218 protein-coding genes, 2 tRNA genes, 7 pseudogenes and 1 riboswitch (1 of these 228 running past the window's edge) are annotated in these 225,282 nt (G+C 71.4%); of the genes and pseudogenes, 162 read left to right on the top strand and 65 right to left on the bottom strand.

Features of this window, described 5'->3' with window-relative positions; genetic code table 11:
- From ASG83_RS04210 to ASG83_RS04180, 7 genes are all read left to right on the top strand, one after another.
- Positions 1-1,755: the 3' portion of a bifunctional rhamnulose-1-phosphate aldolase/short-chain dehydrogenase gene (locus ASG83_RS04210; protein ID WP_055857508.1), read on the top strand. The gene continues 279 nt to the left of window position 1, outside the view; 1,755 of the gene's 2,034 nt are visible here — the last part of the coding sequence; its start codon lies beyond the left edge, outside the window; its stop codon occupies positions 1,753-1,755.
- A 5-nt stretch (positions 1,756-1,760) separates the two neighbouring features.
- Positions 1,761-3,188, top strand: coding sequence for a rhamnulokinase family protein (locus ASG83_RS04205; RefSeq protein ID WP_055857506.1), 1,428 nt, complete (start codon positions 1,761-1,763; stop codon positions 3,186-3,188).
- Between the two features lie 46 nt (positions 3,189-3,234).
- A complete protein-coding gene (locus ASG83_RS04200; protein ID WP_055857504.1) occupies positions 3,235-4,281 on the top strand; it encodes an NAD(P)-dependent alcohol dehydrogenase in 1,047 nt (348 codons plus the stop codon).
- Positions 4,282-4,398: 117 nt separating this feature from the next.
- Positions 4,399-4,914, top strand: a complete 516-nt coding sequence (locus ASG83_RS04195) for a DedA family protein (RefSeq protein ID WP_055857503.1) — start codon at positions 4,399-4,401, stop codon at positions 4,912-4,914.
- Between the two features lie 10 nt (positions 4,915-4,924).
- A complete protein-coding gene (locus tag ASG83_RS04190; RefSeq protein WP_055857501.1) occupies positions 4,925-5,917 on the top strand; it encodes a 1-phosphofructokinase family hexose kinase in 993 nt (330 codons plus the stop codon).
- A gap of 146 nt (positions 5,918-6,063) precedes the next feature.
- Positions 6,064-6,949: magnesium and cobalt transport protein CorA (locus ASG83_RS04185; RefSeq protein ID WP_235460014.1), on the top strand; the 886-nt coding region annotated here is incomplete at its 5' end.
- A gap of 54 nt (positions 6,950-7,003) precedes the next feature.
- Positions 7,004-7,966 (top strand): alpha-E domain-containing protein, encoded by a 963-nt coding sequence (locus ASG83_RS04180; protein WP_055857498.1) that lies wholly within the window; start codon positions 7,004-7,006, stop codon positions 7,964-7,966.
- A 6-nt stretch (positions 7,967-7,972) separates the two neighbouring features.
- Here the strand turns inward: ASG83_RS04180 and ASG83_RS04175 are convergent, their stop codons facing one another.
- The 3 genes from ASG83_RS04175 to ASG83_RS04165 all read right to left on the bottom strand — a co-directional run bounded on the left by ASG83_RS04175 (position 7,973) and on the right by ASG83_RS04165 (position 10,036).
- Positions 7,973-8,215, bottom strand: coding sequence for a hypothetical protein (locus tag ASG83_RS04175; protein WP_055857496.1), 243 nt, complete (start codon positions 8,213-8,215; stop codon positions 7,973-7,975).
- Between the two features lie 76 nt (positions 8,216-8,291).
- A complete protein-coding gene (locus ASG83_RS04170) occupies positions 8,292-9,608 on the bottom strand; it encodes an MFS transporter (protein ID WP_055857494.1) in 1,317 nt (438 codons plus the stop codon).
- A gap of 5 nt (positions 9,609-9,613) precedes the next feature.
- The gene (locus ASG83_RS04165; protein WP_055857492.1) at positions 9,614-10,036 is read right to left on the bottom strand and encodes a MarR family winged helix-turn-helix transcriptional regulator; all 423 of its coding nucleotides are present in this window, start codon (positions 10,034-10,036) and stop codon (positions 9,614-9,616) included.
- A 125-nt stretch (positions 10,037-10,161) separates the two neighbouring features.
- On the opposite strand from ASG83_RS04165, the gene ASG83_RS04160 reads away from it, so the two are divergent.
- Positions 10,162-11,034: an alpha/beta fold hydrolase gene (locus ASG83_RS04160; RefSeq protein WP_055857490.1), complete on the top strand. Its 873-nt coding sequence runs from the start codon at positions 10,162-10,164 to the stop codon at positions 11,032-11,034.
- Here the strand turns inward: ASG83_RS04160 and ASG83_RS04155 are convergent.
- Positions 11,031-11,393 carry a cupin domain-containing protein gene (locus tag ASG83_RS04155; RefSeq protein WP_055857488.1) on the bottom strand — a complete coding sequence of 121 codons (363 nt, stop codon included), beginning with the start codon at positions 11,391-11,393 and terminating at the stop codon, positions 11,031-11,033. The two genes, ASG83_RS04160 and ASG83_RS04155, sit on opposite strands and share 4 nt — an antisense overlap.
- A gap of 59 nt (positions 11,394-11,452) precedes the next feature.
- Between ASG83_RS04155 and ASG83_RS04150 the strand changes: the two genes are divergently transcribed.
- The 3 genes from ASG83_RS04150 to ASG83_RS04140 all read left to right on the top strand — a co-directional run bounded on the left by ASG83_RS04150 (position 11,453) and on the right by ASG83_RS04140 (position 13,829).
- Complete coding sequence (locus ASG83_RS04150) at positions 11,453-12,343, top strand: sulfurtransferase (protein ID WP_082599072.1); 891 nt, start codon at positions 11,453-11,455, stop codon at positions 12,341-12,343.
- Positions 12,344-12,352: 9 nt separating this feature from the next.
- Positions 12,353-13,402, top strand: a complete 1,050-nt coding sequence (locus tag ASG83_RS04145; RefSeq protein WP_055857486.1) for a lipoate--protein ligase family protein — start codon at positions 12,353-12,355, stop codon at positions 13,400-13,402.
- A gap of 118 nt (positions 13,403-13,520) precedes the next feature.
- Complete coding sequence (locus tag ASG83_RS04140) at positions 13,521-13,829, top strand: hypothetical protein (RefSeq protein WP_156376714.1); 309 nt, start codon at positions 13,521-13,523, stop codon at positions 13,827-13,829.
- A gap of 35 nt (positions 13,830-13,864) precedes the next feature.
- Here ASG83_RS04140 and ASG83_RS04135 read toward each other — a convergent pair whose 3' ends face one another.
- Positions 13,865-14,152, bottom strand: a complete 288-nt coding sequence (locus ASG83_RS04135; RefSeq protein ID WP_055857483.1) for a GNAT family N-acetyltransferase — start codon at positions 14,150-14,152, stop codon at positions 13,865-13,867.
- A gap of 275 nt (positions 14,153-14,427) precedes the next feature.
- On the opposite strand from ASG83_RS04135, the gene ASG83_RS04130 reads away from it, so the two are divergent.
- On the top strand, positions 14,428-14,970 hold the full coding sequence (locus ASG83_RS04130; protein ID WP_055857481.1) for a hypothetical protein: 543 nt from the start codon (positions 14,428-14,430) through the stop codon (positions 14,968-14,970).
- A 112-nt stretch (positions 14,971-15,082) separates the two neighbouring features.
- Here ASG83_RS04130 and ASG83_RS04125 read toward each other — a convergent pair whose 3' ends face one another.
- The 5 genes from ASG83_RS04125 to ASG83_RS04105 all read right to left on the bottom strand — a co-directional run bounded on the left by ASG83_RS04125 (position 15,083) and on the right by ASG83_RS04105 (position 20,954).
- Entirely contained in the window at positions 15,083-16,105 is a 1,023-nt protein-coding gene (locus tag ASG83_RS04125) for a LacI family DNA-binding transcriptional regulator (protein WP_055857479.1), read from the bottom strand.
- Between the two features lie 10 nt (positions 16,106-16,115).
- Positions 16,116-17,585 carry a GH1 family beta-glucosidase gene (locus ASG83_RS04120; protein WP_055857477.1) on the bottom strand — a complete coding sequence of 490 codons (1,470 nt, stop codon included), beginning with the start codon at positions 17,583-17,585 and terminating at the stop codon, positions 16,116-16,118.
- Positions 17,582-18,532 (bottom strand): carbohydrate ABC transporter permease, encoded by a 951-nt coding sequence (locus ASG83_RS04115; protein ID WP_055857475.1) that lies wholly within the window; start codon positions 18,530-18,532, stop codon positions 17,582-17,584. Before ASG83_RS04115 ends, ASG83_RS04120 begins: the two co-directional genes overlap by 4 nt.
- Positions 18,529-19,572: a carbohydrate ABC transporter permease gene (locus ASG83_RS04110; RefSeq protein ID WP_055857473.1), complete on the bottom strand. Its 1,044-nt coding sequence runs from the start codon at positions 19,570-19,572 to the stop codon at positions 18,529-18,531. The genes ASG83_RS04115 and ASG83_RS04110 overlap by 4 nt, the downstream gene beginning before the upstream one ends.
- Positions 19,573-19,661: 89 nt before the next feature.
- On the bottom strand, positions 19,662-20,954 hold the full coding sequence (locus ASG83_RS04105; RefSeq protein ID WP_235451374.1) for an ABC transporter substrate-binding protein: 1,293 nt from the start codon (positions 20,952-20,954) through the stop codon (positions 19,662-19,664).
- 211 nt (positions 20,955-21,165) lie between these two features.
- Between ASG83_RS04105 and ASG83_RS04100 the strand changes: the two genes are divergently transcribed.
- Together ASG83_RS04100 and ASG83_RS04095 are read left to right on the top strand one after the other, a co-directional pair.
- Complete coding sequence (locus tag ASG83_RS04100; RefSeq protein WP_055857471.1) at positions 21,166-21,969, top strand: D-alanyl-D-alanine carboxypeptidase family protein; 804 nt, start codon at positions 21,166-21,168, stop codon at positions 21,967-21,969.
- A gap of 63 nt (positions 21,970-22,032) precedes the next feature.
- Positions 22,033-22,500 (top strand): hypothetical protein, encoded by a 468-nt coding sequence (locus ASG83_RS04095; RefSeq protein ID WP_156710940.1) that lies wholly within the window; start codon positions 22,033-22,035, stop codon positions 22,498-22,500.
- A gap of 33 nt (positions 22,501-22,533) precedes the next feature.
- Here ASG83_RS04095 and ASG83_RS04090 read toward each other — a convergent pair whose 3' ends face one another.
- Both ASG83_RS04090 and pgm read right to left on the bottom strand, forming a co-directional pair.
- On the bottom strand, positions 22,534-23,784 hold the full coding sequence (locus tag ASG83_RS04090) for a MalY/PatB family protein (protein WP_082599070.1): 1,251 nt from the start codon (positions 23,782-23,784) through the stop codon (positions 22,534-22,536).
- Positions 23,768-25,378, bottom strand: a complete 1,611-nt coding sequence (pgm, locus tag ASG83_RS04085) for a phosphoglucomutase (alpha-D-glucose-1,6-bisphosphate-dependent) (protein ID WP_055857467.1) — start codon at positions 25,376-25,378, stop codon at positions 23,768-23,770. Before pgm ends, ASG83_RS04090 begins: the two co-directional genes overlap by 17 nt.
- Positions 25,379-25,600: 222 nt before the next feature.
- On the opposite strand from pgm, the gene pheA reads away from it, so the two are divergent.
- Positions 25,601-26,551, top strand: a complete 951-nt coding sequence (pheA, locus tag ASG83_RS04080; protein WP_055857465.1) for a prephenate dehydratase — start codon at positions 25,601-25,603, stop codon at positions 26,549-26,551.
- Here the strand turns inward: pheA and ASG83_RS04075 are convergent.
- Positions 26,548-27,684 (bottom strand): diacylglycerol kinase family protein, encoded by a 1,137-nt coding sequence (locus ASG83_RS04075; RefSeq protein ID WP_082599068.1) that lies wholly within the window; start codon positions 27,682-27,684, stop codon positions 26,548-26,550. The two genes, pheA and ASG83_RS04075, sit on opposite strands and share 4 nt — an antisense overlap.
- Positions 27,685-27,756: 72 nt before the next feature.
- On the opposite strand from ASG83_RS04075, the gene serS reads away from it, so the two are divergent.
- From serS to ASG83_RS04045, 6 genes are all read left to right on the top strand, one after another.
- Entirely contained in the window at positions 27,757-29,022 is a 1,266-nt protein-coding gene (gene serS / locus ASG83_RS04070; RefSeq protein ID WP_055857463.1) for a serine--tRNA ligase, read from the top strand.
- Positions 29,019-29,909: an HAD family hydrolase gene (locus ASG83_RS04065; RefSeq protein WP_235451375.1), complete on the top strand. Its 891-nt coding sequence runs from the start codon at positions 29,019-29,021 to the stop codon at positions 29,907-29,909. The genes serS and ASG83_RS04065 overlap by 4 nt, the downstream gene beginning before the upstream one ends.
- Before the next feature lie 35 nt (positions 29,910-29,944).
- Positions 29,945-30,029, top strand: a tRNA-Ser gene (locus tag ASG83_RS04060).
- A 37-nt stretch (positions 30,030-30,066) separates the two neighbouring features.
- Entirely contained in the window at positions 30,067-31,353 is a 1,287-nt protein-coding gene (locus tag ASG83_RS04055; RefSeq protein WP_055859236.1) for an LCP family protein, read from the top strand.
- Positions 31,354-31,367: 14 nt separating this feature from the next.
- Positions 31,368-32,645, top strand: a complete 1,278-nt coding sequence (locus ASG83_RS04050) for an LCP family protein (protein WP_055857461.1) — start codon at positions 31,368-31,370, stop codon at positions 32,643-32,645.
- Positions 32,646-32,693: 48 nt separating this feature from the next.
- Positions 32,694-32,783, top strand: a tRNA-Ser gene (locus ASG83_RS04045).
- A 106-nt stretch (positions 32,784-32,889) separates the two neighbouring features.
- On the opposite strand, the gene ASG83_RS04040 is transcribed toward ASG83_RS04045, so the two are convergent.
- Positions 32,890-34,563 (bottom strand): cell wall metabolism sensor histidine kinase WalK, encoded by a 1,674-nt coding sequence (locus ASG83_RS04040; RefSeq protein WP_055857458.1) that lies wholly within the window; start codon positions 34,561-34,563, stop codon positions 32,890-32,892.
- Positions 34,564-34,848: 285 nt separating this feature from the next.
- On the opposite strand from ASG83_RS04040, the gene ASG83_RS04035 reads away from it, so the two are divergent.
- From ASG83_RS04035 to ASG83_RS04005, 7 genes are read left to right on the top strand one after another with little or no spacing between them, the layout of a single operon-like run.
- Positions 34,849-35,643, top strand: a complete 795-nt coding sequence (locus ASG83_RS04035; RefSeq protein ID WP_055857456.1) for an electron transfer flavoprotein subunit beta/FixA family protein — start codon at positions 34,849-34,851, stop codon at positions 35,641-35,643.
- 9 nt (positions 35,644-35,652) lie between these two features.
- Positions 35,653-36,621, top strand: a complete 969-nt coding sequence (locus ASG83_RS04030; RefSeq protein WP_055857454.1) for an electron transfer flavoprotein subunit alpha/FixB family protein — start codon at positions 35,653-35,655, stop codon at positions 36,619-36,621.
- A 6-nt stretch (positions 36,622-36,627) separates the two neighbouring features.
- Entirely contained in the window at positions 36,628-37,581 is a 954-nt protein-coding gene (locus ASG83_RS04025) for a cytochrome b/b6 domain-containing protein (RefSeq protein ID WP_055857453.1), read from the top strand.
- The gene (locus ASG83_RS04020; RefSeq protein ID WP_082514821.1) at positions 37,578-38,756 is read left to right on the top strand and encodes an acyl-CoA dehydrogenase family protein; all 1,179 of its coding nucleotides are present in this window, start codon (positions 37,578-37,580) and stop codon (positions 38,754-38,756) included. Before ASG83_RS04025 ends, ASG83_RS04020 begins: the two co-directional genes overlap by 4 nt.
- On the top strand, positions 38,753-39,871 hold the full coding sequence (locus ASG83_RS04015; RefSeq protein ID WP_055857451.1) for an enoyl-CoA hydratase/isomerase family protein: 1,119 nt from the start codon (positions 38,753-38,755) through the stop codon (positions 39,869-39,871). Before ASG83_RS04020 ends, ASG83_RS04015 begins: the two co-directional genes overlap by 4 nt.
- Positions 39,868-40,893 (top strand): 3-hydroxyisobutyrate dehydrogenase, encoded by a 1,026-nt coding sequence (mmsB, locus tag ASG83_RS04010; RefSeq protein WP_082599143.1) that lies wholly within the window; start codon positions 39,868-39,870, stop codon positions 40,891-40,893. The genes ASG83_RS04015 and mmsB overlap by 4 nt, the downstream gene beginning before the upstream one ends.
- Positions 40,890-41,666 carry an enoyl-CoA hydratase gene (locus tag ASG83_RS04005; RefSeq protein WP_055857449.1) on the top strand — a complete coding sequence of 259 codons (777 nt, stop codon included), beginning with the start codon at positions 40,890-40,892 and terminating at the stop codon, positions 41,664-41,666. The genes mmsB and ASG83_RS04005 overlap by 4 nt, the downstream gene beginning before the upstream one ends.
- Before the next feature lie 51 nt (positions 41,667-41,717).
- Here ASG83_RS04005 and ASG83_RS04000 read toward each other — a convergent pair whose 3' ends face one another.
- From ASG83_RS04000 to ASG83_RS03990, 3 genes are all read right to left on the bottom strand, one after another.
- Positions 41,718-42,248: a MarR family winged helix-turn-helix transcriptional regulator gene (locus ASG83_RS04000; protein ID WP_055857447.1), complete on the bottom strand. Its 531-nt coding sequence runs from the start codon at positions 42,246-42,248 to the stop codon at positions 41,718-41,720.
- Positions 42,249-42,448: 200 nt separating this feature from the next.
- A complete protein-coding gene (locus ASG83_RS03995; protein ID WP_055857443.1) occupies positions 42,449-44,524 on the bottom strand; it encodes an acetate--CoA ligase in 2,076 nt (691 codons plus the stop codon).
- A 127-nt stretch (positions 44,525-44,651) separates the two neighbouring features.
- Positions 44,652-45,287: a hypothetical protein gene (locus tag ASG83_RS03990; RefSeq protein WP_055857439.1), complete on the bottom strand. Its 636-nt coding sequence runs from the start codon at positions 45,285-45,287 to the stop codon at positions 44,652-44,654.
- Between the two features lie 303 nt (positions 45,288-45,590).
- Here ASG83_RS03990 and ASG83_RS03985 point away from each other — a divergent pair, with 303 nt between their 5' ends.
- Both ASG83_RS03985 and ASG83_RS03980 read left to right on the top strand, forming a co-directional pair.
- The gene (locus tag ASG83_RS03985) at positions 45,591-46,508 is read left to right on the top strand and encodes a pseudouridine-5'-phosphate glycosidase (protein WP_055857436.1); all 918 of its coding nucleotides are present in this window, start codon (positions 45,591-45,593) and stop codon (positions 46,506-46,508) included.
- 17 nt (positions 46,509-46,525) lie between these two features.
- Positions 46,526-47,437: a carbohydrate kinase family protein gene (locus ASG83_RS03980; RefSeq protein WP_055857432.1), complete on the top strand. Its 912-nt coding sequence runs from the start codon at positions 46,526-46,528 to the stop codon at positions 47,435-47,437.
- Positions 47,438-47,576: 139 nt separating this feature from the next.
- On the opposite strand, the gene ASG83_RS03975 is transcribed toward ASG83_RS03980, so the two are convergent.
- From ASG83_RS03975 to ASG83_RS03965, 3 genes are all read right to left on the bottom strand, one after another.
- Positions 47,577-48,437: a DMT family transporter gene (locus ASG83_RS03975; RefSeq protein ID WP_055857429.1), complete on the bottom strand. Its 861-nt coding sequence runs from the start codon at positions 48,435-48,437 to the stop codon at positions 47,577-47,579.
- Between the two features lie 110 nt (positions 48,438-48,547).
- Positions 48,548-48,949: a hypothetical protein gene (locus ASG83_RS03970; RefSeq protein WP_156710939.1), complete on the bottom strand. Its 402-nt coding sequence runs from the start codon at positions 48,947-48,949 to the stop codon at positions 48,548-48,550.
- Between the two features lie 148 nt (positions 48,950-49,097).
- Positions 49,098-50,477, bottom strand: a complete 1,380-nt coding sequence (locus ASG83_RS03965; RefSeq protein ID WP_055857423.1) for a deoxyribodipyrimidine photo-lyase — start codon at positions 50,475-50,477, stop codon at positions 49,098-49,100.
- A gap of 189 nt (positions 50,478-50,666) precedes the next feature.
- On the opposite strand from ASG83_RS03965, the gene ASG83_RS03960 reads away from it, so the two are divergent.
- The 9 genes from ASG83_RS03960 (at position 50,667) to ASG83_RS03920 (ending at position 63,244) form a co-directional block, all read left to right on the top strand.
- On the top strand, positions 50,667-51,494 hold the full coding sequence (locus tag ASG83_RS03960) for a hypothetical protein (RefSeq protein WP_055857420.1): 828 nt from the start codon (positions 50,667-50,669) through the stop codon (positions 51,492-51,494).
- A gap of 170 nt (positions 51,495-51,664) precedes the next feature.
- Entirely contained in the window at positions 51,665-53,749 is a 2,085-nt protein-coding gene (locus tag ASG83_RS03955) for a hypothetical protein (RefSeq protein WP_156710936.1), read from the top strand.
- 190 nt (positions 53,750-53,939) lie between these two features.
- Positions 53,940-55,007: a LacI family DNA-binding transcriptional regulator gene (locus tag ASG83_RS03950; RefSeq protein WP_055857414.1), complete on the top strand. Its 1,068-nt coding sequence runs from the start codon at positions 53,940-53,942 to the stop codon at positions 55,005-55,007.
- Between the two features lie 72 nt (positions 55,008-55,079).
- Positions 55,080-56,414, top strand: coding sequence for an ABC transporter substrate-binding protein (locus tag ASG83_RS03945; protein WP_055857412.1), 1,335 nt, complete (start codon positions 55,080-55,082; stop codon positions 56,412-56,414).
- 14 nt (positions 56,415-56,428) lie between these two features.
- Positions 56,429-57,373, top strand: a complete 945-nt coding sequence (locus ASG83_RS03940) for a carbohydrate ABC transporter permease (protein ID WP_082599063.1) — start codon at positions 56,429-56,431, stop codon at positions 57,371-57,373.
- Between the two features lie 83 nt (positions 57,374-57,456).
- On the top strand, positions 57,457-58,287 hold the full coding sequence (locus ASG83_RS03935; RefSeq protein WP_055857406.1) for a carbohydrate ABC transporter permease: 831 nt from the start codon (positions 57,457-57,459) through the stop codon (positions 58,285-58,287).
- Between the two features lie 22 nt (positions 58,288-58,309).
- Positions 58,310-59,953 (top strand): FAD-dependent oxidoreductase, encoded by a 1,644-nt coding sequence (locus tag ASG83_RS03930; protein ID WP_055857403.1) that lies wholly within the window; start codon positions 58,310-58,312, stop codon positions 59,951-59,953.
- Between the two features lie 10 nt (positions 59,954-59,963).
- Positions 59,964-60,926 carry an acetylxylan esterase gene (locus ASG83_RS03925; RefSeq protein ID WP_055857401.1) on the top strand — a complete coding sequence of 321 codons (963 nt, stop codon included), beginning with the start codon at positions 59,964-59,966 and terminating at the stop codon, positions 60,924-60,926.
- Positions 60,927-60,952: 26 nt separating this feature from the next.
- Positions 60,953-63,244: a glycoside hydrolase family 2 protein gene (locus ASG83_RS03920; protein ID WP_055857398.1), complete on the top strand. Its 2,292-nt coding sequence runs from the start codon at positions 60,953-60,955 to the stop codon at positions 63,242-63,244.
- Here ASG83_RS03920 and ASG83_RS03915 read toward each other — a convergent pair.
- The 5 genes and pseudogenes from ASG83_RS03915 to ASG83_RS13110 all read right to left on the bottom strand — a co-directional run.
- Entirely contained in the window at positions 63,241-63,669 is a 429-nt protein-coding gene (locus ASG83_RS03915; RefSeq protein WP_055857395.1) for a MarR family winged helix-turn-helix transcriptional regulator, read from the bottom strand. The genes ASG83_RS03920 and ASG83_RS03915 overlap by 4 nt on opposite strands.
- Before the next feature lie 224 nt (positions 63,670-63,893).
- Positions 63,894-64,787, bottom strand: coding sequence for a hypothetical protein (locus ASG83_RS03910; RefSeq protein WP_200959258.1), 894 nt, complete (start codon positions 64,785-64,787; stop codon positions 63,894-63,896).
- Positions 64,788-64,880: 93 nt separating this feature from the next.
- On the bottom strand, positions 64,881-65,597 hold the full coding sequence (locus ASG83_RS03905; protein WP_082514825.1) for a winged helix-turn-helix domain-containing protein: 717 nt from the start codon (positions 65,595-65,597) through the stop codon (positions 64,881-64,883).
- Positions 65,598-65,854: 257 nt separating this feature from the next.
- A pseudogene (gene upp / locus ASG83_RS03900) lies at positions 65,855-66,246 on the bottom strand (uracil phosphoribosyltransferase); the annotation flags it as partial.
- Position 66,247: 1 nt separating this feature from the next.
- Positions 66,248-66,427, bottom strand: a 180-nt coding sequence (locus tag ASG83_RS13110) for a uracil phosphoribosyltransferase (protein ID WP_304437680.1), incomplete at its 3' end; no start/stop codon positions are given.
- A gap of 24 nt (positions 66,428-66,451) precedes the next feature.
- Here ASG83_RS13110 and tadA point away from each other — a divergent pair.
- Positions 66,452-66,919 (top strand): tRNA adenosine(34) deaminase TadA, encoded by a 468-nt coding sequence (gene tadA / locus ASG83_RS03895; RefSeq protein WP_055859220.1) that lies wholly within the window; start codon positions 66,452-66,454, stop codon positions 66,917-66,919.
- On the opposite strand, the gene ASG83_RS03890 is transcribed toward tadA, so the two are convergent.
- The 3 genes from ASG83_RS03890 to ASG83_RS03880 are packed head-to-tail and all read right to left on the bottom strand — an operon-like array spanning position 66,891 to position 68,583.
- Positions 66,891-67,817, bottom strand: coding sequence for a cation diffusion facilitator family transporter (locus ASG83_RS03890; protein ID WP_055857388.1), 927 nt, complete (start codon positions 67,815-67,817; stop codon positions 66,891-66,893). The two genes, tadA and ASG83_RS03890, sit on opposite strands and share 29 nt — an antisense overlap.
- Positions 67,818-67,827: 10 nt before the next feature.
- Complete coding sequence (locus ASG83_RS03885) at positions 67,828-68,187, bottom strand: hypothetical protein (RefSeq protein ID WP_055857387.1); 360 nt, start codon at positions 68,185-68,187, stop codon at positions 67,828-67,830.
- Positions 68,188-68,208: 21 nt separating this feature from the next.
- Entirely contained in the window at positions 68,209-68,583 is a 375-nt protein-coding gene (locus ASG83_RS03880; RefSeq protein ID WP_156710933.1) for a hypothetical protein, read from the bottom strand.
- A 62-nt stretch (positions 68,584-68,645) separates the two neighbouring features.
- Here ASG83_RS03880 and proC point away from each other — a divergent pair, with 62 nt between their 5' ends.
- Positions 68,646-69,473 carry a pyrroline-5-carboxylate reductase gene (proC, locus tag ASG83_RS03875; protein ID WP_055857380.1) on the top strand — a complete coding sequence of 276 codons (828 nt, stop codon included), beginning with the start codon at positions 68,646-68,648 and terminating at the stop codon, positions 69,471-69,473.
- 6 nt (positions 69,474-69,479) lie between these two features.
- Here the strand turns inward: proC and ASG83_RS03870 are convergent, their stop codons facing one another.
- Entirely contained in the window at positions 69,480-70,151 is a 672-nt protein-coding gene (locus ASG83_RS03870; RefSeq protein WP_055857377.1) for a TrkA family potassium uptake protein, read from the bottom strand.
- Positions 70,144-71,592: a TrkH family potassium uptake protein gene (locus ASG83_RS03865; RefSeq protein WP_055857374.1), complete on the bottom strand. Its 1,449-nt coding sequence runs from the start codon at positions 71,590-71,592 to the stop codon at positions 70,144-70,146. Before ASG83_RS03865 ends, ASG83_RS03870 begins: the two co-directional genes overlap by 8 nt.
- 68 nt (positions 71,593-71,660) lie before the next feature.
- Here ASG83_RS03865 and ASG83_RS03860 point away from each other — a divergent pair, with 68 nt between their 5' ends.
- From ASG83_RS03860 to ASG83_RS12390, 3 genes are all read left to right on the top strand, one after another.
- Positions 71,661-72,161: a helix-turn-helix transcriptional regulator gene (locus ASG83_RS03860; RefSeq protein WP_082514826.1), complete on the top strand. Its 501-nt coding sequence runs from the start codon at positions 71,661-71,663 to the stop codon at positions 72,159-72,161.
- A 106-nt stretch (positions 72,162-72,267) separates the two neighbouring features.
- On the top strand, positions 72,268-72,462 hold the full coding sequence (locus ASG83_RS03855; RefSeq protein ID WP_055857371.1) for a helix-turn-helix domain-containing protein: 195 nt from the start codon (positions 72,268-72,270) through the stop codon (positions 72,460-72,462).
- A 158-nt stretch (positions 72,463-72,620) separates the two neighbouring features.
- Positions 72,621-72,719, top strand: a complete 99-nt coding sequence (locus ASG83_RS12390; protein WP_003792170.1) for a 30S ribosomal protein bS22 — start codon at positions 72,621-72,623, stop codon at positions 72,717-72,719.
- A 73-nt stretch (positions 72,720-72,792) separates the two neighbouring features.
- On the opposite strand, the gene ASG83_RS03850 is transcribed toward ASG83_RS12390, so the two are convergent.
- Positions 72,793-73,632 (bottom strand): HAD family phosphatase, encoded by an 840-nt coding sequence (locus ASG83_RS03850; RefSeq protein ID WP_082599060.1) that lies wholly within the window; start codon positions 73,630-73,632, stop codon positions 72,793-72,795.
- Between the two features lie 35 nt (positions 73,633-73,667).
- Here ASG83_RS03850 and ASG83_RS03845 point away from each other — a divergent pair, with 35 nt between their 5' ends.
- The 3 genes from ASG83_RS03845 to ASG83_RS03835 are packed head-to-tail and all read left to right on the top strand — an operon-like array spanning position 73,668 to position 74,990.
- The gene (locus ASG83_RS03845) at positions 73,668-73,919 is read left to right on the top strand and encodes a glutaredoxin family protein (RefSeq protein WP_055857368.1); all 252 of its coding nucleotides are present in this window, start codon (positions 73,668-73,670) and stop codon (positions 73,917-73,919) included.
- Entirely contained in the window at positions 73,916-74,215 is a 300-nt protein-coding gene (locus ASG83_RS03840) for a Dabb family protein (RefSeq protein WP_055857365.1), read from the top strand. The genes ASG83_RS03845 and ASG83_RS03840 overlap by 4 nt, the downstream gene beginning before the upstream one ends.
- A 37-nt stretch (positions 74,216-74,252) precedes the next feature.
- Positions 74,253-74,990: an SOS response-associated peptidase gene (locus ASG83_RS03835; protein WP_055857362.1), complete on the top strand. Its 738-nt coding sequence runs from the start codon at positions 74,253-74,255 to the stop codon at positions 74,988-74,990.
- Positions 74,991-75,012: 22 nt separating this feature from the next.
- Here the strand turns inward: ASG83_RS03835 and ASG83_RS03830 are convergent, their stop codons facing one another.
- Positions 75,013-75,588 carry a thermonuclease family protein gene (locus ASG83_RS03830; RefSeq protein ID WP_055857359.1) on the bottom strand — a complete coding sequence of 192 codons (576 nt, stop codon included), beginning with the start codon at positions 75,586-75,588 and terminating at the stop codon, positions 75,013-75,015.
- Positions 75,589-75,661: 73 nt separating this feature from the next.
- On the opposite strand from ASG83_RS03830, the gene ASG83_RS03825 reads away from it, so the two are divergent.
- Positions 75,662-76,171, top strand: a complete 510-nt coding sequence (locus ASG83_RS03825; protein WP_055857357.1) for a hypothetical protein — start codon at positions 75,662-75,664, stop codon at positions 76,169-76,171.
- Positions 76,172-76,202: 31 nt separating this feature from the next.
- Here ASG83_RS03825 and ASG83_RS03820 read toward each other — a convergent pair whose 3' ends face one another.
- From ASG83_RS03820 to ASG83_RS03810, 3 genes are read right to left on the bottom strand one after another with little or no spacing between them, the layout of a single operon-like run.
- Positions 76,203-77,006: a DNA-formamidopyrimidine glycosylase family protein gene (locus tag ASG83_RS03820; RefSeq protein ID WP_055857354.1), complete on the bottom strand. Its 804-nt coding sequence runs from the start codon at positions 77,004-77,006 to the stop codon at positions 76,203-76,205.
- 22 nt (positions 77,007-77,028) lie between these two features.
- Complete coding sequence (locus tag ASG83_RS03815; protein ID WP_055857351.1) at positions 77,029-81,648, bottom strand: ATP-dependent helicase; 4,620 nt, start codon at positions 81,646-81,648, stop codon at positions 77,029-77,031.
- 45 nt (positions 81,649-81,693) lie between these two features.
- Positions 81,694-82,341: an alpha/beta hydrolase gene (locus ASG83_RS03810; protein WP_055857349.1), complete on the bottom strand. Its 648-nt coding sequence runs from the start codon at positions 82,339-82,341 to the stop codon at positions 81,694-81,696.
- 52 nt (positions 82,342-82,393) lie between these two features.
- Between ASG83_RS03810 and ASG83_RS03805 the strand changes: the two genes are divergently transcribed.
- A complete protein-coding gene (locus ASG83_RS03805) occupies positions 82,394-82,936 on the top strand; it encodes an NUDIX hydrolase family protein (protein WP_055857345.1) in 543 nt (180 codons plus the stop codon).
- 12 nt (positions 82,937-82,948) lie between these two features.
- On the opposite strand, the gene ASG83_RS03800 is transcribed toward ASG83_RS03805, so the two are convergent.
- From ASG83_RS03800 to ASG83_RS03780, 5 genes are all read right to left on the bottom strand, one after another.
- A complete protein-coding gene (locus ASG83_RS03800; protein ID WP_055857343.1) occupies positions 82,949-83,482 on the bottom strand; it encodes a GNAT family N-acetyltransferase in 534 nt (177 codons plus the stop codon).
- Between the two features lie 273 nt (positions 83,483-83,755).
- Positions 83,756-84,244, bottom strand: a complete 489-nt coding sequence (locus ASG83_RS03795) for a GNAT family N-acetyltransferase (protein WP_055857341.1) — start codon at positions 84,242-84,244, stop codon at positions 83,756-83,758.
- 105 nt (positions 84,245-84,349) lie between these two features.
- A complete protein-coding gene (locus tag ASG83_RS03790; protein WP_055857338.1) occupies positions 84,350-85,963 on the bottom strand; it encodes a DEAD/DEAH box helicase in 1,614 nt (537 codons plus the stop codon).
- A gap of 286 nt (positions 85,964-86,249) precedes the next feature.
- Positions 86,250-86,903 (bottom strand): DUF1684 domain-containing protein, encoded by a 654-nt coding sequence (locus ASG83_RS03785; protein ID WP_055857336.1) that lies wholly within the window; start codon positions 86,901-86,903, stop codon positions 86,250-86,252.
- A complete protein-coding gene (locus ASG83_RS03780) occupies positions 86,900-87,400 on the bottom strand; it encodes a hypothetical protein (protein WP_055896811.1) in 501 nt (166 codons plus the stop codon). Before ASG83_RS03780 ends, ASG83_RS03785 begins: the two co-directional genes overlap by 4 nt.
- Positions 87,401-87,435: 35 nt before the next feature.
- Here ASG83_RS03780 and ASG83_RS03775 point away from each other — a divergent pair, with 35 nt between their 5' ends.
- Positions 87,436-88,005 (top strand): hypothetical protein, encoded by a 570-nt coding sequence (locus tag ASG83_RS03775; protein ID WP_055857331.1) that lies wholly within the window; start codon positions 87,436-87,438, stop codon positions 88,003-88,005.
- A 52-nt stretch (positions 88,006-88,057) separates the two neighbouring features.
- Positions 88,058-88,360 (top strand): DUF427 domain-containing protein, encoded by a 303-nt coding sequence (locus ASG83_RS03770; protein WP_055857330.1) that lies wholly within the window; start codon positions 88,058-88,060, stop codon positions 88,358-88,360.
- Between the two features lie 12 nt (positions 88,361-88,372).
- Here ASG83_RS03770 and ASG83_RS03765 read toward each other — a convergent pair whose 3' ends face one another.
- Positions 88,373-88,828 carry a SprT-like domain-containing protein gene (locus ASG83_RS03765; protein WP_055857326.1) on the bottom strand — a complete coding sequence of 152 codons (456 nt, stop codon included), beginning with the start codon at positions 88,826-88,828 and terminating at the stop codon, positions 88,373-88,375.
- Positions 88,829-88,997: 169 nt separating this feature from the next.
- Here ASG83_RS03765 and ASG83_RS03760 point away from each other — a divergent pair, with 169 nt between their 5' ends.
- Positions 88,998-89,405, top strand: coding sequence for a group 1 truncated hemoglobin (locus ASG83_RS03760; protein ID WP_055857325.1), 408 nt, complete (start codon positions 88,998-89,000; stop codon positions 89,403-89,405).
- A 45-nt stretch (positions 89,406-89,450) separates the two neighbouring features.
- Here ASG83_RS03760 and ASG83_RS03755 read toward each other — a convergent pair whose 3' ends face one another.
- A complete protein-coding gene (locus ASG83_RS03755) occupies positions 89,451-90,311 on the bottom strand; it encodes a spermidine synthase (protein ID WP_055857323.1) in 861 nt (286 codons plus the stop codon).
- A gap of 291 nt (positions 90,312-90,602) precedes the next feature.
- On the opposite strand from ASG83_RS03755, the pseudogene rpoB reads away from it, so the two are divergent.
- The 30 genes and pseudogenes from rpoB to ASG83_RS03615 form a co-directional block, all read left to right on the top strand.
- Positions 90,603-93,027: pseudogene (rpoB, locus tag ASG83_RS03750) on the top strand (DNA-directed RNA polymerase subunit beta); the annotation flags it as partial.
- A 40-nt stretch (positions 93,028-93,067) separates the two neighbouring features.
- Positions 93,068-94,100: pseudogene (locus ASG83_RS13105) on the top strand (DNA-directed RNA polymerase subunit beta); the annotation flags it as partial.
- 51 nt (positions 94,101-94,151) lie between these two features.
- Positions 94,152-98,000 carry a DNA-directed RNA polymerase subunit beta' gene (gene rpoC, locus ASG83_RS03745; RefSeq protein ID WP_055857322.1) on the top strand — a complete coding sequence of 1,283 codons (3,849 nt, stop codon included), beginning with the start codon at positions 94,152-94,154 and terminating at the stop codon, positions 97,998-98,000.
- Between the two features lie 182 nt (positions 98,001-98,182).
- On the top strand, positions 98,183-99,280 hold the full coding sequence (locus ASG83_RS03740) for an RDD family protein (RefSeq protein WP_055857319.1): 1,098 nt from the start codon (positions 98,183-98,185) through the stop codon (positions 99,278-99,280).
- A pseudogene (locus ASG83_RS13100) lies at positions 99,277-100,156 on the top strand (FHA domain-containing protein); the annotation flags it as partial. The gene ASG83_RS03740 and the pseudogene ASG83_RS13100, both read left to right, overlap by 4 nt.
- 380 nt (positions 100,157-100,536) lie before the next feature.
- On the top strand, positions 100,537-103,704 hold the full coding sequence (locus ASG83_RS13095; RefSeq protein ID WP_369813383.1) for an FtsK/SpoIIIE domain-containing protein: 3,168 nt from the start codon (positions 100,537-100,539) through the stop codon (positions 103,702-103,704).
- A gap of 85 nt (positions 103,705-103,789) precedes the next feature.
- Complete coding sequence (locus ASG83_RS03730) at positions 103,790-104,101, top strand: hypothetical protein (protein ID WP_055857316.1); 312 nt, start codon at positions 103,790-103,792, stop codon at positions 104,099-104,101.
- A gap of 12 nt (positions 104,102-104,113) precedes the next feature.
- Positions 104,114-105,487: a hypothetical protein gene (locus ASG83_RS03725; protein ID WP_055857315.1), complete on the top strand. Its 1,374-nt coding sequence runs from the start codon at positions 104,114-104,116 to the stop codon at positions 105,485-105,487.
- 11 nt (positions 105,488-105,498) lie between these two features.
- Positions 105,499-106,128 (top strand): hypothetical protein, encoded by a 630-nt coding sequence (locus ASG83_RS03720; RefSeq protein ID WP_055857311.1) that lies wholly within the window; start codon positions 105,499-105,501, stop codon positions 106,126-106,128.
- Positions 106,125-106,721: a hypothetical protein gene (locus ASG83_RS03715; RefSeq protein WP_055857309.1), complete on the top strand. Its 597-nt coding sequence runs from the start codon at positions 106,125-106,127 to the stop codon at positions 106,719-106,721. Before ASG83_RS03720 ends, ASG83_RS03715 begins: the two co-directional genes overlap by 4 nt.
- Positions 106,718-107,593 carry a hypothetical protein gene (locus tag ASG83_RS03710; protein ID WP_055857305.1) on the top strand — a complete coding sequence of 292 codons (876 nt, stop codon included), beginning with the start codon at positions 106,718-106,720 and terminating at the stop codon, positions 107,591-107,593. The genes ASG83_RS03715 and ASG83_RS03710 overlap by 4 nt, the downstream gene beginning before the upstream one ends.
- A 96-nt stretch (positions 107,594-107,689) precedes the next feature.
- Positions 107,690-107,977, top strand: coding sequence for a WXG100 family type VII secretion target (locus ASG83_RS03705; protein ID WP_055857302.1), 288 nt, complete (start codon positions 107,690-107,692; stop codon positions 107,975-107,977).
- Positions 107,978-108,148: 171 nt separating this feature from the next.
- Positions 108,149-108,553: a type IV pilin protein gene (locus ASG83_RS13345; RefSeq protein WP_055857299.1), complete on the top strand. Its 405-nt coding sequence runs from the start codon at positions 108,149-108,151 to the stop codon at positions 108,551-108,553.
- A 179-nt stretch (positions 108,554-108,732) separates the two neighbouring features.
- Positions 108,733-110,466: a GspE/PulE family protein gene (locus ASG83_RS03695; RefSeq protein WP_055857297.1), complete on the top strand. Its 1,734-nt coding sequence runs from the start codon at positions 108,733-108,735 to the stop codon at positions 110,464-110,466.
- A 40-nt stretch (positions 110,467-110,506) separates the two neighbouring features.
- Complete coding sequence (locus ASG83_RS12385) at positions 110,507-112,291, top strand: type IV pilus twitching motility protein PilT (RefSeq protein ID WP_304437679.1); 1,785 nt, start codon at positions 110,507-110,509, stop codon at positions 112,289-112,291.
- Positions 112,291-113,517, top strand: coding sequence for a type II secretion system F family protein (locus tag ASG83_RS03685; protein ID WP_082599057.1), 1,227 nt, complete (start codon positions 112,291-112,293; stop codon positions 113,515-113,517). The genes ASG83_RS12385 and ASG83_RS03685 overlap by 1 nt, the downstream gene beginning before the upstream one ends.
- A 165-nt stretch (positions 113,518-113,682) precedes the next feature.
- Positions 113,683-114,090 carry a type II secretion system protein gene (locus ASG83_RS03680; RefSeq protein WP_055857293.1) on the top strand — a complete coding sequence of 136 codons (408 nt, stop codon included), beginning with the start codon at positions 113,683-113,685 and terminating at the stop codon, positions 114,088-114,090.
- Between the two features lie 101 nt (positions 114,091-114,191).
- The gene (locus ASG83_RS03675) at positions 114,192-114,629 is read left to right on the top strand and encodes a prepilin-type N-terminal cleavage/methylation domain-containing protein (protein WP_055857292.1); all 438 of its coding nucleotides are present in this window, start codon (positions 114,192-114,194) and stop codon (positions 114,627-114,629) included.
- Positions 114,629-115,204: a type II secretion system protein gene (locus ASG83_RS03670; RefSeq protein WP_055857289.1), complete on the top strand. Its 576-nt coding sequence runs from the start codon at positions 114,629-114,631 to the stop codon at positions 115,202-115,204. Before ASG83_RS03675 ends, ASG83_RS03670 begins: the two co-directional genes overlap by 1 nt.
- On the top strand, positions 115,195-116,853 hold the full coding sequence (locus tag ASG83_RS03665; RefSeq protein ID WP_055857285.1) for a hypothetical protein: 1,659 nt from the start codon (positions 115,195-115,197) through the stop codon (positions 116,851-116,853). Before ASG83_RS03670 ends, ASG83_RS03665 begins: the two co-directional genes overlap by 10 nt.
- A gap of 19 nt (positions 116,854-116,872) precedes the next feature.
- Positions 116,873-117,709 carry an A24 family peptidase gene (locus ASG83_RS03660; protein ID WP_055859211.1) on the top strand — a complete coding sequence of 279 codons (837 nt, stop codon included), beginning with the start codon at positions 116,873-116,875 and terminating at the stop codon, positions 117,707-117,709.
- 12 nt (positions 117,710-117,721) lie between these two features.
- On the top strand, positions 117,722-118,765 hold the full coding sequence (gene pilM / locus ASG83_RS03655) for a type IV pilus assembly protein PilM (RefSeq protein WP_082514832.1): 1,044 nt from the start codon (positions 117,722-117,724) through the stop codon (positions 118,763-118,765).
- The gene (locus tag ASG83_RS03650) at positions 118,762-119,466 is read left to right on the top strand and encodes a hypothetical protein (protein ID WP_055857280.1); all 705 of its coding nucleotides are present in this window, start codon (positions 118,762-118,764) and stop codon (positions 119,464-119,466) included. The genes pilM and ASG83_RS03650 overlap by 4 nt, the downstream gene beginning before the upstream one ends.
- Positions 119,467-119,468: 2 nt before the next feature.
- Positions 119,469-120,113, top strand: a complete 645-nt coding sequence (pilO, locus tag ASG83_RS03645) for a type 4a pilus biogenesis protein PilO (protein WP_055857278.1) — start codon at positions 119,469-119,471, stop codon at positions 120,111-120,113.
- Between the two features lie 35 nt (positions 120,114-120,148).
- On the top strand, positions 120,149-120,937 hold the full coding sequence (locus ASG83_RS03640; RefSeq protein WP_055857275.1) for a hypothetical protein: 789 nt from the start codon (positions 120,149-120,151) through the stop codon (positions 120,935-120,937).
- Between the two features lie 291 nt (positions 120,938-121,228).
- Entirely contained in the window at positions 121,229-121,603 is a 375-nt protein-coding gene (rpsL, locus tag ASG83_RS03635) for a 30S ribosomal protein S12 (RefSeq protein ID WP_055857271.1), read from the top strand.
- Entirely contained in the window at positions 121,603-122,073 is a 471-nt protein-coding gene (gene rpsG / locus ASG83_RS03630; RefSeq protein ID WP_055857268.1) for a 30S ribosomal protein S7, read from the top strand. The genes rpsL and rpsG overlap by 1 nt, the downstream gene beginning before the upstream one ends.
- Positions 122,074-122,159: 86 nt before the next feature.
- Complete coding sequence (gene fusA, locus ASG83_RS03625; protein WP_055857266.1) at positions 122,160-124,274, top strand: elongation factor G; 2,115 nt, start codon at positions 122,160-122,162, stop codon at positions 124,272-124,274.
- A gap of 110 nt (positions 124,275-124,384) precedes the next feature.
- The gene (tuf, locus tag ASG83_RS03620) at positions 124,385-125,578 is read left to right on the top strand and encodes an elongation factor Tu (RefSeq protein WP_055857263.1); all 1,194 of its coding nucleotides are present in this window, start codon (positions 124,385-124,387) and stop codon (positions 125,576-125,578) included.
- A 145-nt stretch (positions 125,579-125,723) separates the two neighbouring features.
- Positions 125,724-126,197 (top strand): hypothetical protein, encoded by a 474-nt coding sequence (locus ASG83_RS03615; protein WP_055857259.1) that lies wholly within the window; start codon positions 125,724-125,726, stop codon positions 126,195-126,197.
- A gap of 6 nt (positions 126,198-126,203) precedes the next feature.
- On the opposite strand, the gene ASG83_RS03610 is transcribed toward ASG83_RS03615, so the two are convergent.
- Positions 126,204-126,968 (bottom strand): IclR family transcriptional regulator, encoded by a 765-nt coding sequence (locus tag ASG83_RS03610; protein WP_055857256.1) that lies wholly within the window; start codon positions 126,966-126,968, stop codon positions 126,204-126,206.
- Positions 126,969-127,065: 97 nt separating this feature from the next.
- On the opposite strand from ASG83_RS03610, the gene hutH reads away from it, so the two are divergent.
- The 33 genes from hutH (at position 127,066) to ASG83_RS03445 (ending at position 148,968) form a co-directional block, all read left to right on the top strand.
- Positions 127,066-128,598, top strand: a complete 1,533-nt coding sequence (hutH, locus tag ASG83_RS03605; RefSeq protein WP_055857252.1) for a histidine ammonia-lyase — start codon at positions 127,066-127,068, stop codon at positions 128,596-128,598.
- Between the two features lie 25 nt (positions 128,599-128,623).
- Positions 128,624-130,339, top strand: a complete 1,716-nt coding sequence (gene hutU / locus ASG83_RS03600) for a urocanate hydratase (protein ID WP_055857249.1) — start codon at positions 128,624-128,626, stop codon at positions 130,337-130,339.
- 2 nt (positions 130,340-130,341) lie between these two features.
- Positions 130,342-131,262: an arginase family protein gene (locus ASG83_RS03595; protein ID WP_082599055.1), complete on the top strand. Its 921-nt coding sequence runs from the start codon at positions 130,342-130,344 to the stop codon at positions 131,260-131,262.
- A complete protein-coding gene (gene hutI, locus ASG83_RS03590) occupies positions 131,259-132,404 on the top strand; it encodes an imidazolonepropionase (RefSeq protein ID WP_055857246.1) in 1,146 nt (381 codons plus the stop codon). Before ASG83_RS03595 ends, hutI begins: the two co-directional genes overlap by 4 nt.
- A gap of 406 nt (positions 132,405-132,810) precedes the next feature.
- Positions 132,811-133,119, top strand: a complete 309-nt coding sequence (rpsJ, locus tag ASG83_RS03585) for a 30S ribosomal protein S10 (RefSeq protein ID WP_047561503.1) — start codon at positions 132,811-132,813, stop codon at positions 133,117-133,119.
- Positions 133,120-133,130: 11 nt separating this feature from the next.
- The gene (gene rplC / locus ASG83_RS03580; RefSeq protein WP_055857243.1) at positions 133,131-133,781 is read left to right on the top strand and encodes a 50S ribosomal protein L3; all 651 of its coding nucleotides are present in this window, start codon (positions 133,131-133,133) and stop codon (positions 133,779-133,781) included.
- A gap of 5 nt (positions 133,782-133,786) precedes the next feature.
- Entirely contained in the window at positions 133,787-134,434 is a 648-nt protein-coding gene (gene rplD, locus ASG83_RS03575; protein WP_055857242.1) for a 50S ribosomal protein L4, read from the top strand.
- Positions 134,431-134,742: a 50S ribosomal protein L23 gene (rplW, locus tag ASG83_RS03570; RefSeq protein ID WP_055857239.1), complete on the top strand. Its 312-nt coding sequence runs from the start codon at positions 134,431-134,433 to the stop codon at positions 134,740-134,742. The genes rplD and rplW overlap by 4 nt, the downstream gene beginning before the upstream one ends.
- Before the next feature lie 20 nt (positions 134,743-134,762).
- The gene (gene rplB / locus ASG83_RS03565; protein WP_055857235.1) at positions 134,763-135,599 is read left to right on the top strand and encodes a 50S ribosomal protein L2; all 837 of its coding nucleotides are present in this window, start codon (positions 134,763-134,765) and stop codon (positions 135,597-135,599) included.
- Positions 135,600-135,614: 15 nt separating this feature from the next.
- Entirely contained in the window at positions 135,615-135,896 is a 282-nt protein-coding gene (rpsS, locus tag ASG83_RS03560; RefSeq protein ID WP_055857232.1) for a 30S ribosomal protein S19, read from the top strand.
- A 27-nt stretch (positions 135,897-135,923) separates the two neighbouring features.
- Positions 135,924-136,322, top strand: a complete 399-nt coding sequence (gene rplV / locus ASG83_RS03555) for a 50S ribosomal protein L22 (RefSeq protein ID WP_055857231.1) — start codon at positions 135,924-135,926, stop codon at positions 136,320-136,322.
- A gap of 2 nt (positions 136,323-136,324) precedes the next feature.
- Positions 136,325-137,098 carry a 30S ribosomal protein S3 gene (gene rpsC / locus ASG83_RS03550; RefSeq protein WP_055857226.1) on the top strand — a complete coding sequence of 258 codons (774 nt, stop codon included), beginning with the start codon at positions 136,325-136,327 and terminating at the stop codon, positions 137,096-137,098.
- 5 nt (positions 137,099-137,103) lie between these two features.
- Positions 137,104-137,523: a 50S ribosomal protein L16 gene (rplP, locus tag ASG83_RS03545; RefSeq protein ID WP_055857223.1), complete on the top strand. Its 420-nt coding sequence runs from the start codon at positions 137,104-137,106 to the stop codon at positions 137,521-137,523.
- On the top strand, positions 137,523-137,843 hold the full coding sequence (gene rpmC, locus ASG83_RS13085; protein ID WP_055857220.1) for a 50S ribosomal protein L29: 321 nt from the start codon (positions 137,523-137,525) through the stop codon (positions 137,841-137,843). Before rplP ends, rpmC begins: the two co-directional genes overlap by 1 nt.
- Positions 137,843-138,160, top strand: a complete 318-nt coding sequence (gene rpsQ / locus ASG83_RS03535) for a 30S ribosomal protein S17 (RefSeq protein ID WP_055857216.1) — start codon at positions 137,843-137,845, stop codon at positions 138,158-138,160. The genes rpmC and rpsQ overlap by 1 nt, the downstream gene beginning before the upstream one ends.
- A gap of 33 nt (positions 138,161-138,193) precedes the next feature.
- Positions 138,194-138,562 (top strand): 50S ribosomal protein L14, encoded by a 369-nt coding sequence (gene rplN / locus ASG83_RS03530; RefSeq protein ID WP_055857214.1) that lies wholly within the window; start codon positions 138,194-138,196, stop codon positions 138,560-138,562.
- 2 nt (positions 138,563-138,564) lie between these two features.
- A complete protein-coding gene (gene rplX / locus ASG83_RS03525; protein ID WP_055857211.1) occupies positions 138,565-138,924 on the top strand; it encodes a 50S ribosomal protein L24 in 360 nt (119 codons plus the stop codon).
- Entirely contained in the window at positions 138,924-139,511 is a 588-nt protein-coding gene (gene rplE / locus ASG83_RS03520) for a 50S ribosomal protein L5 (protein ID WP_055857208.1), read from the top strand. Before rplX ends, rplE begins: the two co-directional genes overlap by 1 nt.
- 98 nt (positions 139,512-139,609) lie before the next feature.
- Positions 139,610-140,008, top strand: a complete 399-nt coding sequence (gene rpsH / locus ASG83_RS03515; protein WP_055857205.1) for a 30S ribosomal protein S8 — start codon at positions 139,610-139,612, stop codon at positions 140,006-140,008.
- A gap of 6 nt (positions 140,009-140,014) precedes the next feature.
- Complete coding sequence (gene rplF, locus ASG83_RS03510) at positions 140,015-140,551, top strand: 50S ribosomal protein L6 (protein WP_055857203.1); 537 nt, start codon at positions 140,015-140,017, stop codon at positions 140,549-140,551.
- Between the two features lie 2 nt (positions 140,552-140,553).
- On the top strand, positions 140,554-140,925 hold the full coding sequence (gene rplR / locus ASG83_RS03505) for a 50S ribosomal protein L18 (RefSeq protein WP_055857200.1): 372 nt from the start codon (positions 140,554-140,556) through the stop codon (positions 140,923-140,925).
- Between the two features lie 38 nt (positions 140,926-140,963).
- Complete coding sequence (gene rpsE / locus ASG83_RS03500; RefSeq protein ID WP_235451423.1) at positions 140,964-141,626, top strand: 30S ribosomal protein S5; 663 nt, start codon at positions 140,964-140,966, stop codon at positions 141,624-141,626.
- On the top strand, positions 141,626-141,811 hold the full coding sequence (rpmD, locus tag ASG83_RS03495; RefSeq protein WP_055859200.1) for a 50S ribosomal protein L30: 186 nt from the start codon (positions 141,626-141,628) through the stop codon (positions 141,809-141,811). The genes rpsE and rpmD overlap by 1 nt, the downstream gene beginning before the upstream one ends.
- A 170-nt stretch (positions 141,812-141,981) precedes the next feature.
- A partial coding sequence (gene rplO, locus ASG83_RS12380; protein WP_369813375.1) for a 50S ribosomal protein L15 occupies positions 141,982-142,474 on the top strand: 493 nt, incomplete at its 5' end.
- Between the two features lie 108 nt (positions 142,475-142,582).
- Positions 142,583-143,908, top strand: a complete 1,326-nt coding sequence (gene secY, locus ASG83_RS03485) for a preprotein translocase subunit SecY (RefSeq protein ID WP_055857196.1) — start codon at positions 142,583-142,585, stop codon at positions 143,906-143,908.
- A complete protein-coding gene (locus ASG83_RS03480; RefSeq protein ID WP_082599054.1) occupies positions 143,905-144,495 on the top strand; it encodes an adenylate kinase in 591 nt (196 codons plus the stop codon). The genes secY and ASG83_RS03480 overlap by 4 nt, the downstream gene beginning before the upstream one ends.
- Before the next feature lie 174 nt (positions 144,496-144,669).
- Positions 144,670-144,891 (top strand): translation initiation factor IF-1, encoded by a 222-nt coding sequence (infA, locus tag ASG83_RS03475; protein ID WP_055857193.1) that lies wholly within the window; start codon positions 144,670-144,672, stop codon positions 144,889-144,891.
- 75 nt (positions 144,892-144,966) lie between these two features.
- A complete protein-coding gene (gene rpmJ, locus ASG83_RS03470) occupies positions 144,967-145,080 on the top strand; it encodes a 50S ribosomal protein L36 (protein ID WP_047561540.1) in 114 nt (37 codons plus the stop codon).
- A 197-nt stretch (positions 145,081-145,277) separates the two neighbouring features.
- A complete protein-coding gene (rpsM, locus tag ASG83_RS03465) occupies positions 145,278-145,658 on the top strand; it encodes a 30S ribosomal protein S13 (RefSeq protein WP_055857191.1) in 381 nt (126 codons plus the stop codon).
- Positions 145,659-145,715: 57 nt separating this feature from the next.
- A complete protein-coding gene (gene rpsK / locus ASG83_RS03460) occupies positions 145,716-146,114 on the top strand; it encodes a 30S ribosomal protein S11 (RefSeq protein WP_055857188.1) in 399 nt (132 codons plus the stop codon).
- Positions 146,115-146,289: 175 nt separating this feature from the next.
- Positions 146,290-147,279 carry a DNA-directed RNA polymerase subunit alpha gene (locus ASG83_RS03455; protein WP_055857186.1) on the top strand — a complete coding sequence of 330 codons (990 nt, stop codon included), beginning with the start codon at positions 146,290-146,292 and terminating at the stop codon, positions 147,277-147,279.
- A gap of 54 nt (positions 147,280-147,333) precedes the next feature.
- Positions 147,334-147,870: a 50S ribosomal protein L17 gene (gene rplQ / locus ASG83_RS03450; RefSeq protein ID WP_055857183.1), complete on the top strand. Its 537-nt coding sequence runs from the start codon at positions 147,334-147,336 to the stop codon at positions 147,868-147,870.
- 63 nt (positions 147,871-147,933) lie between these two features.
- Complete coding sequence (locus tag ASG83_RS03445) at positions 147,934-148,968, top strand: N-acetyltransferase (RefSeq protein ID WP_055857179.1); 1,035 nt, start codon at positions 147,934-147,936, stop codon at positions 148,966-148,968.
- A 33-nt stretch (positions 148,969-149,001) separates the two neighbouring features.
- On the opposite strand, the gene ASG83_RS03440 is transcribed toward ASG83_RS03445, so the two are convergent.
- Positions 149,002-150,870 carry an acyltransferase family protein gene (locus ASG83_RS03440; protein WP_055857176.1) on the bottom strand — a complete coding sequence of 623 codons (1,869 nt, stop codon included), beginning with the start codon at positions 150,868-150,870 and terminating at the stop codon, positions 149,002-149,004.
- Positions 150,871-150,935: 65 nt separating this feature from the next.
- On the opposite strand from ASG83_RS03440, the gene ASG83_RS03435 reads away from it, so the two are divergent.
- The 4 genes from ASG83_RS03435 to glmM all read left to right on the top strand — a co-directional run bounded on the left by ASG83_RS03435 (position 150,936) and on the right by glmM (position 154,341).
- Positions 150,936-151,850 (top strand): tRNA pseudouridine(38-40) synthase TruA, encoded by a 915-nt coding sequence (locus tag ASG83_RS03435; protein WP_235460011.1) that lies wholly within the window; start codon positions 150,936-150,938, stop codon positions 151,848-151,850.
- A gap of 134 nt (positions 151,851-151,984) precedes the next feature.
- Positions 151,985-152,431: a 50S ribosomal protein L13 gene (gene rplM / locus ASG83_RS03430; RefSeq protein ID WP_055857173.1), complete on the top strand. Its 447-nt coding sequence runs from the start codon at positions 151,985-151,987 to the stop codon at positions 152,429-152,431.
- Between the two features lie 32 nt (positions 152,432-152,463).
- Positions 152,464-152,946 (top strand): 30S ribosomal protein S9, encoded by a 483-nt coding sequence (rpsI, locus tag ASG83_RS03425; RefSeq protein WP_055857171.1) that lies wholly within the window; start codon positions 152,464-152,466, stop codon positions 152,944-152,946.
- A gap of 33 nt (positions 152,947-152,979) precedes the next feature.
- The gene (gene glmM, locus ASG83_RS03420) at positions 152,980-154,341 is read left to right on the top strand and encodes a phosphoglucosamine mutase (protein WP_055857168.1); all 1,362 of its coding nucleotides are present in this window, start codon (positions 152,980-152,982) and stop codon (positions 154,339-154,341) included.
- 24 nt (positions 154,342-154,365) lie between these two features.
- Here the strand turns inward: glmM and coaA are convergent, their stop codons facing one another.
- A complete protein-coding gene (coaA, locus tag ASG83_RS03415; RefSeq protein WP_055857165.1) occupies positions 154,366-155,310 on the bottom strand; it encodes a type I pantothenate kinase in 945 nt (314 codons plus the stop codon).
- A gap of 57 nt (positions 155,311-155,367) precedes the next feature.
- On the opposite strand from coaA, the gene glmS reads away from it, so the two are divergent.
- The 9 genes from glmS to ASG83_RS03370 all read left to right on the top strand — a co-directional run bounded on the left by glmS (position 155,368) and on the right by ASG83_RS03370 (position 162,329).
- Complete coding sequence (glmS, locus tag ASG83_RS03410; protein WP_055857163.1) at positions 155,368-157,218, top strand: glutamine--fructose-6-phosphate transaminase (isomerizing); 1,851 nt, start codon at positions 155,368-155,370, stop codon at positions 157,216-157,218.
- Positions 157,219-157,239: 21 nt separating this feature from the next.
- A complete protein-coding gene (locus ASG83_RS03405) occupies positions 157,240-157,593 on the top strand; it encodes a holo-ACP synthase (protein WP_055857159.1) in 354 nt (117 codons plus the stop codon).
- The gene (alr, locus tag ASG83_RS03400) at positions 157,590-158,696 is read left to right on the top strand and encodes an alanine racemase (RefSeq protein WP_055857156.1); all 1,107 of its coding nucleotides are present in this window, start codon (positions 157,590-157,592) and stop codon (positions 158,694-158,696) included. The genes ASG83_RS03405 and alr overlap by 4 nt, the downstream gene beginning before the upstream one ends.
- Positions 158,693-159,229, top strand: coding sequence for a tRNA (adenosine(37)-N6)-threonylcarbamoyltransferase complex ATPase subunit type 1 TsaE (tsaE, locus tag ASG83_RS03395; protein ID WP_369813374.1), 537 nt, complete (start codon positions 158,693-158,695; stop codon positions 159,227-159,229). The genes alr and tsaE overlap by 4 nt, the downstream gene beginning before the upstream one ends.
- The gene (gene tsaB / locus ASG83_RS03390) at positions 159,213-159,827 is read left to right on the top strand and encodes a tRNA (adenosine(37)-N6)-threonylcarbamoyltransferase complex dimerization subunit type 1 TsaB (protein ID WP_055857152.1); all 615 of its coding nucleotides are present in this window, start codon (positions 159,213-159,215) and stop codon (positions 159,825-159,827) included. Before tsaE ends, tsaB begins: the two co-directional genes overlap by 17 nt.
- A complete protein-coding gene (gene rimI, locus ASG83_RS03385) occupies positions 159,827-160,324 on the top strand; it encodes a ribosomal protein S18-alanine N-acetyltransferase (protein WP_055857149.1) in 498 nt (165 codons plus the stop codon). Before tsaB ends, rimI begins: the two co-directional genes overlap by 1 nt.
- Positions 160,321-161,385: a tRNA (adenosine(37)-N6)-threonylcarbamoyltransferase complex transferase subunit TsaD gene (gene tsaD / locus ASG83_RS03380; RefSeq protein WP_082599053.1), complete on the top strand. Its 1,065-nt coding sequence runs from the start codon at positions 160,321-160,323 to the stop codon at positions 161,383-161,385. The genes rimI and tsaD overlap by 4 nt, the downstream gene beginning before the upstream one ends.
- A 114-nt stretch (positions 161,386-161,499) precedes the next feature.
- The gene (locus ASG83_RS03375) at positions 161,500-161,877 is read left to right on the top strand and encodes a DUF4190 domain-containing protein (RefSeq protein ID WP_055857143.1); all 378 of its coding nucleotides are present in this window, start codon (positions 161,500-161,502) and stop codon (positions 161,875-161,877) included.
- A gap of 86 nt (positions 161,878-161,963) precedes the next feature.
- Complete coding sequence (locus ASG83_RS03370) at positions 161,964-162,329, top strand: DUF4190 domain-containing protein (protein ID WP_055857140.1); 366 nt, start codon at positions 161,964-161,966, stop codon at positions 162,327-162,329.
- Positions 162,330-162,337: 8 nt separating this feature from the next.
- Here ASG83_RS03370 and ASG83_RS03365 read toward each other — a convergent pair whose 3' ends face one another.
- Positions 162,338-163,516: a class I SAM-dependent methyltransferase gene (locus ASG83_RS03365; RefSeq protein WP_055857137.1), complete on the bottom strand. Its 1,179-nt coding sequence runs from the start codon at positions 163,514-163,516 to the stop codon at positions 162,338-162,340.
- 142 nt (positions 163,517-163,658) lie between these two features.
- Between ASG83_RS03365 and groES the strand changes: the two genes are divergently transcribed.
- From groES to ASG83_RS03345, 4 genes are all read left to right on the top strand, one after another.
- Positions 163,659-163,955 carry a co-chaperone GroES gene (gene groES / locus ASG83_RS03360; RefSeq protein WP_055857134.1) on the top strand — a complete coding sequence of 99 codons (297 nt, stop codon included), beginning with the start codon at positions 163,659-163,661 and terminating at the stop codon, positions 163,953-163,955.
- A gap of 90 nt (positions 163,956-164,045) precedes the next feature.
- Positions 164,046-164,972 (top strand): EamA family transporter RarD, encoded by a 927-nt coding sequence (rarD, locus tag ASG83_RS03355; RefSeq protein ID WP_055857131.1) that lies wholly within the window; start codon positions 164,046-164,048, stop codon positions 164,970-164,972.
- 35 nt (positions 164,973-165,007) lie between these two features.
- Complete coding sequence (locus ASG83_RS03350) at positions 165,008-166,306, top strand: ABC transporter substrate-binding protein (protein WP_055857129.1); 1,299 nt, start codon at positions 165,008-165,010, stop codon at positions 166,304-166,306.
- A 264-nt stretch (positions 166,307-166,570) separates the two neighbouring features.
- A complete protein-coding gene (locus ASG83_RS03345) occupies positions 166,571-167,833 on the top strand; it encodes an ABC transporter substrate-binding protein (RefSeq protein WP_055857127.1) in 1,263 nt (420 codons plus the stop codon).
- A gap of 286 nt (positions 167,834-168,119) precedes the next feature.
- Here the strand turns inward: ASG83_RS03345 and ASG83_RS03340 are convergent, their stop codons facing one another.
- The 4 genes from ASG83_RS03340 to ASG83_RS03325 are packed head-to-tail and all read right to left on the bottom strand — an operon-like array spanning position 168,120 to position 172,015.
- Complete coding sequence (locus tag ASG83_RS03340; RefSeq protein WP_055859186.1) at positions 168,120-168,899, bottom strand: ABC transporter ATP-binding protein; 780 nt, start codon at positions 168,897-168,899, stop codon at positions 168,120-168,122.
- On the bottom strand, positions 168,877-169,806 hold the full coding sequence (locus ASG83_RS03335; RefSeq protein WP_055857124.1) for an ABC transporter ATP-binding protein: 930 nt from the start codon (positions 169,804-169,806) through the stop codon (positions 168,877-168,879). Before ASG83_RS03335 ends, ASG83_RS03340 begins: the two co-directional genes overlap by 23 nt.
- Entirely contained in the window at positions 169,796-170,776 is a 981-nt protein-coding gene (locus ASG83_RS03330; RefSeq protein WP_055859183.1) for a branched-chain amino acid ABC transporter permease, read from the bottom strand. Before ASG83_RS03330 ends, ASG83_RS03335 begins: the two co-directional genes overlap by 11 nt.
- A 12-nt stretch (positions 170,777-170,788) precedes the next feature.
- The gene (locus ASG83_RS03325) at positions 170,789-172,015 is read right to left on the bottom strand and encodes a branched-chain amino acid ABC transporter permease (RefSeq protein ID WP_055857121.1); all 1,227 of its coding nucleotides are present in this window, start codon (positions 172,013-172,015) and stop codon (positions 170,789-170,791) included.
- A 355-nt stretch (positions 172,016-172,370) separates the two neighbouring features.
- Between ASG83_RS03325 and guaB the strand changes: the two genes are divergently transcribed.
- The 7 genes and pseudogenes from guaB (at position 172,371) to ASG83_RS03295 (ending at position 178,712) form a co-directional block, all read left to right on the top strand.
- Complete coding sequence (guaB, locus tag ASG83_RS03320) at positions 172,371-173,873, top strand: IMP dehydrogenase (RefSeq protein WP_055857118.1); 1,503 nt, start codon at positions 172,371-172,373, stop codon at positions 173,871-173,873.
- 42 nt (positions 173,874-173,915) lie between these two features.
- Positions 173,916-175,037: a GuaB3 family IMP dehydrogenase-related protein gene (locus ASG83_RS03315; protein WP_055857115.1), complete on the top strand. Its 1,122-nt coding sequence runs from the start codon at positions 173,916-173,918 to the stop codon at positions 175,035-175,037.
- A gap of 6 nt (positions 175,038-175,043) precedes the next feature.
- Entirely contained in the window at positions 175,044-175,796 is a 753-nt protein-coding gene (locus tag ASG83_RS03310; RefSeq protein WP_055857111.1) for an SURF1 family protein, read from the top strand.
- Positions 175,797-175,805: 9 nt separating this feature from the next.
- A pseudogene (locus ASG83_RS13080) lies at positions 175,806-176,124 on the top strand (DUF3817 domain-containing protein); the annotation flags it as partial.
- A gap of 25 nt (positions 176,125-176,149) precedes the next feature.
- Positions 176,150-176,231, top strand: a pseudogene (locus ASG83_RS13320) (hypothetical protein); the annotation flags it as partial.
- A 1-nt stretch (position 176,232) separates the two neighbouring features.
- Positions 176,233-177,661, top strand: a 1,429-nt coding sequence (gene guaA, locus ASG83_RS03300; RefSeq protein WP_235460009.1) for a glutamine-hydrolyzing GMP synthase, incomplete at its 5' end; no start/stop codon positions are given.
- Between the two features lie 199 nt (positions 177,662-177,860).
- A complete protein-coding gene (locus ASG83_RS03295) occupies positions 177,861-178,712 on the top strand; it encodes an SGNH/GDSL hydrolase family protein (protein ID WP_082599050.1) in 852 nt (283 codons plus the stop codon).
- A gap of 73 nt (positions 178,713-178,785) precedes the next feature.
- On the opposite strand, the gene ASG83_RS03290 is transcribed toward ASG83_RS03295, so the two are convergent.
- The 3 genes from ASG83_RS03290 to ASG83_RS03280 form a co-directional block, all read right to left on the bottom strand.
- Positions 178,786-179,598, bottom strand: coding sequence for a Bax inhibitor-1/YccA family protein (locus tag ASG83_RS03290; protein WP_055857101.1), 813 nt, complete (start codon positions 179,596-179,598; stop codon positions 178,786-178,788).
- Positions 179,599-179,691: 93 nt separating this feature from the next.
- A complete protein-coding gene (locus ASG83_RS03285) occupies positions 179,692-180,291 on the bottom strand; it encodes a hypothetical protein (protein WP_200959257.1) in 600 nt (199 codons plus the stop codon).
- Positions 180,288-180,578 carry a DUF4190 domain-containing protein gene (locus ASG83_RS03280; RefSeq protein ID WP_156710931.1) on the bottom strand — a complete coding sequence of 97 codons (291 nt, stop codon included), beginning with the start codon at positions 180,576-180,578 and terminating at the stop codon, positions 180,288-180,290. The genes ASG83_RS03285 and ASG83_RS03280 overlap by 4 nt, the downstream gene beginning before the upstream one ends.
- On the opposite strand from ASG83_RS03280, the gene ASG83_RS03275 reads away from it, so the two are divergent.
- Entirely contained in the window at positions 180,577-181,620 is a 1,044-nt protein-coding gene (locus ASG83_RS03275) for a glycerophosphodiester phosphodiesterase family protein (RefSeq protein ID WP_055859180.1), read from the top strand. The two genes, ASG83_RS03280 and ASG83_RS03275, sit on opposite strands and share 2 nt — an antisense overlap.
- 202 nt (positions 181,621-181,822) lie before the next feature.
- Here ASG83_RS03275 and ASG83_RS03270 read toward each other — a convergent pair whose 3' ends face one another.
- Positions 181,823-182,533, bottom strand: a complete 711-nt coding sequence (locus ASG83_RS03270; protein WP_055857095.1) for an endonuclease domain-containing protein — start codon at positions 182,531-182,533, stop codon at positions 181,823-181,825.
- A 149-nt stretch (positions 182,534-182,682) separates the two neighbouring features.
- Between ASG83_RS03270 and ASG83_RS03265 the strand changes: the two genes are divergently transcribed.
- The 7 genes from ASG83_RS03265 (at position 182,683) to sucD (ending at position 191,774) form a co-directional block, all read left to right on the top strand.
- Positions 182,683-185,097, top strand: coding sequence for an ATP-dependent helicase (locus ASG83_RS03265; RefSeq protein WP_082599048.1), 2,415 nt, complete (start codon positions 182,683-182,685; stop codon positions 185,095-185,097).
- Between the two features lie 106 nt (positions 185,098-185,203).
- Positions 185,204-185,539, top strand: coding sequence for an STAS domain-containing protein (locus ASG83_RS03260; protein WP_055859174.1), 336 nt, complete (start codon positions 185,204-185,206; stop codon positions 185,537-185,539).
- Positions 185,532-187,142, top strand: a complete 1,611-nt coding sequence (locus ASG83_RS03255; protein ID WP_082599046.1) for a SpoIIE family protein phosphatase — start codon at positions 185,532-185,534, stop codon at positions 187,140-187,142. The genes ASG83_RS03260 and ASG83_RS03255 overlap by 8 nt, the downstream gene beginning before the upstream one ends.
- Positions 187,139-189,193, top strand: a complete 2,055-nt coding sequence (locus ASG83_RS03250) for a glycosyltransferase family 2 protein (protein ID WP_235460007.1) — start codon at positions 187,139-187,141, stop codon at positions 189,191-189,193. The genes ASG83_RS03255 and ASG83_RS03250 overlap by 4 nt, the downstream gene beginning before the upstream one ends.
- The gene (locus ASG83_RS03245) at positions 189,180-189,548 is read left to right on the top strand and encodes an STAS domain-containing protein (RefSeq protein WP_055857090.1); all 369 of its coding nucleotides are present in this window, start codon (positions 189,180-189,182) and stop codon (positions 189,546-189,548) included. Before ASG83_RS03250 ends, ASG83_RS03245 begins: the two co-directional genes overlap by 14 nt.
- A 148-nt stretch (positions 189,549-189,696) precedes the next feature.
- Complete coding sequence (gene sucC, locus ASG83_RS03240; RefSeq protein WP_055857087.1) at positions 189,697-190,860, top strand: ADP-forming succinate--CoA ligase subunit beta; 1,164 nt, start codon at positions 189,697-189,699, stop codon at positions 190,858-190,860.
- A gap of 11 nt (positions 190,861-190,871) precedes the next feature.
- On the top strand, positions 190,872-191,774 hold the full coding sequence (sucD, locus tag ASG83_RS03235; RefSeq protein WP_055857081.1) for a succinate--CoA ligase subunit alpha: 903 nt from the start codon (positions 190,872-190,874) through the stop codon (positions 191,772-191,774).
- Positions 191,775-191,906: 132 nt separating this feature from the next.
- Here the strand turns inward: sucD and ASG83_RS03230 are convergent, their stop codons facing one another.
- Complete coding sequence (locus ASG83_RS03230; RefSeq protein ID WP_055857079.1) at positions 191,907-192,677, bottom strand: IclR family transcriptional regulator; 771 nt, start codon at positions 192,675-192,677, stop codon at positions 191,907-191,909.
- Between the two features lie 197 nt (positions 192,678-192,874).
- Here ASG83_RS03230 and ASG83_RS03225 point away from each other — a divergent pair, with 197 nt between their 5' ends.
- The 9 genes from ASG83_RS03225 (at position 192,875) to ASG83_RS03185 (ending at position 205,300) form a co-directional block, all read left to right on the top strand.
- On the top strand, positions 192,875-193,642 hold the full coding sequence (locus ASG83_RS03225; RefSeq protein ID WP_055857075.1) for an MIP/aquaporin family protein: 768 nt from the start codon (positions 192,875-192,877) through the stop codon (positions 193,640-193,642).
- A complete protein-coding gene (gene dhaK / locus ASG83_RS03220; protein ID WP_055857072.1) occupies positions 193,639-194,637 on the top strand; it encodes a dihydroxyacetone kinase subunit DhaK in 999 nt (332 codons plus the stop codon). Before ASG83_RS03225 ends, dhaK begins: the two co-directional genes overlap by 4 nt.
- A gap of 76 nt (positions 194,638-194,713) precedes the next feature.
- Positions 194,714-195,358, top strand: coding sequence for a dihydroxyacetone kinase subunit DhaL (gene dhaL, locus ASG83_RS03215; RefSeq protein ID WP_055857069.1), 645 nt, complete (start codon positions 194,714-194,716; stop codon positions 195,356-195,358).
- Positions 195,355-197,880: a phosphoenolpyruvate--protein phosphotransferase gene (gene ptsP / locus ASG83_RS12375; protein WP_082514840.1), complete on the top strand. Its 2,526-nt coding sequence runs from the start codon at positions 195,355-195,357 to the stop codon at positions 197,878-197,880. The genes dhaL and ptsP overlap by 4 nt, the downstream gene beginning before the upstream one ends.
- 23 nt (positions 197,881-197,903) lie before the next feature.
- Complete coding sequence (locus tag ASG83_RS03205) at positions 197,904-199,142, top strand: DUF6350 family protein (RefSeq protein WP_156710929.1); 1,239 nt, start codon at positions 197,904-197,906, stop codon at positions 199,140-199,142.
- A gap of 9 nt (positions 199,143-199,151) precedes the next feature.
- Complete coding sequence (purN, locus tag ASG83_RS03200) at positions 199,152-199,736, top strand: phosphoribosylglycinamide formyltransferase (RefSeq protein WP_055857064.1); 585 nt, start codon at positions 199,152-199,154, stop codon at positions 199,734-199,736.
- A 47-nt stretch (positions 199,737-199,783) separates the two neighbouring features.
- On the top strand, positions 199,784-201,379 hold the full coding sequence (gene purH / locus ASG83_RS03195; RefSeq protein ID WP_055857062.1) for a bifunctional phosphoribosylaminoimidazolecarboxamide formyltransferase/IMP cyclohydrolase: 1,596 nt from the start codon (positions 199,784-199,786) through the stop codon (positions 201,377-201,379).
- 196 nt (positions 201,380-201,575) lie between these two features.
- The gene (locus tag ASG83_RS03190) at positions 201,576-203,495 is read left to right on the top strand and encodes an ABC transporter ATP-binding protein (protein ID WP_082599044.1); all 1,920 of its coding nucleotides are present in this window, start codon (positions 201,576-201,578) and stop codon (positions 203,493-203,495) included.
- Positions 203,492-205,300, top strand: coding sequence for an ABC transporter ATP-binding protein (locus tag ASG83_RS03185; protein ID WP_055857059.1), 1,809 nt, complete (start codon positions 203,492-203,494; stop codon positions 205,298-205,300). Before ASG83_RS03190 ends, ASG83_RS03185 begins: the two co-directional genes overlap by 4 nt.
- Positions 205,301-205,359: 59 nt before the next feature.
- On the opposite strand, the gene ASG83_RS03180 is transcribed toward ASG83_RS03185, so the two are convergent.
- From ASG83_RS03180 to ASG83_RS03170, 3 genes are all read right to left on the bottom strand, one after another.
- Complete coding sequence (locus ASG83_RS03180; protein WP_055857057.1) at positions 205,360-206,847, bottom strand: alpha-amylase family protein; 1,488 nt, start codon at positions 206,845-206,847, stop codon at positions 205,360-205,362.
- 77 nt (positions 206,848-206,924) lie between these two features.
- Complete coding sequence (locus ASG83_RS03175; protein ID WP_055857053.1) at positions 206,925-207,251, bottom strand: MGMT family protein; 327 nt, start codon at positions 207,249-207,251, stop codon at positions 206,925-206,927.
- 58 nt (positions 207,252-207,309) lie between these two features.
- Positions 207,310-207,762, bottom strand: a complete 453-nt coding sequence (locus tag ASG83_RS03170) for a GNAT family N-acetyltransferase (protein WP_055857051.1) — start codon at positions 207,760-207,762, stop codon at positions 207,310-207,312.
- Positions 207,763-207,936: 174 nt separating this feature from the next.
- Between ASG83_RS03170 and ASG83_RS03165 the strand changes: the two genes are divergently transcribed.
- Complete coding sequence (locus ASG83_RS03165) at positions 207,937-209,154, top strand: NADP-dependent isocitrate dehydrogenase (RefSeq protein WP_055857048.1); 1,218 nt, start codon at positions 207,937-207,939, stop codon at positions 209,152-209,154.
- A 368-nt stretch (positions 209,155-209,522) separates the two neighbouring features.
- Complete coding sequence (locus ASG83_RS03160; protein ID WP_055859162.1) at positions 209,523-211,418, top strand: heavy metal translocating P-type ATPase; 1,896 nt, start codon at positions 209,523-209,525, stop codon at positions 211,416-211,418.
- On the opposite strand, the gene ASG83_RS03155 is transcribed toward ASG83_RS03160, so the two are convergent.
- From ASG83_RS03155 to ASG83_RS03145, 3 genes are read right to left on the bottom strand one after another with little or no spacing between them, the layout of a single operon-like run.
- Positions 211,400-212,872, bottom strand: coding sequence for an FAD-dependent oxidoreductase (locus tag ASG83_RS03155; protein ID WP_055857046.1), 1,473 nt, complete (start codon positions 212,870-212,872; stop codon positions 211,400-211,402). The genes ASG83_RS03160 and ASG83_RS03155 overlap by 19 nt on opposite strands.
- A gap of 8 nt (positions 212,873-212,880) precedes the next feature.
- Complete coding sequence (locus ASG83_RS03150; RefSeq protein WP_055857045.1) at positions 212,881-213,780, bottom strand: FAD:protein FMN transferase; 900 nt, start codon at positions 213,778-213,780, stop codon at positions 212,881-212,883.
- Positions 213,764-214,219, bottom strand: coding sequence for a hypothetical protein (locus ASG83_RS03145; RefSeq protein WP_055857040.1), 456 nt, complete (start codon positions 214,217-214,219; stop codon positions 213,764-213,766). The genes ASG83_RS03150 and ASG83_RS03145 overlap by 17 nt, the downstream gene beginning before the upstream one ends.
- Positions 214,220-214,610: 391 nt before the next feature.
- On the opposite strand from ASG83_RS03145, the gene ASG83_RS03140 reads away from it, so the two are divergent.
- Positions 214,611-217,547 (top strand): S8 family serine peptidase, encoded by a 2,937-nt coding sequence (locus tag ASG83_RS03140; protein ID WP_156710926.1) that lies wholly within the window; start codon positions 214,611-214,613, stop codon positions 217,545-217,547.
- Between the two features lie 73 nt (positions 217,548-217,620).
- Here the strand turns inward: ASG83_RS03140 and ASG83_RS03135 are convergent, their stop codons facing one another.
- From ASG83_RS03135 to purU, 3 genes are read right to left on the bottom strand one after another with little or no spacing between them, the layout of a single operon-like run.
- Positions 217,621-218,196, bottom strand: a complete 576-nt coding sequence (locus tag ASG83_RS03135; protein ID WP_055859159.1) for a DUF1349 domain-containing protein — start codon at positions 218,194-218,196, stop codon at positions 217,621-217,623.
- On the bottom strand, positions 218,193-219,338 hold the full coding sequence (gene nagA / locus ASG83_RS03130; protein ID WP_055857034.1) for an N-acetylglucosamine-6-phosphate deacetylase: 1,146 nt from the start codon (positions 219,336-219,338) through the stop codon (positions 218,193-218,195). Before nagA ends, ASG83_RS03135 begins: the two co-directional genes overlap by 4 nt.
- A gap of 11 nt (positions 219,339-219,349) precedes the next feature.
- Entirely contained in the window at positions 219,350-220,270 is a 921-nt protein-coding gene (gene purU / locus ASG83_RS03125; protein WP_082599140.1) for a formyltetrahydrofolate deformylase, read from the bottom strand.
- 50 nt (positions 220,271-220,320) lie between these two features.
- Between purU and ASG83_RS03120 the strand changes: the two genes are divergently transcribed.
- Positions 220,321-221,613, top strand: a complete 1,293-nt coding sequence (locus ASG83_RS03120) for an MFS transporter (protein WP_156376726.1) — start codon at positions 220,321-220,323, stop codon at positions 221,611-221,613.
- Between the two features lie 48 nt (positions 221,614-221,661).
- On the opposite strand, the gene ASG83_RS03115 is transcribed toward ASG83_RS03120, so the two are convergent.
- Positions 221,662-222,870 carry a low temperature requirement protein A gene (locus tag ASG83_RS03115; protein WP_055857028.1) on the bottom strand — a complete coding sequence of 403 codons (1,209 nt, stop codon included), beginning with the start codon at positions 222,868-222,870 and terminating at the stop codon, positions 221,662-221,664.
- A gap of 31 nt (positions 222,871-222,901) precedes the next feature.
- Positions 222,902-222,985, top strand: a riboswitch (ZMP/ZTP riboswitch).
- A 52-nt stretch (positions 222,986-223,037) separates the two neighbouring features.
- Here ASG83_RS03115 and glyA point away from each other — a divergent pair.
- Positions 223,038-224,312, top strand: coding sequence for a serine hydroxymethyltransferase (gene glyA, locus ASG83_RS03110; protein WP_055857026.1), 1,275 nt, complete (start codon positions 223,038-223,040; stop codon positions 224,310-224,312).
- A 2-nt stretch (positions 224,313-224,314) separates the two neighbouring features.
- A pseudogene (locus ASG83_RS03105) lies at positions 224,315-225,169 on the top strand (bifunctional methylenetetrahydrofolate dehydrogenase/methenyltetrahydrofolate cyclohydrolase); the annotation flags it as partial.
- Between the last annotated feature and the right edge of the window lie 113 nt (positions 225,170-225,282).

Genomic DNA, 225,282 nt, shown 5'->3' with positions numbered 1-225,282 from the left:
TGCCTGCACGGCTCGGTCGGCGCCGCCCCCAGCATCGACACCGCCATGCACGGTCTGGTGGATGCGCCCCACGTCGACCACCTGCACCCCGACGCGGGGCTAGCGATCGCGACCGCGGCCGACGGCCCCGCGCTCACGGCCGAGATCTTCGGAGACAGGGTCGTCTGGGTGCCCTGGCGCCGACCCGGGTTCCAGCTCGGGCTCGACATCGCCGCCATCAAGGCCGCGAACCCGCAGGCGATCGGCTGCATCCTCGGCGGGCACGGCATCACCGCGTGGGACGACACCTCCGATGAGTGCGAGGCGAACTCGCGCTGGATCATCGACACCGCCCAGGCCCACATCGACGAGCACGGCGCGGCCGAGCCCTTCGGTGGCGTGCGCACCGGCTTCGAGGCGATCGCTGACGAGCGCGAGCGCCGCGCGAAGGCCGCCGCCCTCGCCCCGACGATCCGCGGCCTCGCGAGCCACGACCGACCCATGGTCGGCCACTTCAGCGACGACGAGCGCGTCCTCGCCTTCCTCGCGAGCGAGAAGGCCCCCGCGCTCGCGGAGCTCGGCACGAGCTGCCCCGACCACTTCCTGCGGACCAAGGTCAAGCCGATGCTGCTCGACCTGCCCGCCAACGCTGACATCGAGGCGAGCATCCAGCGCCTGACAGAACTGCACGAGCGGTACCGCGCCGAGTACACGGCGTACTACGACGCACACGCAACGGCCGGCAGCCCGGCCATCAGAGGCGCCGACCCGCTCATCGTGCTCGTGCCCGGCGTCGGCATGTTCAGCTTCGGCGCGAACAAGCAGACCGCGCGCGTCGCCGGCGAGTTCTACCTCAATGCCATCAACGTCATGCGCGGCGCCGAGGCGCTCAGCACCTACGAGCCGATCAGCGACGCCGAGAAGTTCCGCATCGAGTACTGGGCGCTCGAGGAGGCGAAGCTGCAGCGCATGCCCAAGCCGAAGAGCCACGCCACGCGCGTCGCCTTCGTGACGGGCGCGGCGAACGGCATCGGCAAGGCCATCGCGACGCGCCTCGCCGCGGAGGGTGCGTGTGTCGTCATCGCCGACCTCGACCTCGAGAAGGCGCAGGCCGCCGCCGCCGAGCTCGGCAGCACCGACGTCGCGATCGGCGTGCAGGCGAACGTCACCGATGCGGCGCAGATCGACGCGGCGCTCGACGAGGCCGTGCTCGCCTTCGGCGGTGTCGACATCGTCGTCAACAATGCGGGTCTCTCGCTCAGCAAGTCGCTGCTCCAGACGACCGAGGCCGACTGGGATCTCCAGCACGACGTCATGGCGAAGGGCTCGTTCCTCGTCGCGAAGGCGGCCGCCCGCATCCTCATCGACCAGGGCATGGGCGGCGATGTCATCTACATCTCGAGCAAGAACTCGGTGTTCGCCGGCCCCAACAACATCGCCTACTCGGCGACGAAGGCCGACCAGGCGCACCAGGTGCGCCTGCTCGCGGTCGAGCTCGGCGAGCACGGGGTGAAGGTGAATGGCATCAACCCCGACGGCGTCGTGCGCGGCTCGGGCATCTTCGCCTCTGGCTGGGGAGCCAACCGTGCAGCGACCTACGGCGTCGCCGAGGACGAGCTCGGGAAGTTCTACGCCCAGCGCACCATCCTCAAGCGCGAGGTGCTGCCCGAGCACGTGGCGAACGCGGTCGCCGTGCTCACCGGCCCCGATCTGTCGCACACGACCGGCCTGCACATCCCCGTCGACGCGGGCGTCGCCGCGGCGTTCCTGCGGTAGGCGTGGTGGGCATCCACGTCGCCGCCGTCGACCTCGGCGCCACGAGCGGTCGCGTCATGCGCGCCGTCGTCAGCGACGATCCGGTCGAGATGGTCGAAGTCGCGCGATTCCCGAACGGCCCCGTCCAGCGCGCCGACGGACTCCACTGGGACATCGAGGCGCTGCGCGGGCACATCATGGAGGGCCTGCGTCAGGCGTTCGCCGACGACCCGCTCATCACCTCGATCGGCATCGACTCGTGGGCCGTCGACTACGCACTCATGGCGGGCGGTCGGATGCTCGGGGAGCCGTTCCACTACCGCGACGGGCGCACCGCCCGAGGTGTCGCCGCGGTGCACGCCGTCGTGCCGCCCGACGAGCTCTACACCGCCTCCGGCCTCCAGCACCTGCCCTTCAACACGGTGTTCCAGCTCGCCGCCGAGACCCCGGAGACGCTTGGCGTCGCCGAGGTCATGCTGCTCATCCCCGACCTCGTCGCGTTCTGGCTCACCGGCCGCGCGGTCGCGGAGACGACCAACGCCTCGACGACGGGGCTGCTCGACCCGCACACGGGTGTATGGAACGAAGCTCTCATCGCGCGACTCGGGCTACCACGTGGGCTCTTCGCCGAGCTCGTGCGCCCCGGCGACGCGATCGGCGGGCTGACGCCGGCGATCGCCGCCGAGCTGGGTGCGCCCGAGGGCGTCGTGGTCACGGCCGTCGGATCCCACGACACCGCCTCGGCCGTGGTCGGCGTGCCCATGACGCGGCCCGATGCCGCCTACATCAGCTGCGGCACCTGGGGTCTCGTCGGGCTCGAGCTCGAGCATCCCGTCATCAGCGACGCGGCGCGCGCGGCGAACTTCACGAACGAGGGCGGAGTCGATGGTCGCGTGCGGTTCCTGCACAACGTCATGGGGCTGTGGCTGCTGAGCGAGACGATCCGCGAGTGGGAGGCCGAGTCGGGCCGCGTCGATCTCGGGCGCCTGCTCGCCGACGCGGCGGCCGTCGTCCGGCCTGTGCCCACCTTCAACGTCAACGACCCGCGACTCCTGGCGCCCGGCGACATGGCGTCGCGCATCGCGACGGTCATCGCCGTGCGGGGGGATGCGGTGCCCGCCTCGCGCGCGGAGCTCGCCCGCGCGATCCTCGAAAGCCTCGCCCTCGCCTTCGCGTCGGCGGTGCGCACCGCCTCGGCGCTCGCCGACCGACCGGTGTCGGTCATCCACCTCGTCGGCGGGGGAGCGCTCAACGCCCTCCTCTGCCAGCTGACCGCTGATCGGGCCGGGATGCCCGTGCTCGCCGGCCCCGTCGAGGCGACGGCCCTCGGCAACGTGCTCGTCCAAGCTCGCGCCCAGGGCCCGCGTGGAACCCTGGAGGACGTGCGGAGGCTCGTCGCCGAGCAGTGCACGATCACGTCGTTCTCGCCGCGCCCCGTTCGCGTGACTGCGTGACTCTGCGCCTCCGCGCCTCACCCACGACACGACACGAGGAGCAGCCATGCCCGTCATCCCCGCCATCGTCGCCCGATCCGCTGAGGCTCCCCTCGAGGTGGCCACGATCGAGCGCCGCGAGGTCGGCCCGCGCGACGTGCGCATCAGCATCGAGTGGGCCGGCATCTGCCACTCCGACATCCACACCGTCCGCGGCGACTGGGGCCCGCAGCACTATCCGCTCGCGGTGGGTCACGAGATCGTCGGAACGGTCGTCGAGGTCGGCGCCGAGGTCACCCGCTTCGCGGTCGGCGACCGCGCCGGCGTCGGCTGCCTCGTGAACTCATGCGGCGAGTGCGCGAACTGCCTCGCGGGGGAGGAGCAGCACTGCGAGAACGGCTCGATCGGCACCTACGGCCAGATCGATCGCGACGGCACGGTCACGCAGGGCGGCTACTCGACCGAGATCGTCGTCACGGAGGGCTTCGTGCTGCACATCCCCGACGCCATCCCCGTCGATCGCGTCGCGCCGCTGCTGTGCGCGGGCATCACGACGTACTCGCCGCTCAAGCACTGGAAGGTCGGCCCGGGCTCGAAGGTCGCGGTCGTCGGCCTCGGCGGGCTCGGCCACATGGCGGTCAAGCTCGCCGTCGCTCTCGGCGCCGAGGTCACGGTGCTCTCGCAGTCGCTCGGCAAGCGCGAGGACGGTCTCGCGATGGGCGCGACCGACTACTACGCGACGAGCGACCCGGAGACGTTCGTCGCGCTCAAGAACCGCTTCGACGTCATCCTCAACACCGTGAGCGCGTCGATCGACCTGGACGCCTACTTCGGCCTGCTGGCTCTCAACGGCACGTTCATCAGCGTGGGTGCTCCGGGGGAGCCGATGCCGGTGACGGTCTTCAGCCTGTTCACGAACCGCCGTTCGTTCGCCGGCTCGACGATCGGCGGCATCCGCGAGACGCAGGAGATGCTGGACTTCTGCGCCGAGCACGGCGTCGCCCCGGACGTGGAGGTCATCACCGCCGACCGGGTCAACGAGGCCTGGGATCGCGTGCTCCGCTCGGATGTCCGCTACCGCTTCGTGATCGACATCGCCTCGCTCGCGGGCTGATCGAGAGCCTCGGCCCGGGCAGCGGCTCGTGCGACCGGGCGGCGACCGCCCCCGATCGCGACCGAACCGGGACCTTCGCCCCGGGCATCCTCGAACACCGCTCATTAGGCTGAGGGCATGGAGCCGTTCGACACCGCGTTCGGCCTGCCGCTCCCTCTCGCCGTCGGCCTCTTCTACGTCGTCGTGCTGCTGCGCGGCGGGGCGACCTACGCGCTCGGGCGCGGGGCTCGCGGCGGCGCCGGCCGCACGCGGCTGAAGGCGCGGCTCGAGACGCCGCGCTTCCGCCGCGCCGAGCGCATCGTCGAGCGCTGGGGCGCACCCGTCGTCGCCGTCTCCTTCCTGACGGTCGGCTTCCAGACGCTCGCCAACCTCGCCGCGGGCGTGCTGCGGATGCCCCTCCTCGCCTACATCCCCGCCCTCGGGGTCGGCGGTCTCGCATGGGCGCTCATCTGGGGCGTCGTCGGCGTCGCCACCTACGAGGCCATCGCCGAGCTCGCGATGCGGAGTCCGCTCGAGGCCGCGCTCTTCACCGGGCTGCTCGTCGGCGTGCTCGTGCTCATCGAGGTGCTCAACCTCCGGCGGCAGAGGCGCCGTGACGAGCTCTCCCTCGTGCAGGCCGCCGGCGAGGCCTAGGCTCTGCCGCATGACCGAGCCCGCCGAACGCTCGCCCGCGGCGACCGCCGCCCACCCCGCGCAGGCCGCGCCCGTCGTCACCCTCACCGTGAACCCCGCCCTCGACGTCTCGACCTCCACCGAGCGCGTCGAGCCCGAGCACAAGCTTCGCTGCGGGCCGAGCCGCACCGACGCCGGCGGCGGCGGCGTCAACGTGAGTCGCGTCATCCACCGCCTCGGCGGGCAGTCGATCGCGATCTACGCCGTCGGCGGGCCGACCGGCCAGGCGTACCGGCAGCTGCTCGAGGCCGACGGCATCATCGGCCGCGCCATCCCGATCGACGGCCCGACGCGCGAGAACGTGACGATCGACGAGCTCTCCACCGGCCGCCAGTTCCGGTTCGTCCTGCAGGGCCCGCACCTGACGACCGACGAATGGGGGGAGTGCCTCGCGGCGACGCAGCGCGCGCTGACGCCCGGCGGCTACGTCGTCGCGAGCGGGTCGCTCTCGCCCGGCATGCCCGACGACTTCTACGCGCGCGTCGCCCGCTCGGCGAAGGCCCACGGGGCGCGCTGCATCGTGGATGCCTCGGGGCCGGCGCTCGCCGCCGCCCTCCGCGAGGGCGTGCACCTCGTGAAGCCGTCGGCGCGCGAGCTCGGCGAGCTCGTCGGCCGTGCCCTGCCCGACCTCGAGTCGCGGGTGGATGCCGCCCGCGAGCTCGTCGCCCGCGGCGCGGCCGAGATCGTCGCGCTCACGCTCGGCGGCGACGGGGCCGTGCTCGTCACGGCCCACGGCGTCATGCGCCTGGAAGTCCCGCCGGTCGAGGTGCGCTCCACGGTCGGCGCGGGCGACTCCTTCCTCGCCGCGCTCGTCCTGCGCCTCGCGCAGGGCCGCGACCTCGACGCCGCCTTCCGGGCGGGCGTCGCGGCGGGCACCGCGACGGCGATGACCGAGGCGACCGAGCTCTGCCACCGCGACGACGTCGAGCGCCTCGAGGCGCTGCTGCTCGCCGCGCGCGGCTGAGCCCGCCGCCGAGCGCGCGCCGGGCATCCGCCGCAGACGTCACGCCCGCCGCTAGAGTCGGCGGCGACGCGAAGGAGAGCCCATGCCCGTGATCGACATGGCCGTCTACGTCGACGGCGCCCGTACGGAGGACCCGCCCTCGCTCNCCGGCCCACCCCCGACGAGCTCGCGGGAGTCGCCGACGAGTTCGAGCTCAATGCGACCTCCGTCGAGGACGCCCACCACGGGCACCAGCGCTCGAAGCTCGACCGGCACGCCGCCGGCGACTTCATCGTGCTCAAGCCCGCCCGCTACGTCGACGAGGTCGAGCGCGTCGAGCTCGGCGAACTGCATGTCTTCGTCTCGACCGACGCGGTCATCACCGTGCGGCACGCCGAGTCGCCCGACCTCGCGGCCGTCCGCCGCCGTCTGGAGGGCGACCCCGAGCTGCTCGCGCTCGGCCCCCGCGCGGTGCTCTACGCGATCCTCGACGAGGTCGTCGACGAGTACGCGCCCGTCATCGCCGGTCTCGAGAACGACATCGACGAGATCGAGGACGAGCTCTTCGCCGGGGACGACGCCGTCAGCCGCCGCATCTACGAGCTCTCGCGCGAGGTCATCGAGCTGCAGCGCGCGGTGCAGCCGCTCCCGGGCATCATCCGCAGCCTCTCGGTCGACGCGCCCGAGGGTCGCCTGCGCGACTCCTTCGCCGACGTGCTCGACCACGCCCTGCGCGTCGGCGACCGCGTCGACACCTTCCGGGCCGTGCTGCAGAACGCGCTGCAGGTGAACTCCACACTCGTCACGCAACGGCAGAACGCCGAGATGCGGGCGCTCGGGGAGGCCTCGCTCGTGCAGAGCAACGAGGTGCGCAAGATCTCGTCGTGGGCGGCCATCCTCTTCGCCCCGACGCTCGTCGGCACGATCTACGGCATGAACTTCCGCGTCATGCCCGAGCTCGACGAGCCGTGGGGATACCCGGCGGCGCTCGTCGCGATGCTCGCCACGAGCGTCGGGCTCTTCGCGATCTTCCGCGCCCGCCGCTGGCTCTAGAGCCGTCACCCGGCCGAAACACTCGCGCAACACGGCCCGCCTAGGCTCCCCGGCATGGCGGGCATCGGCGAGCCCCTCGTCCGGGGCGCTGCGGGCGTCTCCGCGAGCGCGCCCGCGCACCTCCTCGCCCTCGGTCGCGGAGTCCAGCGGGCCGACGCGACCGCCCGCATCCTCGAAGCGCACCTCCTCCTCGCGCGCGATCACCCCCTCCCGGACGCCGCCGACGCGCGCCTCGTCCTCCGCGCGTGCGGTGCCGACGATGCGGCGGATGCCCGGCTCGGCCGGAGCGCCGCCATCGACCTGCTCACCGCCGACCGCTCCCACCCCGCGTCGATCGCGCACGCGCTCGTGGAGGCGCGCGATGCGGCCCGCCTCGCCCGGGAGTCGCTGCCCGCCGAGCTCTACGACATGCTCGTCGCCACCCGTGCGCGCCTGCCGCGGAAGGTCGTCGAGCCCCGCGTCGGCGACTTCCTCGCCTGGGTGCGCGAGCGCTCGGCGCTCGCCGTGGGGCTCATCGAGTCGGCGGTCGCGCGCGACGGCGCGTTCGAGCTCATCGCCCTCGGCCGCCGCCTCGAGCGCGCGGCCGCGACGGCCCGCCTCCTCGTCGCCCACGCCGACGACGCCGACGCCGACCCCGGGTGGATGTTCGTGCTCCGCAGCGCCGGAGCCCACGAGGCGCACGTGCGCGCCCACCGCGGAGCGCCCACCGCCGCGACCGCGATCGAGCTCCTCGCCCTCGACGAGCGCTTCCCGCGCTCGGTCGCGCACGGCCTCGTCCACGCCGAGCGCAGCCTCCGCGCGCTCGACGTCGGCGGAGGCGCGAGCGGCCTCGCCGCGAGCCGCCGGGCCGCGGCCGAGCTCAGCGCCCTCGTCGACGCGGCCGCGAGCGCGGCAGTCGAGCCGAGCCCCGCGCCCGCCGAAGCGGATCGCGCCCGGGCGCGCCGGGCATCCGCTCTCCGCTCCCTGCACGCGGCGGTCGAGCAGGCGACGCGCGAGATCCTCGTCGCCCTCGAGTAGCCCGGCTCAGACCGCGGCGGGCGGGCAGTGCAGGCGCGTCGCGGTGGTGCCGACGCCGCGCTCGATCACGTGGTCGGCCATGAGGGCTCCGCAGAGCGGGCAGGTCGGGTCGACGGGCGCGACGTAGGGCTCCTCCGGGCGGCCGATGCCGACCGCGGCGGGACCGGCGATGGGGTAGAAGAACCGGTTGACGGCGGCCCAGAAGCCGGGCTGACCCGCCCACGGGTTCGGAAGCTTCGAGACGACCATGGGTCGATCCTCCCACTCGCGACCCGCGCCGGGCACCGGCCGAAAGGCCTGCGTCCGCGAGCCGACCGCGCGCGGCTCACCCCTTGCGCGCCGACGCCTCCACGATCGCGATCTCGCGCGTCGCCGTCTCGAGGTCGTAGTCGTCGCCGTCGTACCGCACGCGCACGCGCCACCACGGCCCGCCGTCGCGCCCGAGCCGCAGGTTGCGGGTCGAGCGCATCCACAGCCCGGCGACGGCGGCGGCCGCGAGGCCCGACAGCGCGGCGACGACGAGCGCCCAGCGCGGCCCCGCCTCGTTCGCGATGAACCCGAGCAGGGGCGCTCCGAGCGGCGTCCCTCCCATGAAGATCGTGAGGTAGAGCGCCGTCACTCGCCCACGGATCGCCGGGCGCGTCGTCGTCTGCACGTAGGCGTTCGAGGAGGTGATCATCGTGAGCGAGGTGAAACCGACGAGCACGAGCGCGGCGGCGAAGGTCTCGAAGGTCGGCATGAGCGAGGCCGCGGCCGTGCTGAACGCGAACCCGAGCGCCGACAGCGCGATGACCCGCAGTCGCGGCCGCTCGCGCCTGGCCGACATGAGGGCGCCGGTCACCGATCCGATGGCGAGGATGCTCGACAGCAGGCCGAACGCCGTGGCGTCCTTCTCGAACTCGACGCGCGCCATCGTCGCGGTGAAGATGCCGAAGTTGAAGCCGAACGTGCCGACGAGGAACACCATCGTGAACACCACGACGAGGTCGCCGCGACGGCGCACGTACTGGATGCCCGCCTTCAGCTGTCCGCGCCCCTTCTTCTCCTTCTTGAGGTGGTGCAGCTGGTCGCCGCGCAGCATCGCGAGGGCGAGCAGCGTCGCGGCGTAGGTCATGCCGTTGATCGCGATGACCCAGCCGGCGCCGATCATCGCGACGAGGAGCCCCGCGACGGCGGGGCCGATGAGCCGCGCGACGTTGAACGACGCCGAGTTGAGCGCGACGGCGTTGGGCAGCTGCGTCGGGCCGACGAGCTCGCCCACGAACGTCTGGCGCACGGGCGCGTCGAGCGCAGTCGCGATGCCGAGGCCGAGGGCGAAGAGGTAGACCATCCACAGCTCGGCGACGTCGAGGATGACGATCAGCCCGAGGCCGAGCGCGAGCAACCCCTGCAGCGCCTGGGTCGCGGCGAGCAGCTTCCGACCCGCGAAGCGATCGGCGATGATGCCCGCGTAGGGTCCGATGACGAGCGCGGGCCCGAACTGCAGCGCCATGGCGACGCCGACCGCGGCCGCGTCCTCGTTCGTGAGCTCGGTGAGGATGAGCCAGTCCTGCGCGGTCCGGTTCATCCACGCACCGATGTTCGACACCATCGCCCCGACGAACCAGATGCGGTAGTTCAGGAGCCCGAGGCTGCGGAACATCGTCCTCACGAGTCGGCGAGCTTCCGCAGCACGGGGCGCACGGCCTCGAGCGCGGCGCGCTCGTCGGGCTCGAGCGCGTCCAGCTGGCGGTGGAACCAGGCGGTACGCAGTCGTCGGGTCTCGGCGATGAGCTCTTCGCCCGCCGGGGTGAGGCTCACCCAGACCTGGCGCGCATCCGTCTCGCTCGGCTCGCGGCGGACGAGGCCGCTCGCCTCGAGGGCGTTGATGGTGCGATTCATCGAGGGCGGGCTGACGCGCTCGCGCTCGGCGATGACGCCGGGCGTCGTCCGGCCGTGGGTCTCCAGCTGCCACAGCACCCCGAGCTGCGTGTCGGTGACGCCCTCGCCGCCCCGCTCGGCCCGGATGCGCCTGGCCACCTTCTGGATCAGGACCCGCAGGTCCTCGTCGGGGTCGCTCGTGATCGTCATGGCATCCTTAGCATAGGTCATTACCCTTGCTAACGAGTTGCGGCTGCGGGCTATTCCGTCCGCCTTCGCCGCACCTGCCGCCGCGCTCCCCGCGCCCCTACGATGAACGCAGGGAGGCCCGAATCATGGTGAAGTTCATCGCCGAGCGCGACCACCGCACCTTCGTCGACGCCCAGGGCGTCACGATCCACTACTACGTCTGGGCGCCGGGCCGGCCGAAGGCCGTCGTGCAGCTCGCGCACGGGGTCGGCGAGCACGCGCTGCGGTACGAGGCGCTCGCGCAGGAGCTCGTCAACGCCGGCTACGCCGTCTACGCCGACGACCACCGCGGCCACGGCATGACGGGCGTCGAGATGACCGACGGCGACTCCTCGAAGATGGGGCGCCTCGGCCCGGGCGGACTGCGCGCGACCATCCAGGACCTCCGCGACCTGAGCGCGATCATCCGCACCGACCACCCCGAGCTCCCGCTCGTCCTCCTCGGGCACTCGTGGGGCTCGCTCATGGCGCAGATCATCCTCAACGACCACGCCGCCGACTACGACGCCGCGGTGCTCACCGGCACGAGCTACCGGATGCCCGGCTACATGAACTCCGGAGACCTCAACGCCCAGCACGCCCACCTCGGCGACACCGGCGTGGAATGGCTGAGTCGCGACCCCGAGGTTCACCGGCTCTTCCGCGCCGACCCGCTCACCTTCGACGCGAAGATCCTGAAGCTCTTCGGCGTGCGCGACGGGCTGCGACTCTTCGGCCGCCCGAAGCGCCTCGGCCGCGACATCCCGCTGCTCGTCATGGTCGGTGACGACGACCCGCTCGGCGGCGAGCCCGGCGCGGTCCGGCTCGTCGAGGAGTACGTGCGCCGCGGGGGACTCACCGACGTCGAGCTCTCCGTCTACGCCGAGGCTCGCCACGAGATCTTCAACGAGCTCAATCAGGAGGACGTGCGCCGCGACCTCATCGAGTGGATGAACGACCGTCTGTTCCCGACCCCCTAGTGCCCCTGCGCTCCCGGCAGCGACACCGCGGTGAGCAGCATGACGCTCGGCTCGAGCGCCTCGACCCGGTGCTTCGCGTCGGGGATCCGCACGAGCATTCCGGGCCGCGCCTCGATGGCGTGCTCGCCCGTCTCGCTCGACCACGACAGCCGCACCTCGCCGCGCAGCACGCGCAGCGTCGCCTCGCCCGGGTTGCCGTGCTCGGGCAGCCCGCCGCCGGTGTCGAAGGCCATCGCGATGTGCCGCAGCGTCGACTGGCCGAGCTCGAGCGTCAGCGTCGCCCTCCCCTCGGGCGAGGCGAGCGCCTGCTCGAGCAGGTGGTCGGCGAGGCGGTCGAGGTCGTGCGCCAGGGAGTCCATGCCCCGCACCCTACGCCGCCGCCCGCCCGCTGGGCGAGCGTGCTGAGTAGCCTGGCCTGATGCCGACGACACTGCCTCCCTTCGTCTCCTCCGCCGACCTCGAGTCGCTCATCGCCGAGGCGGGCCGCGACGAGCGCCGCCTCGTCATCGCCGACGTGCGCTGGTACCTCGACGGTCGCTCCGGCCGCGACGCCTTCCACGCCGGCCACATCGCCGGAGCCGTCTTCGTCGACCTCGACGAGTGGCTCGCCGGCCCGCCGAGCGCCGCGGAGGGCCGGCACCCCTTGCCCGACCCGGAGCGCTTCGCCCGCGGCATGAGCGAGGCGGGCATCGGCGACGGGACGACGGTGGTCGCCTACGACGACGCGGGCGGCGTGATCGCGGCGCGGCTGGTGTGGATGCTGCGCTCCCTCGGCCACGACGCCGCCGTGCTCGACGGCGGCATCACGGCCTGGCCGGGCGAGCTCGGAGCCGGCGCGACCGTGGCCGGGCGTCGCGCGGCGCCGCGCGCCGACGCGACCTTCACCGCCCAGCCGTGGCCGGCATCCGCCCTCGCCTCGATCGACGAGACGCAGGCGCGCGCCGCCGACGGCAGCGCCCTCGTGCTCGACGCGCGCACCGCCGATCGCTTCGCCGGCGAGACCGAGCCGGTGGATGCCCGTGCGGGCCACATCCCGGGCGCGCGCAACCTGTCGGTGCGCGATCACGTCGCGGCAGACGGTCGGCTGAAGGCCCGCGACGAGCTGCGCGCCCGCTTCGCGGAGCTCGGCCTCATCCCCGGCGGCGCCGAACCGGGCTCCGACGTCATCGCCTACTGCGGCTCGGGCGTGACAGCGTGCCACGAGCTGCTCGTCCTCGAGCACGCGGGCCTCGGTCGCGGCCGGCTCTTCCCGGGCTCGTGGTCGCAGTACGCCGCCGACCCCCAGCGGCCCCTCGCGACGGGTGCCTAGGCTGGCCTCATGCATGGTGAGTACAAGGTTCCCGGAGGCAAGCTCGTCGTCGTCGATCTCGAGGTCGACGGCGGCCTGATCACCGCGTTCCAGCTCGCGGGCGACTTCTTCGTCGAGCCCGACGAGGCGATCCCCGCCATCGAGGCGGCCGTGATCGGGATGCCCGCCGACGCCGATCACGCCGCCCTCGCGCGCGCGATCTCCGCGGCCCTCCCTCCCGGCACGGTCATGCTCGGATTCAGCGCCGACGCGGTCGCGACGACCATCCGCCGCGCGCTCGCCGAGGCGACCGCGTTCACCGACTACGAGTGGAGCCTCGTCGTCGGCCCACCGCTCACCCCGCAGCAGCAGATGGCCGCCGACCAGGTGCTCGCCGAGGAGGTCGGCGACGGCCGCCGCGGTCCGACCCTCCGCATCTGGGAGTGGGAGCGCCCCGCCGTCGTCATCGGCTCCTTCCAGTCGGTGCGGAACGAGGTCGACATGGACAACGCGCACCGCTACGGCTTCGAGGTCGTGCGGCGCATCTCCGGCGGCGGCGCCATGTTCATGGAGGCCGGGAGCGTCATCACCTACTCGCTCTACGCGCCCATCGAGCTCGTGCAGGGCATGAGCTTCGCCGAGTCGTACGCCTTCCTCGACGAGTGGGTCATCGAGGGGCTCAAGGGCCTCGGCATCGAGGCGAGCTACCAGCCCCTCAACGACATCACCAGTCCCGCGGGCAAGATCGGCGGGGCCGCCCAGAAGCGCCTCGGATCGGGCGCCGTGCTGCACCACGTGACGATGAGCTACGACATGGACGGCGACCGCATGGTCGAGGTGCTGCGCATCGGCCGCGAGAAGCTCAGCGACAAGGGCGTCAAGAGCGCCAATAAGCGCGTCGACCCGCTGCGCAGTCAGACCGGGCTGCCGCGCGAGGAGATCATCGACCGCCTCGTCGCGACCTTCCGCGCCCGCAACGGGCTCACCGAGAGCGCCATCACGCCGGAGGAGATGGAGCGCATCGACGCCCTCGTGGCGGAGAAGTTCTCGACCGAGGAGTGGCTCTACCGCGTGCCGTGAGCGGGGCGCTCGATCGGGCCTCAGCCGGGCATCCTCCCCGCCTCCCGCCGGGCGCGCCGCCTCCGCATTCACCGAGCGTTCACGAGCCCTCGCCGACCCCCCGGGTATTCTGGGGCTCGTGCCGGTGTGGGGGTGGGTTCTTCTCGTGGGCGCGGCCGTCGCCGTGTCCATCCTCGCTCACGCCCGAGGATGGATCGATCTGAGCGACAAGTCGCGCCGCGGCGGCTCCGGCCCCGGGGTGCTCGGCATCGGCGACGAGGTCTTCCACCCGACCCGCCACGAGGCGCAGGTCGAGCTCGATCGCCAGACCATCCTGCCCGCGCCGGCTCCGACCCCCGGCGACGGGCCCCAGGGCATCGTGGATGCTCCCGCCGACGCCCCCGGATACTCGGGTCGCCTCCGCATCGACGTCTCCGCCGACCGCTAGCGCACCGAGTCGCGCGCCGCGATCACGGGCGACCGTCAGCGGGTCGCGAGGTCCGCGTACTCGGGGTGGCGGCGCATCCACATCACCACGAAGGGGCACGAGGGCACGATGCGGTCGGTGCTCTCGGCGCGCAGGTGGTCGAGGATCGCCTGCACCATGTCGCCGCCGACGCCCTTGTTGCGCAGGAACGGCGGCACCTCGGCGTGGATCAGCCGCAGCTGCCCTGGCGCAGCGTCGTAGACGATGAAGCCCTGCAGCTCTCCGGCGGCGTCGTGCACCACGTAGCGGTCGGCGTCGGGCTCGTGCGTGACGGTGAGGCTCATGACGGGCACCCTACCCGCGCCGCCGGGGTTCCGTTTGATGGCATGATTCGCCTGTGCCTGAAGAAAACTCCGCCGCTCGCAGGCGTCTGCCTAAGGACCACCCGGTCGGCATCCGGTTCCTGGATGAGACCGGGTCAATCTCTTCCGATCGCTTTTTCGGGGTGGGGCTTGTCGTGATGTCAAACCCATCTCCAGTTCTCCGCGGGATCCAAAAGCTACGCGATTGAGAACACTGGTACAAAGAGTTCCACTTTGGCGAGGTCACTCGGGGTACCTTGCCGATCTACAAGAAGGTGGTCGATCTCTGTCTCGGCTCCAGCGACCTGAGCTTCTATTGCTTCATCGCCGACCGGACTCAGGCAGATCCCGTCGTGCGCTTTCGTGATCGATGGACCGCCTACGAGAAGATGGCAGAGCAACTGGTCCTCGCGAGCATCCAGAGTCCGACTATCGTCTCGGTACTCGCCGACAACTACAGCACTCCAGATGAGATCCTCTTCGAGGAGGAACTGCGGGCCGGCGTGAACCGGCGCTTGAACAGGCTGGCTGTGCTCAACGTCGTCCGACTTGACTCAAAATCCACGGACGGGCTACAAATCGTGGACTTGCTCACGTCTGCAGCAGTCTTCGAGTTTCGCGCTAACGCGGGCCTGGCCTCAGCTACAAGCGACAAGGGCGCTCTTGCAAAATACGTGCGTGACGTTCTCGGCGTCGACAGCCTGCTCAGTGGTTGGCGGCAAGGACCTCATAGTGTCCAGCTGTACGGTCATGGTCGATGGGACGGGTCTTCTGAGTCGGGAGACCTAGTGGTACACTAAATACTCCGGGTGTGGGCCTTTGGCCTATAGCCCGACCTCTTTAGAAGTGGCCCAGTCTTCGACTGGGCCACTTCTTTTTCTTGAGTTTGTACCTTCAACTGCGCGGGTCGGGCTACGCGCTCGCGCGCACCACGACGTCGGTGGGGAGGATGGCCGTGCGGCTGGTCTCCTCGCCGCGCAGGCGCTGGAGGAGCATCCGCGCCATCTGCTCGCCCATCTCCTCGCTCGGCTGCCGCACGGTCGTGAGCGGCACGCCCGCGGCGAGCGCGGCGGGGCTGTCGTCGAAGCCGAGCACCGCGATGTCGTCGGGCACGCGCACGCCGCGCTCGGCGAGCACCGAGAGGGCGCCGAGCGCCATGAGGTCGCTCGCGACGAAGATCGCGTCGAAGCCGCCGACGTCGAGCAGCTCGCGCGCCGCGCGCGATCCGCCGACCATCGTGAAGTCGCCGACCGCGCTCGGGCCCGGCTCGAGCCCCGCGGCGTCGAGCGCGCGGCGCCAGCCCTCGACCCGGTCGATGCCGGCGGGCATGTCGGTGGGTCCGGTGATCGTCGCGATTCGGGTGCGGCCGTGCTCGATCAGGTAGCGCACGCCCGCCTCGGCGGCGGCGGCGTTGTCGACGTCGACGAAGTAGGCGCCCGCGTCGGCGTCCGATCCGAGGGGGTGGCCGCCGAAGACGACGGGGATGCTTCCGCCGAGCTTCTCGAGGAACCGATCGCTCGAGTGGTGAGAGACGACGATCGCGCCGTCGACGCTTCCGCCGAGCAGGTAGTCGACGGTCTTCTGCGAGGGGCCGGGGTTGGCGAGGTGCAGGTTGAGCACGTAGTCCGAGGCGTCGAGCACGCGGCTGATGCCGCGCACGACCGCCGCGAAGTAGGGGTCGCCGAAGAACCGCGCGGTGTCCTCCGGCACGACGAGCGCGATCGCCATCGCGCGCCGGTTCGCGAGCGACCTCGCGGCGCGATTGGGGGTGTAGCCGAGTCGGAGGATGGCGGCCTGCACGGCCTCGACGGCATCCGGGCTGACCTTCGGCGAGGCGTTCACGACGCGCGACACCGTCGCGCGCGAGACGCCGGCCTCCGCGGCCACCATCTCGAGGGTCGGCGCCGTGCGCGCCTGACCCGTCTCGATCGTCATGCTCCGCAGTCTATTGAGGGGCGGCGTCGTGCCCGCGCACCCCGCGTTCGGCGATGACGCGCTGGTAGAGGCGCCCGCTCGACTTCACCGTCCGCTCCTGCGTGGCGTAGTCGACGCGCACGAGCCCGAAGCGCTTGTCGTAGCCCCAGGCCCACTCGTAGTTGTCCATGAGCGACCAGTAGAAGTAGCCGCGCACGTCGACGCCCGCGTCGATCGCGTCGAGCATCGCCGCGAGGTGCTGCTCGAGGAAGTCGGCGCGCTCGAGGTCGTCGACCTCGCCGTCGGGGCCGACGACGTCGTCGTAGGCGGCGCCGTTCTCGGTGACGTAGAGAACGGTGCCGGCCGGCTTCGCGTACTCGGAGTCGACGCGCACGAGCAGGCGCGTGAGACCCTCGGGCTGCACCTCCCACTGCATCGCGGTGACGGGCAGTCCGCGCGGGTGCCCGTGCACGCCCTGATCGACCGGGAAGGGCGAGCGCTTCGGGCGCTCGGAGGGTGCGGCGGGGGCGAGCGGAGTGCCCGTGTAGGGATGCCCGCTCACCGCCTCGCCGCGGTAGTAGTTGACCCCCAGCGCGTCGATGGGCGTGGCGATCGCGGCGAGATCGCCGTCGTGCACGGGCACGGTGACGCCGATGCCGGCCAGGTCGTCGACGATGTCGGCCGGGTACGCGCCGCGGAAGATCGGGTCGAGGAACCACCGGTTGTGCTGCCCGTCGAGCAGGCGCACCGCGTCGAGGTCGGCCGGGTCGTTCGCGTCGACGGGGTCGGCGACCGTCAGGTTGAGCGTGATGCCGAGCTGCAGCTCGGAGTCGCGGCGGCGCAGCTCCTGCACGGCGAGCCCGTGGCCGAGCAGCAGGTGGTGCGCGGCGTCGATCGAGGCCTGCGGGTCCTGCCGGCCGGGGGCGTGCTCGCCGCCGAGGTAGCCGAGGAAGGCGCTGCACCACGGCTCGTTGAGCGTCGTCCAGGCCCGGATGCGGTCGCCGAGCGCGTCGTGCACGAGGCCGGCGTACTCGACGAAGCGGTGCGCGGTGTCTCGCGTGGGCCAGCCGCCGGCCTCCTCGAGCGCCTGCGGGAGATCCCAGTGGTAGAGCGTCAGCCAGGGCTGGATGCCCGCCTCGAGCAGGTCGTCGACGAGGCGCGAGTAGAAGTCGAGGCCCGCCTTGTTGACGCCGCGACCGTCGGGCTGGACGCGCGCCCACGAGGTCGAGAAGCGATAGGTCTGGATGCCCAGCTCGCGCATCATCGCGACGTCCGAGCTCGAGCGGCGGTAGTGGTCGCACGCCGGCTCGCCGTCGTCGCCGTTCACGACGGCTCCCGGCACGCGGGCGAACGCGTCCCAGATGGAGTCGGTGCGGCCGTCGACGTGGGTCGATCCCTCGATCTGGAACGCCGCGGTCGCGACGCCGAACCGGAAGTCGGCGGGGAAGGCGCGCACGCCGGCGAGAGGCGCCGTGGTGGGCGCCGGGGTCGAGAGGGTCATCCCTTGACAGCTCCTTGCATGATGCCGCTGACCAGCTGGCGGCCGGCGACGACGAACAGGATCAGCAGCGGGATGGTCGACAGGATCACGCCGGCCATCACCACCGAGTAGTCCACGAAGTAGTTGCTCTGCAGCAGCGAGAGCGCGACGGGCAGCGTGGGGCTCTGCCGGTCGAGGACGATGAAGGGCCAGAAGAAGTTGGTCCACGTCGAGATGAAGACGAACAGGCCGAGCATCGCGGCGGCGGGGCGGGCGGCGGGCAGCGCGACCGACCAGAAGGTGCGGATCATGCTCGCGCCGTCGACGCGCGCGGCCTCGATGAGCTCGTAGGGCAGCGCCTGGCTGAGGTACTGCGTCATCCAGAACACGCCGAACGCGCTCACGATCGCCGGCAGGATGACCGCGCTGAGCGTGCCGGCGAGCTGCAGCTGGCTCATCGCGATGAACAGCGGCACGACGCCGAGCTGCGTCGGCACGGCCATCGTCGCGATGACGAAGATCAGCAGGCCATTGCGGCCGCGGAACCGCAGCTTCGCGAACGCGAACCCCGCGAGCGTCGAGAACCACACGACCGAGGCGGCGACGACCGTCGAGACGATGATCGAGTTGGTGATCGCCTTCCAGAAGTTGACGCTGTCGTTCTCGATGACGGCGGCGGCGTTGGCGAGGAAGTTGCCGCCCGGCCACCACACGATGTCTTGCCGCGTGATGGTCGAGGCGTCGCCTGATCCGATGAGGAAGGACCAGTAGAGCGGGAAGACCGAGCCCAGCAGCACGGCGATGAGGAAGCCGTAGGCCATCCACCCGGGGCGCTGACCGTTGACGAGCCGACGACGGCGAGGCGTGCGGCCGGCACGGCGGGCGGCCGAGCGCTCGGCGGGGGAGGACCCGCGCGGAGCATCCGCATCATCGGGCACAGGGGCGAGGGGGATGCTGGGTGCGCTCATCGGGCGAGCTCCTTCCGGGCGGCGCGGCGCTGCGATCGCGCGAGAACCTTCTCGGGGCTGTCGTTGCTCGCGATCGAGCGGGTGATGGCGAGGTTGATGAGCCCGACGATGACGATGATGAGGAACAGCAGCCAGGCCACGGCGGCGGCGCGGCCGAAGTTCAGCTGGCCCCAGCCGAGGTTGTACAGGTAGATCGTGATGGTCATCCACTGACCGGATGCTCCGCCCTGGCCGAACTGGTCGTACATGCGCGGCTCATCGAAGATCTGCAGGCCGCCGATCGTCGAGGTCACGATGACGAAGATGAGGGTCGGGCGCAGCTGGGGGATCGTGATGGAGAAGAACTGCCGCACGATGCCGGCGCCGTCGATCATGGCGGCCTCGTAGTAGTCGCGCGGGATGGCCTGCATCGCCGCGAGCAGGATGAGGGCGGTGTAGCCCGTCCAGCGGAAGTTGACCATCGTCGCGATCGCGAGGTGGCTCGGCAGGATCTCGGAGTGCCAGCCGATCGGGTCGAGCCCGAGGCGGCCGAGCATGTTGTTGATGAGGCCGTACTGGTCGCCGAACATGTTGCTGAAGATCAGCGCGACGGCGACGGGGGCGACGACGTAGGGCAGCAGCACGCCCATGCGCCAGAAGGTCTTGCCGCGCAGGTTGCGGTCGAGCACGGCGGCGATGAGCAGGGCGGCGATGACCTGCGGCACGGCCGAGATGAGGAAGATCGAGAAGGTGTTGCGCAGCGCGATCCAGAACTGGGGCTGGGCGAGCACGAAGGCGAAGTTGTCGAGGCCGACGAAGTCGCCCTGCCCGCCGATGAGGTTCCACTCGTGGACGGAGACCCACGCGGTGTAGAGCAGCGGGAAGAGGCCGACGATCGCGAAGAGGATGAAGAACGGCGAGATGTAGAGGTACGGCGAGAGCTTGAAGTCCCACCGCGAGAGCGTGTGCGAGAAGGCGATGCGCCGGGGCGAGCGGGCCGGGCGGGCTGCCGGCGGCGGGCTCAGGACCGTGCGCGTCGGGCGCGGGGCTGTCGTCGTCATGGGGGATGCTCCCGAGGGGTGAGTCGAGGGGTGGGGCCGCGCGTCGCGACGGTGCGCCGCGCGGCCCCTGGGGGTGGATGCGGCTCGGCTTAGCCGAGCGCGCTCACGTCGGCCACGAACTGCTCCCACGACGATTCGATCGTGTGGGTCTTGTCGGAGTCGACGCGGGTGAGCGCCTTCTGCATCGCGTCGTTGATGGGGAAGTACTTCACGCTCTTGAACGGAGCGACGTCGATCGCCTGCGAGCGCTCGATGAGGATCTCGCCCACGGGGGCGTCGTTGAAGTACGGGTTGGTCGCCGCGAGCAGGGTGTCGCTCTCGTAGGCGTCGACCTGGCTCGGGAAGGTGCCGGCGGCCTCGAAGGCCGCGAGCTGCTGCTCGGGCGCGGTGAGCCAGGCGGCGAACTTCGCCGCGGCCTCGGTGTTCTCGCCCTGGGCGGGGACGGTCAGGTACGAGCCGCCCCAGTTTCCGCCGCCGCCGGGGAAGACGTTCGCGACGTCCCAGCCCGTGACGTCGGGGGCGTTGCCGGAGATGACGCCGAGCATCCAGCCCGGGCAGAGCATCGTCGCGAAGGCGCCGTTGGCGAGCCCGGCGAACCAGTCGTCGCTCCACTGGCCGAGGTGGGCCGACTGCGTGGCGCTGGCCTCGAGGACCTGCTCGTAGATGCCCTTGACCTCGTCGTTCTCGGTCGCGATGACCGTGCCGTCCTCCTGCTCGTAGGCGAACTCGACCTGATTGATCATGCCCTGGTAGGTCGCGCCGGCCGAGTCGAACCAGGCCGCGCCGGTCGCGTCGACGTACTGCTGGCCGACCTCGAAGTAGCGGTCCCAGTCGCCGTCGAGGAGCTCGGCGACCTCGGCGCGGTCGGTCGGGAGGCCGGCGGCCTCGAAGAGGTCGCTGCGGTAGCAGACGGCCTCCGGGCCGATGTCGGTGCCGTAGGCGACGAGGCGGCCGTCGGCGTCGGTGGCGGCGTCCGTCTTCCAGTCGACCCAGCGGTCGGCGACGTCGTCGCTCGAGAGGTCGGTGAGCAGGTCGGAGTACTGCATCATCTCGGCGAACCAGTCGATCTCGACCGCCTCGACGTCGGCGAGACCGGAGCCCGCGCCGAGCTTGGTGAAGAAGTTGTCGCGGGCGTCGTTCGACGTCGCGGCCTTGTTGTGCACGATCGTGACGCCGGGGTTCTCGTCCTCGTACTGCTTCAGCAGCTCGTCGGTGTACCCGAAGTCGTTGAACGTCGCGAGGGTGAGGGTGATCTCACCGTCGCTCCCGCTGCCGGCGGGGTCGGCGTCGCCGGTGCTCGCGCAGCCGGTGGCGATGAGGGTCAGGGCCGTCGCGCCGGCGAGGGCGGCGGCCGCGGTGCTGCGGCGTCGTGAGATCTTCACGGTCACTCCTTTGTGCGTGGGGGTGGGGCGGGGTGGTGAGAGCGCTCTCATCAGCAGGGCGTGAGAGCGCTCTCACAATTGCGGCCACCGTAGGCCCGCCGTTGCAGAGATGTCAACAACGATTCTGGGATGCGTGTGAAATCCCCGGTCAGAGGGCTTCCTCCCGCGACGCCGCGGTCGGCGTGTCGCGGCCGCGGCTACACTCGGGCGCATGCCGCGCCACCCCTCCGTCCGCGCCCGTCAGGGGGTCATCGTGCTCGCCGTCGCGGTCGCCCTGAGCGGGTGCGCGCAGGGCGCGGGCCCGGGGGCGGAGGGGCCGTCGGCGACGGCCACGGGCATCCCCGCACCGGTGCAGTCGCCGACGGCGACCGCTGCTCCGACGCCGACGCCGGAGCCGTCGGCCGCCTTCGATCGCGCCGCGCGCTCGATCGACGACCCCGCGTCGCTGTGGGTCGTCGCCAACAAGCGGCGCCCGCTGCAGCCGCTCGACTTCGCGCCCGGCGATCTGCGCACGGCGGAGATCCCGTACGTGTACGAGCCGGTGCTGCGCGACGAGGCCGCGACCGCGGCCGAGCAGCTCGTCGCCGCGGCGGCCGCCGACGGCATCGCCCTCGCCGCGCAGAGCAGCTACCGCAGCTACGCGAGCCAGCAGCGCGTCTACGCCGGTTGGGTCGCGCAGCTCGGGCAGGAGGCCGCCGACCGGACGAGCGCCCGGCCCGGCCACAGCGAGCACCAGACGGGGCTTTCGATCGACTTCAGCGCGGTGCCGGCCGACTGCACGCTCGACCAGTGCTTCGCCGACACCGCTCAAGGGCGGTGGCTCGCCGAGAACGCCTGGCGCTTCGGCTTCCACCTGCGCTACCCGGAGGGAGCGACGCCCGTCACGGGGTACGAGTTCGAGCCGTGGCACTACCGGTACGTGGGGCCCGAGCTCGCGGCCGAGCTGCACGAGACGGGCATCCGCACCCTCGAGGAGTTCTTCGGCCTGCCGGCCGCGCCCGACTACGCGGGGTGACCGGCCGATCACAGTCCCGCAACGACCTCGTTCGCGTCAGCCGAAGCTGACTACGCTCGCCCGATGGCTACGACAAGAACCCATCACCGAATGCTCATCGCGGGCACTATGACGGCATCGCTGCTCGGGCTCGCCGGCTGCGCTCCGGACGTCTCGGAGCGCCTCGAGGATCTTGAGGCGGTCAACCTCGGCACCAATGCCGAGGTCGGGCCCGTGTCGTTCGACAACATGCTCGTCGTCACGCGCGGCGAGGGCGAGCCTGCGCGACTGATGGGGGTGCTGACCAACTTCTCCAACGAGACCATCGACGTCACGATTGCGGATGCCGACGACTCCACCGACGTCATGCTCTTGCCGGGCCAGCAGTTCGCCTTCCAAGAGAACGTCGTCGTTCTCGACACCGCGGATGACCGACCCGGCGCTCGTATCGAGCTCACGTTCACCGTCGAGGGCGAGACCGACTCGGCGCCCGTGCCGGTCAGGAACGGCACGCTCGAGTGGCTCGAGCCGTACATTCCCGCGGTGGCGTGAGGTTCGCCACCTGCCGAGGCGCCCTGCCGACCTTCAGCGGACCTCGGCCGCGATCCGCTCGACGATGAGCTCGACGATCGGTGTGGGCGTCGCGAGGATCATGCGCACATGGCCGGCACCGACCTCGCCGCACGCGCGCCCGTCGGTGAGCGCGATGCCGGCGCGCTCGCGCAGCCGCGTCGCGGGCTCATCGCCGAGACCGAGAGCGCGCACGTCGAGCCACGCGATGTAGGTGCCCTCCGGAGCGCGGTAGCCGACCTCGGGCATCAGCTCGGCCAGGCGCTCTCCGAGCACGCGGCGATTGCGGTCGTAGTAGGCGACGGTGTGGTCGAGCCAGTCGCGCCCGTCGCGGTAGGCGACCGTGTTGGCGATCACTCCGAGGGTGCTCGCGCCGTGGCTCGCGAGGGGCCCGAGGGCCTCCCACGTCTTCTCGGCGGCGTCGCTCGACGTGATGAGCTGCGCGGTCTTCAGGCCCGGCAGGTTCCAGGCCTTCGACGCCGAGACCGCCGTGACGGCGTGCCCGGCGGCGACCTCCGAGATGCTCGCGTAGGGCACGTGATGCGCGCCGTCGAAGACGATCGGCGCGTGGATCTCGTCGGCGAACACCGTCGCTCCGTGCCGCTCGACGACCTCGCTGAGCGCCTCGAGCTCGGCGCGCTCGAACACGCGCCCTCCCGGGTTGAGCGGGTTGCACAGCACGACCACGCCTGCCCCGTCGGCGAGAGCCTCCTCGATCGCGACGAGGTCGAGCGTCTGCCGGCCTGCGTGCGCGGCGAGCGGAACCTCGATGACCTCCCGGCCCAGCGCGATCGGCACGGTGAGGAACGGCATGTACGCCGGGGTGGGCACCACGACCGCCGAGCCCGCCCGCGAGTAGTGCTCGATCGTCAGCTCGAGGCCGCTGATGACGTCGGCGATCGGGTGCACGCGGCTCGACGGCACGCTCCAGTCGAAGCGCTCGCGCATCAGCCTGGCCGTCTCGCGCGACATCTCGCGGCCGATCGCGGGCGGCAGGTAGCCGAGCTGGCCCGCGTCGATCGCGGCGTGCAGGGCGGATGCCACGGCCGGAGCCGTGCCGAGGTCCGACTCGGCGACCCACGCGCCGACCGTGCCGGGGTGCATCGACCACTTCATGCCGCCGCGCGCGGAGAGCTCGTCGGGGGTCAGCGCATCCCACCGCGCGAAGAGCGCCGCGCGCTCGGCGGCGAGCGCGGGGTCGAGGGCCGGGGCGGGGGGCTCGGCGCGGTCGAGGCCCGCACCGGCCGACTCAGCGGAGGGCGGCATCGACGATCGCCTTCGCCTCGCTCTGGACCTGCCGCAGGTGATCCTCGCCGCGGAAGGACTCAGCGTAGATCTTGTACACGTCCTCCGTGCCGCTCGGCCGCGCCGCGAACCACGCGTTCTCGGTGACGACCTTCACGCCGCCGATCGCGGCGCCGTTGCCCGGCGCCTCCGACAGGCGGGCCGTGATGGGCTCACCGGCCAGCTCGTCGGCCGCGATCGCATCGCCCGACAGCTTCGAGAGCTTCGCCTTCTGCTCCTTGGTGGCCGCGGCATCCACCCGCTGGTAGGCGGGCGCGCCGTACCTCTCGGTGAGCCCGACGTAGAGCTGCGACGGCGTCGACCCGGTGACGGCGGTGATCTCGCTCGCGAGCAGGGCGAGCAGGATGCCGTCCTTGTCGGTCGTCCAGACGCTGCCGTCGCGGCGCACGAAGCTCGCGCCCGCGCTCTCCTCGCCGCCGAACCCGACCGAGCCGTCGATGAGGCCCGGCACGAACCACTTGAAGCCGACCGGCACCTCGTGCAGTCGGCGGCCGAGACCGGCGGCCACGCGGTCGATCATCGAGCTCGAGACGAGCGTCTTGCCGATCGCCGCGTCGGCGCGCCACTCGGGCCGGTGCGTGTAGAGGTACTCGATCGCGACGGCGAGGTAGTGGTTGGGGTTCATGAGTCCGCCGTCGGGCGTGACGATGCCGTGCCGGTCGGCGTCGGCGTCGTTGCCGGTGAGCACCGCGTAGTCGTCCCGGTGGGCGAGCACGCTCGCCATGGCGCTCGGGCTCGACGGGTCCATCCGGATCTTCTCGTCCCAGTCGAGCGTCATGAACGCCCATGCCGGGTCGACGAACGGGTTCACGACCGTCAGGTCGAGGCCGTAGTGCTCGGCGATGAACTGCCAGTACTCGACGCTCGCGCCGCCGAGCGGATCGGCGCCGATGCGCAGGCCTGCCTCGCGGATGCGATCGATGTCGAGGATGTACGCGAGGTCGGAGACGTAGTGCAGCCGGTAGTCGTAGGCGTGCGTCTCGATCGCGGCACCGCGCTTCACGTCGCGCGAGCCGTCGGCGATGATCGCGTTGGCCCGGTCGGCGATCCAGTTCGTCGCGTCGGAGTCGGCCGGGCCGCCGTGCGGCGGGTTGTACTTGAAGCCGCCGTCGCGGGGCGGGTTGTGGCTCGGCGTGATGACGATGCCGTCGGCGTCGGCGAGGCCGCTGCGGTTGTGGGTGATGATCGCGTGACTGAGCGCGGGGGTCGGCACGTAGCCGTCGTTCGCGTCGACGAACGCCGCGACGCCGTTGGCGGCGAGCACCTCGAGCGCCGTCCGCTGCGCCGGGATCGACAGCGCGTGCGTGTCGGCGCCGACGAAGATCGGCCCGCTCGTGCCCTGGGTCGCGCGGTACTCCACGATCGCCTGCGTGATCGCGGCGATGTGGGTGTCGGTGAAGGCGCCGTCGAGGCTCGAGCCGCGGTGACCGCTCGTGCCGAAGACCACGCGCTGCGCCGGGTCGTCGAGGTCCGGGACCCGATCGTGGTACGCCGCGAGCAGCGCGTCGACGTCGACGAGGTCGGAGGACTGGGCGGGGGTTCCGGCGCGGGTCATGCGCTCATCCAACCACCGCGGGCGGCGCCGGGCACAGTGTCTCGCGGGCTCCTCGCAGTCGCGCCCCGTCGACCAAATGAAGGGCGCCCGGGCGTGAGCACCCTCGCCGCGGCCCACGGCATCCGCCGGGGCCCTCGGCATCCGCCTCGTCGACCGACCCCGTCCCCGATCGGCACCGCCGCCCGCGCGGCCGCCCGCGACCCCGCCCGTAGACTGCGGAGCATGAGCGCCGCCCCCGACAGCCCGCCCGCCTACAGCTACCTGGGCCCCGTCGGCACGTTCACGTGGGAGGCCCTCCGCCAGGTCCCCGAGGCCGAGGGCGCCGTGTGGCGCAGCGTCGCGAACGTCGGCGAGGCGTTCGACGACGTCATGACGGGGCGCAGCGTCGCGGCCATGATCGCGATCGAGAACTCCGTCGAGGGCGGGGTGAGCGCCACCCAGGACGCCCTCGCGACCATCCCGGGCCTGCGCATCATCGGCGAGTACCTGGTGCCCGTGAACTTCGTGCTGGTCGCCCGGCCGGGCACCCGCATCGAGGATGTCCGGGTCGTGTCCGCGCACCCGGTCGCCTACGCGCAGTGCCGTCGCTTCCTCGAATCGGCCATCCCCAGTCACGGGCACATCCCGGCCGCCTCGAACGTCGCCGCGGCCGCGGGACTGCTGGAGTCGGCGCTCGCCGAGGCCGCCGTCGCGCCGCCCGGCATCACCGAGCATCACGATCTGGAGGTGCTCGCCGAGTCGATCGGCGACAACCCTAACGCCGTGACGCGCTTCGTGCTCGTGAGCCGCACGCTCGGCCTGCCCGAGCGCACCGGGGCCGATAAGACGAGCGTCATCGTCGAGCTGCCCGACAACGCGCCGGGCCGCCTGCTGGAGATGCTCGAGCAGTTCGCGACGCGCGGCGTCAACATGAGCCTCATCGAGTCGCGGCCCATCGGCGACGCTCTCGGCCGCTATCGCTTCGTCATCGATCTCGACGGGCATGTGCGCGACGAGCGCGTCGCCGACGCCCTGCTCGGTCTCAAGCGGTTCAGCCCGAACGTGATGTTCCTCGGCTCCTACCCGCGCGCGGACCAGCAGCAGATCGAGGTCGTCTCGCAGTACGGCGACGACGTCTTCATGGATGCCCGCGGCTGGCTCCGCGGCATCCTCAGCGGCGAGGCCCCGGCCTAGACGTCCTCGCCGAGCGTCGCGGGAACGCCCGAGTCGGAGCGCTGCGGCTCGCCGATGTCGGCGGCGGCGGCGCGGCCCTGGTGCTCGACCTCGATCTGCTTCGCCTCCGCCTCCGCCTCGGCGTCGGGCTTGGCCGAGTGCACGTCGGCGTCGCGCGGAACGCGCACGATGAGCGAGGCGGGGTCGACGCTCACGGCGAGCTGGACGATGCTGCCCATCTCCTCGCCGTCGATCTCGAACTCCTCCGGCCCGCGGAAGCGGAGGTCGCCGCGGCGGCCCTGGAAGTAGCGCAGCGGGCGGACGCTCCTGTCGGCGGCGATGAGCCGGCGACCGAACCGCGTCTTGCGCAGGACGCCGTTCTCCCAGATGACGGTCGTGCCGATGCGGATCCAGCCGAGGACGTTCTTGGGGCGCATCGCGACGATGTCGATGAGGCCGTCGTCGATCTTGGCGTCGGGGAGGATCGGCACGTTGCCCGGCAGGATGCCGCAGTTGCCGATGAGGAGGGTGCTCACGGTCGTCGACCGGCTCGTCGCGCCGTCGAGCGAGTAGGTGACGCGCAGCGCGTTGACGTCCTTGAAGATGCGCGCGACCGCCTCGACGTATGCGAGCCAGCCCACCTTCTTCTTCAGCTCGGGGTTGGTCGCGGCGATCATCTTGGCGTCGAGGCCGACGCCGACCATGACGACGAACACGTGCGTCGAGGCTTCGCCGTCGCCGTCGACGATGTCGGCGACCCCGACGTCGATCGCGCGGTCGGCGCCCGCGAAGGCCGTCTGCACCGAGCCGGTGAGGTCGTTGAGCGTCAGGTCGAGGTTGCGGGCGAGAAGGTTTCCGGTGCCGGCGGGCAGCAGGGCGACCGGGGTGCCCGTGCCGCGCAGCCCCTCGGCCACGGCGCGGACGGTGCCGTCGCCTCCGGCGGCGAGCACGACGTCGACGCCCTCGTCGACGGCGGTGCGCGCCTGCCCCGCACCCGGGTCGTCGACGCTGGTCTCGATCCAGAGCGATGCGGCCCAGCCGTGCTCGGACTCGGCGGCGGCGACCGCCGTGCGCAGGGCATCCTCATCGATCTTGATCGGGTTGTAGACGATGGCCGCGCGGGCGCGCGCGGAATCGGCGCGAGGGGTGCTCATGGTCGTCAGGCTAGAGCATCGGGGCCCGGTGGGCGCAGGGGTCGCGCGCCGAGCGCGTGCCAGACTAGGGGAGTGATCGACCCCCAGCTGCTGCGTGAGAACCCCGACGTCGTCTCGGCCTCCCAGCGGGCGAGGCGATCGTCGGTCGAGCTCGTCGACGAGGCCGTCGCCGCCGACCGCGCCCGGCGTGAGGCGATCACCGCCTTCGAGGCGCTGCGGGCCGAGCAGAACGCGCACGGCAAGCGCGTCGCGCAGGCGCCCAAGGAGGAGAAGGCCGCGCTCGTCGCCGCCGCTCAGGAGCTCTCGGCGCGCGTCAAGGCCGCCCAGCTCGCCGCCACCGAGGCCGACGAGGCGTTCACGCGCATCGCCGGATCCATCCCGAACGTCGTGCTGCCCGGCGTGCCCGAGGGCGGGGAGGACGACTTCGTCACCCTCCGCGAGGTCGGGCAGAAACCAGTCTTCGACTTCGAGCCGCGCGACCACCTCGCCCTCGGCGAGCTGCTCGACGCGATCGACATGCCGCGCGGCGTCAAGGTCTCCGGCTCGCGCTTCTACTTCCTCAAGGGCGTCGGCGCGCGCCTCGAGCTCGCGCTCATGAACCTCGCCCTCGACCGGGCGCTCGAGGCCGGCTTCACGCCCCTCATCACCCCGACGCTCGTGAAGCCCGAGATCATGAGCGGCACCGGGTTCCTCGGCGCGCACGCCGACGAGATCTACCACCTGCCGGCCGACGACCTCTACCTCACGGGAACGAGCGAGGTCGCGCTCGCCGGCTACCACGCGGGCGAGATCATCGACGTGTCGGCCGGGCCGCTGCGCTACGCCGGCTGGTCGACCTGCTACCGCCGCGAGGCCGGCAGCTACGGGCGCGACACCCGCGGCATCATCCGCGTGCACCAGTTCCAGAAGCTCGAGATGTTCACCTACATCGACCCCGCGCACGCGGAGGCCGAGCACGAGCGCCTTCTGGCGCTCCAGGAGGGGATGCTCCAGGCGCTGGGCCTCGCCTACCGCGTCATCGACACGGCGGCCGGCGATCTCGGCACGAGCGCCGCGCGCAAGTTCGACGTCGAGGCGTGGGTGCCGACGCAGGGCGCGTACCGCGAGCTCACGAGCACGAGCAACTGCACGACCTTCCAGGCCCGACGCCTCGATACCCGCTTCCGTCAGGAGGACGGGAGGACCGCCCCCGTCGCGACGCTCAACGGCACGCTCGCCACGACGCGCTGGATCGTCGCCATCCTGGAGGCCCACCAGCGCGCCGACGGGTCGGTCGCCGTGCCCGAGGCGCTGCAGCCCTACCTCGGCGGCCTCGCCGTTCTGGAGCCGACCGCGTGAGCGCGGCGACGAGCGACCCCGCGGCGAGCATCCCCGCCGGTGACCGCTGGCTCGTCGCGCTCGACATCGACGGCACCGTCCTGCACGAGGACGGCACGCTGTCGGAGGCGGTCCGGCGCGAGGTGCACCGCGTGCGCGACGCCGGCCACGAGGTCATGCTCGCTACGGGCCGCTCGGTCGCGATGACCCTGCCCGTGCTCGAGCGCCTCGACATCGCGCCCGACTACGTCGTGTGCTCCAACGGAGCGATCACGCTCCGGCGGGACCCGGAGGCCCCCACGGGGTACCGGCGCCACCGCGTCGAGACGTTCGATGCGACGGACGTCCTCACGCGCATCCGCCCGCATCTGAGTCAGGCGAACTACGCCGTCGAGGACGAGACGGGCGTCTACCGCTACACGGGCTGGTTCCCGGACGGCGCGCTCGGTGCGATCAGCCATGAGGTGCCGTTCGAGGAGCTCTGCGCCGAGCCCGCGACGCGCGTCGTCGTGATCTCGCCCGGCCACGCGATGTCGGAGTTCCTCGCCGCCGTCGAGCTCATGGGCCTGCATCAGGTCAGCTACAACGTCGGCTGGACGGCCTGGCTCGACATCGCGCCCGACGGCGTCAACAAGTCCACGGCCCTCGAGCGCGTGCGGGATGCCCTCGGCATTCCCGGGGAGCGCGTCATGACCGTGGGCGACGGCCGCAATGACATCGAGATGCTCGCGTGGGCCGCGGGTCTCGGCGGCCGCGGCGTCGCCATGGGTCAGGCCCCGCCCGAGGTCGTCGAGGCGGCCTCCGAGGTCACCGAGCGCGACACCGCCGACGGGCTCGCTCGCGCCCTCGCGAGCCTGCGCTCCGCGGGTGCCCCTCGTTCGGGAGCAGACCGACCAGGCGATTCTTAGCCGGTCTCGGGCTAGAATCGCACTTTGGTGTCCAAGGAGGGCTGTCCGAGCGGCCGATGGAGCTGGTCTTGAAAACCAGTGGGCAGAGATGTCTCGTGGGTTCGAATCCCACGCCCTCCGCCGCGACGGCGTCAGCGCCGTGCCCGGGGGAGTGCGAATGACGGAGCGAGTGCGGGATCGGTCGATCCGCTCGTTGCCGACGGCGCACGTCCGTCACGGGCGCCTGCGCCGGTCGTCCGCGTGGCGGACCGCGCTCGCCGTCATCTCCTCCGCGCTCGCGATCGTGCTCGTCAGCGGCGTCTCCGTCGCCGCCATCACGCTCACCCAGCTCGACGCCAACATCGACGAGGTGGTCCTGACGGGCGCGAACGGCGAGGAGCGCGTGATCCCCACGGTCGGTGAGTGGGAGGGCGGATTCAACGTCCTCATCGTCGGCGTCGACAACGCCGAGGGCCAGCGCGACGAGGCCGAGCGCGACGGCGCCACGCTCAACGACGTCAACATCCTCGTCCACGTCGCGGAGGACCAGCAGTCCGCCGTCGCGGTGTCGATCCCGCGCGACCTCGTCGTGCCGATCCCCGAGTGCCCGCTGCCCGACGGGCGCACCTCCTACGCGATGAGCGCGCAGCCGTTCAACGCGGCGTACGGCGTCGGCGGCCTCAACTGCGTCGTGCTCGCGGCGGAAGCGCTGACGGGCCTCGAGATCCCCTACGCCGGCACGATCTCCTTCGACGGCGTCGCGATGATGTCGACCGCCGTCGGCGGCGTCGACGTGTGCATCGACGCGCCCATCGACGACCCGTACACCGGTCTCGACCTCCCGACCGCGGGAACCCACACGGTCGAGGGCTACACGGCGCTCGCGTTCCTCCGCACGCGGCACGGCGTCGGTGACGGCTCCGACCTCAGCCGCATCTCCAGCCAGCAGGTCTACATGTCCTCGCTCATGCGCACGCTGCAGAGCGGCGGCACGCTCACCGACCCGAGCAAGCTCTACGGCCTCGCCCAGGTCGCGACGAAGGCGATGTCGCTGTCGTCGAGCCTCGCGAGCCTCGACACGATGGTCTCGATGGCCCTCGTGCTCAAGGACATCCCGACCGAGCGCATCACCTTCGTGCAGTACCCGGCGACGACCGGCCTCGACGGGGTGTACGCCAACAAGGCGGCGCCCGTGGAGTACCTCGCCGAGCAGCTGTTCGAGAAGATCCGCGCCGACGAGCCGTTCCTGCTCGCGGAGGACGCCACCGGAAACGGCGCCGCGCTCGACCCCAACGCGCCCGCCGCGCCCGAGCCCGCCCCGAGCGAGACCGCGACCGCCGAGCCCGCGCCGAGCGCCTCCCCGACCGTCCCGCCGCTGCCCGGCGAGGAGCCCGCCGAGGCCGAGGTGCTCGAGGGCGTGCTCGGCCAGACCGCCGCGCAGCAGACCTGCTCGGTCGCGAACTGAGGCGGGTCGCGACGATGACCGAGTCGAGACGTCGCGACCGCTCCGGCCTCCGGGCCGAGGCGGCCGAGGTCCGCCACGGCCGCCTGAAGCGCTCATCGGGGTGGCGCACGGCCCTGTCGGCGGTGGCGGGGGTGCTCGCCGTCGTGCTCGTGAGCGGAGCATCCGTCGCCGCGATCGCGGCCTACCAGCTGGACAGCGGGATCGAATCGGTCGACCTCGGCGGCGAGGTGCCGACGGTGGGCGAGTGGGAGGGCGGCTTCAACGTCCTCATCGTCGGCGTCGACAACGCCGCGGGTCAGGCCGACGCCGCCGAGCGCGAGACGACCCTCAACGACGTCAACATGCTCGTGCACGTCGCGGAGGATCAGCAGTCGGCCGTCGCCGTGTCGATCCCGCGCGACCTCATGGTGCCCATCCCCGCGTGCGAGGCGGAGGACGGCACGACCAGCGGCCCCCTCGAGCTCGCGCAGATCAACTCCGCCTACGGGCTCGGCGGGCTCCCGTGCGTCGTCGACACCGTCGAGCAGCTGACGGGGCTCGAGGTCCCGTACGCCGGCACGATCTCCTTCGACGGGGTGGCGCGGATGTCCTCCGCCGTCGGCGGCGTCGACGTCTGCATCGACGCCCCCATCTCCGACCCGTACACCGGTCTCGACCTGCCCACGGCCGGCACCCACACCGTCGAGGGATACCAGGCCCTCGCGTTCCTCCGCACGCGCTACGGAGTCGGCGACGGCGGCGACCTCAGCCGCATCTCCAGCCAGCAGGTCTACCTGTCGTCGATGATCCGCAAGGTGCAGAGCGACGGCGTCCTCACCGACCTCGGTGCGCTCTACGGCCTCGCGAAGGTCACGACCGAGTCGATGCAGCTCTCGACGAGCCTGCGGCCGCTCGACACGATGGTCGCGATGGCGCGCGTGCTCGCCGACATGCCGACGGAGAAAATCGTCTTCGTGCAGTACCCCGGCGAGATCGTGCTCTCGGGCGAGCTCGAGGGCCGCGTGCTGCCGCTCGAGGACGAGGCGGCCGAGCTCATGCGCCTCATCGAGAGCGACGAGCGCTTCATCCCCGATGAGCCGCAGAGCGGGACGGTCGCCGACCCGAACGCGCCCGCTCCCGCCCCGAGCCCCTCGGGCGAGGCGACGGCCGAGCCGGCCCCGTCGGAGTCCGCATCGGCCGACCCGTCGCCGGCACCGTCAGGCTCGCCGAGCGCGGCGCCGACGCCCGAGGTGCTCGAGAACGTGCCGGGTCAGACGGCGGCCGATCGGCGCTGCTCGGCCGCGAACGACTGAGGACGAGCATCCGCCCCGCACGGGCTATAGTGGTGGAGGCTCACGCCAGGAGACGTCGCATAGTCCGGCCGAGTGCACCACCCTGCTAAGGTGGAGTCCCCGTTTAGGGGACCGAGGGTTCAAATCCCTCCGTCTCCGCGCCGTATCATCTTGTCTCGCCGCCGCTTCTGCGGCGAGACGCCTCATGACGGGGTCGGGCAGTCTTCCGTCCGCGTCTACTGCGCCGCCGGCCCGCTCCGCCCGGTTAGGCGGGGTGGGGGATTCGGACCGTCACGGTCGTGCCGCGGCCCGGCTCGCTCTCGAGGGCCACGTCGCCGCCGTGCGCGTCGACGATCGTCTTGACGATCGCGAGCCCCAGCCCGATGCCCCGAATGGCGGATGCCCGCGCCTCGGCCGCGCGGAAGAACTGCTCGAACAGCCGCTCCTGATCCTCCGGGGCGATGCCGAGACCGGTGTCGCTCACGACGAGGTGCAGGTGCTCGGCGTCCTCCGCGACGGAGACGTGAACGCTGCCGCCCTCCGGCGTGTAGCGGACGGCGTTCGTGAGGAGGTTCTCGACCACCTGCGCCATGCGGAGGGCGTCGATGCTCCCCGTCGCCTCGCCCGAGACCTCGATCGAGATGCTCTTCTGCTCGGCCTCGCTGCGAAGAGCGAGAGCGGCCTCGTGCGCGATGGCCGCGAGGTTGCTCGGCTGCCGGTCGATGACGATCGGTGCGGTGCGGGACGCTGCGGCGGCGAGGAGGTCGCGCACGAGCATGTGCTGGCGCCGCACCGTGCGATCGATGACCTGCAGCCACGAGCGGACGTCGTCGCCGAACTCGTGCTCGCGCTCGATCAGGAGCTCGACGAAGCCCGAGAGGGTCGTGAGCGGGGTGCGCAGCTCGTGCGACACCGTGCCGATGAAGGCGTCCTTCGCCTCGAGGGCATGCATGAAGTCGGTGACGTCGCTGACGACGAGCACGTTGGCCAGCTGCTCGCCGGTGTCGGCGTGCACGGGGCCCGCGGACACCGACAGGGCGTACTGCTGCTGCCCGGGGAGCCCCACCCAGATGAGTCGGTCGGTGACGGTCTCGCCGCGCGCAGCGTGCTGGAACGCCGACTCTGACTCCTCGATCCGCGTGACGCGGTCCACCATGAGGGCGCGGACGTCCTGGATCGACTCCCACGGGTCGGCGCCATCGGCCGTCAGCTCCGGGCTCTCGCGCAGGCGGCGGTTCATGAGCACGCGTCCGCCATCCGGGGTCATCACGACGACCCCCACCGGGATGGTGTCGAGCACCGCGTCGAGCAGGTTCCGCGCCCGCTCGGCGTCGGCGGCGGCCTCCGCGCGACGCCTCTGCTCGGCGGCGAGATCGACTTGGCGGTCGGCGAGGATCGACGACATGGCGTACGAGGCGCCCGCGGCGAACATCATCACGATGGGGAACATCGCCACGAGCATCACGGCGCGATCGGAAAGCTCCTCATCGAGTGATCCGCGGGCGAGGAGGACGAGGTCGGGGACGATCACGACCACGACTGCCGGCCCGAGGGCGGCGAGCGCGGCCTTCGACTTGACGAGCCCGACCCAGACCGCGGGGAGCGCCAGCATCATCACCATCGGGTTCGCCACGCCGCCCGTGCCCTCCAGCCGCACGAAGAGGAACCCGGCGAAGTCGAGGAGCGGCATGGCGAGCATCCACGGCCGGTAGTAGGAGGCGCGGAACGCGGGCAGGAAGGGGAGTGCGGTGGCGGCGGCGATGAGGCTCGCGCCGATCGCGTAGAGCGGCTGCAGCACGATCTGGGGCTCCAGGGCGAGCACCATGATCGAGGCGAGCGCGAACAGCAGCGCGAACGTGCCCTGCAGCAGCCGTGCCGTGTAGCGCGGGCTGACGAGCGGCCGGTCGTCGAGCGTGGGGCCATCGGTGGTCGCGGTCACCCGTTCTCCTTCGTCGGTGCGTCGCCCAGCGTAGGGGTCGGGCGGGTTCGAGGAGTGCTCGACGCTCGGGCGGACCCCACGATTCGCGACCCTTCCGCGTCGCTGATATGCTCGCTCAGTCGCGAAAGTGACAGTGCGCCCGTAGCTCAATGGATAGNGAGGGCCTTTCTCGTTCTTCCGCACTGCAGATACGAGGAACCCCTAGCATTTCCTCTGCCGCCCGAGTATCGTGGCGGTCGCCCACAAGGCGCCGCGCTCGCGAGAGCGCAGAACGAGGGAGTTCCCATGAGGATCATCGTCCTGATCAAGCACGTGCCCGACACCTGGGAGGAGCGCGTGCTCGACCCCGTCACCGGGCGGCTCGACCGCTCCGCGAGCGAACGGGTCGTGGACGAGATCACCGAGCGGGCCCTCGAGGCGGCCCTCGCGCTCAAGGACCGCGACAAGTCGATCGAGGTCGTCGCGCTGACGATGGGTCCGAGCGAATCGACGGGCGCGATCAAGAAGGCGCTGTCCATGGGCGCCGATTCGGGCATCCACCTCGTCGACGACGCGCTGGCCGGGGCCGACGCGATGACGACCGCCGCGACCCTCGCCGCCGCCCTGCGCGATGCGGGCGCCGACCTCATCATCGCCGGCAACGAGTCGACCGACGGCCGCGGAGGCGTGATCCCCGCGATGCTCGCCGAGCACCTGGGCCTCCCCGCTCTCACCTTCGTCAGCGAGCTCAGCATCGACGGCGGCCGCGTGCGCGGCGAGCGCGCCACCGAGACCGCGACGAGCGTCGTGAGCGCACCGCTTCCGGCGATCGTGTCGATCACCGAGGGGATGCCCGAGCCGAGGTTCCCGTCGTTCAAGGGCATCATGGGCGCCAAGAAGAAGCCCGTCGCCTCCCACCCGCTCGCCGACCTCGAGCCCGCGCTCGCCGGGTCGCGCTCGAGCGCCTCCTCCGTCGTGCTGACCTGCGAGCAGCGCCCCGGCCGCACCGGAGCCGACCCCATCGTCGACGAGGGGGACGCGGGCACGAAGCTCGCGGGCTGGTTGATCGAACGCCGTCTCGCTGAGCAGCGACTCGTCTAGGAGGCCGCCATGACCACCGCACTCGTCCACATCGAGCTCACCGCCGACGGCGCCCCCGCCGACTCGGCCGCCGGACTTCTCGGCGCCGCCTCCGCCCTCGGCGAGGCCGTCGCGCTCGTCGTCGTCGGCCCGGGCGCCGACACCGCCCCGCTCGCCGGAGCCCTCGGCTCTCTCGGCGCCACGCGCGTGCTGATCGCCGAGGCCGCCGAGGTCGACTCCGTCATCGCGACCCCGCAGGTCTCGGCGCTCGCCGCCGCGGTCGAGCGCGAGCAGCCCGGCGTCGTCCTCCTCGCCCACTCGATCGAGAGCCGCGACGTCGCCGGCCGGCTCGCCGTCCGCGTCAGCGGCGCTCTCGCGTGGGACGCCGTGGCCGTCGCGCTCGACGGCGACCGCGTCGTCGCGACCCACTCTGTCTTCGGCGGCGCCTACTCCACGACCTCCGCGGTCGAGGGCGGCCTGCCGATCGTCACCGTGCGCCAGGGTGCGATCGATGCGCGCGCCGCCGCCGTCGACGCCCCCGCGGTCGAGACGCTCGCCGTCGAGGTCACGGGTGCGGTCGCAACGATCGAGTCATCGACGCCCGTGCGCCCCTCCGGCCGCCCCGAGCTGCGCACCGCGAAGGTCGTCGTCGCCGGCGGTCGCGGCCTCGGCTCGCCCGAGAGGTTCGCCCTCGTCGAGCAGCTCGCCGACGCCCTCGGCGGCGCCGTCGGAGCCTCCCGCGCCGCCGTCGACGCCGGCTACATCGACCACACGGCGCAGGTCGGCCAGACCGGCACGACCGTCGCCCCCGACCTCTACATCGCCCTCGGCATCTCCGGCGCCATCCAGCACAAGGCCGGCATGCAGACGGCGAAGACGATCGTCGCGATCAACACGGATGCCTCGGCGCCGATCTTCGAGGTCGCCGACTTCGGCATCGTGGGCGACGTCTTCCAGGTCGTGCCGCAGCTGCTGTCGGCCCTCGAGTCGCGGAGGTAGACGAGCATGAGCACCACCACCGGACGCCCGAGCACGGCGCGCGGCACGCAGGGCCGCGGGCCGCGCCGTCCGAAGAAGCTCGTCGTGAGCATCCTCATCGCGATCGTCGGCCTCGCCCTGCTCGTCGTCGCCGCCCGCGCGCTGCGCGAGCTCCCCGCCGTGCAGGAGTTCATCGCCCGCTACCCCGGCGAGACCGAGCTGCCCGAGGGCGCACCCGTCGGGCTGCCGGTGTGGCTCAACGCGACGCACTTCCTGTCGAGCCTGTTCCTGCTGCTCATCATCCGCACCGGGTGGCAGGTGCGCACCGCGAAGCGCCCCGCCGGGCACTGGACGCGCAACAACTCCGGCCCCCTGCGCACCAAGAATCCGCCGAAGAAGATCACGCTCGAGCTCTGGCTGCACCTCACCCTCGACGCGCTGCTCGTCGTCAACGGCATCGTCTTCCTCGTGCTCGCCTTCGCGACCGGGCACTGGGTGCGCATCGTGCCGACGACGTGGGAGGTCGTGCCGAACGCCGCCTCCGCGCTGCTGCAGTACCTCTCGCTCACCTGGCCGGTCGAGAACGGCTGGGTCAACTACAACAGCCTCCAGCAGCTGAGCTACTTCGCGATCGTCTTCGTCGTCACGCCGCTCGCCATCATCACGGGGCTCCGGATGTCCGGGGCGTGGCCCGCGAACGCGCCTCGCCGCAATCGCGCCTTCCCCCTCGAGTGGGCGCGCGCGGTGCACTTCCCGGTCATGCTCGTCTTCCTGGCGTTCATCGTCGTCCACGTCGCCCTCGTCCTCTCGACGGGGGCGCTGCGCAACCTCAACCACATGTACGCCGCGCGCGACGACGACTCGTGGATCGGGTTCGGCGTCTTCGCCGCCTCGATCGTCGTCATGGTCGCCGCGTGGTTCCTCGCCCGGCCCGTCCTCCTGCGACCCGTCGCCTCCCTCACCGGAAAGGTCACCCGATGACCCTGCTCAACGACGCCCCGATGGCGGCGCCCGCCCACGGCCTGAGCGACGAGCAGCAGGCGCTCGTCGAGATGGTGCGCGACTTCGCCCAGCAGGAGCTCGAGCCCCACGCGATCGAGTGGGATCGCGAGAAGCACTTCCCGCTCGACGTGCTGCACGCCGCGGGCGAGCTCGGCTTCGGCGGCATCTACGTCCGTGAAGACGTCGGCGGCACCGAGCTCACGCGCGCCGACACCGCCCTCATCTTCGAGGAGCTCGCGAAGGGCGACGTCACGATCGCGGCCTACATCTCCATCCACAACATGGTCGCCTGGATGATCGACACCTTCGGCGACGACGACCAGCGCGAGCGCTGGGTGCCGAGGCTCGCGAGCATGGAGCACCTCGGCAGCTACTGCCTCACCGAGCCCGACTCCGGCTCCGACGCGGGCGCGCTCGCGACCCGCGCGGTGCGCGACGGCGACGACTACATCCTGACGGGCGTGAAGCAGTTCATCTCCGGGGCCGGCAGCACCGACGTCTACATCGTCATGGCCCGCACGGGCGAGGCGGGGCCCGGCGGCATCACCGCGTTCATCGTGCCCGCCGACGCACCGGGGCTGTCGTTCGGGCCCAACGAGGTCAAGATGGGCTGGAACGCCCAGCCCACCCGCCCCGTCATCCTCGACGGCGTGCGCGTGCCCGCCGCCGACCGGCTCGGCGCCGAGGGCGAGGGCTTCACGATGGCGATGAAGGCGCTCAACGGCGGCCGCCTCAACATCGCCGCGTGCTCGCTCGGCGGCGCCCAGTGGGCGCTCGACCGCGCGGTGCGCCACATCTCGACCCGGCGCGCGTTCGGAGCTCCGCTGTCGACGCAGCAGTCGCTCGTGTTCACGATCGCCGACATGGAGACGGAGCTGCAGGCCGCCCGCCTGCTCCTCCGCAGCGCCGCGCAGTCGATCGACAGCGGGCATCCCGACGTCGCCGCGCACTGCGCGATGGCGAAGCGCTTCGCGACGGACGTCGCCTTCACGGCCGCGAACGCCGCCCTGCAGCTGCACGGCGGCTACGGCTACCTCGCCGAGTACGGTATCGAGAAGGTCGTGCGCGACCTCCGCGTGCACCAGATCCTGGAGGGCACGAACGAGATCATGAAGCTCATCATCGGCCGCAGCGTGCTCGAGAAGGTCTCGTGAGCGGCGTCGCCGACTCGCACGGCGGCGAGCCCGAGCTCATCGTCGAGGTGCGCGGCTCGCTCGGCCTGCTGACCCTCAACCGGCCCCGCGCCCTCAATGCGCTCACGCACGGCATGGTCGTCATGATGCGCGCCGCGCTCGACGAGTGGGCTGCGCGCGACGACGTGCTCGCGGTCGCCGTCGTCGGCGCGGGCGAGCGCGGACTGTGCGCGGGTGGCGACATCGTGACGCTGCACGCCGACGCGCGCGCCGGCGGAGGAGCCGCGGCCGCCGCGTTCTGGAGCGACGAGTACCGCCTCAACGCCGCGATCGCCCGCTACCCGAAGCCCTACGTCGCCCTCATGGACGGCATCGTGCTCGGCGGCGGCGTCGGCATCTCGGCGCACGGCTCGCACCGCGTCGTCACCGAGCGCTCGCGCATCGGCATGCCCGAGACCGGCATCGGCTTCGTCCCGGACGTCGGCGGCACGTGGCTGCTCTCGCACGCGCCCGGCGAGCTCGGCACCCACCTCGCGCTCACCGGCACGATGATCGGCGCCGACGACGCGATCGCGGTCGGGCTCGCCGACGTGCGCGTGCCCAGCCGCGCGCTGGGGGAGCTCATCGCCGCGCTCGAGCTCCTCGACCCGGCCGTCGAGGGCGACCCCTCGGCGGCGGTCGACGCGACGATCGCCGAGTTCGCCGAGCCGGCGGGCGCGGCCCCGCTGCTGCAGGAGCGCGCGTGGATCGATGAGGCGTACGCCGGCGACGACGCGGGCGTCATCATGGGGCGGATGCGCGCATCCGGCAACGAGGCGGCGAACGCCGCCGCCGATGCACTCGCCGCCCGCTCGCCCAGCGCCATCGCGGTGACCCTCGCCGCGCTCCGCCGCTCCGCGCGCGCGGGGTCGCTCGAGGAGGCGCTCGCGCTCGAGTTCCGCGCCGCGCTGCGCGCGCTCGCGGCGCCCGACTTCGCCGAGGGCGTGCGCGCGCAGGTCATCGACAAGGACCGCTCGCCGCGGTGGAGCCCGCCGACGCTCTCCGAGGTCGATCCGGCCGCGGTCGAGGCGGCATTCGCTCCGCTCGACGAGGCCGAGCGGGTCAGATTCGGCACGGGGGAGTGGGAGGCATCATGACGAGCGAGGGAGCATCCGGCGGGGTCGACGGCGCGGTCGGCAGCGCGCGTGACGGAGCAGTCGGCGGGGCGGCGGCCACCGGGCCGGTCGCGTTCATCGGGCTCGGGCACATGGGGGCGCCGATGGCGGCGAACCTCGCGCGCGCGGGCGTCGACGTGCGCGGGTTCGACCTCTCTGCCGAGGCCGTCGGGCACGCGCACGAGGCCGGCGTGCCGATCGCGGCGTCGGCCGCCGAGGCGGTCGCGGGGGCGCGCGTCGTCATCACGATGCTGCCCGTGGGCCGGCACGTTCTCAGCGCCTACAGCGGCAGCGGCGACGGGGGCGGAGACGCCGGCCTGCTCGCGGTGGCCGCCCCAGGCACGCTCTTCATCGAGTGCTCGACGATCGCGGTCGACGACGCCCGCCGCGCGCACGACCTCGCCGTCGCCGCGGGCCACCGGAGCATCGACGCCCCCGTCTCGGGCGGCGTCATGGGCGCGGAGGCCGCGACCCTCGCGTTCATGGTCGGCGGCGACGACGCCGACGTCGCCGAGGCGCGACCCCTGCTCGAGGCGATGGGGCGCCGCGTCGTGCACTGCGGCGGGCCGGGCCTCGGCCAGGCCGCGAAGGTGTGCAACAACATGATCCTCGGGGTGTCGATGATCGCCGTGAGCGAGGCGTTCGTGCTCGGCGAGCGGCTCGGGCTCACGCACGACTCGCTCTTCGAGGTCGCCGCGAACGCGAGCGGGCAGTGCTGGGCGCTCACGACGAACTGCCCCGTGCCCGGCCCCGTGCCGGCGAGCCCCGCGAACCGCGACTACCAGCCCGGCTTCGCGAGCGCCCTCATGGCGAAGGATCTCGACCTCGCCGCCCAGGCCATCGCGTCGACCGGCGTCCACGCCGAGGCCGGCTCGCTCGCCGCAGAGATCTACAAGCGCTTCGCCGCCGGCGACGGAGCGATGCGAGACTTCTCGGCGATCATCACCGACATCCGAGAGCGCAGCGGGGGCGTCAGCGCCTCCCCGGAAGGACCGACCGCATGACCGGCACGAGCACCATCCTCACCGAGCAGCGCGGACGCGTGGGCCTCCTCACGCTCAACCGGCCCGAGGCGCTCAACGCGCTCAACTCGCAGCTCATGACCGAGGTCGTCGACCAGGCGCAGGCGTGGGATGCCGACCCCGGCATCGGCGCGATCGTCATCACGGGCGCGGGGCGGGCCTTCGCCGCCGGCGCCGACATCAAGGAGATGGCGAGCGCCACCTACGAGCAGGTCTCGCGCGAGCGGCTCTTCGCCGGGTGGGACGCCCTCGCGGCGGTCCGCACCCCCGTGATCGCGGCCGTCAACGGGTTCGCCCTCGGCGGCGGATGCGAACTCGCAATGCTGTGCGACCTCATCATCGCCTCGGAGGCCGCGACGTTCGGCCAGCCGGAGATCAACCTGGGCGTGATCCCCGGCATCGGCGGCACGCAGCGCCTCACCCGGGCGATCGGCAAGGCCAAGGCGATGGAGCTCATCCTCACCGGCCGCATGATGGATGCCCACGAGGCCGAGCGCACCGGTCTCGTCGCGCGCGTGGTCGCCCCCGAGTCCCTGCTCGACGAGGCGATGGCTCTCGCCGAGATCGTTGCGTCGAAGTCGAAGCCCGTCGCACAGGCGGCGAAGGCCGCGGTGAACGCCGCGTTCGAGTCGTCCCTCGCCGAGGGCGTGCGCGTCGAGCGGCAGCTGTTCTACGCGGGCTTCGCCCTCGCCGACCAGAAGGAGGGAATGACCGCCTTCGTCGAGAAGCGCGAGGCGCGGTTCGAGCACCGGTAGTCGGCCGCGCTGCCGGGGCTGCACGCGCGGGCAGGCCGGCGGCCGAGGTCGCTAGAGCGGATCGGGCGCCGGCGGTGGGGTGACGAAGTCGCCCGCGCTCTCCCGGAAGCGGGCGAGCGCGCGCACGATCGACGCGACGTCGTCGCGCGGCATCCCCGGCTCGGTGAAGACCTCTGAGTTGAGCGCCGCCGTCGCCTGCGCCGCCACGGCCCGGCCCGCATCCGTCAGCAGCAGCATGGATGCCCGCCCGTCGCGCGGATGCGGCTCGCGCGCGATGAGGCCGTCGCGCTCGAGGCGCTGAACGGTGTTCGTGATGCTCGTGGGGTGCACCTGCAGTCGGGCGGTCGCGCTCGCCATCGGGATGATGCCGTCCTTCGTGAAGCTCAGCAGCTGCAGGAGCTCGAAGCGCGCGAAGGAGAGGTCGAAGCGCTTGAGCGTGCCCTCGACGCGGGCGAGCAGCAGCTGGTGCGCGCGCATGATCGAGGTGACGAGGGTCATGCCGTCGGCGGCGTCGCTCCAGCCGTGGGCGATCCACTGCCGACGCGCCTCGGCGAGCGGGTCGATCGGCAGGGGCTCGGGCACGACTCGAGCGTAGTCGCGGGGGTGCGCGGTGGGCGGCTGCCGGGCGGCGGCTCTTGGCCCGCCGTACCCGATGCGCAACTCAGGAATATCGACGGGTTCGTGGCCGGCAGGCTCGGAGAAGTGCGGATCGGCTTCCGCGGTTCCTGAGTTGCGCATCGCGACCGGGCGACACTCGCGCCCGCCGACCCCGATCCGCGCGCCTACCCGCGCGCGATGGCCGCGATCACCGGGACGACCGACTCGTCCTGCAGCGAGGTCGTGTCGCCGAGCTCGCGCCCGTCGAGCACGTCGCCGAGCAGCCGGCGCATGATCTTGCCCGACCGGGTCTTGGGCAGGTCGGGCACGAGCAGCACGTGCTTGGGCTTCGCGACCGGGCCGATGACCCGCGCGATGTGCGCGGTGAGCTCGGCCCGGGCATCCGCCGCGGCCGCGCGCCACGCGGCGACGTCGAGAGCGGGGCCCTCCGCGCCGCCAGCACCCGCGCTGCCGGCGCCCGCGTCCGCGGCGTCCGACCCCGGCCGCCTCACCGGCACGACGAACGCCGCGACCGCCTGCCCCGTCACCGCGTCGGCGACGCCCACGACGCCGGCCTCCGCGACGAGCGGGTGCGCGACGAGCGCCGACTCGATCTCGATCGTCGAGAGCCGGTGCCCCGAGACGTTGATGACGTCGTCGACGCGGCCCTGGAGGCGCACGTACCCGCGCTCGTCGATCGTCGCGCCGTCGCCCGCGAAGAAGAGGCCGTGCGCGGAGAAGCGGCTCCAGTACGCCGCGCGATACCGGTCGTGGTCGCCCCACACCGTGCGCGCCATCGCGGGCCAGCGACCCTCGATCGTGATGTACCCGCTCGAACCGGGCGCGACATCCGCCCCCTGCTCGTCGACCACGCGCACGGCGAGGCCCGGCAGCGCGACGCCCGCCGCCCCCGGAACCCCCTCGTGCGCGCCGGGCAGGGTCGACACGATCGCGGCGCCCGACTCGGACTGCCACCACGTGTCGACGATCGGCGCCCGCCCGCCGCCGAGAGCCACGTGGAACCACACCCACGCCTCGGGGTTGATCGCCTCGCCGACCGTGCCGAGCAGCCGCACGGTCGAGAGGTCGAAGGTCGACGGGAAGCCGTCCGGGAAGCGCGCCATGAACGTCCGGATGAGCGTCGGCGCCGTGTAGTAGACCGTCACGCCGAGCCGCTCGATGATCTCGGCGTGCCGCGTCGGCGCCGGGTGGTCGGGCGAGCCCTCGGCGATGACGATCGACGCGCCGTTCGACAGCGGACCGTAGAGCACGTACGTGTGCGCCGTCACCCACGCGAGGTCGGCGGTGCACCAGTACACGTCGTCCGGCTTCGCATCGAACGCCGCCCAGTGCGACCAGCTCGCCTGCACGAGATAGCCGCCGGTCGAGTGCACGACGCCCTTCGGCCGCCCGGTCGTGCCGCTCGTGTACGTGATGAAGAGGGGATGCTCGGCGTCGAGCTCGGGAGCCACGTGCTCCTCGGGCTGATCATCCACCGCCTCGTGCCACCAGACGTCTCGCCCGTCGACCCAGGGCGTGCCCGGGGTCTCGTCGCCGGTGCGCCGGACGACGAGCACGTGCTCGACGTGGTCGAGCCCCGCGACGGCCTCGTCGACGATGGCCTTGACGCCGACCGCGGAGCCGCGGCGGAACTGCCCGTCGCTCGCGATGACGACCTTCGCGCCGGTGTCGGCGACGCGGAACCGCAGCGCCTCCGCCGAGAACCCGCCGAAGACGAGCGAGTGCACGGCGCCGAGGCGCGCGACCGCGAGGGCCGCGACGACCGTCTCGACGAGCACCGGCAGGTAGATGACGACGCGGTCGCCGGCCTCCACGCCGAGCGCCTCGAGCGCGTGCGCCGCCTGGGCGACGCGGCGCTGCAGCTCGCCGTAGGTGACGCTCTCGCGGTCGCCGCGCTCTCCCTCGAAGTGCAGCGCGACGGTTTCGCCGCGGCCGGCGTCGACGTGGCTGTCGACGCACACGACGCTCGCGTTGAGCGCGCCCCCCGCGAACCAGGTGGCCCGCGGGCTCGCCGGGTCGTCGTCGCTCGGCGGCACCCAGTGGTGCACCGAGTCCCACGGCCGGGCCCAGGGCAGGCGGTGCGCCTGCTGCTCCCAGAAAGCGAGCGGATCGACGGGCAGCGCCGCGAGGTCGGCCGGCGTGACGTTCGCCTGGGCGACGAACTCGGCGGAGGGAGGGAAGCGCCGGGAGTCGTGCACCGTGGTGGAGGGCACGGGGGCGGGTGCTTCGCGCGAGCTCATCGTGGATTCCACGCTAGGCGGCCCGCGCGACCGCCGCAGGTCGGGGCGTCATGCGGCGTCACGCAGCGAACGCGGGGCCCGCGCCATGCGCTGGCGGGCCCCGCGTCCGGGTCGTGCTGCAGGGGGATCAGTCGAAGAACGAGTCGAGGTCGATCTCGCCCATGACGTCGTCGACGATGCCGTCGACGTCAACCTCGTCGAGCGTCGAGTCGACGATGTCGTTCACGTCCACCAGGTCGTTCACGTCGACGACGTCACCGAGGTCGACGTTCGTCTCGTTGCCCGAGCCGATGGGGGCGCTCACGTCGTTGCCGGAACCGATCGCGTTGCCCGAGGCGACGTCGCCGACCTCGGGGGCCACGACCACGGGGCTCTCGTTGCTGATGTCGCCGTTGCCGATCGCCGTGTCGCCGCCGATGGAGCCGACTGCCGCGTCGCCGCCGGTCACGTCGCCGCCGGTGATGTCGCCGAGCAGGCCGTCGATGCCGATGCCGCCGGTGCTCGCGCTACCGCCGGAGATGTCGCCGATGAGGCCGTCGACCGAGCCGTCGAGCAGGTCGGCGATCGTGGTCTCACCCGTGATGTCGCCGAGCAGGTCGTTGGTCAGCTGGCCCTCGGTGACCGTCGAGGTCGACTCGGTGGTCGACGTGGTCGAGCCAGCGTGGTCGGCGAACGCCGGAGCGGCGAAGCCCGCGGTCACGAGTCCGGTGACAGCGAGGGCGGAGGCGCCGACGATGGTCTTCCTGGAGGTGAATGCGTTCATGGGATGAACCCCTTTCGTGTCCGTATCCGTGCCGGGCCGCTCCCGATCGGGGGCGGTCCGCCCGGCACACTGGGGCATCCGGAGCGTGGACCGCTTCGGTTTGCGGCCGTCCCCCCGCACCCCCCGTTCGAGGGGGATGCCGGCACGATTCGCTGTGAGTTCCTGAGAGCCTTCTGCCGCGAGATCTCGGGCGAGCGCGCAGTGATCGAGAAGGATGCTGGGAGTCGGCTTCGAGCATCCGCCCCTGTGTTCTGATAGCGGCCTCGATCACGCCCGATGCGCGCCGCCCGATAGCCTGACCCGGTGACCCAGCCCCTGCAGCTCTCCGACGAGGTGGCCGCGGCGCTCGCCGCCGGGCGCCCCGTCGTCGCCCTCGAGTCGACGATCATCAGCCACGGCCTGCCGCGCCCCCGGAACCACGAGGCGGCGCTCGAGTTCGAGGCCATCCTGCGCGACCAGGGCGTCACGCCCGCGACGGTCGCGGTGCTCGACGGCGTCGCGCGCGTCGGGCTCGACGCCGAGGGGGTGCGCCGCATCTCCGACGACGAGATGGCGAAGGCGAGCGTGCGCGACCTGCCCATCCTCGCGGCCCGCGCCGCGAGCGGGGCGACCACCGTCGCGGCGACCGCGCACCTCGCGGCGATGGCGGGCATCCGCGTCTTCGCCACGGGCGGGCTCGGCGGCGTGCACCGCGGGGCGAGCGAGACGTTCGACGAATCGGCCGACCTGTCGACCCTGGCCGTCACCCCGATCACGGTCGTCTCGGCGGGAGTGAAGAGCGTGCTCGACATCGCCGCGACGCTCGAGCGGCTCGAGACCTACTCGGTGCCGGTCATCGGGCTCGGCACGACGGTCTTCCCGAGCTTCTGGCTGCGCGAGAGCGCCTTCACGCTCGACTGGTCGGTCGACGACGAGACCCAGGTCGCCGCCGTCATGGCCGCGCACGACGCGCTCGGGCACCGTCAGGGCATCGTGGTCGCGAACCCCGTGCCCGCCGACCAGGCCTGGGAGCCCGCCGAGCACGACCGCGTGCTCGCCGAGGCGTTCGCGCTCGCCGACGCCGCGGGCGTCACGGGCAAGGCGGTCACGCCCTTCCTCCTCGGCACGATCGTCGAGCTCTCGGGCGGGCGCAGCCTCGAGGTCAACCTCGACCTCGCGCGCAACAACGTGCGGGTCGCCGGCCGCATCGCGACGGCCTGGGCCGCGCGGCAGTCGGCCTGAGCGGCCGGGCCTCCGCCGTGACCGGGTCGCGCGCGCTCCTCGTGGGCGACGTCATCGACGACATCATCGTCGTGCCCTCCGGCCCCATCCGGCCCGACACTGACACGACCTCGCGCATCACCCGCCAGCCGGGAGGCAGCGCGGCGAACACTGCCGCGTGGCTCGGCTGGCTCGGAGCGGGCGTCGACTTCGTGGGCCGCGTCGGCGCCGGCGACGCCGACCGCCACGCGCGCGAGCTCGCCGCCGCGGGGGTCGCCGCGCACCTGCACGAGGATCCCGACCGGCCGACCGGCACGATCGTCATCCTCGTCGAGGGGCAGCAGCGCTCGATGCTCACCGATCGGGGCGCGAATGCGACGCTCGACCCCTCCCAGGTGACGGATGCCCTGCTCGCGACCGCGGGCATCCTGCATCTGACCGGGTACTCGCTCGTCGACGCCCTCTCGGCCCGCGCACTGCGCGAGCTCGTCGACCGCGCTCACGCGCACGGTGCGAGCGTCTCGCTCGACCCCAGCTCGACCGGGTTCATCGCCGACTACGGCGTCGCGGCGTTCCGGTCGGCGATCTCGGGCGTCGACGTGCTTCGCCCGAACCTCGACGAGGGGCGGCTGCTCGCGGGGCTCGACGCGGGCGCACCGCCCGCGCTCGTGGCCGAGGCGCTGCTCGACCTCGCGCCGGCCGTCGTGCTCACGTGCGGGGCCGCGGGCGTGACGATCGCCGAGCGCCGCGCCGGCGAGGGTGCGCGGGTCGCGTCGCTCGACGCCGAGCGCGTGCCGACGGTCGACCCGACGGGGGCCGGCGACTCGTTCACGGCAGGCTTCCTCGCCGCGCGCCTCGCCGGAGCCGACCTCGCCCACGCCGCGCGCGAGGGTCAGCGCGTCGCCGCGATCGCCGTGAGCCGCATCGGCGGCCGGCCGCCCCGCGCGTAGTCGCACGTCGCACGCTTGAGCCGTTTCGTCGCATGTGAGCCCGAACCTTCCGGCTCACATGCGACGTATCGGCTCAATCGCAGGCAGCGCCGCGCAGGCAGCGCAGCGCAGGCAGCGCAGCGCAGGCAGCGCCGCGCGGTCAGCGCCGCTGCGCCGACGCGACCGCGCCCGCGCTCGCGGCGATGACGAGCGCGATCGCGGCGAGCTGCAGGAACGACAGCACCTGCCCGAGCACGATGAGCCCCGCGAGCGCGGCGACGACGGGCCCGAGGCTCGAGAGCACGCCGAAGACGCGCGTCGGCATGGTCTTGAGCGCGATGAACTCGAGCGCGTACGGCAGCGCCGACGTCATGAGCGCGATCCCCGCGAACACCGCGAGCAGCATCGGGTCGGCCACGACGGCCGACGTCGCCGACCCGGCGCCGAACGGCACGACGATCACCGCCGCGACGACCATCGCGACCGCGAGCCCATCGACTCCGCGCACGCTCGTCGCTCCGAGCCTGGCCGAGGCGAGGATGTAGAGGGCCCAGAAGGCGGCGGCCCCCGCGGCGAGGACGATGCCCGCGATCGCGAGGGCCCCCTGCGAGTCGAGGGCGAGCATCCCCACCCCGACGGCCGCGAGGGCGACCCACAGGAGGTCGCGCGGTCGGCGCGTGCCGGCGACCGCGACGGCGAGCGGGCCGATGAGCTCGACCGCGACGGCGACGCCGATCGGCACGCGCTCGATCGCGAGGTAGATGAGGCTGTTCATGCCCGCGAGGCCGATGCCGAGGGCGATGACGCCGATCCACACGCGGCGGGTCCAGCCGCGCACCGAGGGCCGCAGGACGACCAGGAGGATCACCGCCGCGAAGAGCAGGCGAAGGGATGCGGCGCCGAGAGCGCCGACCTCGGCGAAGGTCGTTCCGGCGAGCGCGTTGCCGAACTGCACCGAGACGATCGCCGCGAGGGCGAGCGGGAGCGGGCCGAGGCGCGGGCGCCGCGCGGGAGTCGTCACTCCCCGAGTATGCCGAAGGCCGCCCCGCTCCGGTGACGGAGCGGGACGGCCCGGGGGGGCGCGTCTCTCCCACCCGAATGGGAGAGACGCTGGTCGGCGTCGGTCGCGCGTCAGTCGGCCGAGCCGGCGCTGGCCGCCGAGACGGCGCTCGGGACGGAGGCGGGCGTCGCGGGCGACGCGGGCGACGGCACGCTCCCGGGCGAGGCCGGGGTCACGGGCGAGGGGACGCTCACCGGCGACGCGACCGAGGCGGGCGTCACGGGCGAGATCGGCGAGACGGGGCTCGCGGTCGTCGCGGGCGACGGGGTGACGATGCTGTCGCTCGTGACGTCGAAGGTCACGTCGGCGCTGCCGCTGCCGGTCGAGACGTCGTCGGTGGTCGACAGGCCGGGGAGGCGGGTGTCGTCGCTCGTGAGGGCCATCTCGTTGGCCGAGGCGACCGCGCCTCCGGCGATGACGCCGAGTCCGAGGGCTGAGGCGGCGCCGACGGCGATCCAGGTCTTCTGCTGCATGGTGCTCTCCTTCATCCGGTATTCGGTCTGAGGGGGAGGGGGCCGCCCTCCCGATGACTCAAGACTCGAGGCGGCGGATGAGACGGGAAGGAGGCGGAGGTGAGAGGGTTCTCATCGACCGGGCGCGGTCGCCGATCGGTGCGCGCCGTCAGCGTGCCGCATCCCGGGCCTGCTTGGCGGCCTTGACCGCCTCGTACGCGTCGAGCGCCGCCTGCCGCGATTCGCGCAGGTCGACCATGGGCTCGGGGTAGTCGTCGGTGCCGGCTTCGGGCACCCAGCGGTGCACGTACTCGCCGCGCGGGTCGAACTTCTTCGCCTGCAGCTCGGGGTTGAAGACCCTGAAGTAGGGCGCAGCGTCGGCCCCCGACCCCGCGACCCACTGCCACGACGCGGCGTTGCTCGCCTCGTCGGCGTCGACGAGCGTGTCCCAGAACCACTCCTCGCCCGTGCGCCAGTCGACCTGCAGGTTCTTCGTGAGGAAGCTCGCGGTGATCATCCGCACGCGGTTGTGCATCCAGCCCGTGCGCCACAGCTGCCGCATCCCCGCATCGACGATCGGGATGCCCGTGCGCCCGTGCCGCCACCGGTCCAGCTCGTCGTCCCCGGGCGTCGTCCACGGGAACGCGTCGAAGTCCGCCCGGTAGTTGCGCGTCGCCAGGTCGGGGTGGTGGAAGAGGATGTGATAGCTGAACTCCCGCCAGCCGATCTCGCTCAGGAACTTCTCCCGGTTCTTCGCCGCCGCCGCGCCGAGGCCGTGCCGCATGCGGTGCCACACCTCGAAGGGGCTGATCTCGCCGAAGCGCAGGTGCGGGCTCAGCATGCTCGTCGCCCGCAGGCCGGGCTCGTCGCGGCGGTGGTAGTCGGCGAGCACGTCCTCGGCGAAGTCCTCGAGCCGGTCGTGCGCCCCCGCGGAGCCGGGAGTCCACGTCTCGCGCAGCCCCTCGGCCCAGTCGGGGCGGGTGGGCAGCAGAGTCCACGTCTCGAGTGCGTCGCCGCCGGGCGCGAGGCCATCGATGCGCGTCGGAGCCGGCAGGGGCTCGCGCGGCTCGGGGCGGCTCAGGCATGCCTTCCAGTAGGGGGTGAAGACGCCGTAGGGGCCGCCGGCACCGGTCGTGATGGTCCACGGCTCGAACAGCAGCGCGGCCTGGAAGCTCGTCGCCTCGACGCCCTCGTCGGTCAGGCGCGACTTGAGAGCGGCATCCGTCTGCTTCGCCGCTCCGTAGCGGCGGTTCCAGTAGACGGCGTCGGCGCCGGTCTCCTCGATCAGAGCGCGGATGCTCGGCTCGGCTGCCCCGCGCCGCAGGGTCAGCGCGCCGCCGAGGCCGGCGAGCTCCTCGTCCAGCCGCTCGAGCGAGCGGTGCAGCCACCACCGGCTCGCCCCGCCGAGCGGACGCACGCCGGGCGACTCCTCGTCGAGGAGGTAGAGCACGACGACGGGCCGGCCGCGCTCGACGGCCGCCGTGAGCGCCGGGTTGTCGGCGATGCGGAGGTCGTCGCGCAACCACACGATGCTCGGAGCGCCTGACATGGTGATCAGGCTAGGGGGAGGCAGGATAGCCTCACTGAGAGGTCACCGATGGTTCGAGAAACGCCGCCCTCCCCGGGCGCTTCCGCTGACGAGCGGCCGCTGAGCGAGCCGGGTCGAGGGGAGCGCGGACCGGGCGTCTACCGGTATCCCGAGCCCGAGACCGCGGAACTCGCCGCGCGGCATGCGTGCATGACCGAGGTGATCGACCTCATCGATGAGCTGGGCACCCGCGCACTGCTCGCCGGCAACATCGTCTTCCCGCCGAACGGGCTCGGCGCCCCCGAGCTGCGGGCCGCGTTCAACCTCCTCGTCGACCCGTCGAGGTGCCTCGAGCTCGCGGAGGCGCTCCTCGCTCGCGGGTGGGCGGCGGCTCGTGTGCGCTGGTTCGGGATCCTGCCGCCCGCGGTCATCTCCCTGCAGGATCCGCGGTCCGGCACGCTTCTGAACCTCTTCCCGCTCGTCCCCGGCTTCTTCACCGATCCGCAGACCGTGTTCGAGCACGCCTGGGGCTATCGCGGCGAGATGATCGTCTTCGACCGCCGTGTGCCGATCTCCGACCGGTTGCTCACGATGGTGCTGTCGGTGCATGACAACCTCGGGCCCCGAGCGGCGGCGCCGCGCCCGGAGTCGGAGACGGGTCCGCTCATCGACCGCTTCGCGGCGCTCATCACGAACGACGAGCTCGAGCGGCTGCCTCGCCTCGTTCGTGGCGTGGGGGCCGAGGGTGTCATGCGCCGTCTGTTCGACGGCCTGGGGCTGCCGCCCGCAGCCACCCGACTGCCGTCGCAGAACTACGCCCGCGCTCGCTTCGGGATCCCTGGCGCGGGTGTTCTCTCACGACTGCTGCTGCGCGCGATCGAGTCGAGCCCCGGCTATCCGGGCCACGTGACGCGCGACGTGTCGCTCGCCCGCCGGTGGGTCCTCGGCCGACTGCCGAGCGAGATCATCGGCGCGGCGGCGTACATCCTGCGCGCGCGGCGGGCGCGACGCCGATTGCTGCGTGCGGGCGGGGCCTAGCCCCGGAGGCGACGGCAGAGGCGGGCTAGCGGGGCGAGCTCGCCGAGTGCAATGCCGAGTACCGGCTGGCCTACCAGTGGAGTTGGTCCGTGGTCTTGCTGATACGAAGTAGTAGTGATACGAATTACCCCAAAACCGCAACATCTGCTCAATGACGAGGGAAGTGCGCAATGAGGTTCCGAAAAACGGCCGCGATCACTCTGGTGGCCAGTCTGCTGGCGACGATCATCGTCTCCAGCCCCGCTGCCCCGGCGGCGGCAGTCGGCTCCACCTACTACGTCGATTCAGTCGCCGGAAGTGACACCAATGTCGGCACAGTCTCGTCAGCACCCTGGAAGACGCTGACGAAAGTCAACACCGTGACATTGACCGCAGGGTCGCGCATTCTGCTGAAGGCGGGCTCAGTCTTCGCGAATCAGTACCTCGACCTCACGGGTTCGGGCGCCTTCGGCGCGCCGATCGTCGTTGATCGGTACGGTGCGGGAGCGCGCCCGCTCATCGATTTCGGGAACACCTCGGTAGGGAACGAGGGCTTCGGCGTCCGAATCAGGAACGGATCGCACTGGGAGGTGAACAACCTCGAGATCACGAGCGGACAGCACGCGACGGCCATGCGGCGCAACGGAATTCTTGTTGTCGGGGAGGGCCCTGGTGGGGGCGATTTCTCGCAGATCAAGATCGTCAACAACGTCGTCCGCGACATCTTCGGCAGCGATCGCCGGAGTGGGGGCATCAACCTTCATGCCCGCAACGTCAGCGGCGGCGGAGAGAGCACGTGGCGCGGGGTGCTCATCCAGGGAAACACGGTCGACAACGTCTCCGACACCGGGATCCAGACCATGACCGACGCTCTCACCGGGGCCCCGGGCTGGGTGCATCAGCGCGATGCCTTCAGGAACCTGCTGATCCGAGGCAACACGGTGACGCGCATCCACCGCGACGGCATTCTCGTCCGCGCCAGCAACCGGCCCCTCGTCGAATACAACACGACGGATCAGATCGGTCGGGAGACGGACGTCAACGCATCGGTCGTGAACTACCTGCCAGTCATCGGCTTCGTCGCGGCGCAGTGGATGTACTTCGTCGATCGCGGTGTCTTCCAGTTCAACACCGCGTCCAACACGCGCAAGCTCGATGGCGACGGGCAGGCGTGGGATTTCGACTACGGGGTTTACGACAGCGTGTACCAGTACAACTACAGCTTCAACAACGAGGGCGGCGCACTGCTCGTTCTGCCCGATACATCCGGCAACGTCTTCCGCTACAACATCTCGCAGAACGACTTCGATCGGCATCGGGGAGCCATCAGCATCGACCCGGCAGCCACGGGAGACCTCGCGGTCTACAACAACGTCTTCTACCGGTCCCAGGGCCAGTACAACCCGCTGACGGTCGCGAACACGAAGACGCAGGTGGACTACCGGAACAACATTTTCTACAACCTCGCCGGTGGCGGTTACGAGAACGGACCAAAGGCCACGTACGCCAACAACACGTTCTTCGGCAACTCCTCCGCGACCGTGACCGGAGATCCGTCGAAATCCGTCGCCGACCCGCAGTTCGCGCTGCCCGGTGGTGCGACAGATCTCCTCAGCGCCATCGCGGCCTATGCGCTTGGCGCAGGTTCAGCGTCTCGCGACAGCGCTGCGGTCCTGCCCGATAACGGCGGCATCGACATCGCTGGCCGACCATTGCCGACCACGTCAATCGACCGGGGCGCGGTCGAGGGCACGCCGGCCGGACCGTCGATGGAGAGCTCGGAGTTCGCAAGCGGACTCGGGGCATTCACGCCCGTGAGCGGCACCTGGTCGAGCGGCGCGGCCGTGGGCGCGGCTCTGCAGACCGACATCCAGGCCGAAGGGATCGCCGTGGCGGGATCGAACTCGTGGACCGACTACTCGGTGAGTAGCTCGGTGGCCGCGAGCAACGCGAACGGCAACGCCGGCGTGATCGTGCGGTACACGAGCCCGTCGAACTTCCTGACCGCGCGCTTCAACCATCAGACTCAGAAGGTGGAGCTCTACAAGAAGCAAAGCGGGGTGATGACGCTGCTGGGATCGTCGGCCTACTATGCGGGCATCGGTGAGTACGTGCCGTTGCGCGTGGACGTCCGTGGGCCGTCCGTCGACGTCTGGGTGGGTCCTGACAAGCTCGTCAGCTGGACGGACACGATCAACGCTTACCCGGCAGGAGCAGTGGGACTTCGCATGGGCTACTCGCGCGGAGCGGCGAACGAAGTGCTCATCCGGCACTGATCGGTGAAGGCGGTGCATCGGTGGCGCTCACCGCCGGCGGCGATCGCTTTCCTCTACCGGGGCGTCCGGCCGCTGGTGGTCGGCCCCTCCGACTCGCCGCTGCACCGCGACGAATGTGTCAGAGAAGCTTGACTGTTACGAAAAAGTGGTGATACGAATTACTACACGAGCTCCAACGAAGGAGAACACCATGGCCAAAGAGGGCCGAACGGCACGGCAGAGCGACATCGCGCGCCTCGCCGGTGTCAGCCAGACCACGGTGTCGATCATCCTCACCGGCCGCGCTCGCGAGAACTCTATCCCGCAGAGCACCCAGGATCGCGTCATGGCCGCGATCCGCGAGCTCGGCTACGTACCGAACGCCGCGGCCCGATCGCTCCGCGGCGGGCGCAACGGACTCATCGGCGTCCATACCTACGAAGCGGTCTTCCCGGTCACCAGCGAGGACTACTACAACGAGTTCCTCGTCGGCATCGAGGAGAAGGCTGTCGAGATGGGTGTCGACCTGGTTCTCTTCGCCTCGACGCAGGGCGCCGACGGCACGCGCAGTATCTACGGCAGCGGGGCCAACCGCCTTCGTCTCGCCGATGGCGCTGTGCTTCTCGGCGTCGAGCGCAACGACGACGAGCTCGAGCGGCTCGCCAGCGAGGGGTATCCCTTCGTCTTCATCGGCCGCCGCGACACGGTCAGCTCGCTCATGCCCTACGTCGTCCCCGACTATGACAGCGCGCTGCGCGACGTCGTCACGCAGCTCAAGGATGTCGGTCACGGCAAGCTTGCCTACGTCGGGAACCGGATGCGCAACAATCCGCAGGAAGACCGGCTCACGGCGTTCACTCGCCATGCCGAACTCCTCGAGATTCCGACGACGACACCGCAGTTCCTTTCGCCGGCCGATCTCGACACCGACCGAGTCGCCCAATTCATCAAGGACGACGTCACTGCGGTGCTCGTCGAGAGCTGGGAGCTCGCCGTCGCGCTGAGCGATGCCGCCGCATCCGCGGGCATCGCCATCCCGGGTTCGCTGTCGATGGTGTGTCTCGACATCGGCCCGCGAAGCCTCGCCGTCGACAACTGGAGCCACATCCAGGTGCCGCGGCGCGAACTTGGTCGACGAGCCGTCGCACTGCTGATGGACCTGCTCGACGGCCGAATCACCAACGACCACCACGAGCTGCTGCCGGTCACGCCGCCATCCTTCGCGACGATCGCCCGGCCCCGCCCGGCCCCGACCTCCGCAACCCGGATCGACGGGTAGCAGCCTGCGCATCCCGCACCACACACAGCATCACGACTTCCTCATTTACTACTACGAAAAAGGAGAGCACCAATGAAGGTATTTACCCGATCAGCCTCCGCACGAGCGGCGGTCGGTCTCGCGGCCGCGAGCGCCATCGTGCTCAGCGGCTGCGCCGCCGCGGCCGAGCCAGAAGCGGCCCAGGAAGGGTTCGAGGGTCAGACGCTCACGGTCTGGTTCCCCGGGACCAACCAGGTCGAGATCGACCTCGTCACCGGTCCGCTCAAGGACAAGTTCGAGGCTGAGACCGGCGCGACGCTCGATGTGACCTTCGTCGACTGGGGCGACCTGTCGACGAAGCTCAACGCCGGGTTCGCCGCCGGGACCGCACCGGATGTCTTCGGCCACGGCCCTGCGGCGGTCGCCGACTTCGCGATCAACGGGCGTCTCGAGCCGCTCGACGACTACATTGCGGGCCTCGAGCAGGACGACATTGACGACCTCTCGGCCGCGCTGCCCGGAGGTACCGTCGGCGGCGTCCAGTACCTCATGCCGCTCTCGATGCAGGGCAACCTCATCGTCTACGACGCAGCCGACTTCGAGGAGGCGGGCCTCGACCCCGATGCGCCGCCGACCACCTGGGAGGAAGTCCGTGAGGCCGCTGAGGCGCTCACCGTCCGCGATGCCTCCGGCACGATCACCCGGTCGGGCCTGCTCCTGCCGAGCCAGCCCATCGGACGCCAGCAGTCGTTCGCGGCGCTCCTCGCGTCCGCCGGCGGGAGCCAGCTGACCAGCGACGACCTCGAGTCGGCGTTCGCCTCGCCGGAAGGCGAGAAGGCGCTCGAGTTCTACACGAGCCTGTTCAGCGGTGACGATGCCGTCTCGTACCCGCTCGGTGCCGACTACATCAACGCTCCTGCCGCGCAGCAGCCGCTCGTGCTGGATACCGCCTCGATGACGATGCAGACGCCCAACGGCGCGAACCAGATCATCGCGGCCGCTCCCGAGCTCGACCTGCGCATCATGGATGCGGTTCCGTTCGAGGGCGTCGACGAGGGCTACACGCTCGGAGGCTCGGGCCCCGGCCTCATCCTCAACGCCGACAGCGAGGTCAAGGACCTCGGCTGGGCCTTCATCGAGTACATGATCTCGCCCGAGATCAGCGCCGAGTACGTCCAGGGCATCGGCGGTGTCCCCACCCGGGCCTCGGCCGCCGACACCGACTACGTGCAGAACAGCCCGGTGCTGCAGGCGTTCGTCGCCAACAGCTCGAACTTCCTGCCGAACCCGAACGTGCCCGGCTGGGTGCAGGTGCGTGACGCACTCGACAAGTACCTCGAGCAGGCGCTCAACGGCGTGACGTCGGCAGCGGACGCGCTCGCCGCGGCCAGCCCGGAGATCGACTCGATCCTCGAGTCGGCTCGCTAGGAGCTTCACCCACCATGTCAGTGAACTCAGTGCCTCCCGCCGCGACCTCCACGGTCGCGGCGGGGGGCGCCCGCCCGCCCCTGCCGCGTCGGCGCTGGAAGCGACAGCACGTCGTCGGGATGCTCTTCGTTCTTCCTGCCGCGCTCTACGTGCTCACCTTCCAGTTCGTCCCGGTCATCTACGGGCTCGTGCTGAGCTTCACCGACTACACGCCGCTCCGGCGCGGGGGCCCGGACTTCGTGGGCCTCGAGAACTACGCAGGGCTGCTCACCGACCCGGATTACGGCAATGCCCTGCTCGTCACCGGTCGATACGTCCTCACGGTGCTGCCGATCACCGTCGCGATCGCACTCATCCTCGCGCTCCTCGTGAACCGCCCATTCCGCGGCGTCGGCATCTTCCGGTCGGCCCTCTACCTTCCCCACATCGTCTCGCTCACCTCGGTGAGTCTCGTCTGGCTCTGGATGTACTCGCAGAACGGGCTCGTGAACGAGGTGCTGAACCTCTTCGGCGCCACCGACCAGCTGTGGCTGCTCGACCCTGAATCCGCGCTCAACGCGGCTTCGGCGATGCGCATCTGGAAGGCACTCGGCAGCAACATGGTGCTCCTGCTCGCCGGGCTCCAGTCCATCCCGAACGAGCTCTACGAGGCGGGGCGCGTCGACGGAGCAGGACGCTGGGCTCTCTTCCGGTACATCACGCTTCCCGGCCTTCGACCGATGCTCGTCTACGTCGTCGTGATGGACATCATCTACCTGTCGCAGGGCTTCGCCGAGATCTTCATCCTCACCAGGGGAGGGCCGCTCGGGTCGACGACGACGGTGAACTACCTCATCTACACCGAAGCCTTCCAGTACAACGACTTCGGCTCAGCATCCGCGATGGCGTTCGTGCTGTTCGCGCTCATCATCGGGTTCTCCGTGCTCTCGGTGCGCTCGCTCGTCGGGAGGCAGAAGTGACCGCCACCGCGGCAGGCAGGAGCAGTTCGGTGCGATCAGTGCGACGCCGTCGCCGGATACGGGGCACGTCCCGCGTGCCGTCCATGATCTTCCTCTACCTGCTGTCGTTCCTCGTGCTCGTCCCGTTCATGTGGATGATCAGCATCGCCTTCACGCCCGAGGAGCAGGCCTTCGGGCAGGTGGCGCTCATCCCGACCGACCCGACCCTGGGCAACTTCGAGACGGCGTGGATCGACGCGAACATCTTCCGGGCCATGACCAACTCGGCGATCGTCGCGCTGACCGTCGTCCTGAGCAACAGCGTCATCGCCGTCATGGCGGGCTATGCCTTCGCGATGCTGCCCTTCCGCGGCAGCTTCGCGGTCTTCGTCACGATCATCTCGACGACGGCCATCCCCGTCTCGGTCACGCTCATCCCACTGTTCCTGATGGCGCGAGGGATCCCTCTGGCCGGCGGCAACGACATCTTCGGCCAGGGCGGCAGCGGACTGCTCGACACCCTCGCCGGCGTCATGCTGCCCTACCTCGTGCTGCCGATGAACATCTTCCTGGCGCGCCAGTACTTCTCCATGGCGCCCGCCGAGCTCGCGGAGGCCGCTCGGATCGACGGAGCAGGGGAGTGGGCGATCTTCGCGCGCATCTACCTCCCGCTCGCCCGGCCGCTCATCGCGGTCGTCGCCATCTTCTCCTTCGTCGGCGTGTGGGACGACTTCCTCTGGCCCCTCGTCGTGACCAACTCCGCTGAGGCGCAGACCGTCCAGCTCGCTCTGGCGCGCTTCCTCGCGACGGGCAACATTCAGTACGGGCCGCTCATGGCCGGTGCCGTCCTCGCGACGATCCCCGTCGTCATCCTCTTCCTGTTCAACCAGAGAGCCTTCGTGTCCGGTCTGGCCGACGGCAGCGTCAAGGGCTGATCGCCCCGTGAGAGAGGTACCCATGTTCACTGCACCCCGGTCTGCCGATCTGCTCGTCCTCGGCGGCGGCCTCGGCGGCACGGCCGCCGCGCTCACCGCCGCGCGACTGGGCCGCACGGTGATTCTCGTCGAGCGCGGCGATTGGCTCGGCGGGCAGCTCACGACCCAGGCGGTCCCGCCGGACGAGCACCCATGGGTCGAGAGCGAGCTCGGCTCTGAGAGCTACCGCGAGCTGCGCGACCGGATCCGCGAGCACTACCGACGCTTCTTCCCGCTCACCGAGGAGGCGCGCACTCGCGAGACCCTCAATCCCGGCATGGGCAATGTCTCGCGTCTCTGCCACGAGCCGCGCATCGCAGCGCTCGTGCTGCACGAGATGCTCTCGCCCCACATCTCCTCAGGGCTCATCACGCTGCTCCACGGATGGGAGGCGAGCAGCGTGACCACGCGCGGGCGACGGATCGAGTCGGTCATCGTCCGTCGGGGGAACGACGAGGTCGAGCTGACTGGCGCGATGGTCATCGACGCGACGGAGGAGGGGGAGTTCCTCGAGCTCGCCGGCCTGCCGTTCGTGGTCGGCGCCGAGGCGCGAGCTGAGACCGGCGAGCTGCACGCACCTGAGCGGGCCGATCCGATGGATCAGCAGGCCGTCACGTGGTGCGCAGCGGTCGAGTACCGCGCCGGCGAGAATCACACCATCCCGGAGCCGGCCGGCTACCAGCACTGGTTGACCACGGTCGACCCCCGCTGGCCCGGCCCGCAGCTCTCGTGGTCGGATGTCGTCCCGCACACCCTGGAGGAGCGCGTCAGGCCGATGTTCGCTGACTCGCCCGAGCGAGCCATCCATGAGCGCGCCGACGACCTCTGGCACTATCGGCGCGTCGTCTCCAAGGCGGTTCTCCGCGATGAGTTCCCCGGCGGCGAGGTCACCATCATCAACTGGCCGCAGGTCGACTACTGGGAGCTGCCCTTCATCGGCGTCGACGCCGAGACCCGCGCGCGCGCCATCGACGGCGCCCGCGACCTCACGCTGAGCCTCGTGCACTGGATGCAGACGGCGGCTCCGCGGCACGATGGGGGCATCGGATACCCGGAGCTGCGCCTCCGGGGCGACCTCACCGGCACGTCTGACGGGCTCGCGAAGGAGGCCTACATCCGCGAGTCGCGACGTATCCGTGCCCTGTTCACGATCACCGAGGGCCACATCGGTCGCGAGATGCGGGGTGAGGATGCGGGTAGCGAGCTCTTCGACGACAGCGTCGGCGTCGGCTACTACCGCATCGACCTGCACCCGTCGACGTCGGGCCGCAACTACGTCGACATCGCCTGCTTCCCCTTCCAGATCCCGCTCGGAGCACTCATCCCGGAGGATTGCGACAACCTGCTCGCCGCCGCGAAGAACATCGGCACGACCCACATCACGAACGGTGCGTACCGCCTGCACCCGGTCGAGTGGTCGATCGGCGAAGCGGCAGGAGCGGCGGCCGTCCGAGCGCTCGATTCCGGCCTCACCCCTCGGCAGGTCCGTGAGTCCAGCCGCGAGCTGCGCGCCCTTCAGCGCTTGCTCTCCGACACGCTCGGTGCGACGCTCGCCTGGCCGGAGGAGATCCGCACCGGTGCGGAGAGCTTCGACCACGTTCCCCAGCCCGCCGCCAACCCCGCCTGAGAGGACCACCGTGCTCACCGACCTCGATGAAGCGGGGCTGCTCGCATATCGCAGCGCCGTGACCGACCCAGCCGATTTCGACGCGTTCTGGGCCGAGACCCTGGACGACGCGCAGCGTCATCCGCTCGACCTCGTCGTCGAGCAGGTCGAGGTCGGGCTCGCAACCGTCGATGTGTTCGACGTGACCTTCAGCGGGTTCGGCGGCCACCGCATCCGCGCGTGGCTGCACCTGCCGCGCATCGACGGCCCGCTCCCCGCCGTCGTGCAGTACCAGGGCTACGGCGGGGGCCGAGGGCACGCCTACCAGTCGCTGCTCTGGTCGGCCGCCGGCTATGCGCACCTGAGCATGGACTCACGAGGCCAGGGCGCGGGCTACAGCGCCGGAGCAACCGGCGACCCGGTCGGCACGAGCGGCCCGACCACCCCGGGAGTCATGACGCGCGGGCTCGAGGCCCCGCACGACCACTACTATCGGCGCCTCATCACCGACGCCGTTCGCGCCGTCGATGCCGCACGCGCGCTCGAGCGCGTCGATGCCGCGCGAGTCGCGGTCGTCGGCGGCAGCCAGGGGGGCGGGCTCGCGCTCGCCGTCGGAGGACTGCGAAACGACGTGGCCGCGGTCGTCGCGCACGTCCCCTTCCTCTGCGACATCCGGCGAGCCAGCCGCATCACCGATGCGATGCCGTACAAGGAGCTCGGGAAGTATCTCGCGGTGCATCGAGGGTCGGCCGATCGGGTGTTCGCGACGCTCGCCTACTTCGATGGAGTCTCGTTCGCGCGCCGGGTCGACGCTCCCGCGTTCCTGTCGGCGGCGCTCATGGATCCGACCTGCCCGCCCTCGACGGTCTACGGAGCCTTCCACGAGCTCCGCGGCGCGAAGGACATCGCGCTCTGGGAGTACAACGGACACGACGGCGGCGGCCACGACGACGACGAGCGGGCCGTCCGGGGCCTCGCGCGGGTGCTCGCGTGATCCGCCGGGAGCTCCATGAGGGGTGGATGCTGCGCTCCGCGGGCGGGCCCGTCCCGTCCTCGATCGCCGGGCGGGCGATCCCGGCGAGCGTGCCGGGCGTCGTCCACACCGACCTCCTGGCCTCCGGGCTCATCCCCGACCCCTACCTCGGGATGAACGAGCACGAGCTCACGTGGATCGGGCGCAGTCGGTGGTTGTACAGCCTCGACTTCGACTGGCGTGATGACGGGATGCGTCGGCACGACCTCGCGTGCGACGGGCTCGACACGAGCGCCGTGCTGCGCCTCAACGGCGTCGAGCTGGGCCGCGTTGCGAATCAGCATCGCCGGTACCGCTTCGACGTGGCCGAGGTGCTTGTGAGCGGCCTGAATCGGCTCGAGATCGAGTTCGACTCGGCGCTCGAGATCGTCGAGGAGGAGGCGCGCCGGGTCGGCGACCCGCCTCGTCCGCCGGTGTTCCCCCACCCCTTCTCGCTCCTGCGGAAGTCGGCGTGCAACTTCGGCTGGGACTGGGGCCTCGACGTCGTGACGGCCGGCATTTGGCGACCGATCGCGATCGAGAGCTGGAACGGCACTCGGATCACCGCCGTACGGGCCTCCGCACGCGCCGACCGCACGGCGACCGTGACGGTCGACCTCGAGGGCGACGGCGAGTTCACGGCGACGATCGCCGGCGTGAGCGCGACGGGGCGGGGCGCGATCGAGCTCACGGTGCCGTCCGCCGAGCTCTGGTGGCCGCGATCGCACGGCGCCCAGCCGCTCTACGACCTCGTGGTCGAGACGGACGACGATCGGGTCGTGCAGCGGGTCGGGTTCCGCACCGTCGAGATCGACTCCGCGGGCGGCGCGTTCGGCGTCGTGGTCAACGGCGAGCCCGTGTTCGTGCGCGGCGCCAACTGGATCCCGGACGACGCCTTCCCGAGCCGCGTCGGTCGGGCCCGCATCGCGGCGCGCGTCACCGACGCGATCGAAGCGAACATGAACTTGCTGAGGGTCTGGGGCGGCGGCACGTTCGAGCACGACGACTTCTACGACGAGTGCGACGAGCGCGGTGTCCTCGTCTGGCAGGACTTCTTGTTCGCCTGCTCGGCATACCCGGAGGAGGAGCCGCTCTACTCGGAGGTCGCGGCCGAGGCCCGCGACGCCGTCGACCGCCTGGCCTCGCACCCCTCGATCGCGTTGTGGAACGGAGCGAATGAGAACATCTGGCAGCACGTCGACCTCGACTGGGACACGCAACTCGACGGTCGGACATGGGGCGAGCGCTATTACCTCGAGCTGCTGCCGAGCATCGTCGCGGCGCTCGATACCGACCGCCCGTACGTCCCCAACAGCCCCTTCTCGTGGAACTCGGAGAACCACCCCAACGATCCCTCCGACGGCCTTTGCCACCTCTGGGACGTCTGGAACGACCTCGACTACACCGCATACGCCGACCACAGCCCGCGATTCGTGTCCGAGTTCGGGTTTCAGGGACCTCCGGCCTGGTCGACGCTCACGCGCGCAGTCCACGACGAGCCGCTACGACTCGACGGGCCACAGCTGCTCTCGCACCAGAAGGCCGACGACGGCCAGGCCAAGCTCGCGCGCGGCCTCGCCCCGCATCTTCCCCCGGGCCGCGACTTCGTCGATTGGCACTGGGCTACGCAGCTCAATCAGGCTAGGGCTGTGCGGTTCGGCATCCGCCACTTCCGCAGCCTGGCCCCGTACAATCAGGGCTCGATCGTCTGGCAGCTCAACGACTGCTGGCCCGTCGTGTCGTGGGCGGCGGTTGACGGTGACGGCGTGCGCAAACCGCTGTGGTTCGCGCTTCAGGAGGTCTACGCCGACCGCATCGCGATCATCAGCGGCGACGAGATCGTCGCGATCAACGACAGCGCAGAGCCGCTCGACACGACGATCGAGGTCGTCCGTGCGACCGGACGCGAGTCCGTGACGGTCTCGCTCGGGGCGCGGTCGGTGCGTCGGATGCCGCTCCCGAGCGGCTCGGGGTGGGTCGCCCTCCGCAGCGACGAGCTCGAGGGAGATCTCCGGCTCGCGGGAGAACCCGTCGATATCGATCTGTCCGCACCACGCATGACCACTCACGTTGATCGGACGGCGAACGGCTACCGAGTGACGGTGACGGCGGCTGAGCTCATCGTTGACCTCTGCCTGTTCCCCGACCGCATTCAGTCGACGGCGACCGTCGATCGATCGATGGTGTCTCTCATTCCCGGCGAGAGCGCGACGTTCGAAGTCGCCGTGCAGGGCGACATCGATCCGACGCTGCTCACGGCCGCGCCGGTGCTCCGGAGCGCCAACGACCTGTTCGGCTAGCCGCGCAGTCGGCGGCAGAGATCGGCGAGCTGGGCGAGCTCCGCGGGGGCGAGCGAGCCGCCCACCCGGCGCGCGATCGAGTCGGCGTGGACGACCGCGACCCGCTTGAAGAGCTCCCAGCCCTCGTCGGTGAGGGCGGCGATCGTGCCGCGGGCGTCGGACTCGTCGGGGAGTTTCTCGACGAGCCCGCGCGCGGCCAGCCGGTCGATGAGCCGCGAGACGCTCGGCTGGCTGAGCAGGAGGTGCGGGATGAGGTCGCGGATGCGCATCCGACGCTCGGGCGCCCGGCTGAGGTTGAGCAGCACGTCGTACTCGGTGAACGAGATCTCGGTCGTCGGGAACTCTGCCGTGAGCTGCCGCAGCACGGAGACCTGGGCGCGGAACAGCGCCTCCCAGGCGTCGATGGCCAGCGACTTGTCGGTCATGGCATTACTCTATGCACACGCATGCTCGTGCGGGTCGATGACATGACAAAGGCCCGGCCGCCGAGGCGAGCGACCGGGCCTTTCCCTTGCACCAAGAGTGTCCTGCAATCACATTCCGCGTTCGCTGCCACAGCAAACAACTAACGCTCGATCAATGTATAACGGTGAGGTAACGGTGTCTAGTTATCTGTTCGTTATTTTTCTGCGAGATCACCCAGAGCGGCTCAGGGGCGCTGCGGGGGGCGGTTCGGGTCGCTCGAACCCGACACCGGGGGGAGCTTCTGCGTCGGGTCTGCGCTGCCCGCGGTCGACGTGCTCGTGGCGGGACGCGTCGCGGTCGTGCTGCTCGACGAGTCGGAGCGCAGCTCGTCGGCCTTAGCGCGCAGCTGCTCCTTCGCGCTCGGGCTCGAGCTCGCCTCCTCCTTGATCCGGGGCGCCTCAGCCTCGGCCTTCGACAGCCATCCCTCCCAGCGCGCCTGCATCGGCTTGATGAGGCCGCCACCGGCTCCGACGACGATGACGCCGCCGATGATCGCGAGCACCGTGATGAGCACGGGCGTCGTGACGGTCGTGGCGATCTCGACCTGGTTGAGCGCCGCGGTGATCCCGAGGAAGAGGATGAAGATGCTCGCGATGTTCGCGATGACCCTCCCGTACGAGAGGCCGCCGAGCATCCCCTGGATCAGGGTCTTCGCCCCGGCCGCGATCGCCGCGGCGACGATGACGATGATGATCGCGACGATGACGCGCGGCAGGAAGGCGATGATGCCCTCGAGCAGGTCGCTCACCGGGTTCGGCCCGAAGACGCCGAAGGCGAACTGCAGGACGAAGAGGACGAGCGTGTAGTAGACGATCTTCGAGATGATGTCGCTCGCGTCGAACTTGGATCGGTCGAGGGCCTTCTTCACGCCCCCGCGCTCGACGAGGCGGTCGAAGCCGACGCGCTCGAGCAGCTTGTCGAGGCCCTTCGCGATGAGCTTCGCGATGATGAGCCCGACGACGAGGATGATGATGAAGAGAAGGAGCTTGGGCAGGAAGTCGATGACATTCGCGAGCCCGTCTCTGACGATGACGTTGACGTCGTTCATGGGAAGCCTTTCGATGAGTGCTGTGCTCATCGAGAGTGCCCCCCGAACGGGGGGAGCGGGCAGGGGCTTGCGCGCGACCGGATCGTGCCCCACTATCGCGCGCCCGCGCCGGGCGAGCCCTCGCTAGAAGAAGTCGGGCGAGGGCGTCGAGGAGTACGTGATCGACACGTCGGCGTGACGGTCGAACCGGTACCCGGCGCCGCGGACTGTGCGCACGATGTCCTCGTAGCCGCCGAGCTTGGAGCGCAGGCGGCGCACGTGCACGTCGATCGTGCGCTCGTTCGGCACGTCCCCGTCCTCATCGGAGCCCTCAGACCACAGCGACGAGATGAGCTCGCTGCGGTCGATCGTGCGGCCCTCGCGGAGAACCAGGTACTGCAGGAGCTCGAACTCCTTGTAGGTGAGCGACGCCGTCTCGCCATCGAGCACCACGCGCTTGCGCGAGATGTCGATGACGACGCCGGGCACGATGCGCTCGGTGGGCGACTCGGTGCGGCGATAGCGGGCGAGCGCCGCGGGATCCTGCAGGGCCAGGCGCACCACCTCGACGTCGCGGCCGCCCGCGCCGGTCGGGGCGAGAGCGACGGCGGCGTGCGTCTCGGCGCTCGGGGCGAGCTCGGCGGTCACGCGCTTGAGCTCGCTCACCAGGCGACCCAGGTCGATGCCGGCCGCGGCGGCCTTGCGCTCGTCGAGGCCCACGTAGAGCACGAAGCCGCGGGCCTCCGTTCCCGACGGCACCGCGCGCTGACGCGAGGCGTCACCGGTCGCGGGCCGGGCGGTCTCGGCGGAGTCGAAGGGCTCGGCGCTCGCGGAGAGGCGGGGGTCGTGTCGGTCGGTCATCGGTGTCCGATGCGGGAGGCGATCAGCGGCGGGCGGGCGGCGGTCACGCGCGCGGTCGACGACGATCGTCCGTGCGCCGCGGCATCATGCCGGCGTTCCCAGGGGCCTCGAAGGAGGTCGGGGGCAGCGCGTGGACGGTCATGCCCGACAGTATCCTCGCCGCGCTCGCGCGCGGTCAAGGCGCCCCGCCGCCACCGCGACACACGACGACACACGCGGACCCGGACCCGGATCGAGGTCGGACGGGCGGGAGGGGCTCAGCCGACCGTTCCGTACAGGCGGTCGCCGGCATCCCCCAGACCCGGCACGATGTAGCCGTGCTCGTTGAGGCGCTCGTCGAGGGCGCCGAGCACGATCGTCACGTCGCGGCCCTCCACCGCCTTCTCGATCGCCGCAAGACCCTCGGGGGCGGCGAGCAGGCAGATCGCGGTGACGTCCTGCGCTCCGCGGTCGAAGAGGTACTCGATCGCCGACAGCAGCGAGCCGCCCGTCGCGAGCATGGGGTCGAGCACGAAGCACTGGCGGTTCGAGAGGTCCTCAGGCAGGCGCTCGGCGTAGACGCTCGGCTCGAGGGTCTCCTCGTTGCGCACCATGCCCAGGAACCCGACCTCGGCGCTCGGCACGAGCTTGACCATGCCGTCGAGCATGCNCTGGGTCACGGGGGTCGTGATCGTGACCTCCTCCACGCGCACGTCGCGCGTCGCCTCGTAGGCGAGGAGGGTCACGAGCTCCTCCGTCAGTGCGCGGAAGGTCGGCGAGGGCGTGCGCTCGTCGCGGAGCACCGTGAGCTTGTGGGTGATCAGAGGGTGGTCGGCTACGTGCACTCGCATAGGCTCAATCTAACGGAGGTGGCGATGACCGCAGTGTCCGAGCGCGACCGCGAGGCCATGCGCGCGGCGCTCGTCGAGGCCCGCGTGGCGCTCGCCACCGCCGACGTCCCCGTCGGAGCCGTCGTGCTCGACGCGCAGGGTCGCATCATCGGTCGGGGGCGGAACGAGCGCGAGCGCCTCGCCGACCCGACCGCCCACGCTGAGATCGTCGCCCTGCGCGAAGCGGCCGCGGCATCCGGCGACTGGCAATTGAGCGGATGCACGCTCGTGGTCACTCTCGAGCCCTGCGTCATGTGCGCCGGGGCCATCCTGTCGGCGCGCATCCCGCGCGTCGTCTTCGGCGCGTGGGACGACAAGGCCGGGGCGGCCGGGAGCGTGCTCGACGTGCTGCGCGACCGCAGCCTGCCGATCCGCGTCGCCGAGGTCGTGGGCGGGGTGCTCGCGGAGGAGAGCGCGGCTCTGCTCAGCGAGTTCTTCCGGGCGCGGCGCTGAGCCCCGGCTCGATGTAGATGACGCGCGCGTGCGGCACGGCCTCGCGCAGCTCGGCCTCGAGGGCGTTGATCGACTCGGCGACCTGCTCGATCGGCTCGCCGCCGTCGAACGTGACCTTCGCCGCGACGAGCAGCTCGTCCGGCCCCAGGTAGAGCGTCTTCATGTGGATCAGGCGTGACACCGCCCCGTGCCCGGAGATCACGGCGCGGATGCGCGCGTCGTCCTCCCGGGAGGCGCCCTCGCCGACGAGCAGGCTCTTCGTCTCGATGCCCAGCACGATCGCCACGAGCACGAGGAGCAGCCCGATCATGATCGTCCCGATTGCGTCCCACAGGGAGTCGCCCGTGAGGATGGTGAGCCCCACGCCGATCAGGGCGAGAACCAGGCCGAGCAGCGCGGCGACGTCCTCCAGGAGGACGACCGGGAGCTCGGGCGACTTCGCCCGACGGACGAACTGCACCCACGACTGATCGCCGCGAACCTGGTTCGACTCGCGGACCGCGGTGCGCAGCGAGAAGCTCTCGAGCGCGATGGCGATGACGAGCACGACGATCGGCAGCCACGCGTTCTCGAGCGGGTGCGGCTCGCGCAGCTTGGCGATGCCCTCGTAGAGCGAGAAGACCCCGCCGACCGAGAACAGGATGATCGCCACGACGAACGCGTAGACGTACCGCTCGCGCCCGTAGCCGAAGGGATGCTCGGTGTCGGCCTCCCGCCGCGACCGGCGCCCGCCGATCAGCAGCAGGAGCTGGTTGCCGGCGTCGGCGACGGAGTGCACGCTCTCGGCGAGCATCGCGCTGGAGCCCGAGACGAGGAACGCGATGAACTTGGTCACCGCGATCCCGGTGTTGGCGAGCAGTGCGGCGATGATCGCCTTCGAGCCTCCCGAGGCGCTCATCGCGTCCTCATCACCAGAAGACGGCGAGGACGACGTTGACGAGCGCGAGCCCGCCCGCCGCGTGGAAGAACGGCTTGATCGAGCGGTCGTTGCTGCCCGAGCGCGCCTTGCGCCAGCCTAGGAGCGCCGCGACGAAGACGACGATGGCGATCACGAGCTTCGTGATGATCTTCGCGTAGTCGAGGTCGCGGTCGAGACCCTCGGCGAGACCGGTGAGGAGGATGCCGGTGACGAGCTGCGTGATCGCCCCGCCGAGGACGGCGGTGATCGCGAAGCCGTCGTTCCTTCGCATCTGCAGCAGGAAGGGACCGATGATCGCCGCGAGACCGATCACGTGGCCGACGACGAGGAACGAGTAGAGGAACTCCATGACGTGATCCTGGCAGAGCCGCTAGTCGGCGCCGCGGATGACGATGACGTCGGTCGGCGTGTCCATGTCGTCGCGCGGTCCCGCGACGTCCGGCTCGAGCACGATCGCCGAGATGGTGGGGGCGGCGGCGCGGATGCCCGCCTTCACCTCGCGCAGCACGGCGACGACATCGGCGACCGGCGTGGAGGGCCCGAAGCCGAGGACGGCGGTGACGAGCGCGCCGCTGCCGTGACGGTGGATGACGACCTCGCCGACGCTCTGCACGCCCGGCGTGAGGACGAGCACCTCGCGGATCGCGGCGGCCTCGCGCGGGTCGACACCCTGCGCCGGGGTGCCGTTCCCGGCGCCCTGCGCCGCGACTCCCCGGGCCGTCGTGCTGTCTCCGGTCGCGCTCATGCCTTCGCCCTCCATCGGTCGATCCGCCGCTTGCCGTAGGTCCTCCAACCTACACTCGTGGCATGAGCTCGCCACTGCCGTCCACGGCCATCCTGGGAACCGGCTCGATGGGAGGCGCGATCCTCGCCGGACTCCGCCGTCCCGAGGTCGCGGTCGAGGGCGTGCGCGTCACCACGCGCACCGAGGCCTCCGCGGCCGCCCTGCGCGCGCAGGGCGTCGAGGCCCGAGCGATCGAGCACGACAGCGCGGCGAACGACTGGGCCGTCGAGGGCGCCCGGGTCGTCGTGCTCGGCGTGAAGCCCGTGCAGATCACCGGCCTGCTCGCCGAGGTCGGGCCCGCGCTCGACCCGGGCGCGCTCGTCGTGAGCGTCGCTGCGGGCGTCACGACCGCGTCGATGGAGGCGGTCGTCGCGAACCCGGTGGTGCGGGCGATGCCGAACACGCCGTCGCTCATCGGCCGCGGGGTGACCGGTATCAGCGCCGGGTCCCGCGCCGATCGCTCCGAGCTCGCGCTCGCGACCGCGCTCTTCCGCACCGTCGGCACTGTGATCGAGCTCCCCGAGTCGCAGATCGACGCGCTCTCGACCGTGTCGGGCTCGGGCCCGGCCTACGTCTTCCTCCTCATCGAGGAGCTCACCCGCGCCGCGCAGTCCCTCGGCTTCGACGACGACGTCGCCCGGCTCATGGTGCAGGAGACCTTCCTCGGCGCCACCCTCCTGCTCGAGTCGACCGGCGCCGACCCCGAGGAGCTGCGCCGCCGGGTGACGAGCCCCAAGGGCACCACCGAGCGCGCGATCGCCGTCATGCAGGAGGCCGACCTCGCCGGGATGTTCGAGCGGGCGACGGCCGCGGCGCTCGCTCGAGCCCGCGAGCTCGCCGCCGGCGCGTAGAGGGGTCTAGCTGTCGAGCGAGGCGAACCGGTCGATGTCGGCCTCGGTGCCCGAGACGATGATGAGGTCGTGGTTCGAGACGACCGTCTGCTCGGTCGCGTAGGTGAACGGCTTGCCCGGGCTCTTCACGCCGACGACCGTGATGCGGTACTTCGAGCGCACCTCCGACTCCGTCAGCGACAGGCCGCGGATGGGCTTCGGCGGGTACATCTTCACGAGCACGAAGTCGTCGTCGAACTCGATGAAGTCGATCATGCGGCCCGAGACGAGGTGCGCGACGCGCTCGCCGGCCTCGGCCTCGGGGTAGATGACGTGGTTCGCGCCGATGCGGGCGAGGATCTTGCCGTGCGACTGGCTGATCGCCTTCGCCCAGATCTGCGGGATCTTGAGGTCGACGAGGTTCGCGGTGATGAGCACGCTCGACTCGATCGACGACCCGGTCGCCACGACCGCGATCGAGAAGTCCTGCGCGCCGATCTGCCGGAGGGCGTCGATCGAGCGGGCGTCGGCCTGCACGGCGTGCGTGACGCGCTCGGCCCACTTCTGCACGAGGTTCGGGTCCTCGTCGACGGCGAGCACCTCACGGCCGAGCCGTTGCAGCTGCCCCGCGGTCGCGGCGCCGAAGCGGCCGAGCCCGATCACGAGGACGGGGGCGTCGTGGCGGATGCGCTCAACCAACGATGGGCCTCTCTTCCGGGCGGCGATAGAGCTGCCGGCGGTGGCTCGCGGCGAGCGCCGCGGCGAGGGTCACTGTACCAACGCGCCCCGCCCACATCGTGGCCGCGAGCACGTACTTCGCGGGTTCGGCGAGCTCGGGGCCCGTCAGGCCCGTCGAGAGCCCGCACGTGGCGAAGGCGGAGATGACGTCGAACAGGACGAGATCCAGCGGAGCCTGGGTGATGTGCAGCACCGCGATCGACGCCGCCGACACGATCGTCGCCCCCCACAGCACGACGCTCACGGCGAGACGCAGGACGTCGACGGGGATGCGGCGCTCGAAGGCCTCCATGTCCTTAACGCCCCGCGCCTCGGCGAGCGCGGCCAGGAACAGCACCGCGAGCGTCGTCACCTTGATGCCGCCCGCGGTCGAGGCCGAGCCTCCGCCGACGAACATCAGCATGTCCATGACGAGCAGTGTCGAGCCGTTCATCGCGCCGACGTCGACGGTCGCGAGGCCGCCCGATCGCGTCATCATCGACATGAACCCCGCGGTGAGCGGTCGGTTCCACGGGTCCTGGCCGCCCAGCGTGCCCTCATTGCCCCACTCGAGCAGACCGATCGCGATCCAGCCGAGGGCGAGGAGGATGAGGGTCGTGGTGAGCGTGAGCTTCGCATGCACCGAGAGGCGGGCGCGCGACTTCACCCACCGCGCGAGCGCGAAGATGACGGGGAACCCGATCGCGCCGAGGAAGACGGCGATCGACAGGACCGACAGCATCCAGATGTCGCTCGCGAAGATCTCCATCCCCTGCGGGAACGGGACGAAACCGGTGTTGGTGAAGGCCGAGAGCGCGAGGTAGAAGCCCATCCAGATCGCCGACCACGCGTCGAACCCCTCGATGAGCAGGCGCGGCACGACGAGCGCGGTGATCGCCAGCTCGATGATGATCGCGCTCGCGGCGACGGTCGCGAGCAGCGTGCCGATCTCGCCGAGGCGCACGGCCTGCGACTCGGAGACGGGCCCCGCGTGCACGCGCGAGGGATTCGTGTCGGAGGCCGCGACGAGCTTCGCCCGGAGCCCCATGCGCTTCGCCACGACGAGGCCCAGGATGCTCGCCATCGTGAGCACGCCGATGCCGCCGATCTGCATCGCGAGGACGATGACGACGTTGCCGAAGATCGACCAGTGCGACGACATGTCGACGACGGTGAGCCCCGTCACGCAGATCGCCGAGACGGCGGTGAAGAGGGCGTCGGCGAGGGGGGTCCACTCCCGTTCGCCGACGCGGGCGATCGGCAGCGAGAGCAGCGCGGTCGTGATGAGGATGAGCGCCGTGAAGACGACGATCGCGAATCGGGCGGGCGAGGATGTCGTGACGTTCGCGAGCGCGGACCGCAGCGCTCGCAGCGGGCCGACCCCGTCATCGCGGCGCACGCCCGACCGGGTCGCAGTGGACATCCTCATCTCCCCTCGGCCCGCGGGCCGGTGTCATGGTACTCCCGCGCCGGGCTGACTAGCCTTGACCCATGGCCGACATCTTCGATGTGATCGCCGACGCCACGCGTCGAGAGCTGCTGGAGCACCTGCGCGAGGCGGCGCTCGTCTCCTCGAGCGGCGAGCTGAGCGTGGGCGAGCTCGTCGACCGGATGGACGCGACGCAGCCGACCGTCTCCAAGCACCTGAAGGTGCTGCGCGATCACGGTCTCGTGCACGTGCGCGACGAGGGTCAGCACCGCTACTACCGCATCGATGTGGAGCCCCTGGAGGAGGTCGAGGACTTCCTCCTGCCGTTCCTGGCTCTCGACGACGCCGAGTCGGGCGCGAGCGTCCCGATCTTCGCCGCGTGGGCCGGAGCCGACGTCGAGCAGGCCGGCAGCTCCGTCGGCCGCGCCGCCGCCGATGCCTCGTACCGGGCGCGCTCGGCCATCCAGGGGGCCCAGGGGCGCCTCGCCGACGTGCAGGAGCAGCTGCACGACGTGCAGGAGAAGGTCACCCGCCGCCTCCAGTGGCGCCGCGACGAGCGCTGAGACAGCCCCCGTTCGGGTCGCTTTACACCCGCCACACCAGCCCCTACAGTTTCAACGCGCGACCCCGTCAGCCCGGCGGCTCGCGCGTGGACGAAGGACACAGCGGATGACCCGTGATCTCTCTGAGGTGCGCTTCCTCACCGTGGCCGAGGTGGCCGACATGATGCGCGTCTCCACCATGACGGTCTACCGCCTCGTGCACGCCGGCGAGCTGCCCGCGATCCGCTTCGGGCGCTCCTTCCGCATTCCCGAGTCGGCCGTCGCCGCGGCCGTGCGCCCGCCCGTCGCCGACGTCGGCTGAGCTCGGGCGGGCGATCGCCCGCCCGCCGCCTCCTCGCCATCCCGCCGCGTCTCCGCCCGCCCGCACGGCGCGCCTGGTGCCTGCGCTAGACTTCTGCGGTACATGACCGGGTCTGAACGGGCCACCGGTTCGTTCAGGCTGAAGATCAGAGGTTTTTCATGGGTTCTGTCATCAAGAAGCGCCGCAAGCGGATGGCGAAGAAGAAGCACCGCAAGCTGCTGCGCAAGACGCGTCACCAGCGTCGCAACAAGAAGTAGAGCATCCGCTCACCGCAAGCGCTCGACCCTCGGGTCGGGCGCTTTCGCGTTGACGCCGGCGCTGCGCGACCAGTCAGCCGCGCCGGCCGTCGCCGGGCTCGTCCTCGTGCGGGTCTCCCTGCGCCTCGCGCCGATCGTCTCGGCGGCCCGAGCGCAGCACGGCGCGGGCCTCGCGGCGGATGCGCTTGCGCGCCGCGCGGACGCTCGCCGCTCCGGCGGTGAGCACGGGCCAGGCGTGCGCCCGTGCGTGTCGCGACAGTGCGGTGTCGGGGTTGACGACGACCCGGTTGCCGACGAGCGCGAGCAGGGGGATGTCGTTGCGGCTGTCGCTGTACGCCCAGCAGTCGGCGAGCCTCGCCCCGCGCTCGGCCGCGAGCGCCTCCGCGACCTCGGCCTTGCGCGCGCCGTGCATGATCGCTCCGTCGAGCTCGCCCGTGAACACGCCGCCCCGGCTGCGGATGCGCGTGCCGACCGCCCCGGTCAGGCCCAGCCGCTGCGCCATCACGCTCGCCATCGCCTCCGGGGTCGCACTGAGCAGCCACACCTCGTGGCCCTTCGCCCGGTGCTCGCGCGCGAGCGCGACCGTCTCGGGGATCAGGCGCTGGTGGATCGAGCGCTCGTAGCTGTCGACGGCCAGGCGCGTGAGCTCGCCCTCCGTGCGGCCGGCGACGAGCGCGAGAGCGCGCTCGCGGACCGAGAGCTGGTGGCGCGTGTTCTCGCCGACGGCGATGAATCGGGCCTGCGCCCAGACGAATCCGAGCACATCGCGCAGCCGGATGAAGCCTTCGCGCCACGCGGCGGTGCCGATGTGGAAGATGCTCGCGCCGCGCATGAGCGTGTTGTCGATGTCGAAGAACGCGAGGATGGGCGTCGGCGACGGGGAGTCGGCGGCGCTGCCGGGCGAGGTGGACATCCCTGCCAGCATACGTCCGGCCGTAGGCTGGGCTGGTGCCCGCGACGACCGTGACGCTGCTCAGCCGACCCGGCTGCCACCTGTGCGACGACGCGCGCGCGATCGTGACCCGCGTCGTCGGGGAGGTCGGCGGCGTCGGATTCGAGGAGCGCAGCATCCTCGACGACGAAGCTCTGCTGGAGCGCTACCGCGACGAGATCCCGGTCGTGCTCATCGACGACGCCGTGCACACCATCTGGCGGGTCGACGAGACCCGCCTCCGTTCCGCACTTCTGGAGGATCAGTGATCAGGCACATCGTCTCGTGGACTCTGCAGGCTCCCGACGCGGAGGGCAGGGCCGCCGCGATCGAGGGGATGCGCTCGCGGCTCGAGCCGCTCGTCGGCGTGATCCCCGGGCTGCGGTCGCTCGTCGTGCGCGGCGACATCGGCCAGGTCGACGCGAACTGGGACGTCGTGCTGGTCTCGGAGCACGACGACGCCGAGGCGCTCGCCGCCTACCAGGCGCACCCCGACCACGTCGCCGTCGGCCCGTTCGTGCGGAGCGTCGTCGCCGACAAATCGTGCGTCGACTACGAGTTCTGAGCCCCGGGCTCTGAGCTCCGGACGGGACTGAGCGAGCATGTGCGGTCGGTACGCGAACACCAAGAGCGGTGAGGAGCTCGGCCGCTACTTCGAGGCCGATGAGGTCGACGAGGTGCGCCTGCCGCCGAGCTGGAACATCGCGCCGACGCAGCGGGTGTTCGTCGTCGTCGACACGGTGCCGAAGGATCTGGCCGGTTCGGGCGCCGACGCGCCGGTCGCTCGCCGCGTGACGACCGCGCGCTGGTCGCTCGTGCCGCGGTTCGCCAAGGAGCTCGCGTCGAAGTACCCGACCTTCAACGCCCGCAGCGAGACCGCGGCCGAGAAGCCGACCTTCCGATCCTCGGTCGTGCGCAGCCGCGCGATCGTCCCGGCGGACGGCTACTACGAGTGGCTCACGGTCGGGAAGACCAAGACGCCGTACTTCGTCACCGACCCGGAGGAGGGCGAGCTCGCCTTCGCGGGGCTGTACTCGTGGTGGCGGCCGCCGGTCGCCGAGGGGTCGAAGGGCACCGAGCCGGAGCCGTGGGTGCTGACCGCCACGATTCTGACGCGGGCGGCGGCGGGGCCGGCGGCGCGCATCCACGATCGGATACCGGTGATGCTGCCGCGCTCGGAGTGGGACACCTGGCTCGACCCCACGATCGCCGGCGACCACGCGCTCGTGCAGCACGCGGTCGCGGCGTCGCAGCCGGTGATCGAGCGGCTCGCGGTGCACGAGGTCGCGCCGCTGCGCGGCGACGGGCCCGAGCTGATCGCGCCGCTCAACCCGCTCTAGCGCGGTTCGGAGTCCGGCCCGACTAAGGGGCCGGGCAGCTGCCCCACAGGCCGCGGCCGGCGTCGCGGGCCGCGCGCTCGGCGGCCTGCAGCTCGGGCCAGTAGCGGTCGTTGGGCTCGACGCGGATGGCCTCGGCGTAGCCCTCTGCGACGAGCTCGAGGTTGATGAGGGTGCCGTCGGCGGCGTAGAGATACATGAGCTCGCGCTCGTAGCGGTCCTGCGGGTCGCGGTCGTAGGCGTATCCGACCTCGCTGCCGACGGGCGCGAGCGCCTCGAGCGCGGCCGTCGCCTCCGGCCCGAAGCACTCGAGAGGGTCGCGCACCTCGGGGGTGTCGAGCCCGATGAGCCGCACGCGCAGCTCGTCGCCGCCGACGCGCAGGCGCACGGTGTCGCCGTCGGTGATCGACGCGATCGTGCCCGTGCCGGTCGGCTCGCCGAGAGAGCCCGAGCCGCCGCCCGACCCGCCGCCCGTGCCCGTGCCCGGTGCGCCGGGCACCCCGCGGTCCGGCTCGCGCAGCTCGACCGGGAGGGGCGAGCAGCCCGCGAGCGAGCCGAGCACGAGCAGCGCGGCGAGCGCGAGGGCGGAGGAGCGGGGCACGCTGTGAGGCTACCGGGGCGCATCCGACATCGACGCGGCCGGACGTATGCTGGCGCCGACGGAAGGACCCGCCGTGACCGACGACCGCTCACCCGGAATCGACCCGCGATTCCCCGAGGTCTACCAGCGCGCGGGCGCCGACGCGCCGATGACCGCCCCGGTCCGCCGCGCGCCCGCCCGAGCCGCCGACCCCCGCCCCGTGCTCGATGAGGGGATGGTGGCGCCGAGCGCCGCTCCCGGCCCGCGCGGCCAGGCGGCGCCGAGCGTCGCGGCGCGCGCCGAGAAGCCGGAGCGCTCGCTCGAGCTCGTCGTCGTCGGCAACCCGTGGCTCCGCGCGCTGTGGATCGTGGGCGGGGCCACGCTGCTGCTCGGCATCGGCGCGATCCTCTACGCGCAGAACGCCTTCCTCGACGCGAGCACCGCGGGCTTCGACCGCGCCGCGCTCGTCCTCCCGACGATCGCGAGCGAGCTCTCGGGGCCGCTCGTGACGGGCGGCGTGCTCGCGCTCGTCGCTGCGACGTGCCTGCGCATCGCCGCGTGGCGGCCGAAGGGGTATCGCACGCTCGAGCCCGACGCGCAATAGGTCGGTTGGCAGCAGCGCAGCCGGCGGCGGCTCAGCGCTGACAGGTCGGGCAGTAGAACGTCTGCCGCTCGGTCAGGGCGTCGTCGCCGAGCATCCCCATGCGGATGCGCGTGCCGCACCGCCGGCAGGGCTCGTGCTCGCGGTGCGCGACCCAGACCCGCCTGCCGCGCCGGGTGTCGCCGGTCGTGACGCGCTCGACGCGGTCGCGGTTGGCGCGGATGAGACGCACGCCGAGGTCCAGGACGGCCCCGGCATCCGTCTGCCCGATCGGAGTCTCGGGAAGGATGCCGCGGAGGAACAGCACCTCGTTGCGGTAGTCGTTGCCGAGCCCGGCGACGTTCCGCTGATCGAGCAGAGCGAGGCCGATCGGCCGCTGGGGGTCGGCGGTGAGGCGGCGGAGGGCCTCGTCGCGGTCGAACGCCGGGCCGAGCGGGTCGGGGCCGAGATAGCCGACGATCGACTCCTCGTCGCGGGTGGGCACGAGCTCGAGCTCGCCGAGCGCGAAGCCGACGGCCTGCCAGCCGGTCTCGTTGGCGCCGTCGGGCGCCGCGCCCACCTCGAGCACCATGCGCGCCTCGAACGCCGGTCGTCGCCACCGGCTGCCGGGCCGGTAGACGTGCCACGAGCCCTCCATCTTGAGGTGCGAGTGCACGGTCGTCTCACCGATGCGCATGAGCAGGTGCTTGCCGATCGCGACGACCTCATGCACGGTCTGCCCGCTGAGGTCGACGGTCGCGAACGCCGGCACGCGGATGTCGCACCGCGTCACCTCGCGCCCCGCGAGCACCTCGTTCAGGCGCCGCGCGGCGCGGTGGACGGTATCGCCCTCGGGCACGTCGCCTCCTCCCCGGCCCGGCCTAGATCCGCAGCCGCAGGCCCTGCGGCGTCGCGACGAAGCCCGCCTCCTGCAGCGCCTCGGCGAACGGGGTGCCGAAGACGCTCGCGCCATTGACGCGCTCGATCCGCAGCGAGCGCAGGCGGGCGCGCACGACGGCGGCGAGCTCGGTCGCGGCCGCCGCGAGCGACGCGGGCTCATCGGTGAAGGTCAGTGCGCTCTTGCCGCCGCGTTCGAGGTAGGCGGCGAGGTGCCCGTCGACGAGGGCGACGAGGGCTCCGGCCTTGCGCCCGGGCCGGTGCGCGGGCGTGCCGACGACGGGGTCGTCCGCGGCGCCCGGCCACGGCAGGGCCGCGCCATACGGGTTGGCGGGGTCGGTCGCGGCGAGGACGAGCGGCGCCAGGGCGGGGGCCGCATCCGCGTCGCGCACGAAGGTGCGCAGCCGGTCGACCGTCGCGGGCGTGCCGAACTGCGCCGCGCCGAGGTGCTCGACGAAGTAGCCGCGGCGCACGCGCCCGGCCTCCTCCATGCGCGCGAGCACCTTGTACATGAGCGCGAAGCCGCCGCGCACGTTCTCGGCCTGCACGGCACCGCGAGTGACGACGCCGTACCGCTCGAGCAGGCTGTCGGCGAGGTGCGCGCCGCGGCGCGTGGGGTCGAGGTCGCGGTCGGGCAGGAGCGACCAGCGACCCGCTGTCGATGGCGGGCCCGAGCGGGCGGGCATCGTCGGGCGGGCGTAGCCGCGGTACGCGCGCGGTCGCGGCGCCCGTGCCGCGGTCGGGCGCTTCGAGCCGCCGAGCATCGCGCGCACCGGCGCGAAGGTGTCGTTCGTGATGAGCCCCGCCCAGACGAGCTGCCACAGGTCGTCGGCGAGGCGCGCGTCGTCGGTCGCTCCGGTCGCGTCGGCGAGCTGGCGGAAGAAGAACCCGCCGCCGCCCGCGAGCACCGAGAGGATGCCCTCCTGCCGCTCGGTCGCGCCGGCGTCGGCCTCGAGGGCGGTCGGCTCGGCGAGGCTCAGAGGCGCGAGGTGCGGCAGGTGGATGCTCAGCCAGCCGTCGCTGCCCGGCAGCGACCCGCCGCCCGACCAGACGAGCTCGCCGCTCGCCATGAGCTCGTCGAGCCACGCGGGCGAGTAGTCGCGCACGCGGCTCGGCAGCACGAGAGTCTCCCACGCCGAGGCCGGCAGCGCGACGCCCTGCAGCTGCTCGGCGGCCTGCAGCACGCCGTCGATGCCGCGCAGCGCGCCGCCGCCCGTGCCGCCCCCGCGGCCGACGTGCTGCCACGCGGGCAGGAAGCGGCCGAGCGCGCCCGCGCTCACGGGCTCGATCTCGGCCCGCAGGGCGGCGAGGCTGCGGCTCCGGAGGCGGCGGAGCACCTCGGCGTCGACCCACTCGGTGCCGGAGGACCCGGGCCGGAACTCGCCCTCGATGACGCGTCGGTCGCTCGCGAGCCGGCGCAGGGCATCCGTCACGACCGCGATGCCCAGCCCCAGCCGGTCGGCGACGTCGTGCGCCGTGAAGGGGCCGTGCGTGCGGGCGAAGCGGGCGACGAGGTCGCCGAGCGGGTCGGGCACCGGATCGAGGAACGCGCTCGGCACGCCGTGGGGGATGGGCGTACCGAGAGCGTCGCGCAGGCGCGCGGCGTCCTCCACCACGGCCCAGCGCTCGGCGCTCGCGCCGCCCGTGTCGCGCACGGCGAAGCGGAAGACGCGGTTGGTGCGGGCGAGGGCGACGAGCCACTCCTCGACGGTCGCGCCCTCGGCCGCGCGCGCGGCGAGCTCGTCGACGGAGTGCGGGCCGAGGATGCGCAGGAGGTCGACGACGCCCTCGTCGTCCTTCGCGCGGCGGTCGGGGGCGAGGCGCTGCAGCTCGGCCTCGGTCTGCGCGATGACCTCGGGGTCGAGGATCTCGCGGAGCTCGGCGCGGCCCAGCAGCTCGGCGAGGAGCGTCGAGTCGATGCTGAGGGCGGCCGCGCGGCGCTCGGCGAGCGGGCTGTCGCCCTCGTAGAGGAAGGCGGCGACGTAGCCGAACAGCAGCGACCGGGCGAAGGGCGAGGGGCTCGGGGTCTCGACCTCGATGATGCGCAGCTCGCGCTGGTCGATCGCCGTCGCGATCGCCGTGAGGCCCGGAAGGTCGTAGACGTCGCTCAGCACCTCGCGGATCGTCTCGAGCACGATCGGGAAGCTCGGGAACTCGCGCGCGACCTCGAGCAGCTGGCTCGCGCGCTGGCGCTGCTGCCACAGCGGCGAGCGCTGCGAGGGATTCCTGCGCGGCAGCAGGAGGGCGCGCTGCGCGCACTCGCGGAAGCGCGCGGCGAACACGGCCGAGCCGCCGACCTCGCTCGTCACGAGCGCGTCGAGCTCGGCCGGGTCGAAGAGGAACAGCTCGGCCCCCGGCGCCTCGGCCTCGGTGTCGGGCAGCCGCACGATCAGCCCATCGTCGGCCGCGATCGCCGCGCCGTCGAAGCCGTGCCGCTCGCGCAGCCGCGCCGAGATCGCGAGCGCCCACGGGGCGTGCACGCCGAGCCCGAAGGGGGAGTGCAGGATGACCCGCCAGTCGCCGAGCTCGTCGCGGAAGCGCTCGATCACGAGGGTCGAATCGGTCGGCAGCTGGCCGGTCGCCGCGACCTGCTCGGCGAGCAGCGCGTCGAGGTTCATGATGGCCCGATCGTCGAGACCGGCGGCGCGCAGGCGGTCGCGCCGGGCATCCGGCGAGGCGGCGGCGAGCTCGCGGGTCGTCGCGCCGAGCGCGCGGCCCAGCTCGGCCGGGCGCCCGAGGCCGTCGCCCTTCCAGAACGGCACCTTGCCGGGCTGGCCGAACGCGGGGGTCACGACGACGCGGTCGTGCGTGATCTCCTCGATCCGCCAGCTCGTCGCGCCGAGCGCGAAGACGTCGCCGACGCGCGATTCGTAGACCATCTCCTCGTCGAGCTCGCCGACGCGGCGACCCGCTCCCTCGCCCGCCAGGAACACGCCGAAGAGCCCGCGATCGGGGATCGTGCCGCCGCTCGTCACCGCGAGCCGCTGCGCGCCGGGGCGGCCCGAGAGCTGGCCGCTCACGCGATCCCACACGATGCGGGGGCGCAGCTCGGCGAAGCGATCGCTCGGGTAGCGGCCGCTCAGCAGGTCGAGCACGGCCTCGTACGCCGAGCGCGGCAGGGTCGCGAACGGGGCACTGCGGCGCACGGCGTCGAACCACTCGTCGATGTCGGCGGGCTCGAGGGCGACGTGCGCGACGGTCTGCTGGGCGAGCACGTCGAGCGGATTCGCCGGCATGCTCAGCTGCTCGATCTGCCCGGCGAGCATGCGCTCGCTCGCGACCGTCGCGTGCAGCACGTCGGCACGGTGCTTGGGCACGATCACCCCGCGGCTGATCTCGCCGACCTGGTGCCCCGCGCGGCCGAGGCGCTGCAGCCCGCTCGCGACGCTCGGCGGCGACTCGACCTGGATGACCAGGTCGACCGCGCCCATATCGATGCCGAGCTCGAGGCTGCTCGTCGCGACGACGCAGCGCAGGCGGCCCGACTTCAGGGCGTCCTCGATCTCGGCGCGCTGGTCCTTGCTGACCGAGCCGTGGTGGGCGCGGGCGAGGAGGGGCTCGGCGCCCGCCGTGCTGCCGGCCTGCGCCATGAGAGCGGCGGGCACCGTCGGCTCGGGCAGCTGCAGCTCGAGGCGCTCGCTGTAGATCTCGTTGAGCCGCGCCGTCAGCCGCTCGGCGAGCCGCCGCGAGTTCGCGAACACGATCGTCGAGCGGTTCGCGAGCACGCGGTCGACGATGTCCTCCTCGACGTGCGGCCAGATCGACGGGTTCGCCGCTCCGCCCGCGGCCGAGCCCTCGTCGTCGACGGGGCCGACGGGGGGCGGCTGCGTCATGTCGTCGACCGGGACGACGACGCGCAGGTCGAAGGTCTTCGCCGCGGGCGGCTGCACGATCGTCACGGGCGCCTGCCCGCCGAGGAATCGCGCGACCTCGTCGACGGGCCGCACCGTCGCCGACAGGCCGATGCGCTGCACGGGCGTCGCGAGCCTCGCGTCGAGCCGCTCGAGGCTCAGCGCGAGGTGCGCGCCGCGCTTCGTGCCGGCGACGGCGTGCACCTCGTCGACGATGACGGTCGTGACGCTGTCGAGCGTCTCGCGCGCGCTCGACGTGAGCATGAGGTAGAGGCTCTCGGGGGTCGTGATGAGGATGTCCGGGGGCGTCTTCTGCAGCGCCCGCCGCTCCGCCGACGGCGTGTCTCCCGATCGCACGCCCACCGTGATCGTCGGCGCCGGGTGCCCCAGCCGCGCCGCGGTCTGCGTCACGCCGATGAGCGGCGAGCGCAGGTTGCGCTCCACGTCGACGCCGAGCGCCTTGAGGGGGGAGATGTAGAGGACGCGCGTGCGCCGCGGCTCGTCGGCTGCGGCTGCGGCTGTGCTGGCGGTGCCGGCGGCCGGCTCCGCGATGAGCCGATCGATCGACCAGAGGAACGCCGCGAGGGTCTTGCCCGAGCCGGTCGGTGCGACGACGAGGGCGTGCTGGCCGCTCGAGATGGCCTCCCACGCGCCGAGCTGCGCGGGCGTCGGCTCGGGGAAGGCGCCGTCGAACCACGTGCGGGTCGCCGGTGCGAACCGGCCGAGCACGCGATCGAGGTCGGGGGAGGTCATCCGTTCATCATGCACGCGACGGCCGACAGCATCCCCGGCCGGTTCTCAGCCCGCGGTCGGGTCGGAGGGCGCGGCGTAGAACGGGCGCAGGAAGCCGAGGACGTCGCTGAGCTCGGCCTCGCTCACGGCGTGCCCGAGGCCCTCGTAGATGCGGTCGGTGACGGTCGCGTGGCGCGGAAGCCAGTCGTGGGTGTGCTCGATGAGGGCGGGCGCGATGACCTGGTCGAGGGTGCCGCGGCCCCAGAAGACGGGCGGCCTCTGGTCGAGCATCCGGTCGTCGGCGGGGGCGGGGCCGGGGACGACGAAGCCGGCGAGGCTCACGGCGAAGTCGAAGCGCTCGGGCGCGTGGCGCAGGAGCTGGATCGCCATTGACCCGCCCTGACTGAAGCCGAGCAGGCCGACGCTCGTCGCGGGCTGCCGGTCGAGCCAGTGCAGGATGCCGCGCGCGGCGGCGTCGGCCTGCGGGCCCCGGTCATCCGTGATGTCGTACCAGGCGTACCCGAGTCCGGAGCGCAGCGGGCCGCGCAGGCTCGCGATGACCGGCTGCAGCGGCAGGTACTGCGAGAGGCCGAAGAGGTCGCCCTCGTGCGAGCCGTAGCCGTGCATCAGGACGAGCAGCGGGCGCTCGGCGCGCTCGTGCTCGGGGGCCGACCACATGATCGCGGAGTCGTCGATGAGCTGCATCCCGGTCATGCCTCGAGTCAACACCACGGGGCTCATCGCCCGCCTGGGGTAAGAATGAGGCATGGCCAACACGCGCACGCCCGACCCCAACCCCGGATGGCTGTCGGACGACGAGCTCGAGCAGATCCGTCGCCGACTGCCGCTGCTGTACGTCGAGGCCGTGCCGGTGCGCGTCGACGGCATGGGGCAGGTGACCGAGGTGGGCGTGCTGCTGCGCGTCAACACGTCGGGCTCGATGACCCGGACGCTCGTCTCGGGCCGCGTCATGTACGGCGAGACGCTGCGCGACGCGCTCTTCCGCCACCTCGAGAAGGACCTCGGGCCGATGGCGTTCCCGCAGCTGCCCGCCTCGCCGAACCCGTTCCACGTCGCCGAGTACTTCCCCCTGCCGGGCGTCTCTCGCTTCAGTGACGACCGCCAGCACGCGGTCGCGCTCGCCTACGTCGTCCCGGTCACGGGCACCTGCGATCCGCGGCAGGACGCCCTCGAGCTCACCTGGCTCACGCCCGAGGAGGCCGCGTCGGAGCGCGTCTCGGCCGAGATGGAGGGCGGCCGCGGGGTGCTGCTGCGGGCCGCGCTCGCCTCGGTGGGCGTGCTGCCGTAGACCTGTTGCGTCTCAGCGCACCATCCGCGAGCAGTGGGCGTCGTCCCAGGGCGCGTACGGATGCCCCAGGCCGTCGAGCGCGAACCCGTGCTTCTCGTAAAAGCGGCGCGCCCGCTCGTTCGCCGTGACGATCCACGCGTAGGCGGGTCGGTCACCGAGCACGCCGTCGAGCAGGCGCGCGCCGAGCCCGGAGCCGTGCGTGCTCGCGAGCGTGTAGAGCGAGTCGAGCTTCGTCGGCCGCGGGGCCTCGGGATCGTCGCTCGGGGCGCCCCGCGCGAAGCCGACGAGCGCCGGCGACGTGCCGCTCGGCCCGGCTGACGGGTCGAGCAGCTCGGCGACGAGCGCCTTCGAGCCAGGAACGGTGGCGTCGGCCGAGCCCGCGGCGAGCATCCCGGCCCATTCGTCGGTGAGCGAGTCGGCGCTCGCCGCAGCGAGGAACCGCTCGCTCAGGACCCCGGCATAGGTCTCGAGCCAGCACTGCCGGTGCAGTAGGCCGAGCGCGGGAGCGTCGGCGACCGTCGCGGGGCGCATGCGGAACTCGAGCACCCCGAGAGCCTAGAACCCGCGGGCTCGGCGTTCCCTCGTGCTCCCACGCTCCGCCGACAGTCGGCCCGCCCCCTCCGCCCTACCGTTGTTGAGGAATGACGTAAATCGATTTCGACACTCCTCAACAACGGTAGGAGGTGGGCCGAGGGCGATGGTCGGCAGCCGCGAGCCCGACTTCGGCGGCGCTCACGATGTGGAGGAGTGTCGAAATGCGATTACGTCACTCCTCTGCATCCTGAGCCTGTCGGCCGCGGACGCGCGCCCGGCGCGCGCTCAGCGCACCAGCCGGAGCTCGACGAGGTTCTCGAACCTCGGCAGCAGCTCAGTGGTTCCGTCGTGGGTGAATCCGTTGCGCTCGTAGAAGGCCCGCGCCCTCGGGTTGCGCTCGAGCACCCACAGCGACGCCGGCCGGTCGCCGATCGCCGCATCGAGCAGGCGCTGACCGAGTCCCGATCCGTAGGCGGATGCTCGCACGTAGATCGCGTACAGCTCGAGCGCGCGCGGCGGGGCCTCGCCGCGGCCCGGGCCCGCGCTCGAGAACCCGACGAGCTCTCCGTCCTCCTCGGCGAGGAGCACCACCCCGCCGTCGCTCGCGATGCGCGGGATCGTCGTCGCCCAGCGGTCGGCGCTCGACTCGGGCGTCGCGCTGTCGAAGAACTCGGCGCTCAGCAGCTCTCCGTACGCCTCGCGCCAGCACGCCATGTGCAGGCGGCCGAGCGCGTCGGCATCGTCGGGGGTCGCGGGGCGGATGTGAGCCGTCATCCGACCACGCTAGAGGATTCGTCAGCACCCGGCCGCCGCCGACAACGCGAACGCGCCCGCCCCCGAGAACGGGAGACGGGCGCGTTCGATGCGTGGTGCGGCGGACTATCGCCCGCGGCGCTGCCCGCCCGAGCTGTTCGAGCGGACGACCTGGCCGACGCGGATGCCGCCTCCGGTGCCTCCGCCGCTCGGCGCCGACGCGCGGCGCGAGCCCTGGCGGGTGCGCGGTGCGGCCGGAGCATCGGCGTGACGGACGGCGTCGGAGCGGTGCGGCGCGGCGTCCGTGCGGGCGCGGTCGGTGCGGACGCGCGCGCCCCCGCCGGTCGACGCGGCGCCGGAGGCCGTCGAGCCGGCGGCGCCGGAGCGACCGCCGCGACGACCGCCGCCCGAGCCGGAGCCCGACCCCGCACCGCGGCCCTCGGAGCGGCCCGCTCCCGAGCCCTCGCGGGTCGAGCGCTTGCGCTGCGCGTTGGCGCCCTGCGAGCGGCCCCCGCCCTGGACGGGCGGACGCAGCACGGCCGGGAGCGCGTCGGCGGCGACGCGGGGCGCGACGTCGCCGATGAGGCGCGTCACGGCATCCGAGCCCGCGGTCACCTGCTGCGGCTGCACCGAGATCGCGGCCTTCTTCAGCAGCGCGGCGGTGTCGCGGCGCTGCTCGGGCAGCACGAGGGTGACGACGTCGCCCTCGGCGCCGGCGCGGGCGGTGCGGCCCGAGCGGTGCAGGTACGCCTTGTGCTCCATGGGCGGGTCGACGTGGATGACGAGCTCGATGTCGTCGACGTGCACGCCGCGGGCGGCGACGTCGGTCGCGACGAGCACGCGCACGCTGCCGTCGCCGAACGCGGCGAGGTTGCGGTCACGGGCCGGCTGCGACAGGTTGCCGTGCAGGTCGACGGCGGGGATCCCCTCGGCCGTGAGCGCCTTCGCGAGCTTCTTGGCCTGGTGCTTGGTGCGCATGAAGAGGATGCGGCGGCCGCTTCCCGACGCGAGCGCCGACACGAGGCGCTTCTTCTCGTCCACGCCCGAGACCTCGAACACGTGGTGGGTCATCGCGGCGACGGGCGAGTTGGCCTCGTCGACCGAGTGCGTGGCCGGGTTGTGCAGGAACTGCTTGACGAGCTTGTCCACGCCGTTGTCGAGCGTCGCGCTGAACAGCAGGCGCTGGCCGTCGGAGGGCGTCGCCTTCATGATGCGCGTGACGCCGGGCAGGAAGCCGAGGTCGGCCATGTGGTCGGCCTCGTCGAGCACGGTGATCTCGACGGCGTCGAGCGAGACGAACTTCTGCTGCATGAGATCCTCGAGGCGGCCGGGGCACGCGACGATGATGTCGACGCCGGCGCGCAGCGCGCTGACCTGGCGGCTCTGCGAGACGCCGCCGAAGATCGTGGTCGTCGTGAGGCCGTACGCCTTGGCGAGCGGCTCGAGCACGGCGTTGATCTGAGTCGCGAGCTCGCGCGTCGGGGCGAGGACCATGCCGAGCGGGCGGCCCGGGCGGCGGGGTCCGCCGGCGAGGCGCGTGCCGAGGCGCGCGATCATCGGGATCGAGAAGGCCAGGGTCTTGCCCGAGCCCGTCTTGCCGCGGCCGAGCACGTCGCGCCCGTTCAGGGTGTCGGGCAGGGTGTCGACCTGGATGGGGAACGCCTCGGTCTTGCCCTGAGCGGTCAGGACCTCGACGAGGGGGTACGGCACGCCGAGCGCGCTGAAGGTGGTTTCGGTCATGGGGTGGTGCCTTTCGAGCATGCGCGATTCCCGGCATCCGCGACCGAGCGGTCAGGATGCGGAGCGCGCGCCATGGGCGCACGCAGTCGGGAATCGAAGTGGCGACGGCGGCAGTGGCCGACATCGTTCGCCGTGAGAAAGTATCGAACCGCGGTGCGCGAGTCGGTGCGCGAGGTGCGGGATGAGTAAGCGTTCTACGACGCAGGCTGACCATCAATGGCCGTGCCTATGCCTCAACCGTAGCAGGTCGGTCTGTCGGGCCTCTCGCGGCGCCGCGGAAGCCGCGCTACGCGAGCACCGCCCGCCCGTCCCCGTAGCGCTCGCCGACCGGGATCTCCACGTCGACGACGTTGCCCGCCGGCGCGAGCGGGCACGCCCACGCGGGGTCGTACGCGCACGAGGGGTTGTAGGCGAAGTTGAAGTCGATCACGAGAGACCCGGGCTCGCGCCCCGGCCCGAGGTCGGCGCCCTTGACGGTGTCCAGGAGGTAGCGTCCGCCGCCGTAGGTGCCGCCCTCGGCGCGCGAGAGCGCGTCGCGGACGGGCACGAACAGCCCGCCCCCGTACGACCGCAGCCGCCACACGTCGAGCGGGCCCACGCCGGGCACGTCGACGACCCCGATGCGCTCGAAGGGCACGACCCCGTCGGTGCCGGTCGGCACGTCGAGCGACGCGGGAGGAGCATCCGCGATCACGCACTCGAACCGCCACGCGCGGTCGTAGGGCTTCACGCGCAGCCCGGTGAAGCGCTCGCGATCGGCGGGCAGCAGCGGCGAGGCGGGGTGCTCGAGGAAGAGGCGGTCGCGCTCGCGACGCCACACGTCGTGGGCGGCCTCGAGATCGGTCGCGCGCCGCACCTTCTCGTAGAGGCGGAAGACCGCGCGGCGCCAGCTCACCGTGTCGAGCGCGACGCCGGCGGCCGAGAGCGTGCCGGCGCTCACGGGCGGCTCGCGAACTGCGTGCGCCAGCCCGGGGCGAGGCGCTTGATCTGCCGCGCCCGCAGCTGCCAGAAGACCCAGAAGCCGATCATCACGACGGGGGTGAGGATGCCCGCGCCGACGTCGAGCCGATCGCGGAAGCGCGTGCGCCCGCCCGGCGCCACCGAGATCGCCATGCGGTGGTGCCACGAGCGGACGACGCGCATCGGACCGGACACCGGCCCGCCCGCGTCGTGCACGATGCGCTCGGTCGAGCCGTCGGAGAGCATCCGCGACTCATCGCTCAGCCTGATCACCTGCACGCCCATCGGCACGACGCCCAGCAGCGTCAGCTGCACGCGGTGCTCGCCGCCCGGCCACCGCTCGGGGAACCCGCCGGGCTCGAGCGACTCGACGGTCGTCCACGGCCCCGACACCGCCCGGAACACGGCCGGCGAGTGCACGGCCTCCCACGCCGCGTCGGGCGGGCAGTCGAGAACGAGATCGAGCGTCACAGGCATGCGACCAGTGTGCTCCCCCTGGCTACCATCGACCTGTGACCGACCGCGCCAGCACCGAACCCGCCGACCCCGCCACCCAGGATCGCTACCAGGTGCGCTTCGACGTCGGGCTCGACGGCGCTCGCCGCATCGGCGGCTCGGCCCACCTGCTCGTCTGGTGCGATGCGATCGCGACCGAGCAGGTTCCGGTGGATGCCCTGCCGCACCGCCTCGAGGTCGTCGACGCCCGTCTCGGCGCGGCCTCCGCGATCGCCCAGCGCCTCCTCGCGCTGCAGGCCGAGCGCGCCGAGCGCACGATGGTCGCCGTCGTCGCCGCGGGCTCCCCGCTCGAGAGCCCCGACGGGTTCCCCGTCGAGGACGTCCTGCTCGCCGGCGCCGTCATCGACGCGCTGGGCGCGGTCGGCATCGATGCGACGAGCCCCGAGGCGGCCGCGGCGGCCGCCGCCTTCCAGGGGCTCCGCGGTGCCGTGGGTCACATGCTGACCGCGTCGGTCGCCGGGCGGGCCCTCGCCGAGAGTCAGGGGGCGGATGCCCTTCCCGCCGCCCGCGCGCGCCTCGAGGAGTCGGCGCTCGTCATCCTGCGGGAATTCAGCCACTCCGCCTAGCGTTCCTCCCGGTCAGAGATCCACCTCTGGCACCGACCCGGGAGGACCCCCCATGAAGGCCCACGTCAACGGCACCGTCATCGCCGAGGCTCCGGAGGAGCAGCTCGTCAAGATCGAGGGCAACTGGTACTTCCCGCCGTCGAGCGTGAAGAGCGAGTTCCTCGAGAAGAGCCCCACGCCGTACACCTGCCCCTGGAAGGGCGAGTGCCAGTACTTCACCGTCGTCGTCGACGGCCAGAAGCTGCAGGACCGCGCCTGGAGCTACCCGACGCCGTACCCCGCATCCTTCGACCGCGTCGGAACCGATTACTCGAACTACGTCGCGTTCTGGAAAGAGGTGCAGGTCTCCGCGTAGCGGACGAGTCGGCTACGCGGCGCGCTGATCGACCCAGTCGATCAGGTGCTGCGGGCTGAACCCGCGCGCGCACTGCCCGCACGACAGAGGCTTCGCGGGCTTGCGGAACCGGACGAACTCGTGCCCGTTCGGGCAGCGGCCGCGCCAGCGCGCGCGCTCATCGGCGATCGGGCCGTCGTGGGTGCGCCCGCCCTCGTAGCCGAGCCCGCGGGCGAGCGCGCGCCAGACGGGACCGTGCCCCGTGCCGGGCCCGGCGAGCGCGTGCGCGACCTCGTGCAGCAGGATCTGGTGGATCTCGTCGTCCTCGAAGCGCGCGGCGAGGTGGCGCGAGACCGTGATGCGGCGGTCGGTGTAGTTGCACAGGCCCGCCCGCCGCGTCGCGTTGTCGAACCCGAAGCTCCACGTCGCATCGAGGTGAAGGCGCAGCAGGGCCTCGGCCCACACCCGCACGCGCTCGAGCTCGCTCATGCCTCCAGGCTACGAGCCGCCGCCGACACGGGCCCTCCGCGCGTCCCAGCGCGCCGCGACCCGCCGTATGTTCGTTTAGCGAATGCGGAACCCGCGACGGACGAGCGTTCTAGTGGTGTGCGGCGTTCGCCGCGCGACTACGCTCGCCCTGAGCGTGAGGAGAGTTCACATGCCGCTGATCCGCCGGCTCGGTGGCGACGAGGGCGTCGCCGCTCTCGTCGACCAGCTTTCCGCCCGGGTGAAGGCTGACCCGCTCATGGGCCCGTACTTCCGCGATGTCGACGAGGCGGCGCTTAATCGGCACCGCTCGATGTTCCTCTCCGCCCTGCTGGGCGGGCAGCACTCGTACACGGGCAAGACCGTCGCCGAGGCGCACGGCCCGTTCCGGCTCGGCGATGCGGAGTTTGACGCCTTCCTCCGCGTCATGAGGGAGACCCTCGAGGCCGCCGACGTCCCCGCCGTCGACCGCCGCACGGTGCTGCGACGACTGTCTCGACTGCGTGCCGACATCGTCAGCCGCGGCGTCTCGGTGGCGCCCGGCGCGCCCGTCTTCGGCGGGCCGGAGAGCTCCGGCTGAGACCCGTCGGCAGCGCCTCCCCGCCCAGAGCCGCCGGGCGGAGGATCAGTCGCGCCGCGAGAACAGCCCGGAGGTCGGCTCCGGCGAGTGCACGGCCGTCGCATCGGTCGCGACCGGGGCGCCCGCGATCCAGTTGACGAGGTCGCGGCCGCTCGTCACCGTGGCCGGGTGCGGTCCGCGGGCCATCAGCCGCGGCATCCAGTCGAGCGGCAGCTCGCTCGTCGAGGCGATGAGCACGACGTTCCCGAAGCGGCGCCCCTTGAGGATGCCCGTCTCGGCGAGCGCGGCGACGTCGCGGTAGGCCATCTGCAGCGTCGCCGCCTGGGCTCGGGCGAAGGCGAGCCCGGGCCCGTCGGCCACGTTGACCGCGACGATGCCGTTCGGAGCGAGGAAGCGCCGCACCTCCTCGTGGAACTCGAGGCTCGTGACGTGGGCCGGGATGCGCGCGCCGCTGAAGACGTCGACCACGATCAGGTCGACCGCGCCGTGCAGGGCCGCGGGGAGGCGCGCGAGCGTCGCTCGAGCATCCCCGTATCGCACCCGGATGCTCGCGCGGCGCGGCAGCGGGAGGTGCTCGCGCACGAAGGCGACGAGCTCCTCCTCGAGCTCGACGACCTGCTGCCGCGAGCCCGGCCGCGTCGACTCGATGTAGCGGGGGAGGGTGAGCGCGCCGGCCCCGAGGTGCAGGGCCGTCATGGGCTGACCGGCCTCGCCCCACTCGTCGATCACGTGGCCGATGCGCTGCACGTACTCGAAGAACAGGCGGCTGGGGTCGTCGAGATCGACGTGCGACTGGGGCGTGCCGTCGACGATGAGGCTCCAGCTGCCGGGCGACCATCTGTCGGGCTCGATGACCGCCCGCATGCCGTTCGAGAGCTGCCGCGAGACGGCGACGGGGGAGGACATGACCGCTAGCGTGCCACAGCCCGAGGCGGGGGCCGGCGCGGTTATAGCGCAGAGGGGCAGATCGGTCAAGAATCCGACTGGACACGGCGGGGCGGGCGCGCCTAGTATTGAGGTTTGCGCTCCCCGACAACTTCAGCCGTCAAATGGCGGTCGGCTGACGTGCCCCGAGTATAGCGGCGGGGTGGGCCCGAGCACGGGCCCTCAATGGGTTTCTGGCGTGATCACTCGACCGTGTTCATCTGTCGCTCCGGCGACGGTATTAGGGCTTCGACGCCCACGGAGGTTAGTTCGTTGGCTGCTTCGCGCACCGCTAAGAATTCCCAGTCCCCCCAGAACGGCCGGAACGCATCCCGGCTCTCGTTCGCCAAGATCAGCGACACGCTGACCGTCCCCGATCTGCTGGCGCTGCAGACCGAGAGCTTCGACTGGCTCGTCGGGAACGACGCCTGGAAGGCGCGCGTCGCCGAGGCCGAGGCCGCCGGTCGCACCGACGTCCCGGGCCGCAGCGGCCTCGAGGAGATCTTCGAGGAGATCAGCCCCATCGAGGACCTCGGCGAGACGATGCAGCTCTCGTTCACGAACCCGTACCTCGAGGAGCAGAAGTACTCGATCGACGAGTGCAAGGAGCGCGGCAAGACCTACGCCGCCCCGCTGTACGTCGAGGCCGAGTTCATGAACCACATGACGGGCGAGATCAAGACCCAGACCGTCTTCATGGGTGACTTCCCGCTCATGACCGAGCGCGGCACGTTCATCATCAACGGCACCGAGCGCGTCGTCGTCTCGCAGCTCGTCCGCAGCCCGGGCGTCTACTTCGAGCGCACGCTCGAGAAGCTCTCGGACAAGGACGTCTACACCGCCCGCATCATCCCCAGCCGCGGCGCCTGGCTCGAGTTCGAGATCGACAAGCGCGACCAGGTCGGCGTGCGCATCGACCGCAAGCGCAAGCAGTCGGTCACCGTCTTCCTCAAGGCCCTCGGCATGACCACCGAGGAGATCCGCGAGGCCTTCGCCGGCTTCGACTCGATCGAGCAGACCCTCGAGAAGGACGCCGTCCTGACGAAGGAAGAGGCGCTCAAGGACATCTACCGCAAGCTCCGCCCGGGCGAGCAGGTCGCCGCCGAGGCCGCGCGCGCGCTCCTCGACAACTTCTACTTCAACCCCAAGCGCTACGACCTCGCGAAGGTCGGCCGCTACAAGGTCAACCGCAAGCTCGGCGTCGACGCCCCGCTGACGGACTCGGTGCTGACGGTGGAGGACATCGTCGCGACCATCCGCTACATGGTGTCGATGCACGAGGGCCGCACGACCATGCCCGGCCAGCGCGACGGCAAGCCCGTCGAGCTGCGCCTCGACGTGGACGACATCGACCACTTCGGCAACCGACGCATCCGCGCCGTGGGCGAGCTCATCCAGAACCAGGTGCGCACCGGCCTCAGCCGCATGGAGCGCGTCGTCCGCGAGCGCATGACCACGCAGGACATCGAGGCGATCACGCCGCAGACCCTGATCAACGTGCGCCCGGTCGTCGCCGCGATCAAGGAGTTCTTCGGCACCTCGCAGCTGTCGCAGTTCATGGACCAGAACAACCCGCTCGCGGGTCTGACCCACAAGCGCCGGCTCAGTGCTCTTGGGCCTGGCGGCCTGTCGCGTGAGCGCGCCGGTGTCGAGGTGCGCGACGTGCACCCCTCGCACTACGGCCGCATGTGCCCCATCGAGACCCCGGAAGGCCCGAACATCGGCCTCATCGGCTCGCTCGCGTCGTTCGCGCGCATCAACGCGTTCGGCTTCATCGAGACGCCGTACCGCCGCGTGGTCAAGGGCAAGGTCACCGAGCACATCGACTACCTCACCGCGAGCGAGGAGGACGAGTACGTCGTCGCCCAGGCCGGCGCGCCCCTCAAGAAGGATGGCTCGTTCGCCGAGGAGCGCGTGCTCATCCGCAAGAAGGGCGGCGAGGTCGAGCTCGTGCCCTCCGCCCAGGTCGACTACATGGATGTCTCGCCGCGCCAGATGGTGTCGGTCGCGACGTCGCTCATCCCCTTCCTCGAGCACGACGACGCGAACCGCGCGCTCATGGGCGCCAACATGCAGCGCCAGGCCGTTCCGCTGCTCCGCTCCGAGTCGCCGCTCGTCGGCACCGGTATGGAGGGCTTCGCCGCGATCGACGCCGGTGACGTCATCACGGCCGAGAAGGCGGGCGTCATCGCGGAGGTCTCGGCCGACGCCGTGACCGTCCAGCTCGACGAGGGCGGGACCCAGCAGTACTTCCTGCGCAAGTTCGACCGCTCGAACCAGGGCACGAACTACAACCACCGCGTCATCGTCAACGCGGGCGACCGCGTCGAGGCCGGCGAGGTCATCGCCGACGGCCCCGCGACGGAGAACGGCGAGCTCGCGCTCGGCAAGAACCTCCTCGTGGCGTTCATGTCGTGGGAGGGCCACAACTTCGAGGACGCGATCATCCTCAGCCAGAACCTCGTGAAGGACGACACGCTGTCGTCGATCCACATCGAGGAGTACGAGGTCGACGCCCGCGACACGAAGCTCGGCAAGGAGGAGATCACCCGCGACCTCCCCAACGTCAGCCCGGACCTCCTGGCCGACCTCGACGAGCGCGGCATCATCCGCATCGGCGCCGAGGTCCGCCCCGGCGACATCCTCGTCGGCAAGGTCACGCCCAAGGGCGAGACCGAGCTCTCGGCCGAGGAGCGCCNNTGCTGCGCGCGATCTTCAACGAGAAGTCGCGCGAGGTNGCGCGACACCTCGCTCAAGGTCCCCCACGGCGAGCAGGGCACGATCATCGGCGTCAAGGTGTTCGACGCGCAGGACGGCGACGACGAGCTCGGCTCGGGCGTCAACCAGCGCGTGGTCGTCTACATCGCCCAGAAGCGCAAGATCTCCGAGGGCGACAAGCTCGCCGGCCGCCACGGCAACAAAGGCGTCATCTCGAAGATCCTGCCGGTGGAGGACATGCCGTTCCTCGAGGACGGCACGCCCGTCGACATCGTGCTCAACCCGCTCGGCGTCCCCGGCCGCATGAACTTCGGCCAGGTCCTCGAGATCCACCTCGGCTGGGCCGCGTCGCGCGGCTGGAAGGTCGACGGAAAGCCCGAGTGGGCGAACCGTCTGCCCGAGGTCGCCCGCGAGGCCGCTCCCGGCACGAAGGTCGCCACGCCCGTGTTCGACGGCGCGAGCGAGGAGGAGATCGCCGGCCTCCTGGACTCGACGACCCCGAACCGCGACGGCGTCCGGCTGATCGACTCGACCGGGAAGGCGCGTCTCTTCGACGGCCGCACCGGCGAGCCCTTCCCGGACCCGATCTCGGTCGGCTACATGTACATCCTGAAGCTCCACCACCTCGTCGACGACAAGATCCACGCGCGCTCGACGGGCCCCTACTCGATGATCACCCAGCAGCCGCTCGGCGGTAAGGCCCAGTTCGGCGGCCAGCGCTTCGGTGAGATGGAGGTGTGGGCGCTCGAGGCCTACGGCGCCGCCTACGCGCTGCAGGAGCTCCTGACGATCAAGTCCGACGACATCCTCGGCCGCGTGAAGGTCTACGAGGCGATCGTCAAGGGCGAGAACATCCAGGAGCCGGGCATCCCCGAGAGCTTCAAGGTCCTCATCAAGGAGATGCAGTCGCTGTGCCTGAACGTCGAGGTCCTCTCGGCCGACGGCACCGCGGTGAGCCTGAAGGACACGGATGACGAGGTCTTCCGCGCCGCGGAGGAGCTCGGCATCAACATCTCCTCCCGCTTCGAGTCCTCGTCGATCGACGAGATCTGATCCGGGTCTCTCCCGAGACACTGACGACTGTTTACGAAAGAGAAGAATCAATTGCTCGACGCAACCACTTTCGATGAGCTCCGGATCGGCCTCGCGACCGCTGACGACATCCGTCGCTGGTCGCACGGCGAGGTCAAGAAGCCCGAGACGATCAACTACCGCACCCTCAAGCCCGAGAAGGACGGTCTGTTCGGTGAGCAGATCTTCGGCCCCTCGCGCGACTGGGAGTGCTCCTGCGGCAAGTACAAGCGCGTGCGCTTCAAGGGCATCGTCTGCGAGCGCTGCGGTGTCGAGGTCACGAAGTCGTCCGTGCGCCGTGAGCGCATGGGCCACATCGAGCTCGCCGCCCCGGTCACGCACATCTGGTACTTCAAGGGCGTGCCCAGCCGCCTGGGCTACCTGCTCGACATGGCGCCGAAGGACCTCGAGAAGGTCATCTACTTCGCCGCGTACATGGTCATCTCGGTCGACGAGGAGGGGCGCCACGCCGACCTCCCCGGACTCGAGAACGAGCTCCGCCTCGAGGTCAAGACCCTCGAGGGCCAGCGCGACTCGATGATCGCCGACCGTCTGCAGCGCCTCGAGGGCGAGCTCGCCGAGCTCGAGGCCGAGGGCGCCAAGGCCGACCAGAAGCGCAAGGTCAAGGACGCCGGAGAGAAGGAGATGTCGCAGATCCGCAAGTCGTTCGACGAGCAGATCGCGCAGCTCGAGCGCGTGTGGGAGGACTTCCGCACCCTCAAGGTCGGCGACCTCAAGCCGGAGGACTCGGTCTTCCAGGAGCTCCAGGACCGCTACGGCCTGTACTTCGAGGCGCACATGGGCGCCGAGGCGATCAAGAAGCGCCTCGAGGCCTTCGACCTCGCCGCCGAGAGCGAGCTGCTCCACGAGCAGATCGCCGGCGGCAAGGGTCAGAAGAAGATCCGTGCGATCAAGCGCCTCAAGGTCGTGAACTCGTTCCTGCAGACGGGCAACTCGCCCGCCGCGATGGTCCTCGACGTCGTCCCGGTGATCCCGCCGGAGCTGCGCCCGATGGTCCAGCTCGACGGCGGCCGCTTCGCCACGAGCGACCTGAACGACCTGTACCGCCGCGTGATCAACCGCAACAACCGCCTGCGCCGCCTTCTCGACCTCGGTGCACCCGAGATCATCGTCAACAACGAGAAGCGCATGCTGCAGGAGGCCGTCGACGCGCTGTTCGACAACGGCCGCCGCGGTCGCCCCGTCACGGGCACCGGCAACCGCGCCCTGAAGTCCCTGAGCGACATGCTCAAGGGAAAGCAGGGTCGCTTCCGCCAGAACCTGCTCGGCAAGCGCGTCGACTACTCGGGCCGCTCGGTCATCGTCGTCGGCCCGCAGCTGAAGCTGCACCAGTGCGGTCTGCCGAAGCTCATGGCGCTCGAGCTGTTCAAGCCCTTCGTCATCAAGCGCCTGATCGACCTGGGCCACGCCCAGAACATCAAGAGCGCCAAGCGCATGGTCGAGCGCTCGCGCCCGCAGGTGTGGGACGTCCTCGAGGAGATCATCCGCGAGCGCCCCGTCCTGCTGAACCGCGCGCCGACCCTGCACCGCCTGGGCATCCAGGCGTTCGAGCCCCAGCTCGTCGAGGGCAAGGCCATCCAGCTGCACCCGCTCGTCTGCGCCGCGTTCAACGCGGACTTCGACGGCGACCAGATGGCCGTGCACCTGCCGCTGTCGGTCGAGGCCCAGGCCGAGGCACGCATCCTCATGCTCGCGTCGAACAACATCCTCAAGCCGTCCGACGGCCGCCCGGTGACGGTTCCCACGCAGGACATGATCATCGGCCTCCACCACCTCACGACCGTCCGCGAGGGCGCCGAGGGCGAGGGCCGTGCCTTCTCCTCGGTCTCCGAGGCGATCATGGCGATGGACCAGCACTCGCTGCACCTCAACGCCACCGTGCGCATCCGCCTCTTCGGCGAGAAGTTCGAGGGCGGCCGCGAGCTGAAGGAGACGACCCTCGGTCGTGCGCTCTTCAACGAGCTCCTGCCCGAGGACTACCCGTTCATGGAGAAGGTCGCCGACAAGGGCGCCATCTCGCAGCTGGTGAACGACCTCGCCGAGCGCTACCCGAAGGTCGTCGTCGCGGCCACCCTCGACAAGGTGAAGGACGCCGGCTTCTACTGGGCGACCCGCTCGGGCGTCACCGTCGCGCTGAGCGACGTGCTCACGCCGCCGCGCAAGAAGGAGATCGTCGCCGACTACGAGAAGAAGGCGGCGAAGATCCAGGTCCAGTTCGAGAAGGGTCTCATCACCGACGAGGAGCGTCGTCGCGAGCTCGTCGCGCTCTGGAGCGAGGGCACCAAGGCGGTCAACGACGAGATGCGGGCGAACTTCCCGACCGACAACACGATCAACCGCATGGTCACCTCGGGCGCCCGAGGCAACTGGCTGCAGGTCGGAAACATCGCCGGTATGCGAGGCCTCGTCTCGAACCCGCGCGGTGAGATCATCGCCCGTCCGATCATCAACTCGTACCGCGAGGGCCTGTCGGTGGCGGAGTACTTCATCGCCACGCACGGTGCCCGCAAGGGTCTCGCCGACACCGCCCTCCGCACGGCCGACTCCGGCTACCTGACGCGTCGACTCGTCGACGTCGCCCAGGACGTCATCATCCGCGAGGACGACTGCGGCACGACGAAGGGCCTCGAGTTCCCGATCGCCCACGAGGTCGACGGCACGTGGGTCCGCGACGAGAACGTCGAGAACCTCGTGTTCGCGCGCACTCTCGCGGCCGACGCCGTCAGCGCCTCGGGCGAGGTCGTCGCGGCGGCCGGCTCCGACGTCGGCGACGTGCTCATCAACGAGCTCGTCGCGGCCGGGGTCGGCACGATCAAGGTCCGCTCGGTCCTGACGTGCGAGTCCGCGGTCGGCGTCTGCGCCGCCTGCTACGGCCGCTCGCTCGCGACCGGTACGCGCGTCGACCTCGGCGAGGCCGTCGGCATCATCGCGGCCCAGTCGATCGGCGAGCCCGGCACGCAGCTCACGATGCGCACCTTCCACACCGGTGGCTCGGCCTCGGCCGACGACATCACGCAGGGTCTTCCCCGCGTGACCGAGCTCTTCGAGGCCCGCACCCCGAAGAGCGCGAGCCCCATCGCCGAGAGCGCCGGTCGCATCGTCGTGGAGGACGCGGAGAAGCAGCGCCGCGTCATCCTCACCCCCGACAACGGGGACGAGGAGGTCGTGTACGTCGTCTCGAAGCGCTCGCAGCTGCTCGTCGAGGACGGCCAGCACGTCGAGCTCGGCCAGCAGATCTTCGAGGGTCCCGTCGACCCGAAGGAGGTCCTGCGGGTCAAGGGCGTGCGCGCCGTGCAGCAGCACCTCGTCGAGGGCGTCCAGGGCGTCTACCGCTCGCAGGGCGTGCCGATCCACGACAAGCACATCGAGGTCATCGTCCGTCAGATGCTCCGCAAGGTGACCGTCGTCGACCACGGCGAGACCGACCTGCTCCCCGGCGAGCTCGTCGACCGCTCGAAGTACAACGACATCAACCGCGCCGCGCTGTCCGAGGGCAAGAAGACCGCCTCGGCCCGCCAGGAGGTCATGGGAATCACCAAGGCCTCGCTCGCGACCGAGTCGTGGCTGTCGGCCGCGTCCTTCCAGGAGACGACCCGCGTGCTCACGCAGGCCGCCATGGAGGGCAAGCGCGACCCGCTGCTGGGCCTCAAGGAGAACGTGATCATCGGAAAGCTGATCCCGGCCGGAACGGGCCTGCCCGCGTACCGGAACGTCTCGGTCGAGGCGACGGAGGAGGCGAAGGCCGAGCGGTACCCCAACCGCATCTTCGCCGACGACTCGTCGTTCAGCGAGGCGGACCTGTCGTTCGTCGACTTCGACTCGTTCTCGAGCGACGACTTCACCCCGGGCACCTACAACTAGGTCGCACCGCACCGCACGAGGGCCCCTGCCGCACGGCAGGGGCCCTCTGCCGTTGCCGGCGCGCGGCGGAAGCTGAGCACTCCGCGCGAAACGGTACGGTGGTGCAGGGCCCGGGGGAGCGCTCCCCATCGACGCGCGCCGACCCGTGCGCTTGGCTGGTCAGTCGTGGGAAGAGGGAGTGCGTGACTGCGATCAAGGCGTCGACCGAGTCGGCCGAGTCCCTCGGCCTGCGCACGGCCCCGGTCGGCCGCCGCGTCGGAGCCTCCGCGATCGACGGGGCGGTCATGCTCCTCGCGGTGAGTCCGGCCGGCGCGGCCGTCGTCGGCATCGCTCTGCGCGCCGTCGACTCGGGGCCCGTGGCCCTTCTCGACCTGTCGAGCACGGAGGTGATCCTCCTCTTCGTCGGATCGGCGCTCGCGGGCGCGCTGGCGCTCGGTCAGGTGATCGCGCACGGTCTGCGCGGCCGCACCGCGGGTCGCTGGATGACGGGCATCCGCGCGGTGGCGATCGACGGATGGCGCGCTCCCGGATTCGGACGGGCGCTCCTCCGCGCTGTCGTCCTCGGCGCCGCGGCCACTCTCCTGCCGATCATCGGACCGGCCGTCCTGCTCGCCTCACCCCTGTGGGATGGCGAGAGGCGAGGCCGGGGGCTCCTCGACCGCGTCGCGCGCGAGTGGGCGATCGATTCCCGACGGGGCCTCGACCCGCTCGACAAGGAGGCGATGCGGATCGCTCGTCGCGCGATCCGCGAGGCTCCGCGCCGACGGGTCGGCGACGCCAGACCGCTGCATTCCGGGGACGCCCGCGCGAGCCTGCAGGTGCCCACCGATCGCTCGAGCGCCGGAGTCGTCTCCGCGGGCGCGGGAACCGAGTGGGCGCCCCCCGCCATCATCGCCCCGAGCCCGGCGCATCCTGCTCCTGCTTCCGTCGCCGCGCCGCTCGGCGGCATCCGCCTCCGGTTCGACGACGGCACGAGCCTCGCGCTCGTCGGCCGCGTGCTCATCGGTCGGGCACCGGCGCCCGAGCCGGGGGAGTCGGTCGACGAGCTCATCGCGCTCACCGACCCGAGCATGCAGCTGTCGAAGACGCACGCGCTCTTCGCCCTCGACGGCCCGGGCGCGATCGTCGTCGACCGCGACTCGCGCAACGGCGTCCGCGTGGTGGGGCATGACGGCCGGGGCGAGCTCGTGGCTCCGCGGACGCCCGCTCCGCTCGCCCCCGGGTCGATCGTCGAGCTCGGCGGGCGACGCATCACGATCGAACGGACCGACTCGGCATGAAGCTCAAGCTCTCCCTCCAGCGCCAGGTCGACAATCACGTCGACATCGTCGTCACCGCCGATTCCACCGCGACGGTCGCCGACGTCGCCGCGACCATCGCCGCGGCCGACCCGCTCGCCCACCATCACGCGCGCACCCCCGGGGCCGGGGTCACGCTCTCCGTCGCCCCGCCCGTCGGGGGCGAGCTCGCGCCGCTGCCCGCCGATCAGCTCATCGGCGACGCGCCGATCGGGTCGGGCTTCATCGCGCGGGTCGTGCCCGACACCGCGCACGCCCGCCCGCGGAGGGGAGGCGCGGCCGCCGCGGTGCTCCGCGTGCACTCCGGGCCGGATGCCGGTCGGGAGTTCGCGCTCGCCCCCGGCCACTCGGTGCTCGGCCGCTCCGAGGGAGCGGACGTCCTGCTCGGCGACCCGCTCGTCTCCAAGCGGCACGCGAGGATCGAGGTCGGCCAGAGCGTCGAGCTCGTCGACCTCAACTCCGCCAACGGGCTCGTGCTCGACGGCGGACGGCTGCCTCGCATCCGCGTGCAGCCGCACCACCGCATCCTCATCGGGGACACGGAGATCTCGATCGAGCCGACGGCGTCGGCGACGGCGTCGGCGCCCGCCGTTCTCGAGCGCGGCGGAGCCCTGCTCTTCAACCGCTCCCCGCGGGTCGAGCTCCGCTACCCCGGCACGGAGCACGCCCACCCCGCCATCCCCAGCGAGGCCGATCCGCGCCTGTTCCCGTGGCCGATGCTCGTCGCGCCGATCCTCCTCGGGCTCTCCCTCTTCGCCCTGACCAACCAGCCTCGGGCGCTGTTCATCATCGCGATGACGCCGCTCATGATGCTCGGCAACTTCGTCGGGCAGCGCACGCAGCAGGGCAAGAAGCTCCNCGAGCGCGAGCGACGCCACGCCGAGGCGCCCGCGGTCGCCGACGTCTACGACGAGTCCGTCCGGCTCGGCCCGCTTCTCTGGACCCGACGACCCGAGCACTGGAACTTCCTCTCCCTCCGCCTCGGCGTGAGCACGGCGCCGAGCAGGAACACCATCGGGGGCAGGCAGGATCCGAAGGGCATCCCCTCGTTCGTCCGTCGCGTCGACGAGCTGCGCGAACGGCACGAGACGATCGACGACGTTCCGCTCATCGAGCTGCTCACGAACTCGGGAGCCATCGGCATCGCCGGCCCGCAGCACCTCGCGGCCGACGTCGTGCGCGGCCTCGCCGTGCAGCTCTTCGGTCTGCACGCGCCCAACGAGATCGTCACCGCGGCGATGGTCGGCCGGCCCTGGGCCTCCGAGCTCGACTGGATGAAGTGGCTGCCGCACACCTCGAGCCCGCGATCGCCCTTCGCCGACCACGCCCTCGCCGACAGCCCGTCGGCCGCGAGCGCGCTCCTCAACGGACTCGAGGAGGCCATCCTCGAGCGTCTCTCCGGGACGCCCACGCGTCGCGGACCGCTGCGCACCGAGGAGACCGCGAACGCCCTCGGGTCGCGCGTGGGCGAGTCCTCCAGCGCCGCATCCTCGATCGACGGCGACCTCGCGCTCGTCCTGTTCGTCTCGAGCGACGCACCCGTCGATCGCCCCCGCCTCGCGCAGCTCATCGAGCGGGGGCCGGATGCCGGGATCTACACGATCTTCCTCGCCCCCACCGTCGAGTCGCTGCCCGCGACCTGCCGGACCTTCATCGACGCGACCGACGGGCTCGACTCGGCCCGGGTCGGCTACGTCCGAGACGGCGCGGCGTACGAGGGGGTGCGCGTCGAGGGGGTCTCGCGCGAGTACGCGGAGGTCTTCGCCAAGCGCATCGCGCCCGTCATCGACGCGAGCTCGCACGTGCCCGACGCGAGCGACCTTCCGCGCAGCGTGGCGCTCCTGTCGCTCCTGGGACCGGACACCGCGGAGCAGCCCGAGGCGGTCATCGAGCGATGGCGGCAGAACAACTCGGTGCTCGACCGCACGCGCGGGCCGCGCCCGCGGCTCAAGCGCGCGAGCACGCTCACGGCCTTCATCGGGCAGAGCAGCCCCGACGCGATGACCCTCGACCTTCGCACCCAGGGCCCGCACGCGCTCGTCGGCGGCACCACGGGGTCCGGCAAGAGCGAGTTCCTCCAGGCGTGGGTGCTCGGCATGGCCGCGGAGTACAGCCCGGATCGCGTCACCTTCCTGTTCGTCGACTACAAGGGCGGGTCGGCGTTCGCCGACTGCGTCGACCTGCCGCACTGCGTCGGACTCGTCACCGACCTGAGCCCGCACCTCGTCCGCCGGGCCCTCACGAGCCTGCGCGCCGAGCTGCACCATCGCGAGCATCTCTTCAACCGCAAGAAGGCCAAGGATCTCATCGAGCTGGAGAAGCGGCAGGACCCGGATGCTCCGCCCGCGCTCGTCCTCGTCATCGACGAGTTCGCCGCCCTCGCCTCCGACGTGCCCGAGTTCGTCGACGGCGTCGTGGACATCGCCCAGCGGGGCCGCTCCCTCGGGATCCACCTCATCATGGCCACCCAGCGCCCCGCCGGCGTCATCAAGGACAACCTGCGCGCGAACACGAACCTCCGCATCGCCCTGCGGATGGCCGACGGCTCCGACTCCAACGACGTCGTCGGCGACCCGGTCGCCGGGTCCTTCGACCCGTCGATCCCCGGGCGCGGCATCGCGAAGACCGGGCCCGGCCGGCTCGTCCCCTTCCAGTCCGGGTACGCCGGCGGCTGGACGAGCGACGAGCCGGAGCGCGCGACCGTCCGCGTCGCCGAGCTCCGCTTCGGCGCGACGATCGTCTGGGAGGTGGACGGCGACGCGGAGTCCGACACGCACGAGGAGGACCTGGGCCCGAACGACCAGAAGCGTCTCGTCGCGTCGATCATCGGCGCCGCGGAGCGCGCGGCCATCCCCGCACCGCGCCGCCCGTGGCTGCCGGATCTCCCGACGACGGTCGACGTGCTCGCGCTGCCGATGAGCGGCGACGCGAGCATCCCCCTCGGCATCGCCGACCTGCCCGACCGTCAGCTGCAGGAGCCCGTGTTCTTCTCACCGGACTCCGACGGCCACCTCCTCGTCTACGGCACCAGCGGCGCGGGCAAGTCGACGCTGCTCCGCTCGATGGCCCTCGCCGTCGGAGCCCGGCCCGATCGCGGCGCGGCCCACGTGTACGCGATCGACTTCGGGACGGGCTCGCTGCGCTCGCTCGAGACCCTGCCGCACGTCGGCGCGGTCGTCTCCGGGGAGGACGCGGAGCGGGTCCAGCGGCTCCTGCGCATGATCCGGTCGATGCTCGACGACCGCGCGCGACGGTTCTCGGCGGTCAACGCCTCGACGCTGAGCGAGTACCGGGCCATCACCGGCGAGCCCGAGCCGCGCATCCTTCTCATCATCGACGGGTTCGGCACCTTCAAGCAGGAGTGGGATGCGGGCGCCGCCCGCTCGCCGTTCTACGCGATCTTCATGCGCGTGCTCGGCGAGGGCCGCCCGCTCGGCGTGCACGCCATCGCGACGGCCGATCGGTACGGGTCGGTGCCGACGGCGGTGAGCGCGAACGTCTCGCGGCGCATCGTGCTGCGCATGGCGGACGAGAACTCCTACGGCATGCTCGGGGCGGCGAAGGATGTCCTGAGCGAGCGGAGCGCGCCCGGCCGGGCCGTGGTCGACGGCTTCGAGACCCAGCTCGCGTCGATCGGGGGCACGACGAACGTCGCCGAGCAGACCGCGGCCCTCGACCGGGCGGCCGAGCGGCTCGTCGCGACGGGCGCGGCGACGGCTCCCGGGATCGGCGCGCTGCCGACCCGCCTTCTCCCGTCCGAGCTGCCGGCGAGCATCGATGGTCAGCCGGTCATCGGCATCGCGGACGACTCGCTCGCCCCGCGGACCTTCGAGCCCATCGGGTCGTTCGTCGTCGCGGGGCCTCCGCGCAGCGGGAAGACGACCGCGCTGCGCTGGCTCGTCCGCAGCGTCGCCGCGCTCGACCCGGACGCGGAGTTCTTCCACATCGGCGGTCGTCGTGCCGGTCTCCGCGATGAGCGGCCCTGGCGGCGCGCGGCCTCGAGCGTCGAGGACGTCCGCGCGCTCGCGAAGGAGCTCGCCCCGATCGTGGCGGACGAGTCGCTCTCGCGACGCATCGTGATCGTCGCCGAGAGCGTCGCTGAGTACTCCGACACCGACGCCGAGCGGCCGCTCCGCGAGCTCCTGCAGGCGATCAACCGCAGCGAGCACGTGCTCTTCGGTGACGGCGATGTGAACCAGCTCTCCTCCGGTTTCGGTCTCGTCGGCGAGCTCAAGGCCGGCCGCCGGGGCATCGTCCTCAAGCCGGACACCTACGACGGCGAGGCGATCTTCAAGCTCGCGTTCCCGCGCGTCCAGCGCCACGAGTTCCCCGAGGGGCGGGGCATGCTCGTCGAGAACGGTCGCGCCGTGATCGTGCAGCTGCCGATCGTGGGCGAGGAGGCGTGAGGGCTCCCGCTCTGGGGAGCGCTCCCCATCGCGCGGGCGCTGGGGCTCTGTCTACCCTGAGGGGAACTCGAAGGAAGGGGCTCCGATGAGCGGGCACGACATCGATCTGAACTATGAGCACCTGCTCGAGCTCGCCACCGGGCTCGAGGTCATCCTCACCGAGTTCCAGGACGCGGCCAGCGCCGCCGAGGCGGCCGAGTCCGCGATCGGCCGCCCGCACGATCGCGGCGAGCTGAAGAACGCGGTCGAGGACTTCGAGGAGAACTGGAACGACAACCGCGAGAAGATCGCGGAGAACCTCCAGGCCGTCCTCGACCACCTGAAGAACGTCATCGACGGGTTCAGTGAGACCGACGCCGCTCTCGCGGCCCCGGCCGACGCGCCGACCGCGTCGTAACGAGGAGCGATCATGGCATTCAGAGAGACGACCGGCGACTTCCTCCTCCGCTCCCCCGGGCAGCGCCGGTGCCTCACGGTCGAGGGCGACGCGCAGGCGATCATCGATGCGGGGATGCGCTACTCGCGTCTCGGCCAGCTGATGGAGAAGGCGGCGCGCGAGCTCGAGAGGATCGCGGACGGCGACGAGTCCTACCGGGCCCTCGCGCTCGACGAGATCCGCGAGTCGGCACGGACGGCAGCGCGCGATCTGGAGAAGGTCGCCCGGCGCTACACGACGAGCGACGGGTCGGTCGGCACCGGCCGAGCGCTGCTGAACTACGGGCAGGCGCTCGCGACCGTCCAGGGCATCGTCACGCCCGATCTGGTCGCGAGCATCTCCACGGCCGACACGGTCAGGAACCAGGCCAGCGCTCGACTCGACGAGGCCCGCGGCGAGGTCAGGGACCTCGAGACGACGCGCTTCTGGGAGGACGAGGCGACCGACGCCGAGAAGCAGCAGGCGGAGGCGGAGTTCGATGCGGCCGACGGGGCGTTCGACGACGCCGAGCAGGAGCTCACCGCCCTGTGGGGCACCTTCGACGGCGCCGTCAGCGTCTGGGAGGAGGCGTACGACACCGCCGTGAGCCGCATCACGACGGCGATCGAGGTCTCCGACGTGAACGACTCGCGCTGGGACGACTTCCTCGACGGCCTCGCCGATCTGGCGGGCTTCGTCGGGCTCGTGCTCACGGTCGCGGCGATCATCGTGGGCGCGCCGTGGATGATCGCCGCGGCGGCGATCGCGGGTCTCATCGTCCTGGCCGCGCAGCTCATCCTGTACATGAACGGCTCCGGACGGGTGTCGACGATCGACCTCGCCCTCAGCGCGCTCGCCGTGATCCCCTTCGGGAAGGCGTTCGCCGGCGCCGTGCGCGCAGGCTCGGGCGCCGGGGCGGCCACGCGGGCCGCGCTGGGTCTCGGCGACGACTCCGCCCGCGCCATCGCGAGCGGCAGGAACGCCCTGACCCTCGACCTGCGCACCTGGCCGTCGCGCGCCTCGACCGCGGCCGCCGCGGGCAACCGCGCCTCCCGCTCGTCGACCGCCGGCGCGCTCGCCGACGACTTCATCGAATCCGCCGGCGCTCAGGGCCTTCCCCGCATGTGGGCGGCGATCCGGTCGGGAGGCTCGGCGACCGATGCGCAGCTCCTGCGCCTGACGAGCGGCATCCGCGGCGGCTCCTGGGCGGCCGGCGGCGAGGCGGGCCAGCGGTCGCTCAGCTGGGCGGCGTCGAACGCGACCGGCAGGGGCGACCAGGTCCTCAACGTGGTCAACGCCGGCGTCACCGCCTACCAGGCTCCCGAGACCGTCTCCTCGATGGCGGGCCGCACCGGGCGTCTCGATTGAGCGCCGAGCGGATGCCCGACCTGCGCTCCGAACTCGGCGTCGCGCCGCCGCCGGCGCGCTATCGCATCCTCTGCCCTCCCGGCTGGCGCCGCGTCAGCCCGGAGGAGCTCATCGGGGAGGAGGCGACGTCCCGCTTCCGAGCCGAGGCGGCCCGCGCGGGCCGTACCGATCTGCTGAGGGAGCTCGACACGATGCTCGACAGCGCGCGGACGGCGCTGCGGACGCACGGGGTCACCGAGGTGTACGTCGCCCCCTCCGATGAGGAGGGAGTGCGGCCCCCCGCCACCCTCAGCGTCGCTCCGCTCGCGCTGCCGGCGGGCACGACGCTCGAGCAGGCCCTCGCCCGCATCGCGCGCGGGCGCCCCGTGATCGAGCTCGAGGGCGCGCGCGAGCGCCTCCACGTCATCGAGCACGAGCGGCGGCACGGCGACGCCGACGAGCTCGTCGAGCGGACGCTGCTGGCGATCGCTCCCGTCCCGACCTCGGACGACCGACGCGCGATCGTGCTGACCTTCACCGCCCTCGGCGCGACCCGCGGCGGTTCGGCGGGGGCGGCCGAGGCCGAGGAGGCGGACGCGATCGAGACCCTGCTCGACATCGGTCGGATCATGCTCGTCACCTTCCGCTGGAGCCCGTCGTGAGGATCTTCCCCGTCCACTTCGACGCCGACGTCTGGATCGCCGTGCCGGTCCGCTACCCCGACCGGCACGGCGCGACGCCCGCGGAGTGGGCGGACCGTGTCGCCGGCGAGCTCACGCGCGGCCGGCCTCTCGCGGCCGAGCAGGCGATCGAGATCGCGCCGCTGGCCCGAGCCGTCGCCGAGTTCGACCGCTCGGGCGTCTCCGCTCGGCTGTGGCACTACCCGATCGACGGGCGACCGGGCGGGTGGGTCGACATCGCCGCTGAGCGGGTCGCCGGCGGCGCGAGCGCGGCGTCGCTGATCCCCGAACCGAGAGGCGCCATCGTCGACCCCGTCACGGTGGATCTCATGATCGAACCCTTCGACTCGGTCGTCCGCCGACTGAGCCTGCGCGCGGTCGGCGGCGTCGATGCGGCGGACGACGCGGACGCCGGGGTCCTCGCCTCCGCGGAGTGGGTCGCGGTCCGCGACGACTGGGCGGTGCTCGCGCTGAGTGACGACGCCGATCCCGCAGCTCTCAGCGCCCGCGTCGACGCCATCGAGGAGCTGCTCGCGGGCATCGAGCCGTGGGCGCACCAGGACGAGCTGGAGTGAGCGAGCCCGATCGGGGCGCCGTCGCCTCCCTCGTCGATGCGATTCCGCGCGGCGGATCCCTCCGCGCTGCGGCCGACTCGCTGCACCTCGCCGCGCTCGCCGTCGTGGCGCGCGACGATGCGGAGGAGCTCCGGGCCGTCGCGATCGACGAGCACCGCCGCGAACGCGACCCCGCGGCCGGGACCGCCCGATCCGCACCTCCCGCCCTCTCGATCGCGTCGAGCACCCTCGCCGCGGTCGCCATCGGCGTCGTCGCCGCGTGGCGGGGTGATCTCGTGATCGACGACGTGCGCACGGCTGCGCCGATCTCCGCCGCGACGGCCGCCCTCGCCCTGCTGCTCGCCGTGGTCGCCGAGGGCGACCGCGAGCGTCGACCGCCGGCCGACTACCCGCACGTCGGGGCCGCCCTGCATGCGACGTGGGCCGCCGCCTGGCTCATCGCCGCCGTCCTGATCGCCGTTCGCGCGGGGGAGTCGCCCTTCGATTCCGCCGCTCTTCTCCCGCCGATCGTGATTCTCGTCAGTGCCGCGCTCGCGTCCGCGTCGCTCGCTCTGGGGGCCCGGGCGCGCGACCGTCATCGCCGCGCGCGTCGAGCGGTCGTGCGAGCGACCGCACCGCGTGCGCGCAGCGGCCCCGCCGATCTCGGGAGGGGCGTCGTCGCCGAGACTCGCGCCTCCGCCGTGCTCCTCGCGCTCAGCCCGGCCGACCGCGACCGCCTCCTGGACCTGGAGCTCGCGGCCATCCGCGCGGTCGCCGATCGTGACGGGGCGGATGCGACCGAGGCGTCCCGGGCGGAGGTCGACGCCCGCCTGCGACTCGCGCGGCGCCCCCCGCTGCTCGGGCCGGCACCCGATCGGCGTCGGGGCCGGTGACTGGGGAGTCCTCCCCATTGAGGGATACCCAGCACCTCTCTAGCGTGGAGGAACATGGTTCGCAGGGGCGGGCCTCCCAGGAGAGGAAGGGCGATCATGGCTGACTTCAAGGCCACGTACAGCGAGATGGAGCGCATGTCGACGCGACTCGAGAGCGGCAAGGAGGACATCGCCGAGATCCTCCGCCGGCTCAAGACCGAGGTCGACTCGCTGCTCGGCAGCGACTTCGTCACCGAGCACGCCTCGGGGCGCTTCGGCGACGGCTACAGCGAGCTCACGAGCGGCCTCGAGGACGCGATCGACGGCATCCGCGAGATGGGCGAGTCGCTGCGCAAGATGATGCAGGCGATCCAGGACACGGATCGGCAGCTCGCCGGCAACTGAGCCGCATCGACCGTACCGGCCGCGCGCCGGGTGCGCCGCACGACGGGGAGGGCATCGATGCCCTCCCCGTCGTCGTGTCGGCGGAGAGGCCGCCGCCGCGCCCCCCGCTCTGGGTATGCCCATCTTCGCGCCGCTCCGCTTCACTCGAATGACCTCGACCCGGAGGTCCTCATGACCCGCATCCGTCCCGCCGATCGCGGCTTCACGCTCGTGGAGCTCGTCGTGATCGTCGCCGTCATCGGCCTCCTCGCCGCGATCGCCGTCCCCGTGTACCTCGGGTACCAGGAGGAGGCGCGTGGCAGCGCGGTGCAGTCGGCCCTCGCCCACGCGAAGCTCGGGATCATCGTCGCGACCGCCGAGGAGGACCCGGTGAGCCTCGACGACGACCGGATCGCGGAGATCCTCGCCGCCCACGGCGACGCCGCGATCACGCTCGGCCGCACGGGCGACGCCGACGGCTGGTGCCTGTGGGGCGAGCACGTCGCGGTGACGAGCACCTGGGCGATCAGCGATTCCCGCGGCATCGTCGAGAACGGCACGTGCGCGCCGAGCGGAGTCCTCGTCCCGCCCGGCTGACTCGCCGTCACGCGGGTCCACGGTTCGGGCGATCGCTCGCGGGGCCCGTGTTGCTCGTGGGGGAGGAGTCGCGTCCCCGAACGGGGGACTACTCACCAATGGGCGCGTGTCATAGCGTCCCGGTGGGGGGCGGCAACGGTATTGGCGTCCCTGCGATCGCGCATGAGGGGGGAGCCGCAGTGCCGTCATTGACCGAGGTGCTCATCATCCGCGGCATCATGCCCATCGAGACGCTCGACGTGATGAGCGACGATCCGCTCGCCGAGGCCCACATCATCCAGATGTTCATGGATGAGGGGCGCGTGACCCCGGGTCAGATCGCCTCCGCGCGCGCCGAGGTCATGGGCCTGTCGTTCGTCGAGCTCTCCGAGTACCCGATCGATCGCACGGCCGTCGCGCTCGTGCCGGCCGCGCTCTGCAAGCGGCACAAGGTCCTGCCGATCCACATCGCCGGCGAGATGCTCACGCTCGCGATGGTCAACCCCGATGACGTCTTCGCCCTCGACGACGTCCGCGCCGCGACCCGCATGCGCATCGTGCCGATCGTCGCGGAGGAGACCGACCTCGTCGAGGCGGTCGAGAAGTTCCACCGGGCCGACAGCGAGCTCAACGAGCTGTCGAACGTGCTCGAGGAGGAGAACAGGCCGGAGGACCTGTCGGCGGTCGCGCTGCGCGACGCCGACGCCGACGATGCGCCGATCGTGCGATTCGTGAACCTCATCATCGGTCAGGCGATCCAGGACAGCGCCTCGGACATCCATATCGAACCGGGTGAGCACGAGCTGCGCGTGCGGTACCGCATCGACGGCGTCCTCCACGAGATGCAGGCCGCGCCCCGCTCGGTCACCAACGGCGTCATCTCGCGCCTGAAGATCATGAGCGACATCGACATCGCCGAGCGCCGCAAGCCGCAGGACGGCCGCATGTCGGTCAGCCATGGGGGCCGCCAGATCGACCTCCGCGTCGCGACCCTGCCGACGGTGTACGGCGAGAAGGTCGTCATGCGAATCCTCGACAACAACGCCACGCGCCGCGACATGAGCGAGCTGCAGCTGCTCGAGTACAACTTCGAGGTCTTCAAGAACTCGTACACGAAGCCCTACGGCATGATCCTCGTCACCGGTCCGACTGGTTCGGGCAAGTCGACGACGCTCTACACGACCCTCCACGCGGTCGCGAAGCCCGAGATCAACGTCATCACCGTCGAGGACCCGGTCGAGTACCGCATGGCCGGCATCAACCAGGTGCAGGTGAACCCGAAGGCGGGCCTCACGTTCGCGAGCGCGCTGCGCAGCATCCTGCGATCCGACCCGGATGTCGTGCTCCTCGGTGAGATCCGCGACAAGGAGACCGCGCAGATCGCGATCGAGGCCTCGCTCACGGGTCACCTCGTGCTGTCGACCCTGCACACGAACGACGCGCCGAGCGCGATCACCCGACTCATCGAGATGGACATCGAACCCTTCCTCGTCGGCTCGGCCCTCGACTGCGTCGTCGCCCAGCGCCTCGCGCGCCGCCTCTGCGACCGCTGCAAGGCTCCGTATCAGGGCGACACCGAGCAGATGGCGTTCGGCGTGAGCCTCGCGCAGGCCTTCGGCGAGACGGGCTTCACGACCGAGGACGGCGAGGAGCGCACGGCCGGCACGGCCCTCGCGTTCGCCTCCGGCCCCACGCTCTACAAGCCGGTCGGCTGCTCGGCCTGCTCGAACACTGGCTACCGCGGCCGCCTCGCCCTGCACGAGGTCATGGCCGTGACGGAGGAGATCGAGCGCCTCGCCGTGGCGCGCGCCTCGGCCGCCGAGATCCAGAAGGTCGCGCTCGCCCAGGGCATGCGCACCCTCCGCCAGGACGGCTGGGAGAAGGCCAAGCTCGGCCTCACCTCCGTCGACGAGATCATGCGCGTGGTCGCGTGAGCCCCGCCCCATCGACCCGACGCCGCCGTAAGGAGCACTCATGACCGACCGACCGATCCACGAGATCCCGATGGACCCGGAGGACTCCGACCTGTCCTTCCTGCGCCGGGCCGCCGCGGCGGGCGGTCGCGTCTCGCCCGCCGACTGGGATGCCCTCGCCGCCGCCGCAGGAGCGGGCCCGTCCGGCGCCCCGAGCGCGGTGCCGAGCGCCGCCGACGTCGTCGCTTCGGCGAGCGCCCTGCCGCTCAACGTCACGCAGACGGGGATGCCCGGGGTTCCGCCGAGCGCGCCGCCCACGATGCCGCCGCCCGGCTCCACCGCGCCCTACAACGCGCCGCCGCCCGCGAGCTCGCCGCTCAGCGCGCCGCCGCCCGTCGGGTCGTCGCCTCTCGCGTCATCGTCGCTGTCGGCTCCGCCGCCGGTGGGTGGCGCGCCGCTCTCAGCGCCGCCGCCCGTCGGTGCGCCGGCACCCGTCAGCACGCCCGGGCCCGTGGGCGGACCCCCGCCCGTCGCGGCCTCGGCGCCTCCGATCGTGCCGAGCGGAGCATCCACCCCGCGGGTCGAGCCGGTCGTGCCGCTGCCCGCGAGCTCGTCCCGGGCCGAATGGAGCCCCTCCGAGTGGGAGGCCTCCGCGCCCGCCCCGACGACGTCGGCGCCGGCCTCGGCCGCCGCGCCGATCCGTCACGGCGACCCGAAGGGCGACCCCGAACTGCTCGCGGCGCTGCACGAGCTCGTCGCGACGCGCGGCTCCGACCTGCACGTGTCGAAGAACGCGCCGCCCATGGTGCGCATCGACGGCACGCTGCGGCCGGTGCAGTCGACGGGCATCTGGGACGCCGATCGCGTCGCCCGCGCCCTCTACTCGATCGTGACGCCCGCGCAGATGGCGCAGTTCGAGGAGAAGCAGGAGCTCGACTTCGCCTTCCCTCTCACCGAGCAGTCGCGCTTCCGCGTGAACTTCTACCGCCAGCGCGGCACGATCGGTGCGGCCTTCCGTCTCATCCCGACCGACATCAAGAAGCTCGACGATCTGGGCGTGCCCGAGGTGGTCGGCCGCTTCTCGACCCTGCCGCGCGGCCTCGTGCTCGTGACCGGGCCGACCGGCTCGGGCAAGTCGACTACGCTCGCCGCGCTCATCGACCTCGTCAACGAGACCCGGGCCGACCACATCATGACGGTCGAGGACCCGATCGAGTTCGTGCACAAGAACAAGAAGTCGCTCGTCAACCAGCGCGAGGTCGGCGCCGACACGCACTCGTTCCAGAACGCGCTCAAGCACGTGCTGCGGCAGGACCCGGATGTGATCCTGATCGGCGAGCTCCGCGACCTCGAGACCATCTCGACGGCGCTGACCGCCGCCGAGACCGGTCACCTCGTGTTCGCGACGCTCCATACGCAGGATGCCGGGCAGACGATCGACCGCATCATCGACGTCTTCCCGCCCTTCCAGCAGGGGCAGGTGCGGCAGCAGCTCGCCGCGACCCTCCAGGGCGTCGTCTGCCAGACCCTCGTCAAGAGGGCGACCGGGCAGGGCCGAGCGGTCGCGACCGAGGTGCTCGTCGCGACGCCCGCCATCGCGAACCTGATCCGCGAGGGCAAGACCTACCAGATCGGCTCGGCCATGCAGGCCGGCCGCGGGTCCGGAATGCACACGATGGACCAGCACCTCGCCGAGCTCGTCAACGCGGGCACCATCACGATCACGGCCGCGCGCGAGAAGGCGCACGACCACGACACCCTGCAGCGCCTCGTGACGCGGCAGGACGGCGCCGCCTTCGACCCGGCTGCCGACTTCGACCGCATGCAGGCTGCAGGAGGCCAGTGATGACGAACGTTCTCACCTACACCTATCGGGGCAAGGATGCCGCCGGCAAGAAGGTCAGCGGCTCGGTCGACGGAGCCTCGGAGGCCGCCGCGACGATGCGGCTGCGGTCGATGGGGATCCAGCCGGAGACGGTGCGCCAGGCCGGGACCGGGATCAACAAGGAGATCTCGCTCGGCGGGCTGTTCCAGAAGAAGGTCGGGCTCAAGGATCTCGCGATCATGAGCCGCCAGCTCGCGACGATGATCTCCTCGGGTCTCGCCCTCATGCGGGCGCTGTCGATCCTCGCGGAGCAGAGCGAGAATCCGAAGCTGCGCGACACCATCGACGAGGTGCGCAAGGAGGTCGAGGGCGGCCTGTCGCTCTCCGATGCGATCGCGAAGCACCCTCTGGTGTTCCCGCCCCTCTTCATCAACCTCGTCCGCGCCGGCGAGACTGGTGGCTTCCTGGAGGAGTCGCTCAAGTCGGTCGCCACGAACTACGAGAAGGAGGTCAAGCTCCGCGGCACCATCAAGTCGGCGCTGACGTACCCGATCGTCGTGCTCGTCATGGCGGTGGTCGGCATGATCGGCATGATCGTGTTCATCGTTCCGGTCTTCAAGGCGATGTTCGAGGGGCTGGGTGGCGAGCTGCCGCTGCCGACGCAGTTCCTCGTGGTGCTCTCCGAGAGCGCGCCGTTCTGGCTGCCGGTGCTCATCATCGGTCTGGTGGCGTTCTCCATCTGGTGGGGGCGCAACAAGCACCGACCCGAGGTGAGGAACGTCGTCGACCCGCTGAAGCTCAAAGCGCCGGTGTTCGGGCAGCTGGCGAAGAAGATCGCCATCGCGCGGTTCACCCGCAACTTCGGAACGATGATGAAGTCGGGTGTGCCCATCCTGCAGGCGCTGTCGATCGTCGGGGCCACGTCGGGCAACTACGTGATCGAGAAGGCTCTCGTGAACGTTCAGGAGAGCGTCCGCCAGGGCAAGAGCATCGCGGCGCCTCTCACCGAGGAGCCCGTCTTCCCCTCGATGGTCACGCAGATGATCTCCGTCGGCGAGGACTCCGGTTCGCTGGAGATGATGCTCGAGAAGATCTCCGACTTCTACGACGCCGAGGTCGAATCGACGACCGAGCAGCTGACCGCCCTCATCGAGCCCCTCATGATCGCCTTCATGGGCGTGCTCCTCGGCGGCATGATCGTCGCGCTCTACCTCCCCGTGTTCAACATCTTCACGCTCGTCAAGTAGGGCCGCCGGCCGGCGGTCCCCAGAAAGGCCGACCCTCGTTCGCGTCACCCCCCTACTGGGGAATGGGCAAGGCGCACGAAAAATATGAGAGTTCTCTCAAGGGGGCAGTTTCATTGGGGGCCCGCCTGTCACTCAGTTCACCTGAACAGGAATGGAAACAACATCATGATCAAGCTTCACGACAAGCTCGCGCAGGTTCGCGCGGCCCGCGAAGAGGGCGAGAAGGGCTTCACGCTCATCGAGCTCCTCGTCGTCGTCATCATCATCGGCATCCTCGCCGCGATCGCCATCCCGATCTTCCTCGGCCAGCAGGACCAGGCTCGTGGTAGCGCCGCCCAGTCGGCCGTCCGCAACGCCAAGACCGAGCTCGTCGCTGCGCTCGTCAACGACGGCAGCATCGACGCGACGGAGGAGGCCGCTGTCGAGGCCGCGTACACGGCAGCACCCATCACCGTCGTCGCCACCGTCGCCACCGACGGCACGTTCTGCGTGCAGGCCACTCACGCGGACATCGGCACGAACAACGTCTGGTCCGCCACGGACGACGAGGGCGTCAGCAACACCGCCTGCTAACTCCTGAGGGGCGATCCCTCACGTCCGGGGCGCCGCGCTAGTCGCGGCGCCCCGGATGCAGTTGTAGTAATGACCTAGGCGATCGTGGATCGGAGGGAAGCATGGGCACGCGACGCGGAGCGAGAGGCTCCTGGGGTCCCGCAGGCCGGGACGAGGGCTTCGGCCTCGTCGAGATCATGATCTCGATGTTCCTCCTGACCATCCTCGCCGTCTCGTTCCTCCCTCTGCTCATCGATTCGCTGAAGACGACCGTCAGGAACGCGACGATCGCCACGGCGACGCAGCTCGCGAGCGAGCAGCTCGACGCCGTCGCACTGATCCCCCGGACCTGCGCCGGCCTGGATGCCTTCGAGTCGGCGGCTCTGCCCACGCTCACCGATGAGCGCGGCAACGTCTTCACCCCGCATCGGAACGCCAGCACCTGCCCCACCTCGGGGTATCCCGCCTCCATCGCGGTGGAGGTCTGGGTCACCGTCGACAGCGATCCCGCGATCCGAGTGGGGTCGACCACGACGGTCATCATCGAGAGCGCCAGCTGATGAGCCGCCGCGCATCCGATGACTCGGGTTTCAGCCTCATCGAGCTCCTCATCTACATGGTCCTGTCGATCGTCGTACTCACGATGATCGCGTCCATCCTCATCAACTCCCTCCGGGCCGAGGGAATCGTCCGGGAGTCGTCGCAGGCGACGAGCACGGCGCAGCTGGCCGCGCAGTCCCTCAACAGGGGGATCCACAACGCCAGCGCGATCGAGGTCACGACGCCTGCCTCGGGGATCACGCTCCTTCGCACCCGATCGATCGACAGCGCGGACACCGGGACCTGGCGCTGCGAGGCCTGGGCGGTGGTGGACGGCGAGATCCGCACGACGACCTCGAGCGCGGCCATCGCCCCGCCGACCGATCCTTCGATGACCGCGACATGGCTGCTCCTCGCAGAGGGCGCCGCGCCGATCGGCTCGACCCCGTACTTCTCCCTCGGCGCCGACGATCGTTCCCTCGCGGTGGCGCTGACGATCGGGGACGCCTCCGGAGTCCCTGTCACCATCGACACGACCATCGTGTCCAAGCAACCGATACCCGCGACCGGGAAGGTCACCGCGCCATGTTTCTGAGCAGACTCATCAACGCCCGCCGAGAGGAGCGCGGAAGCGCGCTCATCGGCGTGATCGCCCTCCTGGGTGTGACCGGGATCATCGCCGTCACCGTGGGCACGGTGAGCGTCAGCGCTCTCCAGTCGACGAACGGCGTCGCCGCCTCCGTCGAGGCTCGCGGTGCGGCAGAGGCCGGCATCAACGCGGCCGAGCTCGCACTCCGGGGTGGCGGTGGCTGCCCGGCATCGGGGGTCGTCTCGAAGACCACCGCTCCCGCGTACTCGGTCCGCATCCAGCACGACACGGGGTCCGGCTGGGTCGACGGATGCCCGCCCAACAACGCCACGCAGGTGCGGTTCCTCTCCACCGGCGAAGCCGAGCGACCGACGCCCGGCTCGAGCGCCTTCGAGTCCGAGCGCGTCGTCGAGGCGGTGTACCAGTACATCCCCGAGTACGTCGAAGTGCCCGACATCGACCCGGCCGTGTACGCCTACTCCATCGACGGCGTGCTGAAGAAGTTCGTCCTCGACTCCGCCGACTTCACGATCTCGGCAGACGTGCAGATCAAGACGGGCGACTTCGAGTGCTCGAACAACGCCTCGGTGGCGGGGGACGTCATCCTCGCCAACGGCGCAGCGGACCTCACGGCGTGCACGATCGCCGGAACCCTCCACGTCACGAAGGGGGCGGGCATCGACGGGGCCAGTCTCGTCACGGGCGACGTCATCGCCGGCGGTGACGGCATCACCGGCACGAACCCGACCGTCCGCATCGAGGCGGGCACCCGCGTCAACGGGAACGTGTTCGCCGGCGGGAACGTGAGCGTGCTCAGCGGCTCCGGCTCGCAGGTGCTCGGCAACGTCACCGCCACCCGCGACACGTCCACGAAGGTCATCGTCGCCAACGGGTCGACGATCGGCGGCAACGTCCTCAGCTCCGGCACGATCCAGCGCAACGGGACGATCAGCGGCACGCAGTCCACCGCGGTCACCGGGCTGCAGGCGCCCATCGCCCCGCGCGTCCCCAACTGGGTGGACATGCCCTGGGCCGTGACGAACGCGACGCAGTTCCAGGCGACCACCTGGTACCAGCAGGGCTTCACCAACCGCGTGACCTGGACAGGCAGCTGCACGATGGGCAGCCTCGACCCGCGATGGGTGGCGCTGTCGCTGTACACGACGCCGACAGTGATCGACGCGACCGGGTGCATCGGCGGGGTCACGACCAACAACAACCTGAGCCCCAACATCGGTCTCTCCACGAACATCGTCTTCATCGCGGACAAGTTCACGTTCAACAAGCTCTACTTCGCGTCGTCCGTGCCATCGGTCAACCGCAAGCTGTACTTCGTCGTGCCCGACAACACGGCGGATGAGCTGCCGACCTGCACGGGCGAGGCGGGCAACATCTACCTGACGAACGAGGCCGACATCCAGTCGACGGTCTCCGCCTTCCTCTACTCGCCGTGCGAGATCATCTCCGACCGGAACGGTCTCCGCGGCCAGCTCTACGGCGGCGTGATCGACTTCGACCAGCAGGCGCAGATGACCTACGTGCCCACGTCGCCCCCCGGTGTCGACTTCAGCGCGAGCCTGCCGCCCGTGTTCCAGCTCGTGGGCGCCTACCTCGGCGACCGCCTGAGCATCCGCGAGGTCGCGTCCGGTGGGTGACGCGGCGGCGGCGCTGCTGATGGGGGGATCAGCAGTGCTCGGCGCCCTCATCGGTTCATTCCTCAACGTCGTCATCCACCGCGTCCCGGCGGGGCAGTCGGTCGTGCACCCGCCCAGCGCGTGCCCGGGCTGCGGCACGCGGATCCGGCCGTACGACAACATCCCGATCGTCTCCTGGCTCGTCCTGCGCGGCCGATGCCGTGACTGCTCCGAGCCGATCTCCCCCCGCTATCCGCTCATCGAGGCGGGCACGTCGCTCGCCTTCGCTCTCGTCGCGGCGTGGATGCTCTCGCCGCTGAGCCCCGCTGGTGCCGTCGTCGAGGCGGCGGGTGCGCTCGGCCTGCTGGCCGGCGCGCTCATGCTCGTCGCCTACCTGTGGCTCGCCGCCGTGAGCATCGCCCTCACGGCGATCGACCTCGAGACCCATCGACTGCCCAACGTCATCGTGCTGCCGGGCTACGCGGTCGCGGCGATCGGCCTCGGGGTGCCCGCGATCCTCGCGGGTGATCTCGAGCGGCTGGGCATCATGGCGGCCGGATCGGGCATCCTCTTCATCGCCTACGCGATCATGGCCGTCGCCTGGCCGGGCGGGATGGGGATGGGCGACGTCAAGCTCGCCGGCGTACTCGGGGCGTTCCTCGGCTTCTCGGGATGGGCCGCCCTGGCCGTCGGCGCCTTCGGCGCCTTCATTCTCGGCGGCCTCGTGAGCATCGCCCTCCTGCTGCTGAAGCGCGTCTCGCGCAAGGGGGGGATCCCCTTCGGCCCGTGGATGATCGCCGGTTCGTGGGTGGGACTCGTTTTGGGGGCATCCATCGCGGCCTCCTATCTGTCATTGTTCGGAATTGAACTTGTCTAGGGGGGCAAAATCATGAGCAGTCATATCGTGGGGGTCGACATCGGCCAGACCGCGATCCGGGCCGTCGAGGCGAAAGCGTCGAAGAACGGGCCGATCGAGGTGCGGGCGTATCACGAGGCGGCGCTGCCGGACGGCGCCGTCCGGAACGGCGAGATCGTCGAACCGACCGCGGTCGCGACGATCCTCAAGAAGATGTGGGTCGACGCGAAGTTCGGCACGAAGGACGTCCTGCTCGGCATGGGCGACCAGAAGGTCGTCGCGCGCGACCTCGTGATGCCGAAGCTGTCCCAGAAGGAGATCCGCGACCTGCTTCCGCTGCGGGTCCAGGAGCTCATCCCGATGCCCGTCGCCGAGGCCATCATCGACTTCTACCCGGTGGCCGATGGCGCGCCGTCGGACGAGGGACCCACGGTCCGCGGGCTCCTGATCGCCGCGTACGCCGACGCGGTGTCGACGAACGTCAAGGCCGTCGCGCGGGCCGGCCTGCGGGTCGTCGGAGTCGACTTCGTGCCTTTCGCGCTCCAGCGCGCGGTGGGCGCGCAGTCGGAGGGCGTGAGCGCGATCGTCGACATCGGCGCGACGACGACGAACGTCGTCGTGTCGAGCAACGGGGTGCCCGACTTCGTCCGCATCATCCCCTCGGGGAGCGACGACGCCACTCGGGCGCTCGTGACGCAGCTCGAGGTGCCGCGCGACCAGGCCGAGAAGCTCAAGGTCGCGCAGGGCCTCCACCCCGAGATCGTGCCGCCGAACGACGCGAAGAGCGCCGGCATCATCCTCGACACCACGCGCGAGCTCATGACGAGCGTCATCAACACGCTGCGCTACTACTCGTCGACGCACGAGAACGCGCGCGTCGAATCCCTCGTGCTGACGGGCAACGGAGCCCGGCTGCGCGGCCTGCCCGCAGCCCTCGCGCAGTCGACCGGGATCACGCTCGTCGCGCCCGCGCCGTTCGAGCGCGTCCGGATGCCCAAGTCGCTCAACGGCTTCGGCGTCTCCGAGGCGCTTCGCGCCGGAGCGGCCGTGGGTCTGGCGATGGGAGTCCAGTCATGAGCAAGCAGCAGACCGAGACTCTGCAGCTCGGAGGCACGCCGCGCGCCGACCTGCTTCCGGCGTCCGCGCGCGAGGCGATCCGTCGTCGTCCGATCGTCCGCCGGCTCGTCCTCGCCGTCGGGCTGCTCGCCCTCGTGACCGTTCTCGCGGTCGCCGGCGCCACCGTGCTCGCGTTCATCGCCCAGGCGCAGCTCCAGGCCGAGCGGGATCGCTCCGAGACGCTCCTCGCCCAGCAGCAGGAGTTCGCCGACGCACGGGCGATCGACGCGGCGCTCACCGAGGCGACCAACTCCCGACGCGCCGTCACCTCGGCCGAGATCGACTGGGAGGCGCTTCTGGCCGAGGTGCGCTCGACGCTGCCCGCCGGCGTCCTGCTGGTCTCGGTGGATGGCGAGATCACCGACGGCGGCGCCCCCGACTCGGGGGAGACCGCCGATGGAGCGGACCCCGAGCCCGAGCCCCTCCGCCAGGACTCGGTGGCGAGCATCCGCATCAACGCCACGAGCCCGACCGTCCCCGACGTCGAGGCCTGGCTCGCCGACCTCGAGGGCGTGACCGGTTTCGCCGGGATCGCCCCGCCGACGTCCGTCGTCGGCAGCGAGGGCGCGAGCTACACCGTGACCATCGAGTTCCTCCTCAACGAGGAGGCGTTCCTCGGGCGCTACGCGCCGGAGACGGCCGACGCCGAGGAGGAGGACTGATCATGTCGATCCTGAGACTGTGGGTCATCGGCTCGGCCTTCGTCGCCGTGCTCATCCTGCTCGCCGGGTGGTTCCTCGGAATCCAGCCGCGACTGGCCGAGGCGACCGCCGCCGATTCCGAGCGCGCCGGTGTGTCGGAGGTCAACGACCAGTACGAGGCAGTCCTGGTGGAGCTCCGCGAGCTGTCGGACAACCTCCCCGCCCTCCAGAGCGACCTCGATGCCATCCGCGTCGAGATCCCGCAGGAGCCCGAGCTGCCCGACCTGCTCGGCCAGCTCAACGAGCTCGCGGTGGCGTCCGGCGTCGCGCTCAACGAGGTGTCGACCGAGCCTCCGCAGCTCGTGCCGGCGGCGCTGCTCGAGCCCGTGGGCGTGACCGACCTCGTCGGGATCCCCGTCCGCATCAGTGCGCTCGGCGCTCCCGAGAGTCTCGCCCAGTTCCTCAAGGCCGCCCAGTTCGGGCCGCGCCTGATGTGGGTCGGGCGGTTCTCGACGGGCGACGACGCCGAGTCCGGCCGCGTCACGCTCGAGGGCATCATCTTCGTCCTGCCCGAGGAGGGCGCGGTGCTCCCGACCGAGGAGGGCGCCGCCGGCGCCGACCCGAGCGCGGCGCCGAGCGCCGAGCCGAGTGCCAGCCCGTCACCGTAGCGTGGGAGGATCGCGCTGACGACGAAGGGCCGACGATGACCGAGCACGACCGCACCGACGACCAGGCTTCCACCCCGGAGGCCGCCGCGCCCGATCACCATCGACCGGCGGCCCCCGAGGAGCCGGCGGCCATCGCGGAGCATCCCCGCCCGGTCGACCAGCCCGAGCCCGTGCATCCGTCGGCGCCGACTGTCGCCGCCCCGCCCGCGCCGGCCGAGCAGCCCCAGCCCGAGCGCATCGTCTACGTCCCGGCCCCGCAGCCTCCGCGCCGCCGCGGCTCGCGCAGGCTCGGCGTCGGCGTCGCGCTCGCCTCGAGCCTCGTCTTCACGATCCTCTACGCGGTCCTGGCGACGCTCTTCATCTTCATCGGCCTGGGCGCGGGCGGGCCGGGCCTCGCGCAGCAGGTGCAGGCCTTCGCCTCGACGCCCAGCTTCTGGATGCCCGTCATCGCCTTCGCGGTCGGCTACGTCGTCCTCGTCCTGATCGTCAATCGCGCCGGCTGGTGGGCGCACGTGCTGGGGGGCTTCCTCGTGGCCGCGCTCGTCTACGTCGTCTTCATCGGGTCGACCGTCCTGAGCGCCGAGGCGACCGGCGCGAGCCCCGCCGACCTGCAGCGCTTCCTGCTGCTGCAGATCACGAACCCGCTCGGCTGGTCCGCGGCGATCGCCGCGCGCGAGGTGCCGATCTGGGTGGGCGGGCTCGTGGCCCGAAACGGGCGCGCGGCGAAGGCCCGCAACGCCGAGGCCCGCGCGGAGTACGAGCGCGAGCTCGCGGCCGCGCGTGCCGGAGCCCCACGGGAGGGCGCCCCGACCCCCGCCGTTTGACCCCTGCGGCCCCCGCGTCTATTCTTGACTGCGTGTGTGCATTCGCACGCGCTTGTGCTGTGCCGCGAGAGCGGTCCGGTCGGCGCGAGGCGGAGCATCCGCACGAGGGTCACTGATGAGAGCGCACCCGGCCCTGGGCCGAACCGCGCAGTAGACACACCCCCACGGCATGTCCGCCACCGATCGTTCGCGATCATCGTCGGATCTCGCGTGAGCCCGTCACCGCCGCTGGCAGACGGGGAACAACAAACCGCAACCGCTGTCACCGTGCAGCATTTCCAAGGAGCAACTTTGCCCACTATTCAGCAGCTGGTCCGCAAGGGTCGCACGCCGAAGGTCGTCAAGACCAAGGCGCCGGCCCTCAAGGCCAACCCGCAGCAGCGCGGCGTGTGCACTCGCGTGTACACGACCACGCCCAAGAAGCCGAACTCGGCGCTCCGCAAGGTGGCGCGCGTGAAGCTCTCGAACGGTACCGAGGTCACGGCCTACATCCCCGGTGAGGGCCACAACCTGCAGGAGCACTCGATGGTGCTCGTCCGCGGCGGTCGTGTGAAGGACCTCCCCGGCGTGCGCTACAAGATCGTGCGCGGCGCGCTCGACACCCAGGCGGTCAAGAACCGTAAGCAAGCGCGCAGCCGCTACGGAGCGAAGATGGACAAGAAGTAATGCCTCGTAAGGGACCGGCGCCGAAGCGCCCCGTCGTCGCAGACCCCGTCTACGGCGCACCGATCGTCAGCCAGCTCGTCAACAAGATCCTCCTCGACGGCAAGAAGGGCCTCGCCGAGCGCATCGTCTACGGCGCTCTCGAGGGCGTTGCCGCCAAGAACGGCCAGGATGCCGTGGTCACCCTGAAGAAGGCGCTCGACAACGTGCGTCCGACTCTCGAGGTCCGCAGCCGCCGCGTCGGAGGCTCGACCTACCAGGTGCCCGTCGAGGTCAAGCCGCACCGCGCGAACACGCTCGCGCTGCGCTGGCTGACCTCGTACGCCAAGGCTCGTCGCGAGAAGACGATGACCGAGCGCCTCATGAACGAGATCCTCGACGCCTCCAACGGCCTCGGCGCGGCGGTCAAGCGCCGTGAGGACACTCACAAGATGGCCGAGTCGAACAAGGCCTTCGCGCACTACCGCTGGTAACAACCGGCTTCGCGAGCGGGGGCTGAGGGCCTCGCCCCTCGCCCCTGCTCGCCCCCGCACTCTTTATCGAACCGGAGGAACCCCCTGTGGCACAGGACGTGCTCACCGACCTGAACAAGGTCCGCAACATCGGCATCATGGCGCACATCGACGCCGGCAAGACCACCACGACCGAGCGCATCCTGTTCTACACGGGCATCACGCACAAGATCGGCGAGGTCCACGACGGCGCCGCCACGATGGACTGGATGGCGCAGGAGCAGGAGCGCGGCATCACGATCACGTCGGCCGCGACGACCTGCTTCTGGAACAAGCACCAGATCAACATCATCGACACCCCCGGCCACGTCGACTTCACGGTCGAGGTCGAGCGGTCGCTGCGCGTCCTCGACGGCGCGGTCGCGGTGTTCGACGGCAAGGAGGGCGTCGAGCCCCAGTCCGAGACCGTCTGGCGCCAGGCCGACAAGTACGACGTTCCGCGCATCTGCTTCGTCAACAAGATGGACAAGCTCGGCGCCGACTTCTACTTCACGGTCGAGACCATCGTCAAGCGCCTCGGCGCCAAGCCGCTCGTCATCCAGCTCCCCATCGGCTTCGAGAGCACGTTCGAGGGCGTCGTCGACCTGGTCGAGATGCGCGCGCTCACGTGGCGCGGCGACTCGAAGGGTGACGTCGCCATGGGCGCCAAGTACGAGGTCGAGGAGATCCCCGCCGACCTGGTCGAGAAGGCGAACGAGTACCGCCAGCAGCTGCTCGAGGTCGTCGCCGAGAGCGACGACGCGCTGCTCGAGAAGTTCTTCGGCGGTGAGGAGCTCACGGTCGCCGAGATCAAGGGCGCGATCCGCAAGATGACGATCGCCTCCGAGATCTACCCCGTGCTGTGCGGCTCGGCCTTCAAGAACCGCGGCGTGCAGCCCATGCTCGACGCGGTCGTCGACTACCTCCCCAGCCCGCTCGACGTGCCGCCGACGGTCGCGCACGACCCGCGCGACGAGGAGAAGGAGATCGAGCGCCGCCCCGACTCGAGCGAGCCGTTCGCGGCTCTCGCGTTCAAGGTCGCGGTGCACCCGTTCTTCGGTCGCCTCACCTACGTCCGCGTCTACTCGGGCAAGATCGACTCCGGCGCCCAGGTCATCAACTCGACCAAGGGCAAGAAGGAGCGCATCGGGAAGATCTTCCAGATGCACGCCAACAAGGAGAACCCGGTCGACTCGGTCACCGCCGGTCACATCTACGCCGTCATCGGCCTCAAGGACACGACCACGGGCGACACGCTGTGCGACCCGAACAACCAGGTCGTCCTCGAGTCGATGACCTTCCCCGAGCCCGTCATCGAGGTCGCCATCGAGCCGAAGACCAAGGCCGACCAGGAGAAGCTCGGCACGGCGATCCAGAAGCTCGCCGAGGAGGACCCGACGTTCCGCACCGAGCAGAACATCGAGACCGGCCAGACCGTCATCAAGGGCATGGGCGAGCTGCACCTCGACATCCTCGTCGACCGCATGAAGCGCGAGTTCAACGTCGAGGCGAACGTCGGCAAGCCCCAGGTGGCCTACCGCGAGACGATCAAGAAGACCATCGAGAAGTACGACTACACCCACAAGAAGCAGACCGGTGGGTCGGGTCAGTTCGCGAAGGTCCAGATCTCGCTCGAGCCGATGGACGTCACGCCGGAGACGAGCTACGAGTTCGTCAACGCGACCTCGGGCGGCCGCGTGCCCCGCGAGTACATCCCCTCGGTCGACGCGGGAATCCAGGACGCGATGCAGGTCGGCGTGCTCGCCGGCTTCCCGACGGTGGGCGTCAAGGCGACGCTCCTCGACGGCGCGGCGCACGACGTCGACTCCTCGGAGATGGCGTTCAAGATCGCCGGCTCGATGGCCTACAAGGAGGCCGCGCGCAAGGCGAGCCCCGTGCTCCTCGAGCCGCTCATGGCGGTCGAGGTGCGCACCCCTGAGGAGTACATGGGCGACGTCATCGGCGACCTGAACTCCCGTCGTGGGCAGATCCAGTCGATGGAGGACGCGACGGGCGTGAAGGTCGTCCGCGCCCTCGTCCCGCTGTCGGAGATGTTCGGATACGTCGGTGACCTGCGCTCGAAGACCTCGGGCCGCGCCGTCTACTCGATGACGTTCGACAGCTACGCGGAGGTCCCGAAGGCTGTCGCCGACGAGATCGTCCAGAAGACCAAGGGCGAGTAAACGCTCGACCTGGGCGGGGCTCCCCGAGCCTCGCTACGATAAACACACACCAAACCGCAGAGCATCCGCACCAACGGATGCCTGCAACCGAGTCCTGAGGAGGACCCACAGTGGGTAAGGCCAAGTTCGAGCGGACCAAGCCGCACGTCAACATCGGAACGATCGGTCACGTCGACCACGGCAAGACCACCCTGACCGCCGCCATCTCGAAGGTGCTTGCCGACAAGTACCCCTCGGCGACGAACGTGCAGCGTGACTTCGCGTCGATCGACTCGGCTCCCGAGGAGCGTCAGCGCGGCATCACGATCAACATCTCGCACGTCGAGTACGAGACGCCCAAGCGTCACTACGCGCACGTCGACGCCCCCGGTCACGCCGACTACATCAAGAACATGATCACGGGCGCCGCGCAGATGGACGGCGCGATCCTCGTGGTCGCCGCGACCGACGGCCCGATGGCCCAGACGCGCGAGCACGTTCTTCTCGCCAAGCAGGTCGGCGTGCCGTACCTGCTCGTCGCGCTCAACAAGTCCGACATGGTCGACGACGAGGAGATCCTCGAGCTCGTCGAGATCGAGGTCCGCGAGCTCCTCTCGAGCCAGGGCTTCGACGGCGACAACGCGCCCGTCGTGCGCGTCTCCGGCCTCAAGGCCCTCGAGGGCGACCCCGAGTGGACCGAGTCGATCGTCAAGCTCATGGACGCGGTCGACGAGTCGATCCCCGACCCGGTGCGCGACAAGGACAAGCCGTTCCTCATGCCCATCGAGGACGTCTTCACGATCACCGGTCGTGGAACCGTCGTCACGGGCCGCGCCGAGCGCGGCACGCTGGGCATCAACTCCGAGGTCGAGATCGTCGGCATCCGCCCGACGCAGAAGACCACGGTCACCGGTATCGAGATGTTCCACAAGCAGCTCGACGAGGCCTGGGCCGGCGAGAACTGCGGTCTCCTCCTCCGCGGCACCAAGCGCGAGGACGTCGAGCGCGGCCAGGTCGTCGTGAAGCCGGGATCGGTCACCCCTCACACGAACTTCGAGGGCACCGCGTACATCCTCTCGAAGGACGAGGGTGGCCGTCACAACCCCTTCTACACGAACTACCGCCCGCAGTTCTACTTCCGCACCACCGACGTCACCGGCGTCATCTCGCTGCCCGAGGGCACCGAGATGGTCATGCCCGGCGACACCACCGACATGGTCGTGGAGCTGATCCAGCCCATCGCCATGGAGGAGGGCCTCGGCTTCGCCATCCGTGAGGGTGGCCGCACCGTCGGCGCCGGCACGGTCACGAAGATCATCAAGTAGTTCTTCGCAGCACAGCGAGCGGGGGTCGGGCGCATGCCCGGCCCCCGCTTCGTCGTTCCCGTCGCGCACCGTTCCGGCACGCGGGGCGCTACAGTCGCGGCAGAGCGTCCGTCATGAGGCGGATGCCCGGCGAAGGGCGGCACGGATGTCCAGGCGCATCCTCACCGAGGTCGTATCGATCCTCGGCATCACGATCGTCCTCGCCCTCGTCGGGCTCTCGATCGTCACCGGGCAAGACGCCGCGGCGCCGGGCGACATCGTGCCGAACGCCGCCCGGTTCCTCTTCGGCGCGACGGGCATCGCTCTCGGCCTCTGGACACTCCTGCTCATCGCCGGGTCCGTCGCGCTGCGGCACCGCCCGGTCGGCGTCCGCATCGGCGTCCACCTGCTGAGCGCGGTCATCGCGGTCGGCGTCAACACCGGCCTGCTCGCGCTGGTCGCCGGCCCGGCCGACAGCGGCTGGTCGGGCCTCATCATCGCGATCGCGCTCGGCGCGGGCGCCGTCCTCCTCGTCGCGGCCATCATCGGGGTGCTCGTCACCGAGCTGCTGATCGTGCGACCACGTCGCCTCGAGCGACGGGCGCCCGGCGGCGCCACGGGCGGAGCCGCCGCGGCTTGAGCGCGGTCAGCGCCCCGTGAGCCGCGCCGTCAGGGCGTCGGCCGCCGCGCGCACCGCGCGGGCGAGTGCGCCCTCGGCCCGGGCATCCACCGCCTCGCCCCGATAGGTCAGGCCGATGCCCGCACTCGGGTAGCCGGTGCGGTCGGTCGCCGCGGCGGCGACGGAGGAGTAGTCGGGTGTGATCTCGCCGTGCTCGCCGGCCCAGCCGCGCTCCCGGGCCTCGGCGAGGATGCCGTCGAGCTCGCGCAGGGTCGCCGGCCCGATGCCGTGCCGAGTGATGAGCGTGTCGCGATGCGGGTAGAGCGCGCGCACCTGGGCGGCGGGCAGAGCCGCGAGCATCGCCCGGCCGGTCGCTGTGAGGTGAGCGGGCAGGCGCACGCCGAGCCGGGCGACCGTCGTCGGCGCGCGCGGCGCGGAGGCCTGGCCGACGTACGAGACGTCCGACCCGCTCAGCACCGCGAGCTGCGCGACCGCGGGCACGGGCGCCTCGGCGACCAGGCGCTCGATGAGCGGGTTCGCGAGCCGCGCGAGCCGACTGGCCTGCAGCACGCTCGACCCGATCTCGGCGACGACCCCGCCGAGCCCGTAGGCCCGCAGCTCGGGGTAGTGGACGACGTACCCCTCCTCCTGCAGCACGCGGATCAGCTGGTACGTCGACGAGCGCGGCAGCCCGAGCTCGCGCGCGATCGTCGAGGCGGGCACGGGCTCGCTGTGGTGGGCGAGGTGCGTGACGATGCGCAGGGCCGCGCGCGCTGCGGGAACATCCGGCATCGTGCGGCCCCCGCTCTCATGAACATCGTCTGAAATCTCAGACACCTTATCGCGAGAGGCCGATGCCGCGGTCGTGCGCGAGCGGTTCACTGGGGCCATGCGCATCACGGTCGGCTCCCGCACCCTCACTCGCGACGAGGTCGTCGCGCTCGCTCGCCACGCCGCCGAGGTCGTCATCGACGCGGATGCCCTGGTCGCGATGGGCGAGACGCGTGCGCTCATCGCGGGGCTGGCCCACGACACCGTGCCCCACTACGGCGTCTCGACCGGGTTCGGCGCCCTCGCGACCACGCACATCCCGCTCGCGAAGCGCGCCGAGCTGCAGCGCTCGCTCGTGCGCTCGCACGCCGCGAGCTCGGGAGCCGAGGTCGAGCGCGAGGTCGTCCGCGCGACGATGCTCCTGCGCCTCGCGACGCTCGCCACCGGCCGCACGGGCGCCCGCCCCGTCGTCGCCGAGACGTACGCAGCGATGCTCAACGCACACATCACCCCCGTCGTCGGCGAGTACGGCAGCCTCGGCTGCTCGGGCGACCTCGCGCCACTCGCGCACTGCGCTCTCGCCGCGATGGGCGAGGGCACGGTGCGGAACGCCGCGGGAGACCTCGTGTCCGCAGGCAGTGCGCTCGCCGCGGCGGGCATCCGCCCCCTGGAGCTCGAGGAGAAGGAGGGACTCGCCCTCATCAACGGCACCGACGGCATGCTCGGGATGCTCTGCCTCGCGCTCGCCGACCTCGACGGCCTCGTGGCCACCGCCGACCTCGCCGCGGGCCTGAGCGTCGAGGGCCAGCTCGGCACCGACCGGGTGTTCGCGTCGGATCTGCAGCAGCTGCGCCCCCACCCCGGTCAGGCGACGACCGCCGCGAACCTGCGCGCCGTGCTCGCGGGCTCCGCGATCGTCGCGAGCCACCGAACCGACGACTGCACTCGGGTGCAGGACGCCTACTCGCTGCGCTGCGCCCCGCAGGTGCACGGCGCCGTGCGCGACACGATGGCTCACGCCGCGCTCGTCGCGAGCCGCGAGCTCGCGGGCGCGATCGACAACCCCGTCGTGACGCTCGACGGGCGGGTCGAGTCGAACGGCAACTTCCACGGAGCCCCCGTGGCGTACGTGCTCGACTTCCTCGCGATCGCCGTCGCCGACCTCGCGAGCATGAGCGAGCGGCGCACCGACCGCTTCCTCGACCCCGCCCGCAACGCGGGGCTCCCGCCGTTCCTCGCGCACGACCCCGGCGTCGACTCGGGCCACATGATCGCGCAGTACACGCAGGCCGGCATCGTGAGCGAGCTCAAGCGGCTCGCGAACCCGGCGAGCGTCGACTCGATCCCGTCGAGCGCGATGCAGGAGGACCACGTGTCGATGGGCTGGTCGTCGGGTCGCAAGCTGCGCCGCGCGATCGACGGACTCGGCCGCGTCGTCGCGATCGAGCTGCTCACGGCCGCGCGCGGCATCGACCTGCGCGGCATCGCGCCGTCGCCTGTGACGGCCGCGGTCGTCGCGGCGCTCCGCGCTGAGGTCGAGGGCCCCGGCCCCGATCGCTACCTCGCCCCCGAGATCGAGGCGGCCGTTCGCCTCACGCAGAGCGGGGCGCTCCTCGCCGCCGCCCGCTCGGTCGTCCCCGAGCTCGTCTAGACCCGCACCGCACGAAAGGCCTCTCATGAGCATCGCGACCCACCGCCCTTCGACTGGTGCCGGCGTCGGCGACGCGCGCCCGGCATCCGGACCCCGCCCCGTGCGCGCCCACCGCGGCACGCAGCTGCACACCCTCGGCTGGCAGCAGGAGGGCGCCCTGCGTATGCTGCAGAACAACCTCGACCCCGAGGTCGCGGAGCACCCCGACGAGCTCGTCGTCTACGGCGGCACCGGCAAGGCGGCGCGCGACTGGGCGAGCTTCGACGCGCTGACCCGCACGCTCGAGACCCTCAAGGGCGACGAGACGATGCTCGTGCAGTCGGGCCGCCCCGTCGGCGTCATGCAGACGCACGAGTGGGCGCCGCGCGTGCTCATCGCCAACTCGAATCTCGTGGGCGACTGGGCGAACTGGGACGAGTTCCGGCGGCTCGAGCAGCTCGGCCTCACGATGTACGGGCAGATGACGGCCGGCTCATGGATCTACATCGGCACGCAGGGCATCCTGCAGGGCACGTTCGAGACCTTCGCGGCCGTGGCCGCCCAACGGTTCGGAGGCACCCTCGCCGGCACCATCACCCTCACCGGCGGGCTCGGCGGCATGGGCGGCGCGCAGCCCCTCGCGGTGACGATGAACGGCGGCGTCGCGATCTGCGTCGACGTCGACCCCTCGCGCATCGCCCGCCGCATCGAGCACCGCTACCTCGACGTGCAGGCCGACTCGCTCCATCAGGCGATCGAGCTCGCGACGCAGGCGCGGGATGCCCGCCGCCCGCTCTCGATCGGAGTCCTCGGCAACGCCGCGGCCGTCTTCCCCGCCCTGCTGAAGATGGGCGCCCCCATCGACATCGTCACCGACCAGACGAGCGCGCACGACCCGCTCGCCTACCTGCCGCTCGAGCACACGATGGACGACTGGCACGCGGCGCGCGAGCGCGACCCGATCGGCTTCGCGGCCGCGGCGCGCGTGTCCATGGCCGTGCAGGTCGAGGCGATGGTCGGCTTCCAGCGGGCCGGCGCGGAGGTCTTCGACTACGGGAACAACATCCGGACGGAGGCGAAGGCGGCCGGATTCGCCGACGCGTTCGCGTTCCCCGGGTTCGTGCCCGCGTACATCCGCCCGCTGTTCGCGCAGGGGAAGGGGCCGTTCCGGTGGGCGGCGCTGAGCGGCGACCCGAAGGACATCGCGGCGACCGACCGCGCGGTGCTCGAGCTCTTCCCCGAGAACGAGAGCCTGCAGCGGTGGATCCCGCTCGCGCAGGAGCGCGTGCACTTCCAGGGCCTGCCGGCGCGCATCTGCTGGCTCGGCTACGGCGAGCGCGACGTCGCGGGCGAGCGGTTCAACGACATGGTCGCGAGCGGCGAGCTGAGCGCCCCCGTCGCGATCGGCCGCGACCACCTCGACTCGGGGAGCGTCGCGAGCCCGTACCGCGAGACCGAGTCGATGAATGACGGCAGCGACGCGATCGCCGACTGGCCGCTGCTCAACGCGCTCGTCAACACGGCGAGCGGAGCGACGTGGGTGTCGATCCACCACGGCGGGGGAGTCGGCATCGGCCGCTCGATCCACGCCGGGCAGGTCGTCGTCGCCGACGGCACGGCGCTCGCCGGCCAGAAGGTTCAGCGCGTACTGACGAACGACCCCGGCATGGGCGTGATCCGGCACATCGACGCCGGCTACACCGAGGGCGAGGGCGTCGTGGAGCAGTTCGGCGTGCGCATCCCCATGCAAGAGCAGGGCTGAGCGTGCTGAGCCACGACCCGCTCTGGCCCCGCGCGGGCGACTGGACCGCGTGGACGCCGGGCGCGCGGGCGGATGCGGTCGTGGTCGGCATCCCGACCTGGCGCACGTCGCTGTCGCCCGGGCGGGCGCACACGACCCCCGCGGCGATCCGGGATGCCCTGCGCTACTGCAGCGCCGACGCGCTGGCTCGGGCCGACGGGTCGCCGCTCGTCGTGCTCGACGCCGGCGACGCGGTCGAGCCCGACGGTGCGGGGGAGGCGGCCGCGACCGCGCGCGTCGCCGAGGTGGCGGCCACGGCATCCCTCGTCATCGTGCTCGGCGGCGACAACGCCGCGACGGTGCCGGCCGCGCTCGGAGCGTGGGGCGCGCGCATCGCGTCCGCGGGCCTCGTGACGCTGGATGCTCACCACGACCTGCGCGACGGAATCAGCAACGGCTCGCCGTTGCGACGGCTGCTCGAGGCCGGGCTCGCGGGGGCGCGGGTGAGCCAGCTCGGCATCGAGCCGCTCGTGAACTCGCGGGTCTACGCGGCGCGGGCCGCCGCGCACGGCATCTCCGTAGTCACCCGGGCCGAGCTGCTGCGCACCCCGATCGACGCCGCGATGACGGCGGCGCTCGACCGCGCCGCGTCGGCGGGCGGCCCCGTCCACGTCGACCTCGACCTCGACGTGTGCGACCGAGCCGTCGCGCCCGGTTGCCCGGCGAGCGTGCCCGGCGGCCTCAGCGCGATCGAGCTGCGCACCGCGGCGCGGCTCGCCGGGGCGCATCCGGCGGTCACGAGCATCGATCTCACCGAGCTCGACGCAGCGCGCGACAGCGCCGACCAGCGCACCGTGCGCCTCGCCGCGCTGTGCGTGCTCGAGGCGCTCGCGGGGCTCGCGACGCGACCCGTGCCGATTCCGGCGGCGGAGGAGCGCGCATGACGAGCGTCGTCGTCGCGAACATCGGCGAGCTCGTGACCTTCGAGCCCGAGCGCCCCGTGCGGCACGGCGCGGCGGTCGTGCTCGTCGACGGCGTCGTGCAGTGGGTGGGCGACGATGCGGACGCGCCGCCCGCGGACGCCCGCGTCGACGCGGCGGGCGGGGCGGTCATCCCCGGATTCGTCGATAGCCACAGCCACCTCGTCTTCGCGGGCGACCGCGCGGCCGAGTTCGAGGCGCGGATGGCCGGCCGGCCGTACGCGGCGGGCGGCATCCGCTCGACGGTGGCGGCGACGCGGGCCGCGACCGACGACGAGCTGCGCGCCCGGCTCGCCGCGCTCGTCGCCCAGGCGCGGGCGCAGGGCACGACGACCCTCGAGATCAAGAGCGGCTACGGCCTCACGGTCGCCGACGAGGAGCGCGCCCTGCGCCTCGCACGCGAGGTGACCGACGACACCACCTTCCTCGGGGCGCACGTCGTCCCGGTCGAGTACGCCGACGACCGCGGCGCCTACGTCGACCTCGTGCGCGGCGAGATGCTCGCCGCCTGCGCGCCGCACGCCCGCTGGGTCGACGTCTTCATCGACTCGGGCGCCTTCACCGTCGACGAGGCGCGGATCATCCTCCAGGCGGGGCGGGATGCCGGACTCGGCCTCCGCGTCCACGCCGGGCAGCTCGCCGCCGACGGCGGAGTCGCCCTCGCCGTCGAGCTCGGCGCCGCGAGCGTCGACCACTGCACGCACCTGAGCTCCTCCGACATCGACGCCCTCGCCTGCTCGGACACCGTCGCCACGCTGCTGCCCCTCGTCGAGTTCTCGACCCGGCAGCCGTACCCGGATGCCCGGCGCCTGATCGACGCGGGCGTCTCCGTCGCGATCGCGACCGACTGCAACCCCGGCTCCAACTACTCGTCGTCGATGCCGCTCGCCCTCGCTCTCGCGGTGCGGGAGATGGGGGTCAGTCCGCTCGAGGCTCTCGAAGCGGCGACGGTCGGCGGGGCTCGCGCGCTGCGGCGCTCGGGTGTGGGGGAGGTGCGCGTGGGTGCGAGCGGGGGAGTGGTCGTGCTCGATGCTCCGTCGCACACGTGGCTGGCGTACCGGGTGGGGGTGCCGCTCGTGCGCGAGGTCGTGGGTGGGGTGAGATAGCGCCGCCCTCGCCCACCAGAAATGGCCCCCACTCTGAGGCGACACGCCCGGGTTGCAGCACTCTCTCGCCTGTGGCAGACTCTTCTAGTTCCACACGCCGCGCTATCGTGCGCGGTTCACTGCCAGGCAGTGCATAGGACGAGCAGCCCGCAGGTGCGGGTGGCGATGAGCCTAGGCCGCAGGCAGAAGAACACGACTTAAATCGACAACCAACTCGCACAGGGGATATCTCTGTGCCTGGCGAGGGCGACACGCCCGAGCGCGGGGGTCGGTGACGAGCAGAGGTCCAACCCGCGTGCGGCAGCAGATCGATGTTTGACAGAAGAACAGTGGTGCGACAGCGAGAGCGCTCCGCGCAGATGTGCCCGTCAGGGTTCATCACGTCCAAGAAGGAAGAGAGTTGAGCATGGCGGGACAGAAGATCCGCATCCGGCTTAAGTCGTACGACCACGCTGGTCTCGATGCATCGGCGCGCAAGATCGTCGACACCGTGACGCGTGCAGGCGCAACCGTGGTCGGCCCCGTGCCGCTGCCGACGGAGAAGAACGTCATCGCCGTCATCCGGTCGCCCCACAAGTACAAGGACAGCCGCGAGCACTTCGAGAAGCGCACGCACAAGCGGCTCATCGACATCATCGACCCGACGCCGAAGGCGGTCGATTCGCTCATGCGCCTCGACCTTCCCGCCGACGTCAACATCGAGATCAAGCTCTAAGGAACCCCTCTATGTCTGCTACCAAGACGACCAAGGGTCTGCTGGGCACGAAGCTCGGCATGACCCAGGTGTGGGATGAGAACAACAAGCTCGTTCCCGTCACCGTCGTGGAGATCGCCCCGAACGTCGTGACGCAGGTGCGCACGGTCGAGAAGGACGGCTACGCGGCCGTGCAGATCGCCTACGGCGCGATCGACCCGCGCAAGGTCACGAAGCCCCTCACGGGCCACTTCGAGAAGGCCGGCTCGACGCCGCGCCGCCACCTCACCGAGGTGCGCACGGCCGACGCGTCCGAGTACACCCCGGGCCAGGAGCTCGCCGTCGACATCTTCGAGGCGGGCCAGCTCGTCGACGTCGTCGGCACGAGCAAGGGCAAGGGCTTCGCCGGTGTCATGAAGCGCCACAACTTCAAGGGCGTCTCGGCCTCGCACGGTTCGCACCGCAACCACCGCAAGCCCGGCTCGATCGGCGCCTCGTCGACCCCCAGCCGCGTCTTCAAGGGCATGCGCATGGCCGGCCGCATGGGTGGCGAGCGCGTGAGCGTTCTCAACCTCAAGGTCCACGCCGTCGACCTCGACAAGGGCCTGCTGCTCATCAAGGGCGCCGTCCCCGGTGCTCGTGGCCGCCTCGTTTTCGTCCGCAACGCCGTGAAGGGAGCGTAACCGCGATGGCTAACTCGCTCGACGTCGTCGACGCCGCCGGCAAGAAGACCGGTTCGGTCGACCTGCCCGCCGCCGTCTTCGACGTGCAGACCAATGTCCCGCTGCTCCACCAGGTGGTCGTGGCCCAGCTCGCCGCCGCCCGCCAGGGCACTCACTCGACCAAGGGTCGCGGCGAGGTCTCCGGCTCCGGTGTCAAGCCGTTCAAGCAGAAGGGAACGGGTCGCAGCCGCCAGGGCTCCGTCCGTGCCCCCGAGCACCGCGGCGGTGGCATCGTCCACGGCCCGACCCCGCGCAACTACGCGCAGCGCACGCCCAAGAAGATGATCGCCGCGGCTCTGCTCGGCGCCCTCTCCGACCGCGCGCGCGGCGAGCGCCTCCACATCGTGGAGTCGTTCGGCACCGACGTGCCCTCGACGAAGGCCGCCGCCTCCGTCATCCTCTCCCTCACCGCGGGCCGCAACGTGCTCGTCGTGATCGAGCGCGATGACGAGGTCAACCTCAAGAGCGTCCGCAACCTCAAGAACCTGCACGTCATCACCCCCGACCAGCTCAACGCGTACGACGTGCTGGTCAGCGACGACATCGTGTTCATCAAGGGCGCCTACGACGCCTTCGTGAACGCGAAGACGAAGAAGGAAGAGGTCGGCGCATGAGCATCCACGCTGTCGCCCAGAACAAGGACCCGCGCGACATCATCATCGCGCCCGTCGTGAGCGAGAAGTCCTACGCGCTCATCGACGACGGCAAGTACACCTTCCTGGTGGACCCGCGTGCGAACAAGACCGAGATCAAGCTCGCCATCGAGAAGATCTTCGCCGTCAAGGTCGATTCGATCAACACGCTCAACCGCCCCGGCAAGACCCGCCGCACCCGCTTCGGCACCGGAAAGCGCAAGGACACCAAGCGCGCGATCGTGACCCTGAAGTCGGGCTCCATCGACATCTTCACGGCCGTCGGCTAGGCAACGGAGACTACAGAACAATGGCTATTCGCAAGTACAAGCCCACGACCCCGGGTCGTCGCGGCTCGTCGGTCGCCGACTTCGCCGAGATCACCCGATCGACGCCCGAGAAGTCGCTGCTGAAGCCGCTGCCGAAGACCGGTGGCCGCAACAACACCGGTCGCATCACGACCCGCCACATCGGTGGTGGCCACAAGCGCCAGTACCGCATGATCGACTTCCGTCGCAACGACAAGGACGGCGTGAACGCGAAGGTCGCGCACATCGAGTACGACCCGAACCGCACGGCGCGCATCGCGCTCCTGCACTACGTGGACGGCACGAAGCGCTACATCCTCGCGCCGAACAAGCTGTCGCAGGGCGACATCGTCGAGTCGGGCGCTTCCGCCGACATCAAGCCCGGCAACAACCTCCCGCTGCGCAACATCCCCGTGGGTACGGTCATCCACGCCATCGAGCTCCGCCCCGGCGGCGGCGCGAAGATGGCCCGCTCGGCCGGCGCCTCCGTGCGCCTCGTCGCGAAGGACGGCCCCTACGCCCAGCTGCGTCTCCCCTCGGGCGAGATCCGCAACGTGGATGCCCGCTGCCGCGCCACGATCGGCGAGGTCGGCAACGCCGAGCAGTCGAACATCAACTGGGGCAAGGCCGGCCGCAAGCGCTGGAAGGGCGTCCGCCCGACCGTCCGCGGTGTCGCGATGAACCCGATCGACCACCCCCACGGTGGTGGTGAGGGCAAGACCTCCGGTGGTCGCCACCCGGTCAGCCCCTGGGGCAAGTCCGAGGGCCGCACCCGTCGCCCCAACAAGGAGAGCGACAAGCTCATCGTCCGTCGCCGCACCGTCGGTAAGAAGCGCTAGTAGGAGTCGAGAAACATGCCTCGCAGTCTCAAGAAGGGCCCGTTCGTCGACGACCACCTGCTTCGCAAGGTGTTCACGCAGAACGAGGCCAACACGAAGAACGTCATCAAGACCTGGTCGCGCCGGTCGATGATCGTCCCCGCCATGCTCGGGCACACGATCGCCGTGCACGACGGTCGCAAGCACATCCCCGTGTTCGTGACCGAGACCATGGTCGGGCACAAGCTCGGCGAGTTCGCGCCCACCCGCACCTTCCGCGGTCACGAGAAGGACGACAAGAAGGGTCGTCGCCGGTAACCCGGCGGCGTGAAGAGGAGTACAGACATGGTGGAGTCGATCGCCCGCGTGCGACACATCCGCGTGACGCCTCAGAAGGCTCGTCGCGTCGTCGACCTGATCCGCGGCAAGCAGGCCATGGAGGCCCTTGCCATCCTGAAGTTCGCGCCCCAGAGCGCGAGCGAGCCCGTCTACAAGCTCGTCGCGTCGGCCATGGCCAACGCTCGAGTGAAGGCGGACGCTGCCAACGCCTTCCTCGACGAGCAGGACCTCTACGTGGCCCGCGCGTTCGTCGACGAGGGCACCACGCTCAAGCGGTTCCAGCCGCGAGCGCAGGGCCGCGCGTTCCGCATCAACAAGCGCACCAGCCACATCACCGTCGTGCTCGCCACGCCGGATGAGGCCGCTGTCGCGGGCTCGGGCACGAAGAAGAAGGCGAGCAAGTAGTCATGGGTCAGAAAGTCAACCCGTACGGTTTCCGTCTCGGCATCACCACCGACCACGTGTCGCGGTGGTTCTCGGACAGCACCAAGCCCGGTCAGCGCTACGCCGACTACGTGGCCGAGGACGTCAAGATCCGGCGGATGCTCACCACGAGCCTCGACCGCGCCGGCGTCGCCCGCATCGAGATCGAGCGCACCCGTGACCGCGTCCGCGTGGACATCCACACGGCCCGCCCGGGCATCGTGATCGGTCGCCGCGGCGCCGAGGCCGAGCGCATCCGCGCCGACCTCGAGAAGCTCACCTCGAAGCAGATCCAGCTCAACATCCTCGAGGTCAAGAACCCCGAGGCCGAGGCTCAGCTCGTGGCGCAGGGCGTCGCCGAGCAGCTCAGCGCCCGCGTGGCCTTCCGCCGCGCGATGCGCAAGGGGCTGCAGGGCGCTCAGCGCGCCGGGGCCAAGGGCGTCCGCATCCAGGTCTCCGGCCGTCTCGGCGGCGCCGAGATGTCGCGCTCGGAGTTCTACCGCGAGGGCCGCGTGCCCCTGCACACGCTCCGCGCCAACATCGACTACGGCTTCTACGAGGCCAAGACCACCTTCGGTCGCATCGGTGTGAAGGTCTGGATCTACAAGGGCGACATCACCAACAAGGAACTCGCTCGCGAGCAGGCGTCTCAGAAGTCGTCGCGCCCCGAGCGTCGTGACTCGGACCGCGGTCCCCGTCGCGGCGGCGGCCGTCCGGCCGAAGCCTCGGCGCCCGTCGCGGCCGGAGCGGAAGGCTAGGAACAATGCTGATTCCCCGCAAGGTCAAGTACCGCAAGCAGCACCACCCCAAGCGGAGTGGGCACGCGACCGGTGGAACCGAGGTCTCGTTCGGCGAGTTCGGCATCCAGGCCATCACGCCCGCGTACGTCACGAACCGCCAGATCGAGTCGGCGCGTATCGCGATGACCCGTCACATCAAGCGTGGCGGCAAGGTCTGGATCAACATCTACCCCGACCGTCCGCTCACCAAGAAGCCCGCCGAGACCCGCATGGGTTCCGGTAAGGGCTCGCCGGAGTGGTGGGTCGCCAACGTCAAGCCGGGTCGCGTCCTCTTCGAGGTCGCGGGCGTCAACGAGCAGCTCGCTCGCGAGGCCATGACCCGTGCCATTCACAAGCTGCCCCTCAAGGCACGCATCATCAAGCGCGAGGAGGGCGACGCGTAATGGCGATCGGATCCAAGGAGCTCGCACCTGTCGAGCTCGACACCTTCGAAGACGAGCGACTCGTCGACGAGCTGAAGAAGGCCAAGGAAGAGCTGTTCAACCTGCGCTTCCAGGCCGCGACCGGCCAGCTGGAGAGCCACGGCCGCCTGCGCGCCGTGAAGCGCGACATCGCTCGCATCTACACGGTCATCCGCGAGCGCGAGCTGGGCATCCGTGCCACGCCCGCCCCGGTGGAGGCCCCGGCGAAGCCGGCCAAGAAGTCGGCGAAGAAGGCGGAGGCCGCTGAGGCTCCCGCTGCCGAGACGGAGGAGAAGAACTGATGGCTGCCGAGAAGAAGGCCGCTGCCGGCCACGAGTCGGCCGCGCACGACGTTCGCGACGAGAGCGCCCGCGGTTACCGCAAGGTGCGTCGCGGCTACGTGACCAGCGACAAGATGGAGAAGACCATCGTCGTCGAGGTCGAGGACCGCGTGAAGCACCCGCTGTACGGCAAGGTCATCCGCCGCACCTCGAAGGTCAAGGCGCACGACGAGCAGAACGGCGCCGGCATCGGCGACCTCGTGCTCATCGCCGAGACCCGCCCCCTGTCCGCCACGAAGCGCTGGCGCCTCGTCGAGATCCTCGAGAAGGCCAAGTAGGCCTTCGCCTGCTTGCCCTTATAGGAGAGAGAAATGCTTCAGCAGGAATCCCGGCTCAAGGTCGCCGACAACACCGGCGCCAAGGAGCTGCTCACGATCCGCGTGCTCGGTGGCTCCGGCCGCCGCTACGCGGGTCTCGGTGACGTCATCGTCGCCACCGTCAAGGACGCGATCCCCGGCGGCAACGTCAAGAAGGGCGACGTCGTCAAGGCGGTCATCGTCCGCACGCGCAAGCAGACCCGTCGTCCCGACGGCTCGTACATCAAGTTCGACGAGAACGCCGCCGTCATCCTGAAGAACGACGGGGACCCTCGCGGTACCCGCATCTTCGGACCGGTCGGTCGTGAGCTTCGCGACAAGAAGTTCATGAAGATCGTCTCGCTCGCCCCGGAGGTGCTGTAACCATGGCGAAGATCAAGAAGGGTGACCTCGTGCAGGTCATCAGCGGCGCCAAGCAGGATCGCGGCGGAGACCGCGGCAAGCAGGGTCGCGTCATCGAGGTGCTCGCCGAGAAGAACCGCGTGGTCGTCGAGGGCATCAACCTCGTCACCAAGCACGTTCGCGTCGGCCAGACGCAGCGCGGCACCAAGACCGGCGGCATCGAGACCCACGAGGCCCCGATCCACATCTCCAACGTGGCCGTCGTGGACCCCAAGACCAAGAAGCCCACGCGCGTCGGTCACCGTGAGGAGACCGTCGAGAAGAACGGCGTCAAGAAGACCGTGCGCGTGCGGTACGCCAAGAATTCAGGTGAGAAGCTCTAATGACGACGACCACTGCAGCGCAGGCTGGCCGAATCCAGCCGCGCCTGAAGCAGAAGTACCGCGCTGAGATCACCAAGGCGCTGACGGAGCAGTTCGGCTACGCCAACCCGCACCAGGTTCCCGGTCTCGTGAAGATCGTCGTGAACACCGGTGTCGGCGAGGCCGCGCGCGACAGCAAGGTCATCGACGGTGCGGTCAAGGACCTCACCGCGATCACCGGCCAGAAGCCGCAGGTCACCAAGGCCCGGAAGTCCATCGCGCAGTTCAAGCTGCGCGAGGGAATGCCGATCGGCGCCCACGTGACGCTGCGCGGCGACCGCGCCTGGGAGTTCCTGGACCGCCTGCTGTCGCTCGCGCTCCCGCGCATCCGCGACTTCCGCGGCCTGAGCGATCAGCAGTTCGACGGCAACGGCAACTACACCTTCGGTCTCCAGGAGCAGAGCGTGTTCCACGAGATCGACCAGGACAAGATCGACCGCGTCCGCGGCTTCGACATCACCATCGTGACGACGGCGAAGACGGATGACGAGGGTCGCGCCCTGCTGCGCGCGCTCGGCTTCCCCTTCAAGTCGGCCGACGCCTCCTAGACCGAGGCACTCCACACCGGCCCCTCTCGGGGCCCCGATCGGACAGGTCCGCGTTCGTGTAACGGGCGCGGAAACCGGACGAGAACAGGAACATCATCATGACGATGACAGATCCGGTCGCAGACCTGCTGACCAGACTGCGCAACGCCAACTCGGCCTTCCACGAGTCGGTCTCGCTGCCCAGCAGCAAGCTCAAGACCAACATCGCCGAGATCCTCAAGCGCGAGGGCTACATCTCCGACTGGGCCGTCGAGGACGCCCGCGTCGGCTCGACCCTCACGCTGTCGCTGAAGTACGGCCCGAACCGCGAGCGGTCGATCGTCGGCATCAAGCGCGTCTCCAAGCCCGGCCTCCGGGTGTATGCCAAGTCGACTGAGATCCCGCACGTCCTCGGCGGCCTCGGCGTGGCCATCCTGTCGACTTCCTCGGGTCTTCTCACCGACCGCGAGGCGATGCAGAAGGGCGTGGGTGGGGAAGTCCTCGCCTACGTGTGGTGATCTGAGATGTCGCGTATCGGACGCATGCCCATCGACATCCCCGGTGGTGTCACGGTCACGGTCGACGGCCAGGCCGTCTCCGTCAAGGGCCCCAAGGGCGAGCTCGCGCTCACCGTGGCGAGCCCCATCGAGGTCTCCGTCGAGGACAACCAGGTCGTCGTGACCCGTCCCGACGACGAGCGCGCCTCGCGCTCGCTCCACGGCCTCACCCGCACGCTCATCGCCAACAACATCGTCGGCGTGACCCAGGGCTACACCAAGGGCCTCGAGGTCGTCGGCACCGGTTACCGCGTGCAGGCCAAGGGCGAGAGCATCGAGTTCGCGCTCGGATTCTCGCACCCCGTCACCGTGACCCCGCCCGCCGGGATCACCTTCACGGTGGAGGGCAACAACAAGCTCACCGTCAGCGGCATCGACAAGCAGGCCGTCGGCGAGGTCGCAGCGAACATCCGCAAGATCCGCAAGCCCGAGCCGTACAAGGGCAAGGGTGTGCGGTACGCCGGCGAGATCGTGCGCCGCAAGGCCGGAAAGAGTGGTAAGTAATCATGGGTCTCGGAACTAGAGGCAAGAGCAAGACGGCCGCCAAGGGCCGCCGTCACGCCCGTCTTCGCAAGCGCATCGCCGGCACGCCCGAGCGTCCGCGCCTCGTCGTCACGCGATCGGCCCGTCACGTCTTCGTGCAGATCGTCGACGACACCAAGGGTCACACCGTGGCCAGCGCCTCCACCATGGAGGCCGACCTCCGCACGTTCGACGGCGACAAGACCGCCAAGGCGCGCAAGGTCGGCGAGCTGCTCGCCGAGCGGGCCAAGCAGGCCGGCGTCGAGGCGGTCGTCTTCGACCGCGGCGGCAACCGCTACGCCGGTCGCGTCGCCGCGATCGCCGATGGAGCGCGAGAGGCAGGGCTGAGCCTGTGAGCGAGGCAGACATCAACAACAGCGCGAAGGAGCAGACCGTGGCGGCAGAGGCCCCCGTGGAGACCGCCGCATCGTCGGAGCCGTCGACGGAGCCCCGCGAGGCCCGTCGTGGCAGCCGCGAGCGCAACCCGAACCGCGACCGCGGTGCGCGCGAGACCGAGAAGAGCCCCTTCCTCGAGCGCGTCGTGACGATCAACCGCGTGTCGAAGGTCGTCAAGGGCGGCCGTCGCTTCAGTTTCACGGCCCTCGTGGTCGTGGGTGACGGCAACGGGCTCGTCGGCGTCGGCTACGGCAAGGCGCGCGAGGTCCCGACCGCGATCTCGAAGGGCGTCGAGGAGGCGAAGAAGAACTTCTTCCGCGTCCCCCGCGTCGCCGCGACGATCCCGCACCCCGTCCAGGGCGAAGCGGCCGCCGGTGTGGTGCTCCTGCGCCCCGCCGCCGCCGGTACCGGTGTCATCGCCGGTGGTCCGGTGCGTGCCGTGCTCGAGTGCGCGGGCATCCACGACGTGCTGAGCAAGTCGCTCGGCTCGTCGAACACGATCAACATCGTGCACGCGACCGTCGAGGCGCTCAAGCAGCTCGAGGAGCCGCGAGCCGTCGCCGCCCGTCGTGGTCGCGACTTCGAGGACGTGGCCCCGGCCCGTCTCGTCCGCGCCGAGGCCCTCGCGGCCCAGGCCGCGGCCGGAAAGGCAGGTGCATGATGGCCTCGCGCCTGAAGGTGACCCAGATCAAGTCTGTTATCAGCGAGAAGCAGAACCAGCGCGACACCCTGCGCAGCCTGGGCCTCAAGCGGATCGGCGATGTCGTCGTCCGCGAGGACAGCCCGGCGAACCGCGGGTACGTTCGTGCGGTCGCACACCTCGTCAAGGTCGAGGAGATTGACTAATGGCTGAAGAGAAGAAGGCCGCCGCCGACAAGGCGCCGGCGAAGAAGGCGCCTGCCAAGGCCGCCGCTGAGAAGGCTCCCGCGAAGAAGGCTCCGGCGAAGGCCGTTGCCGACAAGCCGGCTGGTGAGAAGGCTCCCGCGAAGAAGGCTCCGGCGAAGGCCGTTGCCGANGGCTCCCGCGAAGAAGGCCCCGGCCAAGAAGGCGGAGTCGACCGAGGTCGCGCGCCCGCAGGTCCTCAAGGTCCACCACCTCCGCCCGGCCCCCGGTGCGAAGAAGGACAAGACCCGCGTGGGTCGCGGTGAGGGCTCGAAGGGCAAGACCGCCGGTCGTGGCACCAAGGGCACCAAGGCCCGCTACTCGGTGCGCCCCGGCTTCGAGGGCGGCAACCTCAACTTCGTGATGCGCGCGCCCAAGCTGCGCGGCTTCACGAACCCGTTCCGCGTCGAGTACCAGGTCGTGAACCTGGCGACGTTGGCCGAGCTGTACCCGAAGGGCGGCGACGTCACCATCGGCGACCTCGTGGCCAAGGGCGCCGTTCGCAAGAACGAGAAGGTCAAGGTTCTCGGCGATGGCGACATTGCGGTTAAGCTGAACGTGGCCGTCGACAAGGTCTCGCGCTCCGCGGAGCAGAAGATCGTCGCGGCCGGCGGTTCGATCAACTAGCCGCTCGGGCGGCCCCTCCGGGGGCCGCCCGGCTTCCGGCCCAACCGGGCCACAGCATCTCGAGCCGTCGTGCGCGAGATGCTCATGCTGTTTAGTACGGGAGGTCTCGTGTTCAGAGCTATCGGGCGGATCTTCCGCACGCCCGACCTCCGCCGGAAGATCGGTTTCACCCTCGGAATCGTCGCGCTCTTCCGTCTGGGTTCGTTCATCCCTGCGCCGTTCGTCGACTTCGAGAACGTCCAGATCTGCCTCCAGGGCAATGCCGACGCGACCGGGCTTTACCAGCTGGTCAACCTCTTCTCCGGCGGAGCGCTCCTGCAGCTCTCGATCTTCGCGCTGGGCATCATGCCGTACATCACGGCGTCGATCATCACGCAGCTGCTGCGCGTGGTCATCCCCCACTTCGACACCCTCTACAAGGAGGGTCAGGCCGGTCAGGCCAAGCTCACGCAGTACACGCGCTACCTCACGATCGCGCTCGCCGTGCTCCAGTCCACGACGCTCATCACGGTCGCCCGCGCGGGCGCGCTGTTCCCCACGACCTCCGGCGTCGCCGAGTGCAGCCAGCTCATCACCGACTCGAGCTGGTACGCCATCCTGCTCATGGTGATCACGATGACCGCCGGCACCGGCCTGATCATGTGGCTCGGCGAGCTCATCACCGAGCGCGGCATCGGCAACGGCATGTCGCTGCTGATCTTCACCTCGATCGCCGCCACGTTCCCCTCCGCGCTGTGGGCCATCGCCCAGGCGCAGGGCTTCGACATCTTCCTCCTCGTCCTCGCCCTCGGCCTCGTGGTCATGGCGGCCGTGGTCTTCGTCGAGCAGTCGCAGCGCCGCATCCCCGTTCAGTACGCCAAGCGCATGGTCGGTCGCCGCACCTACGGCGGGAACAATACCTACATCCCCATCAAGGTCAACATGGCGGGCGTCGTGCCCGTCATCTTCGCCTCCTCGCTGCTCTACCTGCCGGCGCTCGTCGCGCAGTTCAACCAGCCGCAGGCGGGCGAGACGGCGCCCGAGTGGGTCGTCTGGATCCAGAACAACCTGGTCTCCGGCGACAACCCGATCTACATGATCGTGTACTTCCTGCTCATCGTCGGGTTCACCTACTTCTACGTCGCGATCACCTTCAACCCCGAGGAGGTCGCCGACAACATGAAGAAGTACGGCGGCTTCATCCCCGGCATCCGCGCGGGCCGCCCGACGGCCGAGTACCTCGACTACGTGCTCACGCGCGTCACGCTGCCCGGGTCGCTCTACCTCGGCCTCATCGCGCTCATCCCGCTCATCGCCCTCGCCACGGTCAATGCAAACCAGAACTTCCCCTTCGGCGGTGCGAGCATCCTGATCATCGTCGGCGTGGGTCTGGAGACGGTGAAGCAGATCGACGCCCAGCTCCAGCAGCGTCACTACGAGGGGCTCCTGAAGTGAGCGCCCGCCTCCTCCTCATCGGCCCGCCCGGCGCAGGCAAGGGCACGCAGGCGGTCCGCCTCTCGGCGATGCTGCAGGTGCCCGCGATCTCGACCGGCGACATCTTCCGTGCGAACGTCCGCGACGAGACGCCGCTCGGCGTGAAGGCCAAGGCGTACATGGACGCCGGCGACAACGTCCCCGACTCCCTGACGAACGACCTCGTGCGCGATCGTCTCGAGCAGCCGGACTGCGCACCGGGCTTCCTGCTCGACGGGTACCCGCGCACTCTCGACCAGGTCGCGTACCTCGACTCCTTCCTCGCCGAGCACGACACGGCGATGGATGTCGTGGTCGAGCTGGTCGCCGACCCCGACGTCGTCGTCGAGCGGCTCCGCAAGCGGGCCATCGACCAGGGGCGCAGCGACGACGACGAGTCCGTCGTCCGTCACCGCCTCGAGGTGTACCGGGAGCAGACCGCGCCGCTCGTCGACGTCTACGAGGGTCGCGGGATGCTCGTGAAGGTCGACGGCATCGGCGAGATCGATGAGGTGACGGCCCGCATCGCCTCGGCTCTCGCCGAGCGCGGTGTCGTCGTCGCCGGCTGAGCGGCCGTCGAGTTGCCAGAGGGCGCCTTTACCACCTAAGCTAGACCCTTGGTGCTCATGGCACGCCTTCGGCGTGTCGACGTGGCGCGTCGCTTGTGCAGTCGACGCGGACTTCCACGGGTGCCGGTATGCGCACGACCAGCGAAATCCCCAACTTTTAGCGACGAAGAGGCTATGGCCAAAAAAGACGGTGTCATCGAAATCGAGGGCGCGGTGATCGAAGCTCTGCCCAACGCGATGTTCCGCGTTGAGCTGACCAACGGTCACAAGGTGCTCGCCCACATCTCGGGCAAGATGCGCCAGCACTACATCCGCATCCTCCCGGAGGACCGCGTGATCGTGGAGCTGAGCCCCTACGACCTGACCCGCGGCCGGATCGTCTACCGCTACAAGTAACGGATCTCGCTGCACAAGGAACGGCCCGGGACTCCACCCGGCGCACGAGGCCAGCGAACCCCCGAAGGAAGAACCATGAAGGTCAACCCCAGCGTCAAGCCCATCTGCGACAAGTGCAAGGTGATCCGCCGCCACGGCAACGTGATGGTCATCTGCGAGAACCCCCGCCACAAGCAGCGCCAAGGCTGACGCCTTGCCGCTGCTTGCGGCCAGCCCAGTGCTTATTGGCTGATATGAGCAAGCTCAGATCAGCGCCAGCGCCAGAGCTCATAACTGAATAGACGAACTGGCAGTTCCAGAAGCCGCGCACGCGGCGGACACCCCGGGCGGGAGGCGCGGGCACCGGAACTGCTCCACACCTCCCCGATTCATCCGAAGGAGCCGTCATGGCCCGTCTTGCCGGAGTCGACATCCCGCGCGATAAGCGCGTCGAGGTCGCCCTCACCTACATCTACGGCGTCGGTCGCACTCGCGCCGTCGAGACCCTCGTGGCCACGGGCATCGACCCGAACACGCGCGTCAAGGACCTCAGCGACGACCAGCTCGTCCAGCTCCGCGACCACATCGAAGGCACCTACAAGGTCGAGGGAGACCTCCGCCGCGAGGTCGCCGCCGACATCCGCCGCAAGGTCGAGATCGGCTCGTACGAGGGCATCCGCCACCGTCGCGGCCTGCCCGTGCGCGGTCAGCGCACCAAGACCAACGCTCGCACCCGCAAGGGCCCGAAGCGCACCGTCGCCGGCAAGAAGAAGGCCGGCCGCAAGTAGCCGACTGCCGGGCACGAGCTCGCCCGGCGCCACGAACTCACACGGAGAGAGAAAAACATGGCAGCACCCAAGTCGGCCGCTCGCAAGCCGCGCCGCAAGGAGAAGAAGAACATCGCCGTGGGCCAGGCCCACATCAAGTCGACGTTCAACAACACGATCGTCTCGATCACCGATCCCAGTGGGGCCGTCATCAGCTGGGCGTCGTCCGGCGGAGTCGGATTCAAGGGCTCGCGCAAGTCGACGCCGTTCGCCGCTCAGCTCGCCGCCGAGTCGGCGGCGCGCCAGGCGCAGGAGCACGGCATGAAGAAGGTCGACGTCTTCGTCAAGGGCCCCGGCTCGGGCCGCGAGACGGCGATCCGCTCTCTGCAGGCCGCCGGCCTCGAGGTGGGCTCGATCAGCGATGTGACGCCGCAGGCGCACAACGGCTGCCGTCCGCCCAAGCGCCGCCGCGTCTAACCGCGATTTCCGTCCCCGGTGACCGACCAAGGCTGAGCCTTGGTCGGCGCTGGGGTCGCGGCGATGCGCTGCATCGCCCTTAGCTCCACCGCGCATAACTCAACACACTCGACGAGCCAGCCACTCGTCGCAAACAAGTGTCATATGGCGGACACTTTGCCGAAAGGAATCCATAGTGCTCATCGCACAGCGTCCCACCCTCACCGAGGAGAGCGTCTCCGACTTCCGCTCGCGGTTCATCATCGAGCCGCTCGAGCCGGGCTTCGGCTACACCCTCGGCAACTCGCTTCGCCGCACTCTGCTCTCCTCGATTCCCGGAGCGGCCGTCACGAGCATCCGCATCGACGGCGTGCTGCACGAGTTCAGCACCATCCAGGGCGTGAAGGAGGATGTCACCGAGATCATCCTCAACATCAAGAACCTCGTCGTCTCGAGCGAGCACGACGAGCCCATCACGGCCTACCTCCGCAAGACCGGCTCGGGCGAGGTCACCGCGGCCGACATCTCGGCCCCCGCGGGCGTCGAGATCCACAACCCCGAGCTCGTCATCGCGACGCTCAACGACAACGCGAAGTTCGAGCTCGAGCTCACCATCGAGCGCGGCCGCGGCTACGTGTCGGCGACCCAGAACCGCAGCGAGTTCAGCGAGGCCGGCCAGATCCCCGTCGACTCGATCTACTCGCCCGTGCTCAAGGTCACCTACCGCGTCGAGGCGACGCGCGCCGGTGAGCGCACCGACTTCGACCGCCTCGTGGTCGACGTCGAGTCGAAGCCCGCGATCACCCCGCGCGACGCGATCGCGTCGGCCGGCCGCACGCTGGTCGAGCTGTTCGGTCTCGCTCGCGAGCTCAACACGCAGGCCGAGGGCATCGAGATCGGCCCCGCGCCGGTCGACGCCGTGCTCTCGACCGAGCTGTCGATGCCCATCGAGGACCTCGACCTCTCGGTCCGCAGCTACAACTGCCTCAAGCGCGAGGGCATCAACACGGTCAGCGAGCTCGTCGCCCTCTCGGAGACGCAGCTCATGAACATCCGCAACTTCGGGCAGAAGTCGGTCGACGAGGTCAAGGACAAGCTCGTCGAGATGGGCCTCTCGCTCAAGGACGCGGTTCCCGGATTCGACGGCGCCCACTACTACGGCGGCAACGAGGACGACTACATCTAAGGGCCCGTCGTCCCCGACAGCCCCGGCAGCACCTGACACTGGAGAACACTGATCATGCCTAAGCCCACCAAGGGTCCGCGCCTCGGCGGAGGCCCCGCCCACGAGCGCCTGCTCCTCGCGAACCTCGCCACGGCGCTGTTCACGCACAAGAGCATCACGACGACGGAGACGAAGGCCAAGCGCCTCCGCCCGCTCGCCGAGCGTCTCATCACCTTCGCGAAGCGCGGCGACCTCCACGCCCGCCGCCGCGTCATGACGATCATCCGCGACAAGAGCGCAGTGCACGAGCTCTTCACGCAGATCGCTCCGCTCGTCGCCGAGCGCGAGGGCGGCTACACCCGCATCACGAAGGTCGGCTACCGCAAGGGCGACAACGCCCCCATGGCGGTCATCGAGCTCGTCCTCGAGCCCGTGAACCCGAAGCCGAAGTCGGCGAAGAAGTCCGCCGCGAAGGAGGCGCCCGCCGCCCCCGTCGAGGAGCCCGCCGAGGACGTCGTCGAGGAGGCTCCTGAGGAGTCCGCCGAGTCGGAGGCCCCCGAGACCCAGGCCCCCGAGGCTGAGTCGACCGAGGGCGACGCCGAGTCCAAGTAGTCCCGTTCGCTCCCGGGCGAACGCAGGGCCCCGTCCGTTCGGACGGGGCCCTACTCTTTTGGCATGACCGAGGCCGAGCCCCTGCCGCCGCTCCGCGAGCGTGTCCCCGCACCGCTGGAGGTGCGCCTGCCCGACCCGATCGACGGCGTCACGTGGCGGCCCGCGACCATCGACGACGCGCCGGCCGTCACCGGGCTCCTGGAGGCCATGAGCCGCCGCGACCACCCGGAGTGGAGCGAGACGCTGGCGGAGGTCGTCGACGAGCTGAGCCACTCGTGGGTCGACCTTCCGCACGACAGCGTGCTGGGCCACGACGCCGGGGGCGCCCTCGTCGCGTGGGGCCTCGTCGTCGAGATGCCCGAGCCGGAGTCGCTGCTGCGGATCATCCTGCCGGGCGGCGTGCACCCCGAGCGGCGCGGCCGCGGGCTCGGGAGGCGACTGCTCGCCTGGCAGCGCGCGCGGGCCGAGCAGCGCCTGTCGCGCAGCGACAGCATCCTGCCGGCGTGGGTGCTGTCGTACGCGCCCGATCGCGCTCCCGAGCACGGGCGGCTTCTCGAGCGCTCCGGGTTCGAGCCGGCCCGCTGGTTCACGAGCCTCGTCGCGGTCCTCGAGGGCGCCGATCTGGAGAGGACCCTCCCCGAGGGCGTCCGCGTCGAGCCCATGAGCGCCGAGCTCTCGGAGCGCGTGCGCCTGGCGAAGAACGCGAGCTTCGCCGACCACTGGGGCAGCCAGCCGGCGACCGTCGAGGGCTGGACCTCGATGCTCGCGCTGCCGAGCGCGCGGCCCGAGCTCAGCCGCGTCGCGCTCGTCGGCGACGAGGTCGTCGGCTTCGTGCTCGCCGAGATCACGGAGGACGACTGGGAGCGCCAGGGCTTCACCGGCTGCTACATCGGCCTCGTCGGCACGGTGCGCGCGTGGAGGGGGCGCGGGCTCGCGAGCGCACTCCTGGCCGAGGTTATGCGCGCCGCGCGCGACGCGGGCCTCGAGCGCGTCGTGCTCGACGTCGATGCCGAGAACCCCACGGGCGCGCTCGGCGTGTACACGCGGCTCGGCTTCACGGCGACATCGCGGGATGTCTCCTACCGCATCGCCCGCTGACCGGCGGCCCCGCGGGCGGTCGCCCTCCGGCGCTCAGCGCTGGTCGAGCGGATCCGGCAGGTAGTCCGTCACGCGCGGCAGCGAGGCGAGCCGGGTGAGCGGCGCCGCGAGAGCCTCGGCGTAGACCTCGCCGCCGGTCGGCCCGGGGTGGATCTGGTCGCCGGCCAGCAGGTCGAGGCGCGGCTGGATGGCCGCCCGCCAGTCGCTCAGCTCGACCGCGCGGTAGCGCTCGGCGAACGCGGTCAGGGTGCTGTTGACGCCGTCCGTCCAGCTGCGCGGCGCCTGGGTCGTGACGAGCACGAGCTCGCGCTGCGGGCCGATGATGCTCCGCACCTCGTCGAGGGTCTCCGCCTCGATCGGCCCGTTGGTGCCGAGGGCGACGACGACGACGGGGCGCAGCTCGCCGCGCTCGGCGAGCCCGCGGAGGATCTCCGGAGCCTGCCGCATCTGCCGCGACACGGCGGCGTCGATCGCGATCCCGGGGAAGCGCTCCGTGAGCGCGGGGGCGGAGGCGAGCATGACGGAGTCGCCGATCGCGAGCACGTCCTCGCCGGGCGGCGTGCTCGGCGGAGGAGTGGGCGTCGTGGTGATGATCGGCTGCGGCGGCACCGACGCCGTGGGCGCGTCGGTCGGCGCCCGCAGCGCGGCCTCGCCTGCCGCGATGGCCGCCGCGGCGCTCGATGCGCCCGGGGAGCGCACGACGGCGGCGCCGGCGCCGACCGTCACCGCGAGTGCGACCCCGCCGGCGAGGGCGAGGCGCCCGACGTGCCGCTCGGGGCGCCGGAGGAGGCCGAGCCCGTTGCGACGCACGGGCTGCTCGAGCCAGCGGTACGAGGCCGCCGCGAGCGCGACGCTCGCGGCGAGGGCGACGGCCCCGAGCATCCACCCGCCGGTGCCCGCGCGCTCGACGGCCGGGAGCGCGGACCCCATCAGCACGATGATCGGCCAGTGCCACAGGTACAGGCCGTACGAGCGCTCGCCGATCCAGCGGGGCACGGGGGCGTCGAGCACCGCCGCGGCTCGCCCCTCCGGGTGGTCGAGGGCGACGAGCAGCACGACCGTGAGCGCGACGACGAGCGCCATCCCGCCGCGGTAGGCGAGCGCCGCGTCGATCGCGAGGGCGCTCGCTGCCAGCACGATGCCGATCGCGGCGGTGGCCGCGGCGGCATCGGCGACCCGGGCGGGGATGCGCGGCGTCCGCGCCCTCCCGCTCGACAGCGGCGTCCGCGCCATCGCGAGCGCCGCCCCCGCGAGCAGCCCCCCGCCGTGCGTGAGCGTCGAGTAGTACGCCGTCGACGCGGCAGCCGGATCCGCCGCCGGGTCGCCCGCGACGAGCGCCATGGCGAGGGCCGAGGCGACCGCGAGCGCGGCGACGGCGAGCGCGCGCGGGGCGCGCCGAGGGATGAGCAGCAGGGCCATGAGCGCGAGCGGCCAGAGCAGGTAGAACTGCTCCTCGACGGCGAGCGACCACGCGTGGCGCAGCAGCTCTGGGCTGGTCTGCTCGAGGTAGCTCGCCCCCTGGGCGATCGCGAGCCAGTTGCTGGAGAAGGTCGCGGCGCCGAGGATCTGCCAGCCGATGCCGACGAGCACGTCGCCGCCGATGAGGGCGGCGGCGGTGGCGGAGACGCCGACGACGAGCGCGAGGGCGGGCAGCAGACGTCGGGCGCGGCGGCGCCAGAAGCGGCCGAGGGCGATGCGGCCCGTGCGCTCGTGCTCGGCGAGCAGCAGCGCGGTGATGAGGTAGCCGCTCACGACGAGGAAGACGTCGACGCCGACGAACCCGCCCGGCGCGAGGCCCGGGAACAGGTGATAGCTGAGGACGAGCACGATCGCGAGGGCGCGGATCCCGTCGAGACCGGGGAGCCGCTCGCGCGCGCTCGACACGGCGGTGGAGGAGCTCATGTCCCCTCCAGGCTCGCCGGTCGAGGCCGCGCCGTCAAAACGGACGCGCCGTAGACTTGCCGCTCGTGACCTCCGAGTCGCTCGTGACACCCGAGCCCGCCGTGCGCCTGCGCCTCGACCTGGCGTACGACGGCGCCGCGTTCTCCGGCTGGAGCCGCCAGCCGGGGCTCCGCACCGTCCAGGGCGAGCTCGAGGCCGCGCTCGCGACGATCGTCGCTCGCGCGGTACCCGACCAGCCGACCCCGACGCTCACGGTCGCGGGCCGCACCGATGCGGGCGTGCACGCGACCGGTCAGGTCGCGCATCTCGACCTCTCGGCGGAGCAGTGGGGCGCGGTGAGCGCACGGCGCCGCTCGGCCGCCGACGAGCACGACCCGCAGTCCTCGCTCGTCCGACGCCTGAACGGCATCGCCGGGGCGGAGGGCGATCTCGTCGTCCACCGCGCCTCGATCGCCCCTGCCGGGTTCGATGCGCGCTTCTCGCCCGTCTGGCGCCGCTACGAGTACCGGCTCGCCGATGCCGTCGCGAGCCGCGACCCCCGCCGCCGCGGTCACACCCTCTGGTACCCGGCCGCTCTCGACGGCGGGGCGATGGATGCCGCGGCGCGCGCTCTCGAGGGACTCCACGACTTCGCGGCCTTCTGCCGACCGCGCGAGGGCGCCACGACGATCCGCACGCTCCTCGACTACACCTGGGCACGGGATGACGACGGCGTGCTCGTCGCCGCAGTGCGGGCCGACGCCTTCTGCCACTCGATGGTGCGCGCCCTCGTCGGGGCGGCCGTCGCGGTCGGGCTCGGCCGGCTCGACGCCGAGCGGCTCGTCGCGATCCGCGACGGCGCAGCACGAACGAGCGACTTCCCCGTGCTCGGCGCGAAGGGGCTGACGCTCATGGAGGTCGGCTACCCCGACGACGCGGCGCTGGCCGCGCGGGCCGAGCAGACGCGGGCGAAGCGCGAATTGACCGCAGAACCGCGGTGATCTAGGCTTGCCCCTTGGTGTCCGTCGCCGACGGTCATCCAGTTGAGCCCTCCACCGGGACGTTCCCGTGCGATCCGCACGAAACCACCCACCGGAGCGGGATTCACGAACACCTCGACAAGAAAGCACGTACTGTGACGCGCACGTTCAGCCCCACGCCCGCTGACGTCAAGCGCGACTGGGTCATCATCGACGCAACCGATGTCGTCCTGGGTCGCCTTGCCAGCCACGCCGCCGCCCTCCTCCGCGGCAAGCACAAGCCCACCTTCGCCCAGCACATGGACATGGGCGACTTCGTCATCATCGTGAACGCCGACAAGGTCGCGCTCACCGGGTCGAAGCTCGCGCAGAAGAAGGCCTACCGCCACTCCGGCTACCCGGGCGGCCTCACGGCCACCTCCTACTCGGAGCTGCTCGAGAAGAACCCCGAGCGCGCCGTCGAGAAGGCGATCCGCGGCATGCTGCCGAAGAACAGCCTCGGTCGCGCCCAGCTCAAGAAGCTCAAGGTCTACCGGGGTGCCGAGCACCCCCACGCTGCTCAGCAGCCCAAGACCTTCACCCTCGACCAGGTCGCCCAGTAGCGACCGCCTGACGACGTTTAAGGATCGATACCGTGGCGAACGACACCACCACTGACGCAGCTCCCGAGAGCTACACGACCGAGTCCACCGCGGCGCCGGCCCAGGCCGCGCCCCGCGCCGTCCTCTCCGTCTCCGGCGCGGCCGTGGGTCGACGCAAGCAGGCCATCGCCCGCGTGCGCCTCGTCCCCGGCGCCGGCACCTACAAGGTGAACGGCCGCACCCTGGAGGACTACTTCCCCAACAAGCTGCACCAGCAGCTGATCAACGACCCGCTGACGATCCTGCAGCTCGGCGGCGCGTACGACGTCACCGCGCGCATCACCGGCGGCGGCCCCTCGGGCCAGGCGGGCGCGCTGCGCCTCGCGATCGCTCGCGCGCTCAACGAGATCGACCGCGAGAACAACCGCGCGACGCTCAAGAAGGCGGGCTTCCTCACTCGTGACGCGCGCGTCATCGAGCGCAAGAAGGCCGGTCTCAAGAAGGCCCGCAAGGCGCCCCAGTACTCGAAGCGCTAACGCGCTCCGGCTGCTCACCACTCGCCGATCGACATGGGTCGACTCTTCGGCACGGACGGGGTCCGGGGGCTGGCCAACGGTGATCTCACCGCTGACCTGGCCCTCGGCCTCGCCCAGGCCGCCGCACTCGTGCTCACGCAGGGGCGTCACGCCGACGAGCTGCGGGCTGCGGGCAAGCGCCCGCGCGCGGTTCTCGCGCGCGACCCTCGCGTCTCGGGCGAGTTCATCGGCGCCGCGGTCGCCGCGGGCCTCGCCTCGTCGGGCATCGACGTGCTCGACGCCGGCGTCATCCCGACGCCGGCCGCCGCGTTCCTCGTGAGCGACATCCGCGCCGACTTCGGCGTCATGATCTCGGCCTCGCACAACGCCGCGCCCGACAACGGCATCAAGTTCTTCTCCTTCGGCGGCGTCAAGCTGCCCGACGAGGTCGAGGACCGCATCGAGGCCGCCATGGCGGGCGACAAGCTCGCGCCCACGGGCGGCGGCGTGGGGCGCATCCGCCGCTTCGCCGATGCGGAGGACCGCTACGTCCTGCACCTGCTCGGCACACTCGACACGCGCCTGGACGGTCTGCACGTCGTCATCGACTGCGCGCACGGCGCCGCCGCGGGCATCTCGCCGCAGGTCTTCGCCGACGCCGGCGCGACGGTCACGGTCATCGGCTCCGACCCCGACGGCCTCAACATCAACGACGGCGTCGGCTCGACGCACCTCGAGCTCCTGCAGCGCACGGTCGTCGAGACGGGCGCCGACCTCGGCATCGCCCACGACGGCGACGCCGACCGCTGCCTCGCGGTGGATGCCCGGGGCCAGGTCGTCGACGGCGACAAGATCATGGCGATCCTCGCCGTCGCCGAGCACGGGCGCGGGCTGCTCGTCGGCGACACGCTCGTCGTCACGGTCATGAGCAACCTCGGTCTCAAGCGCGCGATGGCCGAGCGGGGCATCCGCATCATCGAGACCGGCGTCGGCGACCGCTACGTCCTCGAGGCCCTCGCCGAGCACGGGCTGAGCCTGGGCGGCGAGCAGTCGGGCCACATCATCTTCAGCCGTCATGCGACGACGGGCGACGGGATCCTCACGGGCATCCAGCTCGCCGCCGAGATGGCCCGTACGGGCAAGAGCCTCGCCGAGCTCGCGAGCGTCATGACGGTCTTCCCGCAGGTGCTCATCAACGTGCGCGGCGTCGACCGCACGGGGCTCGCGGGCCACGCGGGCATCGCGGCCGCCGTCGCGGAGGTGGAGGCCGCGCTCGGCGACACCGGGCGCGTGCTGCTGCGTGCGAGCGGCACCGAGCAGATGGTGCGCGTCATGGTCGAGGCCGCGACGGAGGAGACCGCTCAGGCGATGGCCGAGCGGCTCGCCGAGGTCGTTCGCGAGCAGCTCGCGGCCTGACCCGGCTCGCCGCGGCGCCCTTCGTCAGATCTTGCGGAGGAGCACCGTCGAGACGGCGTGATCGCTCTCCTTGCGGAGCACGAGCGATGCCCGCGCTCGCGTCGGCAGGATGTTCTGCACGAGGTTCGGCTCGTTGATCTCGCGCCAGATCTCGCGCGCCTTCGCGACCGCCTGCTCGTGGCTGAGCGCGGAGTAGCGGTGGAAGTAGCTGCGCGGATCGGCGAAGGCGCCGCGCTGGAGGGCGAGGAAGCGATCCTCGTACCACTGCGCGATGTCGCTCGTGCGGGCATCCACGTAGATCGTGAAGTCGAAGAGGTCGCTCACGGCGAGCGCGGCGCCCGGCCCGGGCGGCTGCAGCACGTTGAGGCCCTCGACGATGAGGATGTCGGGCCGGCGCACGATGATCTCGGCGTCGGGCACGATGTCGTAGCTCATGTGCGAGTAGACGGGGGCGCGCACCTCGTCGGCCCCGGCCTTGATGCGCGAGACGAACCGCAGGAGGGCCCGCCGGTCGTAGGATTCCGGGAAACCCTTGCGGTGCAGGATGCCTCGGCGCCCGAGCTCCGCGGTGGGGAGGAGGAAGCCGTCCGTCGTGACGAGCTCGACCCGGGGGGTGTCCGGCCAGCGCGAGAGCAGCTCCCGCAGCAGGCGCGCGATCGTCGATTTGCCGACCGCGACGGAGCCTGCGACGCCGATCACGAAGGGCGTGCTCGTGCCCGGCGCGCCGAGGAACTCGCGCGTGGAGTCGTGCAGGCGTCGCGCGCCGACGGCGTAGAGCGAGATCAGCCGGCTGAGCGGCACGTAGACCTCGGCGACCTCCTGGAGGTCGAGCTGGTCGCCGAGCCCGCGGAGCTGGACGAGCTCGGTCTCGCTGAGCGGCTGCGGAGTGGCGGGTGCGAGCGCGGCCCAGCGGCGTCGATCGAGCTCGACGAAGGGGGAGTTGTCGCGCGCTGCGCTCGCCTCGGACATCGGCTCCACAGTAGTGCCCGGCCACCCCCCGCCCGACCGGGCAATAGACTCGATCTCATGTGCGGAATCGTGGGCTATGTCGGAACCCGGGGGAGCGTCGACGTTCTGATCGGCGGGCTCAAGCGGCTGGAGTACCGGGGCTACGACTCCGCGGGTGTCGCCGTGATCGACGCCGACGGGCACCTCGGTACGCGCAAGCACGCCGGCAAGCTCGCGGTGCTCACCGACGACCTGGGAGCGAGGCCGCTCGCCGACGGCACGACAGGCATCGGCCACACTCGCTGGGCGACCCACGGCGGCCCGACCGACGAGAACGCGCATCCGCACCTCGGCGACGGCGGAAGGCTCGCGCTCATCCACAACGGCATCATCGAGAACTTCGGTGAGCTCAAGGACGAGCTCCTCGCGAGCGGCCACGAGTTCAGCTCGCAGACCGACTCCGAGGTCGCCGCCCTCCTGGTCGGCGACGCGTACCGCGAGACGGGCGACCTCACGAGCGCGATGCTGCAGGTCGTGAACCGGCTCGAGGGCGCCTTCACGCTCCTCGCCGTGCACGCCGACCAGCCGGGCGTCGTGGTCGGCGCTCGCCGCAACTCGCCGCTCGTCATCGGTCTCGGCGAGGGCGAGAACTTCCTCGGCTCCGACGTCGCGGCGTTCGTCGCGTACACCAAGCAGGCGATGGAGATCGGGCAGGACCAGCTCGTCACGATCCGCCCAGACAGCGTCGAGGTCGTCGACTTCCACGGCGCGCCCGTCGAGACGAAGACCTTCGAGGTCGACTGGGACGCGTCGGCGGCCGACAAGGGCGGCTGGTCGAGCTTCATGGCGAAGGAGATCAGCGAGGAGCCCGAGGCCGTCGCGAAGACGATCATCGGTCGTGTCGAGGACGGGCTCGTGCGCATCCCGGAGCTCGAGGGCCTCGACGCCGACACGCTCCGCGACATCGACCGCGTCGTCGTGATCGCGTGCGGCACCGCCGCCTACGCCGGCATGGTCGGCAAGTACGCGATCGAGCAGTGGGCCCGCGTGCCCGTCGACGTGGAGCTCGCTCACGAGTTCCGCTACCGCGACCCGGTGCTGAGCGCGCGCACGCTCGTGGTCTCGATCAGCCAGTCGGGCGAGACGATGGACACCCTCATGGCCGTCAAGTACGCCCGCAAGCAGGGTGCGCGCACGCTGTCGATCTGCAACACGCAGGGCGCGACGATCCCGCGCGAGTCCGACGCGGTCGTCTACACGCACGCCGGCCCCGAGGTCGCCGTCGCGTCGACGAAGGCCTTCGTCGCGCAGATCACGGCGATGTACCTGTTCGGCATCCAGCTCGGTCAGGTCCGCGGCACGCTCGAGCCCGAGCGCGCGCGCGGGCTCGTGCGCGAGCTGCAGGCCGTGCCCGACAAGCTGGCCGCGGTGCTGAGCTCGGGCGAGCGCATCCGCGAGATGGCGAAGTGGATGGCCGATACGCAGTCGGTCCTCTTCCTCGGCCGCCACGTCGGCTACCCCGTCGCTCTCGAGGGCGCGCTCAAGCTCAAGGAGCTCGCGTACATCCACGCCGAGGGCTTCGCGGCGGGCGAGCTCAAGCACGGGCCCATCGCCCTCATCGAGCCCGGTCAGATCGTCTTCGTGATCGTGCCGAGCCCGCGCGACCCGAACTCGCTGCACGCCAAGGTCGTCTCGAACATCCAGGAGATCCGCGCGCGCGGCGCCCGCGTCATCGCCATCGCGGAGGAGGGCGACGCGGCGGTCCTCCCGCACGCCGACGAGGTCATCCGCATCCCGCTCGCCTCGCCGTTCTTCGAGCCGCTCCTCGCCGTCGTGCCGTTGCACATCTTCGGCATGGAGCTCGCTGCCGCGAAGGGCCTCGACGTCGACCAGCCGCGCAACCTCGCCAAGTCGGTCACGGTCGAGTAGCCGGGGCTGCGCGGTGCGGTCGTGATCGTGGGCATCGGCGTCGACGTCGTCGACCTCGCGCGCTTCGAGCGGGCGCTCGGCCGCACGCCGGGTCTGCGCGAGCGGCTCTTCGCCGACCCGGAGCGCGCGCTGCCGCTGCGCTCGCTCGCCGGACGCTTCGCCGCGAAGGAGGCCCTCATGAAGGCCCTCGGCGAGACCGACGGCATCCGCTGGGTCGAGATGGCGATCGAGACGGATGCCGACGGCAACCCCGATTTCGCCCTTAGCGGGCGGGCGGCCGAGATCGCCGCGCGGCGGGGCATCGGCCGCATCCACGTGTCGATGTCGCACGACGCGGGCATCGCGACGGCCTTCGTCGTGGCGGAGTCGGTGTGAGCGACCGACCGTTCCGCGAGGCCCGCGTCGCGATCGACGCGATCGCGCACAACGTCGAGCTGCTGCGCCGCCTGGCGCCGAGCCGGCACCTCATGGCGGTCGTCAAGGCCGACGGCTACGGGCACGGAGCGGTGACGGCGGCGCGCGCGGCCCTCGAGGCCGGCGCCGATCACCTGGGCGTCGCCGACGTCACGGAGGCGCTCGAGCTGCGCCGCGCCGGCATCGACGCTCCGGTGCTCGCGTGGCTCCACGACCCCGCGGCCGACCTGTCCGTCGCGACCGAGGCGGGCATCGCGCTCGGGGTGAGCTCGCTCGCCGAGCTCGAGCGCGCCGCCGCCGCCGGCCACCGCCCTGTCGTGCACGTGAAGGTCGACACGGGACTGTCGCGCAACGGCGTCGTCGAGTCCGAGTGGGGCGCGCTCCTCGAGCGGCTCGCCGCGCTCGTCGATTCCGGGGACGTCCGGCTCGACGGCGTCTTCAGCCACCTGTCGAACACGAGCACCGACGACGACCGTGCGCAGCGCGAGGTCTTCGAGCGGTTCCTCGACGCCGTCGACGCGGTCGGCCTCGAGCCGGGCATCCGTCATCTGGCCGCCTCCGCCGCCGCGATCGACCTGCCCGAGACGCGGTTCGACATGGTGCGCTCCGGCATCGCGGTCTACGGCGTCGCCCCCGCGCCCCAGCACCGCGCGATCGGCCTGCGGCCCGCGATGGAGCTCAGCGCGACCGTCGTGAGCGTCAAGCGCGTGCCGGCGGGCAGCGGCGTCTCGTACGGCTACCTCCACCGCACCCAGGGGGCCTCGACGCTTGCGCTCGTTCCGCTCGGCTACGCCGACGGGGTGCCGCGACACGCGCGCGGGGCCCGCGTGCTCATCGGCGACGAGACCTTCCCGGTCGCCGGGCGCATCGCCATGGACCAGCTCGTGGTCGACGTCGGCGACCGCCGCGTCGTCGTCGGGGATCGCGCGGTGCTGTTCGGCGATCCCGCGTCGGGGGCGCCGACCGCCGATGACTGGGCCGACGCGGCCGGCACGATCGGCTACGAGGTCGTCACGCGCCTCGGCCGCCGCGTCACGCGCACGACCGTGAGGGCCCACGCGTGAGCGGAGGGAAGCGCCTCGTCATCGCCGACCCCGAGGCCATGGAGCGCTTCGGCGCGCGCGTCGCGGCCGAGCTGCGCGCGGGCGATGTCGTCCTGCTCATGGGCGAGCTCGGCGCCGGCAAGACGACCTTCACGCGCGGGCTCGGCGCCGCGCTCGGCGTGCGCGGCGCCGTCACGAGCCCGACCTTCGTCCTCGCCCGCACCCACCCGCGCGAGGGAGGGGCGCCGCTCGCGCACGTCGACGCCTACCGGCTCGCCGACGCGGCCGAGCTCGACGATCTCGACATCGACTTCGCGGGCTCGATCGTCGTGGTCGAGTGGGGCGCGGGGCTCGTCGAGCACCTCGTCGACGAGTGGCTGTCGATCGTGATCGAGCGCCCGACGGGAGGCGGAGCATCCGCGCCCGATGGTGCATCGGACGCCGACGAGATCGACGACCCGGACGACGCCCCCGTCGAGCCGCGCACCGTCACGGTCGCGGGCACGGGCGCGCGCTGGGCCGACCTAGGCTGGGTCCATGCTGCTCGCGATTGACACCTCCGCGGGCACGGCGGTCGCGATCGTCGCCGACGACGGCCGCGTGATCGCGGAGCGCTCGAGCGCCGACACCCGCCGTCACGCCGAGGTCATCGGGCCGCTCCTTTCCGAGGTGCTCGCCGCCGCGGAGGTCGACGACGCACGCCTCACGCACGTCGTCGCCGGCATCGGGCCCGGGCCGTTCACGGGCCTGCGGGTCGGCATCGCCGCCGCCCGCGCGGTCGCGATCGCCCGCGGCATCCCGCTGCTGGCCGTGCCGAGCCACGAGGCGGTCGCACTGCGGCTGACCGAGGGCGGCGTCGCCGGCGGCCGCTTCGCGGTCATCACGGATGCCCGCCGTCGCGAGGTCGCCGTCACCGTCTTCGCCGCGCAGCTCCCCCTCCCGGCCGAGGTCGAGTCCGCGCACCTGGTGGCCCGCGCCGCGTTCGCGCCCGCCGAGGGCGTCACGCCGTTCGAGGCGCAGGAGATCCCCGCCGCCGCGCTGGCGCACGCCGCCCTCGCGCGCCTCGCGACCGGGGTCGCATTCCCGGAGGCGCAACCGCTGTACCTGCGCGCCCCCGACGTCACGCTGTCGACGCCGAAGCGGGTGAGCTGATGGCGAGCACGCGCGGGGCGGCCGGGAGCGGGGGCACCGCCCCCGCCATCCGCGTGCGCGACGCGGAGCTCGCCGATCTCGACGCGATCATGGCGCTCGAGACGGCGACCTTCCCCGGCGATGCGTGGAGCCGCGACCTCATGGCCGCCGAGCTCGCGAGCCCGCACACGGTGTACGTGGTCGTGGAGTCGGGCGACGAGGTCGTCGCCTACGCCGGGCTGAGCGCGCCGGCCGGGGCGGGGCAGGGCGACATCCAGACGATCGCGGTCGACCCGACGCATCGGCGCCTCGGCATCGGCACGGTGCTCATGCAGCAGCTGCTCGGCGCGGCGCGGGCGCGCGGGGCGAGCGAGGTGTTCCTCGAGGTGCGCGCCGACAACCCCGGCGCCGAGGAGCTCTACCGACGGCACGGCTTCGTGCGCATCGGCGTGCGGCCCCACTACTACCAGCCCGACGACGTCGATGCGATCGTCATGCGATGGGAGGGGGAGGGATGAGCGCGCAGCCATTGGTCCTCGGCATCGAGACGAGCTGCGACGAGACCGGCGTCGGCATCGTGCGCGGCACCGAGCTGCTCGCGAACGTCATCGCGAGCTCGATGGACGAGCACGCGCGCTTCGGCGGCGTCGTCCCCGAGATCGCGGCGCGCGCCCACCTCGAGGCCCTCGAGTCGACGCTGCACGCGGCCGTCGAGCAGGCGGGCATCGCGCTCGCCGACCTCGACGCGGTCGCCGTCACGAGCGGCCCGGGCCTCAGCGGCGCGCTCATGGTCGGCGTCGGCGCGGCGAAGGCCCTCGCCCTCGCCCTCGACAAGCCCTTCTACGCCGTCAACCACCTCGTCGGGCACGTCGGCGCCGACATCCTCCACGACCCCGGCGCCGACGATCGCGGCGAGCTCGAGCTGCCGACGATCGCGCTGCTCGTCTCCGGCGGCCACACGAGCCTGCTGCTCGTGCGCAGCCTCACCGACGATGTCGAGCTCCTCGGCGAGACGATCGACGACGCCGCGGGCGAGGCCTTCGACAAGGTCGCGCGACTGCTCGGCCTGCCCTACCCGGGCGGTCCGCAGATCGACCGCGCCGCCGCCGACGGCGACCCGACCGCGGTGCGCTTCCCTCGAGGGCTCACGCTGCCGAAGGATCTCGTCGCCCACCGCTACGACTTCTCGTTCTCCGGCCTCAAGACGGCCGTCGCCCGCCATGTCGAGAGGCTGCGCGACGCAGGCGAGCCCGTTCCGGTGGCGGATGTCGCGGCGAGCTTCCGCGAGGCCGTCGCCGATGTGCTCACCGCGAAGGCCATCGCGGCGTGCGTCGACCTCGGCGTGCCGCGGCTGCTGCTCGGCGGGGGAGTCGTCGCCAACGCGCGGGTGCGCACCCTGGCCGCCGAGCGCGCGGCCGCCGCGGGCGTGAGCCTGCGCATCCCGCCCCTGTCGCTCTGCACCGACAACGGAGCCATGATCGCCGCGATCGCCGCCCAGCGCATCATGGCCGGCCACGGCCCCTCCGACCTCGGCGTCGGCGCCGACTCGACCCTCCCGGTGACCGTCGTCCAGGCGTGAGGTCGCGCGTGGTTCGTTGACACCTCCTCAGCCCCCTGGCACAGTGGCGGATGCGCGCGCCCTGCGCCGCCGGCGGACTGCACCGTCGTCCTTCCACCCCACCAGGAGACCCCGATGACCGACGCCCCGCCGCCTCCCTCGCCCGACTACCCCGCGCAGCCGGCCGAGTCCGCCCAGCCCGCGCAGCCCAATCCCTACGCGAGCCAGAACCCCTACGCCTCGTCGACGCCCTACGCGGCCGCCCCGGCGCAGAAGACCAACGTCCTCGCGATCGTGTCGCTCGTCCTGTCCATCCTCTGGATCTCGATCCCCGGCGTGATCTGCGGCCACATCGCCATGAACCAGATCAAGAAGACCGGCGAGAACGGGCGCGGCCTCGCGATCGCGGGCCTCGTCGTCGGCTACCTCGGCATCGTCGGCGGGATCCTGCTCGCCGTGCTGTGGATCGGCCTCTTCGCGGTCGCGGGCGTCAACAGCTACACGACCTACTGATCCGCGTCGCACGACGGCCCGCCCGCGCTCAGCGCCGGCGGGCCGTCGTGCGTACGCTGGAGCAGGCCCAGCCCCCGAGGAGACCCATGCCCGCACCGACCGAGCCCGACGCCGAGCCCGGGTCGACCGCCGAGCTCCCGGCCCTCGCGCCGCACCCGCCCGCCGCCGCGAGCGCGCAGACGCTCAGCGTGCTCGGTCTCGTGTTCGGCATCGTCGGGCTGCTCGCCTCGTTCGCCGCCGTGGGCCTCGTGTTCGCGCTCGTCGGCGTGATCCTCAGCCACCTGGGCCTGCGGCGCGAGCCGACCGGGCGCTCGATGGCGATCGCGGGGCTCGCCTGCGGCTATGCGGGGCTCGGCATCTCGGTGATCTGGGGCGTCATCCTGCTCGCCTCGGTGCTCGTCCCGCTCTTCGCGGTCGGGCTGTTCGCGAGCCTCTCCACCATCGGCGGGTAGGGCGCCGCTCAGTCGACGCGCTCGACGAGCAGCGCGACGCGCTCGCTCGCGACCCGCGTGAGCACGAGCGTCGCCGCGTTCGGCCCCTGCGGCTTCAGCTGCTTCCGGAAGACGGCCGGGTCGATGTCGACGCCGCGCTTCTTGATCTCGATCGTGCCGATGCCGCGCTCCCGGAGCGCCTTCGCGATCCGCTTCGCGTCGAGCGGCCACCGCTCGAGCACGCGGAACGCCCGTGCGAACGGCGTCGGGGCGAGCCGATCGGCGGTCACCCACGCGATCGTGCCGTCGAGCATCCGCCCCTCGAGCGAGCGGGCCAGGTCGCCGATGAGGCGGGCGCGGATGACCGCCCCGTCGGGCTCGTACACGTACTCCCCGAGGGGGCCGGCCTCGACGTCGGGCGCATCCTCGGCCGCCACGAGCTCCGCGGCCCCCTTCGGGCCGAGCACGAGCGCCGCCCGCCGGACGCCCGGCCGCGCGAGCGCGCCGCTCCACAGCACGACCTCCACGACCTCGCCGCCGTCGCTCACCCACTGCGCCTCGTGCGTCTCGGGGATGAGCGCGCGATCCATGCCGGGCGCGAGCTTGATGCCGCCGGGCCGCCGCTGCGAGATCGCGAGGGCGGCGTCGAGCGAGGGCGACCAGTCGTCGGGGGAGGACAGCCGTCGGGCGCCCGTGCGTCGTGCGGGGTCGAGCCACACGGCGTCGGCACGGCTGACGTCGACGGCCTCCGCGTCGCCGAGCTCGACGGTCGCGCTCTCCCACGGGGCGAGGTTGTAGGCGGCGATCGCCGCGGTCGGCTCGTCGCGCTCGACGGCGAGCACCTCGAGGTCGAGGGCCGCGAGGGCCATCGCGTCGCCGCCGATGCCGCAGCCGAGGTCGGCGACGCGCGCGAGCCCGGCGGCGGCGAACCGGCCGGCGTGCTGCGCGGCCACTCCGAGCCGGGAGGCCTGCTCGAGCCCGGACTCGGTGAAGAGCATCCGCTCGGCGAACGGGCCGAACTTCGCGACGGCCCGCCTGCGCAGTCGGTACTGCGTCAGGACGGCGGCGACGCGAGCGGGTGGATGCCCGGCCGACCGCAGTCGGCTGACGAGAGCCACGGCATCGGTGGCCGAGTCGCTCGGCGCCAGGCTCGTGAGCAGCTCGAGCGCCTCCGCCGTCAGCAGCTCCCGCACCTCGGACGCGTCCATCGTCCGATCCTCCCACGCCCTCCCGCGGCGAGCGCTGGCACTCGGATTGCATGAGTGCTAACGGCTTGGGTACAGTGGTTCCTGGCACTCGCAGGGCGAGTGTGCCAATCCCCTCAACGTCTTAGGAAAGAAGAGGTCAACCGTGTCGGTCTCCATCAAGCCGCTCGAAGATCGCATCGTCATCAAGCAGGTCGAGGCGGAGCAGACCACCGCTTCGGGTCTCGTGATCCCCGACACCGCCAAGGAGAAGCCCCAGGAGGGCGAGGTCGTGGCGGTCGGCCCCGGCCGCATCGACGACAACGGCAACCGCGTCCCGCTCGACGTCGCGGTCGGCGACAAGGTCATCTACTCGAAGTACGGCGGCACCGAGGTCAAGTACGACGGCCAGGAGTACCTGGTCCTCTCGGCCCGCGACATCCTCGCGGTCATCGTCCGCTAGTCGCGACGCTGCGCTCCGGCCCCCACTCGCCTCGGCGGGCGGGGGCCGTTCGCGTCCGAACGGGCCGCTGCCCGGGCGTACACTGACCCGGTGCCCGACTCTCGCTCGTCCCGCAGCGGGTTGCCGCTCGCGGTCGGTGCCTACGGCCTCTGGGGCTTCCTGCCCGCCTACTTCCTGCTCCTGACCCCGAGCGGTGCCGTCGAGATCGTCGCCTGGCGGGTCGTGCTGTCCCTCGTCTTCTGCGTGGCGCTGCTCGCGCTCACGCGGGCGTTCCGGCCGTTCGCGGCCATGCTGCGCGACCGGCGGATCATGGTGCTGAGCCTCCTGGCCGGCATCCTCATCGCCGTCAACTGGACGGTCTACGTCTACGCCTCGACCAACGGCTTCATCGTCGAGGCCGCCCTCGGCTACTTCATCAACCCGATCGTCACCGTCGCCCTCGGCGTGCTCGTGCTGCGCGAGCGGCTGCGGCCCTGGCAGTGGGCCGCGGTCGGCATCAGCATCGTCGCCGTGCTCGTGCTCGCCATCGGCTACGGGCAGCCGCCGTGGGTCGCGCTCACGCTCGCTGCGTCGTTCGGTGTCTACGGCCTGCTGAAGAACCGCATGGGTCCCCGCGTGACCGCCGTCGCCGGGCTCACGCTCGAGACGGCCTGGCTCACGCCGATCGCCCTCATCGTGCTCGTCGCGATCACGAGCGCGGGCGATCTCACGATGGGGCGCGAGGGTCTCGGCCACGCCGTGCTGCTCGGGCTCGCCGGAGTCGTGACCGCGGTGCCGCTGCTGCTCTTCGCCGCGGCCGCCCGACGGCTGCCGCTCACCGTCATGGGCTTCATCCAGTACCTCGCCCCGCTGCTGCAGTTCGCCTTCGGCGTCGCCGTCATGGGCGAGCCGATGCCGTTCGAGCGGTGGGTCGGATTCGGTCTCGTCTGGCTGGCCCTCGTCGTCCTGACGGTCGACGCCGTCGGGCACCGGCGGCGCACCGGGGCGGTGCGCCTGCCGGAGGTCGCGGCCGGGTAGGGTTCCGCCGAGCCCTGCACCCCGGAAGGACCCCCATGCGCCGTCGTGCCGCGACCGCCCTCGTCGTCGTGATCGCGCTCGGGGCGCTGGCGGGGTGCACTCCGGCCGCGCCGGTCGCCGTCCCCACCCCCGCGCCCGGAACCGCAACACCCACGCCGATCCCGCCGAGCGGCGACGGCGTCCTGCGCATCGGCACCCTCGCGCCGCTCACCGGCCCCTCCGCCTCGCGCGGCCCCGTCCAGGTCGCCGCCGTCGAGATCGCCGCGCGCGACATCGCCGCCGCGGGCGGCATCCTCGGCGCCGCCGTCGAGGTCGTCAACCGCGACGTAGGCGACCCCGCGACGTCGACGGCCGAGGCGTCCCTCGCCGCCCTCGTCGAGCGCGGCGTCGACGTCGTCATCGGTCCCTCCGATCCCGGCCTCGTGCTGCGGCTCGCCCCGCTCGCGGCGGAGGCCGGCGTCACGATGCTCGTCCCCGGCTCCGGCGGCGCGGCCGTCGGAGCGGCCGACCCCGCCGACGTGCTCTTCCGCATCGCGCCCCCGCTCACCGCGCAGGTCGCGGCCGTCGGTCGGGCGCTCGCCGCCGGCGGTGCCGAGTCGATCGCGCTGCTCACCGCCGAGGGTGACGAGGGCAGCGCGCTCGCCGAGGCGCTCCGCACCGCGCTCGAGGGCGTCGACGTCGACGTCGTCGTGCCCGAGCCCCTCACGGCGTCCACCCGCGCCCCGGCCCTCGCGCGCGCGTTGCTCGAGCCGGAGGCGGGCGACGGCGAGGAGCCCGCGCCGCGGACCGCCGACGCCGTCATCGTCGCCACGAGCGCCGACCTCGCGCCCCCGACCGCGGCAGTGCTGGAGGCGCTCGTCGATGCGGGGCTCGATGCCGACGGCCTGTGGCTCCTCGGCGACAGCCTCGTCGACTACGCGACGGTCGTCGAGCCCGGAGCGCTCGAGGGGGCGCACGGCGTGCGCGCGGGCGCCGACGCGAGCGAGCGCTTCCGCACGATCCTGCGGCAGTCCGATCCGGGCATCCCCTCGTTCGCCCTCGCCGCCGAGGTGTACGACGCGGTCATGCTCGCGGCGCTCGCCGCGGAGCTCGCGGGCGACGACGGCGGGCCCTCGATCGCCGGCTCGCTGCGCGCGGCCGCGGCCGGCGGGGTTCCGTGCACGAGCATCGGCGCCTGCCTCGACGTCATCGCGCAGGACCGCGAGCCCGACTACGACGGCATCAGCGGCCCCCTGACGATCGACGACGCGGGCGATGTGGTGGATGCACTCCTCCCGCTGTTCCGATACTCCGCGGCGGGCTCTCCGGAGCGCGACGGGGTGCTCGGGGGCTGAGCCGCGCGGCCCCCGCCGCTGCGCCCGAGCAACGGCGGTGCGCCGCACGACCCGGCGGGTCGGACCTGCGGAATCCGTCGCCGGAAAGCGCGACCACTGCGAAAACCGCCGTCGAGCATCCGCCGTGAATTCGTTTCGGGGCGTTACAGGGCTGTAACCCCAATGTATTGTGCGCGCCCGCTCCGTCACCTACCGTGGCAGGACGGCGATGGCGCATGCGCGCTGTCGTCTTCCTGAACACATTCGAACTACGCAAGGAGCAACATGGGCGTATTCACCACGGCCTCGGCCGGCCGCTCGCGGTCCCTCTCGGCGACGCTCGGCGGCCTCTCGCTGCTCGGCGCCAGCGCGCTCATCCTGAGCGGCTGCGCTGCGCCCGCCGCGGAGGAGCCCGAGGAGTCGCAGGGCCCCCGCGAGGACCTCACTCTCACGATCGGCACGATCCTTCCCCAGTCCGGCACCCTCGCCTTCCTCGGCCCGCCCGAGATCGCGGGCGTCGACCTCGCCGCTCAGGAGATCAACGAGGCCGACCTCGGCATCCAGGTCGAGGTCGTCCACCGCGACTCCGGCGACACCACGACCGACACCGCGACCGTCTCGGTCACCGACCTCCTCTCGCAGGACGTCTCGGCGATCGTCGGCGCCGCCTCGTCGGGCGTCTCGTTCACGGTCATCGACCAGATCACGGGCGCCGGCGTCGTGCACTTCTCGCCGGCGAACACCTCGCCCGACTTCACCACCTACGAGGACGACGGGCTCTACTGGCGCACCGCCCCCTCCGACCTGCTGCAGGGCGAGGTCCTCGGCAACGTCATCGCCGGTGATGGCAAGTCGACCCTCGGCCTCCTCGTCCTCAACGACGCCTACGGCACCGGCCTCGCGGCCGCGGTCAAGGAGTCGTTCGAGGCCGCCGGCGGCGAGGTCGTCGCGGAGGAGCTGTTCAACGAGGGCGACACGAGCTTCGACGCTCAGATCTCCTCGCTGACGGCCGCCGCGCCCGACGCGATCGCGGTCATCACCTTCGACCAGGCCAAGGTCGTCGTCCCCGCCCTCGTCGGCACCGGCTACCCCGGTGACTCGCTGTACTTCGTCGACGGAAACCTCGCCGACTACAGCGCCGACTTCGAGGCGGGCCTCATCGAGGGCGCCAAGGGCACCCTCCCCGGCCCGGCCATCGAGGACGACTTCCGCGACCGTCTGCTCGAGGTCAACCCCGATCTCGACGACTTCTCCTATGCGGCGGAGTCGTACGACGCCGTCATACTGATCGCGCTCGCCGCTCTCGCGGCGAACTCGACCGAGGGGGCCGACATCGCGTCGTACCTCCAGGAGGTCTCGGGCGGCTCCGGCGATGGCGAGCAGGCGACCGACTTCGCGTCGGCCGCGCAGATCATCCTCGACGGCGGCACGGTCGACTTCGACGGCGCGTCCGGTCCGATCACGTTCGATGAGAACGGCGACCCGACCGAGGCCACCATCGGCGTCTACCAGTACGGCGCGGACAACACCTACACCCGCATCAACTAGCTCTCGCGAGAGCGGCAGAGAAAGGGCCCCGGCATCGCGCCGGGGCCCTTTCCCGTGCGTCCGGATGCCCGTTGCGCAGCCACCGCCGCCGCGCCGGGCGGGGCCCGTACGCCACTCACGACCTGTCGACCCAAATGAAGGGAGCGCGGTTCGCTGCAGCGGCGTGTCGGCACGACACGCCGCGCGGAGACCCGCGGCTCCCTCCATTTGGTCGTGACAGGGCTCGGAGAGACGCTGATCGGCCCCGAGCGCGGTGCGCTCGGGGCCGATCAGCGGTGCTGCGGGGCTACTCCTGGCCGAGGGTGCCGAGGTAGAGCCCGATGACCTTGGGGTCGTTGAGCAGGTCGCGACCCGTGCCCTCGTAGGCGTCCGTGCCCTGGTCGAGCACGTAGCCGCGATCGCAGATCTGCAGGCATCGGCGCGCGTTCTGCTCGACCATGATCGTCGTCACGCCCGCCTTGTTGATCTCGCGGACGCGGATGAACGCCTCGTCCTGGCGGACGGGGGAGAGGCCCGCGCTCGGCTCGTCGAGCAGGATGACCTCGGGGCTCATCATGAGCGCGCGGCTCATCGCGACCATCTGCCGCTCACCGCCCGAGAGCGAGCCGGCGCGCTGCGGGAGGCGCTTGCCGAGCTCGGGGAAGATGCCCGTGACGAAGTCGAGGCGGTGCTCGAACTCCTTGGGCTTCAGGAACATCCCCATCTCGAGGTTCTCGCGGATCGTCAGCGTCGGGAAGACGTTGTTCGTCTGCGGCACGAACCCCACGCCCTTGGCGACGAGCTTGTTCGCCTTCAGGTTCGTGATGTCCTCGCCGTAGAGCGTGATCTTCCCCTCGCGCACCTTCACGAGGCCGAAGATCGCCTTGAGCAGCGTCGACTTGCCGGCGCCGTTGGGGCCGATGATGCCGATGAGCTCGCCCGCGCGCGCGGTCAGCGAGCACGCGTTGAGGATGTTGATGCCGGGCAGGTAGCCCGCCGTCACGGTGTCGACGTGGACGACGACGTCGCGGGTCTCCGCCGCGGGCGATCCGGACGCGCCGGCCTCAGTGCTTGGACTCGTCGGCATCGTCATCTGCCAGCTCCTTGATTGCGGTCACCACGCCGGTGTCGGGGTCGCCGAGGTCCTGGTCGTGGTGCGAGCCCAGGTAGGCGTCGATCACGGCGGGGTTCGCCATGACCTCGTGAGGGTCGCCCTCGGCGACGACGCGGCCCTCCGCCATCACGACGACCCAGTCGGCGATGTGCCGCACCATGTGCATGTCGTGCTCGACGAAGAGCACGGTCATGCCCTCCTTCTTGAGGTTGAGGATGTGGTCGAGCAGCGACTGCGTGAGCGCGGGGTTCACACCGGCCATCGGCTCGTCGAGCATGACGAGGGTCGGCTCGCTCATCAGCGCGCGCGCCATCTCGAGCAGCTTGCGCTGGCCGCCGGAGAGGCTCGCGGCGTAGTCGTCCTTCTTCGCGTCGAGCTTGAAGCGGGCGAGCAGGTCGAGGGCTCGTGCCTCGATCGCCTCCTCCTCCTTGCGCCAGAACCACGGGAAGATCGCGCGGGCGAGGCTCTCGCCCGACTGCCCCTTCGCCCCGAGCTTCATGTTGTCGAGCACCGTGAGGAGGCCGAGGGCCTTCGTGAGCTGGAAGGTGCGCACCTGCCCCTTGCGGGCGACCCGGAAGGCGGGCACGCCCGAGATCGACTGCCCGTCGAAGGTCCAGGTGCCCTCGTTCGGCTTGTCGAACCCGGTGAGCAGGTTGAACAACGTGGTCTTGCCGGCGCCGTTGGGCCCGATGAGCGCCGTGATGGCGCCGCGCGGGATCTCCAGGTGGTCGACGTCGACCGCCGTGAGACCGCCGAACTGACGCTTGATGCCGTCGGCGACGATGATCGGGTCGACCTTCTTGACGCCGGGAGCGGGCTCCCCGACGTGCAGGCCGGTGGACTTGACGGGGGCGCCGTTGGCGCCGGCGCTACTTGACAAAGGCCAGCTCCTTCTTGTTGCCGAGGATGCCCTGTGGTCGATAGATGACGATGACCATGATCGCGATTCCTACGAGGATGAATCGAAGCTGACCTGCCTGGACGCTCGACATGAACGGCAGCCAGCCCGCCTCGACGGCGCGGGCGATGAAGCCCGAGAAGAACGACAGGAGCACCCAGAAGATGACGGATCCGACGATGGGCCCGAGCACCGTCGCGGCCCCGCCGAGCAGCAGGATCGCGTAGATGAAGAACGTCAAGGACGTCTGGTAGTTCGAGGGCACCACGGCGCGCGGAAGGATGAAGATCATGCCTGCCAGGGAGCCGAACACGCCGCCGATGACGAGCGACTGCATCTTATAGAAGTAGACGTTCTTGCCGAGCGCGCGCACGGCATCCTCGTCTTCGCGGATGCCCTTGATCACGCGGCCCCAGGGGCTCTTCATGAGGCGCCACGTGATGAGCGCGGCGATGACGACGAGACCCCAGCCGAAGATGCGGACCCACCAGTCGTACTCGTTGTAGACCCACGGGCCGAAGCCGTACGTGCCCTCCGGGATGGGGTTCAGATCCTCGAAGCCGCCCTTGTAGCCCTGGAGGCCGTTCGCCGAGCCCGTGACGGGCTCGAACGTGTTGGTCGTGAAGAGCAGGCGGAGGATCTCGGCGGCCGCGATGGTCACGATCGCGAGATAGTCGGCGCGCAGCCGCAGCGTCGGCACGCCGAGTATCAGCGCGAACACGATCGAGGCGACGATGCCGAAGAGGACCGCGCCCCACACCGGCAAGCCGAACGTCAGGGTCGCGATCGCATACCCGTACGCGCCGAGGGCCATGAAGCCGGCCTGACCGAAGTTGAGCAGGCCCGTGAACCCGAAGTGGATCGCGAGGCCGAGAGCCGCGAGCGCGTAGGCGGCCGTCGTGGGAGAGATGATCTCCTGCGCGGCGTTGGAGAAGAGGAGAAGCCAGTCGATCATGATGCGCTCCTAGCCGATCCGCTCTTTGCGGCCGAGGATTCCCTGGGGCCGGATGAGCAGGACGATGATGAGGATGACGAGGGCGCCGACGTACTTCATGTCGGACGGGATCCACAGCGTCGAGATCTCGACGAACATGCCGACCACGAGCGAGCCGACGAGGGCGCCGAACGCCGTGCCGAGACCGCCGAGCGTGACCGCGGCGAAGGTCAGGAGCAGGATCTGGAAGCCCATGTCCCAGCTCACGCCCGGCCGGAAGTACGCCCACAGGATGCCCGAGAGGCCGGCGAGAGCGCCCGACATGACCCAGACGATGCGGATCACTCGGTCGACGTCGATGCCGCTCGCGGCCGCGAGGGCCGGATTGTCGGAGACCGCGCGGGTGGCCTTGCCGATCCGCGTCCGCAGGAGGAAGAACGCGACGCCGAGCAGGACGACGATCGACAGCGCCATGCTGCCCACGTCGACCCAGGTGAGGCCGAAGAGGCCGATCGACCCGGAGGTGTCGGTCGCGCCGGGAAGCTGCGAGGTGCCGCCGCCGATGAAGTACTGGTAGACGTAGCGGACGGCGAGCGAGAGGCCGATGCTCACGATCATGAGCGGGATCAGGCCCACGCCCCTCTTGCGCAGCGGCTTCCAGAGGGCGGCGTCGTTGAGCCAGCCGAAGGCGCCGCTCAGCACGACCGCGATCGGGATGGCGAGCCAGATCGGCACGTCGAGGAAGACGCTGAAGAGCAGCGTCATCAGGCCGCCGAAGGTGATGAGCTCGGCGTGGGCGAAGTTGCTCAGCCCCGTGGTGCCGAAGATCAGCGAGAGCCCGATGGCCGCGAGCGCGAGGAGCAGGCCGAAGTTCAGGCCGTTGAAGATGCGGTCGACCACCTGGTCGAGGTAGCTGGTCGTGTTGCGCTCGCCCTGCCCGATGAAGAAGTTGGCGACGGTGCTGCCGCTCTGACCGACGTTCACCTCGCGGACGTTCGGGGTCTCGTCCTCCTCATCGATGACGGCGATGCCCTCGGGCAGGCTCTCCTCGTCGAGGGTGACGTTGTAGTCCGCCTTGTCCGGGACTCCGACCGCCCAGCGGCCCTCCGCGTCCGTCTCGACCTCCACCTCGAACCCGCTGCCGGTGATGACGAGCCGGACATCCTCCAGCGGCTCGTCGGCCAGCTCGACGATGCCGAAGATGCGGAAGTCGTAGTCGTCGAGGCCGACCTCGTCGGCGACGGCGGGTGACGCCATCGAGAGCGAGAGTGCGGCCAATCCGGCGGCGAAGAGGCCGGCGAGGAACCGCGGGGCCTTTCGCGCGCGTGGTCTGCTAGCAGCGTGAGCCACGAAACCTCCAGGTCGTTTCGGGTGAGGCGCTCTGCCCCGCGGGCGGGTAGCCCGAGTTCGTCCACGGTGACGATACGGACGGGATGTTGCACGCGTGTTTCCGCGCCCAGCCTCCCGACCGTCCCCCATTATGACCGCGGAATACTCACGGGCCTAACTCGTTAAGATGAAGCACCGGCATTCGATGCGGCATCCGGGGACCTCCGGCTCGCGAACTCGCTCACGGCCGCGCTCTCGACCTCTCTCTCGACCAAGGGGACTCATGGACCAGCCCGACCCGTTCGGCTTCATCGGACTCACCTACGACGACGTGATGCTCCTCCCGGCGCACACCGACGTCATCCCCTCCGAGGCCGACACGAGCTCGCGGCTCTCGCGCCGCATCCGCGTCCACGCCCCGCTGCTCTCGGCCGCGATGGACACCGTGACCGAGGGCCGCATGGCGATCGCGATGGCGCGCCAGGGCGGGATGGGCATCCTGCACCGCAATCTCTCGATCGACGAGCAGGCCGAGCAGGTCGACAAGGTCAAGCGCTCCGAGTCGGGCATGATCTCGAATCCGGTCACGACGACGCCCGATGCGACGGTCGCCGAAGTGGATGCCCTGTGCGGCCAGTTCCGCGTGTCGGGTCTGCCCGTGGTCGAGGGCGACGGTCGCCTCGTCGGCATCATCACCAACCGCGACATGCGCTTCGTCTCGCCGTTCGAGGCTGCGACGACGCTCGTCCGCGACGTCATGACCCCGGCGCCGCTCATCACCGGGCCCGTCGGCATCTCGCAGGGCGAGGTGCTCGCGCTCTTCGCCCAGCACAAGATCGAGAAGCTCCCTCTCGTCGACGACGAGGGCCGTCTGCACGGCCTCATCACCGTGAAGGACTTCGACAAGAGCGAGCAGTACCCGAACGCCACGAAGGACGAGGAGGGTCGCCTCCGCGTGGGCGCGGCGATCGGCTTCTTCGGCGACGCGTGGGACCGCGCGGGCAGCCTGCGCGACGCCGGTGTCGACGTCATCGTCGTCGACACCGCGAACGGCGACAGCCGCGGCGTGCTCGAGATCATCGCGCGCCTCAAGGCCGACCCCGCCTTCGCCCACATCGACGTCATCGGCGGCAACGTCGCGACGCGATCGGGGGCCCAGGCCCTCGTGGATGCCGGTGCCGACGCCGTCAAGGTGGGCGTCGGTCCCGGATCGATCTGCACCACGCGCGTCGTCGCGGGCGTCGGCGTGCCCCAGGTCACCGCGGTGTACGAGGCGTCGCTCGCCGCGCGCGCCGCGGGCGTGCCGGTCATCGCCGACGGCGGCCTGCAGTACTCGGGCGACATCGCGAAGGCGCTCGTCGCCGGCGCCGACACCGTCATGCTCGGCTCGCTGCTCGCGGGCACCGACGAGAGCCCGGGCGACCTCATCTTCGTGAACGGCAAGCAGTTCAAGTCGTACCGCGGCATGGGCTCGCTCGGCGCACTGCAGACGCGCGGCAAGAAGACGTCGTACTCGCGCGACCGGTACTTCCAGGCCGACGTGCCGAGCGACGAGCAGCTCATCGCCGAGGGGATCGAGGGTCAGGTGCCCTACCGGGGCCCCGTCGGCTCGGTCGTGTACCAGCTGCTCGGCGGCCTGCGGCAGTCGATGTTCTACACCGGCGCGCGCACGATCGACGACCTCAAGGTGCGCGGCAAGTTCGTGCGCATCACGGCCGCCGGCCTCAAGGAGTCGCACCCCCACGACATCCAGATGGTCGTCGAAGCGCCCAACTACCGCCGGTAGCCGCTCGGCGGCCGCCCGGCGGCGCGCCGGTAGGCTGGGAGCGTGACGGACATCGAGATCGGGCGGGCCAAGCGCGCCCGGAGGGCCTACTCCTTCGACGACATCGCGGTGGTGCCCAGTCGGCGCACGCGCGACCCCGAGGTCGTGTCGCTCGCGTGGAGCATCGACGCCCTCAAGTTCGACATCCCGGTCATCGCGGCGCCGATGGACTCGGTCGTGAGCCCGGAGACGGCGATCGCGATCGGGCGGCTCGGCGGCCTCGGAGTCCTCGACCTCGAGGGGCTGTGGACCAGATACGAGGATGCCCCGGCGCAGCTCGCCCGGATCCGCGAGCTCGACGGCGACGAGGCGACCGCGGAGATGCAGCGCATCTACGCCGAGCCGATCAAGCCCGAGCTCATCAGCGCGCGCCTCGCCGAGATCCGCGCGGCCGGGGTGCCCGTGGCCGCTGCGCTCAGCCCCCAGCGCACGCAGGAGCATCACGCGGCCGTCGTCGACGCCGGCGTCGACCTCTTCGTCATCCGCGGCACGACCGTGAGCGCCGAGCACGTGTCCAACTCGAGCGAGCCCCTCAACCTCAAGAAGTTCATCTACGAGCTCGACGTGCCCGTCATCGTGGGCGGCGCCGCCACCTACACCGCCGCGCTGCACCTCATGCGCACGGGTGCGGCCGGGGTGCTCGTCGGCTTCGGCGGCGGGGCCGCGTCGACGACGCGCCTGAGCCTGGGCATCCACGCCCCGATGGCGACCGCGGTGAGCGACGTCGCCGCCGCCCGACGCGACTACCTCGACGAGTCGGGCGGGCGGTACGTGCACGTCATCGCCGACGGTGGCCTCGGCACGAGCGGCGACATCGTGAAGGCGGTCGCGATGGGCGCCGACGCGGTCATGCTCGGCTCGACCCTCGCGCGCGCCGCCGAGGCGCCCGGCGGCGGCTGGCACTGGGGCGCCGAGGCGCACCACCCCGAGCTCCCGCGCGGCAACCGCGTGCACGTCGGCCAGCTCGCGCCGCTCGAGCAGCTGCTGTTCGGGCCGAGCTCGCACGCCGACGGCCGGGTCAACCTCATGGGTGCGCTCCGGCGCTCGATGGCGACGACCGGCTACTCCGACCTCAAGGAGTTCCAGCGGGTCGACGTCGTCGTCGCGCCCTACCAGGGGCACTAGCCGACCGTGTGGCGCATCGCTCGCCGCCCCAGGTGGATCGCGGCGCTCCTCCTCGCGCTCGGCGTCGCCGCGGCCTTCGCGGCCCTCGGCCAGTGGCAGCTCGAGCGCTCGATCGACGCGGCGACGGTCGTCGAGCGCGACACCGAGACGCCGGTGCCGCTGGCGAGCATCGCCGAGCCGCAGGAGGTCATGACCTCCGACGCGAGCGGCCGCACCGTGACGGTCGAGGGCACCTGGGTCGAGGGCGACGAGGTCGTCGTGACGGGTCGCGAGAGCGGGGGAGAGCCCGGCGACTGGGTCGTCCGCCACCTCGAGACGAGCGATGGGGCGAGCCTCGCGGTCGTCGTGGGGTACGTCGCTCCCGGAACGGGCATCCCCGACCTGCCTCTCGGCGAGGCGAGCCTCGTCGGCCGCTACGTGCCGAGCGAGTCGCCGCAGCAGTCCGACTTCGAGGCCGGCGAGCGGCGCGCGATCGCGGTGGCCGAGCTCATCAACCTGTGGCGCGACGTCGACCTCGTCTACTCGGGCTATCTCGCGGTGGCGGATGCTCCGCCGGGGCTCGCCGAGATCGCCGCCCCGCCGCCCGAGGCCGACGTCGAGCTCAACCTGCTGAACCTCTTCTACGCGATCGAGTGGGCGCTCTTCGGCGGCTTCGCGGTGTACCTCTGGTGGCGCCTGGTGAGGGACGAGTTCGAGAAGGAGCAGGCGGCGCTCGCCGAGGTCGAGGCGGCGGCCGAAGCCTCCAGCGAGCCCGCCTAGACTTGAGGCATGGCGCTCGGCCCTCAGCCCTCTGACATCCCTCTCATCCGGCGCACGCTCGCCGTGTTCAAGGTCTCGTCGATCGTCACGGGCGTCTTCCTCCTCGGCCTGGTCGTGATGATGGTCACGCGCTACGGCTTCGGTCGCGACATCGAGCTGATGGGCCCCGACGGGTTCCTCGCCCTCACGCCGAAGGATCAGCTGACGGGCGTGAACCTCTCGATCGTGCTCCTCACCGTGCACGGCTGGCTCTACGTCGTGTACCTCGCCTGCGACTTCGTCCTGTGGCGCGTCGCCTACCAGGGGGCGCGCTCGAACGCGTTCCTGCNCCCCACGACCCAGGAGGCCGCCGCGTGAGCGAGACCGTCCACCGCCCCGTTCTCGTCGTCGACTTCGGCGCTCAGTACGCGCAGCTGATCGCGCGCCGCGTGCGCGNCCCCGTCGGCATCGTCCTGAGCGGCGGCCCGTCGAGCGTCTACGAGCCCGGCTCGCCGACCCTCGACCCGGGAATCCTGCAGCTCGGCGTGCCGGTGATGGGCATCTGCTACGGCTTCCAGGTGATGGCGCAGCAGCTCGGCGGCGAGGTCGCGAGGACCGGCCGCCGCGAGTACGGCGCGACGACGACGACCATCCTCGGCGACGGCGGCGCGCTCCTCACCGAGCAGCCCGAGACCCAGACGACCTGGATGAGCCACGGCGACTCGGTCGCGAAGGCCCCCGAGGGCTTCCAGGTGCTCGCCTCGACCCCCGACACCCCCGTCGCCGCCTTCGCGAGCGACGAGAAGAAGATGTACGGCGTGCAGTGGCACCCCGAGGTCAAGCACTCGGAGTTCGGCCAGCGCGTGCTCGAGAACTTCCTGCACCGCGCCGCCGGCATCGCCCCCGACTGGAACAGCGGCAGCGTCATCGCCGAGCAGGTCGAGCGCATCCGCGAGCAGGTGGGGGATGCCCGGGTCATCTGCGGACTGTCGGGCGGCGTCGACAGCGCGGTCGCCGCGGCCATCGTGCACGAGGCGGTCGGCGACCAGCTCGTGTGCGTGTTCGTCGACCATGGCCTGCTGCGCGCCGACGAGCGCCGCCAGGTCGAGGAGGACTACGTCGCGGCGACGGGCATCCGCCTGGTGACGGTGGATGCGCGGCAGCAGTTCATGGACGCCCTCGCGGGCGTCACCGACCCGGAGACGAAGCGCAAGATCATCGGGCGCGAGTTCATCCGCACCTTCGAGAGCGCGGCCGAGGCGCTCGTGCTCGAGGCGCAGGGCGAGGGCGAGGCCGTGAGGTTCCTCGTGCAGGGCACCCTCTACCCCGACGTCGTCGAGTCGGGCGGCGGCACGGGCACGGCGAACATCAAGAGCCACCACAACGTCGGCGGTCTCCCGGAGGATCTGGAGTTCGAGCTCGTCGAGCCGCTACGCACCCTCTTCAAGGACGAGGTGCGCGCGATCGGCCGCGAGCTCGGGCTGCCCGAGGCGATCGTGTCCCGTCAGCCGTTCCCCGGCCCGGGCCTCGGGATCCGCATCATCGGCGCGGTCACCGAGGAGCGCCTGGAGATCCTCCGCCAGGCCGACGCGATCGCGCGCGAGGAGCTCACGGCGGCCGGCCTCGACGGCGAGATCTGGCAGTGCCCGGTCGTGCTGCTCGCCGACGTGCGCTCGGTCGGCGTGCAGGGCGACGGACGCACGTACGGGCATCCGATCGTGCTGCGCCCCGTGTCGTCGGAAGACGCCATGACGGCCGACTGGACGCGCCTGCCCTACGACGTGCTGGCGCGCATCTCGAACCGCATCACCAACGAGGTGCCCGACGTCAACCGCGTCGTGCTCGACGTCACCTCGAAGCCCCCGGGCACGATCGAATGGGAGTAGTTGCACGTTCTGGAAGGCCGGCAGGCCTTCCAGTGCAACTGCTCCTGCCAGCGCCCCCGCCGGCAGAGCCTTGCGTGAGCGCGGCATGAACGCAGTGGGTGGAGCGGCAGGGCGAGGTCGCACCCGCGGATAACGCGAGCACGTGCACGAACCGCCCGGTCTACTGTGCGCGCGCTCGGGGCAGGCGTACCGTCCCACCATGACACGAACCCCGCACCCCCGAATGCGCTTCCTGTCACGGCTCAGCGCCGTCTCGATCCTCACGCTCGGCCTCGTGGTCGCCGCAGGGATCGCCCCCACCTCCGCGGCGCCCGGCGCCTCCGTCGGCAACTCGGTCGGAGGCTCGTACGTCGCGCTCGGCGACTCGTTCACCGCCGGGCAGGGCGCCTCGCCCTCGCTCGATGATCCGTGCCTCCGGAGCGCGACCGAGAGCTACCCGGCGATCCTCGCGAGCACGAGCAGCTATCGGGACAGGACGATCAATGCCGCATGCTCGGCGGCCAGCACGGGAAGCATCCCCGGTCAGATCGCGTCGGTCGACCCGAGGGTCGCGGCCCAGGCCTCGCTCGTCACGATCACGGTGGGCGGCATCGACGCGGGCGTCGCGGCGATCGTCGCGGCGTGCGGGCAGGACGCCCAGTCGCTCGCGTGCCAGGCCGCGTTCGGCACCGCGCTGGAGAACCTGCCGGACGTCGGCACGAGGCTGGCCGGAACGTACGCCGCCGTCGCGGCCGCGTTCCCCCGCGCGCGCATCCACGTGCTGACGTATCCGCGACTGTTCGACCCGGGGTTCCCCGACCCGGTGACGGCGGCCACGGTGAACGGCGCGACCGACGCCCTCAACCAAGTGATCGCGGGCGCCGTGGTCGCGAGCGGCCAGTCGCGCGTCTCGCTCGTCGACGTCACCGCGCGGTTCGCCGCCCACGGCATCGGCTCGTCGGACCCGTGGATCGCCTTCGGCCCGCCCGTCGAGAGTCTCCACCCGAACGCCGCCGGCAACGCCGCCTACGCTGCTGCGGTGCGGGAGGTCGCCACGATCCGCGGGCGCTGAGCACCCGCCTCCACCCACCCGGAACGCAGAACGGGCCGCCCCGAGGGGCGGCCCGTTCGTGCAAGAGGTGCGGCTACTCGCCGCCGCGCAGGATCGCGAGGAGGCGCAGGATCTCGACGTAGAGCCAGACGACCGTGACCATGATGCCGAACGCGGCGGTCCAGCCGAAGGCGGCGGGGGCGCCGCGGCGGACGCCCTGCTGGATCGAGTCGAAGTCGAGCACGAGCGAGTACGACGCGAGCAGTATGACGAAGATGCCGATCAGCACGCCCCACGGGATTCCGAAGAGCGGGCTCGGCGCGCTGCGGAGACCGAAGTCGCCGTCCGTCCCGCCGAAGACCATGAGGCCGAGGTTGATGAGGGAGAAGACCCCGTAGCCGATCATCGCGACCAGGAAGACCTTCGTCGCCCTCTTCGACGCGCGGATCTTGCCGCTCCGGAAGAGGACGAGCACGACTCCCACAACGACCATGGTGCCGATCACGGCCTGACCGACGATGCCGTCGAGCTGCGACTCGAAGATCGCCGAGATGCCGCCGACGAAGATTCCCTCGAGGGCGGCGTAGGCGAGGGTGAGAGGCGCGCTGGGCTTCTTCTTGAAGATCAGGATGAGCGAGATGACGAACGCGGCGATCGCGGCCGGGATCGCGAGCAGCGGCACGAACCAGCCGACCGCGGCACCCGCCAGGAGGACGGCGAACGAGCCGACGATCTTCTGGATCGTGTTCTCGTACGTCATGCGGTCGGTCTGCTCCGCCGTGGCGGCGGGCCGGCCGTAGAGCTCGTCGAGCTGCTCGGCGCTCGGCGTCTGCGAGAACTGGACGGCCTTCGATGCGCTCTGCGTGAAGGCGGGGGAGTTCGAGAAAGCGGGATTGGACGTTGCCATGAGTTCCTCTTCGACGTGTCGGCCGCGGGGAGGCTCCCCGGTCGGCACTGCCCCCAGTGTAGAGAGGGATGCTCGGCGAAGGAACGCGGAACCCTATGCGCTCGCTGTGGGCGTATCGGGCGCGGTCGCGGCCTCCGGGCCCCGGGCGGGGCGGCGGATGCTCGCCACGGGCCGGGCGAGAGCCCGAGCGCCCCAGGCCGACGCGACGAGGACGGCGGCCGAGAGGGCGACGGCCACGGGCATCCAGCGATATTCGGTGAAGAGGGTCGCGCAGACGACGCCGTTGAGGAGGACGGGGCCGACGGCGAGCGCGCTGCGCCACGGACGGTGCCGCACGAGGAGCCAGAAGAGGAAGGGGACGGTCAGCGTCCACATGGACGACGGGCCGGTGAGGAGGAGCCAGACGACGAGCGTCGACGGTCCGAGCGGGACGATGCGTCGCCACCCGGCGGCGGGCATGATGAGCCAGCCGAGGACGTGCGCGGCTGAGCCCGTGATGAGCGGGATGAGGTTGCCGGTGTCGGAGGACTGCAGGTGCAGCAGGCCGCCGGCGATGAGGAGCAGGCCCAGCACCCAGCGGTCGCGGTAGCGGCCCCAGCGCAGGGGGAGGCGCGCGGCGGGCTCGACCCATGGGGTCGGAACGAGGGAGGCCGGGGGCGCGTCGGGCTCGCGACGGGGCGCGTTCTCGCTCACGAGCTCAGGGCCACCCAGACGGCGCCCACGGCGATGACCAGCAGCAGGAACCACAGCCAGCCCAGGCCCACGGCGACCCAGGCGATTCCGGCCCCGCGCTCGGCGCCGAACGAGCGGGCGACCTGACCGGCGGCGAGGTGGCCGAAGAGGGCGGCGAGCGGGCTGAGGAGGACTCCGAGGATCAGGGCGAGCACGGCGAGCGGGTTGAGGCGGGCGGCGCGAGCGGGCGGCGCGGGCGGGGCGACGTCGGTCGCGGCGGGGCTCGGGCCGGGCATCCCGTCGATCATGCTCGGCAGGCTACCCCGTAGGGTGGTCGCCGTGATCGAGCCCACGCGCGCGCTGCCGCTCATCGTCGCCCACCGCGGAGCGAGCGGGCATCGGCCCGAGCACACGCGGGCCGCGTACGAGCTCGCGATCGCCCTCGGCGCCGACGCGATCGAGCCCGACATCGTCGCCACGCGCGACGGGGTGCTCGTGCTGCGGCACGAGAACGAGATCAGCGGCACGACCGACGTCGCCGACCGCCCCGAGTTCGCCCACCGGCGCACGACGCGCGTCATCGACGGCGAGCGCCTCACCGGCTGGTTCACCGAGGACTTCACGTGGGGCGAGCTGTCGACCCTGCGCGCGCGCGAGCGGCTGCCGGGCACGCGGCAGGCGTCGACGCGCTTCGACGGGCGGTACCCGATCCTGCGCCTGCGCGACCTGATGGCGATCCTGGATGCGGCGCCCCGGCCCGTCGGCATGGTCGCCGAGATCAAGCACGCGACGCACTTCGCGGCGCTGGGCCTTCCGCTCGACGAGCTGTTCGCCGCCGAGGTCGCCGGCTGGAGCCCGGCGGCCCCCCTCGTCGTGGAGTCGTTCGAGCAGTCGGTGCTGCGGCAGCTCAGCGCGCGCGGGCTGCCGGCGCGGTACGTGTTCCTGCTCGAGAAGAGCGGGTCGCCTGCCGACCTCGTCGCCCGGTACGGCGCCGCGTCGCTCTCGTACGCGGGCCACCTGACGGATGAGGGACTCGCGCGGCTCGCGCGCGAGGTCGACGGGATCAGCGTCGACACCGCGCTCGTCGCGCGACCGGCCACGCGGGGCGGACCGGTCGTCGTGAGCGACCTCGTCGACCGCGCCCACGCCGCCGGGCTCTCCGTGTTCGCGTGGACCCTGCGCCCCGAGAACCGCTTCCTGCCCGGCTCGCTGCGGATCGGCTCGAGCGCCGCGGCGCACGGCGACTGGATGACCTGGTTCACCACCCTCATGCGGGCGGGCCTCGACGGCGTCTTCGCCGACCATCCCGACCTGGCGCTCGAGGCGCGCGCGGCGCTCGCCGCGGGCTGACCGGCTGCGCGCCCGCCCGCGGCCTGCCCGCGCGGTCGATCCTCCCGGCCCGCCCCGCCCTCCCCGCGCGGCAGTGCTCGACCAAATGAAGGGAGCGACGCGCGCGAACGCGGCGTGTCGAGCTCGACACGCCGCGGAGCGGCGTCCTGCTCCCTTCATTTGGTCGACGGCCGGGGCGTGAGCGCGGTTGCTGATCACCGCGTCAGTGGTGATCGCCGCGTTCGATCGCGGCGAGTACGGCGTGCTCGACCTCGGCCCAGCGGTGGAGCACCTGGTCGTGGCTGAACCGCAGACCCCGGCGGCCGCCGCTGCTGATCGCCGCGTCGCGTGCGCGATCCCGCTCGAACTGGTCCGCGAGATCGTGATAGCCGCGTCCATCGACCTCGATGACGAGCCTGCGCCCGATGAGGAAGTCGACGCGTCCCACTCCCGGCAGCGGGACCTGCCGGAGCGGTGCGATACCGAGGCGGAGCATCCGCACGGAGAAGACCGTCTCGGTGCCGGAGTCGCAGCGTCCATCCACGCCTTCCCACTCGTCGACCCCGAAGCGCCGACGGAGCTCGGAAGCCTGCTCCGGCACCCGCCGGATCAGCGAATCGAGCGCCGCGAGCGCGATGTCGCGCTCGATGCACGAGAAGTAGTCGTCGAGTGCGTCGAGCGGGCCGGCGAGGAGGCGCGAGGAGTCGGTCGAGCTCGGTGACCAGTGCACGACTGCGCGATCGTCGGGATGCTCGGAGAGGCGCTCGCGCGAGTCCCGAGTCGTGCGCAGCCGGCACGAGGTGTGGTGCACGCGAACGTGCACGCCGCTCCGCTGCACGCTCCATAGGTCGTGAGCCTCGAGCGCCCGTGAGCAGGTGAGCACGCCTCCGACGCGCACAGCCTGGAGCGCGGGAGCGGCGGTGCCGGGCAGCACGTACCAGCCCTGCCGGGCGCGCCCGCACTCCCTTCATTTGGTCGATCCCGGGGGCGAGGGGTGGGGGGTGAGGGCGACGGCGGGCGGCGCGGATGCTCTGCTCCCGCTCGGCGGGCGGCGTCGGGCGTGCGACCTAGACTTGGGCGGTCATGTCCTTCCTGCCCGACGAGTCCCTCGACATCCCCGGTCTCACGCCGCCGCCGCGTGCGCAGCCCACCGCCGCCGCACAAACCGCCCCCGCCGCCGCGATCGACGACCCCCTGCTCGCGGGCCTCAACCCGCAGCAGCGCGCGGCCGTGCTGTCGCGCGCCGAGGCGCTGCTCATCGTCGCGGGCGCGGGCTCGGGCAAGACGAGCGTGCTGACCCGGCGCATCGCGCGCCTGCTGCGCGATCGCGAGCTGTGGCCGAGCCAGATCCTCGCCATCACGTTCACGAACAAGGCCGCGGGCGAGATGCGCGAGCGGGTCGGCCAGCTCATCGGCCACGAGGCCGCGAACGGCATGTGGATCTCCACCTTCCACTCCGCGTGCGTGCGCATCCTGCGCCGCGAGGCCCAGCAGTTCGGCTTCACGCAGGCCTTCACGATCTACGACTCCGCCGACTCGCGCGCCCTCATCAAGCGCATCGTCAAGGACCTGCAGGCCGACACCCTCGGCCTCACGGTCAGCGCTGCGTCCGGCAAGATCTCGCGCCTCAAGAACGAGCTCATCGACGCGGAGGGCTACAGCCGCCAGCTCAACCCGAACGATCCGACCGAGGTGATGTTCCTCGAGGTGTTCCGCCGCTACTCGGCCGAGCTCGCCCGGGCGAACGCCTTCGACTTCGACGACCTCATCGCGCAGACGGTCTACCTGTTCCGCGCCTTCCCGCAGGTCGCGGCGCTCTACCAGCGCCGCTTCCGGCACATCCTGGTCGATGAGTACCAGGACACGAACCATGCCCAGTACGCGCTCATCCGCGAGCTGACGCGGGCGGTCGAGCCGCAGCACGTGCCCGCCGACACCCGCATCGAGACCGACGCGACCGGGGGCATCCCCGCTGCGGCCCTCACGGTCGTCGGCGACTCCGACCAGTCGATCTACGCGTTCCGCGGCGCCGACATCCGCAACATCGTCGAGTTCGAGCGCGACTTCCCGGGCGCCGAGGTGATCCTGCTCGAGCAGAACTACCGATCGACCCAGACGATCCTCGACGCCGCGAACGCCGTGATCGGCAACAACTTCGACCGCATCGCCAAGAACCTCTTCACCGAGGTCGGCGCGGGCGACAAGATCACGGGCTTCACCGGCTACAGCCAGCACGACGAGGCGCAGTTCGTCGCGGACGAGATCCAGAAGCTGCACGAGCAGGGTGTGCCGTACAACCAGATCGCCGTGTTCTACCGCACCAATGCGCAGACCCGCGCGCTGGAGGAGATCTTCATCCGCTCGGCGCTGCCGTACCGGGTGCTCGGCGGCACGAAGTTCTACGAGCGCGCCGAGATCAAGGACGTCATGGCGTACCTGATCGCGGTCGCGAACCCCGCCGACGCGCTCGCGCTGCGGCGCATCCTCAACACCCCCAGGCGCGGCATCGGGCCGGCGACGGAGACGGCCCTCGCCCTCCACGCCGACCAGCTGGGGGGCACCATGCGCGATGCGCTGGGGGATGCCGCGGCTCTCGGTCTCGGACCGAAGGTCACCGCGGCCATGCTCGACCTCGCCGGTGTTCTGGACGACGCCACCGCGACGATCGAGACCGCGCTCGTCCCGGACATCCTGACTGCGATCCTCGAGCGCACGAAGTACGTCGAGCTGCTGCGCGCGAGCCGCGACCCGCAGGACGAGGCGCGCGCCGAGAACGTGGAGGAGCTCGTGGCGGTGACCCGCGAGTTCCAGCGCAACAACCCCGAGGGTCGCCTCATCGACTTCCTCACCGAGGTCGCGCTCGTCGCGGCCGCCGACGACCTCGACGACTCGAGCGGCACGGTGTCGCTCATGACGCTTCACACCGCGAAGGGCCTCGAGTACGACGCCGTCTTCATCACGGGCGTGGAGGAGAACCTCCTGCCCCACCAGATGAGCGCGAGCGAGCCCGGCGGCCCGGCGGAGGAGAGGCGCCTGTTCTACGTCGGCATCACGCGCGCCCGCAAGAGGCTGCACCTCTCTCTCGCCATGACGCGCTCGACCTTCGGCGACACCCAGGTCGCCGCGCCCAGCCGGTACCTCCAGGAGATCCCCGCCGAGCTCATCGACTGGCGCGATGCCCCCGGCATGGGCAATCGATCGGGTTCGAGCCAGCGCGCGCTGGGCACGACCCGCAGCGGGCGCGAGCAGTTCAGCTACGGCACCTCGCTCCCGCCCGGCAAGCCGAAGACCGAGTGGGCGAACCGGGTGACGGCGACCGTGCGCGACAACGGCGACCTCACCCTCGCCGCCGGCGACCGCATCCGTCACGTCGACTTCGGCGAGGGGCGCGTGACGGCCGTGACGGGCATCGGGCCCAAGAGCATCGCCGAGGTGCAGTTCGAGTCGGCGGGGCGGAAGAGGCTCCTCGTCAAGATCGCGCCCATAGAGAAGCTGTAAGTCCCGAGACGCCCGTGTGAACGTCCTGGCCCGTGCGGCGTGCGAGCGACGCCGACCCGCACGCACCAGAATGGGTGACGACGATCATCCGATGAAGGAGACGACCATGGATCTCGTGTCCATCCAGCACCCCGGCGGAATCACCGAGCTCACCCTCGACGGCCGCCTGAACATGGTCACGGCGGCGCGCGTGCGCGAGGCCATCCACGAGGCGATCGTGGCGAACAGCGCCTCGATCGCGGTCGACCTGTCGAGGACGTCGTTCCTCGACTCCTCCGGTCTCGGCGCGCTGGTCTGGGGGCTCAAGGCGGCGCGCGAGGCCGGGGGCGACCTCGTGCTCGTCAACCCCACCGAGCAGGTCGTGCTCGTCCTGGACCTGACCAACATGAACGCGACCCTGCGCTCGTTCACGAGCGTCGCCGAGGCCTACCCGCATGGCTGACATGGTGGCGCGCACTCTGCGCATCACCTCCCCGCCCGACACCGTCGACACCGTCCACTCCGCCCTCGAGTCCGTCTGGGCGGTGGTGCCCGACGTGCACCCCACCGATCGGATGTCCGTGGAGACCGCCGTCATCGAGCTCACCGCGAACGTCATCCAGTACGCCAATCGCGGCAACTCCGTCTCGTTCGCGCTCACGATCGTCGTCTACGACGATCGGATCGAGGCGACGCTGAGCGATGGGGGAGAGGTCGATGACGTCGGCCTCCACGACCGCGGGATGCCCGAGCCGATGGCCGAGCACGGCCGCGGCATCCCGATGATCCAGGCGCTCGTCGACTCGGTCGAGCACCGGCGGGTGGAGGGCTTCAACCACTGGACGCTCGTGCGCGCGCGCGAGGCCTCGCGCGACGTCCTCACCCCGGCGCGCGGTCTGCCCTCGGTCTCGATCAGTGGCGTCATCGACGAGATGGCCAGGCAGCGGGCCCTCGAGGAGCTCGCGATACTCGACACCGCCCCGGAGGAGCGCTTCGACCGCGTCACCCGCCTCGCGCAGCAGCTGTTCGGCGTGACGGGCTCTGCGATCAACCTCATCGACCGCGACCGGCAGTGGTCGAAGTCGATGGTCGGGCCGTTCGGCACCGAGGTGCCGCGCGAGAACTCGGCGTGCGCCGTGACGATCGAGTCGGACGACACGCTCGTCGTCGCCGACCTCACGGCCGCACCCGGCTTCGAGCTCATCGCCATCCCCGGCGAGTTCGAGTTCTACGCCGGTCACCCGCTCTACGCTCCGGGCGGCGAGCGCATCGGATCGTTCTGCGTCTACGACGCGAAGCCCCGGCACTTCAGCGAGAAGGAGGCTGCAATGCTGCGCGACCTCGCCGCGTGGGTGCAGCAGGAGCTGTCGGTCAGCCAGGAGCTGAGCCGCGCCGCCGAGGTGCAGCAGGGCCTCCTGCCGCAGCAGCTGCTGAGCATGCCGGGGTGGGACATCGCCGGCATGTGCCTGCCCGCGCGCGCGGTCGGCGGCGACTTCTTCGACTGGTACCCGGTCGGGGAGGGCGCGGCCTTCACGCTCGCCGACACGATGGGCAAGGGCATCGGGGCCGCGATCATCGCCGCCACCGTGCGAGCCGTGCTGCGATCGGCGGCGCGATTCGGCGACGTCGCCGGCGCGGTCGATGCGGCCGCGGCATCCCTCACCGGAGACCTCGACTCGACGGGCCTGTTCGTCACGCTCTTCCACGGGCGTCTGGACATGGACTCGGGCGAGCTGACCTTCGTCGATGCGGGCCACGGTCTGACCTTCATCGCGCGGGCCGACGGCACGGTCGAGCGATTGAAGTCGACATCGCCGCCCCTCGGGATCGACATCGAGACCGAGTGGATCCCGCAGACGGTGACGATCGAGCCCGGCGACGCGCTCATCAGCGTGAGCGACGGCGTGCTCGATCTCTACGACGGCGTCCCCGAGGCGCTCGAGAGCGTCACGACGCTCACCCTGCTCGCCGACAGCGCCGCGGAGATCGTCGATGCGATGCGCGCGCGTGCGCGAGGCGTGGCCCCCGACGACGTGACCGTCCTCGTCGTCCGGAGAGACGTGTGAGCCCGGAGAACGACCTGACTCCGGAGACCTCCGCGCGTCGCCATCTGCTCCTGCGGATCCTCGTCCTGCTGACGCTCACCTCCGGGCTCGTCTACATCTCGTGGCGATGGACGGCCTCGCTGAACTTCGACGCGTGGTGGATCGCGATCCCTCTCGTCGTCGCGGAGACCTACAGCATCATCGACGTGGCTCTCTTCGGCATGACCATGTGGAGGGCCAGGCGGCGGCCGGCGCCGCCCGCCGCCCCCGATGGCGCGACGGTCGACGTCTTCATCACGACCTACAACGAGGACGTCGAGCTCGTCTCCGCCACCGCCGCCGCGGCGCGGCGGATCAGCTTCCCGCATCGCACCTGGATCCTCGACGACGGCGCCCGGCCCGAGATGGCGAAGGCCGCCGAGGCGCTCGGAGTCGGATACATCACGCGCACGCCCGACTGGAAGAACAAGCCGCTTCACGCGAAGGCGGGCAACGTCAACAACGCCCTCATGCAGACGGACGGCGAGTTCCTCCTGATCCTCGACGCGGACCAGATCCCCCGTCCCGAGATCCTCGACCGGACGCTCGGCTACTTCGACGATCCGCGGGTCGCGCTGGTCCAGACCCCGCAGCGCTTCTCGAACGTCGCGTCGGGCGACCCTCTGGGCAGTCAGGCTCCGCTCTTCTACGGTCCGATCCAGCAGGGCAAGGACGGCTGGAACGCCGCATTCTTCTGCGGCTCCAACGCCGTCCTGCGGCGCGACGCGCTCATGCAGCTCGGCGTCACGCGCTACGTCGTCGAGCTCGAGCAGGCGCTCGTCCGGGCGCTCCGCGGGGCGCGCAGCGTCATCCGTCGCGCGCGCCGTCATCCGGCGGCGGCGCACCCCGGGGTCTCGGAGGCGCTCGACGAGGTCCAGGCCGCCCTGCGTGACGCTCGGCAGGCGCTCGCCGCGGGTCAGGCCTTCGGGCGCGTCACCTACGACCTCCAGAGCCGTGTCGGCGAGATCTCGAGCCGCCTCGTCGAGTCCGACCTCCGACTGATCCGCTCCGATCTGGATGCCCTGCGCGAGCTCCCGATGGAGTCGGACGAGACCGTCGACACGGTCTCCGACATCGACCTGACGATCGACCGCCTGACGGCTCAGCAGCTCAGCCCCCTCGGCGCGATCGAATCCGTGCAGCGGCTCATCCGCTCGATCGACGTCGATCGTCACGACGAGGCGCAGCCCCTCATGCCGCTCGCCACGATCTCGGTGACGGAGGACATGGCGACGTCGATGCGCCTGCACGCTCTGGGCTGGTCGAGCGCGTACCACCACGAGACGCTCGCCGACGGTCTCGCGCCGGACGATCTGGGCACGATGCTCAAGCAGCGCCTTCGCTGGGCGCAGGGGACGGTCCAGGTCATGCTCCGCGACAATCCTCTGGTCAAGCGGGGCCTGAGCCTCGCGCAGCGCCTCATGTACTTCTCGACGATGTGGAGCTACCTCAGCGGGTTCGCGGCCGTGGTCTACTTCACGGCGCCGGTCGTCTTCCTCCTCTTCGGGATCCTCCCCGTGGACACGACGGCCGCGGAGTTCTTCCTCCGCTTCCTGCCCTTCATGGTGCTCAACCAGCTGATGTTCCTGGTGGCCAGCCGCGGGGTCTCGACCTGGCGCGGGCAGCAGTACAGCCTCGCGCTCTTCCCCGTGTGGATCCGCGCCGTCGTGAGCGCCGCGGGCAACGTCCTCGCGGGCCGCCCGCTCGACTTCGTGGTCACGGCGAAGAGCCGCCAGTCCACCTCCGGAGGATGGCGGCTCGTGCGCTGGCAGCTCGTGGTCGCCGTGGTCCTCATCGTCGCGGCCGTCGTGGGGATCGTGCGCCTGGCGCTCGGAGTCGGGGAGTGGATCGGGACCGCCGTGAACCTCGCCTGGGTCGTGTTCGACCTGGTGATCCTGAGCGTGCTGATCCCCGCGCTGCGGTACGACGGCTACGACGGTGACGGTGCGGAGGCGCCGGAGGATGCCGCCGACGCTCGCGATCTCCGCGCGCCCGTCGGCGATGAGAGAGGAGAGGCCCATGGAGCTGAGTGAGCGGATGACGGATGACGGCATCTCGGTGGTGTCGCCGTCGGGGCGTCTGACGATGGTCGGAGCCCCGGACCTGCGTGAGATGGTCTCGAGCCTCGTCCGGGACGGGCGCACCCGTCTCGTCGTCGACCTGAGCGGCGTCACGTTCCTCGACTCCTCCGGCCTCGGGGCGCTCGTGGCCGGTCTGAAGTCGGCGCGTCAGGCGGGCGGCGACCTGCGGATCGCCGCGGCCTCCGAGCAGGTCCTCCTCGTCCTCAAGCTCACGAGCCTGGATCGCGTGCTCGAGCCCCACGCGAGCGTCGACGCGGCGTTCGCCGAGCTCCGCCCGCGGGATCGGCGGGGGCGTCGGGCTCGCTGACGAGTGTCACCGATGCCTCTCGGCGGGAGTACCCTGGACGAGGCCGTTTCTCTCGATATCGAGAGATCTCTCGACGTCGAACCACCTCGAGACCGAGAACCGCCGGCCGGTTCCGACGTACATCGCACGTGGATGGGAAGAGCAGAGCGTGGATCTTTTCGAGTACCAAGCACGGGACATGTTCGAGAAGCACGGTGTTCCCGTGCTCGCCGGCATCGTCGCCGACACCCCTGAGGAAGCCCGCGCCGCGGCCGAGGAGCTCGGCGGCGTCACGGTCGTGAAGGCTCAGGTCAAGACCGGAGGCCGCGGCAAGGCCGGCGGCGTCAAGGTAGCGAAGACGCCGGAGGACGCGGAGGCCGCCGCTGAGGCGATCCTCGGCCTCGACATCAAGGGCCACGTCGTCAAGCGCGTCATGGTCGCCGCCGGAGCGGACATCAAGGAGGAGTTCTACTTCTCCGTGCTGCTCGACCGTGCCAACCGCAGCTACCTCGCGCTGTGCAGCTACGAGGGCGGCATGGAGATCGAGCAGCTCGCCGAGGAGCGCCCCGAGGCGCTCGCGCGCGTCGAGGTCGACCCGGGTCGCGGCATCGACCTGGACAAGGCGCGCGAGATCGCGGTCGAGGCGAAGTTCCCGACCGAGCTGATCGAGAAGGTCGCGCCGGTCTTCGTGAAGCTCTACGAGGTCTACGTCGAGGAGGACGCGACGCTCGTCGAGGTCAACCCGCTCGTGCTCACCGGCGCCGGCGACATCGTCGCCCTCGACGGCAAGGTCTCCCTCGACGAGAACGCCTCGTTCCGCCAGGCCGACCACGCGGCGCTCGAGGACAAGGACTCGACCGACCCGCTCGAGGCCAAGGCCAAGGAGCACGACCTCAACTACGTCAAGCTCGACGGCGAGGTCGGCATCATCGGCAACGGCGCCGGACTCGTCATGTCGACGCTCGACGTCGTCGCCTACGCCGGTGAGGCGCACGGCGGCGTGAAGCCCGCCAACTTCCTCGACATCGGCGGCGGCGCCTCGGCCGAGGTCATGGCCGCGGGCCTCGACGTCATCCTCGGCGATGAGCAGGTCAAGAGCGTGTTCGTCAACGTCTTCGGCGGCATCACCGCGTGCGACGCCGTCGCGAACGGCATCGTGAAGGCCCTCGAGATCCTCGGCGACACGGCGACCAAGCCGCTCGTCGTCCGACTCGACGGCAACAACGTCGAGGAGGGTCGCCGCATCCTCGCCGACGCGAACCACCCGCTCGTGACGATCGCGAGCTCCATGGACGAGGGCGCCGACAAGGCCGCCGAGCTGGCTGCGAAGTAAGGGACGCGAACATGTCGATCTTCCTCAACAAGGACTCCAAGGTCATCGTCCAGGGCATCACCGGCGGCGAGGGCACCAAGCACACGGCGCTCATGCTGAAGGCCGGCACCCAGGTCGTCGGCGGCGTCAACGCCCGCAAGGCCGGCACGACCGTCTCGCACACCGCGGCCGACGGCTCGACCGTCGAGCTCCCGGTCTTCGGCACGGTCGCCGAGGCGATGTCGGCCACGGGCGCCGACGTCTCGATCGCGTTCGTGCCGCCGGCATTCGCCAAGGACGCGGCGATCGAGGCCATCGACGCCGAGATGCCCCTCCTCGTGATCATCACCGAGGGCATCCCCGTGCTCGACTCGGCCGAGCTGTGGGCGCACGCGAAGGCCAAGGGCGGCACGACCCGCATCATCGGCCCGAACTGCCCGGGCATCATCACGCCCGGCGAGGCGCTCGTGGGCATCACGCCCGCGACGATCACCGGCAGGGGCCCGATCGGCCTCGTGTCGAAGTCGGGCACGCTGACCTACCAGATGATGTACGAGCTGCGCGACCTCGGCTTCTCGACCGCCATCGGCATCGGCGGCGACCCGATCATCGGCACGACGCACATCGACGCCCTCGCGGCGTTCGAGGCCGACCCCGAGACGAAGGCGATCGTCATGATCGGCGAGATCGGCGGCGACGCCGAGGAGCGCGCGGCCGACTTCATCAAGGCGAACGTCACCAAGCCCGTCGTCGGCTACGTCGCGGGCTTCACGGCCCCCGAGGGCAAGACGATGGGCCACGCGGGCGCGATCGTCTCCGGCTCGGCCGGCACGGCGCAGGCCAAGAAGGAGGCGCTCGAGGCCGCCGGCGTGAAGGTCGGCAAGACGCCGAGCGAGGCCGCCGCCCTCATGCGAGAGATCATCGCGGGGCTCTAGCGGGCATCCGCACCATCGACGGCCCTGTCGCTCCTCGTGAGCGGCGGGGCCGTTCGCATGCCCCGGCGGGCGCACCGAATCAGCGGATGCTCGCCCGGACCCGATCGTCGACCGAGGCCGCGCTCCGCCGGGTCAGTCGTCGTCGCGCGGGCTCACCGCGGGCGGCCAGCTCGACGAGCCGAGCTCGCGGGAGATGTTGCGCGCCGTCTCGCGCAGGTCGTTGAGCACCCCCGCCTCGGGGGGCCACTCGCTCGAGGGCATGACGACCGAGACCGCGGCGATGACGGAGCCGCTGCGGTCGGCGACGGGCACGGCGACGGACGATTCGCCGAGGACCGCCTCGTCCTCCTCGAAGGCGAGGGCGCGCTCAGCGATCTGTGCGAATTGGAGGCGGAGCGTCGCCGGGTCGGTGATGGTGTCACCCGTGAGGCTGCGCAGGGGCTTCGCGAGCAGCTCGTCGGCCGCCGACGGGTGGTAGGCGAGCAGCACCTTGCCGAGCGCCGAGGCGTGGGAGGGGATGGTGAGGCCCGTCTCGAGCATCTGCTGGCTGCCGTCGGGGCGCCGGTTGTGGTGGATGATGATGACCTCGTCGAACAGCTCGGCCCCGAGCCGGGCGGAGAGCCCGGTGCGGCGGGCGAGCTCGCGCGTCCAGCGCATCGCGCGCGCGCGAACGTCGAGCGTGTCGAGGTAGACGTTCGAGAGCTTGAGCAGTGCAGGGCCGAGCATGTAGCGCTGGCTGCCGGGCTCCTTCGCCACGAGGCCGTGGGCCTGCAGCGACTTGACGATGCCGTGCACGGTCGACGGCGGGAGCTCGAGGATCGCCGCGAGCTCGGTGATGCCGAGGTGCCGGGCGCCCTGCAGCGACGTGAGCACGCGCGCGGCGCGATCGATCGCCTGGATCATCGTCGAACCTCCTCGGTCTCCGCCCATTATGCGTGCTGTGCGCCTCGCCATCCGCAATCGCCGAACCCCTCAGCGATTCGCTCTTGACAGCACCCGCATTCTCGTCGCATATTCGACATTATCGAAAGGTGTTCCGGAAAACCCGGCTCACTCGGCGCCCATCGCCATCGATGATCCGCATGTTCGAAGGAGCACATATGGATGACAACCGGCAGTGGCAGAAGCTCGCCGCCGAGTTCCTCGGCACCGCCTTCCTCGTCTTCGTCGGGGTGGGTTCGGTGCCCGCCACCCTCATCGTGAACGGCGACGCGCCCTTCACGATGGCCGACCTGGGCATGATCTCGCTCGCGTTCGGGACGATCGTCGTCGTCACCGTCTACGTGTTCGGGTACATCTCGGGCAACCACATCAACCCGGCCGTGACCATCGCCCTCGCGGTGAGCGGCAAGTTCCCGTGGCGCGACGTCCCGGCCTACCTCGCCGCGCAGGTCGCCGGCGCGATCGCCGGCTCGTTCGCCATCGTCGGCGTGCTCGGGGCCCGCGCGAGCGAGGTCGGCCTCGGCGTCGCCGCCTACGATGCGGCGACCGTGCCCTGGTACCAGGCGTTCTTCGCCGAGTTCGTCGGCACCTTCCTGCTCGTGTTCGCGGTCTTCGGCGTGATCTACCGCCGCGCGGCGCCGGGCTGGGCGGGCCTCGCGATCGGCTTCGTGGTGTTCGCCGCGATCATCCCGGTCGCCCCGACCACGGGCGCATCCATCAACCCCGCCCGCACGACGGGGCCGATGCTCGTCCAGCAGCTGCTGGGCGGCGAGGTGGCGTGGGAGCAGTGGCCCGTGTACGTCGGCGCCGAACTGCTCGCCGGTGCACTCGCCGCACTCGCATTCGCCCTGTTGGCTCACACTGAAGGCGACAAGACTGGCCTCAAGGAAACCCTTGCGAAGAAGGAAGGAACCCTCTCGTCATGAAGAAGCTCATCAACGACCCCGATCACGTCCTCGCCGACGCGCTCCGCGGCATCGAGGCCGCGCACGCCGACCTCCGCGTCGATCACCAGAACCGCATCATCTACCGCGCCACCCCGAAGGACCACGGCACGGTCGCCCTCGTCAGCGGCGGCGGGTCGGGTCACGAGCCCCTGCACGGCGGCTTCGTCGGCTTCGGGATGCTCGACGCGGCCTGCGCGGGGGAGGTGTTCACCTCGCCGACGCCCGACCAGATGCAGGAGGCGACGAAGACCGTCGACCGCGGCGCGGGCGTTCTGCACATCGTCAAGAACTACACGGGCGACGTCATGAACTTCGAGATGGCCGCCGAGCTCGCCGCCATGGAGGCGAGCGTCGAGGTGCGCACCGTCGTCGTCAACGACGACGTCGCCGTGCAGGACTCGCTCTACACCGCGGGGCGCCGCGGCGTCGGGCTCACCGTCCTGCTGGAGAAGATCGTCGGCGCCGCCGCCGAGCAGGGCCGCAGCCTCGACGAGATCGTGGCGCTCGCCGAGAAGGTCAACGGCGACGGCCGTTCGATGGGCATGGCGCTCACGAGCTGCACGGTGCCCGCGGCCGGCAAGCCGACGTTCGACCTGCCCGACGACCAGATGGAGATCGGCATCGGCATCCACGGCGAGCCCGGTCGGCATCGCGTGCCGATGGGCACGGCGAGCGAGATCGCCCAGCAGCTCGTCGAGCCCATCCTCGGCGACCTCGACTTCGGCTCCTCCCCGACGATCGTCATGCTCAACGGCATGGGCGGCACGCCGCTCATCGAGCTGTACCTCATGTACGGCGAGGTCGCGGCGATCCTCGAGAAGCACGGCGTGACGGTCGCCCGCAGCCTCGTGGGCAACTACATCACCTCGCTCGACATGGCGGGCTGCTCGGTCACGGTGCTGCGCGCCGATGACGAGATCGTCTCGCTGTGGGACGCCCCCGTGGAGACGAGCGGTCTCCGCTGGGGTCGCTGACCGAGAGCGCCGCCGCGACCACCCGCACCCCGCACCGCCTGCCACCCCGGCACCGACGCCGAGACCGAGGAGAACCATGAGCACCACCGACACCATCACGATCGAGGGCTTCACCGCCTGGCTCGCCGCTTTCCGCGACCGCGTCACCGAGCACAGGTCGTACCTGACCGAGCTCGACTCGGCCATCGGCGACGCCGACCACGGGGCCAACATGGCCCGCGGCATGGCCGCCGTGATGGAGAAGGTGGGCGCCTCGCCCGCCACGACCGCCGACGAGCTGTTCAAGACGGTGGGGATGACCCTCGTCACGTCGGTGGGCGGGGCGAGCGGGCCGCTCTACGGCACCTTCTTCCTCCGACTCGGGATGACGGCCGGGGCGGTCGCGGAGTGCGATGCGGCGGCGCTCTCCTCCGCCCTCCGCGCCGGGCTCGACGGAGTCGTCGCGCGCGGCAAGGCCGAGGCGGGCGACAAGACGATGTTCGACGCGATGGCGCCCGCGCTCGAGGCGATGGATGCGGCGATCGCCTCGGGCGCATCCCTCGCCGAGGCGACGGCCGCGGCCCGCGATGCCGCCGAAGCCGGCCGCGACGCGACCGAGCCGCTCGTGGCCCGCAAGGGTCGCGCGAGCTATCTCGGCGAGCGCAGCGCCGGCCACCTCGACCCCGGCGCCACCTCTACCGCGCTGCTGTTCGACGCCCTCGCGGAGGTCACGGCGTCGTGAGCGTCGAAGCCCCCCGCGTCGGCATCGTCGCGGTCTCGCACAGTCGACCCCTCGCCGAGGCGGCCGTCGCCCTCGCCCTCGAGATGGTCGCGGGCGATCCGCCGCCCATCGCGATCGCGGCGGGCACGGCCGATGGCGGCACGGGCACCGATGCGGTGCGGGTCTCCGAGGCGATCGTGGAGGTCGGCGCGGGCGGCGCGGGCGTCGTCGTGCTCATGGATCTCGGCTCGGCCGTCATGAGCGCCGAGATGGCGCTCGAGTTCGTGGCCGACCCCGATCTCCGCGTGCGCCTCGTCTCGGCGCCCTTCGTCGAGGGCCTCCTCGCGGCCGTCGTCCGCGCGGCCGGCGGGGCCGACCTCGACACCGTCGCCACCGAGGCGCTCGGCGCCCTGCGTCCGAAGAGCGAGCAGCTGGGGGACGCGCCCGTCGTCAGTGGGGACTCCGCGACCGCCGACGCGACGAACGCGGCGGATGCCCCGCCGGCCCCCGTCGACGACCTCGCGTCGGCCGCACCCCCGCCCGCGATCGCGGAGGCGGTCGTGCGCAACGTGGCAGGCCTTCACGCCCGCCCGGCGGCCGAGATCGCCGGTCTCGTGGCCGAGCGCGGCGTCGCCCTCACTCTCGCGACCGGGTCGAAGGGCCCGGTCGACGCGACGAGCCCGATCGGCATCGCCATCCTGGGCGCGGGCCCCGGCACGATCGTCCGCATCGCGGCGAGCGGCGCGGGCGCCGCCGAGGCGGTCGAAGAGGTGCGCGCGCTCATCGAGTCGGGCTTCGGCGAGGAGCTCGCCGAGCTCGACGGCGCCGCTGCGACACCCGCCGCCCCGGCCGCCGCCCCCGCCGCCTCGGCCCCCGTCGCCCCCGCGCGCCCTGCCGCCCTGTCCCACCCCCTGGGCGTGAGCTCCGGCCGTGTGGTCGGCCCCGTCGCCGTCATGGTGCACGCGGCCGACGAGCCTGACGCGGCCGCGCGCATCCCCGCCGACGAGCGGCGCGGCGCGGCGACGCGCCTGCGCGAGTCGATGCTCGCCGTCGCGGGCGAGATGCACACGACGGCGCAGACCCTCAGCGGCCAGCGCCGCGACGTGCTCGTCGCGACCGCCGCGATCGCCGCCGACCCGGCCCTGCATCGTGCGGCCGAGTCGCTCGTGCGCGACGAGGGGCTCACGCCCGAGCGCGCGGTCTGGGTCGAGCTGGGCCGCACCGCCGCGCAGTACCGCGAGCTCGGCGGGCGCATGGCCGAGCGCGTGACCGACCTCGTCGACGTGCGCGACCGCATCATCGCCCGTCTCACGGGCGTCGAGCGGCCGGGTGTGCCCGAGCGCGACCACCCGTTCATCCTCGTCGCCGACGACCTCGCCCCCGTCGACACGGTCGGCCTCGACCCCGAGCGCTGCCTCGCGATCGTCACCGAGCAGGGCGGTCCGACCTCGCACACGGCGATCCTCGCGCGCGAGCTCGGTCTGCCGGCCATCGTCGGCGCGGCCGGGGCGACGGCGCTCGCCGACGGCACCGTCGTTCTCGTCGACGGCGACACGGGCGAGCTCATCGTCCAGCCCGACGAGGGCACGCGCGCGACCGCGACGGGCGTCATCACCCTGCCGCCCTTCGAGGGCCCGGGCGAGACGGCCGACGGGCACCGCGTCGTGCTCGGGGCGAACGTCGGCGCCCCCCGCGACATCCGCCGCGCCGTCGAGCGCGGGGCCGAGGGCGTCGGGCTGTTCCGCACCGAGTTCTGCTTCCTCGACCGCACGAGCGAGCCGAGCGTCGACGACCAGATCGCGGCCTACCGCGAGGTCTTCGCGGCCTTCCCCGGTGCGCGCGTCGTCGTCCGCACCCTCGACGCCGGCAGCGACAAGCCCCTGCCGTTCCTCACCTCCGACGACGAGCCGAACCCCGCGCTCGGAGTCCGCGGCTACCGCACCTCCCGCCGCGACCCCGAGGTGCTCGACGCGCAGCTGCGCGCGATCGCGCGCGCCGCCGGCGCCGAGAGGGCGGATGCCTGGGTCATGGCCCCGATGATCGCGACCGTCGCCGAGGCGACCGAGTTCGCCGCGCGCGCCCGCGCCGCGGGCAACGCCACGGTCGGCGTGATGATCGAGACTCCGGCCGCGGCGCTCGTCGCCGACGAGCTGTGCGCCGCCGTCGACTTCGTGAGCATCGGCACCAACGACCTCTCGCAGTACACGATGGCCGCCGACCGCATGTCGGGCGAGCTCGCCCACCTCGCCGACCCGTGGCAACCCGCGGTGCTCCGCGCCATCCGCCTGATCGGCGCGGCGGGCACCCGGTCGGGCACCCCGGTCGGGGTGTGCGGCGAGGCCGCCGCCGACCCCGCGCTCGCGCCCGTGCTCGTGGGGCTCGGCGTGACGAGCCTGTCGATGGCGGCGCGCGCGATCACCGCGGTGGGGGCGATCGTGTCCTCCGCGACGCTCGCGCAGTGCCGGGCCGCGGCCGAGGCGGCGTGCGCGGCGACCGATCCGGCGGCGGCCCGAGCGGCGGCGCGGGAGGCCCTGGCCAGCTAGCCCCGCCGGTAGGCTCGCCCCCGATGAACCGCCGGTCGACTGTCCTCTTCTCCGCTCTCGAGGCGTTCCTCGTGGTCGGCATCGGCATCGGCATCCCGCTGTCGATCCTCACCGTGATGTGGGCGGTGCAGTTCGGCTTCCAGCTCGACTGGCTGCCGTTCTGGCGGGCATCCGTCGACATCTGGGCGATCGGGCACGGCGCCGATGTGACCTTCGCGCTCGACCCGGTGACCGCCGCGGCCGTCGGCGCGGACGCGGCGGCCGAGCCCTTCCGCGTCTCCCTCGCCCTCCTCGGCTTCGCGGCGCTCACGCTGCTCGCGGGGTGGCAGATGGGCCGGCGATCGCTGGGCGAGCCGCACCGGGCGCTCGGCGGCGCGGTCGCGATCGCGGGCATCCTCGTCATCGGCGGTCTCGCGGCGCTCAGCGCGACCCACCCCGCGGCTCTCATCGCGCGCGGGCAGACCGCGATCTTCCCCGCTCTCGTCTTCGCTCTCGGCTTCGGCGTCGCCTCGCTCGACGCGCGCGGTCCGTGGCGCGAGCGGGCGGATGCCCTGCTCGAGCGCCTCCCCTCCCTCGCGCGCGGCATCATCGGCTCGGCGCTGCGCCTCGGCTCCGGCGCCGTCATCACCGTCGTCGGCGCGGCCGGCGTCGTGACGGCCGCCGCGCTCGTCCTCGGCTACGGGCAGGTCATCGCCCTGTACGAGAGCGTGCAGGCCGACGTGCTCGGCGGCATCGCCCTCACGGTCGGGCAGCTCGCGCTCATCCCGACCGTCGTGCTCTGGACGGCCTCGTGGCTCATCGGCCCCGGGTTCGCGATCGGCACCGGCTCGGCGATCTCGCCGCTCGGCACCGTCGTCGGGCCGCTCCCGGCCGTCCCGCTGCTCGGCGCCCTGCCGACGAGCGATGCGAGCCCCGGGCTCGTGGTGGTGCTCGTGCCGGTGCTCGCGGCCTTCGTCGCGGGCGTGCTCGTGCGGCCGCGGCTCGTCGCCGCGCTCGGCCCCGACCGGCGACCGGAGCCCTGGGCGCTCGCGACGGCGGGGGCGGCGGCGCTCGCCGCGGGCATCCTCGCCGCCTTCTCGGCCTGGATCGCCGCGGGCGCGGCGGGCCCGGGTCGCCTCGCGACGGTCGGCCCCGACCCGGTCGCCGTGGGGGTCTGGATGCTCGTCGAGACGCTCGTCGGCGCCGCACTGGGCCTGCTCGCCGGCGGAGTCCGCGTGCCCTGGGCCGCTCGGGCGTCCGATGCTCATCCGCGCAGCGAGTAGCCTGGGAGCGTGCTGCGGGTCGTCGTACTGATCTCGGGCGGCGGGTCGAACCTGCGCGCTCTGCTCGAGGCGTCGGCGCACGCGGACTACCCCGCGCACATCGTCGCCGTCGGCGCCGACCGCGAGGCCGACGGTCTCGCGCACGCCGAGGCCTTCGGGGTTCCGAGCTTCACGGTGCCGTACTCGTCGTTCGCCTCTCGCGAGGCCTGGGGCGAGGAGCTGCTCACGACGATCCGCGAGTGGGAGCCCGACCTCGTCGTGCTGAGCGGGCTCATGCGACTGCTGCCCGTGACCGTCGTCGGCGCGCTCGCGCCGAACGTGATCAACACGCACCCGGCCTACCTGCCCGAGTTCCCCGGAGCCCACGGCGTGCGCGACGCCCTCGCGGCCGGTGTCGAGCAGACCGGCGCGAGCGTCATCGTCGTCGACGCCGGCGTCGACTCCGGGCCGATCCTCGCTCAGGAGCGCGTGCCCGTGCTGCCCGGCGACACCGAGCACAGCCTGCACGAGCGCATCAAGCCCGTCGAGCGGCGCCTGCTCATCAACACCGTGCGCGGCATCGCCACGGGCGAGATCGACCTCGCCGCGCTCTAGAACCGCACCTCCACCCCTCCGTACCCCACACCTCGAGGAGCACCCCCATGGCCGGCCCCGCCCACGACCCCGCCTCGTACCGCCACCGCGACGCCGTTCCCGTGCGCCGCGCGCTCGTGAGCGTGAGCGACAAGACCGGGCTGCTCGAGCTCGCCGCGACCCTCGCGGGCGCGGGCGTCGAGATCGTGTCGACGGGCTCGACGGCGTCGACGATCGCGGCGGCCGGGCATCCCGTCACCGAGGTCTCGAGCGTCACGGGCTTCCCGGAGGCGCTCGACGGGCGCGTGAAGACCCTGCACCCGAGCGTGCACGCGGGCGTACTCGCCGACCTGCGGCTCGAGAGCCACGAGCGGCAGCTCGCCGAGCTCGGCATCGCGGCCTTCGACCTCGTCGTCGTCAACCTCTACCCGTTCGTGGAGACGGTCGCGAGCGGCGCCGAGGGCGACGCGGTCGTCGAGCAGATCGACATCGGCGGCCCCGCGATGGTGCGCGCCGCGGCGAAGAACCACGCCAACGTCGCGATCATCGTGGACCCGGCCGACTACGTCATGATCAGCAAGGCCGTGACGCTCGGCGGTACGACGCTCGCGCAGCGCCAGCGCTTCGCCGCGAAGGCGTTCGCGCACACCGCCGCGTACGACACCGCCGTCGCCGGCTGGTTCGCCGACTCGCTCGGCATCCGCGCCGAGCATCCCGCGGCCGGCGGCAGCCCCGCGACGATCGACGTGCACGCGACGCTGCAGCAGGTGCTGCGGTACGGCGAGAACAGCCACCAGGCCGCCGCGCTCTACCGCGTCGACGGCGCGCAGGGCATCGCCCACGCGCGCCAGCTGCACGGCAAGGAGATGTCGTACAACAACTTCGTGGACGCCGACGCCGCCGTGCGCGCCGCGTACGACCACGAGGCTCCCGCCGTCGCGATCATCAAGCACGCGAACCCGTGCGGCATCGCCGTCGGGTCGAGCATCGCCGAGGCCCACGCGGCCGCCCACGCGTGCGACCCCGTGTCGGCGTTCGGCGGCGTCATCGCCGCCAACCGCGTCATCACCGCCGAGGCCGCCGCGTCGATCGCGCCGATCTTCACCGAGGTCGTCGTCGCTCCCGGCTTCGAGCCCGAGGCGCTCTCGCTGCTGATGGAGAAGAAGAACATCCGCCTGCTCGAGCTGCCCGCCGGCTTCGCCGTGCCGAGCGTCGAGCTGCGCCAGGTGAGCGGCGGGATGCTGCGGCAGCAGGCCGACCACCGCTTCGCACCGGCCTCCGACTGGACGCTCGCGAGCGGCGAGCCCGCCGACGATGCGACCCTCGCCGACCTCGAGTTCGCGTGGCGGGCCTGCCGCGCCGTGAAGTCGAACGCGATCCTGCTCGCCGCAGGCCTCGCCTCGGTAGGCGTCGGCATGGGCCAGGTCAACCGCGTCGACTCGTGCCACCTCGCGATGTCGCGCGCCGGAGACCGGGCGCGCGGCTCGGTCGCGGCGAGCGACGCGTTCTTCCCCTTCGCCGACGGCCTGCAGGTGCTCATCGACGCGGGCGTGCGCGCGGTCGTGCAGCCCGGCGGCTCGGTGCGCGACGAGGAGGTCATCGCGGTGGCCCAGGCGGCCGGCGTGACGATGTACCTCACGGGCGAGCGGCACTTCTTCCACTAGGCGCCGACCCGGAACCGGTGTCGACAATCCCTCCGCTCCGGGTCTAGGCTGGAAGGCTCCGCTGCGCCGCTCCCGATCGGGGGCGGTCGCAGCCCGGCACCGCACCAGCAGCCACCAGCATCCGCCACCTGACTGCGGCATCCGCCGCTTCGATGCGCGCCCCGACACGATCGGAGCGCGCCGCCAGAGGACCACCATGTCGACGACGCAGCACGACCGACCCCGCTTGAGCACGGCCAGGGCCATCGCCCGGCTGTACCCGTACGCGAAGCCGGCGATGCCGCGCATCTACCTCGGCATGGTCGCCGCGCTGCTCGCCGGAGTCGTCGCGCTCGCGATCCCGCTCGTGCTGCAGCAGCTCGTCGACGGGCCGCTGTCGTCGGGCTCGTCCGAGGCGATCGTGCCCGCCGTCGTGCTCGTCCTCGTGCTCGGCGTGCTCGAGGCCGTCATGATCGCCCTGCGCCGCTGGTTCGTGCTCACGCCCGGCACCCACATCGAGGCGCGCATGCGCAACGGCCTCTACGCGAAGCTGCAGGACCTCCCCGTCGCCTTCCACGACCGGTGGCAGTCGGGCCAGCTGCTGTCGCGCGCCGTGAGCGACCTCAACCTCATCCGCCGCTGGATCTCGTTCGGCCTCGTGCTGCTCGTCGTCAACGTCGTGACGATCGTCATCGGCTTCGGCGTGCTCGTGTACTGGAACCCCTGGCTCGGACTTCTGTTCCTCGTGTGCTCGGCCCCGCTCTGGATCTACGGCTACGTCTTCGAGAAGAAGTACTCGGTCATCTCGCGCCGCGCGCAGGACCAGCAGGGCGACCTCGCGACAGCGGTCGAGGAGAGCGTGCACGGCATCCGCGTGCTCAAGGCGTTCGGTCGCGGCAAGCACTCGCTGCTGAAGTTCGCCGACCAGGCCGAGCTGCTGCGCTCGACCGAGATCGAGAAGGCGCGCTCCGTCGCCGGCATCTACTTCTGGCTCATCATGATCCCCGACGTCGCCTTCGCGCTGTGCCTGCTGGGCGGCGTGGGGCTCGCGGCGGCGGGCGAGCTGAGCGTGGGCGAGCTGCTGGCCTTCTTCGCCACGGCGACGGTGCTGCGCTTCCCCGTCGAGTCGATCGGGTTCCTGCTCGCCATGACCTACGACACGCGGTCGGCGACCGACCGATACTTCGAGGTCATGGACGAGGTCAATGCGATCGTCGACCCCGCGCATCCGGCCACGATCGGTGCGCCCGAGGGGCGGCTGACGTTCGAGAACGTGGGGTTCCGGTACCAGGATGCCCCTGCCGACCGCCCCGGGACCCTCGCGGGGCTCGATCTCACCCTCGAGCCCGGCGAGACCATGGCGCTCGTCGGCATCACGGGCAGCGGCAAGACGACGCTCACCGCGCTCGCGACGCGCCTGTATGACGTCACGAGCGGGCGCGTTCTGCTCGACGGCGTCGACATCCGCGACCTGTCGCGCGAGGAGCTGCGCCGCCACATCGCGATGGCCTTCGAGGACGCGACGCTGTTCTCGGCGAGCGTGCGCGACAACGTGCTGCTCGGCCGCCCCGAGCTCGAGGGCGACGACCCCGCGGTGCGCGCCGAGGCCGACCGCGTGCTCGCCGAGGCGCTCGAGATCGCCCAGGCCGACTTCGTGCACCGGCTGCCCGACGGCGTCGACACGACCGTGGGGGAGGAGGGGCTGAGCCTCTCCGGCGGCCAGCGGCAGCGCCTCGCACTCGCGCGCGCGGTCGCCGCGCGCCCCGCGGTGCTCGTGCTCGACGACCCGCTCTCGGCGCTCGACGTCGACACCGAGGCGCTCGTCGAGGCGGCGCTGCGGCGCGTGCTCGCGACGACGACCGGACTCATCGTCGCCCACCGACCCTCCACCGTGCAGATGGCCGACCGCGTCGCCCTCCTGCAGGAGGGGCGCATCACCGACGTCGGCACCCACAGCGAGCTGCTCAGGCGCAACGAGCACTACCGCTACGTCATCTCGTCGCTCGAGGACGAGGAGCTCGCTCAGACCGAGCGCGAGGATCGCGAGCTCAAGCTCGCGGAGGAAGAGGGTCGGCGCCGCGAGGCCGTCGATCGCGAGTCGCGCGTCATCGAGCGCGACGGGGAGGTCAAGCGATGAGCGTCACCGGTGTCGAGGGCGAGGAGAGGGACGACTTCTCGAAGGCCGAGTCGCGCGCCCTGCGTCGGCGATCGCTGCGCCTGCTCGGGTCGCTCGTGCGCCCGGTGCGCGGTCGCGCCATCGCGACGATGGCGGTCATCGTGCTGTCCATCGCGCTGCAGGTGGCCGGTCCCGCCCTCATCGCGGCGGGCATCAACCGAGGACTCCCGGCGCTGCAGGGGCAGGGCGACTGGATGCCCTTGGTCCTGATCGTGTCCGCCTACGTTCTGACGGGCGTGGCCGGCGCGAGCTTCATCGCGCTGTTCCAGGTGATGGCGGCGCGGCTGAGCCAGGCCATCCTGCTCGACCTGCGCAAGCGCGTGTTCCTGCACACCCAGCGGCTGTCGCTCGAGTTCCACGAGTCGTACACCTCGGGGCGCATCATCGCGCGGCAGACGAGCGACCTCGACTCGATCCGCGAGCTGCTCGATGCGGGGCTCACGCAGCTCGTCTCGGGCGCCCTCTACATGGGCTTCACCGCCGCCGCACTCGTGCTGCTCGACCCCACCTCGGGCCTCGTGCTCGCGGTCGCGCTCATCCCGCTCATCGCGCTTACGCGGTGGTTCCAGGTGCGATCGCAGAAGCTCTTCCGGCAGACGCGCGTGGCCTCCGCGCGCCTCATCGTCCAGTTCGTCGAGACCATGACGGGCATCCGCGCCGTCAAGGCGTTCCGGAAGGAGAAGCGCAACGAGGAGCACTTCGGCGGACTCGTCGAGGACTACCGGCACGCCAACGCGCGCGTGATCCAGGTCTTCGGCATCTTCGATCCCGGGCTCGTGCTCATCGGCAACATCACGGTCGCGGCCGTGCTCCTCGTCGGGGCGTTCCGGATCATCGAGGGCGACCTGCTCATCGGCTCGCTGCTCGGCATCGTTCTCTACACCCGTCGGTTCTTCGACCCGGCGGAGGAGATGGCGATGTTCTACAACTCGTACCAGTCGGCCGCCGCCGCGCTCGAGAAGATCTCGGGCGTGCTCGAGGAGAAGCCGTCGGTGCCCGACCCCACGACGCCGATCGACCTGTGGAAGGCGCGCGGAGCCGTGCACTTCGACCAGGTGCGCTTCTCGTACAACGACGACTCGGTCGTGCTGCCGCGCCTCGAGCTCACCATCCCGGCCGGGCAGACGATCGCGCTCGTCGGCACGACGGGGGCCGGCAAGTCGACGCTCGCGAAGCTCATCGCGCGCTTCTACGACCCGAGCGAGGGCGCGGTGACGCTCGACGGCGTCGACCTGCGGAAGCTGCACCCGAAGGATCTGCGGCGCGCGATCGTCATGGTCACGCAGGAGGCGTACCTGTTCTCGGGCACGGTCGCCGACAACATCGCGCTCGGCAAGCCCGAGGCGACGCGCGACGAGATCGTCGCGGCGGCGCGCGCGGTGGGGGCGCACGAGTTCATCGAGTCGCTGCCAGACGGGTACGACACCGACGTCAACAAGCGCGGCGGCCGCGTCTCGGCGGGGCAGCGGCAGCTGATCTCGTTCGCGCGGGCGTTCCTCGCCGACCCGGTCGTGCTGATCCTCGACGAGGCGACGGCGTCGCTCGACATCCCGAGCGAGCGGCTCGTGCAGATCGGCCTGCAGACGCTGCTCGCCGACCGCACCGCGGTGATCATCGCGCACCGGCTCTCGACCGTCGCGATCGCCGACCGCGTGCTCGTCATGGAGCACGGCGAGGTGATCGAGGACGGCACGCCGGCCGAGCTCATCGCCGGGTCGGGGAAGTTCGCGCAGCTGCACGCCGCCTGGCGCGAGTCGCTCGTCTAGGGGCTCTGCGGAAGGCGAGTCGCGCGGCGCGGTCGGCGCGCTCCGTCGGCGCGGTCGCGCTAGCGCTCGACCGCGCCGACGTGCAGCGCGACCACGCCGAGCCCCGGCACCTCGGCCGTGAATCGACCCTCGCCGTCGACCTCGATCACCTCGCCCGACACCGCGTCGGTGTACCGGCCGGCCACGAGCGACGTGTCGAAGCTCGCCGTCGCGCCCGTGGCGCCCGCGTTGAAGGCGACGAACCCGTAGGCGCCGCGGCCGAATGCCGTGACGCTGCGCAGCTCGCGCGCCTCGAACTCGGTCGCGTCGGTGAGAGGAGCGTCTCCGACCGCGGCGCGGAAGGCGAGCATGCCGCGCACGAGATCCCAGCTCTGCGGGCACACCCAGGTGCCGGGCTCGTAGCGCGGACGCGGCTCGGCGGGGGCATCCGCGCAGGAGGCGTCGATGACGCGACCGGAGTCGTCGGCCGGCGCCCCGGCATCCCGCCCCTCGAAGGCGTAGCCCGAGGTCAGCTGCGGCGTTCCGTACGGGTGGGCGAGGAGGAACGCCGTCGCGAGGGCGTACGCCTCGCCGTCCTTGTACGAGAGCGTCTCGCCGTTGCGCTCGGTGTCGTGATTGTCGACGAAGGCGATCGCCTGCTCGCTCGGCAGGGTGCGGCCCTCGGGGCCGAAGCGCACCTCGGGGTTGAGCGCGCCGGTCTCGATCATGCTCGTGAGGGTGCGGGCGTAGGCGAACTCCCATACGGGGCCGGTCGCTGCGTAGTCCTCCGGCTGGATGGGCTCGCCCTGGCCGCGGATGACCTCCTGGTAGACGCGCGTGCCCTCCGGGAGGCCGTCGACGATCGCGGCGATGTCCTCCGGCGGCATGTGCTTCGCGGCGTCGATGCGGAAGCCCGCGACGCCGAGCGACAGCAGGTCGTCGAGGTAGGCGCGCAGCCGCTCGCGCACCCGGTCGGTCTCGGTCGCGAGGTCGGCGAGGTTCACGAGCTCGCAGCGCTGCACCTCGGCGCGGTCGCGGTAGTCGATGATGTCGCCCGTCGGAGACTCGGTGCAGGAGTGGAAGTCCGCAGGCGTGAACAGCCCCGGGTAGCGGTAGTGCTCGTACGCGCTGCCCGCCCAGCCGACGCCGGGGTCGTCCTGCCCCGACATGTGGTTGATGACGGCGTCGGCGACGACATCGACGCCGGCCTCGCCGCACGACTCGACCATGGCCGCGAACTGCTCGCGCGAGCCGAGCCGCGACTCGATGCGGTGCGACACCGGCTGGTACGCGACCCACCACTGCGGCCCGACGACGTGCTCCTGCGGCGGGCTCGTCAGCACCCAGTCGATGCCGATCTCGCCCAGGGCCGGGCATTCCGCGGCGATCGCATCCCACGTCCACTGGAACATGAGGATGCCCGCATCGCGCCGATCCTGCGGCTCCGGCGGCTGCGAGGCCGGGGTGCAGGCCGCGAGCACGAGCAGCACGGAGGCGGCGAGCCCCGCGAGCGCGGTGCGCGCGCGGCGGCGGGCGGCCGGAGGTCGAGCGGGTCGGGTGCGGCGCATCGGGACACTCCTTCGTGCAGTCTGCAAGCGCTTGCACAGAGTGTACGGTGCGCCGGGCATCCCGCCCATCGCGCCGCTCAGCTGTAGCGGTGCCGCGCCTGCGCGAGATCGATGCGGTAGGCGTCGGGCTCGCCGCGGTCCCCGACCCAGCGCAGGGGAGTGCCCTCGCGCTCGTAGTGCTCGAGCGCCTCGACCTCGTGGCCCGCGGGCGGGCGGCCGTCGGATCCGATGACGCGCCACCAGGGACCGGTTCCGTCGGAGGTGGCGAGGATGCGCCCGACCGCTCGGGCGCCCAGCGAGCCGAGCTCGGCGGCGACGTCGCCGTAGGTCATGACCCGACCGGCGGGGATGTCGCCGACGATGACGTGCACGAACGCCGCGAAGTCGAGGGGCGACTCGCTCATGTGCGACCGCGCTCGGGCCGGGAGAGGGCGTCCGCGCGTATCGGGCGGGTCTCGCGCATCAGACGGGCAGCGACCCGATCTTCTCGCCGTACTCCGTCTCGCCGACCTCCTCGAAGCCGAGTCGGCGGAAGAACTCGCCCGGGCCCTCCTCGCCGGTCTCCCAGATGACGGTCACGGTCTCGAAGCCGCGTGAGCGGGCTTCCTGGGCGAGCTCGCGCACTGCGAACCGCCCGACGCCGCGACCCTGCTTGGTGGCGTCGACGTTGATGCGCCAGATGCAGCTGCGGAACTCGGGCTTCTCGTGATCGGGGTCGAAGTTGCCGCGGATGAAGCCCACGACCTCCTCCCCGTCGAGCACGACGCGCGCCCACGTCGTGGTCGGGTTGAGGTACGCGTCAGCGGCCGAGTACGAGACGGGAGTGACGAACTGCTCCTGCCCGGGCCGCAGGGTCAGGCCGTTCGCGGCCACGATGGTCTTCGCCGACAGTTCTTCCAGTCTCAGATCGCCCATGACCCCAGGGTAGTCAGAACGTGCGCCGAGCATCCGACCGATTTATCTCGACGTCGAGACAGATGACCCGACGCGGTAGGATCGAGCCGGGCCTCACCGTGCCCCCGATCGGCCGCCATCGCGGCCCCGGGCCGTCGACCACCTCGACGCCCGTGAACGTGCGAAAGGATCCCTGTGCAGAAGATCAAGGTCGAAGGCACCGTCGTCGAGCTCGACGGCGACGAGATGACCCGCATCATCTGGCAGTTCATCAAGGACCGCCTCATCCACCCGTACCTCGATGTGACGCTCGAGTACTACGACCTCGGCATCCAGCACCGCGACGAGACCGACGACCAGGTCACGATCGACGCGGCCCACGCCATCCAGAAGCACGGCGTCGGCGTGAAGTGCGCGACGATCACGCCCGACGAGGCGCGCGTCGAGGAGTTCGGCCTCAAGAAGATGTGGAAGAGCCCCAACGGCACGATCCGCAACATCCTCGGCGGCGTCATCTTCCGCGAGCCGATCATCATCTCGAACATCCCGCGCCTCGTGCCCGGCTGGAACAAGCCGATCATCATCGGCCGCCACGCGTTCGGCGACCAGTACCGCGCGACCGACTTCCTCTTCAAGGGCAAGGGCACGCTGACGGTCGAGTTCACGCCGGAGGACGGCTCCGAGCCGCAGAAGTTCGAGGTCTACCAGTCGCCCGGCGACGGCATCGCGCAGGTGCAGTACAACCTCGACGCGTCGATCCGCGACTTCGCCCGGGCCTCGCTCAACTACGGCCTCGCGCGCAAATACCCCGTGTACCTCTCGACGAAGAACACGATCCTGAAGGCCTACGACGGCCGCTTCAAGGACATCTTCCAGGAGATCTACGACGCCGAGTTCAAGGACCAGTTCGAGGCCGCCGGCATCACCTACGAGCACCGCCTCATCGACGACATGGTCGCCTCGGCCATGAAGTGGGAGGGCGGCTACGTCTGGGCCTGCAAGAACTACGACGGCGACGTGCAGTCCGACACCGTCGCGCAGGGCTTCGGCTCGCTCGGCCTCATGACGAGCGTGCTGACGACGCCCGACGGCAAGATCGTCGAGGCCGAGGCGGCGCACGGCACGGTCACGCGCCACTACCGCCAGCACCAGCAGGGCAAGCCGACATCGACGAACCCGATCGCGTCGATCTTCGCGTGGACGCGCGGCCTCATGCACCGCGGCAAGCTCGACGGCAACGCCGAGCTCATCACCTTCGCCGAGACCCTCGAGGACGTCGTCATCACGACCGTCGAGAGCGGCAAGATGACGAAGGACCTCGCGCTGCTCGTGAGCCCCGACCAGGCGTGGATGACCACCGAGGACTTCCTCGAGGCCCTCGACGAGAACCTGAAGCAGCGCCTCGGCGCCTAGCCGACCGAGAACGACCGGATGCCCGTGGCCGCGTGCCACGGGCATCCGTCGTCTGCGGCGACTTGCGCGCATATACCCCCCGGGGTATTCTGACGCCACGGGCCGAACCGACGCCCCCTCCACCGGAAGGAACCACCATGTGCTCTCCCGCCCGCTGCGACCGTTGCGGCAAGACCACCTGGGCCGGCTGCGGCCAGCACATCGAGCAGGCGCTCGAGGGCGTCCCCGCCGAGCAGCGCTGCACCTGCGACTGACGCGCACGGTGCGCGTCACGAGGTTGCCCGGTCCGGGACGGACGACTCTGGCGCCCGCCCCCTCGGCACGATAGACCTGGGAGCGTGACCCGCGTCCTCGACCTCGCCCGCCGCATGCCCCTCGTGGCCCTCGCGCTCGTCATCGGCGCGATCGGGCTCGGGCTGCTCGCCGCCGGTGCGGAGCCCGCGGCGCGGTGGGGCATCTCGATCTTCGCACTGACCGTCGCCGCGATCGAGGCGGTCCGCATGATCAGGGGGCTGCTCTCCGGGCAGTTCGGGCTCGACATCCTCGCCGTCACCGCGATCGTCAGCACGGTCGTCGTCGGCGAGTACTGGGCGAGCCTCGTCATCGTTCTCATGCTCGCGGGCGGCGAGGCGCTCGAGCTCGCCGCGGCCGGCCGCGCTCAGCGCGAGCTGCGGGCACTGCTCGACCGCGTTCCCCAGCTCGCGCACCGCGTCGACTCGACGGGCGCGATCACCGACGTTCCGGCGGGGGATGTCCGTATCGGCGACCGCCTGCTGGTGCGGCCCGCCGAGATCGTGCCCGTCGACGCCGAGCTCACGAGCGCGCATGGCGAGTTCGACGAGTCGTCGCTCACGGGGGAGAGCCTGCCCGTGGAGAAGGCGGCGGGCGACCTCGTCCTGAGTGGATCGGTCAACGGCGCCGGGGCGGTCGAGGTCGTCGCGACGGCCGCCGCGGCCGACAGCCAGTACCAGCGCATCGTCGAGCTCGTGCGCGAGGCCTCGAGCAGCAAGGCGCCCCTCGTGCGGCTCGCCGACCGGTACGCCCTGCCCTTCACGGCGGTGTCGCTCGGCATCGCGGGCATCGCGTGGGCGCTGAGCGGCGACCCCGTGCGCTTCGCCGAGGTGCTCGTCGTCGCGACCCCGTGCCCCCTGCTCATCGCCGCGCCCGTCGCGTTCATGGGCGGCATGAGCAGCGCCGCCAAGCGCGGCATCGTCATGAAGAGCGCGGCCTCGCTCGAGAAGCTCGCGCGCGCCCGCACGGTCGCCTTCGACAAGACGGGCACGCTGACCGCGGGCCGCCCCGAGGTCGTCGGCGTGCACCCCCGCGACGGGTTCGCCGCCGATGAGCTCATGCGGCTCGTGGGCTCGGCCGAGCAGTACTCGTCGCACGTGCTCGCCGCCTCGCTCGAGCAGGCCGCGGTCGAGCGCGGCCTCGCACTCGCGGAGTCGGCCGACGCCCGCGAGGTCGCGACCTTCGGAGTCACGGCGACGGTCGACGGCCGCAGCGTCGTCGTCGGCAAGCCGGCCTTCGTCGCCGAGCACGCGCCCGACCTCGAGCGGGTGACGACGGCGAGCGGCGAGGCCGTCGTCTACGCCGCGATCGACGGGCGCTTCGCCGGCACCCTCGTGCTGCGTGACGGCGTGCGCGGCGACGCCGCCGCGACGCTCGATGCTCTCGCCCGCCTCGGGGTGACGCGCACGCTCATGGTGACGGGCGACGTCGAGGCGACCGCGCGGCCGATCGCCGACGCGCTCGGCATCGACGAGCTGCACGCCGAGTGCCTCCCGGAGGACAAGGTCCGGCTCATCCGAGAGGCCCGCCCGCGCCCCGTCGTCATGGTCGGCGACGGCGTCAACGACGCGCCCGTCCTCGCCGTCTCCGACGTCGGCATCGCGATGGGGGCGAAGGGCTCGACTGCGGCGAGCGAGTCGGCGGATGTCGTGATCCTGCTGGACGACGTCTCGCGCGTCGCGCGCGCCGTCGCCATCGGGCACCGCACGGTGCGCATCGCCCTGCAGAGCATCTGGCTCGGCATCGCGATCTCGATCGGGCTCATGATCGTGGCGTCGATCGGGCTCCTGCCCGCGATCGCGGGAGCCGCGCTGCAGGAGGTCGTCGACCTCGTCGCCATCCTGGGCGCGCTGCGCGCCGTGCGGGCCGGAGCGGCGCCCGTGCCCGGTCTCGACGATGCGCCGCGGGCGCGCCCGGCCGCGGCACGAGAGTCACTCGTCGACGACGAGCCGGCTCAGTACCCCGCGAAGTAGTCGGTGCGCACGCGCTTCGCCCCGGCCGAGCGCAGGGCCGTGCGGCCCGCCGCGACGAGCGCCGGAGCCCCCGACACGTAGCCGCGCCGCCTCGCGATGTCGGGCACGGCCCCGCGCAGGCCCTCGGCGGTGAGCGCGCCGCGCGCGAGCGTCACGACGCGCGCGCCCGACGCCTCGAGCACGTCCGCGTAGAGCGACTCGTCCTCGCCCGACGGGATCACGACGATCACGACGTCGCGCTCGTCGCCGAGGCGGCGCAGCTCGTCGAGCTGGCTCGCGAACGGGGTGATCCCGATGCCGCCGGCGACGAGGACGATGGGCTCCGTCGGGTCACGCGGGAGGAGGAAGTCGCCGCTCACCTGCGTCACGCGCACGAGCGACCCCGGCTCGAGCGCGGCGAGCGCGCGCTTGAACGAGGAGCCCTGCTCGGGCATTCGGAGACCGATCGCGATCTCGGGGGCGTCGCCGACCACCGCCGACGGCGCCGAGGCGATCGAGAAGACGCGGCGCGTGCCGCGGACGTCGGCCGAGTGCGGAAGGTGCAGCTCGAGCCACTGGCCGGCCGCGAACCGCACGGGCCGCGTCGGGGCGAAGCGGAACTCGGTCGCGGTCGGCGAGAGCGCGCGAGAGCCCGTGAGTCGCAGCGCGAACCCGGGGCGGCGCGAGACGGCGAACGCGACGACGTTGCCGAGCAGGAGCGCGAGCTCGGGCGAGGTGTAGATGAGCACGGGGCCCAGCGGGAACGAGAACGGGATCGAGAACGCGACGGCGACGACGGCCGCCGTGAGCCATTGCTGCCAGCGCCGCGGCGGCAGGGTGAGGGGCTCGGAGAGCATGTACCCCGCGAGGAATACGACGGGGTAGACGACGAGCACGGACAGGTAGGCGTCGAGCGGCGTGGCGCCCGTGAGGACGAGCCGCGTGCCGATGATCGCGACCGTGAGCACGACGAGCACGACGCCCACGTCGAGCCGCCGCGTGCGGTCGAGCAGCACGAGGGCGCCGAGCGCGACGATCGGCAGCATCTCGGGCGTCGCGATCCACCAGATGCCGACCGTGAGGCCGAACAGGCCCGCGACCCACACGCCCGTCGCCGCGGGGTTGAGGATGTGGCGTCCGCGCCAGACGAGCAGGTACTTCGACAGCGCGGCGATGACGCCCGCGGCGGCGGCGCCGACGAGATCCATCGTCGCGACCGACGGCGGCACGAGGCACACGATGATGAGCGCCGTGATGACGCTCGACTCGCGATGCGGCACGACGCGCGCCGCCCGGGCGGCGATCTCGTTCGCGCCGAGCGTCGCGACGCCGACGACGCCGAGCGTGCCCAGGAGTCCGATCGGGTCGGCCCCGATGATGTCGAGAGCACCGAGCAGGAGGCCCATCGCGAGCACGGCGGCGAGGGTGATCGTCGCCAGGCGGTACATGCTCACACGGCCGGTCAGGGCATCCACGGTCGCTCTCATCGGTACAGCTCGCCCTCCCAGTTCGCGCTCGCCTCGAGGCGGCCGTCGCGGAACATCCTCGCCCACGCGAATGCGAACGCGCCCTCGAGCTCGCGCGGGTCGACGAGGAAGAGCGCGGTCGCGAGACCGTCGGCCTCGAGCGCGGTCGGCGCGATCGCCCACGTGCCGATGACGTCGTCGACCGGCCGGCCCGTGACGGCGTCGATGATGTGGTGCAGCCCCTCGCCCCATGTGCGGCGCGACGGCGACGACGCGCACAGCGCGGCATCGCGCAGCTCGACGACGCCGACCGCCTTCGACGGGTTGGCGGGGTTCTCGAGAGCGATGCGGATGCCCGCTCCGCCCCGATGACGGATGTCGCCGCTGCCGTCGACGACCGTCTGGGTCGCGCCGCGGGCCGCGAGCAGGTCGCCGACGATGTCGACGAGGTGCCCCTTCCCGGCCGCGCCGACGTCGAGCAGCACGGGCCGCATGGTCGTGAGTCGCACGGCGCCCGCGTCGTCCGTCGCGAGGTCGAGGAGCTCCTCCCACGCCGGCGCCGGCAGCGGCTCGCCCGCGGGCCGCAGCCGGTAGGCCGCGTCGTAGCCGAGCCGCTCGAGGGAGGCGCCGACGAGCGGGCTCACCCGCCCGCGGCTGAGCGCGTGCAGCCGCGCGTACAGCCCCAGCAGCGGCGCGGCGTCGTCGGGGAGCTTCCACGTCCCCCCGTCGCCCGCGGCGGCGATGGCGGACACGAGCGAGTCGGGTCGGAAGCGCGACCAGTCGCGGTCGAAGCGCTCGACGCGCTCGGCGACGGCGGAGCGGTCGGACTCGTCGAGGGGTCGGTCGGCATCGATGCGCCAGGCGGTGCCGATCGCCTCGAAGAGCCAGGCGTCGCCAGCGCTAGCCGACGAGGGCATCCGCCTTGATCGTCTCGAGGGCCTGGCGGAATCCGCCGCTCGTGAGCGACGAGCCGGCGACGCGGGTGACGTCGAGGGTGTCGATGTCCTTTCCGACGACCTCGGCGGCGATCCCGCCGGCGAACTCGCCCTGGAAGCGCTCGGTCGTGGGGTTGTTGGCGTTGGTCGTGACGACGACGTCGGTGACGATGTCGCCCTCGAGCGTCAGCTCGACGATGATGCTCTCGCCGCCGTTCGGGCTCTGGTACTCGCCGGTCGCGGCGTAGCTGCCGTCCTCGTAGACGGCCGAGGTGTCGGCGTCGGCTCCCGTCGCGGGCTCGATCGGGGCCGGGGCGCCGGAGACGGGTCCCGCGGCGCATCCGCTGAGCGTGCCGAGCAGGGTCGCGGCCGCGGCCGACGCGTACAGCGGGGCGACGAGGAGGCGGGACGTGCGGGTCATGGTGTCTCCGGGCGACGGTGGTCGAGTGGGCGGGCGGAGCGGAGAGCGGCGGTGGGTCAGCGCGTGGGCGGACACCAGCATCCTGGGGCTCGATGGGTATTCGCTGTAGTCGGCCGGGACGATTGCTCCACGGCGCATGAATGCTCGCCGATCGAAGAGCCCCGGGCCGCAGCACGACCGAGACAGAAAAGGTTGTCCACCCCCCTTCGCGGGACATAAGGTGAGCGAATCCACGGTTGCAGGACTCTCTGCAGCGCCCACCTCCACACGAAGGATGCACAACGCTGTGACACCTAGGGCACGCCGTACCTCGGCACACCATCCCATCCGTTCCCTCCTCTCTCTCGCCACCGGTACCGCGCTCGTCGCGGCGGGTGTGCTCGCGGCGCCGATGACGTCGACCGCGGCCCCCGCCGATCGCGCGGCATCGGTCGCCTCGTTCGAGGACGGCCGCTACGTCGTGCTGCTCGCCGACGACGCGGTCGCCACCTACGAGGGCGGCGTCGCCGGCCTCGCGCGCACCGCGCCGAAGAAGGGCGAGCAGCTCGACTCGAACCGCTCGGCCGTCGCGAAGTACCGCCAGTACCTGAAGCAGCAGCAGAGCGAGATCGCCGCGACCGTCGACGCCGCCGTCGGCGCGTCGTACACGACCGCGGTCAACGCCTTCACCGCCGACCTCACCGCGGCGCAGGCGGCGAAGCTCGCCGCGCAGCGCGGCGTCGTGGCGATGGCGCCCGACGAGCTGCTGAAGATCACCTCCGTCCCCGGCACCGAGTTCCTCGGTCTCGAGGGCCCCGGCGGGGTCTGGGAGCAGGTCGGCGGCGCCGAGACCGCCGGCGAGGGCATCGTCATCGGCGTGCTCGACACCGGCATCGCCCCCGAGAACCCGTCCTTCGCCGGCGACAAGCTCGGCAAGTCCCCGGGCGACGCCCCCTACCGCAAGGGCACCTCGATCATGTTCGAGAAGGCCGACGGCGGCATGTTCGCCGGCGTCTGCCAGACGGGCACGCAGTTCTCGGTCGACGACTGCTCGACGAAGGTCATCGGCGCCCGCTACTTCGTCGACGGCTTCGGCTCGAAGAACATCGGCAGCGTGAAGACCGGCCCCGGCGAGTTCCTCTCGCCGCGCGACGGCGACGGCCACGGCTCGCACACCGCGGGCACCGCGGCAGGCAACCACCTCGTCGAGGCGAGCGTCTCGGGCATCGACTTCGGCACCATCTCCGGTGTCGCGCCCGCTGCGAAGATCGCCGCGTACAAGGTCTGCTGGAACGGCAAGGACGCCGCCTCGACCGCCGATGACGGATGCGCGACGAGCGACCTGCTCGCGGGCATCGACGCGGCGACTGCCGACGGCGTCGACGTCATCAACTACTCGATCGGCGGCGGCGCCGCCGACTCGACGGTGTCGATCATCGACCAGGCCTTCCTCGGCGCTGCCGCTGCGGGCATCTTCGTCTCGGCGTCCGCCGGCAACTCCGGCCCCGACGCCTCGACGCTCGACAACGCGAGCCCGTGGATCACGACGGTCGCCGCGAGCACCATCCCCTCGTACGAGGCCACGGCCACGCTCGGCGACGGACAGGCCTTCGCGGGCGCGTCGATCACCGTCGACATGACCGAGGGCGCTGAGCCCACGACCGGAGCGCTCGTGCTCTCCGACGTGCTCGGGGCCGCGACCGCGACCGCCGCGGACGTCAAGCTCTGCGCCCCGAACTCGCTCGACGCGAGCAAGGTCGCCGCGGGCACGATCATCGTCTGCGACCGCGGCGTGTACGACCGCGTCGCGAAGTCGGCCGAGGTCGCCCGCGTGGGCGGCATCGGCATGATCATGGTCAACGTCACGCCGGGCTCGGTCGACGCCGACGCGCACTCGGTGCCGAGCATCCACCTCAACAGCCAGTACCGCGACGCGGTCCGCGCCTACGCGGCGACTCCCGGTGCCACGGCGAGCCTCGCGTTCGGCAACTCGACGGATATCGTGACGGCCGTTCCGCAGGTGGCCGGCTTCTCGTCGCGCGGCCCCGTGCTCGCCGACGGCAGCGACATCCTGAAGCCCGACATCTCGGCGCCCGGCGTGGGGATCCTCGCCGCGACGTCGCACCGCGAGGGGAACGCTCCGACGTTCAACTTCCTCAGCGGCACGTCGATGGCGGCTCCGCACATCGCGGGTCTCGCGCTGCTCTACCTGGGCGAGCGTCCGAACGCGACGCCGGCCGAGGTCAAGTCGGCGCTCATGACGACGGCCTACGACACGAAGAAGGTCGACGGCTCGCCGATGACCGACCCCTTCACGCAGGGCGCCGGTCACGCCGACCCGACGCGATTCTTCGAGCCGGGCCTGCTCTACCTGAACGGCCTCGGCGACTGGTACAGCTACATCGAGGGCATCGGCTACGAGCTGGGCGACAGCGTCGACCCGGTGGACGCGAGCGACCTGAACCTCGCCTCGCTCACCGTCGGTGAGATGACCGCACCGCAGACGCTCAGCCGCACGGTGACGTCGACGCAGGCCGGCACCTTCACCGCCTCGGTGCAGGGCATGGCCGGCATGGACGTCACGGTCGAGCCCTCGACGCTGAGCTTCGGCGCGGCCGGCGAGACGGCGACGTTCACGGTCACCTTCGCGCGCACCACGGCGCCGCTGGACGCGTACGCGACCGGCTCGCTCACGTGGACCGCGGGCGAGACCACGGTGCGTTCGCCGCTCGCGGCCAAGCCCGTCACGATCATCGCCGCGGCCGAGGTCGCCGGCGAGGGCGTCGACGGCTCGGTCGAGATCAGCGTGACGCCGGGCGGCACGGGCGACATCGCCCTGTCGACGACGGGGCTGTCGGCGGGCGAGGTGCTCTCGGGCAGCGGCGCGACCGGCTTCACCGGCGAGTACACGGTCGAGGTCCCGGAGGGAGCCGCGATGGCGCGCTTCGACCTCGACTCGCTCGACGACACGGCCGACCTCGACCTCATCGTGTACCAGCTCGATGAGACGGGGACTCCGATCGCGGTCTGGTCCTCGGCGACGGGAGCGGCCGACGAGCGCGTCGACCTCGTGGCGCCGGAGGCGGGTCAGTACCTCGTCCTCGCCGACGTCTACTCGGCGTCGGGCACGGTCGGCTGGGATCTGACCGTCACCTCGGTGGTGCCGGGAGGTGCCGAGCTCGCGCTCGACCCCGCGGTCCTGGCGGGCGAGCAGGGAATCCCGACGACCTACACCGCGTCGTGGAGCGGGCTCGAGCCCGACTCCAGCTACCTCGGTCTGGTCAACTACGGCGAGACGGGCGCGTTCACGGTCGTGACCGTGGACACGGGAGTCGTCCCGACTCCGTAGCGCAGTGAGACCACGACGGCCCGGGTCCTGTTCAGGAGGCCCGGGCCGTCGTCATGCGTTGAGGACACCCTGCTCAGTGCAGCGCGGCGTCCTCCGCGGCCGTCCGCCAGTCGACGAACCGCACTCGCAGGCCGGCTCGCGTCGGCGCGCACAGCATCGGTCCGATGCTCGCGCTCTCGTTCGGGAAGCGGGCCACACGCACCAGCCGCCATTCGTCATCGTCCGTCGCCCGTGCCCGGATGACGACGGCGTCGGCGAGGCGCGATGCGCGGATGGTCACGACCGACCTGATCCACTCGTCGACGCGCCCCGTCGACCAGTCGCTCGCTCCGACGGTCACGACCGCCCCGAGCTGCGGATGCCCGTCGCTGAGCTCGACGCCCGCCTTGATCCAGTGCTCGTCATCGACGCGCACGAGCATGCCGGCCTGGTCGAACTGCCCCGCGAAGCCGTCGAGCACGAACGAGACCTCGACCGCCGTGCCCGCGTCCCACGGGCGCAGCAGCGCATGCCCGTCCTCGTGCCGGAACCCGTAGGCGGTGTCGCGCCACCAATCGCTGCCCTCGGCGGCCTCGGCGACGAGCGCCCCGTCGGCGGTGACCTCGGTCGTGATCGGCTCGCGGGTCCGGTCCCCGCTCCAGTCGGTCACGCCGCGCCGACGATCTCTCGGCCCGCGGCCCACACCTGCTCGACCCTCAGGTCGGCATCGAGCACCACGAGGTCGGCCGCGAAGCCCGCGGCGAGCATCCCCCACTCGCTCTGCCGGCCGAGCACGCGCGCGGGCGTCGCCGTCAGGGCCTCGATCGCCGCCGCCTCGTCGATGCCCGCCGCGAGCGCTGTGCGCAGCGCGGCGTCCTGCGTGAGGGTCGAGCCGGCGATCGTCGAGGTGCCGTTGAGCAGCGCGATCCCGTCCTTGACCGTCACGTTGAGGGTGCCGAGCTGGTAGAACCCGTCGGCGCTCCCGGCCGCGGCCATCGCGTCGGTCACGAGGGCGATGCGGCCAGGCGCCGAGCGGAAGGCGACGCGCGCGACGGAGGGGTGCACGTGCACGCCGTCGAGCACGAGCTCCAGCACGACGCGCTCATCGTCGAACGCGGCCGCGACGGGGCCGGGGGCCCGATGGTGGATGCCCGGCATCGCGTTGAACGCGTGCGTCAGCATCGTCGCCCCCGCGTCGAACGCCGCGCGCGTCACGTCCTCGTCGGCGTCGGTGTGGCCCACCGCGGCGACGACGCCCGCGCCGGCGAGTCGCCGGATCGCGTCGAGCGCCCCGGGCAGCTCGGGCGCGATCGTGACCTGCACGAGCGCGCCGGCGGCGGCCGAGAGGAGGATCTCGACGACGTCCTCGTCCGGGGCGAGGAGGTGCTCGGCGGCGTGGGCGCCGCGGCGAGTGGGCGCGAGGAACGGGCCCTCGAGGTGGGCGCCGACGATCGTCGGGTCGTCGGCGGCGACGCGCGCGATGAGCCGCAGGCTCTCGACGAGCGACTCCACGGGGTTCGCGACGAGCGAGATCACCGAGCGGGTCGTGCCGTGCGCCCGGTGGACGGCGAGGGCCGCGGCGATGCTCTGCTCGCCGTCGTCGAAGCCCGCGCCGCCCCCGCCGTGGCCGTGCAGGTCGATGAACCCGGGCGTCAGGGTGCGGCCGGGAAGGTCGAGAGTCGCATCCGCCCCGGGAGGAGCATCCGCCCCGCCCCCCACGGCGGCGATGCGGTCGCCGTCCAGCAGCACCCAGCCGGGTCGGCGGCCGCTCGCGTCGAGCAGCTCGGCCCCCTGCAGCAGCGTCCTCGGCACGCGGGCTCCTCCTACTTGAAGATGATGGTGCGGCGGCCGTCGAGCAGCACGCGGTCCTCCGCGAACCAGGTGACGGCCTGGCTGAGGGTACGGCTCTCCTCGTCCTGCCCGATCGCGACGAGCTCGGCGGGGCTGCGCGAGTGGTCGACCCGCACGACGTTCTGCTCGATGATCGGGCCCTCGTCGAGGTCGCTCGTGACGAAGTGCGCCGTCGCCCCGATGAGCTTCACTCCGCGCGCGTGCGCCTGCTTGTAGGGGTTCGCGCCCTTGAAACCGGGCAGGAAGGAGTGGTGGATGTTGATGATGCGGCCGGCGAGGCGCGCGCACAGCTCGGGGGAGAGGATCTGCATGTACCGCGCGAGCACGACGAGCTCGACGTCGTGCTGCTCGACGACCTCGAGGATGCGCGCCTCGAACGCCGCCTTCTCCTCCGGTGTCGTGACGGGCCGCGACTCGAACGGCACGCCGTAGAAGCTCGCGAGCTCGCCGAGCTCGGGGTGGTTGCCCATGACGAGCGGGATCTCGGCGGGCAGCTGACCGGCTCGCTGGCGGAAGAGCAGGTCATTGAGGCAGTGCGCGGCCTTCGACACGAGCACGAGCGTGCGCAGCGGTCGGCCGACGCGGTCGATGCGGCAGTCCATCCCGTACCGCTCGACGACGGGGGCGAGGGCGGCGGAGAGCCGATCGTGGTCGGCAAGGGTCTGGGTCTGCAGTCGCAGGAAGAAGCGCCCCGACTCCAGGCTCGAGAACTGCTGCAGCTCGGTGATGTTGCCCTCGGCCTCGACGATCGCGCCCGTGACGGCGTGCACGATGCCGGGCCGGTCGTCGCAGACGAGGGTGACGATCCAGTGGTGGGGGGTGTCGGTCACGGCCCCCAGCCTATGGGCCGAGCGCGGAGGCGTTAGCGTAGAGGCGGATGCTCTGCCGGGCATCCCCGGATGCGTCGGCCCGCCACGCCGACCGCGAAAGCCCCACCAGCCGCATGACCTCCCCCCAGCCGGGCGCCGAGCGCCCCTTCCCGTGGATCGGCCTGCTGACGCTCGCCGCCGCGATCTTCGTGCTCGTCACGAGCGAGTTCCTCCCCACCGGGCTCCTGCCCGACATGGCTGCCGACCTGCGCGTGAGCCCCTCCCAGGTGGGGCTGCTCGTCACGATCTTCGCCGCGACCGTCGCCCTGTCGACCGCTCCTCTCGCCGCACTCACGCACCGCTACTCGCGCAAGTGGCTGCTCATCGGAGTGCTCGGGGTCTTCGCGCTCGCGAATCTGCTGGCCGCGATCGCACCGAGCTACGAGCTGCTGATCGGCGCTCGAGTGCTCGGCGGTCTCGCGCACGGCCTGTTCTGGGCGATCGCGGGCGCCTACGCCGGCCACCTGGTGCCCCGCCACCAGATCGCGCGGGCGGTCGCCGTCACGAGCGCCGGCGGCACGACCGCGTTCGTGCTCGGCGTGCCGGTCGGCACCGCGATCGGTCAGGCGCTCGGCTGGCGCGCGGCGTTCGGCATCATCGCCGCGTCCGTCGTGCTGCTCGCCCTGCTCGTGCTGCGCTTCCTGCCGCCCGTCGATCACCGCGTGACGCTCGCGACGGGCGAGATCCCCGTCCCGGCCCGCCGCGACCCGACCTTCCCTGGCGTACTGCTGGTGTGCCTGCTCGTGGTGATCATCGTCATGGGGCACAACGTCTTCTACACCTACATCGCGCCGTTCATCATCGACGAGGCGGGCTTCCCGCGCGACTCGGTGAGCGTCATGCTCTTCCTCTACGGCGGCGCGGGCGCGATCGGCCTCGTCCTCGCGGGCGTCGTGGGCAGCCGGTTCCCGCGCGCGGGTCTGTACGGGATGCTCGCGGGCGTCGCGCTGTCGGTGGCCGTCCTCGCCGCCGCGCCGGGCATCCCCGTCATCGTCGTCGTCGCGATCGTGGTCTGGGGCGTCGCGTTCGGCGGCATCCCTGCCCTCCTCCAGACGCGGCTGCTGCACGTCGCCTCGCCGCGCGTGCGCGACCTCGGCGCTGCGCTGCTGACCACGTCGTTCAACATCGCGATCGGCGGCGGCGCGCTCATCGGGGGGCTCCTGCTCGACGGCGCGGGTCTGCTCGTGCTGCCCGTGGTCGAGGCCTCGGTCATCGTGCTCGCGATCCTCGTGCTCGTGATCGCCGATGCGCGATCGCGGCGCGAGCCGGGCGCCGCGCCCGCGGGGGACCAGTCCGACGCCCCCCGCGAGCTCGAGTTCGGCTCGCCGCTCACCGGGCCGATCCCGACCGCAGACCGCGACGCCTGAGCGCGGGGGCGCCGCCCCTCGGTCCCGCCCGGTCCCGCCCGGGCGCGATCAGCCGAGCGATGGCGCCCCGCGGCGTCGGCGCAGGAGGGTGTCGGCGACGCAGGCGACGACGAGCACCCCCGTCGACAGGCACGACAGGACCCACGGCTCCAGCGCGCCCGAGAACGGCACGAACGCCGCGCAGGCCCCGGCCGCGGCGAGGACGATGCCGACGCCGGGGGCTCCGACGATGCGCCGGTACAGCGCGATCCCGAGCGCGAAGAGCGCGGGCCCGCCGAGGACGAGCGCGATGGCGAGCGGGCTCGACGTCCGCGGCTCGGCGATGATCGTCTTGTCGGCGGCGCCGATCATCACGACCCCGGCGATGACGGGGATGTGCGCGTAGGCGTACGCGGCCCGCGCGATGGCGCCCGCGCGCGGATCGTGCTCCATCCGCTCCTCGCCCCGCTTCTCGCCGTGGTCGAAGTAGAGCCACCAGAGCGCGGCGGCCGCGACGAACGCGCTCGCCAGGGCGGCGTTCCGCTCGCCGCCGCTCGGGTTGCCGACGAAGGCGAAGCCGCTCACGAGGAACCCTTCGCCGATCGCGATGATGACGAACAGCGCGGCGCGCTCGGCGAAGTGGTGCGCCGAGAGATCCCACCCCTCCAGCCGGCCCCGCCCGAGGCCCGGCAGCGCGTAGGAGATCGCAGGCCCCGTGAGGTCGATGAGCGCGGCGAGGGTCCAGGCGGCGAGGAGAGCGCCCGCGCCCGCCTGCGCGCCGACGACGGCCCCGCCGATCCAGAGGACGCCGCTCGCAGCGAACCACAGCAGCATGCGAGCGAAGTCGGTCGCGATGCTGCCGTCGTGCCGCACGGCCGCGACGACCATGAACGCCGTCCGGGCCAGCTGCAGACCCACGTAGGCGATCGCGAAGGCGAGCGCGCGGTCGCCGAGCGATTCCACGATTGCCGTGGAGAGCACGAGGCCCGCGCCCGCGAGCGCGATGATCGCCAGCCGAACGGGGAGCCGGGCGGGGTCGAGCCAGTTCGTGACCCAGGTGGTGTGCATCCACAGCCACCAGACCGCGACGAGGACGAGCACGGCGTGGAGGGCGTGGAGCCCCGTGGCGACCGTCGCGACGACGGCGCCGACCTGGGTGAGCGCGAGCACGAACACGAGATCGAAGAACAGCTCGACGAAGCCCACGCGCTCGCCGCGCTCCCGATCGGCGCGGCGGAGCAGGTCGGTTCGGATTCCCCATCCGGGCGGCGACGGCATGGGCGCATCCTCGCAGATCGCGACGTAGACTGGGGGCAGTCGCGACTGGCGTTGAGATGGTGAACCATCAGGGAGCGACCGACACGGTGAGCTGCCGTCCGCCTGGGCCGCTCGTCCGGCCGACCTGCGAGGGCCGCTGGCCTCCGCCCCGTACCGAGGAGCATCCCGTGTCCGCACTTCCCAGCTCGTTCAACGAGCCCCTCTCCGTCGTCGACCCCGAGATCGCCGCCGTGCTCGAGCAGGAGCTCGGCCGCCAGCGCGACACCCTCGAGATGATCGCGAGCGAGAACTTCGTCTCGCGCGCCATCCTCGAGGCGCAGGGCTCGGTGCTCACCAACAAGTACGCCGAGGGCTACCCCGGCAAGCGCTACTACGGCGGCTGCGAATTCGTCGACATCGCCGAGAACCTCGCGATCGAGCGCGCCAAGAAGCTCTTCGGGGCCGAGTTCGCCAACGTGCAGCCCCACTCGGGCGCCTCGGCGAGCGCGGCCGTGCTGCACGCCCTCGCGCAGCCCGGCGACACGATCCTCGGCCTCGAGCTCGCCCACGGCGGCCACCTGACCCACGGCATGAAGCTCAACTTCTCGGGCAAGGTCTACAACGCCACGAGCTACGGCGTCGACCCCGAGACGATGCTCGTCGACATGGACGTCGTGCGCGCGAAGGCCCTCGAGGTCAAGCCGACCGTCATCATCGCCGGCTGGTCGGCGTACTCGCGGCAGCTCGACTTCGCGGCCTTCCGCGCCATCGCCGACGAGGTCGGCGCGAAGCTCTGGGTCGACATGGCGCACTTCGCCGGCCTGGTCGCCGCGGGCCTGCACCCCTCGCCGCTGCCCCACGCGCACGTCGTCAGCTCGACCGTGCACAAGACCCTCGCCGGTCCGCGCTCAGGTCTCATCCTGAGCAACGACGAGTCGCTGTTCAAGAAGCTCAACTCGGCCGTCTTCCCCGGTCAGCAGGGCGGCCCGCTCATGCACGTGATCGCCGCGAAGGCCGTCGCGTTCAAGCTCGCGGCCCTGCCGGAGTTCGTGGAGCGCCAGGAGCGCACGATCGCGGGCGCGCGCATCCTCGCCGATCGCCTCACGCAGGACGACGCGATCGCCGCCGGCGTCAACGTGCTCACCGGCGGCACCGACGTGCACCTCGCCCTCGTCGACCTGCGCACCTCGCCGATCAATGGCCAGGAGGCGGAGGACCTCCTCCACGAGGTCGGCATCACCGTCAACCGCAACGGCGTGCCCTTCGACCCGCGCCCGCCGATGGTGACGAGCGGCGTGCGCATCGGCACCCCGGCGCTCGCGACGCGCGGCTTCGGGGAGGCGGAGTTCACCGAGGTGGCCGACATCATCGCGCGCACTCTCATGCCGAGCCCCGACATCACCGCCCTGCGCGGTCGCGTCGACGCGCTCACCGCCGCGTTCCCCCTCTACCCGGGGCTGTGAGCGTGACGGATCCCCGGCCCGCCGGCGCATCCGCTCAGCTCCTCGACGGCACCGCGACCGCTCGCGCCATCAAGGCCGAGCTCACGACGCGGGTGTCGTCGCTGCGTGAGCGCGGCATCGTGCCGGGCCTCGCGACCGTTCTCGTCGGCGACGACCCGGGCTCGCGCTGGTACGTCGGCGGCAAGCACCGCGACTGCGCCGAGGTGGGCATTGCATCGATCCGCCGCGACCTGCCCGCGTCGACGACGCAGGAGGAGCTCGAGGCGGTCATCGACGAGCTCAACGCCGACCCCGCCGTCACGGGCTTCATCGTGCAGCTGCCGCTGCCGAAGCACCTCGACACCGACGCGATCCTCGAGCGCGTCGCCCCGGAGAAGGACGCCGACGGCCTGCACCCGACGAACCTCGGGCGCCTCATGCTGCGCGTCGACCGCGCGATCGACACTCCGCTGCCGTGCACGCCGCGCGGCGTCATCGAGCTCGTCGAGCGGCACGGGCTGTCGTGGGCGGGCAAGGATGTCGTGGTCGTCGGCCGCGGCGTCACCGTCGGTCGCGCGATCGGCAGCCTGCTGACGCGACGCGAGTACAACGCGACGGTCACCCTCACGCACACCGGCACGACCGACCTCGCCTCGCAACTGCGTCGCGCCGACGTGATCGTGGCCGCCGCGGGCGTGCCGGGCATCGTGTCGGCCGCCGACGTCAAGCCGGGCGCGATCGTGCTCGACGTGGGCGTCTCGCGCATCACCGACGCCGACACGGGCGAGTCGCGCATCGCGGGCGACGTCGCCGACGACGTGCGCTCGGTCGCGGCCTGGGTGTCACCGAACCCCGGCGGGGTCGGGCCGATGACGCGCNGCGCTGCTGCTCGCGAACGTCGTCGAGACGGCGGAGCGCGCGGCGGGTCTGTAGCTCGTCGGCGGGGCCGCTCGTGCGCGGCCCCGCCGACGAGGCTCACCACGCACTTGAC

The organism is Yonghaparkia sp. Soil809, assembly GCF_001429705.1.
Lineage (GTDB): Bacteria > Actinomycetota > Actinomycetes > Actinomycetales > Microbacteriaceae > Microcella.
The sequence above is the reverse complement of the archived record's forward strand: the minus strand, read 5'-3'. Positions and strand labels throughout refer to the sequence as shown.

What these genes read in the sequence shown, in the direction of transcription:
- ASG83_RS04200 (WP_055857504.1), top strand. Translation starts at nt 3,235, where the DNA reads ATGCCCGTCATCCCCGCCATCGTCGCCCGATCCGCTGAGGCTCCCCTC.
- ASG83_RS04195 (WP_055857503.1), top strand. Translation starts at nt 4,399, where the DNA reads ATGGAGCCGTTCGACACCGCGTTCGGCCTGCCGCTCCCTCTCGCCGTC.
- ASG83_RS04190 (WP_055857501.1), top strand. Translation starts at nt 4,925, where the DNA reads ATGACCGAGCCCGCCGAACGCTCGCCCGCGGCGACCGCCGCCCACCCC.
- ASG83_RS04180 (WP_055857498.1), top strand. Translation starts at nt 7,004, where the DNA reads ATGGCGGGCATCGGCGAGCCCCTCGTCCGGGGCGCTGCGGGCGTCTCC.
- ASG83_RS04175 (WP_055857496.1), bottom strand. Translation starts at nt 8,215, where the DNA reads ATGGTCGTCTCGAAGCTTCCGAACCCGTGGGCGGGTCAGCCCGGCTTC.
- ASG83_RS04170 (WP_055857494.1), bottom strand. Translation starts at nt 9,608, where the DNA reads ATGTTCCGCAGCCTCGGGCTCCTGAACTACCGCATCTGGTTCGTCGGG.
- ASG83_RS04165 (WP_055857492.1), bottom strand. Translation starts at nt 10,036, where the DNA reads ATGACGATCACGAGCGACCCCGACGAGGACCTGCGGGTCCTGATCCAG.
- ASG83_RS04160 (WP_055857490.1), top strand. Translation starts at nt 10,162, where the DNA reads ATGGTGAAGTTCATCGCCGAGCGCGACCACCGCACCTTCGTCGACGCC.
- ASG83_RS04155 (WP_055857488.1), bottom strand. Translation starts at nt 11,393, where the DNA reads ATGGACTCCCTGGCGCACGACCTCGACCGCCTCGCCGACCACCTGCTC.
- ASG83_RS04150 (WP_082599072.1), top strand. Translation starts at nt 11,453, where the DNA reads ATGCCGACGACACTGCCTCCCTTCGTCTCCTCCGCCGACCTCGAGTCG.
- ASG83_RS04145 (WP_055857486.1), top strand. Translation starts at nt 12,353, where the DNA reads ATGCATGGTGAGTACAAGGTTCCCGGAGGCAAGCTCGTCGTCGTCGAT.
- ASG83_RS04135 (WP_055857483.1), bottom strand. Translation starts at nt 14,152, where the DNA reads ATGAGCCTCACCGTCACGCACGAGCCCGACGCCGACCGCTACGTGGTG.
- ASG83_RS04125 (WP_055857479.1), bottom strand. Translation starts at nt 16,105, where the DNA reads ATGACGATCGAGACGGGTCAGGCGCGCACGGCGCCGACCCTCGAGATG.
- ASG83_RS04120 (WP_055857477.1), bottom strand. Translation starts at nt 17,585, where the DNA reads ATGACCCTCTCGACCCCGGCGCCCACCACGGCGCCTCTCGCCGGCGTG.
- ASG83_RS04115 (WP_055857475.1), bottom strand. Translation starts at nt 18,532, where the DNA reads ATGAGCGCACCCAGCATCCCCCTCGCCCCTGTGCCCGATGATGCGGAT.
- ASG83_RS04110 (WP_055857473.1), bottom strand. Translation starts at nt 19,572, where the DNA reads ATGACGACGACAGCCCCGCGCCCGACGCGCACGGTCCTGAGCCCGCCG.
- ASG83_RS04100 (WP_055857471.1), top strand. Translation starts at nt 21,166, where the DNA reads ATGCCGCGCCACCCCTCCGTCCGCGCCCGTCAGGGGGTCATCGTGCTC.
- ASG83_RS04095 (WP_156710940.1), top strand. Translation starts at nt 22,033, where the DNA reads ATGGCTACGACAAGAACCCATCACCGAATGCTCATCGCGGGCACTATG.
- ASG83_RS04090 (WP_082599070.1), bottom strand. Translation starts at nt 23,784, where the DNA reads ATGCCGCCCTCCGCTGAGTCGGCCGGTGCGGGCCTCGACCGCGCCGAG.
- pgm (WP_055857467.1), bottom strand. Translation starts at nt 25,378, where the DNA reads ATGACCCGCGCCGGAACCCCCGCCCAGTCCTCCGACCTCGTCGACGTC.
- pheA (WP_055857465.1), top strand. Translation starts at nt 25,601, where the DNA reads ATGAGCGCCGCCCCCGACAGCCCGCCCGCCTACAGCTACCTGGGCCCC.
- ASG83_RS04075 (WP_082599068.1), bottom strand. Translation starts at nt 27,684, where the DNA reads ATGAGCACCCCTCGCGCCGATTCCGCGCGCGCCCGCGCGGCCATCGTC.
- ASG83_RS04055 (WP_055859236.1), top strand. Translation starts at nt 30,067, where the DNA reads ATGACGGAGCGAGTGCGGGATCGGTCGATCCGCTCGTTGCCGACGGCG.
- ASG83_RS04050 (WP_055857461.1), top strand. Translation starts at nt 31,368, where the DNA reads ATGACCGAGTCGAGACGTCGCGACCGCTCCGGCCTCCGGGCCGAGGCG.
- ASG83_RS04035 (WP_055857456.1), top strand. Translation starts at nt 34,849, where the DNA reads ATGAGGATCATCGTCCTGATCAAGCACGTGCCCGACACCTGGGAGGAG.
- ASG83_RS04030 (WP_055857454.1), top strand. Translation starts at nt 35,653, where the DNA reads ATGACCACCGCACTCGTCCACATCGAGCTCACCGCCGACGGCGCCCCC.
- ASG83_RS04025 (WP_055857453.1), top strand. Translation starts at nt 36,628, where the DNA reads ATGAGCACCACCACCGGACGCCCGAGCACGGCGCGCGGCACGCAGGGC.
- ASG83_RS04020 (WP_082514821.1), top strand. Translation starts at nt 37,578, where the DNA reads ATGACCCTGCTCAACGACGCCCCGATGGCGGCGCCCGCCCACGGCCTG.
- mmsB (WP_082599143.1), top strand. Translation starts at nt 39,868, where the DNA reads ATGACGAGCGAGGGAGCATCCGGCGGGGTCGACGGCGCGGTCGGCAGC.
- ASG83_RS04005 (WP_055857449.1), top strand. Translation starts at nt 40,890, where the DNA reads ATGACCGGCACGAGCACCATCCTCACCGAGCAGCGCGGACGCGTGGGC.
- ASG83_RS03995 (WP_055857443.1), bottom strand. Translation starts at nt 44,524, where the DNA reads ATGAGCTCGCGCGAAGCACCCGCCCCCGTGCCCTCCACCACGGTGCAC.
- ASG83_RS03990 (WP_055857439.1), bottom strand. Translation starts at nt 45,287, where the DNA reads ATGAACGCATTCACCTCCAGGAAGACCATCGTCGGCGCCTCCGCCCTC.
- ASG83_RS03970 (WP_156710939.1), bottom strand. Translation starts at nt 48,949, where the DNA reads ATGCAGCAGAAGACCTGGATCGCCGTCGGCGCCGCCTCAGCCCTCGGA.
- ASG83_RS03965 (WP_055857423.1), bottom strand. Translation starts at nt 50,477, where the DNA reads ATGTCAGGCGCTCCGAGCATCGTGTGGTTGCGCGACGACCTCCGCATC.
- ASG83_RS03960 (WP_055857420.1), top strand. Translation starts at nt 50,667, where the DNA reads ATGACCGAGGTGATCGACCTCATCGATGAGCTGGGCACCCGCGCACTG.
- ASG83_RS03955 (WP_156710936.1), top strand. Translation starts at nt 51,665, where the DNA reads ATGAGGTTCCGAAAAACGGCCGCGATCACTCTGGTGGCCAGTCTGCTG.
- ASG83_RS03950 (WP_055857414.1), top strand. Translation starts at nt 53,940, where the DNA reads ATGGCCAAAGAGGGCCGAACGGCACGGCAGAGCGACATCGCGCGCCTC.
- ASG83_RS03945 (WP_055857412.1), top strand. Translation starts at nt 55,080, where the DNA reads ATGAAGGTATTTACCCGATCAGCCTCCGCACGAGCGGCGGTCGGTCTC.
- ASG83_RS03940 (WP_082599063.1), top strand. Translation starts at nt 56,429, where the DNA reads ATGTCAGTGAACTCAGTGCCTCCCGCCGCGACCTCCACGGTCGCGGCG.
- ASG83_RS03935 (WP_055857406.1), top strand. Translation starts at nt 57,457, where the DNA reads ATGATCTTCCTCTACCTGCTGTCGTTCCTCGTGCTCGTCCCGTTCATG.
- ASG83_RS03930 (WP_055857403.1), top strand. Translation starts at nt 58,310, where the DNA reads ATGTTCACTGCACCCCGGTCTGCCGATCTGCTCGTCCTCGGCGGCGGC.
- ASG83_RS03920 (WP_055857398.1), top strand. Translation starts at nt 60,953, where the DNA reads ATGCTGCGCTCCGCGGGCGGGCCCGTCCCGTCCTCGATCGCCGGGCGG.
- ASG83_RS03915 (WP_055857395.1), bottom strand. Translation starts at nt 63,669, where the DNA reads ATGACCGACAAGTCGCTGGCCATCGACGCCTGGGAGGCGCTGTTCCGC.
- ASG83_RS03910 (WP_200959258.1), bottom strand. Translation starts at nt 64,787, where the DNA reads ATGAGCACAGCACTCATCGAAAGGCTTCCCATGAACGACGTCAACGTC.
- ASG83_RS03905 (WP_082514825.1), bottom strand. Translation starts at nt 65,597, where the DNA reads ATGACCGACCGACACGACCCCCGCCTCTCCGCGAGCGCCGAGCCCTTC.
- tadA (WP_055859220.1), top strand. Translation starts at nt 66,452, where the DNA reads ATGACCGCAGTGTCCGAGCGCGACCGCGAGGCCATGCGCGCGGCGCTC.
- ASG83_RS03890 (WP_055857388.1), bottom strand. Translation starts at nt 67,817, where the DNA reads ATGAGCGCCTCGGGAGGCTCGAAGGCGATCATCGCCGCACTGCTCGCC.
- ASG83_RS03885 (WP_055857387.1), bottom strand. Translation starts at nt 68,187, where the DNA reads ATGGAGTTCCTCTACTCGTTCCTCGTCGTCGGCCACGTGATCGGTCTC.
- ASG83_RS03880 (WP_156710933.1), bottom strand. Translation starts at nt 68,583, where the DNA reads ATGAGCGCGACCGGAGACAGCACGACGGCCCGGGGAGTCGCGGCGCAG.
- proC (WP_055857380.1), top strand. Translation starts at nt 68,646, where the DNA reads ATGAGCTCGCCACTGCCGTCCACGGCCATCCTGGGAACCGGCTCGATG.
- ASG83_RS03865 (WP_055857374.1), bottom strand. Translation starts at nt 71,592, where the DNA reads ATGTCCACTGCGACCCGGTCGGGCGTGCGCCGCGATGACGGGGTCGGC.
- ASG83_RS03860 (WP_082514826.1), top strand. Translation starts at nt 71,661, where the DNA reads ATGGCCGACATCTTCGATGTGATCGCCGACGCCACGCGTCGAGAGCTG.
- ASG83_RS03855 (WP_055857371.1), top strand. Translation starts at nt 72,268, where the DNA reads ATGACCCGTGATCTCTCTGAGGTGCGCTTCCTCACCGTGGCCGAGGTG.
- ASG83_RS12390 (WP_003792170.1), top strand. Translation starts at nt 72,621, where the DNA reads ATGGGTTCTGTCATCAAGAAGCGCCGCAAGCGGATGGCGAAGAAGAAG.
- ASG83_RS03850 (WP_082599060.1), bottom strand. Translation starts at nt 73,632, where the DNA reads ATGTCCACCTCGCCCGGCAGCGCCGCCGACTCCCCGTCGCCGACGCCC.
- ASG83_RS03835 (WP_055857362.1), top strand. Translation starts at nt 74,253, where the DNA reads ATGTGCGGTCGGTACGCGAACACCAAGAGCGGTGAGGAGCTCGGCCGC.
- ASG83_RS03815 (WP_055857351.1), bottom strand. Translation starts at nt 81,648, where the DNA reads ATGACCTCCCCCGACCTCGATCGCGTGCTCGGCCGGTTCGCACCGGCG.
- ASG83_RS03810 (WP_055857349.1), bottom strand. Translation starts at nt 82,341, where the DNA reads ATGACCGGGATGCAGCTCATCGACGACTCCGCGATCATGTGGTCGGCC.
- ASG83_RS03805 (WP_055857345.1), top strand. Translation starts at nt 82,394, where the DNA reads ATGGCCAACACGCGCACGCCCGACCCCAACCCCGGATGGCTGTCGGAC.
- ASG83_RS03795 (WP_055857341.1), bottom strand. Translation starts at nt 84,244, where the DNA reads ATGACGGCTCACATCCGCCCCGCGACCCCCGACGATGCCGACGCGCTC.
- ASG83_RS03790 (WP_055857338.1), bottom strand. Translation starts at nt 85,963, where the DNA reads ATGACCGAAACCACCTTCAGCGCGCTCGGCGTGCCGTACCCCCTCGTC.
- ASG83_RS03780 (WP_055896811.1), bottom strand. Translation starts at nt 87,400, where the DNA reads ATGCCTGTGACGCTCGATCTCGTTCTCGACTGCCCGCCCGACGCGGCG.
- ASG83_RS03770 (WP_055857330.1), top strand. Translation starts at nt 88,058, where the DNA reads ATGAAGGCCCACGTCAACGGCACCGTCATCGCCGAGGCTCCGGAGGAG.
- ASG83_RS03765 (WP_055857326.1), bottom strand. Translation starts at nt 88,828, where the DNA reads ATGAGCGAGCTCGAGCGCGTGCGGGTGTGGGCCGAGGCCCTGCTGCGC.
- ASG83_RS03760 (WP_055857325.1), top strand. Translation starts at nt 88,998, where the DNA reads ATGCCGCTGATCCGCCGGCTCGGTGGCGACGAGGGCGTCGCCGCTCTC.
- ASG83_RS03755 (WP_055857323.1), bottom strand. Translation starts at nt 90,311, where the DNA reads ATGTCCTCCCCCGTCGCCGTCTCGCGGCAGCTCTCGAACGGCATGCGG.
- ASG83_RS13095 (WP_369813383.1), top strand. Translation starts at nt 100,537, where the DNA reads ATGGTCGGCCGGCCCTGGGCCTCCGAGCTCGACTGGATGAAGTGGCTG.
- ASG83_RS03730 (WP_055857316.1), top strand. Translation starts at nt 103,790, where the DNA reads ATGAGCGGGCACGACATCGATCTGAACTATGAGCACCTGCTCGAGCTC.
- ASG83_RS03725 (WP_055857315.1), top strand. Translation starts at nt 104,114, where the DNA reads ATGGCATTCAGAGAGACGACCGGCGACTTCCTCCTCCGCTCCCCCGGG.
- ASG83_RS03720 (WP_055857311.1), top strand. Translation starts at nt 105,499, where the DNA reads ATGCCCGACCTGCGCTCCGAACTCGGCGTCGCGCCGCCGCCGGCGCGC.
- ASG83_RS03705 (WP_055857302.1), top strand. Translation starts at nt 107,690, where the DNA reads ATGGCTGACTTCAAGGCCACGTACAGCGAGATGGAGCGCATGTCGACG.
- ASG83_RS13345 (WP_055857299.1), top strand. Translation starts at nt 108,149, where the DNA reads ATGACCCGCATCCGTCCCGCCGATCGCGGCTTCACGCTCGTGGAGCTC.
- ASG83_RS12385 (WP_304437679.1), top strand. Translation starts at nt 110,507, where the DNA reads ATGACCGACCGACCGATCCACGAGATCCCGATGGACCCGGAGGACTCC.
- ASG83_RS03685 (WP_082599057.1), top strand. Translation starts at nt 112,291, where the DNA reads ATGACGAACGTTCTCACCTACACCTATCGGGGCAAGGATGCCGCCGGC.
- ASG83_RS03680 (WP_055857293.1), top strand. Translation starts at nt 113,683, where the DNA reads ATGATCAAGCTTCACGACAAGCTCGCGCAGGTTCGCGCGGCCCGCGAA.
- ASG83_RS03675 (WP_055857292.1), top strand. Translation starts at nt 114,192, where the DNA reads ATGGGCACGCGACGCGGAGCGAGAGGCTCCTGGGGTCCCGCAGGCCGG.
- ASG83_RS03670 (WP_055857289.1), top strand. Translation starts at nt 114,629, where the DNA reads ATGAGCCGCCGCGCATCCGATGACTCGGGTTTCAGCCTCATCGAGCTC.
- ASG83_RS03665 (WP_055857285.1), top strand. Translation starts at nt 115,195, where the DNA reads ATGTTTCTGAGCAGACTCATCAACGCCCGCCGAGAGGAGCGCGGAAGC.
- ASG83_RS03660 (WP_055859211.1), top strand. Translation starts at nt 116,873, where the DNA reads ATGGGGGGATCAGCAGTGCTCGGCGCCCTCATCGGTTCATTCCTCAAC.
- pilM (WP_082514832.1), top strand. Translation starts at nt 117,722, where the DNA reads ATGAGCAGTCATATCGTGGGGGTCGACATCGGCCAGACCGCGATCCGG.
- ASG83_RS03650 (WP_055857280.1), top strand. Translation starts at nt 118,762, where the DNA reads ATGAGCAAGCAGCAGACCGAGACTCTGCAGCTCGGAGGCACGCCGCGC.
- pilO (WP_055857278.1), top strand. Translation starts at nt 119,469, where the DNA reads ATGTCGATCCTGAGACTGTGGGTCATCGGCTCGGCCTTCGTCGCCGTG.
- ASG83_RS03640 (WP_055857275.1), top strand. Translation starts at nt 120,149, where the DNA reads ATGACCGAGCACGACCGCACCGACGACCAGGCTTCCACCCCGGAGGCC.
- rpsG (WP_055857268.1), top strand. Translation starts at nt 121,603, where the DNA reads ATGCCTCGTAAGGGACCGGCGCCGAAGCGCCCCGTCGTCGCAGACCCC.
- ASG83_RS03615 (WP_055857259.1), top strand. Translation starts at nt 125,724, where the DNA reads ATGTCCAGGCGCATCCTCACCGAGGTCGTATCGATCCTCGGCATCACG.
- ASG83_RS03610 (WP_055857256.1), bottom strand. Translation starts at nt 126,968, where the DNA reads ATGCCGGATGTTCCCGCAGCGCGCGCGGCCCTGCGCATCGTCACGCAC.
- hutH (WP_055857252.1), top strand. Translation starts at nt 127,066, where the DNA reads ATGCGCATCACGGTCGGCTCCCGCACCCTCACTCGCGACGAGGTCGTC.
- hutU (WP_055857249.1), top strand. Translation starts at nt 128,624, where the DNA reads ATGAGCATCGCGACCCACCGCCCTTCGACTGGTGCCGGCGTCGGCGAC.
- hutI (WP_055857246.1), top strand. Translation starts at nt 131,259, where the DNA reads ATGACGAGCGTCGTCGTCGCGAACATCGGCGAGCTCGTGACCTTCGAG.
- rpsJ (WP_047561503.1), top strand. Translation starts at nt 132,811, where the DNA reads ATGGCGGGACAGAAGATCCGCATCCGGCTTAAGTCGTACGACCACGCT.
- rplC (WP_055857243.1), top strand. Translation starts at nt 133,131, where the DNA reads ATGTCTGCTACCAAGACGACCAAGGGTCTGCTGGGCACGAAGCTCGGC.
- rplD (WP_055857242.1), top strand. Translation starts at nt 133,787, where the DNA reads ATGGCTAACTCGCTCGACGTCGTCGACGCCGCCGGCAAGAAGACCGGT.
- rplW (WP_055857239.1), top strand. Translation starts at nt 134,431, where the DNA reads ATGAGCATCCACGCTGTCGCCCAGAACAAGGACCCGCGCGACATCATC.
- rplB (WP_055857235.1), top strand. Translation starts at nt 134,763, where the DNA reads ATGGCTATTCGCAAGTACAAGCCCACGACCCCGGGTCGTCGCGGCTCG.
- rpsS (WP_055857232.1), top strand. Translation starts at nt 135,615, where the DNA reads ATGCCTCGCAGTCTCAAGAAGGGCCCGTTCGTCGACGACCACCTGCTT.
- rplV (WP_055857231.1), top strand. Translation starts at nt 135,924, where the DNA reads ATGGTGGAGTCGATCGCCCGCGTGCGACACATCCGCGTGACGCCTCAG.
- rpsC (WP_055857226.1), top strand. Translation starts at nt 136,325, where the DNA reads ATGGGTCAGAAAGTCAACCCGTACGGTTTCCGTCTCGGCATCACCACC.
- rplP (WP_055857223.1), top strand. Translation starts at nt 137,104, where the DNA reads ATGCTGATTCCCCGCAAGGTCAAGTACCGCAAGCAGCACCACCCCAAG.
- rpmC (WP_055857220.1), top strand. Translation starts at nt 137,523, where the DNA reads ATGGCGATCGGATCCAAGGAGCTCGCACCTGTCGAGCTCGACACCTTC.
- rpsQ (WP_055857216.1), top strand. Translation starts at nt 137,843, where the DNA reads ATGGCTGCCGAGAAGAAGGCCGCTGCCGGCCACGAGTCGGCCGCGCAC.
- rplN (WP_055857214.1), top strand. Translation starts at nt 138,194, where the DNA reads ATGCTTCAGCAGGAATCCCGGCTCAAGGTCGCCGACAACACCGGCGCC.
- rplX (WP_055857211.1), top strand. Translation starts at nt 138,565, where the DNA reads ATGGCGAAGATCAAGAAGGGTGACCTCGTGCAGGTCATCAGCGGCGCC.
- rplE (WP_055857208.1), top strand. Translation starts at nt 138,924, where the DNA reads ATGACGACGACCACTGCAGCGCAGGCTGGCCGAATCCAGCCGCGCCTG.
- rpsH (WP_055857205.1), top strand. Translation starts at nt 139,610, where the DNA reads ATGACGATGACAGATCCGGTCGCAGACCTGCTGACCAGACTGCGCAAC.
- rplF (WP_055857203.1), top strand. Translation starts at nt 140,015, where the DNA reads ATGTCGCGTATCGGACGCATGCCCATCGACATCCCCGGTGGTGTCACG.
- rplR (WP_055857200.1), top strand. Translation starts at nt 140,554, where the DNA reads ATGGGTCTCGGAACTAGAGGCAAGAGCAAGACGGCCGCCAAGGGCCGC.
- rpmD (WP_055859200.1), top strand. Translation starts at nt 141,626, where the DNA reads ATGGCCTCGCGCCTGAAGGTGACCCAGATCAAGTCTGTTATCAGCGAG.
- infA (WP_055857193.1), top strand. Translation starts at nt 144,670, where the DNA reads ATGGCCAAAAAAGACGGTGTCATCGAAATCGAGGGCGCGGTGATCGAA.
- rpmJ (WP_047561540.1), top strand. Translation starts at nt 144,967, where the DNA reads ATGAAGGTCAACCCCAGCGTCAAGCCCATCTGCGACAAGTGCAAGGTG.
- rpsM (WP_055857191.1), top strand. Translation starts at nt 145,278, where the DNA reads ATGGCCCGTCTTGCCGGAGTCGACATCCCGCGCGATAAGCGCGTCGAG.
- rpsK (WP_055857188.1), top strand. Translation starts at nt 145,716, where the DNA reads ATGGCAGCACCCAAGTCGGCCGCTCGCAAGCCGCGCCGCAAGGAGAAG.
- rplQ (WP_055857183.1), top strand. Translation starts at nt 147,334, where the DNA reads ATGCCTAAGCCCACCAAGGGTCCGCGCCTCGGCGGAGGCCCCGCCCAC.
- ASG83_RS03445 (WP_055857179.1), top strand. Translation starts at nt 147,934, where the DNA reads ATGACCGAGGCCGAGCCCCTGCCGCCGCTCCGCGAGCGTGTCCCCGCA.
- ASG83_RS03440 (WP_055857176.1), bottom strand. Translation starts at nt 150,870, where the DNA reads ATGAGCTCCTCCACCGCCGTGTCGAGCGCGCGCGAGCGGCTCCCCGGT.
- glmM (WP_055857168.1), top strand. Translation starts at nt 152,980, where the DNA reads ATGGGTCGACTCTTCGGCACGGACGGGGTCCGGGGGCTGGCCAACGGT.
- coaA (WP_055857165.1), bottom strand. Translation starts at nt 155,310, where the DNA reads ATGTCCGAGGCGAGCGCAGCGCGCGACAACTCCCCCTTCGTCGAGCTC.
- glmS (WP_055857163.1), top strand. Translation starts at nt 155,368, where the DNA reads ATGTGCGGAATCGTGGGCTATGTCGGAACCCGGGGGAGCGTCGACGTT.
- tsaB (WP_055857152.1), top strand. Translation starts at nt 159,213, where the DNA reads ATGCTGCTCGCGATTGACACCTCCGCGGGCACGGCGGTCGCGATCGTC.
- rimI (WP_055857149.1), top strand. Translation starts at nt 159,827, where the DNA reads ATGGCGAGCACGCGCGGGGCGGCCGGGAGCGGGGGCACCGCCCCCGCC.
- tsaD (WP_082599053.1), top strand. Translation starts at nt 160,321, where the DNA reads ATGAGCGCGCAGCCATTGGTCCTCGGCATCGAGACGAGCTGCGACGAG.
- ASG83_RS03375 (WP_055857143.1), top strand. Translation starts at nt 161,500, where the DNA reads ATGACCGACGCCCCGCCGCCTCCCTCGCCCGACTACCCCGCGCAGCCG.
- ASG83_RS03370 (WP_055857140.1), top strand. Translation starts at nt 161,964, where the DNA reads ATGCCCGCACCGACCGAGCCCGACGCCGAGCCCGGGTCGACCGCCGAG.
- ASG83_RS03365 (WP_055857137.1), bottom strand. Translation starts at nt 163,516, where the DNA reads ATGGACGCGTCCGAGGTGCGGGAGCTGCTGACGGCGGAGGCGCTCGAG.
- ASG83_RS03350 (WP_055857129.1), top strand. Translation starts at nt 165,008, where the DNA reads ATGCGCCGTCGTGCCGCGACCGCCCTCGTCGTCGTGATCGCGCTCGGG.
- ASG83_RS03345 (WP_055857127.1), top strand. Translation starts at nt 166,571, where the DNA reads ATGGGCGTATTCACCACGGCCTCGGCCGGCCGCTCGCGGTCCCTCTCG.
- ASG83_RS03340 (WP_055859186.1), bottom strand. Translation starts at nt 168,899, where the DNA reads ATGCCGACGAGTCCAAGCACTGAGGCCGGCGCGTCCGGATCGCCCGCG.
- ASG83_RS03325 (WP_055857121.1), bottom strand. Translation starts at nt 172,015, where the DNA reads ATGGCGTCACCCGCCGTCGCCGACGAGGTCGGCCTCGACGACTACGAC.
- guaB (WP_055857118.1), top strand. Translation starts at nt 172,371, where the DNA reads ATGGACCAGCCCGACCCGTTCGGCTTCATCGGACTCACCTACGACGAC.
- ASG83_RS03295 (WP_082599050.1), top strand. Translation starts at nt 177,861, where the DNA reads ATGACACGAACCCCGCACCCCCGAATGCGCTTCCTGTCACGGCTCAGC.
- ASG83_RS03290 (WP_055857101.1), bottom strand. Translation starts at nt 179,598, where the DNA reads ATGGCAACGTCCAATCCCGCTTTCTCGAACTCCCCCGCCTTCACGCAG.
- ASG83_RS03275 (WP_055859180.1), top strand. Translation starts at nt 180,577, where the DNA reads ATGCTCGGCAGGCTACCCCGTAGGGTGGTCGCCGTGATCGAGCCCACG.
- ASG83_RS03280 (WP_156710931.1), bottom strand. Translation starts at nt 180,578, where the DNA reads ATGATCGACGGGATGCCCGGCCCGAGCCCCGCCGCGACCGACGTCGCC.
- ASG83_RS03265 (WP_082599048.1), top strand. Translation starts at nt 182,683, where the DNA reads ATGTCCTTCCTGCCCGACGAGTCCCTCGACATCCCCGGTCTCACGCCG.
- ASG83_RS03260 (WP_055859174.1), top strand. Translation starts at nt 185,204, where the DNA reads ATGGATCTCGTGTCCATCCAGCACCCCGGCGGAATCACCGAGCTCACC.
- ASG83_RS03255 (WP_082599046.1), top strand. Translation starts at nt 185,532, where the DNA reads ATGGCTGACATGGTGGCGCGCACTCTGCGCATCACCTCCCCGCCCGAC.
- ASG83_RS03245 (WP_055857090.1), top strand. Translation starts at nt 189,180, where the DNA reads ATGGAGCTGAGTGAGCGGATGACGGATGACGGCATCTCGGTGGTGTCG.
- sucD (WP_055857081.1), top strand. Translation starts at nt 190,872, where the DNA reads ATGTCGATCTTCCTCAACAAGGACTCCAAGGTCATCGTCCAGGGCATC.
- ASG83_RS03230 (WP_055857079.1), bottom strand. Translation starts at nt 192,677, where the DNA reads ATGATCCAGGCGATCGATCGCGCCGCGCGCGTGCTCACGTCGCTGCAG.
- ASG83_RS03225 (WP_055857075.1), top strand. Translation starts at nt 192,875, where the DNA reads ATGGATGACAACCGGCAGTGGCAGAAGCTCGCCGCCGAGTTCCTCGGC.
- dhaK (WP_055857072.1), top strand. Translation starts at nt 193,639, where the DNA reads ATGAAGAAGCTCATCAACGACCCCGATCACGTCCTCGCCGACGCGCTC.
- dhaL (WP_055857069.1), top strand. Translation starts at nt 194,714, where the DNA reads ATGAGCACCACCGACACCATCACGATCGAGGGCTTCACCGCCTGGCTC.
- ASG83_RS03205 (WP_156710929.1), top strand. Translation starts at nt 197,904, where the DNA reads ATGAACCGCCGGTCGACTGTCCTCTTCTCCGCTCTCGAGGCGTTCCTC.
- purH (WP_055857062.1), top strand. Translation starts at nt 199,784, where the DNA reads ATGGCCGGCCCCGCCCACGACCCCGCCTCGTACCGCCACCGCGACGCC.
- ASG83_RS03190 (WP_082599044.1), top strand. Translation starts at nt 201,576, where the DNA reads ATGTCGACGACGCAGCACGACCGACCCCGCTTGAGCACGGCCAGGGCC.
- ASG83_RS03185 (WP_055857059.1), top strand. Translation starts at nt 203,492, where the DNA reads ATGAGCGTCACCGGTGTCGAGGGCGAGGAGAGGGACGACTTCTCGAAG.
- ASG83_RS03180 (WP_055857057.1), bottom strand. Translation starts at nt 206,847, where the DNA reads ATGCGCCGCACCCGACCCGCTCGACCTCCGGCCGCCCGCCGCCGCGCG.
- ASG83_RS03175 (WP_055857053.1), bottom strand. Translation starts at nt 207,251, where the DNA reads ATGAGCGAGTCGCCCCTCGACTTCGCGGCGTTCGTGCACGTCATCGTC.
- ASG83_RS03170 (WP_055857051.1), bottom strand. Translation starts at nt 207,762, where the DNA reads ATGGGCGATCTGAGACTGGAAGAACTGTCGGCGAAGACCATCGTGGCC.
- ASG83_RS03160 (WP_055859162.1), top strand. Translation starts at nt 209,523, where the DNA reads ATGCCCCTCGTGGCCCTCGCGCTCGTCATCGGCGCGATCGGGCTCGGG.
- ASG83_RS03150 (WP_055857045.1), bottom strand. Translation starts at nt 213,780, where the DNA reads ATGCCCTCGTCGGCTAGCGCTGGCGACGCCTGGCTCTTCGAGGCGATC.
- ASG83_RS03145 (WP_055857040.1), bottom strand. Translation starts at nt 214,219, where the DNA reads ATGACCCGCACGTCCCGCCTCCTCGTCGCCCCGCTGTACGCGTCGGCC.
- ASG83_RS03140 (WP_156710926.1), top strand. Translation starts at nt 214,611, where the DNA reads ATGACGTCGACCGCGGCCCCCGCCGATCGCGCGGCATCGGTCGCCTCG.
- purU (WP_082599140.1), bottom strand. Translation starts at nt 220,270, where the DNA reads ATGCCCGGCAGAGCATCCGCCTCTACGCTAACGCCTCCGCGCTCGGCC.
- ASG83_RS03120 (WP_156376726.1), top strand. Translation starts at nt 220,321, where the DNA reads ATGACCTCCCCCCAGCCGGGCGCCGAGCGCCCCTTCCCGTGGATCGGC.
- ASG83_RS03115 (WP_055857028.1), bottom strand. Translation starts at nt 222,870, where the DNA reads ATGCCGTCGCCGCCCGGATGGGGAATCCGAACCGACCTGCTCCGCCGC.